This window comes from Paraburkholderia sp. PAMB 6770, from assembly GCF_057748135.1.
The window spans coordinates 1,375,458-1,603,129 of the sequence record NZ_CM173239.1 but is presented as its reverse complement, the minus strand read 5'-3'; the positions used below and the strand labels follow the sequence as shown (position 1 = coordinate 1,603,129).

The following is a 227,672-nucleotide window of genomic DNA, read 5'->3' as shown; positions in this document are numbered from 1 at the left end:
AAAATCACCGCGATGCCGTGCTCCGACAGGCGCTTGATCAGATCGAGCACCTCGGCCACCTGGCGCACGCTGATCGCGGCGGTGGGCTCGTCCATGATGACGAGCCGCGCCTCGGACAGGCGCGTGCGCGCGATCGCGACCGCCTGCCGTTGTCCGCCCGACATCTGCCGCACCAGATCGTGCGGGCGCGTTTCGGATTTGAGTTCCCGGAAGAGTTCGCCGGCGCGCCGGTACATGCTGGCGTGATCGAGCACGCGAAAGGGACCGAAGCCGACACGCGGCTCGCGGCCGAGGAAGACGTTGGCGGCGGCCGTCAGGTTGTCGCACAGCGCGAGGTCCTGGTAGACGACCTCGATGCCCTGTGCGCGCGCATCGACCGGCTTGCCGAAATGCACCGGCTTGCCGTCGATCAGCATCGCGCCGTGCGAAGGCGGGAAGTTGCCGGCAATCACCTTGACCAGGGTCGATTTTCCGGCTCCGTTGTCTCCCATGAGCCCGACCACCTGGCCGGGCTCCAGGCTGAATGTCACGTCGTTCAGCGCGTGAATGGCGCCGAAGTGCTTGGAAACGCCTCTGAGTTCCAACAGGCTCATGGACAGTCGCGCTCGCTCCGATGGGTGTCGTCCAATTAGTGGGTCGGGCGACAAGTAGACAGACTATTTACCCTGTTTGTAGAGCACGATAGCGCTTTTGGCAAGCCTCGTACAGTGCGACCGCAGGGTGTAAACCGTGGGTGTCGCACCGCACCATGACGTCATCCAATTGAAGTACTAAATAACTGCTTCACAGTACGTGGCGCGCGATCGTTTGGGGGGTTTTTTCTCCGGTAAACCCCGCATCGTGCAAACCCTGGTTCATGCGGCGCGGCTCCGCTTTCTGCGCAGCGCGCGCAATTCGGGCTCGTGCTTTTCGGCCCACAGCCACACGCCGCAGAAGGCGGCACACAGGCTCGAACCGAGTTCGGTCAGCGCATACTCGACACGCGGCGGCACTTCCGGGTATACCGTGCGCAGCACGAGTCCGTCGGCTTCCATTTGCCGTAATGTCTTCGTCAGCATGCGCTGGCTGATCGAGCCGACCCGTTCGCCGACGCGCGTAAAGCGCAGCGCGCCGTTCTGTTCGAGTACTTCGAGCACGCACATGGTCCATTTGTCGGCGACGCGGCCGAGCACGTCGAGGACGAGGGTATCGAGTTCCGCGCGCGAAGCGCGCCCCTCCTGCGACCTGAAAATCACCCGGCGGCTGTCGGGGCCGCCGGTTTTTGCCGATGTGCGCTTGACCATTGTCCTGCCTCAATAGTTACATCCGTGTGCGTACTGCACAAAAAAGTGCCTACTTCCCAAATGAGAGTATTGGGCCTACGCTAGCACAACCTTACTCAGGAGAACAGCCATGCAAACCAAGGGAAACACGATTCTGATCACCGGCGGCGGGTCGGGCATCGGGCGCGCGCTGGCGCAGGCCTTTTATCGCCGCGGCAACACCGTCATCATCGCGGGACGCCGCAAAGCCGTGCTCGACGAACTCGCGCAGGCGAATCCCGGCATGGCCACGGCCGTCGTCGATCTCACGGATGCGCGGGACATCGCCCGCTTGGCAGCGGACATCGCGCGCGACTACCCGTCGCTGAACGCGCTCGTCAACAATGCGGGGATCATGCAGCCGGAAGACTGGCGCGGCGCCGACGTGAACACGGACATCGCCGAGGCGATCATCGCGACGAACCTCGTCGCGCCGCTGCGCCTGACGGCCGCGCTGCTGCCGCTGCTGCGCAGGCAGCCGAAGGCGGCGCTGCTGAACGTTTCGTCGGGGCTGGCGTTCCTGCCGCTCGCGTTGACGCCGACGTACAGCGCGACGAAAGCCGCGCTGCACTCGATGACCGAATCGCTGCGCTACCAGCTCAAGGACACCGGCGTCGAGGTCATTGAAATCGCGCCGCCCTATGTGCAGACCGAACTGATGGGCGAGCAGCAGGCAAGTGATCCGAATGCGATGCCGCTCGCGGCGTTCGTCGACGAAGTGATGACGATTCTGGATACGCAGCCGGACGTGCGCGAAGTGCTGGTCGAACGGGTGCGGCCGCTGCGTTTCGCGGCCGAGCAGGGCTACGAGGGCTATGTGCGGCAGTTCAACGGGCTGAACGACCACTTCGCGGCGCATTAGCCGGGGCGGGGCACACGCTGCATGTATGCTTCGTTGTGCCAGGAAAGTGGCGAATCATCGACGCGTGTCGTCCGCGTGGTCCGCATCGCTTGCGCAGAGCGCCTTCAGCCGCCGGTAAAGCGTGCGCTCGCTGATCCCCAGATGCGCAGCCAGTTCGCTGCGCATGCCCTGAAACCGCGCGGCGATCGCCGCGAGTTCGGCATCCGGCAGCTTGCCGCGCGCACGCGGTCGGGCCGCCCATGCGGGCTGAGCGGGCTCAGCGGGCTGAGTGGGCTGAGCGGGCTGAGCGGGCTGAGCGGGCTGAGCGGGCTGAGCGGGCTGAGCGGGCTGAGCGGGCTGAGCGGGCAGTGCCGCCGCGGGCGCGGCGCGCAGTGTTTCGGGCAGGTGCGCGGGCCGGATGATGTCGTCGTCGGCAAGCAGGCTCGCGCGTTCGAGCACGTTGCGCAGCTCGCGGATGTTGCCGGGCCAGCGGTACGCGCGCAGCAGCGCGAGCGCGTCGGGGGCGATTGCGCGCTGGCGCAGCGTTTCGCCGCGCGCGGCCGCGATGCGTTGCAGGATCGAATCGGCCAGCAGCGCAATGTCGTCGGCGCGCTCGCGCACCGCGGGCAGGCGGATCGGAAATGCGCTGATGCGAAAGTACAGGTCCGCGCGGAATTGACCGCTGGCGAGCATGTCGTCGAGCGGCTTGTGCGTGGCGGCGACGAGCCGGAAGTCCGCGCGCAGCGTCTCGATGCCGCCGACGCGGCGAAACGTGCCCGTTTCGATCAGCCGCAGCAGCTTGACCTGCATCGACAGCGGCACGTCGCCGATCTCGTCGAGAAACAGCGTGCCGCCGCCGGCGGTTTCGACGAGTCCGGGCTTGCGCGTCGTCGCGCCGGTGAACGAACCTTTCTCGTAGCCGAACAATTCGCTTTCGAACAGCGTCTCCGTGATGCCGGAGCAGTCGACCACGACGAACGGACGGTGCGCGCGATCGCTCGCTTCGTGCAGCGCGTGGGCGAACAGCTCCTTGCCGGTGCCCGATTCGCCGAGCAGCAGCACCGGCAGCATCGACGGCGCGACCCGCTGCAGCGCCGAGATCGCGTCGTTGAAGGCCGGCGCGCGACCGACGAGGCCGGCCTCGCTCGGCCGCGCCGACGCACCGCGCACGGTCGAAAGACGCTCGACGTAGGCGACGATCTCGAAGCGCGCGTCGAAGATCGGCCGCAGCTCGACGTCGACGTGTTCCGGTCCGCGCGGCGTGTGATGGATATGCAGCACGCGGTCCGCGCCGCGGGTGTCGGTGGCCCGCTTCATCGGACAGTGCTCGCCGGCGAGGTCGCACGGCACCTCGTAGTGATGCGAGACCTGATAGCAATGACGGCCGAGCGGCGGCTGCCCGGCGACGCCGAAGTGGCGCTGATAAGCGGTGTTGGCGGCGAGAATCCGGTAGTGCGGATCGAGCACGATCGACGGCTGCGGATCGTATTCGAGGTAGGACACGAGCGTCGCGATGTCGGGCGTGGTGTCCGGCGCATCCGCGGCGGGAGCGGTGCGTGGCACGGGCGGGGGCGAAGTCATGGGGCGGGTCGATCGGCGTGATGAGCATCACTATACCCGCTGATTGCCGCGACGGTCCGGCGGCACGTCATGGCGCCCAACCGGATGCGCTCCCTGTCCTGCCGCCGGCGGCGACGCACGCGCGGCAACCGCGAGGCACGCGGGCGAGACGGACTGTCGAACCGGCCCAGCCGGCCACAAACGCGACGATAGACGCGACGACAGACGCGACGACAGACGCGACGACAGACGCGACGACAGACGCGATGACAGACGCGATGACAGACGCGGCAGACAGCCCCCGCGCACGGTCCCGGTCCCATGTGTCGTCGCGCAGCGCGTTTTGCCCCAGGCGGGCGGATTCGCTGGTATCGTAGGCGCGTTCGTCCGGTTGGCGCGCGCATCGGGCAGCAGCGCGGGCCATCGCGGTTTGTCATGCGGTTGTCGGGGCTGTTGTGCCGCGCGTATGCGGGGTGCCCGGTCGTGCAGGTGGTGTTTCCGGTCATGAGTATCGATCGTCTTGTTTCACTCGCGTCGTCGCATCTTCAGGAAGGGCGTCTCGATCTGGCGGAAAGCCACTATCGCGACGCGCTGCGCACCGATCCGGTACATCGGGATGCCTGCCTCGGGCTCGCGCAGGTGCTGGTGCGGCGCAACTGCTTCGACGAGGCCGTCGGCTGGCTGACGCGGCTGCTGCGCCAACCCGGCGACGCCGTCGCGGTGCATCGCCAGCTGGGTTTCGCGCTGGCCTGCGGCGGACATCACCGGCGCGCGCTCGATCATCTCGAACGCACGCTCGCCGCCGACCCCGACGATGCGGCCACGCTGCATCTCGTCGCCAACCTGCAGCAGGCGCTCGGCCTCGCGAGCGCGGCGGCGGCGACGTACCGGCGCGCGCTGTCGGTGCGGCCGCTGATCACGATTGCCGCAGTCGTCGCGCCGCCCGAGTTTCGCGTGCTGTTCATCTTCGGGCCGGGGGCGGGCAATACGCCGATCGAGTATCTGACCGCACAGGCGCGTTTCGAAAGCAACGTGATCACGCTGTTGCCGGATGCCGGCTATGACTTCGAGCGGCTGCGCGGCTATGCGGACGTGGTCGTCAATCTGATCTCGGACGTCGATCGCGGGCACGCGCTGCTCGCGCCCGCCCAGGCGTTCGCGGAGCGCATCGGCGCACCGCTCGTGAATTCGCCGCAGCGCATTGCGCGCACGCGCCGCGACGCGGTCGCGCAGCAACTCGCGCAAACGCCCGGCTGCCGCGTGCCGTCCACGCGGCTGTGGCCGGCCGCCGAGCTTGCCGCCGCATGCGCGCACGCGTCCGGCGCGGGGCTCGCGTTCGCGCTGCTGGTGCGGCCTGCGGGCACGCACGGGGGCGAGGCCTTCGAGAAGATGGAGGACGCGCGGCAACTGCTCGCCTTCGTCGAGCGGCACGCGGCGAACCATTACTACGTGACGCCGTTCGTCGATTACCGGTCCGCGGATGGCTATTTCCGCAAGTACCGCTTCGTCTACGTCGACGGCGAGATCCTGCCGTATCACCTCGCGATCGACGACCAGTGGAAGGTGCACCACGTCACCACGCGCATGGCGGAGCTGCGCTGGATGCAGGACGAGGAACGCGCATTCCTCGACGACCCGTGGCGCGTGTTCGGCGCCGCGCAGCGCGCGAGTCTGCACGCGGTGCGCGAGACCATCGGCCTCGATTACTTCGGCATCGACTGCGCGCTCGATCCGGCGGGCGCACTCGTCGTGTTCGAAGTCAACGCGAGCATGCTTGTGCACGGCAACAACGAGCGGTTTCCGTACAAGCGCGTGGCGGTCGAGCGGATCCGGCAAGCGTTCTACGCGATGCTCGCGCGGCGCGCGCGGGCGGGGGATGCCGGGCTGGCGTAGTCGTGCCGGTCGATGCGCGCCGACGCGTGCCGGCGACCCGCGCTACTGCCCGCCGCCTGCACGACCTGCACGACCTGCACGACCTGCACGACCTGCACGACCTGCACGACCTGCACGAACGGCACGAACGGCACGAACGGCACGAACGGCACGAACGGCACGAACGGCACGAACGGCACGACCCGCACGACCCGCACGACCCGCACGACCCGTACGAACCGCACGACCCGCACGACCCGTACGAACCGCACGAACCGCACGAACCGCATGAACCGCACGAACCTCGCCGCGCGCTGGAGAAAGGGGCGCGCCACGTTCTGCGACCGGCCCGCCGACCAGGGCGCTTGTGCGGCGCGAGCGCTCCGCCCCCGCGCTTGCCCGCGTGGCCCACGCATTGCGCACACCCGCTCAACGGTGTCCGGACGCGACGCCCGCGCGAGGATTGCGCCGACCCTCGGCAGCCTGACGTTTCGTCATAAAAATGTCACAATCTCGCTTTGCCCGGCCGCCGGCCGCCGGCCGCGCAACCGCTGCCGCGCCGCCCGTGATCGTCCCGTGACCGACCGCGCAATCGCCGCGATTCTGTGCGCCAACAGGGATCCATGACCGTGATCAGCAACTTCGAAATTCTCTCCCGCCTCGCGATGGCGGCCCTGCTCGGCAGCGTGATCGGCTACGAGCGCGAGCGGCTCAGCTGGGCCGCAGGATTGCGCACGCACATGCTGGTCGCCGTCGGGGCCGCGCTGATGATGCTGGTGTCCGCGTTCGGATTCGCGGATGCGCTGACACAGAAGAACGTCGTGCTCGATCCGTCGCGCGTCGCGGCGCAGGTGGTGTCCGGGATCGGCTTTCTCGGCGCGGGCTCGATCCTGCTGCGCGGCGAGGTCGTGCGCGGTCTGACGACGGCCGCGAGCCTGTGGTCGGTGGCCGGCATCGGCCTTGCGGTCGGCGGCGGCATGTACACCGCGGCGATCGGCGCGACGCTGATTATTCTGATCATTCTCGCCGGCATCAAGCCGCTCGAACGGCGTTTCATTGCCGTTCGGCAGCCGCGCAGTATACAGTTGGTGGTAGAGCGCGGCAGCGTTTCGCTGGACAGCCTGCACCGCGCGCTGGGCACCGGCAGCGTCCGGGTCAAGCAGTTCGTCGTGCAGCAGGCCGAGGACGATCCCGAACTCGACGACGTGCAGATAGCGCTGTCGCGCGCGTCGGCCGACGAGTTCGCCGCGATCTGCGCGCGTCTTGCCGCAATGCAGGGCGTGCGCGTGTGCCGCCAGGACGACGATCCGCGAGGTGGATGGCGATGACGACGTACGACTATCACGGCTTCAGGCTCGAAATCTCCGTCGAGGATGCGCGCGCGCTGCGCAGCGGCTACGTCGCGGTTGTGCGGGTATTCCGCCGCGACGATCCGGTCGCGGCGTTCTCGCCGCTGCGCTTCGGCGAGACCGGCGGCCACCCGTTCGCGTCGGCGCACGATGCGCTCGCCGGCGGCTATGGCGCGGCGCGCAGGATCGTCGACGACCTGTTCGGCGAGGACGCCCGTTAAGCCGCGTGGCGCCCGCCACGCGGATTCGCCCCGCACGCCCCCCGGGTATGCGCGCGCGTCGCGATCGTGAGCGCGATCGCGATGCCCGCGCGGGCGAGGCATCGCATCGCGCGATGCCGCCGCCGCAGCCAGCGGATGCGCACGCGTCCACGCGCGAGGCCATCGACTTTCCCGTATCGGCGGGTTATAAGCCCAGAGGGCCGGGCGCCCGCGCCGGTCGCGTCCCCCTGCGGCATCCCCTGCGCATGCGCACGCGCACCCGCCGCCCCTGACACTGAACGCGCACGACACGGGAGATTCACGATGTTCGGTCCGCTGGCCCAGGTCTTCAACGACTCGGATGCGCGGCTTCGCCGCAAGCTCGGCTTCGTCTACGGCATGCTGATCGCGTTCAACGTGGCGGCCTGGGCGTGGGCGCTCGTCGCGTTCCGCACGCATCCGGTGTTGCTCGGCTCGGCCATGCTCGCGTACGGCTTCGGCTTGCGTCACGCGGTCGACGCCGATCACATCGCCGCGATCGATACGGTCACGCGCAAGCTGATGCAGGAGAAAAAGCGCCCGGTCGCCGTGGGCCTGTGCTTTTCGCTGGGACATTCGACGGTGGTCGTGCTCGCGTCGGTCGCGGTGGCGCTCGCCACGGCCGCGATCCAGAGCCGCTTCGACAGCCTGAAGGCGCTCGGCAACGTGATCGGCACGGCGGTGTCGGCCGGGTTCCTGTTCGCGCTCGCCTGGATGAACCTGCTGATCCTGCGCGGCATTTACCGCGCGTGGCGGCGGGTGCGCAGCGGCGGCGCGTACGAGGACGACGACTTCGACCTGCTGCTCGCGAACCGCGGCGTGCTTGCGCGGCTGTTCCGGCCGCTGTTTCGCGTCGTCACGCGCAGTGGGCACATGTATCCGGTGGGCTTCCTGTTCGGCCTCGGCTTCGATACCGCCACGGAGATCGGGCTGCTCGGCCTGGCCGCGAGCCAGGCGGCGAAGGGGCTGTCGCCGTGGGCGATCATGGTGTTTCCGGCGCTCTTCAGCGCGGGCATGTCGCTCGTCGACACGCTGGACGGCCACCTGATGCTCGGCGCCTACGGCTGGGCCTACCAGAAGCCGCTGCGCAAGATCTACTACAACATGACGATCACGCTGGTGTCGATTCTGGTGGCCGTCGTGATCGGCGGGATCGAGGCGCTCGGGCTGCTGGCCGACCGGTTGAGCCTGAAGGGCCCGCTGTGGGCGGCCATCGGCGCGCTCAACGACCACTTTGGCCTGCTCGGCTATCTGATCGTCGCGCTCTTCGTGTTCTGCTGGATTGCGTCGGTGGCGATCTACCGGGCGAAGCGGCTGGACGACGCCGGGCCGGGTGCGCGAGCCTAGATGCGCGCGGTGCGCCGCTGGGACAAGGAGGAAAGCAAGGAGGAAAGACAGGATGGACGAACGGATTCAGGCGGTACTCGACGCATATCACGCCCGCATCGACGAGGAAAAGATCCAGCGCGCGCAGCATCCGGCGCTGCGCGACAGTCGCAGCCGGGACCAGCTGATGCGCGCGGTCGGGCCGCAGACCGGGCAGTTGCTGAACGTGCTGGCAAGGAGCCTCGACGCGCCGACGATCCTCGAACTCGGCACCTCGTTCGGCTACTCGGGCATCTGGCTCGCGGAGGCCGCGCGGCACACCGGCGGCCGGGTGATCACGATGGAGATGTACGACTACAAATCCGCCTACGCACGGGACATGGCCACGAAGGCGGGCCTCGACGCGTACATCGAGTTCCGCGTCGGCGATGCGCTGGCGCTGCTCGACGCGCTGCCCGCCGGCATCGACTTCGTGCTGGTGGACCTGTGGAAGGACCTGTACGAACCCTGTCTCGACGCGTTCTATCCGAAGCTGAACCCGGGCGCGATCATCGTCGCGGACAACATGATCCGGCCCGTGCACGACGAGGTGAAGCGCTACGGCCGCGCGGTGCGCGCGAAGCCGGGGATCGCCAGCATCCAGCTGCCGGTCGGCTCCGGGCTGGAAATCAGCCGCTATCAGCCGCAGCCGCCATACGGCTGAGCGCGGCCGCTGGCTGCATCGGCGGCAATCGGCGGGCGTCGGCGGGCAATCGGCGGGCATCGGCGGGCGTCGGCGGGCAATCGGCGCGCACCGGCGGGCGTCGGCGGGCAATCGGCGCGCACCGGCGGGCATCGGCGGGCGTCGGTGCGCACCGGAGGGCACCGGTGCGCATCGGCGGATGGCCCGTCGACGCCTGCGTCCCGGCCCGTCAGCGCGGTATGCGCACCGTCACGACCGTGCGGCCCGGCCGGGATTCGAGCGTCAATGTGCCGTGCAGGCGCAGCGCGCGCGAGCGCATGCTGCGCAGCCCGGCGCCGTCATAGGGCGCGGCCGGTTCCGCTGCGAATCCGCAGCCGTTGTCAGCCACCACGAGGTCGAGCTGCGTGTCGCTGCCGCACAGCGCGACCTCGACGCGCGTCGCCTTGCTGTGCTTGAGCACGTTGGTGAGCGCCTCCTGCAGGATGCGCATCACGTGCAGTCCTTCCGGGGCCGGCAGCGGATGCGTCGGCGTGTCCACGATGCGCCACTGGCAGTCGACGCCCTGGATCTCGAAGAGCCGCGTGAGGCGGTAGCGCAGCGGCGCGACCAGGTCGGCGAGCGCGATTGCGCCGAACTGGTGATTCGACGCGGTGTCGATCACGATGCGCAGATCGTCGCGCAGCTCCTTCAGGATCGACAGGAAGCGCTCGGGCGCGATGCCCTGCGGCGTATGTTCGAGCGTCGTGATGCTGCTCACGAGCGTGCTGCCGAGGCCGTCGTGCAGGTCCTGGGCGAGCGCGAGCCGTTCGCCGAGGCGCGTGTTGACGAGTTCGAGCTCGTGCTGGTGCGTGAGCGTGCGGTTCAGTTCGTCGCGCGCCGCGGCGATCTTCCCGATCAGGTCGCGGTTGAAATGCTCGATGCGCCGCAGGCTCGCGGCAAAGCGCCACGCGAGCACCAGCGCCATGCAGATCATCAGGAACTGCGACGTGGCCGCGGTGTAGTAGATATTGGTGTCCAGCACGCCGAGAAATTCGAGCAGGTCGTGCAGACCGGCTGCGATGAACACGATCATGCAGACCGACAGGATCAGCTGTTCGGCGCGGCGATCCTTCAATGTGAAATAGAGAAACTGCAGGCAACTGAAGAAGAACAGCGTCGCGGCGCCGGTGATCGCGATCGCGCGCGCGTCGAGCAGGGACTGCCGCGGCATCAGCAGCAGCGCGACGGAGGTCGCCGCGACGACACCGCCGAGCGCCGCCTCGAGACGGCGCGGACGGCGCTCGCAAAAGCGCAGCACGAAGATCGTGAAGCACGCGCAGAACACGACGAACAGGATCGCCGATACGACTTCCCACCGGTCGTTGTTGTCGAACGGCCAGGGGCTGGTCGCGACCTGGTTGTACGCAAAGCACCACCATGCGAGCGACAGCAGGCTGAACCAGCCATACGTCGTCTCGCGCCGGCGCATCAGCCACAGCACGCCGAAGAAGCTGCCGAGCGTCGCCGTCACGGCAATGCTGATCAGCTGGATATCGTGCCGCTGCCAGCGCTCGCCGCGGTAGAGCGCGCGGATCGCAGCCGGCGCGCCGAGCACGACGGGCCCGAGTCCCGGCTGATAGGCAGCCAGCCCCGACACGCGGATCAGCAGCGTGTTGGCGCCCGGATGAACCAGCGGCGCGGGCAGCCGCCAGTAGCGCGGCGTATTCCACGCGCGCGTCAGCGGCTCGCGCAGATGCGGGTCGCGCCCGAGCAGCACGCCGTTCAGATACACGGCGCCCGCCATGTCGAGGTAGTCGAGGATCACGCTCGTCGGGCCGTCAGCCGGCTGCCATTGCCATGTGAGGCGGTACCAGACCACGCCGTCGAAGCCGGGCCAGCGGGTGCTCCAGATGTCGGGCAGGCTCACCGGGCGCCAGCCGCTCGCGGGCGGCGCGCTCGCCTGCCAGTCGGAGCGCACGGCCTCGACGGTGAACGGGATGCCCGCGGGCGGCGCGGCGCGCGCGGGTGCGGCGGGCAGCAACAGCAGCGCGACGAGCGCTACGGCAGCCAGCCCAGCGAGCGCCCTTCGAAGACCGCCTGGGTGCGCGAATTGACGGCCAGTTTCTTGTAGATGTTCTTGATGTGGCATTCGACCGTGAGCTTCGACAGGCACAACAGTCCGGAGATTTCCCGGTTACTCAGCCCTTTGGCGACCAGCGCGAGAATTTCGGCCTCGCGCGCGCTCAGCGCCGGGACGGCTTCCTTTGCTTCGTCCCCGTTCGGCTTGCTGCCTGCGCCTTCCGGCGTCCCCGGGCCGACGAGGTCGAGAATGCGGCGCGCGATGAACGGGTCGATCGGCGCGCCGCCGCGCAGCGCGCTGCGGATCGACAGCATGATCTCGACGTCCTCGCGTTCCTTGAGCAGGTAGCCGGTCGCGCCGGCTTGCAGCGCGCTGACGATGATCTGCTCGGTACTCCACGCGGAGATTACCACGATGGGCAGCGCCGGATCCGCGCGGTGCAGGCGGCGGATCAGGTCGATGCCGCTGCCGTCGGGCAGGCCGATGTCGACGAGCGCCATCGCGACCGGCTCCTCGACGAGCAGCGCGTCGGCCTGCGCAATGCTGCCGACGCACAGCAGCGCGTCGTCGCGGTAGCCGAGGTTCGTCAGGATCGCGCGCAGCCGCAACTGCGTGACCGGTTCGTCTTCGACGACGAGCAGCGGGCCGGGCAGAACGGACTCGTCGGGGGCAACGGGCAGGGACGGCATAGGCTGGATCACTCCGCGAAGGATGCGCCTATTGTGCCGCGCGAACGGCGCAGGCCGCCATACCGTGAATTGGGTAGCGGTGCGTCGCGCCCCCGGTGCGCCGTGCATACCTGGTTTCGGGGATATCGGCGCACGGGGGGCATTGATAAGCTGCGTGAGCAGTATGCGGACGAGGCGCGAGGAGAACCGCCGGGGCACACCGGACAATCACGCAAGACGGGGAATCGGTGCAGCCTGCCGTGCCGGACCGGAGAAGAAAAACGCATCGCACGGAGTGCTTGAAACACCCGTTCGAAAACCGGTCAGAACAACGAAGCATCGGGCATCGCGCGACCCTGCGCGGCCGCCCTGGGCGATGGCCAGCAGGATTGCGAGGCGAAGCGCATGCGGGACATGCCGTGCTGCTCCGACCGGGGGCGGTCGCCTGCATGAGGATCGAGGGGCAGTTTTATTCAGCGAGTGGGGGATCGGGAATGAACACGACGACGCGCGTGATGCGCTCACCTGCGACGGCTGCGGCCGCCGCGCTATGCGTTTTTCTGACGGCTTGCGGCGGGGGCGGTTCGTCGCCAGGCACTTCGTCGTCCGGCGGGTCGTCGGCGGCGAAGTTCACTGTCGGCGGTAGCGTCAGCGGACTGCCGTCCGGTGCGCAACTGGTGCTGGAGAACAACGGCGCCGATGCGCTGAGCGTCGCCGCAAGCGGCGCGTTTTCGTTCGCGGTGCCGGTGGCCGCGGGCGCGGCCTATGACGTCACCGTGCAGACGCAGCCCGCGTGGTGGAACTGCGCGGTCAGCCATGCGAGCGGCACGGCGAGCGCGGACGTGACGAGCGTCGCGGTGGCCTGCGCGGTCGACACCGCGACCTCCACCTCGCTCGCCGCGGCGGCCACGTTCAACGCGGTGCAGGCGGGCGACGGCGCGAAGCTGGTGGGCGTCGCCGTCGACGCGAGCGGCAACGTGTACGCGTCGGACAACAACGCAGGCGACATCTACAAGCTGGCCGGCGGCACGGGGACGCCCTCGATGATCTACACGTCGGCCGGCGGCGCGGGGCTGATGGCGTTCGGCGCGAAGAACGCGACGCTTTACGAGGCCGATGCGCTCGATCAGGCGATCGTCGCTTACAGCACGCAGACGGCCACCGGCAACTACGTGATCGACAATTCGACGAGCGGCCTCGTGAACCCGACCGGCGTCTCGGTCGACGCGAGCGGCACCCTCTACGTCGTCGATACCGGCACGAGCCCGGCCACGGTGACCGAGTATTCGTCGAGCGGCACGAAGCTCGCGACGCTCGCGAGCGGCAGCGCGACGTTCACGCCCTACGGCGTGACGGTGGATGCGAACGGCAACGTCTACGTGACCGACCAGACGCACAACGCGGTGTTCAAGCTCGTGTCCGGCTCGCCAGTGCTGCTCGCCGGCTCCGGCAGCGCGGCCGACACCGACGGCACCGGGTCGCAGGCGGCCTTCAATGCGCCGGGCGGGATCGTCGCGGACGCGGCGGGCAATCTGTACGTGGTCGATACCGGCAGCGGCGCGGTGCGCCAGATCACGCCGGCCGGCGTCGTCTCGACGCTCGATACGGTGACCGGGGCGACCTCGATCGCGGTGGATGCGAGCGACAACCTCTACCTGACCACGCAAGGCTCGAACGCAGGCGTCATCAAGCTCGCGCCGACCGTGCAGTAAGCGGTTGCGCCCGGCACACGGCGCGCGCGGCGCGCCGCGGCGGCTTCGGCCGCGGCCGGGCGCGCGCCGCCGCTTCATCTCCCTCTCTCAGCGCCGCCTCGTCACCACACGGCCTGGCTCGCAATCGCGTACTGCGTGCACGCCGGATCGGGCAGGCGCGGCGTGCCGTATTCCATCTGCTCGATGCTGTCGACGAGCGGCAGGCCGAGGCGTTCGAGCCAGCCGGACAGGCCGAGCGCGGCCGGCGTGTCGATCCGCACGAACATCCCCGCGTTCGACGCGAGCCAGTGGCTGATCAGCGCTTTCGCGCCGCTTGCGTCGGGGGCGCCGGATGCGTCCGGCGCGACGACCGGACCGATCACATGACCGTCGCCGAAGCGCCGGAACAGCGCGAAGCCCACAAGCTGCCCGTCGCGGTCGAGCGCGATGCCGCTCGACACGTCGAGCAGTTTCGGCAGCAGGTCGGTGCGATCGAGCGCGCTTGCGCGCGTGGCGAGTTCGACGAGGCGCGGCACGTCGTTCACGCCGAGCGGACGCAGCCGCTCGCCCGGCGGCAGCGACACGAGCGGCGGCTGGAACGCCGCGCCCTGATGCTGATGAATCCGTCCGATATGGCGAAAGCCGAGCGCCTCGACGAGCGGCCGGCCGGCTTCGCTCGCGTGCAGGCGCAGCGTGCGCGGCGCGAGCGCGCGCATCCAGTGCGAAATCATCGCGCGGCCGATCCCCTCGCGCTGGTGGTCCGGCGCGACGATCAGCATGCCGAGCGTCGCCGCGTCGCGGCCGAAACACCACGCGAACGCGCTGCCGACGATCGTGCCGCGCGCGTCCACCGCGACGATGCCCTCGCCGATGCGCGCCGCGAAGCGCCAGTCGTCGGGACGGTGGCGCCAGCGCACCGCCATCGACAGCGCATGGCATGCGGTGATGTCGTCGGCGTTGAACGCGCGATAGGCGATGGCGCTTTTCGTGCTGGGCTCGGACACGCCGGCCTCCTCGTTCGATGAATGCGTAGCGAGACTATCGCATCCGCGCCCGCGCGTGGCTAGGACGATCTTCCTGTTTTCGGCGCCGCTCGCCCTGTTCCGGCGGCGCGCGCCGCGATGCGCCCGCGCGGCGCCGTGATGCAACGCAAAACGGGGCGTCGGGGTGCGCATAACGCGTCATCTGTGCTGAAAGCGGGATTTTGTCGGCGCATTATGCGGCGCCCGCGGCCTTACGATGTTTCGCATCAGGAACCTTCGCAAGGGACAGTGATGGACCAGTTCGATCCCGCCTCGATTGCCGTGCGCAGCGGCCATTTCATCGGCGGCGCCTACGTCGCGCCGGGCGGCGCGTGCCTCGACGTCGCACGGCCCTCCGATGGCGCGCGCTACGCGTCGGTGCCGCTCGCCGACGCGGCGCTCGTCGGCCACGCGCTCGACAACGCGGCGCAGGCGGCGCGCAGCGCCGGCTGGGGGCGCATGGCGCCGCGCGAGCGGGCCCGCGTGCTGCGGCGCTTCGCCGATCTGATCGTCGCCGATGCGCGCACGCTCGCGCCGCTCGAAGCGCTCGGCTCGACCCGCCCGGTGCGCGACGCGTACCACTGGGACGTGCCGTTCGCCGCCGACAGCATCCGCTTTTACGCCGAATTCGCCGACAAGGTCGGCGGCGACGTGGTGGCGACCGACCACGATCACCTCGGCATGACGATTGCCGAGCCATACGGCGTGGTCGGCGCGATCGCGCCGTGGAATTTTCCGCTGGTGATGGCGGCGTGGAAGATCGCGCCCGCGCTCGCGGCGGGCAACGCCGTCGTGCTCAAGCCGTCGGAACTCACGCCGTTTTCGGCGCTGCGGCTGGCCGAGCTGGCCGTCGAGGCCGGCATTGCGCCGGGCGTCTTCAATGTCGTGCAGGGCGACGGCGCGACGACCGGCGACGCGCTGGTGCGCGCGCCGCAGACCGCCAAGGTGACGTTCACCGGCTCGACGCGCGCGGGCGCGCAGATCATGGCGGCCTGCGCGGAAAGCGGCACGAAGCCGGTCACGCTGGAGCTGGGCGGCAAGAGCCCCCAACTGGTGTTCGCCGATGCGCCGCGCCTCGACGAGGTCGCGCGTCGCATTGCCGGCGCGATCACCGGCAACGCCGGACAGGTCTGCGTCGCGGGTTCGCGGCTGCTGGTCGAGCGCAGCGTCGCCGCGGAGCTGATCGCGCGCATCGAACAGGCGTTCGCCGGATTGCGCGCGGGCGCGACGTGGGCCGCGGGCACGACGCTCTCGCCGATCATCTCGCCGGCGCAGGCCGGCCGCATCGACGCGATCGTCGCGCGCAGCGTCGCCGCCGGCGCCACGCTGCACTGCGGCGGGCAGCGCGTGGAAGCGCCGGTGCCCGGCGCCTTCTATGCGCCGACGATCCTGAGCGGCGTCACCGCGGCCTCGGAAGCGGTGCGCGCCGAAATCTTCGGGCCGGTGCTGACCGTGCAGACCTTCGAGTCCGAGGAGGAGGCGCTCGCGCTCGCCGCGCACCCGGACTACGGGCTTGCGGCCGGCGTGCATACCGCGGACCTCGGCCGCGCGCTGCGCATCGTGCGCGCGCTCGACGCGGGGACCGTGTGGGTGAACCGCTACGGCCGCTCGAACGACTTCATGCTCCCGACCGGCGGCTTCAGGCGCTCGGGCCTCGGCAAGGATCTCGGGCGCCAGGGCTACGAAGCGCATCTGCGCTTCAAGAGCGTGCTGATCGATACGCGCGGCTAGGCGGCGGCGTCGTGCGGCGCCGCAGAATCTGCTGCGGGCGACCCGTAAAACGACCGGTTTATACCGTCGCAGCCCCCCGAATCGGCGACCTTCGCGGATTTTGCGCTGCTTAAATTTTTCACAGGGACGCTTCTCCTGTTTTCGCCACTGAGCCCGGCACGGGTTCGCCACACGAAAGGATTGTCATCATGATCGATTTCGAGCCGAAGTACATCACGTTTGACTGCTACGGCACGTTGACGAAATTCCGCATGGCCGACATGGCGCGCGAAATGTACGGCAACCGCCTGCACGGCGCGGAGCTCGAGCAATTCGTCGCGTTCTTCGCGGCGTACCGCCGCGACGAGGTGCTCGGCGCGTGGAAGCCGTATCGCGACGTGGTCGTGAACGCGGTGCGCCGCGCGTGCAAGCGGATGAACGTCGAGTTCGTCGAGGCCGAAGCCGAAAAGTTCTACCTCGCGGTGCCCACCTGGGGGCCGCACCCGGACGTGCCGGAGGGCCTCGCGCGGCTCGCGAAGAAGTATCGCCTCGTGATCCTGTCGAACGCGTCGAACGACCAGATCCAGAGCAACGTCGACCAGCTCGGCGCGCCGTTCCACCGCGTGTTCACCGCGCAGCAGGCGCAGTCGTACAAGCCGCGCATGCAGGGCTTCGAGTACATGTTCGACCAGCTCGACTGCAATCCGGGCGACGTGCTGCACGTGTCGTCGAGCCTGCGCTACGACCTGATGACCGCGCACGACATGGGGGTGCGGCACAAGGCGTTCGTCAAGCGCGGCCACGAGCCGGGCACGCCGTACTACGAATACTACGAGGTCGACACGATCGGCGACCTCGCAACGCAACTCGGCCTGTGAGCGCACGCCCGCGCGCCGCCCCGCACCGCACCGGAACCCTTCGATGAAGCTCGATTCCTACTGGCTCGACACCGGCCTCGACACCGCCCAGCCCGGCTCGCTCGCGAGCGAGGGGCCGGTCGCCGGGCGCTTCGATGTCGCGATCGTCGGCGGCGGCTTCACCGGGCTGTCGGCGGCGCTGGCGTTCGGGCGGCGCGGCGCGAGCGTGGCGGTGCTCGACGCGGGGCGTCTCGGCGGCGGCGCGTCGGGGCGCAACGGCGGGCAGTGCAACACGGGCGTCGCGCAGGACTATGCGGCGCTGCGCGCGCAGCTCGGCGTCGAGCGCGCGCAGGGCTGCTATCGCGCGTATGCGGCCGCGGTCGACACGGTCGAGCGCCTGATCCGCGAGGAGCAGATCGAATGCGATTACGTGGCGTCGGGCAAGCTGAAGCTTGCGGCGAGGCCGCATCATCTCGCGCATCTCGAACGCACCGCCGAGCTGATCAGCCGCGAGGTCGACCCGGACGTCGAAGTGATCGGCCGCGACCGGATCCGCAGCGAGGTCGCCTCGGACAGCTTCCACGGCGGCCTGCTGCAAAAGCATGGCGGCCAGATGCACATGGGACGCTTCGCGCACGGGCTCGCCCGCGCGGCCGCGCGGCGCGGCGCGCAGCTCTACGAGCAGGCGGCGGTCACGGCGATCGCGAAGGAGGGCGGCGGCTATCGCGTGGACTGCGCGCGCGGCGCCGTGCACGCGCAGCAGGTGCTGATCGCGACGGGACCGTCGCGGCACGGTCCGTTCGGCTGGTACCGGCGCCGGCTCGCGCCGGTCGGCTCGTTCATCATCGTCACCGAGCCGTTGCCGGCCGGGCTGCTCGCGCAACTGCTGCCGATGCGCCGCTCGTACACGACGAGCCGGCTGATGCACAACTATTTCCGCGTGACGCCCGACGCGCGTCTGCTGTTCGGCGGCCGCGCGCGCTTTACCGCATCGGAGCAGCCGTCCGATGCGCGCAGCGGACGCATCCTGCAGCGCAACCTCGTGCAGACGTTTCCGGCGCTCGCGCAGGCGCGCATCGATTACTGCTGGGGCGGGCTCGTCGACATCACCGCCGACCGGCTGCCGCGCGCCGGCCAGCACGACGGCGTGTGGTACTCGATGGGCTACAGCGGCCACGGCACGCAGATGTCGACGCACATGGGCCAGGTGATGGCCGACGTGATGAGCGGCAACGCCGCGGCCAACCCGTGGCGCGATTTCGCATGGCCGGCGATACCGGGGCATACCGGCAAGCCGTGGTTTTTGCCGCTCGTCGGCGCGTATTACCAGATCAAAGACGTTTTTTATTAAGCACACAACAGACGGCTTCGACACGTGCGGGCCGCCACCCCTTTCCCCACATCAGACGCGGAGAAGTTCATGAACAACGATCACACGCCCGTAGACCTGGTTCATGCCGGCACAAGGCCCGACGAGTTGACCCGATCCGGCGCCTCGCGACGCGATCTGCTGCGCGCGATGGTCGCGGGCGGGCTGATGTCGGTGACCGGCGCGGGACTGCTCGCGGCAAGCGGCAGCGCGTTCGCGCAGGCGCAGCCGAAGCAGGGCGGCAAGATCCGCGTGGCCACGCAGTCCGCGTCGGCGGCCGATACGCTCGATCCGGCGAAGGCGTCGGTGTCGACCGACTACGTGCGCATGAACATGCTCTACAACGCGCTGACCGAATACGATTCGCACCTCGGCGCGAAGATGGCGCTCGCGCAGTCGCTCGACACGAGCGATGCGACCGTGTGGGTCGCGAAGCTGCGCAGCGGCGTGCAGTTCCATGACGGCAAGGCGCTCACGCCCGCGGACGTGGTCTATTCGCTGATGCGCCACAAGGATCCGGCGGTGGCCTCGAAGGTGAAGACGCTCGCCGACCAGTTCAAGGACGTGAAGGCGACCGGGCCGAACGAGGTGACGATCACGCTGCAGGGCGCGAACGCGGACCTGCCGGTGATCCTCGCCGATGCGCACTTCATGATCATCAAGGACGGCACCACCAGCTTCGCGACGGCGGTCGGCACCGGCCCCTTCACGCTGAAGAGCTTCTCGCCCGGCGTGAACACGGTCGGCGCGCGCAACGCGCATTACTGGAAGCCGGGCCTGCCGCATCTCGACGAGATCGAGCTGGTCGGCATCGGCGACGAGTCCGCACGCGTGAACGCGCTGCTCTCCGGCGACGTGCAGCTGATCAACGCGATCAGCCCGCGCTCGACCGCGCGCATCAAGGGCACGCCCGGCTACACGGTGCTCGAGACGAAAACCGGTCAGTACACCGATCTGATCATGCGCGACGAAGGCGGCATCACCGGCAACACCAACTTCCGTCTCGGCCTGAAGCACCTGCTCGATCGCGAGCAGATGCGCAGCGCGGTGTTCCTCGGTTATGGCGAGATCGGCAACGACCAGCCGATCGATCCGACCAACAAGTATTTCTTCGCCGGGCTGCCGCAACGCAAGTTCGATCCGGACAAGGCGAAGTTCTACTTCAGGAAAGCCGGCCTCGGCAGCACGCCGCTGCAGGTGTTCGCATCGCCGACCGCGGACGGCTCGGTCGAGATGGCGATGCTGCTGCAGCAGCTCGCGCCGCAAGCCGGCCTGAACCTGCAGGTGACGCGCGAGCCGTCGGACGGCTACTGGTCGAACTACTGGATGAAGAAACCGCTCACGTTCGGCAACATCAATGCGCGCCCGAGCGCGGACGTGATCTTCACGCAGTTCTTCAAGTCCGACGCGCCGTGGAACGAGGCGAACTGGAAGAGTCCGCAGTTCGACCAGATGCTGCTCGCGGCGCGCGGCGAACCCGACGAAGCGAAGCGCAAGAAGATCTACGGCGACATGCAGGTGCTCGTGAACGAGCAGGGCGGCATCGGCATTCCGATGTTCCTCAGCTCGCTCGATGCGCACACCACGAAGCTGCAGGGGCTCGGCTCGATCCCGATCGCCGGCCTGATGGGCTTCGCGTTCGCCGAGCACGTCTGGCTCGCCTGATGCATGCGCGGCCCGGGCCGCGCGCCCGGCTGCGCGCGCGAGCGCGCCGTCATCACAGGATCACAGGAGGCGACAACCGATGAAAGCCCATGTGCCACGACTCATTGCCACGCGGCTCGGTCTCGCGCTGCTCACGCTGCTGATCGTCTCGGCTATCGTGTTCGCCATGACCGGCCTGCTGCCCGGCGACGCCGCGCAGCAGGCGCTCGGCCAGGCGGCCACGCCCGCGCAGGTGGCGGCGCTGCGCCACCAGTTCGGCCTCGACCAGCCCGCGCTCACGCGCTATTTCGAGTGGCTCGGCCACGCGCTGACCGGCAGCTTCGGCACGTCGCTGTCGAACAACCTGCCGGTGAGCCAGCTGATCGCGACGCGCCTGCCGAACTCGCTGGTGCTCGCCGCCCTCACGACGCTGGTGTCGGTGCCGCTCGCGCTCGCCATCGGGATCTTCTCGGCGGTGTTTCGCGGCTCGCTGCTCGATCGCGTGCTGAACGTGCTGACGCTGTCGGCCGTGGCGGTGCCCGAGTTTCTCGTTGCCACCATCGCGGTGCTGATCTTCGCGGTGAAGCTGCGCTGGCTGCCCGCACTGTCGTATCTGTCCGACGTCGATTCGTTCGGCACGCTGCTGCGCATCTACGCCATGCCGGTGATGACGCTGTGCTGCGTGATCGTCGCGCAGATGGCGCGCATGACGCGCGCGGCGGTGCTCGACCAGCTGAATGCGCCTTATGTCGAGATGGCGCGGCTGAAGGGCGCGTCGCCCGCGCGCGTCGTGCTGCGTCACGTGCTGCCGAACGCGATCGGCCCGATCGCCAACGCGGTCGCGCTCAGTCTGTCCTATCTGTTCGGCGGCGTCGTGATCGTCGAGTCGATCTTCAACTATCCGGGTCTCGCGAGCCTGATGGTCGACGCCGTGACGAACCGCGACATGCCCCTCGTGCAGGGCTGCGTGATGGTGTTCTGCGCCGCATATCTGGTGCTGGTGCTGATCGCGGACCTGTGTCAGATCGTTTCCAACCCGAGGCTGCGTCAACGATGATCCGCTCCGCTCCTTCCCATGCGACGACCGTGCTCTACGACGCCGGCGACGGCGACGCGCGGCCCGCCGTGCCCGCCGACGCGGCCGGCGAGGCGGGCGAGGCCGCCCGGCCGGCCGCGCCCGCGCGGCGTCGTCCGCTGCGCCGCTTCGTCAGCCGCCTGTCCGTGCTCGGCCTGATCGGTCTCGCGATCGTCGTGTTCTGGCTCGGCGTCGCGTTCATCGGCCCGCTCGTGGCGCCGTACAAGGGCGGCGCGCTGACCTCGGGCGACATCTACGGCACGTACAGCGCCGCACACCTGCTCGGCACCGACTTTCTCGGCCGCGACATGCTGAGCCGCGTGCTGTTCGGCACGCAGTACACGGTCGGCCTCGCGCTCGCCGCGACCGTGCTCGCGAGCGGCATCGGCACCGCGTTCGGGCTCGTCGCGGCGGTCTCCGGCCGCTGGGTCGACGAGATCCTGTGCCGGCTGTTCGATGCGCTGATCTCGATTCCGAGCAAGGTGCTCGCGCTCGTCGCGATCGCGGCGTTCGGCTCGTCGGTGCCGATGCTGATCGCGGTGGCCGCGCTCGCGTACATCCCCGGCGCGTTCCGCATCTCGCGCTCGCTCGCGATCAACCTGATGACGCTCGAATACGTCCAGGTTGCGCGGGCGCGCGGCGAGCGGCTGTTCTACATCGCGCGCGTCGAGGTGCTGCCGAACATGATCCATCCGATGCTCGCGGATTTCGGGCTGCGCTTCGTGTTCATCGTGCTGCTGCTGAGCGGGCTGAGCTTTCTCGGCCTCGGCGTGCAGCCGCCGAACGCGGACTGGGGCTCGCTCGTGCGCGAGAACATCGGCGGCCTCGCGCAAGGCGCGCCTGCGGTGCTGGTGCCCGCGGTGGCGATCGCCACGCTCACGGTCGGCGTGAACCTGCTGATCGACAGCCTGCGCCGCCATAGCGGACGCGCTCACGGAGACGGAAAATGAACATGATCGAGGTGTCCGGCCTGCGCGTCGTCGCGGGCAGCGCGCCCGAGCCGGTCGTCGAGATCGTCCGGGGCGTCGATTTCACCGTGAAAAAGGGCGAGGTGCTCGCGCTGATCGGCGAATCCGGTTCGGGCAAGACGACGATTGCGCTCGCGCTGCTCGGCCATGCGCGCAGCGGCTGTGCGATCGCGGGCGGCGCGGTGCGGATCGGCGGCACCGACGTGCTGTCGCTCGACGAAGCGGGTCGCCGCGCGCTGCGCGCGCGCACCGTGGCTTACGTTGCACAGAGCGCGTCGGCCGGCTTCAATCCCGCGCGCACGATCATGGACCAGGTGACGGAGCCCGCGCTGCTGCACCGGCTGATGACGCCGGCGGCCGCGCGCGAGAAGGCGATCGGCCTGTTCCGCGCGCTCGCGCTGCCGGCGCCGGAGACGATCGGCGCGCGCTATCCGCACCAGGTGTCGGGCGGCCAGTTGCAGCGGCTGATGGCCGCGATGGCGCTGATCACCGATCCCGCCGTCGTCGTGTTCGACGAGCCGACCACCGCGCTCGACGTGACCACGCAGATCGAAGTGCTCGCGGCGTTTCGCAAGGTCGTGCGCGAACTCGGCACCACGGCGGTCTATGTGTCGCACGATCTGGCCGTGGTCGCACAGATGGCCGATCGTATCGTTGTCCTGAACAATGGAGCGGTGCGCGAGAACGGCGCCACGCTGCAGGTGCTCGATGCGCCCGTCGACGACTATACGCGCGCGCTGCTGGCCGCGCGCCGGCGTCCCGAGGCCGGGCCGCCGCTCGCGCCCGTGCCGGCCGAGGTGCCGCTGCTCGAAGTACGGCATCTGAGCGCGGGCTACGGACGCATCGATGCGCACGGCGTGCCTGCGGTGCGCGTGCTGAGCGACGTGAGCCTGAAGATCGGCCGCGGCAGCGCGGTCGGCGTGATCGGCGAATCCGGTTCGGGCAAGACGACGCTCGCGCGCGTCGTCGCGGGGCTGGTCGAGCGCGCGCGCGGCGACGTGCTGCTCGACGGCAAGCCGCTGCCCGCGTCGCTGTCCGCGCGCACGCCGGACCAGTACCGGCGCATCCAGATCGTGTTCCAGAACGCCGACACCGCGCTCAATCCGAGCCATACGATTGCGGACATTCTGGCGCGGCCGATGCGCTTCTATCACGGCCTGCGCGGCGCGGCCGCGCGCCGGCGCATGCTCGAACTGCTGGACCTCGTGAAGCTGCCCGCCGCGCTCGCGCAGCGCCAGCCCGGCGGCCTGTCGGGCGGGCAGAAGCAGCGCGTGAATCTCGCGCGTGCGCTGGCCGCCGAGCCGGCGCTGATCCTGTGCGACGAGGTGACGTCCGCGCTCGACACCGTGGTGGGCGCCGCGATTCTCGACCTGCTGGCCGAGCTGCGGCGCGAACTCGGCGTGTCGTATCTGTTCATCAGCCACGACATCTCGACGGTGCGCACGATCTGCGACGACGTCGTCGTGCTGTATGCGGGGCAGTGCGTCGAGGCGGGGCAGCGCGACGTGCTCGCCGCGCCGCCGTATCACCCGTACACGGGGCTGCTGGTCGATTCGGTGCCGGCGCTGCAGCCGGGCTGGCTCGATTCGCGGCGCGCGATGACGGGCGCCGCGTTGCCGGCGCTCGGGCCGTCGAGCGATGCGCGCGAACTGTGTCCGTTTCGCGCGCGCTGCACGGTGCGCATCGACGGCACCTGCAACGTCACGCCGCCGGCGATGAAGACGCTGCCGTCCGGCGCGCAGATCCTGTGTCACCACCCGGCTGCCGAACTGGAGAGGCTGCAGATGCTGCAATCCACCGCGAGGGCGGCCGCATGAATGCACGTTTCGTGAGGGTCGCCGAAACCGGACGCCCCACCTTCGAGATCCTGATCGACGGCCGCGTCGAGCGCGCGGCCGAAGGCGACACGCTGATGGTCGCGCTGCTCGCCGCGCAGGACGCGCTGCGCGACTCGGAGTTCGATGCCGGACGGCGCGCGGGATTTTGCCTGATGGGCGCATGTCAGGACTGCTGGGTATGGACCGCGCAGGGCGAGCGGGTGCGCGCGTGCACGACGCCGGCCGCGCCCGGCATGTCGATCGTCACGCGGCTGGCGCAAGCCGGGGAGGGGCTATGGCCGCGCGCGAGCCGCTGAAGGTGGTGGTGGCCGGGGCCGGGCCGGCGGGCGTGCGCGCCGCGCAGGCGCTCGTCGAGGCGGGGCTGCGGCCGGTGGTCGTCGACGAAGGCCGGCGTGACGGCGGGCAGATCTATCGTCGCCAGCCGGACGGCTTCCGGCGCTCGTACGACACGCTGTACGGCACCGAGGCCGCGCGCGCCGCCGCGCTGCATCGGGACTTCGATGCGTTGCGCGAGCGGATCGACTATCTGCCCGAGACGCTCGCCTGGAACGTCGGGCCGAACACGCTGCATCTCGCGACCGGCACGCAGTACCGGACGCTTGCGTTCGATGCGCTCGTCGTCTGCAGCGGCGCGACGGACCGGCTGATGCCGGTGCCGGGCTGGCATCTGGCCGGCGCGTACAGCCTGGGCGGCGCGCAGGTCGCGCTGAAATCGCAGGGCTGCGCGATCGGTGCGCGCACCGTGATGATGGGCACCGGCGCGCTGCTGTATCTGGTGGCCGCGCAGTACGTGAAGGCGGGCGCGACCGTGAGCGCGGTGCTCGATACGTCGACGTTCGGGCAGCGCGTGCGCGCGCTGCCCGATCTGCTGCAGGTGCCGGCGACGCTGCGCAAGGGCATCGCGCTCGCGCGCGTGCTGCGGCGCGCGCGCGTGCCGGTGTATCGCGGCGTGACGCCGCTCGCGATCGACGGCACGCCGGAGCACGGCGTCACCGGCGTGCGCGTCGCGCTCGCGGACGGCCGCGAGCAGCATATCGCGTGCGATGCGGTGGCGCTCGGCTATCACCTGCGCGCGGAGACGCAGCTCGCCGATCTCGCCGGCTGTGCGTTCACGTTCGACGCCGCCGCGCGGCAATGGCTGCCGCAGATCGACCAGGACGGCCGCTCGTCGGTGCCGGGCGTCTATCTCGCGGGCGATGGCGCGCGCGTGCGCGGCGCCGACGCGGCCGAGCGCGCCGGGCGTCTCGCGGCGCTCGCGGTGCTGCAGGACGCAGGGCTCGCGGGTGCCGGCGCAGGCGAGCAGTGCGCGCGGCTGCGTGGCGAGCTGGCGCGCTACACGCGTTTCGCGCAGGGCTTGCGCACGGCGTTTCCGTGGCCTGCGCACTTCGCCGGCGGGTTGCCGGACGACACGATCGTGTGCCGCTGCGAAATGATCACCGCGGGCGAATTGCGGCATGTCGCGCGCGACATGGGCGCGACCGAAGCGAATCGCGCGAAGGCGTTCTCGCGCGTCGGAATGGGCCGCTGCCAGGGACGCTTCTGCGCGCATGCGGGCGCCGAAGTGATCGCGGCGGCGACGGGCGTGCCGCTCGAACAGGTGGGGCGCCTGCGTGGACAGGCGCCGGTGAAGCCGTTGCCGATGGCGTTGATGCCCGCGCCCGGCTCGGCCGGATGCGCGCCGCCGGACGAGGCAGAGGGCGGCGCATGGTGTGCACAGGAGTGCAGCGAATGAGTGATCGCGCGGATGTCATCGTGGTCGGCGGCGGGATTGTCGGGACGTCGGCCGCATTTTTTCTGCGCCGCAGGGGCCGCTCGGTGATCCTGCTCGAACGCGGATTGACGGGACAGCAGGCAAGCGGCGTAAACTTCGGCGGGGTGCGGCGCCAGGGGCGCGCGCTCTCGCAACTCGCGATGTCCAATCGCGCGCTCGACATCTGGTATCGCGCGCAGTCGCTGCTCGGCGAAGACGTCGAGTTCCTGCCGTCGGGGCATACGCGAGTCTGCTATCACGCGCACGACGCCGAGTATTTTCATCGCTATGCCGCGCAAGCGCGCGCGTGCGGGCTCGATCTCGACGTGCTCGAAGGCGCGGCGCTGTTCCGGCGTTTTCCGTTTCTCGGCCGCGACGTGCTGGCCGCTTCGATCTCGCCGCGCGACGGCCACGCGAATCCGCGTCTCGCCGCGCCTGCGTTCGGCCGCGCGGCGGCGCGGCTCGGTGCGCAGATCGTCGAGCAGACCGAGATCGTGCGCGTCGAGAAAGAGGGCGCGGACTTTCGGGTCGAGAGCGCGGCGGGGCGCGTGTGGCGTGCCGGGCAGCTGCTCGTGTGCGCGGGGGCGTGGGCGGGGACGCTGTCCGCGCAGTTCGGCGAGCCGGTGCCGCTCGCGGTGCGCGGTCCGCAGATGGCGGTGACCGAGCCGGTGCCATACCGCTTCATCGAATCGATGGGCGTGTACACGTCGCACAAGGAGGAAAGCGTGTACTTCAGGCAGATCCCGCGCGGCAACATCGTGCTGGGGGGCGGCCTGCCGGGGCCTGCTGACGCAACGACGCGCCGCGCCGGCGTGCTGCCGGACAACACGGTGCAGCAGTGCGCGCAGTTTCGCCGGCTCGTGCCGGCGCTCGCGCCGCTGCACGTGATTCGCGTGTGGAGCGGCGTCGAGGGCTATCTGCCCGATGCCGAGCCGGTGATCGGCGCCAGCGCGACGACCGCCGGGCTCTTCTACGCATTCGGCTTTAGCGGGCAGGGCTTTCAGATCGGGCCGGGCGTCGGCGAGACGCTGGCGGAACTGCTCGATACCGGCCACAGCGATATTCCGCTCGCGCCGTTTTCGATCGCGCGATTCCAGCACGCGGCGCAGGCGGCCGCTGCACCGTCGACGCTGCACGAGGCGTCGTCATGAGTACCGTGAACGTGCAGACGCGTCCGCTCGACGATGCGCTGGCCTATATCGAAGCGAATTTCGACAGGACCGTCAGTCTCGCCGAACTGGCCGACCTGTCGGCGCTCAGCGTGTCGCGCTTCGCGACACTGTTTCGCGAGCAGGTCGGCCTGTCGCCTTACCGCTATCTGTGCCGCGTGCGCGTGCGTCGCGCACAGACGCTGCTGCTCGCAGGCGTGCCCGGCGCGGTGGTGGCGGCCGAGGTCGGCTTCTTCGACCAGAGTCATCTCGCACGGCATTTCAAGCGCTTTTGCGGCCTCACGCCGAGCGCATTCCTGCGCAAGGCGCGCACGCTGAAAGTGGCGTGAGCGAGGCGGCGCGCGATGCGCCGCCCGCGCACGCGATGCACGCATGGCATCGCGTGCGATATCGCGCGAACGCCTAACCACTATTTGGAGAAAGACGCAATATCGTGTCTCATTCATGCAAAAAGCGGACGCATTTTTGATGACCTTTCATTAATTTGTTGAGGTAGAGTCTCGCCGACGAGGTAGAACGCAGTACCGGGCTGGCCCGCACACACGTCGTATTCGCAGGCCTCGGCACGGGACTCGAGGGATTCGGAAAAATAAATTCAAAGCAGGAAATGCGTGATGCAGCAAGTGCAAGAATGTATTTCAACAAGCTGAATAATTCGGTGTGCTGAATGGAATACTGAAATGGCAGGCCGCATCCAGACGGGGTAACAATGCGCCGCGATCAAGACGGTCATGTCCCGGTTTTCGAACCCTTGAACTGAACCATGTGGAAGACTTATGAAAAACTTGTTTCGTATGCTGACGATTCCGGCCCTGCTGCTATGTGGCGGCAGCGTGTACGCGCAGAGCAGCGTGACGCTGTACGGCCTGGTGGACGAGGGGCTGAACTTCACGAACAACGCGGGCTCGGGGTCGGTGCTGAAGGTGCAGAGCGGCGACGTGGTGGGCAGCCGCTTCGGGGTGAAGGGCACGGAGGACCTGGGCGGCGGCACCTCGGCGATCTTCCTGCTGGAAAACGGTTTTAACGCGAGCAACGGGGCGCTGGGTCAGGACGGCCGGATGTTCGGTCGCCAGGCGTACGTGGGGCTGGCGTCGAAGGAGTACGGCACGGTGACGTTCGGTCGCCAGTACGATCCGACCATCGACATGTTCAGCGCGGTGAGTGCGGCGGGCAACTGGGCGGGCGACGTGGGCGCGACGCCGTTCGACAACGACAACACGGACTGGGATTTCCGGGTGAACAACTCGATCAAGTACGTGTCGCCGACGCTGTCGGGCTTCACCGGCGAGGCGATGTACGGCTTCAGCAATGCGACGGGCTTCGCGGACAACCGGCTGGTCAGTGCGGCGGGGCAGTACCAGTACGGCGGTCTGACGGCGGTGCTGGCGTACATGAACATCGACAATCCGGGCGACGGCAGCGCGGGGGCGGTGGCGGGCGACCAGGTGTTCACGGGGGCGTCGCAGGAGAACCTGGATGCGGCGCTGGCGTACAAGTGGAGCAAGCTGTTCCTGGCGGTGGACTACTCGCACACGAAGATCGACTCGCCGACGGGCAACGGGTATCTGAGCGGCTCGATCGATCCGGCCAACGGGGGCAGCTGGACGGGGTGGCAGTTCGACAACTTCGAGATCAACGGGCAGTACTACTTCCGCCCGAACTTCTGGCTGGGGGCGTCGTACACGTACACGCTGGGCAAGCTGGACACGACGGCGGGCAACTACAGCCCGAAGTGGCAGCAGGTGGCGCTGATGCTGGACTATGACGTGAGCCCGCGCACGTCGCTGTACATGCAGGCGGCGTACCAGCACGTGGACAGCGCGAACACGGGCACGCAGTTCGACGACGCGCAGCTGCTCGCGGCGGCGGGTCCGTCGTCGACGACCAACCAGGTGGTGTACCGCGTCGCGATGATTCACCATTTCTAAAGCGCTACGGCGCTACGGCGCTACGGCGCTACGGCGCTACGGCGCTACGGCGTCACGGCGTCACGGCGTCACGGCGCTACGGCGTCAAGGCGCTACGCGCCGTGCGGCGGCCATGCGGCCGTCGCGCGGGCCGGGGTAACCCGGCCCGTTCCACCCAGCCGAAAACGCCGCGCCGCTCAGTCGAACGGAACGCCGGCCTGCGCGAAGATGTCGTGCAGGCCGAGTTTCGGATACTTGCGTGCGACCACGCGCAGATCCTGCTGCATTTCCTCGATCAGCCACGCGCGCACTTCCGCGACGATCGGCCTCAGCGGCCGGTTCGCCGGCGTGACGAGACAGCAGCGGCGATTCGTCACGACCACCTCTTCCTCCGCTGCGCGCAGCGCATCGTGCGCGAGCCAGTACGACACGACGCTCAGCCAGCCGAGCGCGACGCCCTGGCCGAGCAGCGCGGCCTGCACGACGATCGCATAGTCGTTGAAGCCGAGCATCCCGGCGACGTGCCGCCCATGCTGCGCGAACGACGTGAAGCGCTGGTGCCAGCCGATTTCCTCGTCGTCCATCACGATCACCGTGTCGCCGTGCTCGCGGCCCGCGTCGTCGCGCATGCGCTCGTCGTAACGGTCGTTGCAGACCGGCAGCAGCGTTTCGGGCATCAGCAGTGCCGCGTTCTCGTCGATTTCTCCGTCGTGCAAAAAGCGCATGCCGAGGTCCACGTCGTGCAGCGGACCGCCCAGGCGCCCGGAGATCAGCTGAAAACGCAGGTCCACTTTCGGAAACAGCTGGTGCAGCCGGCTCATGCGCGGCATCAGCCAGTGTGTCGTGAACGCGGTGGACACCGACAGCGTGACCGACTCGACGCCGGTCGCGCGCGCCTCGATTTCGCGGATTGCGTTTTCGATTCCCTGAAAGCCGTCGGAGATCGCGCGATACAGGATCCGGCCGTTTTCGGTGAGTTCGATGCCGCCATGCACGCGCTCGAACAGACGCACGCCGATGTGGTCTTCCATGCGCGCGAGCATGCGGCTCACGGCGGGCTGGCTCACGTAGAGCTGCTGCGCGGCGCGCGTAAAGTTGCCGCAGCGCGCGGCTGCTTCGAACACGAACAGCGCGTTGGCGCTCGGCAGTTTTCGGCGAAGGTTCGTCATGACCTGATGTTATGCCCGATCCAACAATTTGGGAATTGCCGTCAATATTGGAGCGCCGTATATTTTTTCCCAACGCAGCCTTTTCAAGCGAGACAGACGCAATGGATGCACGTGCGAAAAAGGGAGTGTCGATCCGCTCCGCAACCAAGCACTACGGCCCGGTGGTCGCACTGGACGATGTCTCGCTCGAGATCGCGCCGGGCGAGTTCGTGTCGCTGCTGGGGCCGTCCGGGTCCGGCAAGACGACGCTGCTCGGCATTCTCGGCGGCTTCGTGCAGCCGAGTGCGGGCAGCGTGTGGGTCGGCGAGCGGGACATTACATTCGTGCCGCCGCACAAGCGCGAGATCGGCATCGTGTTCCAGAACTACGCGCTCTTTCCTCACATGAATGTCGGCGAGAACGTCGCGTTCGCGCTGCGCGCGCGGCGCGAGCCGAAGGCCGGCTGGGCGCGCAAGGTGGCGGATGCGCTCGCGATGGTCGAACTCGCGGGCTACGAGCAGCGCCGCATCAGCGAGCTCTCGGGCGGTCAGCGGCAGCGCGTCGCGCTCGCGCGGGCCATCGTCTTCGAGCCGCAACTGATCCTGATGGACGAGCCGCTGTCCGCTCTCGACAAGCAGCTGCGCGAAACGATGCAGATCGAGCTGCGCCGGCTGCACCGGCAACTGGGCGCGACGATCATCAACGTCACGCACGACCAGCGCGAGGCGCTGACGATGAGCGACCGCGTCGCGGTGCTGAAGGACGGCCGCCTCGTGCAGATCGATACGCCCGAGCGGCTCTACGACCGGCCGTGCGACGCGTTCGTCGCGAGCTTCATCGGCGAGGCGACGCTGCTCGACGTGCGCCGCGCGGGCGACGACGCGGTGCGCCTCGGCGAGACGGTGCTGCGCACCGCACATCCGCTGCCGCGCGGCGAGCGTCTGCTGCTCGCGGTGCAGACCGAGAAGCTCGTGATCGACGCGGGCGATCCGTGCGCCGGCGCAAACCGTCTGACCTGCCGCGTCACCGACGTGCTGTACCAGGGCGAGAGCCTGCGCGTGTTCGCCGCGCTCGCCGACGGCACGCCGATCAGCCTGCGCCAGCCGGGCGGCCATGACGCGCGCCGGCGCATCCCCGCGCCGGGCGCGCAGATGACCGTGGCGCTCGCGCCCGAGGACACGATCGTGGTACCCGCCTGACTCCGCTTGTCCGCCTGTGCACGGGCGTTCCCGCCGTGCGGCCCATTCACGCAAACTGCAAAGGGATGATGTAATGAAGCTCACCGATTTCAAGGTATTGACGTTCGACGTCGTCGGCACGCTGATCGATTTCGAAACGGGCGTGCTCGCGTCCGTGCGGCGGCTCGGCGGCGCCAGGGCGCAAGACCTGAGCGACGACCAGATCTTCGTGCCGTACATGCGCGGCCGCGCGACCTATCCGGGCCGTTCGAGCCACATGATGGCGCACGTGTACCTGTCGCTCGCGAAGGAGCTCGGGCTGCCCGACGACGCGCAGTCGGCCGCCGCGTTCCAGCGCGACGTGCTCGACTGGCCCGCGTTCGCCGATTCGGTGGCCGCGCTCAAGCGGCTGCGCCGGCACTACCGCCTCGTCGCGATGACGAACGCCGACCGCGTCGCGCTGTCCGCCTACGCGCATACGCTCGGCGATCCGTTCGACGACACCGTGTGCTGCGACGAGACCGGTGTCGCGAAGCCCGACCCGCAGTTCTTCGCGTATAACCGCGGCCGTCAGGCGGCGTTCGGCTACAAGTTCGGCGAGATCCTGCATACCGCGCAAAGCCAGTATCACGACATCGGCATCGCGACGAAACTCGGCTACGCGACCTGCTGGATCGAGCGCCGCCAGGGCCTGCGGGGCTTCGGCGCGACGCCCGAGCCGCAGGCCGTGACGACGCCGACGTACCGCTTCGCGACGCTCGCGGCGCTCGCGGATGCGGTCGAAGCCGAAGCGCGCGCGGCCTGACGATGCTCGCGCCGACCGTTGCGCACCGGCCCCCGCCCGAGTCGCTGTGGCGCGCGATGGCGGCGCGCGCGCCGCTGCCGCACGCGCGGGCGTGCGAAGCCGGACCGCTCGAACGCGATCTCGCCGTGGAGGTCGCGATCGTCGGCGCCGGCTACTCGGGACTCGCGGCCGCGCATGCGCTCGCGCAGCGCGGCGTGAGCTGCGCGGTGCTCGACGCGAATCCGGTCGGCTGGGGCGCGAGCGGGCGCAACGGCGGGGTCGTGTCGTCGAAGTTCCGGCTGTCGTTTCCGGCGATCGCCCGGATGCACGATCTCGATACCGCGAGACGCATGCATCGGCTCGCGCATGACGGCGTGCACACGGTGGAGTCGCTCATCGATACCTATGACCTTGCGCGCGCGGGCTTCGAGAAGACCGGGAGCCTGCGCTGCGCGCATACCGAGCGGGCGTTCGCGGCGATCCGCGCGGAAGCGGAGTGGGTGCGCAGCGCGCTCGGCGATGCGTCGATGAGCGTGCAGTCGCGCGCACAGGTTGCGCACGAAACCGGTTCGGACGGTTTTGTCGGCGGCGTGCTGAGCGCCGATGCCGGCACCATCCTGCCGCTCGAATACGTGCTGGGCCTCGCGCGCGGGCTCACCGCGCGCGGCGTGCCGATCTACGCGTCGACGCCGGTCGTCACGATCGGGCGTGGGGCGGGGGGCGTCACGCTGCAAGCGCCGGGCGGCACCGTGCGCGCGCGTCAGGTGATCGTCGCGACCAATGCGTACTCGGGGCTCACGCGCGCGACCGCGCCATACGAGCGCGAGCTCGTGCCGTTTCGCAGCGCGATCATCGCGACCGCGCGCTTGCCGGCCGAACTCGACGCGCAGTTGATGGTGGCGCGGCGCAGCTACACGGAAACGCGCCGCATGATGAAGTGGTTTCGCAAGGCCGATGGCCGCGTGCTGTTCGGCGGGCGCGACGCGTTCGGCAAGGAAGGCGAAACCGGCGGCTTCGACGCGCTGCGCCGGGCGATGGTCGCGCTCTTTCCGGTGCTCGCGGACGTGCTCGTCGAGTATCAGTGGTCGGGTTATGTCGGCATGACGTTCAACGCGCTGCCGCACGTCGGCCGCAGCGACGACGCGACCACCTTCTGCGTCGGCTACAACGGCGCGGGCGTGGCGATGGCGAGCCTCGTCGGTCAGCATGCGGCGGCGCTTGCGCTCGGCGAGCGGCCCGAACTCGCGCTGCTCGCGCAGGACGGCCTGAAGCCGGTGCCGTGGCGCGCGCTGCGTGCACCGGGCGTGCGGCTCGTGGCCGGCTGGTATCAGTTTCTCGATGCGGTGGGAGCATGATGACGACAGCAAAGCGTACCTTCGACGATCACGCGGCGCTTCACGCGGCCGCGGCCGACCCGTCGGTGCAGTACCGGCGCCGCGAGGACCGGGCGATGTTGCTGCTCCTCGCGCCGGCGCTCGCCGTCGTCGTGGTGCTGCTCGTCGCGCCGCTCGCGTGGCTGGCGTGGCAGTCGATCTGGCAGGGCGGCGCGTTCACGCTCGTGAACTACCAGCGGATTTTTTCGCCGGCCTATCTCGACACCTTCACCGAGACCTTCAAGCTGAGCTTCATCGTCACCGCGGTGACGCTGCTGCTCGGCTATCCGGTCGCGTACTTCGCGGCCTCGTTGCCGCCGCGGCGCGCGACGCTGATTCTGGGGCTCGTGATCCTGCCGTTCTGGACCAGCGTGCTCGTGCGCACCTACGCGTGGCTCGTGCTGCTGCAGCGCACCGGTATCGTCAACAAGACGCTGCTCTCGCTCGGGCTGATCGACCATCCGCTGCAGCTTTCGTATAACGCGCTCGGCACCGTGATCGCGATGGTGCACATCCTGTTGCCGTTCATGGTGCTGCCGCTTTACTCGGCCATGCAGAAGATTCCGCAGAATCTCACGCAGGCGGGCGCGAGCCTCGGCGGCTCGCCGCTGCACGTGTTCTGGCGCGTGTTCCTGCCGTTGTCGCTGAGCGGCGTCGTCGCGGGCGTCACGCTCGTGTTCGTGCTGTGTCTCGGCTTCTACATCACGCCGGAACTGATGGGCGGCGGGCGTTCGATCATGGTGTCGATGGTCGTGAGCAGCGACGTCGACATCTACAACAGCTGGGGTGCGGCGAGCGCGGTCAGCGTCGCGCTGCTGCTGTGCGTGTTCGCGATCTTCTGGATCGCCAGCCGCTTCATTCCGCTCGAAAAGACCCTGGGGACGAAATGACGCCACTTGCCCAACGCCTGCCGCTGCCCGGCGCGCATCGTCCGCGGCTCGCGCCGGCGCGCCTCGCGCTCGGCGTGCTCGTCGCGCTGATTCTCGTGTTCCTGATGCTGCCGATCGTGATCGTCGTGCCGCTGTCGTTCTCCGATACGCGCTTCATGACGTTTCCGCCGCCGGGCTACTCGCTGCGCTGGTATGACGCGTTCTTCGGCGACAGCGGCTGGATCGAGGCCGCGAAAACCACGCTCACCGTGTCGCTGAGCGCCGCGCTGCTCGCCACGCCGCTCGGCGTCGCGGCCGCGTATGCGCTGCAGCACGGCGCGCACCGGTCGATGCGCTATCTGCGCACATTGCTGATGCTGCCGCTGATGGTGCCGATCATCATCGTCGCGGTCGGCGTGTTTTTCGTGTTCACGCGGCTCGGCTACGTGAACACGCTGACCGGGCTGATCGTCGCCGATACGATGCTCGGCCTGCCCTACGTGCTGATCACCGTGGGTGCGGACCTGCGCACCTTCGACGCGACCCAGGAGATGGTGGCGCGCAGCCTCGGCATGAACCGGCTGCGCGCGTTCCTCGCGGTGACGCTGCCGCAGATTCGCGCGAGCGTCGTGTCGGGCGCGGTGTTCGTGTTCATCCAGGCGCTCGACGAGACCGTCGTGGCGCTGTTCATTTCCGGCGGCGCGAACCAGACGCTCACGCGCCGCATGTTCGTCACGCTGCGCGACGAGATCGATCCGACCATTGCCGCGATCAGCACGATGCTGACCGCGCTGACGCTGTGCCTCGTGCTGATCGTCACGCTGAGCCGCCGCCGCGCGGCGGCGCGATCCTGAGCGGCGCGCCGCGCGCGACCGGGCCACACCAACGGAGACTGCATGCGCAGTGCACTGCAACACTACATCGACGGCGCGTGGGTGGCGCCGTCCGGCAGCGGCCGGCTGCCGGTGATCGACCCCTGTACCGCGACGCCGTTCGCCGAAGTGGCGCTAGGCACGGCCGACGACGTCGCGCGCGCGGTCGGTGCCGCGCAGCGCGCGTTCGCGTCGTTTTCGCGCACGTCGCTTGCCGAACGCCTCGCGCTGATCCGCCGCGTGCTCGAGCGCTATCTCGCGCATTACGACGAGATGGCGCAGGTGATTTCGCGCGAAATCGGCGCGCCGCTGCCGCTCGCGCAGACGTGGCAGGCGGGGCTCGGCCGGCGTCATCTGGAGCAGGTGCTGCGGGCGAGCGAAACGTTCGCGTGGCAGCGCAGTAACGGCACGACGCTCGTCACGCACGAGCCGGTCGGCGTCGTCGCGCTGATCACGCCGTGGAACTGGCCGATCAACCAGATCGTCTGCAAGGTCGCGCCGGCGCTCGCGGCCGGCTGCACGATGGTGCTCAAGCCGAGCGAGGTGTCGCCGCTGAATGCCGCGCTATTCGCGCAGATCGTCGACGAGGCGGGCGTGCCGCCTGGCGTGTTCAACCTCGTGCACGGCGACGGTCCGACCGTCGGCGCCGCGCTGTGCGCGCACCCGGACGTCGCGATGGTGTCGTTCACCGGTTCGACGCGCGCGGGCATCGAGATCGCGCGCCTCGCGGCGCCGAGCGTCAAGCGCGTGCATCAGGAGCTCGGCGGCAAGTCGGCGAACCTGCTGCTCGACGACGCCGACTTCCGTGCGGCGGTGAAGGCGGGCGTGAACGCGTGCTTCAGCAACAGCGGCCAGTCGTGCAATGCGCCGACGCGCATGCTGGTGCCGGCGGCGCGGCACGACGAGGTCGCGGCGCTCGCGCGCGACGCGGCGCACGCGCACCGGGTCGGCCCGGCGGATGCCGAAGGCACGACGATGGGTCCGGTCGTGAACGCGAAGCAGTTCGCGCACGTGCAGCGGCTGATCGGCATCGGCCTCGAAGAGGGCGCGCGCTGCGTGGCCGGCGGCCTGGGCCGGCCCGACGGGCTCGCGCGCGGCTACTACGTGAAGCCGACCGTGTTCGCGAACGTCAGCCCGTCGATGACGATCGCGCGCGAGGAAATCTTCGGCCCGGTGCTGTCGATCATCCCGTACGACGACGAGGAACAGGCCATCGCGATCGCCAACGGCACGCCGTTCGGTCTCGCCGCCTGCGTGCAGTCGCGCGAGCGCGAGCGCGCGCGGCGGGTCGCGGCTCGCCTGCGCGCGGGCAGCGTGTACCTGAACTATCCGGCGTGGGATCCGGCCGCGCCGTTCGGCGGCTACGGTCAGTCCGGCAATGGCCGCGAATACGGCGAGTGGGGACTGGAAGCGTTTCTCGAAGTCAAGGCGATCGTCGGATACGGTTCGTAAATACGGTTCGTAAGGACGACGAATCAGAATGATCACGGCGCGTGCCGCAGCAGATCGGCGATGCGCTCGGCGATCATGATGGTCGGCACGTTCGTGTTGGCGCACGGAATCGACGGCATCAGCGACGCATCGCACACCGACAGGCGCTCGACGCCGTAGACCGCGCCGCGCGCGTCGGTCACCGCGAGCGGATCGTCGGGGGCGCCCATCCGGCAGGTGCCGCCCGGATGCCACGTGCCGCCCACCGCGCGCGTGACGAAGCCGGTCAGCGCGCGCTCGTCGGCGACGAGCGCCTCGATCGATACGCCCTGCGTGACGACGCGCCGGATCAGCGCGCCGCGCAGCGGGCCGGCGCTGTCGAGCAGCGCGCTCAACGCGCCGCGGCGCAGCGCATTCCACGCGCCGGGCACGGCCACTGCGGCGACGCGCGGCGAGTAGCTCGACGGGAACACGGTATCGCAGAGCGCGGCCATCGCCGGCGACGCGAGCGTTTGCGCGCCGAAGCGCAGCGCCTGCTTGAGCCGTTCGAGATCGCGCGGATCGGACAGCATGTCGAAATCGACCTGGGGCTCGTCGGCGGCGTGCGGCGTGGCGAGCGTCACGCGGCCGCGCGAATACGACTTGTTGACCCAGAAAAACAGCGTGCCGATGCGGTAGCCGAGCGCGTGCCAGCCGGAGCGCGACAGGATCGCGCCATGCATGTCGCCGGCCGCCGTGCCGGGCAGGCCCGACGAGAAGCGCACGACCGCCTGTTCGTGATGCTCGTGCGGAAACGGGGTGCGCGCGCGGCGCGGCAGGAACGCGGAGACCGCAATCGACGGATGCTCCATCAGGTTGCGTCCGACGCCCGGCCGGTCCGCCACCGGCGCGATGCCGAGTTCGGCCAGCGCGCGCGCGGGCCCGATGCCGCTGCGCAGCAGCAGTGCGGCGCTGTGAATCGCGCCCGACGACACGATCACGCGGGCCGCGTGGACGTCCTCCTGCGTGCCGTCGTCGCGCAGGAGGCGCGCGCCGGTGGTGCGCCGGCCGTCGAACAGCAGCGTGGTCACGGTGCAGCCGGTGCGGATGCGCAGGTTCGGCCGTGCGCGCACCGTGTCGTCGAGATAGCAGACCGAGGTCGGGATGCGCTCGCCCTCGTCGCTGACCGCAATCGCGCCGACGAACGTGCCGTCCTGCCACGGCCCGTTCTGGTCGTCGCGCAGCGGGTGGCCCTCGCGCTGCAAGGTTGCGAGCACGCCGCGCACGAACGGCGAGAGCCGCGCCCATGACGCGCGCTGGATCCGCAGCGGTCCGCTCGCGCCGTGCAGCGGACCGCTGAAATCGCAGTCGGTTTCGAGCTTGATGAAATAGGGCAAACAGCTTTGCCAGTTCCAGCCGCGCGCGCCGAGCGCTTCCCACTCGTCGTAATCGGCGGGCGCGCCGCGATTGGCCATCAGCGCGTTGATCGCGGAGCCGCCGCCGAGCAGCTTTGCCTGCTCGTAGCGGCGCGGCGTCGCGGGGCGGCTCATGCGCGCGCTCAGGTGCTGCCAGAGATTGCGGGCGTCGAGGTACGCGCGTCCCGGATAGCGGCTGCGGATTTCCGCGGGCATCGTCGCGTGCGACAGGTCGCGTCCGGCTTCGATCAGGCAGACGCGGGCGCGCGGATCTTCGGACAGCCGCGCGGCAAGCACGCAGCCCGCCGAGCCGCCGCCGAGAATCAGATAGTCGGTCACGTCGCTCACGTTGGGCAGGCGAGGGTTGGTTCGCAAAGGAAGGCAAGCAGGACAGCACGCGCGAGCGGCTCGCGGGCGAGGGTGTGCGATACCGCTATGCAGCGATACCGCTATGCAGCGATGCAGCGATGCAGCGATGCAGCAAAGCAGCAAAGCAGCAAAGCAGCAAAGCAGCAAAGCGGCGCCGGCGGGAGGGCCGGCGCTGCGTGCGTCATTGCTGCATGAACTTCAGCCAGCGGGCCCGCGCCTGGATGCCGGCGGGCGACGCCCACCACTCCTCGGACAGCAGTGCCTGCTGCGCGGCGTTCTGCGGCGAGCTGGGCAGTTCGGCCGCGCGCTGCGCGCTGATCTTGCCGGTCTTGAACGCGGCAGGATTGCCCGGACCGTAGTCGATGTAAAGCGGCAGGTTGGCTTGCAGGTCGGGCGACTCGGCCGCGTTGATGAAGCGAACCGCGTTGGCGAGATTCGGCGCGTTCTTCAGGATGCACAGCTGCGTGTTCTGCAGGATGCCGTCGTTGAACGTGAAGTCGATGTCCGGGTTGTCCTTGCGCACGGCGCTCGCGCGCCCGTTCCAGATCATCTCCATGTCGACCTCGCCGTCGTGCAGCAACTGCGCGGACTGTCCGCCCGAGGTCCACCAGACGGTGATGTACGGCTTGATCTGCTGCAGCTTCTTGTATGCGCGGTCGACGTCGAGCGGATAGAGCTTGTCGCGCGGCACGCCGTCGGCCATCAGCGCCGCTTCGAGCACCGTCTGCGGGTCGTTGCGCAGCGCGCGCGTGCCGGGGAAGTCCTTCACGTCCCAGAAGTCTTTCCAGCTGTGCGGCACTTTCTTCAGCGTCTTCTTGTTATACGCGATCACCGTCGAGTAGAACTCGTACGCGACCGACCACGGGGTGCGGTACTTCTCCGGCATGGCTGCCGCGTTCGGAATCTTCGAGAAGTCGAGCTTCTCGATCATTCCCTCGCGGCCGCCGCGCAGGCAGTTCGAGGTCGGCGTGTCGACGACGTCCCAGATCGGCTTGCCGGTGGCGAACTGCGCCTTGATCTGCGGCCACGCATCCGGGATGCTGTCCTGGTTGATCGTGATCCCGAGCATCTTCGCGGCGGGATCCAGGATCGCCTTGGTCTGCGCTTCCTGGTAGACGCCGCCTTGCGAGACGAACGTGATTTGCCCTGCGGCAAGAGCGGATGAACTGGCGGCGCCGAATGCAAGCATCAGGGCGACCGGGTATAACCTCGATAGGGTAATCACGGCTTTTCCTCGACACGGTTGAAGTGCTGAACGTCTTCGTGGTGATGCGTGGTGCTACCGCCGAGCGTGCCGCCCGAAGCCGGAAGCCAGAGGCCGCAAGCCGGATAGCGCGGGGGTTGACTGGCAATATAGTGAGTCAATATGGGCCCAGCAACACCGCAATTGTTGGAGCAGCCATGACAGCAGGTTATGGCGCACGCGCATCGCGCGCGCGACGATGCGCGCGGCGTGCGGCGACGCGCAGCGTTCGGGCGAACCCTGAGGTGAAACGGAGCGCACGCGGGAAGGCGGAGTGCGCGCGGACAGGAAGCGGCGCGCCGCGTGTGCGCACGCGGCGCGCGCATCCGGCTCAGCCCGCGCGGGAAATGCGCTGCTCGATGCGGCCGAGCCGCACCACGGTCACGCCGGGCCGCAACTGGCGCAGCGACGGCATCACGAGCATGCAGTCGTCGTAGGGGGTGCGCACCGGTTCGCCGTCGGACCAGCCGATCACGGTGCCGGCCGTGGGCATGACTTCGAGCCCCGTATAGGCGCTGGCGAAGCGAAAGTCCATGCTCTTCGCGACGACCGGCTCGGTGACGCGCACGATGCGCATCTCGGCGGGCAGCGGCTGAACCCAGCCGTCCGGCAGGTCGCCGGCCTCGACGATGCCCGACAGCAGCAGGAAACGCGCGGCGGTGTCGCGCGCGACGCGTACCGCGCCGGCTTCCCAGTGCTGTCCGCATTCGATCAGCAGCGCGTTCTTCGGGCTCGCGGGGTCGCCGAAGCCTTCGTAGTCGCGCATGCGGCGGCCTTCGGGATGGCCTTCGTCGCAGATCACCGTCGGCGGCGTGCCGAGTTGCGCGGCGAGGCCTGCGCCCTTCGCGAGCGGTCCGGCGACGATCAGCGGCGCGCTTTTCTCGTGCATCGAATGCAGGTCGAGCAGCAGGTCGACGGTGTCGATCACCGGGCGCATCGCGCGCGCGCGGCGCAGCTCGCTCGAATCGCGCGACAGGTCGTCCAGCGTCTGCGCGGTCCACACGCGGTTGAAGTCCTGATCGACGAAGCGCGCCGCATCGGGGCGCGCCGGGTCGAAGCGGCCATACGCGTCGACGTTCGCGAACGCGAGCGTGAGCCGGCCGCGCCGCGGGCGCAGCCCCGCGCGCAGCAGCGCGTCGACGACGATCGCGCCGCATACCTCGTTGCCGTGCGTGAGCGCATTGATCATCACGTGCGGGCCGGCGACGCCCGAGTCGAACGTGTGCACGTACGGGATGCCGGTATTGCCGGCCGCGTGCGGCGCGATGTCCGGAAACGCGACTTCGATCGGATAGGCCGGCGCGCTCATGCGAGGCCTCCCTGGCACAGGTATTTGATCGACAGATAGTCGTCGAGCCCGTACTTCGAGCCCTCGCGGCCGTAGCCGGATTCCTTCACGCCGCCGAACGGCGCGGCCTCGCTCGCGAGCGCGCCTTCGTTGATGCCGACGATGCCGGCCTCCAGCGCGCGCGCGACGCGCTCGATGCGGCGCAGGTCCTGGCTGTAGAAATACGACGCGAGACCGAACGGCGTGTCGTTCGCCGCGCGGATCGCGTCGGCTTCCTCGTCGAAGCGGAACAGCGGCGCGATCGGGCCGAAGGTTTCCTCGCAGCTCAGCTGCATGTCGGCGCTCGCGTCGGCGAGCACCGTGGGCGCGTAGAAGTGCGGGCCGAGCTCCGGCAGGCGCCGGCCGCCGGTGAGCACGCGCGCGCCGCGGCTCACGGCGTCGTCGACGTGCCGCGCGATCTTGTCGACAGCGCGCGCGTTGATCATCGGACCGATCTGCGCGGCCGGATCGGTTGCGGGCGCAACCTTCAGCGCGGCGACGCGCGCGGCGAGCCGCTCCGCGAAACGCTCGTAGACGCCCGACTGCACGTAGACGCGGTTCGGGCACACGCAGGTCTGGCCGCCGTTGCGGAACTTCGAGGCGAGCAGGCCGGTGACCGCGGCGTCGAGGTCCGCATCGTCGAACACGATGAACGGCGCGTTGCCGCCAAGTTCCAGCGACAGCTTCTTCAGCGTGTCCGCCGACGCGCGCGCCAGATACTTGCCGACCGGCGTCGAGCCGGTGAACGTGATCTTGCGCACGCGGCTGTCGGCGAGCCAGTCGGCCACGGCCGGCACCGCGTGCTCGCGCGACGCGCTGATCAGGTTCAGCACGCCGGGCGGCACGCCCGCTTCATGCGCGAGCGCGACGAGCGCGAGCGCGGTGAGCGGGGTGTCCTCGGCCGGCTTGCCGACCACGGTGCAGCCGGCGGCCAGCGCCGGCGCGATCTTGCGTGCGATCATCGCCAGCGGAAAATTCCACGGCGTGATCGCCGCGACGATGCCGACCGGCTCCTTCACCGCGCTCATCCGCTTGCCGCGCTGCTGCTGCGGAATCAGGTCGCCGTAGATGCGGGTCGCCTCGTCGGCGAACCAGCCGACGTACGACGCGCCGTACATCACTTCGCCGCGACCCTCGGCGAACGGCTTGCCCTGTTCGAGCGAGATCAGGCGGCCGAGCGCGTCCGCGTTCTCGACCATCAGCGCGTGCCAGCGGCGCAGCACCGCGGCGCGCTCGGCGGGCAGCGCGTCGCGCCAGGCGGGGAACGCGCGCGCCGCGGCGTCGGTGGCGGCGCGCGCATCGGCGGCGTCGCTGTCGGGGACCTCGGCGATCGTCTCGCCGGTGGCCGGATCGGTGACCGCGAAGCGGCGCCCGCTGGCGGCGGGCACCCATTGCCCGTCGATGAAGTTGGCCGGGTGAATCAGGTCACTGAGCGTATAGGGCTGGCTCATCGAAAGTCTCCTGGTTGATGGGGCGAGCGCGAGGCGCTCACGCGGCCGCGATGCGCTGCGCGATCGCCGCGCCGACCGCTTCCGTGCCGGCCTTGCCGCCGAGGTCGCCGGTGCGCGGGCCATCCTTGAGCACCGACTCGATCGCGGCGACGATCGCGTCGTGTGCCGCGTGTCCGGCGCCGGTGCCGTTGCCGAGAAAGTCGAGCATCATCGCCGCCGACCAGATCATCGCGATCGGGTTCGCGATGCCCTTGCCCGCGATGTCCGGCGCCGAGCCGTGCACCGGTTCGAACAGCGACGGGAAGGTGCGCTCCGGGTTCAGGTTGCCCGACGGCGCGATACCGATCGTGCCGGTGCACGCGGGCCCGAGGTCGGACAGGATGTCGCCGAACAGGTTGGTCGCGACGACCACGTCGAAGCGGTCCGGGTTCAGCACGAAGCGCGCGCACAGGATGTCGATGTGCTGGCGGTCCCATGCGATCTCCGGATAGTGCGCGGCCATCTCGGCCGCGCGCGCGTCCCACCAGGGCATGCTGATCGCGATGCCGTTGCTCTTGGTCGCGACGGTGAGCTTCTTCGCGCGGCGCTGCGCGAGCTCGAACGCGAACTTCAGCACGCGCTCGCTGCCCTTGCGCGTGAAGATCGCCTGCTGCACGACGAATTCGCGCTCGGTGCCGTCGAACATCGTGCCGCCCACCGACGAATACTCGCCCTCGGTGTTCTCGCGCACGATCATGAAATCGATGTCGCCGGCCTTGCGGCCCGCGAGCGGCGACGGCACGCCGTCGAACAGGCGCGCGGGGCGCAGGTTGATGTACTGGTCGAACTCGCGGCGGAACTTCAGCAGCGACCCCCACAGGGAAATGTGGTCGGGCACCGTGGCGGGCCAGCCGACCGCGCCGAACAGGATCGCATCGCAGTCCTGGAGCTGCTCCTTCCAGTCGTCGGGCATCATCTGGCCGTGCTGCGCGTAGTAGTCGCACGAGGCCCATGCGATGTGGCGGTAGTCGAGGGCGATGCCGAAGCGGCGGCTTGCGGCGTCGAGCGCGCGCAGCGCCTCGGGCATCACTTCCTTGCCGATGCCGTCGCCGGGTATTACGGCAATGCGGTAGGTGCGGGTCATGGTCGGTCTCCTGGTCGGGACGATATCAACGGAATCAACGGAATGGGGGCGAAGCGGCCCGCGGCGGCCGGCGCGCGCACTGCGCGCGCACGGCCGGCGTTCACGGGTGATGCGGAGAAAACAGCGTTTCGAGCGGGTAGTGCGTCTTGATGAAAGACGTCTTGATGATCACGTAGCTGAAGTACTTCTCGATGCCGATGTTGCGTTCGAGCAGCCCCTCGATGATGCTCTGGTAGTGGCCCACGCTGCGCGCGACGAACTTCAGCAGATAGTCGTAGCCGCCGCTCGCGAGATGGCACTCGACCACTTCGTCGACCTCGCGGATCGCCTTCTCGAACTTGATGAAGTCCTCGCGCCGATGGTCCGCGAGCGTGACCTCGGTGAACACCACCTGCACGTCGCCGAGCTTTTCGAGCTGGATCTGCGCACCGTAGCCGACGATGTAGCCGGCTTTCTCCAGACGCTTCACGCGGATCAGGCACGGGCTCGGCGACAGCCCGACTGCGTCGGCCAGTTCGACATTCGTGATGCGCCCGCGCTTCTGCAGTTGCGACAGGATGCGCAGATCGATTCGGTCCAGCTTGCAGTCGGTGCTCATCGTGATGGGGGCGGCCCCGCATGTCGAAGGATCGAGCGATGGTATCACGCCGCGACACGGCCGCTCACCCCCCCGGAGGCCTGCGACGCGGCCTTCAGCGCGGCGTGCACGTCGGGTTGCGCGAGCACGTCGTCGAGGGTCTTTTCGAGGCGCTCGAACAGCAGGTCGAACTCGGCTTCGGTGAACGACAGCGCGGGCGCGAAGCCGAGCACGCCGTCGCCGAACGCGCGAAACACGATGCCGTTGCGCCAGGCCGCCGCGGCAATCCGCTCGGGCAGCTTCAGCGCCGGGTCGAAGCGCTGCCGGCTCGTCTTGTCGGCAACGAGTTCGAGCGCGCCGAGCAGGCCGCGCTGGCGCGCGTCGCCGACGAGCGGATGCGCGCGCAGCGCGTCGAGCCCGCGGGCGAAGCGCGGCGCGCGCGCGAGGCCGTTCGCGAGCAGTCCGCCTTCGTGATAGAGGCGCATCACTTCGAGGCCGATCGCCGCGCTTACCGGGTGCGCGGAATACGTGTGGCCGTGGCCGATCACCGCGTCGGGCGCCGCGTCGGCGATGCCGCGGTACAGCCCGTCCGACATCAGCACCGCGCCCATCGGCGCATAGCCGGCGGTGAGGCCCTTGGCGACCGTCATCAGGTCCGGCTCGACCTGCTCGGCCTCGCACGCGAACAGCGGGCCGGTGCGGCCGAAGCCCGTGATCACCTCGTCGGCGACGAACAGGATGTCGAGGCGCCGGCACGCTTCGCGCATCGCTTTCAGCCAGCCGGCGGGCGGCACGATCACGCCGCCCGAGCCCTGCACCGGCTCGCAGAAGAACGCGGCGACGTGCTGCGCGCCGAGCGCGGCCACCTTTGCTTCGAGCGCGGCGACCGACGCGGCGATCAGCGCGGCGTCGTCGGCGTGCCCGCTGCGGTACGGATACGGCGACGCGATGTGATGCTGGGTTGCGAGCGGCACGTCGAAGTGCTGGTGAAACACCGGCAGCGCGGTGAGCCCCGCGCCGAGCGACGACGAGCCGTGATAGCCGCGTTCGAGCGCGATGATGTGCTTCTTCGCCGGCCGCCCGGTCGCGTTGTAGTAGTACGTGATGAAGCGCAGCGCCGCGTCGACCGCATCGGAGCCGCCGAGCGTGAAGTAGACATGCTGCAGCGACGCGGGCGAGCGCTCGACGAGCTGCGCGGCGAGTTCGATCGCGGGCTCCGAGCCGAAGTGGAAGTAGCTGGTCGCGTACGGCAGGCGGCTCATCTGGCGCGTGGCGGCGTCGACGATGCTCGCGTGGCCGTAGCCGGTGTTCACGCACCAGAGGCCGGAGAACGCGTCGAGCAGTTCGTGGCCGTCGGCGTCGCGCAGGAACACGCCGTGCGCGGATTCGAGGATCGTCACGCCGCGCGCCTCGTGCGCGCGATAGCTGACGACGGGGTGGATCAGGTGCTGGCGGTCTGCTTCGATCAGCGATGCTTGGTTCATGGTACGGCTCCCGGTCTCGGAATGGGCTGCGAACCGTTTCATGCTACCGGCGCGGCGGGGGCGGGCGTTTCGCCAAATAAACCGGCAAAAAGCGCAATCGACGCGTTTTGACCGGGGTGTGCAGCATTTTCTGCTGCGCGCCGGGCGGGGCCGGCCCGCGCCGGTTCGATGCGGGATGCGGGCTGCGGCTGCGCGGGGCCGGTTCTGTCCGGCGCGGGATGCGGCCTCGGGCGCGCGGGTTCGGCCGCCGGTGCCGCGCGACGCCTCAGTAGCCGCGCGCGCGGTCGATCTCGCCGAGCATCGGCAGGCCGTCGCGATGCCGCGCGATGTTCGCGAGCACGACGTCGACGGCGGTGTCCGGCCGCGTCGCGCTCGCGATGTGCGGCGTCACGCGCACGCGCGGATGCGTCCAGAACGGATGCGGCGCGGGCAGCGGCTCGGGGTCCGTGACGTCGAGAATCGCGCTGTGCAGATGCCCGCGTTCGAGCGCGTCGAGCAGATCGTCCTGGTTCAGTTGCGGCCCGCGTCCGACGTGCACGAGCGACGCGCCGGCAGGCAGCTTCGCGAACAGGCGGCGCTCGAGCAGGCCGCGCGTCGCGTCGGTGAGCGGCAGCAGGCAGATCAGGATGTCGGTGCGCGCGAGAAACGCGTCGAGCGCGGCCGCGCCCGCATGACATTCGATGCCGGGCAGCGTGTGTGCGGAGCGGCTCCAGCCGGCGCACGGAAAGCCGAACAGCCGCAGCCGGTCGAGCACCGCGGCGCCGAGCATGCCGAGCCCCAGCACGCCGATGCGCCGCGACGCGGCCGCGCGCACCGGCAGCGCGTGCCAGACGCGCTCGCGCTGCTGCTGCGCGTAGTCGAACAGATCGCGGTGAATCGTCAGCACCGACTGCGTGACGTACTCGACCATGCCTTCGACGATGCCGGGCTCGATCATCCGCACGACCGCGATGTGCCCGGGCACGCCGGCGAGGTCGAACTGGTCGATGCCCGCGCCGACCGAGAAGATCACCTCCAGGTTCGGCAGCGTGCGCGCCGGATCGTCGGGCGGCTGCCACGCGGCCAGATAGCGCACGTCCGCCGGGTCGCCGACGTCGGGCCACAGCCGGAACGGGATATGCGGCGCCTTCTGCGCGAACAGCTGCGCCCACTGTCTGCCGCGTTCGGGATCGGCCTTGTAGAGGAGCGTCATGGCGGTCACCCGAGCGCCTGCGTGACGATGCCCGCCTGCTGCACGGCGGGATCGCGGACCGGCGCACCGTTGCGCGCCATCTTGACGACCGTGTCGACGCGCGCGAGACCGAGCGCGTCGAGCCAGTGGCCGAGACCGGCTTCGTCGGGCGTGTCGACGCGCGTGAACGCGCCCGCGTTCGCGGCGAGCCGGTCGGCGAGCAGCGCCTGGGCGCGCTGCGCGAAGCGGCCGTCGTCGGCGAGCGCGGCGACCGGACCGATCGCGTGGCCGCGGCCGAACGGGCGCAGCAGCGCGAAACCCGTCAGCGTGTCGCCGCGCACGAGCGCGACGCCTTGCGAGAGCGCGGCGAGCGGCGGCAGCAGCGCGGCGCGATCGAGGCCGCTCGCGCGCGAGGCGAGTTCGATCATGCGCGGCATGTCGGCGGGCGCGAGCGGCCGCACCCGTTCGCCGGCGGGCAGATCGACGTGCGGCACACGGAAGTCGGCGCCCTGATGCTGATGCAGCGTGCCGATTGCCGCGAAGCCGAGTTTCTCGTAGAGCGGCTGGCCGGCCGGCGTCGCGTGCAGCACGGTCATGCGGGGGCCGAGCGCCGCGAGCAGGCGCTCCATCAGCGCGCGGCCGATGCCCTTGCCCTGCTGGTCGGGCGCGACGATCACGAGGCCGAGCGTCGCGCCGTGCTCGCCGTACGGCCACGCGAGCGCGGTGCCGACGACGCGCTCGCCGTCCTGCGCGACCACGCCGAAGCCGGCGGCCGCCGCGAAGCGCCAGTCGTCGGCGCGATGCGGCCAGCGCAACTGTTGCGACAGCGCATGGGCGGCCGCGATGTCGGCCTCGCTGAAGGACCGGTAGACGAGTGGTGTCGAAGACGCGGGCAGGGCGGACACGGGAAGCTCCTCGGGCGACGGATGATGCACGAGTGTGACAGTGTGCGCGCGGGCGGGATAGGACGATTCTGCTGGGGGGGAAGGGCGCACCGGGGCCGCGCTGCGGCCGCGCCGGGCGCGGCCACAGCGCGCGCTGCAAGCCCGCGGGGACGGCACCCGGCCCGTTCGCGGCGGCGCGTTGGTAGCCGGCCCGTTCGCTGCGGCGCTTGGGCAGTCACGGGGGCCCGCGGAGCGCCCCGTGCTTCCGTCACGTTGCGCGCCCGTCTCGCCCCGCAACAAAATCCTCGATATTCGCGATCAGCTGATCCGCCAGCGCCTGCTGCGCCTCGTCGGACGCCCACGCGACATGCGGCGTGACGATCACGTTCGGGCGGTGCGCGGCGCGCATCAGCGGGCTGTCCGCGGCCGGGGGTTCCTGCGCGCAGACGTCGAAGCCCGCGCCGCTCACGAGTCCTTCGTCGAGCGCGCGCACGAGATCCGCCTCGTCCACGAGCCCGCCGCGCGCCGTGTTGACGATCAGCGGCCGGCGCGCCATCGCGCGGAACTCCGGCATCGCGAGCAGGCCGCGCGTCGCGGGCGTGAGCGGGCAGTGCAGCGTGATGACATCGCTCGTCGCGAGCATGTCGTCCCACGGCGTATAGAGCCGTCCGCGCGGCGGCTCGCCCTTGCGCGCGGCGAACAGCGGCACCATCCCGAACGCCTTCGCGAGTTCGGCGACGCGCTGGCCGAGCGCACCCTCGCCGACGATGCCCAGACGCGCGCCCGCAAGGTCGCGCAACGGATGATCGAAGAAGCAGAATTGCGCCGCCTGCTGCCAGCGCCCGGCGAGCACGTCCGCGCGGTACGCGGCGAGGTTGCGCCGCAGCGCGAGCATCAGTGCGAACGTGTGTTCGGGCACCGTGTTCACCGCGTAGCCGCGCACGTTGGAGACGGCAATGCCGAGGCGCCGGCAGGCGTCGCGGTCGACGCAGTCGGTGCCGGTCGCGGCGACCGCGACGAGCCGCAGCGCGGGCAGCGCGGCGAGCACGTCGGCCGTGAGCGGCACCTTGTTCGTGATTGCGATCGTCGCGTCCGCGAGCCGCGCCGCGACGTCATCGGCGGCGGTGCGCGCGTATTCGGCGTACGAATGCTCGAACGCGGGACGGCGCAGCGTGATCTGCGGCGCGATCGTCGCGCGGTCCAGAAAGACGACTTTGTGCATGAGGGAGCGAGGAAAAAGGGCAATGAGGGGATTCAGAGCAGCCGGCGTGCTTCGTCGGCGACGTGCGCGGCGGTGATGCCGAAGTGCGCGTACAGCGCCGGCGCGGGGCCCGACGCGCCGAAGCCGGTCATCCCGACAAACGCGCCGCGCTCGCCGAGGTAGCGGTCCCAGCCGAAGCGCGTCGCCGCCTCGATCGCGACGCGCGCCGTGTCCGGCCCGAGCACCGCGCGGCGGTACGCGTCGTCCTGGGCCTCGAACAGCTCCCAGCACGGCATCGAGACCACCGCGGCCGGAATGCCGCCGGCCTGCAGTTGCGCGCGCGCATCGAGGGCAATCGCGACTTCCGAGCCGGTGGCGAGCAGCGTCACGCGTCGCGTGCCGCCCTCGGCCTCGGCGAGCACATACGCGCCGCGGCTCGCGAGGTGCTCGGCCGTGTGCGCGCCGCGCACGCGCGGCAGCGCCTGGCGTGCGAACACGAGCGTGCACGGGCCGCTGCGATGGGCGAGCGCGAGCGCCCAGCATTCGGCGGCTTCGACCGCGTCCGCCGGGCGCATCACGAGCATGTTCGGCATCGCGCGCAGCGACGCGAGAATCTCGACGGGTTGATGCGTCGGCCCGTTCGTGCCGACGCCGATGGAGTCGTGGCTGAACACGAACTTCACCGGCAGCCCCATCAGCGCGGCCATGCGCATCGCCGGGCGTTCGTAGTCGGAAAACGCGAGGTAGGTCACCGCGAGCGGCAGCACGCCGCCATGCGCGGCTGCGCCGTTCGCGAGCGCGCCCATCACGTGTTCGCGGATGCCGCAGTGCACGTAGGCGCCGCTGCGGTCGTCGGCGGTGAACGCATGCAGGCTGCGCTTGTGGCCGGTCGGGGCTTCCAGGTCCGCGCAGCCGACGAGCCGCTCGGGCAGCAGCGGCGCCAGCCGTTCGCCGATCGCGCCGGAGATCGCGATGCCCGCCTGCGGCTCGTCGTGCTGCGCGGCGCTGCGGCGGTAGTCGTCGAGCACGTCGCGCCAGCCGTGCGGCAGCGCGCCGGCCTGCACGCGCTCGAACTCCGCGCGCTGCGCGGCCGGCAGCGCGGCGAGGCGCGCCTGCCACGCATCGTACGCGGCGCGGTTGCGCGCGCCGGCGGCGCGCCATCCGCCCAGCACGTCGCCGGGCACGTCGAACGGCGGGTACGGCCAGCCGAGTGCGTCGCGCGCGGCATCGGCGTCGGCCGCGTACAGCTTGCCGCTGTGACCGCCGCGCTGGCCCTGCAGGCGCGCGATCCCGCGCCCGATCACGGTGCGGCACGCGAGCAGCGACGGCCGCGGATCCTTGCGCGCGAGCGCGAGCGCGGCCGACACGGCTTCGAGGTCGTGTCCGTCGATCTCCTGCACGTGCCAGCCGGCGACGCGAAAGCGCGCGGCGACGTCCTCGCTGATCGACAGCGCGGTGCTGCCGTCGTCGGTGATGCGGTTGTCGTCCCAGCACAGGATCAGCTTGCCGAGACGCAGATGGCCCGCGAGCGAGATCATTTCCTGGCCGATGCCTTCCTGCAGGCAGCCGTCGCCGACGAACGCGTAGGTGTGGTGATCGACGAGTTCGCGGCCGAAGCGCGCGGCGAGATACGCCTCCGCGATCGCCATGCCGAGCGCGTTGCCGATCCCCTGGCCGAGCGGGCCGGTCGTCACTTCGATGCCGGCCGCCGGGTCGTACTCGGGATGCCCCGCGCAATGCGAGCCGAGCGTGCGGAACGAGCGGATCGCATCGAGCCCGATGCGCGCGTAGCCGCTCAGGTAGAGCACCGCGTACAGCAGCATCGAACCGTGTCCGTTCGACAGCACGAAGCGGTCGCGGTCGGGCCAGAGCGGATCGTCCGGATTGAACTTCAGATGGCGCGTGAAGAGCGCGGTGGCGATTTCCGCCATGCCGAGCGGAACGCCCTGGTGGCCCTCGCCGGCGCGCAGGATCGCATCGATGGACAGGAAGCGGATCGCATTCGCAAGCCGACCGGGATCGACCGCGCCGGCAAGGTCGTGAGAGCCGTGAAAATCGTGAGAGACGGTGGACGTCATGGCGAAACAGTCCTCCTGCACGGTCCGCGCGCGGACCGGGGCAGTCGCTGGAGAGGGTGGATGAAGCGCCCGCGCGCGCCGCGCGCGGGCGGACCTGGAGTCAGAGCGCCGGCAGGAAGCCGGTCGAGATCCACGGCACCGCAACGACGATCGCGAGCCCGGCCGCGAGCGCGCCGAGATACGGCCAGATGCAGCGCAGCCCCGCGTTCGGATCGACCCGCCCGATCGTGCAGGCCGCGTAGTAGCCGAGCCCGAACGGCGGCGTGAACAGACCGATGCCCATCGCGAGGATCACCGTGATCGCATAGTGCACCTCGTGGATGCCGGCATGGCGCGCCATCGGAAACAGCAGCGAGCCGAACAGCACCATCGCCGGAATCCCTTCGAGCACGCTGCCGAGCACGATGAACGCGATGACCGAGATGAACAGGAACCCGTATGCGCCGCCCGGCATGTGGCCCATGGCGTCGGCGAGCGCCTGCGAGAAGCTCGCCTGGGTGAGCGCCCAGGCCATCGCGGTCGCCGCGCCGATGATCAGCAGGATCGCGCCGGACAGCGATGCGGTTTCGACGAGCATCGGGTACAGGCGCTTCCAGTCGAAGCGCCGGTAGACGAACAGGCCCACCAGCACCGTGTACGCAATGCCGATCGTCGAGACCTCGGTGGCGGTCGCGACGCCGTCCGCGACCGCGAAGCGGATCAGCACCGGCAGCACCAGCGCCGGCAGCGCGACGAAGCCGGTCTTCGCGATGGTCTTCGCGCTCGCGCGCGGCGCGCGGCCCGCGAGCGCGCCGGTGCGCCGGCGCGCGATCACGCCGAGCGCGACCGCGAGCACGAGACCCGGCAGCAGGCCGCCCGTGAACAGCGCGGCGATCGACACGCCGGTCACCGAGCCGATGATGATCAGCACGAGCGACGGCGGAATCGTCTCGGCCATCGCGCCGCACGCGGCGAGCAGCGACACGAGTTCGCCCTCGGGGACGCCGCGCCGCTTCATCTCCGGGAACAGCACCGGCGCGACCGCCGCCATGTCCGCGGTTTTCGCGCCGGAGATGCCGGAGACGAGCACCATCGCGCCGATCAGCACATACGACAGGCCGCCTTTCACGTGGCCGAGCAGCGCGGCGAGAAACCCGACCATCGCCTCGGCCATCCGCGTCATCTCGATCAGTTGCCCGAGCAGGATGAACAGCGGCACGGCGAGCAGCACGAGCGAGCTCATCCCCTCGTTCATCTGCCCGGTGATCACCGCGAGCGGCGTCGTGGTGGTCGTGAGCAGGCAGGCAACCGTCGACAGTCCGAAGCAGAACGCGATCGGCAGGCCGGCGAGCACGCCGCCCGCCAGCAGGACGCCGAAGAAGATCACGAGGTTCCAGTTGCCCATGTTCCACAGCGCGTCGCGTGCGACGTACAGCGCGAGCGCGAGCGCGGCGAGCACGCCGAGCGCGGGCAGCAGGTCGCGCAGCCGGTGACGCGCGAGACGCACCACGCAGATCGCCAGCATCAGCACGCAGCCGGCCGGCACCGCGGCGGCGCGCACCGTGTCGGGCATGCCGAGCACCGGCGTCTGCACGATCCACTGGTTCTGCGCGTAATCGATCGACGGCCCGAGCATGATCGCGAGAAACAGGCACGGCGCGCCGACCGCGAGCACGTCCGCGAACGAGCGCCAGGCGCCGGACAGGCGCGTGGCGATCACCGTCATGCGCATGTGATGGCCGCGCCGCAGCGCGACCGCCGAGCCGAACATCGCGAGCCACAGGAACAGGATCGACGCGAGCTCGTCGCTCCACACGAGCGGGTGCGAGAACACGAAGCGCGCGATCACGCCGACCAGCAGGATCGCCACTTCCGCGAGCACCGCGAGCGCGGCCGGCAGCTCGATCGCCCAGCCGAGCGCGGTGTCGCAGCGCACCTGCCACAGCGGCGGCGGCGGCCGGTGCGGCTCGGCCGACAGCACGCCGTTCATGCCAGTGCCCCGGTGGTCTGCTGCAGCAGCGCCCAGCCTTCGTTGCCGAAGCTCGTGCGCCAGTGACGATAGAAGTCGGTCTTGCGCAGCGCGTCGCGGAACGCGCCCTTGTCGACTTCCAGCACCTGCAGCCCCTTGCCGGCGAGGGTCTGGCGCAGCGACGCGTTGAGCGCCGCGATGTCGGCGCGCTCCTCGAGCGCGGCGCGGTCGAACTCGCGCGTGACGATCGCCTGCACGTCGCCCGGCAGGCGCTGGAACGCGGCCGGATTGCCGAGAATCCAGTAGGTGTCCCAGACGTGGCTCGTGAGGCTCACGTATTTCTGCACCTCATAGAGCTTCGCGGTTGCGATGATCGGCAGCGGATTTTCCTCGCCGTCGACGAGGTGCGTCTGCAGCGCCGAGTACAGCTCGTTGAAGTTGATCGGCGTCGGGCCCGCCTGCAGCGACTGGAACAGCGAGATCATCATTGGCGCGACCGGCACGCGGATCTTGAAGCCGTGCAGGTCGTCGGGCGTGCGGATCGGCTTCGTCGACGACGTGATCTGCCGGAAGCCGTTGTCCCACGGCTTCGAGACCGCGAGCATGCCGGCGTGCCCGATCTGCGTGCGGATGTACTGGCCGAGTTCGCCGTCCATGGCCTTCCAGACGTGATCGTAGTCGGGAAACGCGAAGCCGGTGTTCGGAATGCCCGCTGCCGGCACGAGCGTGGACATCACCGACGCGGCCATGTTGATGAACTCGACGCCGCCATTGCGGATCTGCGACAGCAGGTCGGTGTCGGAGCCGAGCTGGTTGCTCGGAAACACGCGGATTTCGAGCCGTCCGCTGGTCGCTTCGAGGATCCGCTGGGCCGCCTGCTTCGCGCGCACGTTCACCGGATGGGTCGGGTCCTGGCCGGTCGCGAGCTTGTACGAGAACTGCGGCGCGGCGAGCGCGCGGCGCGACACGCCCCACAACGGCGCGGCCGCGGCGAGCGTCGCGCCCGTTTTCAGGAACGTGCGGCGATCGATGCCGTGCTTCGGTTTCGAATCCGTGCTCATGATGTGCTCCTCCAATATGGAATGGGTCTTTTTCGTCGTTATAGGGTCGCTTTTTCGGGGTCGCTTTTTTCGTCGCGACGGGACGGGCCGCGCGCGCTCAGCCGTGGATCAGCATGCCGCCGTTCACGTCGATGACCGTGCCCGTCAGATACGACGACAGGTCCGAAGCAAGATACAGGAACGCACCCGCGACGTCGTCGACCACCCCGAGGCGGTTCAGCGGAATGCCGGCGAGAATCTCCGCGCGTTTTTCGTCGCTGATCTTGCCCGCGTTGATGTCGGTCTGGATCAGGCCCGGCGTCACGCAGTTCACGCGGATGCCGTCATGGCCGAGCTCGCGCGCCATCGCTTTCGCGAGGCCCAGCACGCCGGCCTTGGCGGCCGAGTAGTGCGGGCCGCCGAGAATGCCGCCGCCGCGCTGCGCGGACACCGACGACATGCACGCGATCGAGCCCGCCTGCTGTTTCTGCATCTGCGGCACGACGGCCTGCGACAGGTACAGCACGCCGCGCAGGTTCACGTCGAGAATCCGGTCCCAGCTGGCCGCATCGATGTCGAGCAGCTTCACCGGCTGCGTGATGCCGGCGTTGTTCACGAGCACGTCGATGCGCCCGAACGCGGCGACGACCTCGCCGATCGCCGCGCGGCACGCGTCGCGATCGGTCACGTCGCACGCGTAGCCGCGATGCTGCGGGCCGAGCCCGGCGGCCGCGGCTTCGGCGGCGTCGCGATCGAGGTCGAGGATCGCGACGCGCGCGCCGTGGCGCGCGAACATCCGCGCGGTCGCCATGCCGATGCCGCGCGGCGACGCGGCCCCGGAAATGACGGCTACCTTGCCGTCGAGAAGACGGGTTTCACTCATGAAGTTCTCCTTGGTCAATCTGTTCGAAGGGCGGCGGGGTGCGCCTGCCGCGGACCGGGCGCGCTCAGCGCAGCCAGGTCTTCAGCGTGCGCGCCATCGCGTCGGCGGAGATGCCGTAACGCTCGTGCAGCGTCGGCAGCGCGCCCGCGTCGAGGAACGCGTCGGGCAGGCCGATCTGGCGGAACGGCGGCGTCACGCCGTGGCTGAGCAGCACGGCTGCGACAGCTTCGCCGAGGCCGCCGGTCACCGAGTGATTCTCCGCGACGACGACGAGCCGGCCGCTCTTGCCCGCCTCGCGCAGGATCGTCGCGGTATCGAGCGGCTTGATCGTCGGCACGTGCAGCACGCCGACGTCGATCCGGTCGCGCGCGACGAGCTTCGCGACTTCGAGCGCGCGCATCGTCATGATGCCGGACGAGATCACGAGCACGTCGGCGCCGTCGCGCAGCAGCTTCGCGCGGCCGAGCTCGAAGCGATAGCCGTACTCGTCGAGCACCACCGGCACGTTGCCGCGCAGCAGCCGCGCGTAGACCGGGCCGCGGTGCGCGGCGATCGCGGGCACCATCTGCTCGATCTCGATCGCGTCGCACGGATCGATCACGGTCAGGTTCGGCATCGCGCGCATCAGCGCGAGGTCTTCGGCGGCCTGGTGGCTCGGTCCGTAGCCGGTCGTGAGGCCGGGCAGCGCGCAGGCGATCTTCACGTCGAGGTTGTCCTCGGCGATCGCCTGGTGAATGAAGTCGTACGCGCGGCGCGTCGCGAACACCGCATAGGTGGTCACGAACGGCAGGGCGCCTTCGTGCGCGAGGCCGGCTGCCGCGCCCATCAGCAACTGCTCGGCCATCCCCATCTGGTAGTAGCGCTCGGGGAACGCCTGGGCGAACACGTGCAGGTCGGTGTACTTGCCGAGGTCGGCGGTCATGCCGATCACGTCGCCGCGCGTGCGCGCGAGTTCGACGAGCGCATGGCCGAACGGCGCGGCGCGCGTCGCCTGGCCTTCGCCGGCGATCGACGCGATCATCGCCGAGGTCTTCAGGCGGGCTTTCGGCGCGACGGTATTCATGCGTGACTCCCTGCGTCCAGTGCGGCGAGCGCGAGCCGCCACTCGTGCGGCTCGACGCGGATGAAATGGTTTTTCTCGCGGGCTTCGAGGAACGGCACGCCGCAGCCCATCTTCGTGTCGCAGACGATGATCCGCGGGCGTGCCGCCGTGTGCGCGCGGGCCGCGTCGAACGCGCCGATCACCGCATCGAGGTCGTTGCCGTCGATGCGCTGGACGAACCAGCCGAACGCGTCGAGCTTGTCGGCGAGCGGCTCGAACGCCATCACCTGGCTGGACGGGCCGTCGGCCTGCTGGTTGTTGACGTCGACGATCGCGATCAGGTTGTCGAGCTTCCAGTGGCTCGCGGAGAGCATCGCCTCCCATACCGCACCTTCGTCGAGTTCGCCGTCCGAGAACAGCGTGTAGACGCACGCGTCCGAGCCGCTGCGCTTCAGGCCGAGCGCGCGGCCGACCGCGATCGCGAGCCCCTGGCCGAGCGAGCCGCCGGACATCTCCATGCCGGGCGTGTAGCTCGCCATGCCGGACATCGGCAGGCGGCTGTCGTCGCTGCCGTAGGTTTCGAGTTCCGCCTCGGGCAGGATGCCGGCCTCGATCAGCGCCGCGTACAGCGCGATCGCGTAGTGGCCGTTCGACAGCAGAAAGCGGTCGCGGCCGAGCCAGTCCGGGTCGTCGGCGCGGTAGCGCAGCGCGTGGCCGTAGGCGACGGCCAGCACGTCGGCGATGTCGAGCGCCTGGGCGATGTAGCCCTGGCCCTGCACCTCGCCCATCAGCAAGGCGTTGCGCCGGATGCGCCGGGCGCAGTCCGCAAGGCGGGCGCGCAACGCGGGGTCGCTGTTCTTCACGCGTGTCTCCTGTGTATGGCCGGGCTCGTGCGGCCGGTTTGTTCTGCGAAGGCGTGCGCCGCGCGCCGCCGGTTGCCGGCGGGCGGGGCGCTGCTGCGCGTCGCCTTTGCCGATGAAAGAAGCGTAATCGCTTGAGTTCGCGCGCTCAAACGAATTAATATGGGCCGATCGGTGAATTCAATGCAACTGTGCGCTGCCATGCAACATCGCGTCACGCTGAAGTCGATCCAGGCGTTCGAGGCTGCCGCGAGGCTGTCGTCGTTCGCGCTTGCGGCAGACGAACTGTTCGTCACGCCGTCGGCGGTGAGTCATCAGATCCGGCTGCTCGAAGAGCAGCTGAACGTGCGGCTGTTTCACCGGGTGCACCGCGCGGCGATCCTGACGGACTCGGGGCGCCAGTACGCGGAGGAGATTTCCGCGGCGTTCGCGCGCATCGAGAGCGCGACGCGCGAGATCGGCCGCGTCGCGAAGAGCGACATCCTGACGATCCACAGTACGCCGAGCTTCGCGACGCAATGGCTGATGCCGCGGCTCGCGCGCTTCAGCGCCGCGTACCCGGACATCGACGTGCGTCTGAACGCGTCGTCGGGCGCGGTCGACCTGGTCGGCGAGGCGGTGGACATCGACATCCGCTACGGCGCGCGCAAGCTGCAGCCGCCCGGCACGCTGGTGCTCGAACTGCCGCCGGAGACGGTCGTGCCGCTGTGCGCGCCGGCGCTCGCGCACGGCGAGCACCCGATCGCGAAGGTCGCGGACCTGCAGCACCATACGCTGATCCACAGCGAAGGCTGCCTTGTCGGCTGGCGCGACTGGATGCGCCTGCATCGCAAGGCGCCGCTCGACACGACGCGCGGGCCGCGCTTCGACCGCTCGTTCATGTCGATCAGCGCGGCCGTCGACGGGCTCGGCGTGTGCCTGGAGAGCCTGCTGCTCGCGCAACGCGAACTCGACGCGGGCCGGCTCGTCGCGCCGTTCGGGCTGCAGGGGTTGACGGTGAGCGGCTACACGCTGAACCTGCTGAAGTCGCGCGCGGAGTTGCCGAAGCTGCGCAGCTTCCACGACTGGCTGGTCGACGCGCTGGACAAGGGTTGAGAGGCTGAGGGGTTGAGGGGCTGAGGGTGGGGCGCGGCCACCGGCGCAGGAGGCGAGGCTGGGCCTGGCGCAGGGCGCGTGCCGCAGGGTTGCCGGTTTTAGCCGGGCGGTGTTGGGCGTTGGGCGCTTGCCTGATGCCTGATGCCTGACGCCGGATGCCTGATGCCGGATGCCTGATGCCCGATGCCCGATGCCCGATGCCCGACGCCCGGCGCGCAAGCCCGGCTCGGCGGCGGACCCGGCTGCCCGTGGGAGTCCGGTTAAAATAGCGCGCATCATCGTGCATCCCATTTCAGGCCACGCCCCTCCATGACTGCTGCGGACACCCCCACGCTGCGCGCCTTCGCGCTGATCGAGCACCTCGTGAACGCCGGCGAGGCGGTGTCGCTCGCGAAGCTCGCGCGCGACGTCGATCTGCCCAAGGCGTCGCTGCACCGGATGCTGGCGTCGCTCGAAGCCGGCGGGCTCGTCGTGCGCGAGCCGGGACAGCGCAACGCGTACGCGGTCGGGCCGCGGCTCGCGCGGCTCGGACTCGGCATCGTGCTGCAGTCCGGCACGCGGGCGCTGCGCCACGCGGTGCTCGCACGCCTCGTCGCCGATCTCGGTGAGACCTGCAACCTGACGATGCTGCACGAGGCCGAAGTCGTCTATCTCGACCGCGTCGAGTCCGCGTGGCCGCTGCGGCTCGAACTGAAGCCGGGCTCGCGCGTGCCCGCGCACTGCAGCGCAAGCGGCAAGATGCTGCTCGCGCTGCAGCCGCATGACGTGCGCCGCTCGCTCGTGCGCGCGATGCACCTCGAACGCTTCACGCCGAACACGATCACCGACCCGGAACTGCTCGAATCCGAGCTCGACCGCATCGCGCACAAGGGGCTCGCGATCGACAACGAGGAGTTCGTTGCCGGCATCGTCTGTATCGCCGCGCCGATCGTCGATGCCGACGGCGTCTGCATCGCGGCGGTCGCCGTGCATGCGCCGGTATCGCGCTCGCCGTTGTCGCGCACGCTCGGGTTCGCGCCGCGCCTGCAGCAGGCCGCGCTCGACCTCGCCGCGACGTTCCAGCGCGACGCGGCGCAACCGTCCGAGGCGGCTGCGGTCGCGTAGCGCGCGGTCGCGCGGCGGCCGCCCTCGCTACCCGTCGCGCTGCGTCGGCACGCGCACCCGCACCCGCACCTGCACCTGCGCGCGCATCCGCATCCGCATCCACATCCACATCCGCGCCGGCATCCGCATCCGCACCGGCGGCGCCCTCGTGCCGCCCCCCACCCCTGCGATTCCGGCACAATTCGTTTCAAAATCACGCGACCGGGACCGCGTACCGGCCCCGGGTAAAACCCTGAGCCCGCTGCGCGCGGCGGTACTCCGCCGCGGCTCGCCCGGTGCACTTTTCCGGGGTGTGCCGTGCCCCGCTTGCGTGCCGTTCCGGCACGGGCGTGCTACGCGCGCAAAGCCCGTGCGGACGTGCCGTCAGCCGCGCCGACGGCCGCCGCACGGCCGCCGCGCCGCCCCCCGCAGGACCCGCTGGAAGCGCCGCTTTCCCCGGCGCCACGGCGCTTTGGCGGCGCTGCGGCTGGATCCATCGGATCCCTGTGCCTGGCACTACCCGCCTGTTTATTGATTGCCGATGCTTGATTCAACGGTCCAGCAGGCCTATGCGATGCATCACGCAGACCGCCGTTGCCGCGACTGCTGACTATAGTTGAAGTGAGAGGCTGAGGCCGGCGGCGGCGCGGATGGCACGGATGGCACGACCCGCCCGTGCGGTGTCGGCCACGGCCTCGACGATCACAGGTCTGCGTCATTCACGCGCCGCGCGGGCAGACTGCGCGAGCGGTCGCCCCGGGCGGCGCGTCCACGGTATCTGGCACATGAGGAGAGGGCGGTGAGAGCGATATCCCAGCATGGCAAGGCTGTCAAGCAACCCGTCGCGCCGTCCGGCGCACCGGACACCCGGCGCCGCCGCGCGCCCCCCCCACTGGGCTCGTACGGGGTGACCGTCGTGGTTCTGGTGGTGGCGGTGGCGCTCTGGCAGGCGGTGTCGATGGCGGGTGTATTTCCGTCGTTCGCGCTGCCTTCGCCGGTCGCGGTCTGGCAGTCGTTCGTCGCGGTCCTGCGTCACGGCTACGGCGGGCAATCGCTCGCGAGCGACATCCTGATCAGCAGCTTCCGGATCGTGATCGGCTTCGTCGGCGCGATCGCGATCGGCGTGCCGGTCGGGCTGCTGATGTCGCGCAACAAGGTCGTGTTCGACATCATCGATCCGCTGCTGCAGTTCGTGCGGCCGGTGCCGCCGCTCGCGTACATCCCGCTGCTGGTCGTGTGGTTCGGGATCGGCGAGCTGCCCAAGGCGATCCTGATCCTCGTCGGCACGATCCCGGTGATCATCATCGGCACGATGTCCGGGGTCAAGAGCACGCCGCCGCTGCGCATCTCGGTGGCGCGCACGCTCGGCGCGACCAACGCGCAGATCTTCCGCAAGGTGGTGCTGCCGTCGGCGCTGCCGGAGATCTTCACGGCAATGCGGGTCGGCATCGGCGTCGCGTGGACCTGTCTGGTGGCCGCCGAGCTGATCGCCGCGAGCAGCGGGCTCGGGTGGCTCGTCCAGTTCGCCGGGCAGGCGCTGCAGGTCAGCATCGTGATCGTCGGGATCGTGATCATCGGGCTGATCGGCTACGCGATGGAGCTGGTGATTCGCAAGATCGAAGACGTGGTCGTGCCGTGGCGCGGCAACAGCTAACCGGATAACGAAGCAGACAGGCAGGCGAATCAGTACGCAAACAGGCAGGCAATTACCCGGCGAACCAGCCCAGCGCATCACCCCAGGAGACCTTAAATGAAAAAGACCCGTTGGACCCACGCTGCCGCAGCGCTCGTCATGGCCGCCGGCTCGCTGCTCCCGGCCGCGACCCACGCGGCCGACAAGATGCAGGTCATTGTCGGCTACGAAGACAACGGCGCCGATCCGTACATGGTGTCGATGGCGGAGCACCTGTTCGAGCATCACATGAATGCCGACGTGCAGTACAAGATGTTCAGCTCGGGCCCGGCCGCGATGAGCGCGCTCGCCTCGAACAGCCTCACGTTCATGTGCGGGCTCGGCGTGCCGCCGCTCGTCACGGCGATCGCCCAGGGCCTGCCGATGACGATCGTCTACAACCAGGAGCGCTATACGAACGCGGCGGGCATCGTCGTGAAGCCCGACAGCGGCATCCATGACGTGGCCGGCCTGCAGGGCAAGAAGATCGCGATCGTGGCCGGCTCCCAGGCGTCGTTCGAACTCGCGACCTTCCTCGACGAAGCGCACGTGCCGTATGACTCGGTCACGCAGATCAACATGGCGCCGCCGCAGATGCGCACCTCGTGGGTGACCGGCGCGATCGACGCGGCGATCGTCTGGGATCCGGTGTTCACCGCGCTGCGCACGGCCGGCGGCAAGGTAATCAAGACCGACGGCGATCTGCCGCGCACTGCGTCGAGCTACAACGTCTGCATTGCCAACGCCGACTGGGCGAAAGCGCACCCGGAGGTCGTGCAGGGCTTCGTCGCCGCGCTCGACGAGGGCTATCAGATGACGCAGAAGCAGCACGACAAGGCGCTTGCCGACATGGCCCGCGAAACCGGCGTGAGCGTGCCCGTGGCGACCAGCGAACTGGCCGGCTACGAGCTCTTCTCCGGCGCCGACCAGACCACGCCGAAGGTGATGGGCAGCGGCGCGGGCGTGACGCATTCGGCGACCTATCAGACGCTCGTGAACACGGCCAGGGTGCTCAACAAGATCGGACGCATCGAGACGGTGCCGGCGAGCTTCGAGAACAACGTTGCGCCGCAGTATTCCGAGCACCTCGCCCACTAAGTACCCCGTAGCCCGCCGCCCGGCAGGAGAAGCCTGTGAATATCGTCATCGATTCCCTGTACAAGACCTTCGGCGCGACCACCGCGCTCGAGAACATCAACCTGCAGTTCCAGGGCGGCGAGTTCGTCACGGTGCTCGGCTCCTCCGGGTGCGGCAAGACGACCCTGCTGCACCTGCTGGCGGGGCTCACCGTGCCGTCGCGCGGCAACATCTACATCGACGGCGAAGTGAAGAACCAGCCGGGCGCCGACCGGGTCGTCGTGTTCCAGCAGGCGGGGCTGTTCCCGTGGCTGTCCGTCGAGGACAACATCGAGTTCGGGCTGTCGCTGCACGACGTGCCGAAGGCGCAGCGCCGCGCGGCGTCCGCCGACATCCTGCGCGTGATCGGGCTGGAAGCGTTTGCGAAGCACAGGACCTACGAGCTCTCGGGCGGGATGCAGCAGCGCGTGGCGATCGCCCGGGCGCTCGTGATGAAGCCGAAGGTGCTGCTGATGGACGAGCCGTTCGGCGCACTCGACGCACAGACCCGCAGCTCGATGCAGACGTTCCTCACCGAGCTATGGGACCAGTTGCAGTGCACGATCGTGTTCATCACGCACGACATCGACGAGGCGATCCTGCTCGGCACACGACTGGTCGTGCTGTCGGCGCGGCCGGGCCGGGTCGCGCTCGACGTGCCGATCGAACTGACGCGGCCGCGCACGCCGGAGGTCGCGTTCGAGCCGCACTTCCTCGATCTGAAGAAGCAGGCGATGAGCATTCTCGCGCACTGAGCGCGCCGGTGAAAATGCCCCCCTCGCGGGGGCGGTCGCATGACGGCTGCGTCCGGGCCCGCGAGGAATGCGGTTCGTCCGGGGGAGGGCAGCCGTATCCCCTCGCCGCTGCCTTGGACTGGATGCGTCGCGCGCCGCCGCTGGCCGCCGTGCGCCGCGGCGCAACCCAAACCCGATAAGAATGCCGGCGACGACTCCGGCGACGCTCTATCGCTCATCGACGCTGCTGGCCAGCGGCCGTGGTCGAGGCCATAGCGACGGGTCAACTCATTTTCGTTCCGGTGCATGATGATTTGCGCGCGTGCGTGCAAGCCATCCGGGAAAACCGGGCCAGGCAGTCTCCAGCGGGAGCCGTACCCTCGCGCCCTGATGGGTTGCCGCCGCAACAACCTGAACAGGGGAAAATGCCCCGGGTGCCACGGGAGACCGGCCGTCCTCCATTAGGCGACGCCCAGCCGTTCGCCTATCCGGGTGCCACGTCCGATGGCGGTGCGATCGGGCTGGCAGGTAGCGAGGGGACGCCAGGCAATAACCCGGCGCAGAACAGGCCGTTCAGGTCAGGGGTGAAAGCGTGGGGTCTGAGCAAAGACGACGCGCAGGAATGACATCAGGACATCAGCAAGCAAGGACTGGGATTTCACGAGATCATGCAGCGAGCGATAGACATGTTTGGAGCCGGCGATGACCCATGAACGGGCCGCCATTGCGCAGCGTCTTTCCGTCCTTTGCGGCCTTGAGGTGAGCGGTATTGGTCATGCGATGGATATGCTGACCCTGCATTTCGGCCCGTTGAAGCGCTACCGGACGCGCAGAGGCACGCTTCTCGAAGGCGGAACGTGGGCGCTGCACGTTCAGTGCGACTGGTCGGTCGAGCAGGCCGGCCGCATCGTCGCAAGCCGGGCCGATCTCCGCGGGACCGACGAGGACGCCGAGCGCACCACGGAAAGCTAGCGCCGGCTGCTGGTCAGCCCCGTTCCGGCGGTCGTCGAAAAGGTATCGCCGGGCGATGCGGGCGGCGTGAGCCTCGATCTGTCCGATGGCGTGAGGATCGTCGTCGAACCGGAGGGCGTCGAAGGCGACGAGGACTGGCGGTTCTTTGCGCCCGGCAGCGAAGAAAGACATTTCGTGATCGAGGCAGGCCGGATCGATCCGGACTCGCTCGTCTGAACCGCTGCGCGGCCGGCCCGACCGTGCTCGTGCGGCGCCCCGCGTGCGGCGCCGCAGCAACCGCATGCGCTTCATGAAAATGAAACAAGTATCCGGCTTTCGTCTCAGTTTGGCCGACATCCGGCGAATTCGCTTGAACTACGGACTCCGCATCAATAAACCAGAACGAAACGTGCCGTTTTCCAGGTTTTGACGGAGCGGCAAGCGCCCCCCGGAGGAGACCAGCCAGGGGCTTCGGGGCCGGCCGCGCGGCGACGCGGGACGGCCCGCCAACTGGAGGAGCCTGTACATCATGACGTCCGAAGTGCGTATCGAGCCCCGCATGATCCGCCGTGTCGCGTTGGCCAGTGTGATCGGCGCGACCGTCGAATGGTATGACTTCTTTCTGTACGGCGTGGTCGCCGGCATCGTGTTCAACCGGCTGTACTTCCCGGGCAGCGATCCGCTCGTCTCGACGCTGCTCGCCTATACGACCTTCGCGGTCGGCTTCGTCACGCGGCCGGTGGGCGGCGTGCTGTTCGGCCATTTCGGCGACCGCATCGGCCGCAAGTCGGCGCTGATCCTCACGCTCGTCATCATGGGCATCTCGACCGCGGGCGTCGCGTTCGTGCCCACCTACGCGCAGATCGGCGTGTGGGCGCCGATCCTGCTGCTGTCGCTGCGCGTGCTGCAAGGTATCGGGCTCGGCGGCGAGTGGGGCGGCGCGGTGCTGATGGCCTACGAGTTCGCCCCGCCGCGCCGCCGCGGTCTGTACGCGAGCCTGCCGCAGATCGGCCTGTCGATCGGCCTGTGCCTCGCGTCCGGGATGGTGGCGGCGCTCTCGCACCTGCTGTCCGAGCAGGCGTTTTTCGCGTGGGGATGGCGCATCGCGTTCGGCGCATCGCTCGGCCTCGTGCTGATCGGCCTCTACATCCGCCTGAAGGTGATGGAGACGCCCGAATTCCTCGCGCTCAAGCGCACGCGCCGCGAAGCGCGGCTGCCGTTCGTCGACATGATGACCCACTGCCGGCGCGAGCTGCTGCTCGGCATGGGCGCGCGCTACATCGACGGCGTGTTCTTCAACGTCTTCGCGGTGTTCTCGATCGGCTACCTGACGCAGCACATCCACATGGGCCGCACCGATGCGCTGCTCGGCGTGATGTTCGCCGCGCTCGTGATGTGCTTCTTCATCCCGCTGTTCGGCAGCCTGTCGGACCGGATCGGCCGGGCCCGCGTGTACATGCTGGGCTCGCTGGTGTGCGGCGCGTCCGTGTACCCGGCGTTCTGGCTGATCGAGAGCCAGCCGGGCAACACGCTGCTGATCTGGCTCGCGATCGTGATTCCGTTCGGCATCTTCTACGCGATGGTGTACGGGCCCGAAGCCGCGCTGTTCGCCGACCTGTTCGATGCGAACGTGCGCTATACGGGGATCTCGTTCGTCTACCAGTTCTCCGGCATCTTCGCGAGCGGGCTCACGCCGATCATCGCGACCGCGCTGTGGAAGCTGAGCGGCGGCAAATGGTGGACCGTGTGCGCGTATGTGCTGTTCTCCGCGCTGGTGTCCGCGTGGTCCGCGTGGGCCATCGAGCGGCGGCGCGGCCACGCGTACGAGGCGGCGGTCAGCGCACCCTGAGGCGGGACGGGCGGGGCCGGGGGCGTGGCGGGCCGGCGGGCCGGGTGACGCGGCGCGCCCGGGCGGCCAGGCGGTCCAGGCGGCCAAGGCGGTCCAGGCGGTCCAGGCGGTCCAGGCGGTCCAGGCGGTCCAGGCGGTCCAAGGGGCCCAGGAGGTCCAGGAGGTCCAGGAGGTCCAGGCGCGGCCAGGCGGTCCAAGGGGCCCAAGCGGTCCAAGTGCGGCCCACGCGGCCCAACCGCGCACCTACTCGCGAAACGTCCTCGCGGTTTCCGCCGCCGCCTGCCGCAGGTGCGGCACGAACGCGAGCAGATCGTCGAGCGCGACGCGCCCGACCGGCGCCTGCACCGCAATGGCCGCGCATGCGCGGTTGCGGTCGAGCATCACCGGCACGGCGATCGCGATCAGGCCGCGCAGATGCTCCTCGTTGTTGATCGCGAGCTGGCGCCGGCGGGTCGTGGCGAGTTCGCGGCGCAGCGCGTCGCGATCCGTGATCGTGCGCTCCGAATAGGCGCGCAGCGGCAGCGTGTCGATCACGCGCTCGCGCCGCTCCTTCGGCAGGAAGCTGAGCAGCAGCTTGCCGCTCGCCGAGCAATGCAGCGGCACGTGCGAGCCGGGTTGCAGATGCACGCGCAACGGCCATTCGGTCTCGACGCGGTCCACGTAGATGACGTCGTTGCCGGACAGCATCGTCAGGTTGCAGGTCTCGCCGATCCTGCCGACCAGCTGTTCGAGCAGCACGTGGCGCGCGGCCGCGGGTCCGGCGTGCATCAGCACGTTGAGCGCGAGCATGCGCACGCGTGGCGAGCATTCGTAGCGTTTGCTCGCGGCGTTGCGGGTCACGAGCCACGCGTCGATCAGTTGCACGAGGATCCGGTGCACGGTCTGCTTCGGCAGCCCGAGCGCGTTCACGAGATCGGTCATCGTCAGCGGACGGCCCGCTTCCGCCAGCGTTTCGAGCACCCGAAACGCGCGCACTGCTGCCGCATTCGCCTGATTCGACGTCGCCACGCTGTGTCCCCCAGTCCGTTCCGTGCACTTCCACACTGCTGGCGTCATTGTGCATCGGTTCGCGCGCTTTTCGGGACTCAGGCAAGTCCCGAATTCCGCACTTTTCGCCGCACGCGGCGCGGCTGTCTGCGAATGTTCGGGAAACGGGACTCGGCACCGTACACGGACGAATAGATTGGCTGTACCGACCATCTTCTTCACCGTGGAGCACAGGGATGAACGTCAGGGCTACAGCAGCCGAAACCGCAGGAACCGGCGCAGACGACGTGGGGCCGCGCGTGGCCGCGCTCGTCGCCCGCGCGCGCGCCGCGCAGCAGGCCTTCGCGGACGCCGGGCAGGCGCGGCTCGATACGGCCGCCGCCGCGGCCGCGTGGGCGATCATGGAGCCGGCGCGCAACCGGCAACTGGCCGAGCTGTCGGTACGCGATACCGGTCTGGGCAACGTCGACGACAAGTTCCGCAAGAACTACCGCAAGACGCTCGGGCTGCTGCGCGACCTGCACGGGCAGAAGACCTGCGGCGTGATCGCGCGCGACGAGCGCACCGGCATCGTCGAAATCGCGCGCGCGGTCGGCGTGGTCGCGGCGATCACGCCGTCGACGAATCCGGCGGCCACGCCGGCGAACAAGATCGTCAATGCGCTCAAATGCGGCAATGCGGTGATCGTCGCCCCGTCTCCGAAGGGCTATTCGTCGTGCGCGCTGCTGATCGGATTCATCCACGCGCAGTTCGCGAAGGCCGGGCTCGACCCCGCCCTCGTGCAGATGCTGCCCGCGCCGATCAGCAAGGCCGCCACCGCGGCGCTCATGCGCGAGGCGGATCTGGTCGTCGCGACCGGCTCGCAGGCGAACGTGCGGATGGCCTACACGAGCGGGACGCCGGCGTTCGGCGTCGGCGCGGGCAACGTCGCGTCGATCGTCACGGCGTCGGCGACGCTGCGCGATGCGGCGCAGAAGATCGCGCGCTCGAAGACCTTCGACAATGCGACCAGCTGCTCGTCGGAGAACAGCGTCGTGATCGAGGACGCCGTCTACGACGCGATGCTCGCCGAGCTTGCCGCGTGCGGCGGGGTGCTGCTCGATGCGGCGCAAAAAGCGCAACTGCAGGCGGCGATGTGGCACGACGGCAAGCTGTCGGAGCGCTGCACGGCCAAAGCGGCGACGCAGATCGCCCGCACCGCCGGCCTCGACGACGTCGCCGCGCGCGAGCCCGCGTTCCTGATGGTCGAGGAAGACGGCTTCGGCGCCGCGCATCCGTTCTCCGGCGAAAAGCTCTCGCCGGTGCTCGCGGTCTATCGTGCGCGCGATTTCGCCGCGGCGGCCGATACGGTGCGGCACATCTACGCGTACATGGGCGCGGGGCATTCGGTCGGCCTGCACTCGGCCGATCCCGCGCAGGCGGTCGCACTCGGCGAGCACCTGCCGGTTGCACGCGTGATCGTGAATCAGGCGCACTGCCTCGCGACCGGCGGCAACTTCGACAACGGTCTGCCGTTCTCGCTGTCGATGGGCTGCGGCACCTGGGGGCGCAACAACTTTTCCGGCAATCTGGGCTTCCGGCACTACCTGAACACGACGCGCGTCGCGTATCCGGTCGCGGAACAGGTGCCCGAGCTCGACGACCTGCTCGGCGATTACTTCGAGAGGGTCGGACGATGAGCGCGCCCACCACCCTGCGCGCGCTGATCGACGCGCGCGCCGCGCAGTTCCCGGAGCGGCCGTTCCTGCTCGCGGCGCCCGAGCGCGAGGCCCGCCCCGCCGACTCCTCTGACTCCTCTGACTCCGCCGCGCTCACGTTCGGCGCGTTGCGCACCCAGTGCCTCGCGCTCGAAGCGCGCTTTCGCGAAGCCGGCCTGCAGCCCGGCGACGTGGTGTCGGTGTTCATGGGCAACGGGCTGCAGACCGCGACGCTGCTGCTCGGCGCGATGTACAGCGGGCTCGTCGCGCATCCGCTGAACCTGCTGTGCCAGCCGTCGCAGCTGCGCTACATCATCGGGCACTCGGATACGCGGATGATCTTCGCGTGCGGCGAAACCGCCAGCGGGCTCGCCGACGCGCTCGCGCAACTGCGCGAGGAGGGGATGACGCGCGAGATCGGGCTCGTGCTGAGCGAGCCGGACGCGACCGCGCTGCCGGTGCTGCCCGCGCTGTCGCCGGCGCGCGCGGGCTGTGGCGGCGCGCGTGTGAACGGCGCGGACGAGGTCAACGGCTTCAACGGCCCCAACGGCCTCAACGGCCCCAACGGCGCGCATCGCGCCGCCTGCGACGCGGACGACATCGCGCTGCTGATGTACACGTCGGGCACCACCGGCGCGCCGAAGGGCGTGCTGCTCGCGCACCGCGGCCTCGTCGCGAACGCGCGCAACATCAGCGCCGAGCATCGGCTCGGTCCCGACGACCGCGTGCTCGCGTCGCTGCCGCTCTATCACATCAACGGGCTCGTCGTGACGCTGCTCGCGCCGCTTTATCACGCGGGCTCGGTGGTGATGGCGCCGCGCTTTTCCGCGCGCACGTTCTGGCGCGACGTCGTGCATTACCGCTGCACGTGGATCAACGTGGTGCCGACGATCGTCGCGTATCTGCTGAACGGCGACGAGCCGGGCGGGCTCGACCTGTCCGCGCTGAAGTTTTGCCGCAGCGCGTCGGCGGCGCTGCCGGCCGACCATCATCGCGCGTTCGAGGCGCGCTTCGGCATCGGCGTGATCGAGACGATGGGCATGACCGAGACCGCGGCGCCCGTGTTCAGCAACCCGTATGAGCCGGCGCGGCGGCGCGTCGGCAGCATCGGGCTGCCGTCGGGCGGCGAGGCGAAGGTGATCGATCGCGACGGTCGCGAGTGCGCGCCGCACCAGTGCGGCGAAATCGTGCTGCGCGGCGAACAGCTGATGCGCGGCTACTACAAGCGCGACGACGAAACCGCCGGTGCGTTCACCGCCGACGGCTGGCTGCGCACCGGCGACCTCGGCTATCGCGACGACGACGGCTACTTCTACATCAACGGCCGCTCGAAGGAACTGATCATCAAGGGCGGCGAGAACATCGCGCCGCGCGAGATCGACGAGGCGCTGCTGCGCCATCCGGGCGTGCTCGACGCGGCCGCGGTGGGCGTGCCCGACGCGGCCTACGGGCAGGAGATCGTCGCGTTCGTCGTGCCGCGCGCCGCCCACTGGCCCGGCGCGCCCGATCCGGGCGAGCTGCGCGCGCATTGCCTGCGCGAGCTTGGCCGCTACAAGACGCCGAAGGAGATCCGCTTCGTCACCGAACTGCCGCGCGGACCGTCGGGCAAGGTGCAGCGGCTCAAGCTGCTCGCCCCGGCGCACGGTTGATCCACACGGCGCGCGGGACGCTTGCGCCGCGCGCGCCGCCATAACGAGAGAGGCAGGAGACAACAGCATGAAACAGCACGCACAGCGCGTGAAAACGCGCCATATCATCCTGGCGGTCATGTGTCTGATGTATTTCATCTCGTACATCGACCGCGTGAACATCGCCGTGGCCGGACCGCTGATCCGGCATGAAATGGGCCTGTCGACGGTGCAGCTCGGGCTCGTGTTCTCCGCGTTCGCGTATCCGTATGCGGTGATGCAGATCGTCGGCGGGTGGCTCTCCGACAAGTTCGGGCCGAAGCTCGTGCTGACCGTGCTGTCGCTGATCTGGGGCGCGGCCACGCTCGCGACCGGCTTCGCCGGCAGCGTGATGATGCTCGTGATGCTGCGCTTCGCGCTCGGCATCGGCGAGGGCGGCGCGTTCCCGACCGCGACGCGCGCCTTCACGTACTGGATGCCGGTCAAGGAGCGCGGTTTCGCGCAGGGCATCACGCACAGCTTCGCGCGTCTGGGCGGTGCCATTACGCCGCCGGTCGTGCTCGCGGTGGTCGCCGCGGGCAGCTGGCGCGACGCGTTCATCCTGCTCGGCATCGTGAGCCTGCTGTGGACGATGCTGTATCTGCGCGTGTTCACGAACTCGCCGGAGCAGAACCGCCGCATCACGCCCGAGGAAACCGCGGAAATCGGCTACCGCATGGGTGACTGCGCGCGCGCAAAAAACACGAAGACGCCGTGGCGCAAGCTGATCCACCGGATGTGGCTCGTCACCTTCGTCGACTTCTGCTATGGCTGGCTGCTGTGGGTGTATCTGACCTGGCTGCCGTCGTACCTGAAGGAGTCGCGCGGCTTCGACCTGAAGCATCTCGCGCTGTTCACCGCGCTGCCGCTGCTGGCCGGCGTGGTCGGCGACACGCTCGGCGGCGTCGTGTCGGACCGGTTGTTCCGGCTCACCGGACGGCTGCGCTTTGCGCGCTGCGCGGTGCTCGTGACGGGCCTCGGCGGCTCGCTCGCGTTCCTGCTGCCGATGGTGTCGGTCGCCAATCCGGTGACCGCGGTGCTGTTCCTGACCGGGTCGTTCTTCTTCCTCGAAATCACCAACCCGGTGCTGTGGACGCTGCCGCTCGACATCGCCGGCAAGTACGCGGGCACCGCGGGCGGGATGATGAACACGGGCTTCGGCATTGCCGGCATGGTGTCGCCGGTCGTGTTCGGCTATCTGATCGAGCGCACCGGCAGCTATAGCGTGCCGTTCACGATCTCGGCCGTGCTGCTCGGGTGCGGGATCGTCGCGGCGCTGTTCATCAACACCGACCGCACGGTGGAAGCCGACGAGGAGCGCGAGCGCCGCGCCGGCAGCGAAGAGGGGGGCGCGTTCGCCTTCGTCGACGCGCTGCCGGACGTGCGGATCGAGCGCCCGGCGATGCGCCGTCCGCTGCGCTGGTGGCGCTAGCGGCGGCCGCGTCGCGGACGGCGTCTGCAAGGACGCTTCGAAAGGGGGCGATCCGCTGGCGCCCTGTCATGCGCACCGCGCCGGCGCGCCGCGAATGCATCGCGGCGCGCCGGCGCGATGCGCATTCTGTTTTCATGTCCGGCTCGCGCCGCCGCCCACGGCGGCCCATCGAAAGTGGACTCAACAAATGCGCGCGTCTGGCACTATCGGCGCGCTTTTTGATCTCCAATACTCGAAGCAGCCGTCCGCACACGTGCGGCCCATTCGTTGAAAACACAACCATAGGAGACAACGATGCTCAGGTTTCTGATCGGAGTGGGGCTGCCCTATCTGGGGGTGATCGGCATGTTGCCCTGGGTGGCCGCCGACCCGCGCTCCGTGTTCGGCATCCCGTTCCTGTACATGTGGATTTTCATGTGGTTCCTGCTGACGTCGGGCTGCCTGTTCGTCTGCTGGCAGGTGTTCGACCGCCACCGTCCCGCGGACGACGCCTGAGCGCCCGCGCATTTCCCCGCCCTTTTTCCCGGAGTTGCGCATGTCCACGGTGGTCTTTTTCGCGCTGCTGGCGTTCTCGCTCTATCTCGCGATCCGTTCGCGGCGCGGGCACGGCTCGCAGAGCGTGCATGACTTCTTCGTCGCGTCGCGCCAGTTCGGCGCCGCGCTCGTATTCTTCCTGACGGCCGGCGAGATCTACAGCATCGGCACGATGGTCGGCTTTCCCGGCGGCATCTACGCGAAGGGGCCGACCTACGGGGTCTGGTTCCTCGGCTACATCCTGCTCGCCTATCCGATCGGGTACTTCATCGGTCCGCGCATCTGGACCTGCGGCAAGCAGTTCAATGCGATCACCCAGGCCGACCTGTTCAAGGGCCACTACCGCAGCCGCGTGCTCGAACTGGTCGTCGCGATATCGTCGATCGTGTTTCTCGTGCCGTGGGGCGAGCTGCAGTTCACGGGCCTCGCGGCCGCGCTCAAGGGGCTCGGCTGGCATGTCGATCCGCTCTGGCTGATCGTCGTCTGCGCGGCGCTCGCGTTCACCTACATCGCGATCTCCGGGGTGCGCGCGTCCGCGTGGATCTCGGTGCTCAAGGACATCCTGATGCTGCTCGCGATCGTGGTGACCGGGGTCGCGGCCGCGCTGAAGGCGGGCGGCGTGCACGACGTGTTCGCGGTCGCGAGCCGCCACGTGGACGGCACGATGAGCGCGCCGCAACTGCGCTTCTCGATGAGCACGATGCTGTTCCAGTCGCTCGGCTTCTACATGATGCCGTTCGCGGCGCAGGGCTTCTTCACCGCGCGCGGCCCGAACACGATCCGCCGCACGCAGATCGCGATGCCGCTCTACATGCTGATGTATCCGTTTCTCGTGGTCGCGTCGTACTATGCGCTCAGCGCGAACCTGAAGCTCGCGTCGCCGAACGACGCGTTTTTCGCGGCGGCCGTGCATCTGCTGCCCGACTGGCTGCTCGGCCTCGTCGCGGCGGGCGCCGCGCTCTCGGGGCTCCTCGTGCTCGCCGGGATCTGCCTCGCGATCGGGCCGATCGTCACGCGCAACCTGATTCCGGACCTGCCGGAAGCGCGCCAGAAGCGCACCGCGAAGTTCGTCATCGTCGGCTATCTGATCGTGTCGATCACGACGACGCTGCTCACGCCGAACCTGATGCTCTCGCTGATCAACACGACCTACTACGGCATCACGCAGTTCCTGCCCGGCATGCTGATCCTGCTCGCGCGGCGCCGCGTGCGGCCGGCCGCGGTCGCCGCCGGCATCGTGTGCGGGCAGGGGCTCGCGATCGTCTGCTACGCGCTGCACGTCGATTTCGGCGGCATCAATCTTGGACTCGTGTGTCTTGCGATCAACGTGCTCGTCGTGTGCGTGGTGCACGTCGTGCTGCGGCCGTTCCAGCGCTATGCCGTATCCTGAACCCGACCTGTCGTCCAGTTTTCCCGGGAGTCTTGCCAGTCCATGAATTCACCTGCTGCATCGCCATCTTCGTCGTCGTCCCCGGGCACGCAGGCGCCCGGCCCCGTCACCGTGTTCGTCGCGCGGCACATCCTGACGATGAACCCGGGCCAGCCGCACGCGACGCACGTCGCGGTGCGCGACGGCCGCATTCTCGCGGTCGGCTCGCACGACGACGCGGCGCACTGGGGCGCGCGTTTCGGTGCGCATGCGCTCGACGACACGCTGCGCGACAAGGTGCTGATGCCGGGCCTCGTCGAAGCGCATTGTCACCTGATGGAAGGCGCGGTGTGGGATGCCGCGTATGTCGGCTATTACGACCGGCGCGGCCCGGACGGCACGCTGTGGCCGGGGCTGCGCACGCTCGACGCGGTGCTCGCGCGGCTGGCCGACGCCGAACGCGCGCTCGACGGCGACGCCGCGCTGCTCGCGTGGGGCTTCGATCCGATCCATTTCGGCGCGGCGCGGCTGACGACGCGCGAACTCGACCGCGTGTCGGCCACGCGGCCGATCGCGATCCTGCATGCGAGCGTCCATCTGATGAACGTGAACAGCGCAATGCTCGCGCTCGCCGGCATCGATGCCGATACCGACATCGATGGCATCGCGCGCGATGCCGGCGGCGAGCCGACCGGCGAACTGCAGGAGTTCGCCGCGATGTTCCCGGTCTATCAGGTGATCGGCGGCAAGCTCGCGATCGCCGCGAGCGAAAAGCCGCAGGCGGTGTGGAATTTCGGCCGCGTCGCGCAACTGGCCGGCGTGACGACCGCGACCGATCTCGTCAACGACCTGTCGCCGCTCGGCAACGAGACGCTGCACGCGGTGACCGCCGACCCCGACTATCCGGTGCGGATCGTGCCCGCGTACGCGCCGCAGCGCAATCCGGCGCAGCGCGCCCAGGGCGTGCTCGCGGCGATGGCGGGCAACACCGGCAAGCTGCGCTTCGGGCCGGTCAAGTTCATCGTCGACGGCTCGATCCAGGGGTTCACCGCGCGGCTGCGCTGGCCGGGCTACGCGGGCGGCCAGCCGAACGGGCTGTGGCTGATTCCGCCCGCGCAACTGGTCGACGTGTTCGCGCCGTTCCACTGCGCGGGGCTGCAACTGCACATTCATACGAACGGCGACGAGGCGACCGAGGTCGTGCTCGACGCGCTGACGACGCTGCTCGCGCAGCATCCGCGCCCCGATCACCGCCATACGCTGCAGCACTGCCAGCTGGCCGACGCCGCACAACTGCGGCGCATCCGCGCGCTCGGGCTGTGCGTGAACTTCTTCGCGAATCACCTGTATTACTGGGGCGATGCCCATTACCGGCAAACCGTGGGGCCCGACCGCGCGAACCGGATGAATCCGGCGGGCTCCGCGCAGCGCCTCGGCATCGCGCTCGCGCTGCATTCGGATGCGCCGATCACGCAGCTCAGCCCGCTGTTCACCGCATGGTGCGCGGTGCGGCGCGAGAGCGCGTCCGGGCGCGTGCTCGGCGAGGCGGAGCGGCTCGGCGTCGACGACGCGCTGTACGCGATCACGCTCGGCGCGGCCTACACGCTGCACATGGATCATCTGATCGGCAGCATCGAGGTGGGCAAGTACGCGGACTTCGCGGTGCTCGACGAGGACCCCTCGCGCTGCGCGCCCGAGCGCCTGAAAGACGTGCCGGTGTGGGGCACGGTGCTGGGCGGACGCGTGTTCCGCGCACCGCGATGAAACCGGCCGAAGCGGTTGCGCGCGCACCGATCGAGCTCGTCGTGATCGGCGGCTACCTGGGCGCCGGCAAGACGACGGTGCTCAACCGCATCCTCGAAGCGCCGCACGGGCGGCGCATTGCGGTGCTCGTCAACGATTTCGGCACGGTCAATATCGACGCGCGTCTCGTGCGCGCGCGCAGCGAGGACGTGATCGAACTCGACAACGGCTGTATCTGCTGCACGATCGGCGGCGCGCTCGTCGATGCGCTCAGCCGCATGGCCGCGCGCGACACGCGTCCCGAGTTGCTGCTGATCGAGGCGAGCGGCGTATCGGATCCGGCGAAGATTGCGCAGATCGGCTTGCTGAACGGCGCGTTCCGGCTGTCGGCGGTGCTCGTCGTCGCCGACGCGCTTGCGCTCGTCGATACGCTCGCCGATCCGCTGGTCGGCGCAATGGCGCAGCAGCAGATCGACAGCGCGAGCGCGGTGGTCGTCACGAAGCTCGATCTCGTCGCCCCGGACGCGCGCGAGCGCGCGCTGGCCGACGTGCGCGCGCTCGCGCCGACCGATATCGTCGTGCCGGCCGATCACGGACGCATTCCGTTTGCGTTGCTGGTCGACGCGCCCGCGCCGGACCCGCACGCGCTCGCCGAGGCGGAGCGCTGGCAGCGCCGGCTCGGCGCGCCGCCGATGCCGGCGTTTTCGAGCGTCGCGATCGCGCTGCCCGACGTGCTGGACAAGGCGCGCCTGCGTGCGTGGCTGAAGGCGCTGCCGCGCACGGTCCTGCGCGCGAAGGGGATCGTGCGCGTGGCGGATGCCGCGGGCGCGGTCGCTACCCGCGTGTGCCAGGTCGCGGCACGCCGGCTGCGTTTCGCGGAGGCGGACGCGGGTGGGAATCCGGTGAATCCGGCGAACCCGGCGAACGACACGGATGCCGCGGTGATGGTGTTCATCGGTTTCATCGATCAGGATACCGAAGTGATGTTGCGCGACGGCCTTGCCGGTTGCCGGCTGCATGCTGCGCACGGCTGAGACGGGCGTGTGACGGCGTGAGTCGTTGCTTCGCAACGGGCGCAGGCGGGGCCGGCAGGCCGTTTCCCTCCGGAGCGGCCGTGTCGTCGGGTTTCCGAAAGATTGGGGCGCGGTTTGTGCGCCGTGTTTTATTGCCGGATATTTCCGGCCTTTACGAACGATGACAGTCCGCCCGGCGTAGCACGGCCAGTCGGGCATGCCTGTTTACGCCGAAATATCTGCTCATCAGCGCGCGTTGCCGCGCGCCGCGTCTGCCTGCTTTAATCCCGCCGCACAGTAGGTCGCGGGAGACACGATGGGCGGGCAGGGTGGCGGCGACGCGACGGTCGCGCAGTGCGTGACGGACATGCTCGGCGAGCGTCCGCTTCAACTCGAACGCCAGACGTTCTCGCACAGCGGCAACGCGGTCTATCGCGCACGGATGCGCGACGGCCGCTCGCTCGCGGTGCGCGCGAGCGCCGAAGCGGACGCCTTCGCGCACACGCGGGCCAATCTCGTCGCGCTGCGCGGCCTCGGCCTGCCGGTGCAAACCGTGCTCGCGCAATGTCCGATGCCGGCGGGCGGCGACGTCATCGTGCTCGACTGGTTGCCCGGACGCGATCTGTTCTATGCGCTCGGCACACTCGACGCGCGGCAAACCGCACGGATAGCCGACACCGTGATCGCGTATCAGTGCCGCGTCGCGCGGCGGCTGCCGGCCGCGCCGCACGGCGGCTTCGGCTGGGCGGGGATCGGTGCGCCCGCGCCGCACGCGCGCTGGACCGATCTCTTCGGCGAAGCGGCGCTGCCCGCCTTCCATGCCGCAACGCTTGCACGCATGGACGCGACGCCGCTCGAACGCTTTCGCGCGCGCCTCGGTCTCGTGCGCGCGTCGCTCGAAGGCTATTTCGTCACGCTGCGCCCGATCTGTTTTCTCGACGATCTGACGTTCAAGAACGTGCTGGTGGACGACGGTGCGGTGAGCGGTCTGATCGATTTCGATTCGGTCTGCTATGGAGATCCGCTGCTCATGCTGGGTTCGGCGCTCGCGCAGATCGACACCGAAGTCGGCGAGCGAGGGCGCCTCTATCGCGACGCGTTGCTGCGCGACTGGGATCCGCGCGACGAGCGGCTGCGGGCAACAGCGTTTTACGCGAGCCTGTGGGTGACCGGGTACCTGTCGCTCGCGCTCGCCCAGCGCGATGCCGCGCGAGCGAGCCGGCTCGCGGCGATCCTCGACGGCTGGCTGATGCTCGCGGAGCGCGCATGAGCCGGGCGGCCGGTGCACGAGCCGCGCGCCGGCGCACGGCCCGATGCACCCGGCAATGCGCCGCCCGATGCACCGCCCGATGCGCCGCTCACCGCGCCCCTTCCAGCGCCACCCCCTGGGCACGCTGCCGGCGGCCGATCCACGCGGCCGACAACGCGCTCACGAACGCCGAGAACACGATGTACGCGCAGATGAGCCACGGTTCGCCGCCGTCGCGGTGCAGCAGCCAGGTCGCGACGATCGGGCTGATGCCGCTCGCGAAGATGCCGGAGAACTGGTAGACGAACGAAATCCCGGAGTAGCGCACGTTGGCGTCGAACAGCTCGGCGAACAGCGCCGCCTCGGGGCCGTAGATGGCCGCGTACAGCACGCCGAGCGGCACGATCACCGCGAGCCAGACGAGCGGCACGCTGCCGCCGCTGTGATCGAGCAGCCAGAAGCCCGCGAACGACGACAGCCCGGTCACGAGCGAGCCCCAGAAGTAGATCCGCGCGCGGCCGACGCGGTCCGACAGGCGGCCGAAGAACGGAATCGTGAAGATCATCACGAACGCGGCGGCCATCACCGCGAGCAGCGCATCGGTGCGCGTGATGCGCACCGTCTGCGTCATGTAGCCGATCACGAATACGCCGAACACGTTGAAGAACACGCCGTCGATGAAGCGCGCGCCCATGCCCGCCAGCACGTTGCCGGGATAGCGCGTGAGCACGTCGGCGATCGGCATGCGCACCGCCTGGCCGGATTTCCGGATGCGCGCGAACTCGGGCGTCTCCATCACGTTCAGGCGGATGTAGAGGCCGATGGCGACCAGCGCGAACGACAGGAAGAACGCGACGCGCCAGCCCCATGCGAGAAACTGCGCGTTGCTCAGCAGCCACGACAGCGCCGCGACCACCCCCGACGCGAGGCACAGGCCGAGCGCGAGGCCGATCTGCGGGATGCTCGCGTAGTAGCCGCGGCGGTTTGCCGGCGCGTACTCGAACGACATCAGCACCGCGCCGCCCCATTCGCCGCCGAGGCCGATGCCCTGCAGCACGCGCAGCGCGAGCAGCAGCGCGGGCGCCCACAGGCCGATGCGCGCATAGGTGGGCACGAGGCCGATCGCCATCGTCGCCACGCCCATGATCGTGAGCGTCAGGATCAGCATGCTCTTGCGGCCGAGCCGGTCGCCGAAGTGGCCGAAGATCACGCCGCCGAGCGGGCGGCTCAGGAAGCCGACCGCGAACGTGCCGTAGGCGAGCATCGTCGAGATCAGCGGGTCGTTGCCGGGAAAGTAGAGCTTGCTGAAGACGATGCCGGCGACTACGCCGTACAGGAAGAAGTCATACCACTCGATCGTGGCGCCGATCAGGCTCGCGACGACGACACGCCTCATCTGCCGGACGTCGGCCCGGGGCATGGTGTTCATGGGTTGTCTCCAGTCTATGGTTATGAATGTGGCTTGATGCGGGGGGCTGCGATGCTGCGGGGGGCGAAGCGCGCGGCGCGCGCTTCAGATGCCGGCTTCGGCGTGCTCGTCGAGCACGTGCAGCGCGCCGAGCCGATGCCGGTCCTCGAGGATCATGTCGGCGGCTTTCTCCGCGATCATGATGACGGGCGCATTGGTGTTGCCCGACACGAGTTCGGGCATGATCGACGCATCGACGACGCGCAGCCGTCCGAGGCCGTGCACGCGCAGCCGCGCGTCGACGACCGCGAGCGCGTCGCGGCCCATCTTGCAGGTGCCGGCCGGGTGATAGATCGACTGGCTGAAGCGGCGCGCCGCGTCGAGCAGTTCGGCGTCGGTGCCGAACTGCGCGCCGGGGATGAACTCGGACACGATGTGCGGCGCGAGCGACGGCGCGGCCGCGATGCGGCGCGCGACCTTGATGCCGCCGATCACGACCGGATGATCGCGCTCGTCGGACAGGTAGTTCGCATGGATCGCCGGATACTGCAGCGGATCGGCCGAGCGGATCTCGACCTGCCCGCGGCTGAACGGACGCAGCTGGCACACCGACGACGTGAACGCCGAGAACGGATGCGCGCCCTTGCCGGGCTTGTCGGCGCTGAGCGGCTGCATGTGGAACTGGATGTCGGGCCGCTCGACGCCGGGGCCCGAGCGCGTGAAGATCGCCACCTGGCTCGCTGCGAGCGTCAGCGGTCCGGTGCGCCACAGTGCGTATTGCAGCCCGATCCACGCCTTGCGCAACGGATGGTTGACCTCGTCGTTGAGCGTGCGCTCGCGGGTGCGGAACACGAGCCGCACCTGCAGATGGTCCTGCAGGTTCTGGCCGACGCCGGGCAGCGCGTGCAGCACCGGCACGCCGACGCGGCGCAGCAGGTCGGCCGGGCCCACGCCCGAGTGCTGCAGGATCTGCGGCGAGCCGATCGCGCCGGCCGCGAGGATCACCTCGACGCGGGCGCGCACCTGCTTGCGCACGCCGCGCTGCAGGTATTCGACGCCGACCGCCTCGCCCCCTTCGAGCAGCACGCGGCAGGTCTGCGCATGGGTCTCGACGCGCAGATTGGCGCGTGTGCGCGCAGGCTTCAGGAACCCTTTCGCGGTGCTCCAGCGAAAGCCTTTGTAGGCCGTCTGCTGGAAGTAGCCGACCCCTTCCTGGGTCGCGCCGTTGTAGTCGGGATTCAGCGGAATGCCGATGTCCTGCGCGGCGGCGATGAAGTGATCGGCGATCGGCCGGCGCAGCCGCAGATCCGACACTTTCAGCGGACCGCCGACGCCGTGATAGGCGTTCGCGCCGCGCTCCTGGTCCTCGGACTTGCGGAAGTACGGCAGCACCTCCTCGTAGCGCCAGCCGGGATTGCCGAGCGCGGCCCAGCGGTCGTAATCCTCGCGCTGGCCGCGCACGTAGAGCAGGCCGTTCAGCGAACTGGAGCCGCCGAGCACCTTGCCGCGCGGCCAGTCGATCTGGCGCCCCGCGACCGCCGGGTCGGGCTCGGTGCGATAGCACCAGTCGAGCTCGGGGTCGTGCATCGTCTTGAAGTACCCGACCGGCACGTGAATCCACGGATTGCTGTCTTCGCCGCCCGCTTCGAGCAGCAGCACCGCGTTGCCGGGATCGGCGCTCAGACGGTTCGCCAGCACGCATCCCGCCGATCCTGCGCCGACGATCACATAGTCGACTTCGTGTTCCATCAAACCTGTCTCCTGGAATTGCTCGCGGAACTTCGGGTTCCGTATCGGTTTGATTCAATGTCGTGGATGGCGGGCCCGCGCGCAAGGCAAAAGGGCGTGTGCGGCGCAAAACTGGAACGGAAAGTGACGAATCGGCGTCAGAAACAGCCGGTGTGCGGCAGGCGGGCGGGGCGTGCCGCCGGCACGCCGCCGGGCGGGTCATTACAGCAGCGGCACGAGGCGGCTGGCGGTCTCTTTCATGCGGCCCACGCATTCGAGCAGCTCGTTGAGCGTCTTGCGCGCGGTCGGCGCGTGCACCGCGAGCGACGCGAGCACGCGCCCGGTCGCCGGGTCGCGCACCGGCACCGCGACGGCGACCATCCCGCGCACGAACTCCTCGTTGTCGATGCCGATGCCGCGCACCGCGAGCCGGTCGAGTTCGGCCGCGAGCAGGTGCGGGTCGGTCAGCGTGCGGTAGGTCATTTTCTTCAGCACGATGCGCCCGAGCAGCGCATTGCGTTCGAGCGCCGACATCTGCGACAGGAACAGCTTGCCGCTCGCGGTGCAGTGCAGCGGCACGTGGTTGCCCGGGTGCATCTCCATGCGCAGCGGCTCGCTGGTCTCGACGCGCTCGATGTAGAGGATCTGGTCACCGTCGAGCGCGGTCAGGTTGCAGGTCTCGCCGAGCACCTCGACGAGGCCGCGCAGCAGCGTGCGGCACGCGCGCGTGAACGTGTTGTTCGCGAGCGTCGACAGCGCGAGCTGCGACGCGCGCGGACCGAGCGCGATGCTGCGCGCGTGGCCGCGCGAATCGGGCATGTGAACGACGTAGCCGCGCGCCTCCAGCGATTCGATCAGCCGCAGCAGCGTGGCCTTCGGAATGTGCAGGCGCGCGGACATCTGCGACAGCGTGTACGGCTGGCCGGCCGCCGCAAGCTGTTCGAGCACGATGAGCGCGCGCAGCGCGCGGGTGTCGTCGGTGGCCGGTTCGTCGCGCGCGGCCGGCTCGGCGGTCTGTTGCATCGATCTCCTCCGCGGGGCCTTCGCGGCGCCCGGATTGTTCTGGTCCAGCGTTTGATTTGAAACAAACGGTTCTATTTTTCTACCATACTTCCCGCCCGCGACCCAGACCGGCTTGTCCGTACGGATTTATACCAACAAAACGGTACAAAACATACCAGATTCGTGGGGCTTGTCGAGACCCGGGCCGCCCGTGCTGTACCAGGCGAAAGCGGGCGACTGGCCCTACCTGCGCGTGGGGTCCCTGCCTAGAATTTCCGCAACAGGTCGCCTCAGCGAGGCGAACACGTAGCCACGAAGCGAAACGCACAAGGCAGGAGACAGGCATGACGAACAAGCAGTCGGCACAGGCCGCCGTCGGGGCGACGGCGAGCGGCGCGCGATCCGGCGCCGCCGGCATCGGGCAGCGCGCGCGCGGCCGGCGGGGCGCGCGCGCCGCGCAACGCGTGACGCGGGGGGCGTAGCGATCATGGGATACAGCTCGCTCGAACGGAGCACCGGCGATTTCGGCGCCGACGCTTCCCGCGCCACCCGGTACGACCCGACCTACGACCCGCTCGTGTCGCCCGGACCCGGACACGGCAAGGACTACGCACCGACCTACTGGGTCGCGACCGCGGGCGCGCCGCCGCCCGACGACGGGCCCGTCACGAAGGACATGGACGTGGACGTCGCGATCATCGGCGGCGGCTACACGGGGCTCGCCACCGCACTGTGTCTCGCGCGCGAGCACGGCATCAAGGCGGTCGTGCTCGAAGCGAACCACACGAGCTGGGGCTGCAGCAGCCGCAACGGCGGGCAGGGGCAGAACGCGTCCGGGCGGCTGTCGCGCTCGCAGTGGATCCAGCGCTGGGGCAAGGACGTCGCGCTGCGCATGCATGACGAAATTCTCGAAGGCTTCGAGCACTTCAAGTCGCTGGTTGCCGAGATCGATTGCGAGCCGCAGCCCGGCGGCCACTTCCTGATCGCCCACCGGCCGCGCATCATGGCGCAGCTCGCCGCCGAGGCGAAGGTATGGAAAGAGGTGTTCGGCTATCCGTCCGAGCTTTATAGCGCCGAGACGTTCCGCCGCGAATTCCTCAACGATCACGAAGCGGCCGGCGCGCTGCACGAGCCCGAGGGCATCGGCGTGCATGCGCTGAAGCTCGCGTTCGGCTACCTGCGCCTCGCGCGCGCGGCCGGTGCGCGCGTGCACACGAGCAGCCCGGTGACCGGCTGGGAGACGATCAACGGCGTGCATCATCTGCGCACGCCGGGCGGCATCGTGCGCGCCCGCGCGGTCGGCATCGCGACCGGCGCGTATACCGCTCAGACGCTGCATCCGTCGCTGCGCAGCAAGGTGATGCCGATCCTGTCGAACTCGATGGTCACGCGTCCGCTCACCGACGCCGAGATCGCCGCGTGCAACTTCCGCACGACCCAGGTGCTGACCGACACGCGCACGCTGCGCTTCTACTACCGGTTCCTGCCGGATCGCCGTCTGCAGATCGGCAGCCGCAGCGCGATCACCGGGGCCGATGCGCCGAACCCGCGCCATCTCGACCTGCTGAAGGAAGGCATGGGGCGCAAGTTTCCGGCGCTGCGCGGCGTGCAGATCGACTACTCGTGGTGGGGCTGGGTCGACGTGAGCCACGACATGATGCCGCGCGTGTGCCAGCCGGATCCGCAGCAGACGGTCTTCTACGCGCTCGGCTACGGCGGCAACGGCGTGTCGTACTCGCAGCAGGCGGGCCGCCGGCTCGCGGAGCGCATCGCGGGCAAGGGGGCGCACCAGACGCTGCCGATCTTCACGAGCCCGCTGCCGGGCCATCTGTTCGCGCCGTTCCGGCGCCTCGGCCAGCGCATGCTGTATCTGCAATACTTCCGGCGCGACGAGAAGCCCTGAGCGCGCCGCTCGCCGGCCGGCCACCGCGCGCCGCGGAAGCGCGCGCGGCCGCGCCGTGACCTGACCGCCGTTCCCGAGGCGGTTTTCAGCGCCGCTTTTTCGACGCTGTTTTTGGACGCCGTTTATCGACGCCGTTTTTCGACGCCGTTTATCGACGCAATTTTCAGCGCAGTTCCCAATAACGACCGGAACCCCCGCCCGGGCGCAACGCTCCGGTGCGCGCAGGTCGCGCGTGCCGGCGTGCGCGCGTCGTCCGCGGACGGCAGGGTCCGGAGCAAGGAGGTGACATGCAGTCGCAGTTGAATCGCAATGAACTGAAGTGCGGCCTGAAGCAGCGCCACATGACGATGATCGCGCTCGGCGGCGTGATCGGCGCCGGCCTGTTCGTCGGCAGTGGCGTCGTGATCCAGCAGACCGGCCCCGCCGCGGTGCTGTCGTTTCTGCTGACCGGCGGGCTGGTCGTGCTCGTGATGCGCATGCTCGGCGAAATGGCCTGCGCGATGCCGGCCGTCGGCTCGTTCTACGAATACGCGCGCCTCGCGTTCTCGGACCGGCGCGGACCGGGCCGGCTGGCGGGCTTTCTGACCGGCTGGATGTACTGGTATTTCTGGGTGATCGTGGTGGCCGTCGAAGCGGTGGCCGGCGCGAAGCTCGTGCAGTTCTGGCTGCCCGATGCCCCCGCATGGGCGATCAGTCTCGTGCTGCTGGTGCTGCTCACCGCGACCAACCTGATTTCGGTCGGCAGTTACGGCGAGTTCGAATTCTGGTTCTCGTCGATCAAGGTGGCGGCGATCGTCGTGTTCCTGTTTCTCGGCGGCCTGTACGTGCTCGGGCTGTGGCCCGCGTCGCTGCACACGGTCGCGGTGCTGCCGACGCTCACCGGTCACGGCGGTCTGATGCCGAAGGGGATCGGACCGGTGCTGAGCGGCGCGGTCGCGGCGACCGGCTTCTATTTCGGCGCGGAGATCGTGACGATCGCGGCGGCCGAGGCGAAGGAGCCGGCGAAGGCCGTCGCGAAGGCGACGAACTCGGTGATCACGCGCGTGCTGGTGTTCTACGTCGGCTCGGTGCTGCTCGTCGTCGCACTGGTGCCGTGGAATTCGCCGGCCATGTCGACACCGTACGTGAGCGCGCTCGAAGCGATGGGCCTGCCCGCCGCCGCGCACGTGATGAATGCGATCGTGCTGACCGCGGTGCTCTCGGCGCTGAACTCGGGCCTCTATGCGGCCTCGCGGATGCTGTTCGCGCTGACCCGCCACGGCGACGCGCCGGCCGCGCTCGCGAAGGTCAGCCGGCGCGGCGTGCCGGTGCGCGCGATCCTGCTCGGCACCGTGTTCGGCTATGTGTCGGTCGTGATGTCGTATGTGTCGCCCGATACGGTGTTTGCGTTCCTCGTCAATTCGTACGGCACGGTGGCGATCTTCGTGTACCTGCTGATCGCGCTGTCGCAACTGCGCCTGCGCAGGCGCCTCGATGCGCAGGCTGCCGCTCAGCTGCGCGTGCGGATGTGGGGCTTTCCGTACCTGACGTGGCTTGCGATCGCCGGCATGGCGGGGATTCTCGTCGCGATGGCGTTCATCCCGGAGCAGCGCAAGCCGTTGTGGCTCGGGGTCGTGAGTCTCGCGGTGCTGCTCGTCGTGTACGCGGTGTGCGTGCGCGGCAAGACGCGCGCGGCGGCCGGCAACGACGGCTATCCGGGCAGCGCGTTCGAATCCTGCGCGAACGACCCGCTGCCGGCGACGGTGCGCGGCGGCGCCGACCGGTGAGGCCGGACCGGTGAAGCCTGGCTAGAAGGTCTGCGCGAGTTCGCGGGCAGCCTGTTCGAGCCGCGCCACGTGGCCGAGCGCGCGCGCAAGCGGCGTGCGCGCGAGCGGCGCCTCGCTCGCGAGCGCGGCCACGCAGGCACCGTGCGCGTCGCGCACCGGGGCGGCCACGCAGACGACGCCGGCGACGAACTCTTCGTTGTCGACCGCGATGCCCTTGTGCGCGATGCGATCGAGCTCGGCTTCGAGCAGTTCGGGATCGGTGAAGGTGGCCGGCGTATGGCGTTCGAGCGGCAGCGCGTGAACCAGCGCGCTGCGCTGCGCGGGCGGCAGCAGCGCGAGCAGCAGCTTGCCGCTCGCGCTGCAATGGGCGGGCACGCGCGAACCCGCCTGCAGTTCGAGCCGCAGCGGCCAGTCCGCGCCGACGCGCTCGATGTAGAGCACTTCGTGCTCGTGCAGCATCGCGAGATTGCAGGTCTCGCCGATCTGCGCGACGAGCCGCGCGAGGATCGCCCGACGCGCGTGCCGGGCGTCCGCGTGCAGCACGACGCCGATGCCGAGCGCGGCAAGCCGCGGGCCGACCCGGTACGCGCGCTCGCGGCCCGGTTCGCGCGACACGAGACCGCCCGCTTCGAGCGACGCGAGCATCCGGTGCAGCGAGCCCTTCGGCATGTCGGCGGCGCGCGCGAGTTCGGCGAGCGACACCGGTGCGCCGCATTCGACGAGCTGTTCGAGCAGCGCGAACGCGCGCAGGGTAGGGGTCTCGTTGGGCGTCATCAGTCGTTCCGGAAAACAGCGACACTTCATTTTAGCCAATGCATGTGCCCTGTAAATCCACTATAGAATAAAATAAAACGGTACAATTTGTACCGAAATTCGGAATACTATACGGCATAGCCGTCCGCAACGAAGCGCCGCGCGCGCCGTCGGGAGAATGCAGTGACAACGGAATTCATGACGCACAAGCCGGACCGCATGGTGTCGGTGCGCGAATGCTTCGGCATCGACTCGGGCCTGATGGTGCCGGCCTTCGCCGAGCGCGGCGACCACGTGCCGGATATCGATCGCGCGTATCGCTTCAACGCGGAGGTCACGCTCGCGATCCTCTCCGGCTTCATGCGCAACCGGCGCGTGATGGTGCAGGGGCTGCACGGCACCGGCAAATCCACCCATATCGAGCAGGTCGCCGCGCGCCTGAACTGGCCGTGCGTGCGCGTGAATCTCGACGGGCACATCAGCCGGCTCGATCTCGTCGGCAAGGATGCGATCGTCGTGCGCGACGCGCGCCAGGTCACCGAGTTCCAGGAGGGCATCGTGCCGTGGGCGCTGCAGCGCCCGGTTGCGCTGATCTTCGACGAGTACGACGCGGGCCGCCCGGACGTGATGTTCGTGATCCAGCGCATTCTCGAACGCGACGGCAGCTTCACGCTGCTCGACCAGAACCGCGTGATTCGTCCGCACCCGTTCTTCCGGCTGTTCGCGACCACCAACACGATCGGTCTCGGCAACCTGAACGGCCTCTATCACGGCACGCAGATGCTGAATCACGCGCAGATGGACCGCTGGAACGTGGTGGCGACGCTGAACTATCTGCCGCCGGAAGAGGAAGCCGGCATCGTGCTCGCGCGCGTGCCGGAGATGGCCGACGACAGCGGGCGCGCGCTCGTCGACGCGATGGTCGCGATGGCCGCGCTCACGCGCAAGGGCTTCGCGGCCGGCGACCTCGCGACGCTGATGTCGCCGCGCACGGTGATCGACTGGGCCGAGAACTGTCAGATCTTCCGCGATCCGGCGCTCGCATTTCGCCTGACGTTCCTGAACAAGTGCGATGAGGCCGAGCGGCCGGTCGTCGCCGAGTACTACCAGCGCTGCCTCGGCACCGAGCTCGACGGCTTCGCCGGCGGCGGCGCGGCCGCGGAGCCGCGCACGTGAGCCCGTCGCGCGAGGCCGTGCTCGCCGCGCTGCGCCGCGAGGCGCTGTGCGCGGCGGCGGTGCGCGCGCTGACGGGCGACGCGGCGCTGCACTATCGCGGCGGCCGGCTCTGCCGGCAATGGCGGCCGCTGCCGCTGCACGCGCCGCATCTGCGCAGCAATGCGCTCGAGGACGACTTCGCGTCGCTGCGCGGCGCCGCCGACGGCGCCGCGCAACGGCTGCTGTATTCGGACGCGGCGCTGCACCGGCGGCTCGCGCCCGACGCGCCGCTCGAACGGCTGCTGTTCGAACTGTGCGAGCAGGTGCGCTGCGAGGCGCAGGTGCCGGCGGGGCTGCGCGGCGTCGCGCACAACCTGCGTCACCGCTTCGAGTCGTGGTCGCGCGCCTATTGCCGCGCCGGGTTGATCGACACACATTCAGGCATCCTGATCTATACGGTGGCGCAGATCGTCTGGTCGCGGGTGACGGGCTGGCCCGTGCTCGACGAAACCGAGGATCTGATGGAGGCGACCCGGGCCGGCATCGCGCCGCTGCTCGGCGTGCCGCTGGCGGGGCTGCGCCGGCACCGGCTGGACCAGCGCGCGTATGCGCGCGACGCGCGCGAGCTTGCGCGGCGCGTGGCCGCGCTGCTCGACGACGCGCGCGCCGCGTTCGGCGCCGACAAGGACGCCGCCGCGCGCAAGCCCGACGACGCGCTGACGTCGTTTTCGCTGTGGGTCGATTTCGACGAAGCCGACGCGGACCTGCCGGCCCGCGTGCAGACCGGCGCGCGCAGCGGGCCCGGCGACGCGGACAGCGCGTATCGCGCCTACACGACGCAGTACGACTGCGAAATCCGGCCGGCGAAGCGGGTGCGCGCCGCGCTGCTGCGCGAATATCGGGAGCGGCTCGACGAGCGGATCGCCGCGCGCGGCATTCATGTCGCGCGGCTCGCGCGCGTGCTGCAGATCGCGCTTGCGGTGCCGCAGCGCGACGGCTGGTCGTTCGGCGAGGAGGACGGCCGTATCGACGGACGGCGGCTCGCGCAGGTGGTCAGCTCGCCGGCCGAGCGGCGCGTGTTCACGCGCGAGCGGCTGCGACCGCGCGCCGATTGCGTGATCGGCTTTCTGATCGACTGCTCGGGTTCGATGAAGGCGCACATCGAGCCGGTCGCGATGATGGTCGACATCCTCGCGCGCGCGAGCGAGCAGGCCGGCCTCGCCACCGAGGTGCTCGGCTTCACGACCGGCGCATGGAACGGCGGCCGCGCGCGGCGCGACTGGCTCGCGCGCGGCCGGCCGGCGCATCCGGGACGGCTCAACGAGCTGTGCCACATGGTGTTCAAGGGCGCGGACGACAGCTGGCGGCGCGCGCGGACCGACATTGCCGCGCTGCTGAAAGCGGACCTGTTTCGCGAGGGCGTCGACGGCGAAGCGCTCGAGTGGGCCTGCGCGCGTCTCGCCGCGCGGCCCGAGGCGCGGCGCATCCTCGTCGTGATCTCGGACGGCAGCCCGATGGATGCCTCCACCGCGCAGGCAAACGATCCGTTCTACCTCGACGCGCACCTGAAGGAGGGGCTGGCGCGCCACGAGGCACGCCGCGACGTCGACGTGATCGGCGTGGGCGTCGGGCTCGACCTGAGCCCGTTCTACCGGCATTGCGTCGCGCTCGATCTCACCGAGCCGCTCGACATGACGCGTCTGGCGACGCTCGCGCGCTGGATCGGGGCGCGGCGCTAGCCGCGGTGCCCGGCACCGCCGACGACCGATCGCAGATTGTCTAGTCATATTGGCTCCCCGCGCGGATTTCCCGCGCGGGGAGCCGCACGACACCTGCCGGCTCCACTTCGCGCAAGTGCGTCGATCGATCCATCGTGCATCGGCTTCGGCGGCCAGCGCATGCCGGCCTGACACGCAGCCCGTCTGCGAACCGCGCTTCGCGTGACGACGGGCGGGGTAATTACCGATTTGTTCGTACTTGTCTATACAACAAAATGGCACCCGCTGCGCACCGGCGTTGCATCGTTCATGCGCCCGCTCCGGTGTCGAGCAGCGGACATCCCGGACCTTCTGGAGAGCCATCCGTGGCAAGCCCCACCGACATCCCCGCGCGCGGAACCCTGGTCGAATCCCGCACGATCGACTACATCCCCGACGCGGAAAGACACGGCAGCCTGTTCAGCCAGTTCACGCTCTGGCTATCGGCCAACCTGCAGATCACGGCCATCGTGACAGGCGCGCTCGCTGTCGTGCTCGGCGGGGACGTGTTCTGGTCGCTCGTCGCGTTGCTGCTCGGGCAACTCGCCGGCGGCGCAGTCATGGCGCTGCATGGCGCACAGGGGCCCCAGCTCGGCCTGCCGCAAATGATCTCGAGCCGCGTGCAGTTCGGCGTGTACGGCGCGATGATTCCCATCGTCCTCGTGTGCGTGATGTATGTCGGCTTTTCGGCGAGCGGTTCGGTGCTGGCTGGCCAGGCGCTCGCCCGGCTGTTCGACGTCGACGATGCGCTGGGGATCGTGCTGTTCTCGATCACGATCGTGCTCCTCGCGATCTTCGGCTACCGCCTGATTCACGCTGTCGGGCGCATCGCGAGCGTGGTGGGGGTGGCGGCGTTTGTCTTCATGTTTGCGCAGCTCTTCGCGCATCACGACATCGGGGCGCTGCTCGCGAACCGGCACTTTACCGTCGCGCGCTTCCTGCTCGCGATGTCGCTGTCGGCGTCGTGGCAGATCGCGTTCGGACCGTACGTCGCGGATTATTCGCGCTATCTGCCGCGCTCGACGTCGTCGGTGCGGACGTTTTTCGCGGTGGGGCTCGGCTCGGTCATCGGCGCCCAGGCGGCCATGACCTTCGGCGTGTTCGCCGCTGCGCTGGCCGGACCCGCGTTCCCGCATCACGAGGTGTCGTATATCGTCGGGCTCGGCGCGAGCGGCGCGGTGGCCGCGCTGCTTTACTTCAGTATCGCGTTCGGCAAGATCACGGTCACGACGCTCAACGCGTACGGCAGCTTCATGTCGATGGCGACGATCGTGAGCGGCTTTCGCGCTCAGCGCACGCTGTCGACCCGTCACCGCCTGCTTTACATCCTCGGCATGGTGGGCTTGTCGACGCTGGTGGCACTTGCCGGCCGCCACGCGTTCCTGAAGGAATTCTCCGCGTTCATCCTGTTCCTGCTCGCATGCTTCACGCCGTGGAGCGCGATCAATCTGGTGGACTATTACTGCTTCACACGCTCGCGCTACGACGTCCCCGCGCTGTCGGATCCGGACGGGCGGTACGGCCGCTGGAATGGCATGGCCATCGCGATCTATGCGGCCGGGGTGCTGGTGCAGATACCCTTCATCTCGACGAGCTTCTATACGGGGCCGCTCGTCGACGCACTCGGCGGAACGGACATCTCGTGGATGCTCGGTCTTGTTGTCCCCGCGACGCTCTATTACATCTGCGCGCGTAACGCTTCGCGCACGCTCCCCGAGCGCCTGATTCTGCCGGCCGAGCAAGGTAAAGCGCGGAGTTGAAGTATGCGCAGGCGCTTTCCCGGGCGGCGTTCCCGGTCGATGGCGCGCACACGCCGTCTCAGGCGCCTCGCGCGCGGGTTCAGCGCCCCCAGCCGCGCAGCGCGCAAACCATCAGCGCGGCGCCGATGGCCATCAGCACGCCGAACGCGACGCGCCGCATCGTGGTGGCCGACAGCGGCGGCGGGAAGTGGCGCGCGGCCACCGTCATCAGCATCACCACCGGCACGGCGAAGGCTGCCTGCAGCCAGAGCGCCGCGTCGAGCTGGCCCTGGTACGCGCTGAACAGCACGCGCGTGAACGACGTGATCGAAAACAGCATGATCAGCGCGCAGCGGATCTGCACGAGCTGCAGCGGCTGGCGATAGAACTGGAAAATGAGCGGCGGCCCGGAGACGCCGAACATGCCGCTCAGCAGGCCGCCGAACACCCCGCTCACGAAGAAGCTGCGGTCGTCCGAGCGCCGCGGCAGCGGCGTCGGGCGCAGCGCGGCGCTCAGGCCGCCGTACAGCACGACCGCGCCGAGCAGCAGTTGCAGCAGCCCGGCGGCCGAGGTGCTCAGATAGCTGAGCAGCAGCACGCCCGCGACGACCGCCGGCAACGCGCCGAGCGCCGCCGCGCCGACCGCGCGCCAGTCGATATGGTGAAGCCTGCCGTGCAGCGCGGTGGCGCTGTTGGCGAGAGTGAGCAGGCTCAGCAGCGTCGCGATGCGGGCGACGGGCGCGAGTCCGAGCCCGCTCGTCGCGCCCATCACGATCATGCCGAGGCCGAAGCCGGTGACCGTCTGGAAATAGCTCGCTGCGCCGATCAGCGCGATCAGCAGCAGTACCTTCTCGTGCATCATGCAGCGTGGGGTGTCTCGGGGTGATGAGCGGCGCGCTGGCGGGCCGTCTGCGCCTGGACCGCCGTCGCGGCGATCACGTAAAAGATGTCCTCCGCGCTGCAGCCGCGCGACAGGTCGTTGGCCGGCTTGTCGAGCCCTTGCAGCAGCGGTCCGATGGCCTTCGCGCCGCCGATGCGCTCGGCGAGCTTGTAGCCGATGTTGCCGGCGTCCAGGTTCGGAAACACGAGTGTATTCGCATGGCCGCCGACTTGCGAGTGCTCGATCTTGCGCTCGGCAATCTCCGCGACGATCGCCGCGTCGAGCTGCACGTCGCCGTCGATCGCGAGGCCGGGGCGCGCGGCCTTCACGCGCCGCGTCGCCTCGATCACCTTGTCGACCGCCGCATGGTGCGCGCTGCCGCTCGTCGAGAACGACAGCATCGCGACGCGCGGCTCCTCCATCAGCAGGCTGCGCGCGCTGTCGGCGGCGGCCATCGCGATGTCGGCGAGCTGCGCCGGGTCGGGGTCGACCACCAGCGCGCAGTCGGAGAAGATCAGGCCGCCCTTGTAGCGGTGAAACGGCTCGCACAGCATCATCAGGAAGAAGCTCGACACCAGCCGGAACGACGGCTCGACGCCGATCAGCTGGATCGCCGCGCGCACGACGTCGGCGGTCGTGTGCACGGCGCCGGCGACCGAGCCGTCCGCGTAGTCGAGCCGTACCATCAGGTTCGCGAACGTGAGCGGATCGAGAACCGCATCGCGCGCGGCTTCGGCCGTCATCCCCTTGTTGCGGCGCAGCGCGAAGAGCGCGTCGGCGAACGGCGCGCGCCACGGGCTGTCGGCCGGATCGATCAGCGCGAGGCCGTCGAGCGCGAGCCCCTCGCGCGCGGCGCTCGCGCGGATCGCGGCCGGATCGCCGACCAGCAGCGGCCGCGCGATGCCTTCGCGATGCGCGCGCACCGCGGCGGCAAGTACGCGCGGGTCTGCGGCTTCGCACAGGACGATGCGCATCGGCGACAGGCGCGCGGTCTCGACGATGCGGTTCAGGGCTTTCATGGCGTGACGGCTCGCTGGCGGAAAGTGGGAGGGCGCCTGCGCGCCCCCGAAAGGACAGGGCCGCAGACGGGAACGCTGCCTGCGGCCAGCCGGTGCCGGATCGACGCCGCGCCGGGGCGGCGTCGGCGCGCGGGCGGCCGGGCCGCTGCCGCGCGCGGCGCCGCATGCGCGGCGCCCGGTCGGACCGTCAGACGTAGTCCTTGTACTTGTCGAGCAGGCGCACCGGCTTCGCCAGCGCGTCGCGGCGGAACGGATCGCCGAGTTCGCGGGTGCACATGATCTCGATGACGGTCGTCTTGCCCTGGTTCATCTGCGCATCGATCGCGCGCTTGAGCGCCGGGCCGACGTCCTCCAGCCGGTCGACCACGATGCCTTCGGCGCCCATCGCCTTCGCGATGCCCGCGAAGCTCGGCGTGTCGAGCTCGCCGGCCACGAAGCGGCGGTTGTAGAAATCCACCTGGTTCTTTTTCTCCGCGCCCCACTGGCGGTTATGGAACACCACCGCCGTGACCGGGATGTTGTGGCGCACGCAGGTGAGCGTTTCCATCATGCTCATGCCCCACGCGCCGTCGCCCGCATACGAGACGGCCGGGCGGTGCGGCGCGGCGACCTTCGCGCCGATGATCGTCGGGAACGCGTAGCCGCAGTTGCCCCAGCTCATCGCCGCGAAGAAGCTGCGCGGCTTGTTGAAGCGCAGATAGCTGTTGGCGACCGAGTTGATGTTGCCGATGTCGGTCGACACCATCACGTCCTCGGGCATCGCCTTTTCGAGCTCGCGCAGCACCTGGCGCGGATGCAGATACTGACCGCCGTTGAACGTGCGCTCGTGCTTCTGCTCCTCGATCATGTCGAGGCTGTACGGGTCGCGCTCGTGGGTCCACTCGTCGAGCTCCTTCTCCCATGCGGCCTTCTCGGTGGCGATCTGGTCCGCGCGTTCGGCGCGCGTCGCGTCGCACGCGAGCGTGCGGTTCGCGAGACGCTGCGTGAGCGCGACGGCGGTGGCCTTCGCGTCGCCGCAGATGCCCACCGAAATCTTCTTCACGAGGCCGAGCATCTTGTGGTCCGCGTCGATCTGGATGATCTTCGCGTCCTTCGGCCAGTAGTCCATGCCGTGCTGCGGCAGCGTGCCGAACGGCCCGAGGCGCGAGCCGAGCGCGATCACGACGTCGGCGCGCGAAATCAGCTTCATCGCCGCCTTCGAGCCCTGATAGCCGAGCGGGCCGCACCACAGCGGATGGTTCGCCGGGAACGAGTCGTTGTGCAGGTAGCTGTTGACGACCGGCGCGCCGAGCCGCTCGGCGAGCGCCTTGCATTCCTCGATCGCATCGGCCATCACGACGCCGCCGCCCGACAGCAGCACCGGGAATTTCGCGTTCGCGATCAGCTCGGCCGCCTCGTTCAGGCTCTCCTCGCCGCCGGGGCCGCGGTCGAGGCGGCGCGGCTGCGGAATCTCGACCTTGATCTTGCCGTAGAAGTAGTCGCGCGGAATGTTCAGCTGCGTCGGGCCCATTTCGGCCATCGCGCGGTCGAAGCAGCGCGCGGTGTACTCGGCCATCCGCGCGGGATTCGTCACGTGGCCCTGGTACTTCGTGAATTCCTGGAACATCGGCAACTGGTTCGCTTCCTGGAAGCCGCCGTGGCCGATCCCCATCGTGCCGGCTTCCGGCGTCACGATCACGACCGGGCTGTGCGCCCAGTAGGCGGCCGCGATCGACGTCACGCAGTTGCTGATGCCGGGGCCGTTCTGGCCGATCACGACGCCGTGACGGCCCGATACGCGCGCATAGCCGTCGGCCATGTGGCCCGCGCCCTGCTCGTGCACGACGGGGATCAGGCGGATGCCGGCCGGCGCGAAGATGTCCATGGCGTCCATGAACGCGGAGCCCATGATGCCGAACATCTCGGTCACGCCATTGGCCGCGAGGGTTTCGACAAAGGCTTCGGACGGCGTCATGTCCTGCGGACCGCGTGCCGTGGCGGTCGGGGTGGGGGTACGTTCACTCATCGGGTGTCTCCGGTTTTCATTTAACGGAATGCGACGTTCCAGATACTATGCCGTTGAACGGCCTGGTCAAGCGATTCCGCAATTCGAGGTAAAAAGTGGAATTAAATGGAACGATTCGTTTCAAATTCGACTGTGCTGGGGGCGAGGTCCGCGCGCCGGCGCGCTCAGCCCTGCGCGGGCAGCTTCGGGCGCTCCTTGCGGAAGGCGCGCTTGACGGCGATCAGGCCGTCGCGGAACTCGAACAGGTCGCAGCCTTCGGCCTCGATGCGCCAGCCGTCCGCGTGCGTGCCGGTAAACACCCATTCGGATACGCCGCGCTCGCCGGCGACCAGGTGGCGGCCCTGGCCCCAGTGGGCGTCCGGGAAGGTCCTGAAGACGGCCTCGAAGGCCGCGCGTACCGCGTCGCGTCCGGCAAAGCGGGTGCCGTGGACGTCGGGGCCGCCGGCCGCGTCGAAGATGCAGTCTGCGGTCATGAAGCCCATCAGCGCGTCGGCGTCATGCCGGTTGAACGCATCGGAAAAAGCGGCCAGCGTGTCGGCCGTGACGGGGGCGAGGGTGTGCGGGTCTGCCATACGTGTCTCCTGAGGATGGGGGCCGCCGCTCGCGCGATCGTGAGAGCGCGCGAGCGGCATCCAGTATTGACACGTTAGTGAGCGGCGCGCCGTGGCGGTAGCGCCAGTCCGCAGGTTTCGCCTGGGCCAGCCCGCAGCCGGCGGGCGCGCGGGGGGGGAAGGCGGGTGTCGGGAGGGCGCTGGGGCGGGGTCTGGCGGGCGCAGGGAGGGCGCAGGGAGGGCGCGGGGAGGGCGCCGGGCCGCCCGTTCAGCCGGGCTGCTGCGCGCGCACGACCTGCGCGAGCGCGCGCACGCCGGGCTCGATCCGTTCGAGCTTGATTGCCGAGAAGCCCATCCGGAAGTAGCGGCTCGGCCCGCTCTGGTCCATGAAGAAGACGCCGCCGGGTTCGATCAGGATGCCGGCGGCGCGCGCGTCGTCGGCAAGCCGGGCGGCGTCGAGCCACGCGGGGCCTTCGACCCAGCACGACGCGCCGCCCGAAACCGGCATGTAGCGCGCTTCGGGCAGGTGGACGTCGAGCGCGGCCGTCAGCGCCTGCGCGCGCTCCTTGTGCGCGGTCGCGAGGCGGCGCAGCAGCGCGTCCTGGTGGCCGAGCGCGAGGAAGGTCGCGAACGCGCGCTGGATGTAGGCGACCGGGTGACGCACCATTAGCCGGCGCAGCGCGCGCAGTTCGCGCACGAGCTCGCGCGGCCCGACCACGTAGCCGAGCCGCAGCCCCGGCGCGAAGCTCTTCGAGAGGCTGCCGACGTAGATCACGCGGTCGGCCGTGTCGAGGCTCTTCAGCGCCGGGTGCGGGGTGCCCGAGAACGTGTTTTCGCTCTCGTAGTCGTCCTCGATGATCACGAAGTCGTGCTGCTGCGCGAGGTCGAGCAGCGCGCGGCGGCGCTCGATCGGCATCGTCGTCGTGGTCGGGCACTGGTGGCTCGGCGTCACGTACACGTAGTCGCAGCGCGAGAGCCGCTCGGCCGCGCGGTCGGGCGCGATGCCGTCGCCGTCGACCGGCAGCTCGACGAACACCGCGTCGCGGTTCTCGAAGATGTTGCGCGCATCCGGGTAGCCGGGATTCTCGAAGCCGATCCGCGTGCGCTTGCCGCACAGCAGGTCGGCGACCAGATACAGCGCCTGCTGGCAGCCGTTCGTGATGACGATCTCGTCGGTCGCCGCGAACACGCCGCGCCGCGGCAGCACGCGGGTGCGGATCTGCTGGATCAGCGATTCGTCGTCGCGCTCGATCAGGTCGGGCGCCCAGTTGCGGATCTCCATGACCGACAGCGCCTTGATGCAGCACTCGCGCCAGTCGTTGGTCGGAAACAGCGACTGGTCGAACTGCCCGTAGACGAACGGGTAGTCGTAGATCTGCCAGTTGGCCGGCTTGACGATGTTGCGCTGCGCCGAAGGCGGGCGGGCGATGCGCTTCTGCCACATCGGCCGCGCGGACGGCGCCGCGCCGGCGGGCGCCTGGGGCGCGGGCGGCGGCGCGGTGAGGCCGCGCAGGCCGCGCAGCATCTCCGGGTTGACGAAGTGGCCGCTGCGCTCGCGCGAGATCAGATAGCCTTCCTCGACGAGAATCTGATAGGCGAACACGACGGTGTTGCGTGCGACGCCGAGCTGGTCGGCAAGCTCCCGGCTCGACGGCAGCGCCGCGTCGGGAGGCAGTTGCCCGTCGAGGATCATCGACACGAGCATCTGGCGAATCTGGTCCTGCAGGCTCGTCTTCGCGTCCGTGGACCGGCGGAACTGCTGGGTCCACAGCGCGGACGGGGTACGGCTCGGCATGCTCTCTCCTGGGGTCGATCCTGGGCCCGCGGGGCGCGGTATCGCGAGAATACGCGCGTCGCGGCGAGGATGTGGACTCAACGATCGCGCCCGTCTGGTACTGGTGCGGCGGCGCAACCGGCGTCCCATGACGATACCGCGAACCGGGGCGCGGCGGCGAATACCGGCTGTTGCTGCTGTTGCTGCGTTCGCGGCGCGCCGCTTCGGTGTTGCGGCACGATTCGTGCGGGCCGTGTTGATCCAGATCAGGGTTGCCGAAATATCATTCGTTAGAATTTGTTACGTTATACGAATGATTGCTGCTCGCTCGCTGCGGCGGGTGGCCCGGCCGTTCGCGAGGGTTGACGGCGCGGTCAGCGCGGCGTCAGTTTCCTGCCATCGGCAGCGGGCACAATCACGCACAAGCGGGACAAGTGGGCACAAGCGGGCACAAGCGGACATATCGGCGTGCAAGAGCGCTCCGGCATCGCTCGCAAGCCGATCGAGGACCGCGTCCGACCGCTCCACAACCGACCTTTAACCGGCTCGGCAGCCGATCTGCCGTCGCGCACCCCCAGGAGGCCGTATGGAGTCCTTTCCGCTTTTCATCGTGGGTTCACCGAGGTCGGGAACGACGTTTCTCTGTTCCGTCCTCAATGCGCATCCGCTGATTCATCTGACCAACGAGTGCCGGGTGTTCGCGCTGCTCAAGGACACGCTGGAGCTCGGCAGCCGGCGGCCCGACCTGCTCGACGCCGCGTGCCGCGACCGCTTCGTCGCGTACAGCCAGCGCACGCTGGGCGCGTGGGTCGAGCGCTTCTACCGGGAAGAACTGGCGATGACGGCGCCGATCTGGGGCGACAAGCATCCGCCGTATGCAGATCCGACGATCCTCTCCGGCCGTGCCGGCTCGGTCGAGCGGCTGCCGCGCTCGGGCTCCTGCCTGCGGCTGATCCGCGCGATGCTGCCGCACGCGCGCTTCCTGCACATCCATCGCGATCCGGGGCGGGTCGCGCATTCGCTGGTGCGCAAGCACTGGATCGGCTCGATCGACGACGGCGTGCGGGTGTGGGGGCAATATGCGACCGAGATCCTCGATTTCTTCGAGGAACTGCCGGCTCACCAGCACCTGACGGTCGCGTACCGGCATCTGGTCGAGGACGGCCCGACGACGGCCGCGCGGATCGGGCGTTTTCTCGGGCTCGCGGATGCCGCGCCGATCAGCGACTTCCTGAGCGCCCAGCGCCGCAAGCCGACGCCGTTCAGCGAGCCGGTCACCGATATCGCGGACCTCTACCTCGTGCCGAGCACGCCGATGACCGACGAAAAACTGCTGCGGCTGGCCGGCGGCGCGGCGACGCGCCTGGGGTACGTGGCGGCCTAGGGGGGCGGCGGGAGGCGTGGGGTTCGCCCGGGCTTCGCCTGGCGTCAGCCTGCTGCGGTCCGGCGCGGACCTGCTGTGCGCCGCAGGCGAGGGCTTGCTGCGCACGGGCATGGCCCCGCTGCGCACCCGGCATGGCCCCGTCATGCGCCCAGCATGGCCCGGCCATGCCCCCGGTCTGGCCCCGGCACGCGGCCGCGCGGCTCAGAAGTCGGTCGTCACCGAGAACCACGCGGTGCGCGGCTCGGCCTGGGTCAGATAGCCGCCCAGCGCGGACGACCAGTATGAGCGGTTCGCGAGGTTCGTCACCATCAGCCGGAAGCGGGTCGCGTGGCCGAACGCGCGGGTGGCGTAACGGGCGCCGACGTCGAAGCGCGTCCATGACGGCACCTGCTGCGTGTTCGCCTGATCCAGATACTGCGTGCCGGTCCACAGCGCGCGCGCCATCAGCGTGAGCCCGCTCACGCGCGGGACGTCGTATTCAAGGTTCGCGTTGAAGGTCCACGCGGGCACGCCGATCGGGCGGTTGCCGTTGTCCGCGCCGCCGTCGGTGTCATCGAGCCGCGCGTCGATGTACGACACGCCGCCGATCACCCGCACGCCGCGCACCGGCTCGCCGTACACCGAGAACTCGACGCCGCGGTGGCGCTGCACGCCGTCGGCCGCGTAGACGTGGGTCACGCTGTCGGTGTACGCGACCTGCTGGCGGATCTGGTAGATCGCCAGCGCGGTGCCGTAGCGATTCGCGTCGTACTTGATGCCGGCCTCGTACTGGCGCGCGCGAAACGGCGCGACCACGGCGCCGGCATTGGCGGCGGTGCCCGGCGCCGTGCCGCCCGCGACGAGGCTTTCGCTGCGATTCGCATAGACGGCCAGATTGGGCTGCAGCTTGTAGACGATGCCGACGAGCGGCGTCGTCACGGATTCGTTGTACGCGGAGCTTTGCACTTCGGTGCCGTAGTCGTAGCCGTTCGCGACGATGTTCTGCCGCCGCGCGCCGAGCGTTACCCGCGCGCGGTCGCCGAACAGGCCGAGCGTGTCGGACACGACGAAGCTGCGCATCAGCTCGATGCTCGTGAGACCGGGGTCCGCGAAGTCGCCGCCGCTGAAGTCGCCCGCGGGCCGCGCGACGGACGGGGTGTCGTACAGGCTCGTCGCAAACGACGGGCTGAAGTCGTACGCGTTGTATCCCGCCACGCGGTTGATCTGCCAGCCCGCGTTCAGCGTGTGGCTCACCGGGCCGGTGTCGAACTGGCCGCGCACGCCGGCTTGCGCCGAGATCGCGTATTCCTTGTGCATCGTGCCCATCCGGTACGCGCTGACGGCGCCGTCGGCGTCGGTGAGCGTCGAGTAGTCGCCGTGTTCGGTCGTGTGGCGCGTGCCGATGCCGGCATACGCGGTCCAGTTGCGCGACAGGTCGTACTCGCCGCGCAGCATCCCGACCGTGTCTTCCATCGACGACGAGGTCCACGGCTGCGCATAGTTGTACGTCGCGGACGGCGTGGCCGGCACGTCGCCGCCGATCACGAACACGCCGGGGCGGCCTTGTGCGATGTGCTCCTTCTGGTACAGCAGATCGGCATACAGACGCAGCCGCTCGCCGCGGTAGTCGAGCGACACGGCCGTCTGCTGGTCGTGGCGCGTCTCGTTGTCGACGCTCGTGTCGCCGCCCTCGACGGTCTGGTTCACGCGGATGCCGAACTGGTCGTTTGCGCCGAAGCGGCGGCCGACGTCCACGTGCGTGCCGAGTTCGCCCGACGCGCTGCCTTCGAGCGTGACCTCGGCGAGCGGCGCGTCGCCGGCGACCTTGGTCTGCACGCTGATGCCGCCGCCCACGCCGGAGCCGCCGGGCGCCGCGCCGTTCACGAACGCATTGGCGCCCTTGAAGACATCGACGCGCTCGATCGCGCCGGTGCCGATCATCTGGCGCGGCGTGAGGCCGTACAGGCCGTCGAGCGCGACGTCGTCCGAGTAGATCTCGAAGCCGCGGATCAGGTAGGTCTCGGCGAAGTTGCCGTAGCCGAGCGCGGTGCGCACCGCGGGGTCGTTGGCGACCACGTCCGCGAGCGTGTGCGCCTGCTGGTCGGCGATCAGCCCGGACGTATAGCTCGTCACCGAAAAAGGCACGTCGATCAGCTTCTGCTCGCCGAGCACGCCGACCGGCGCGCCGCTCGCAACCTGTCCGCCCGGATAGGCGGGCGCGAGATCGCCGGGGAGCGGCGCGTCCTTGCCCTGCACGCTGACGGTCGGCAGGACCGCCGGCGCGGCGGCGTCGCCCGCCGCACCGGCGGCGTGAGCGGCGACGGAAATACCCGCGGAACCGGCGGCGAGGATCGGCAGGAGGCACTGCGCAGCAGCGGCGAGCGGCGCGACGCGAAGCGCGCGCGCGGTCGAGCGGAGGGTTCGTGTCATGTTCGGAGTGCGTCGCGTGTGTCTGTGCTGTTCGTCTTGTTGGTCGTTCGGCGTGTGCCGGGCTGATCCGTATGGCATCGGCGGGCTCCATCATACACAAACAATAAGACAAATGATAATCATTCGTATTTGATGTTTGCGGTGTGGGACGTGGGGTATGGGACGTGGGGTGTGGAACGTTTCGGTGCCGGACGGTCAGACGCTGCGCCCGCGCCGCGTGGGACACGGCGCGGGCCGGGGCGTCGCGCGGGCCGGTTCCGGCTGCCCGCGCGGCATGCGGCTCATTCGGTCGCGACCGGCGTCGCCCGGGTCGTGGAGAGTGCGCCCGACGCCGCATCCGCAGGGCGGTCGGCGCGCGCAGCGCGTGCCCAGCCGCCGCCGAGCGAACGGTACAGCGCAACCGCGGCGAGCGCATGCGCGCGTTGCGCGTCGTTCAGCGATTCGGCGTCGCGCAGATAGGCCTGCTGCGCGTCGAGCACGTCGAGGAAGCTCGACGCGCCGCCCTTGTACAGCTCGGTCGACAGCGTCAGCGCGTGTGCCGACGCGTCGAGCGCGCCGTGCAGCCGCTCGACCTGCTGCGCGCGGCTCACGAGATCGCTGCGGCTGTCCTCGATCTGCTTTAGCGCCTGCAGCATCGTCTGCTGCAGATCGAGTTGCGATTCCCGCATCCGGCTCTCGTTGCGGCCGATGTTCGCGGTGATGCGCCCCGCGTCGAAAATCGGACTGCTTGCGCTGAGCGCCGCGCTGAACAGGTTGTCGGTGAGCGTCGGCAAGCCGAGATAGGACGACGCGAGCACGCCGTCCGTGAGATTCAGCCGGAACTGCGGATAGCGCTGGGCGCGCGCCGCCCCGACCTCGGCCGCGCGCTGTTCGAGCGTCGCATAGGCGGCCTCGACGTCGGGCCGCCGCAGCAGCGCGGTGGACGGCAACACGGCCGGCACGCCTTGCGCGGGAACCGGAATCGCCTGCGCGCCGATCAGCGCGGCGGCAGTGACGCGCTCGGGCGGACGCCCCGCATACACGGCGATCAGGCTCAACTGATGCTGGATCTGCGCCTGCACGCGCGGCAACTGCGCTTGCAGTTCCTGCACCTGGTTCTGCGCGCGCGCCACGTCGAGTTGCGTCGCGAGGCCGTAGTGCAGCCGTTGCTGCGTGAGCGTCAGCGCGCTCGCGCGGATCCGCGCGTTGTCGTCGAGAATCCGCTGTTGCTGCTGGGCCCAGCGCAGGTCGATGTATGCGCTGGCCGTATTCGCGGCCAGCGCGAGACGCAGCGCGTCGAGCGCGTCGCGGCGGTGCGTTTCCTGCGCCCGGGCGGCGAGCACCGCGAGGCGTTCGCCGCCGAACACATCCGGCGTCCAGCTTCCGGTGACGCCGACGCCGGCCTCGCGCACGTAGCCAAGCGGCGGCGGCGCGTTGATGCGCGTATCGGATGCGGTTGCGCTCGCATCCAGTTCGGGCAGCAGCGCGGCGTCGCGCCCGGCAACCGCGAACTGCGCCTGCTTCACGCGCTCGACGGCGGCCTGCACGTCGAGGTTATCGTCGAGTACCGAAGCGATCAGCGCGTGCATTACCGGATCGCCGAACTGCGACCACCACGCGTTGGTGTCGGCGGCGTCCTGTGGCGCGGGCACGCTGAACGTCGCCGGTGCGGCACGCTGGACCGCGGCCGACAACGTGGCGTGCGACGCGGGCGCGACCGCACACCCGGCGAGGGCGAATGCGGCGGAGCCGGCGAGCAGAATGGCAAGAGTCGATTTCATAGAAAAAATAGATTCGGAGTGCGATGGAATCAGGAGGATTTACGCATGGCTAATGTGCATCCGGGGGCGGCGCGGCATTTCCGAAAGGACGTGAAAAGAGCGCACTCGCGAGTCCGACGACGAAGCACAGCGCGACCGCGTAGAACGCGTCCGAAAACGTCAGCGTGAGCGCTTCGCGCATCAGCAGCGCATGCAGCAGGCCGAGGCCGGCATGGGCGGCGTCGAGCGCATTGCCGGCGACCGCCGCGAGATGGGCGCCCTGTTGCTGCAGCAGCGCATCGACGACCGGACGCCCGACGCTCAGGTGCTCGTCGAGCCTTTCGTAGTGCAGGTTCAGGCGGTCGTTGAGCATCGTGCTCGCGACCGCGATGCCGATCGCGCCGCCGAGGTTACGCATCAGGTTGAACAGGCCGCTGGCGGAGCGCAGCCGCGACGGCGGCAGCGCGCCGAGCGCCATCGTGACGATCGGCGGTATCGCGAACTGCTGGCCGAAACCGCGCAGCGCCTGCGGCAGCAGCAGCTGCTGCCAGCCCCATTGGCTCGTCAATGGAACGTACAGATAGCAGCCGAGGCCGAACATCGCGAGGCCGAGCACGAGCAGCGAGCGCATGCCGATAAAGCGCGTGAGGGTCGAGTAGACCGCGAGACCCAGCAGCTGGAAGCAGCCCACGGACAGCAGCGCCAAGCCGGTTTGCAGCGAGTCGAAGCCGCGCACCCGTGCGAGAAACACGGGCGTGAGGAACACGGTGCAGAAGATGCCGATGCCGGTAATGAACGACAGCAGGCTGCCGATGCCGAAATTGCGCACGGCGAGCGCACGCAGATCCACGACCGGGTCGCTCGCGGTGAACGCATGCACCAGAAAGAGAAAGCCGCAGATCGCGCAGATGCCCGTGCAGACGACGATCACGTCGTCGCCGAGCCAGTTTTTGCGCGGGCCTTCTTCCAGCACGTATTCGAGGCAGCCCAGAAAGCCGGACATCAGCAGGATGCCGACGTAATCGCCCTTTTTCAGCAGCGACAGATCCGCGCGATCGAAGTTGACGACACGCGGCACGAACAGCGTGACCGCGATGCCGGGCGCGAGATTCAGATAGAACAGCCAGTGCCACGACCATTGCGACGTGATCCAGCCGCCGATGACCGGACCGATCGTCGGCGCGAGCGTCGCGAGCGCGCCGATCGTGGTCGACGCGATCAGCCGCTGCCGCGGCGGGAAGATCACAAACGCGGTCGTGAATACCGTCGGGATCATCGCGGCGCCGAGCGCGCCCTGCAGGCCGCGAAACAGGATCATCGAATCGATATCCCAGGCCATGCCGCACAGCATGCTCGTGATCGTGAAGCCGAGCGCGGAAAACGCGAATACCCAGCGCGTCGAAAACACGCGCGTGAGCCAGCCGGACATCGGGATCACGATGATCTCGGCAATCAGGTAAGACGTCTGCACCCAGGACAGCTCATCCTGGCTCGCGGACAGCCCGCCGCCGATGTCGCGCAGCGACGACGCGACGATCTGGATGTCGAGCGTTGCCATGAAAAAGCCCAGGCACATGGCCGCAAACGCGACGACCTTGGTCCGTGTGGGCAGGTCCATCGGATTCGGCAGCGGGGTGAGGGAAGCGGTCATGACGGCGCCTCGCTTCGCTCACGACCGGCCGTGCGGCGCGTGCGCGCGCACGTTCACCGTCACGGTGGCCGACAGACCCGCGCGCAACACGTGCTCGCGGTCTTTCGGCACGTCGAGGCGGATGCGTACCGGCACGCGCTGCACGATCTTCGTGAAGTTTCCGGTGGCGTTTTCCGCCGGCAACACGCTGAAAATCGCGCCGGTCGCGGGTGCGAGGCTTGCCACGACGCCATGCAGGGTGCCGTTCGCCGCGTCCAGCGTCACGTCGGCCGGATCGCCCACGTGCATCTCTTTCAGCTGGTCCTCCTTGAAATTCGCATCGACCCACAGCCCGCTCGCCGGCACGACGCTCAGCAACGAGACGCCCGGGCTGGCGAGCATGCCGACGCGCGCGCTGCGATTGCCGACATAGCCGTCGACCGGCGAGCGGATCGTCGTGTAGGCGACGTTCAGCGCGGCCACGCGCTCGGCGGCTTCGGCGGTTGCGACGCGCGCGTTCGCGTCGGCGATCTGCGCATCGAGTACGGCGATCGCACGCTGTGCGGCGCTCAGCGACGCGCCGCTGCGATCCACGGCCGCGCGCGCTTCGAGCAGATCGGCATCCGCTTTCTCGACGATCTGGTCGGACACCGCCGCGTCCTTGACGAGCGCGCGATAGCGGGCCTGGTCCTCGGCACGCCGCGTGAGTTCGGCATGCGAGGCGCGCAACTGGGCCGCCTGCTCGCCGATCACGGCCTGCTGCAGCGCCTTTTTGGCCTGCAGTTCCTGCACCGCGGCCCGGGCGCTGTCGACTTCGGCCCGCGTTTGGGCGAGGCGCGCGTCGTAGTCGCGCGAATCCAGCTGGATCAGCACCTGGTTCGCGTGGACGAACTGGTTGTCCTGGACCAAGACCCGCGTGACGAATCCGCCGACCTGCGGCTCCATCACGGTCACGTCGCCGCCGACATACGCGTCATCGGTTGTTTCATGGAAGCGCCCGACGAAAAACCAGTAGGACAGCAGCGCCGCAAGCACGACGAGAACCGCGAGGATCGCGAGCCGCATCCACGGCAGGCGGTTCGTCGCGAAGGCAGCGGTATCGGCCGCGCCGGGCGGCGCAACGACGGAAGAGGTAGAGGACATGGCGTTATGTGCATATGCACTGAAAAGAGGAAAAAAACGGAAAACCGTGCGGTGTTACGCGATACGAGCGGAGTCATCCGGTGTCCCGCCGCGGTCGGGATGGCTCAGATCGAGCAGTTCGCGCCTGAGCGTGTGCGCGCGCGCCATGCCGAACTGCTGCTCGAAAGCGCGTTGCGCGGCAGCCCAGTGCGCATACGCGACGTCGAGCCGTGCGTTGCCCGCCGCCGTGATGCCGATCGTCCGCGCGCGGTGGCTGCCGCTGCGGCGTTCGATCAGACCGTCGCGCTGCAACGGTTGCACGGCCCGCACGACGCTCGTGCGGTCCATCACCATCCCGGCCGCGATCTGCTGGATCCTCAGCCGGCCGTGACGGCGCAGCCGCACGAGGATCGAATACTGCGTGATCGTCAGGCCCACCCCGGCGAGATGATGATCGTAGATCTGCGACACGAAGCGCGAGGCCTGGCGAATCGCGAAGCAGTCGTCTTCAGGGGGGGCCGACATCGTGGCTCGCTTTATGTGCATATGCACTCTATGGGGAACGGATAAGCTGACAATCGCATTGTCAGGGGAAAAAACCACAAAAAAGGCAGAGGATTACTCGGATTCCGTCAGTTCGAACAGTTCCTGGCGAAGCAGCTTCGCGCGGGACTTGCCGAACTTCGTTTCGAACTCGTCCTGCGCGGCCCGCCATGCGGCGACGGCCTGCTCGAACACGCGCTTGCCGGTATGCGTGAGGCTGAATACATGTGTGCGGGCGTCGTAATGCGCCGCTTCCGACACCAGATAACCTTCGCGCTGCAGCGGCTTGAGCGCCCGGACCAGCGTTGTGCGCTCCATCACCATGGCGTCCGCGAGTTCGGCCATCGACAGGTGCGGGCGACGCGAAATCTTTGCCAGAATCGTGAACTGCGCCGCCGTGAGACCGACCTGCCCGAGATGGCGCTCGTACAGTTGCGTCACATACCGCGCTGCCTGGCGCAGCGCGAAGCAATGACATTCTTCATAGGAGACGGAGCGGTTCATGCAGCACAGTGTATGCGTGCATATGCACAATTGCAAGTGCGGCCGCGAATTTTTCTGGCCGGGCGCGTTTGCGCACGTCCCGCTCAGCCACGGGAACCCTCGCGCGACGCGGCTTGCCCGGCCGCGCGCGGCCCGACCTGCACGAGCACGGACCCGCAGGCGAGCACGAGGCCGACCGTGCCGACGCCGGGCCATTGCCAGATGCTCCACGCCCAGATGCCGAGCGACGAGCCGAGCGCACCGCCCGCGAAGCGCAGCGTCATGTAGAGCGTATTGATCCGGTTCATCGCATGGCTCGTGCTCTTCATGTTGCGGGCCATGTTCGCGACGTGGGCGCTTTGCAGGCCCAGGTCGAGCAGGATCACGCCGGCGACGAGACCTGCCATCGTGTTCCCGAGGAACGCGAGCACCGCGAACGCGGCGACGAAGATCGCGCCGCTTGCGAGGACGACGTGACGCGGATTGCGCGTATCGATCAGCCGGCCGGCGCCGGTGGACGCGAGCGCGCCGACCACGCCGACCAGGCCGAAAAGCCCGGCGACTTCGCTGCCATAGTGCGGATTCATGCTGCGCAGGTGAAAGGAGAGCGTCGCCCAGAACGCACTGAACGCGGCGAACTGAAGCGCGGCGATCGTGGACGTGTGCCGCACGAGCGGTTCGTCGCGCAGCAGCGTCCACAACGAACGCATCAGGTCGCGGTAGCTGCCCTGATACGTCGACGGCGCGCGGGGCAGCACGCACGACAGCACGAGCGCCGTGATCAGCATCGCGACCGCCGCGACCCGATAGACCGCGCGCCAGCCGAAGTATTGCGCAATCGAGCCCGAAATCGAGCGCGAGACGAGGATGCCGCACAGCAGTCCGAACATCACGATGCCGACCGCCTCGCCGCGCCGGTGCGGCTGCGCGAGTTGTGCCGCGAACGGCGTGAGCAGTTGCGGCGCGACGCTGACGAGACTCGTCAGAAAGCTGGCCGCGACGAGCCAGTCGAGCGTCGGCGCCTGCGCGAGCGCGGCGAGCGTCGCGCTCGCGATGCACAGCAGGATGCGCAGCATCGCGCGGCGCTCGACCTTGTCGCCGAGCGGCACGAGCAGCAGAAGCCCGAGCGCGTAGCCGGTCTGCGCAGCCACGGACACCATGCCGGCTTCGCGTTCGCTTGTGTGAAACGACGACGCGAACTCGGCCAGCAACGGCTGGTTGTAGTAATTGTTCGCGACCACGATGCCGGCCGCGCCGGCCATCACCCAGAAGATTGAACGCCTGATCATGGCGTGCTCCGTCATTGCGCGAGGCCCTTTGCCGCGCCATTGGCAACGAATGTAGACTATTCCGTGATTCGCCGGTATCCCATGAAAACGGCGAATACCCTTGCGTAATCCGGAAGAGTCAAACCGTGGATCTTTTCGAAGCCATCACCGTCTTTGTGCGGGTCGTCGACGCGGGAAGCCTGTCGGCCGCCGCGCGCGCGATCCCGATGTCGCTGACCTCGGTAAGCCGGCACGTGAGCGCGCTCGAAGCGCGCTTCGGCACGCAGCTGCTGCGGCGCACGACGCGCACGCTCGCGATGACGGACGAAGGACGTCTGCTCTACGACCGCGCGAAGGCGCTGGTCGGCGAGGTCGACGAGCTCGGCAGCGCGCTGTCGGCGGGGCGCGGCCGCCTGTCCGGCCGGCTTCGGATCGCGGCGCCGAACCTGCTGGGCCGCCTCATGATCGCGCCGTTGCTGCCGCGCTTTTTGCGGCTGCATCCCGGTGTCGCCGTCGATCTCGTGCTCGTCGATCGCAACGTGAATCTTCTGGAGGAGGGACTGCATCTGGCGGTACGCGTCGGCCGCCTGCCGGATTCGAGCCTCGTTGCGCGCAAGCTCGACGACATCCAGATGGTGCTGTGCGCGGCGCCCGCCTATCTGGCGCAGCACGGCACGCCGGCGACCCCGGAGGACCTGCACCGGCACGACTGCCTGGTGTTCTCGGACGCGCCGGGGCCGGTCGACTGGCGCTTTCAGTCGGGCGCGGCGCGCCTGCGTGTCAGCGTGACCGGCCGTTTGTGGACCAACAGTCTGGATGCGCTGGTGTCGGCGTCGATCGAGGGCGCCGGCATCGTGCGCGCGCCTGCGTGGCAGGTGGCGGCGCATCTCGGCGCGGGACGCCTGCGGCCGGTGCTCGAATCGTACGCGCCGGCCGCGACGCCGGTGCACGTGCTGTTCGAACGCGCAAAACTGTCGTCGCCGAAGATCCGGACGTTCGTCGATTATCTGCTCGGGCACTGGCCGCGAAGCTGAGCGCGCGCGGACGCGATTCTGCGGGCGGCATTCGTGGGCACGTTCGCGCGGATCGTCGGCGTCGTGCGCGTGCCGCGGCGTCCTGCAGCGGGACGCCGCGCCGAATCGACCTGGGCGGCGCGGGTCGGGCGCGCGAACGTGCCCACGAATGCCGCCCGCAACCGCGCGCGCGAACGCCGCAGGCCGATGTCGGCGTGCCGCGTCAATGAGACATCAGCACGGGCACCGTCAGCGTGTCGAGCAGCGTGCGCGTGACGCCGCCCAGCACCCACTCGCGGGCGCGCGTGTGGGCGTAGGCGCCCATCACGAGCAGGTCGGCGTGCGTGTCGCTCAACTGGTTCAGCAGCGTCACGCCGGTGCTCAGTCCGGCGATGCGCGGCAGCGACACGAACCCCGCGCGCACGCGGTGCCGCTCCAGATAGCCCGATACGTCGAAGCCGGCGGGCTTGTCGCGGTCCGCGTGGCGCTCGACGGTCGCGACCGTCACGAAGCGCGCGCGCTTCAGGATCGGCAGCGCGTCGGCCGTCGCGCGCGCCGCTTCGCGGCTGCCGTCCCACGCGAGGACGACGTTTTCGCCGAACACCTTGAGCGGCCCCGCGTGCGGCAGCACGATCACCGGGCGCCCGCCGGTCATCACCAGATCCTCGACGAAGTGGGGCGCGACGGACGCCGCCGGATTGTCGCGATCCACCTCGCCGACGATCGCGAGGTCCGCGTGGCGCGTGTACAGCGTGGCCGCGCCGGACGCGAAGCCCTCGGGCGCCTGCCACTCGAACGGCCGTCCGGCGCGGTGCGCGGCCGCTTCGAAGTACGCCTGCGCGCGGCTTCTGCATTCGGCGCGCCGGGCCTCGAGCGCGCCCGGATTCGTGCCGCCCTGGCGCACGCCCGGCGCGCCGGGCACGCCGTCGCGCACGAGGTAAAGCCCGATCAGATGCGCGTTGTGGCGCAGCGCGAAATCAAGCGCGAAGTCTGCGCGCGCATCGCTGTGAGGGCTGTCGTCGAGATGGACGAGCACGGTCGCGTAGTTCATGAGGATTCCCTGGCAGTTTCGTCGGCGGTCGCGCCGGCCGGCGCCGGCTGGGCGGCGCTGCCGGGAATCAGCAGAACCGGGCAGCAGGACACGCGCACATACCGTTCCGCGACGCTGCCGAGCATGAGCCGGCGCACGCCGCGTCGTCCGTGCGTGCCCATCACGACGAGGTCGGCATGGGTTGCGCGCACTTCGTCGAGGATGCGTTGCGCGATATCGCCGCCGGGCAGGTCGGTTTCGACGATCCGTGGCGTCCCCCTGATGTGCTCGCGCTGCATGACGGCGAGCGCGTCGGCCTTCAGCCGCCCGCCTTCCTGCATCAGCGCGTCGCGCACCACCGACGGGTCGTAGCCGGGCGCCTCGTAGCCGATCATCGGGACGTCGACGACGTAGAGCGGAATCAGCTCCGCGCCGTTTTCGCGGGCGGTTTCAAGTGCGAACGCGAAGGCTCGCTGGGCGGTTTCGCTGCCGTCGATCGGCGCGACGATACGCTGGTACATGATCAGACTCCCTGTTATGGCCGCCTTCGGCCGGCGGCGGCCTGCTGCGCCGGGCGCGTCAGTGCGACATCAGGACCGGCACCGTCATCGAGCGGAGCATCGCGCGCGTGACGCCGCCGAGCGCGAGTTCGCGCCAGCGCGAGTGGCCGTAGCAGCCCATCACGATCAGGTCCGCACCGAGCTCGGCCGCGCGCGACAGCAGCCGGTCCGCGACGGGCACGCCATGCTTGCCTTCGAGCGCTTCGGCGACCACGTTCACGCCGTGGCGCGCGATGACCGTCGCGATGTCCGCGCCGGGCAGGCGGCTCGCGGGCGGCTCGCCGGCCAGCGCGTCGATGGTGAGGACGGTGACCTGCTTCGCGCGAGTCATCAGCGGCAGCGCATCGTGCAGCGCGCGCACGGCCTCGCGGCCGCCGTCCCACGCGAACAGCACGTGACGGCCGGCATGCGGAAATTCCCCGGCGCGCGGCACGATCAGCACCGGGCGGCCGGCCGACAGCACGAGGTTCTCGACGAACTGGTCGGCGACGAACGCGCCGGGGTCGTCCGGGTTGTCCTGTCCGATCACGGTCAGGTCCGCGAGCCGCGCTGCCCGCGGGACCGCGGTGTTCGCGTATTCGTCGATGGCGCGCCATTCGCCGGGCACCCTGGCGCGACGCGTTTCCGCATGGAACAGGTGTTCAAGCGCGGCTTGCTGTCTCGTGGGCTCGTCCGGCTGGTCCGCGCCGTAGCCGGCCACGCCGGCCAGCATGTCGAACGCGGCGGGCACGGGCCGCAAGCGCGTGAAGAGGCCGCTCAGATGGGCGCCGAATTGCGTGGCGAGGCGCAGCGCGAGTGCGAACCGCGCATACGCGGCCTCGCTCGCGTCGAGCTGAACGAGGATGCTGGGGTAGGTCATGGCGACGGCTCCGCGGAGAAGGCATCAGGCGCCTCAGTGTGATTCGCAGTCTAGAAGGCGCGCTGCGCGGCGCTCTGATGCAGATCAAGCGAACGTCGGCGCGGTACGGCGGCGGGCGACGTATCGCACGCGCGGCGCGGCCCGGCGGGCTTCGGGCGGCATCACGCGGGCTCGCGGGGCGCGGTCTGCGCGGCGCGCTCCGCCAGCCATCCGGGCGCGGGCAGGCGTTCGAGCAGCGCTTGCCAGTAGGGGGGCGTGTCGAAGGCCGCGAGCGCGACGTCGGTGTCCAGTGCCACGGTCAGCGCCGATTCCCCGGACGTCAGCGGCTGTGCGTCGGCGAACTGCTGGCGCAGCACGGCCACATCGGCATCGGACGGATCGCGCCCGAGCGCCGAGCGGCGGACGACGCGCTGTTCGAGCCGTTCGCGCGGCGCGTGAAAATCGACGATGACGACGGGCGCCGCCTGCCTGCGCGCTGCCTCGATGAAGCGCGCGCGATGGGCCTGCCGCAGAAAACCGGCATCGACGATGACCGGGTAGCCGCTGCGCAGCAACGCATCGGCGATCGACAGCAGCCGGTCGTACTGGGCGTCGAGCGCCGCTCGCGCGTAGGCCGCGGCGGGCAGCGGCGCGCGATCGGCGGCCGCGAGCGGCGTGCGGCGCTTGCGCTCGACGTCGCTGCTGACGCGCAGCGCGCCGATCATCGGCGCAAGCGCGGCGCTGGCCGCCGACTTGCCGGACCCCGGGAACCCGTGGCACAGAATCAGGCTTGCGGTCTGCGGCGCCATCACGTGGGTCGCGACCTGCAGATAGCGCGCGGCGTCCGGCACGTGGCCGCGCGTGCCGGATTCGCGCGCTTTCAGCCGTGCGACGAGCGCGCGCACCAGCGCGCGATAGGCCGCGAACACGCGCAACGCCGCGAGACCCGCGAAGTCGCCGGTCGCGCAGACCCACTCGTTCACGAGCCGTGACGCGAGATCGGGCCGGCCGTACGCAAGCAGATCCATCACCGGAAAGGCCAGATCGCTGACGATGTCGATCCAGCGCAAGGCATCGCTGAATTCGATGCAATCGAACATCAGCACGTCGCGCCCGTGCCGCACGATGTTCGCGAGATGCAGATCCCCATGACAGCCGCGCACGAAGCCCGCCGCGCGGCGCGCATCCAGATGCTGCGCGACACGCGCGAGTTCCGTCGCGCAGCCCTCACGCAACGCGGACGGCACGCAGCCGGGCGCCTCGTGTTCGAGCGACGCGAGCACGCCCTCGATCTGGGTGCGCACGCCGCGCGCCGTGCCGAAGCGGCGCATCGGCGGATCGCGCGGCGCATGGCGGTGAAAGGCCGCGAGGCGCTGCGCGAGCCGGTCCACGTCGCCGCGCGTGAGCGCGTGGCGGGCGGCGAGCGAAGCGTACACGTCGTCCTCGCTGAAACGCCGCATCCGGACCGCGTAGCCGGCGGCCTCGCCGCGGGCGGCGATCGCATACGACCCGGCGCGCCGGACGACCGGCACGACGCCGAGATAAAGCGGCTTCGCAAGCGGCCGGTTCAGCCGCACTTCGTCGCAACACGCACGTCGCCGCGCGGCCGCGCTCGCGTAATCGACGAAGCCGAAGTCGACCGGCTTCTTGAGCTTGTACGCGTAGCGTCCTGCCAGATAGACGACGGACAGGTGCGTCTCGATGCAGGCGATCCGGCCGGCCGGATGCGGATACGCAGCGGCACGCCGCAGCGCGCGGATCATTGCGCGAAAGCCGCGCTTCATCGCACGCGCGCGAAATGACCTGAAAAGCGGGGTGAAGCGCGAAGCCGGGCGAGCGGGGGCGGACGGCATGGCGGGCGGCGCGCGTGGCGAGATCACTGCGCGCGCCGCGCCTGCCGCGACCACACGAGCAGGCATCCGATCGCACCAAGCATCCCGCCGAGATGCGCGAAGTGCGCCACGCCGCTTTGCGTGCCGCTCACGCCCAGCGCGAGTTCGATTACCGCGTAGCCGGTGGCGAAGAGCCACGCGGGCATCGGGATCGGCGGAAACAGCAGCATCAGGCGCCGCTGCGGAAACAGTACCGCATAGCTGACGAGCAGGCCGAATACGCCGGCCGACGCGCCGATCGTCGGCGCGCCGGCCGGCGGCGACACGAGTTGCAGGGCGATCTGCGCGATGCCGCCCGCGACGACGCTCGCGCCGTACAGCAGCGCAAGCCGCGCGCGGCCGAGCACGCCTTCGACGTCGCGGCCGAACACGTACAGGCCGAACAGGTTGAACGCGATGTGGGTGACGTTCGCGTGCAGCACGCTGTAGGTGACCAACTGATAGACATGAAATGGCGGGGCCCCCGGCACGCTCGCCGGTGCCGGGGGCCATAGCGCAAACCACGCGATCATCGGCTGCGGCGCCGCCATCTCAAGGAAAAACGCCGCGACGTTCAGCAGCACCAGTGCAATCGTCATCGCCACTCCGCAACGCGTCCCATGACCTCCGGGGGCGCATGTCCGCCCGCGGAGCCTCGTTCGTTACGCTAGGCCCGTTGCGTTCCGGACGTTTGACCCACGTCAGAAAGACCGCTGTGGCGGGGTCCATTATTTCGCTATCGGCGCTGCGCGCAATGTTCGATCGGTCAGGAGGAAGCCATGAAGACGGACCCGCAACTGAAGGACGAAGTCGAAGAGGAACTGGAGTTCGATCCGGCCGTCAACCCGGCACTGATCGGTGTCGAGGTGACGGAGCGGATCGTCACGTTGTCCGGACATCCGGCGAGCTACGCCGAGAAGGTCGCGGCCGAAAAGGCGGCGCAACGCGTGGCCGGCGTGAAGGCGGTTGTCGTGGACATGCAGGTGCGTTTGCCGGGCGACGATCCGCATAGCGACGAGGACACCGCGAGCGCGGTGCGCTCGACGCTGCGCTGGACCGTCGGGTTGCCGGAGGACGCCGTCCACGTGCAGGTCGAGAAGGGCTGGGTGACGCTGAGCGGCGAACTCGTCAACGCGCAGCAGAGCCAGCTTGCGGCCCGCATGATCGGTCATCTGCGCGGCGTGACGGGCGTGACGAACCTCATCGACGTAGCCGGGCCGAAAGCGGCTGCGGATGTCGCGGAGAAAATTGCGCGCGCGATGCAGCGTCACGCCGAACGCGAGGCAAGGCACATCCAGATCAAGGTGCGCGACGGCACGGTGACGCTGACGGGCAAGGTCGGCTCGTATGCGGAGCGCTCGCTTGCGCGCGGCGCCGCGTGGTCGGCGCCGGGGGTGCATGCGGTCATCGACGATCTGGATATCGAATAACGCGTGTGCGGCGCCGGAGCGCGCCGTCCCGGTGCGCCCGCCGGTTTCTGTCCGGGCAGCCGCGTATTTTTCAGGAGAATTCTTCATCATGACGGTGTCAGGCCAGGTTAGCGAGCACGACTGGACGGTCTCGGCCGAGGTCAAGCCGGTGGAGGGCGGCTTCGGCTGCACGATCCACGTCGACCATCGCGATCCGCAGGGGACCTTTTCCCATCAGTTCAGACATCACAAGGTCTTTGCCAGCGAACACGAAGCCGTGCTCGAAGGCTTGCGCGAAGGCATGATCTGGATCGAAGGGAAGATGGCGCATTCGATCCATCTCTGAAGCAGGGCGTCTCCTCGAAGCAGGGGTCGTGCCGGACGCGCCCGCCCGTGTCCCTATGCGCCGTCCGCCGGCGCGTCGCTTTCGCTCGCGGATTCCGGCAAGCCGTACCAGCGCGCGATGGCCTGCCAGATCGCCTCGGCGCTTTCGGCGAACGAAAACAGCGCGGCGTCCCCGGCGGCGATCATTCCCTCGTCGATCAGGAAATCGAAATCGACCGCGCGCCGCCAGTACGGCGCATCGACGAGCACGACCGGCAGCGGCGCGATTTTTTTCGTCTGCAGCAGCGTCAGCACTTCGAACAGCTCGTCGCACGTGCCGTAGCCGCCGGGAAAAAACACGGCTGCTTTCGCGCGTTCGAGCAGATGCAGCTTGCGGATCGCGAAGTAGTGCAGCTTGAAGCAGAGCCCCGGGCTGATGTACGGATTGGGAAACTGCTCGTGCGGCAACGAGATGTTCAGGCCGATACTCGGCGAGCCGGATTCGAACGCGCCGCGGTTGGCCGCCTCCATGATGCCCGGGCCGCCGCCGGTGACGACGGCGAGCCGCGGCAGCGCGCCCGAGGCGCGCGAGCGTCCGACGAGCCGGCCGAATTCGCGGGCGACCGGGTAATAGCGGCTCTTCGCGAGAAGCCGCGCGGCGATCGCGGCTTCTCGCCGGCAGGTCGGATCCGACGGCGCGGCGGCGAGCGCCGCGCGCGCCGCGTCGAGGCGCCGGTGCGCTTCGGCGGGCTCGACGAGCCGCGTGCTGCCGTAGACGACGATCGTATGATCGATCCGCTGATGCTGCAGGATCTCCTCGGTCTTCCAGAAATCGAGTTGCAGGCGCACGCCGCACATCTCGCGGCGTTGCAGGAACGCGCGGTCCTCGTCGGCCTGCCGGTAGCTCGGGCTCGCGACAAGCTGCCGCACGCGCTCGGCGGCTTCGCGTTGCGCATCGTCGTCCGCGGGCCCGACGCTCAGCGTGTCGCCCGCCGGCAGCGGCTGCGCTTCGGCGGGGGCGGCGGCCGTCGCGGGGGCGGGCGCCGGGGCGGCCGTATCGGAGTGTTCCGTCATGGTGCGAGAAAGGGTGGCTGCACGATTGCCGCAGGAACATTGCTGCAAGGTTGCCGCGCACGCGCGAACCGGCGCTGAGGCCGGAAGCACGATGGCGTCGCGCACGCATCCGTGCGCGCCCCTTGCGGGGCCCAATGAGCGTCCCGTTCCAGTGTGGCGAATCGCGGCGCGGTTCCGTTGACGCAGGTCAAGGCGGCGGAGGCGGGACGTGCCGCGCCGCGCTGCGCGCGCGTGCGCGCATGGGCGCGCGCCCGGGCCGCTCAGGCAACGCGCGCCAGAACTGCACGAGCGCCGGATAGATCGCGCGGCGCCACGGTTCGCCGCTGAAAAGTCCGTAGTGATCGCAGGCGGGAATCGTGAGGGTCAGACGCGGCGGCTTCGCGCGCATGCCGCACAGCGCATGCGCGACATGCGTCTGCCCCGCGCCGGTGATGCTGTCGCGCTCGCCCTCGACCGTGCACAGCGGCATCGACGCAAGCGCGCGCAGGCGCACCGCACGCTCGCCGATTCGCCACGTGCCGCGCGCGAGCCGCTGTTCCTGAAAGACGATGCGGATCGTGTCGAGGAAATAGCGCTCGTCCATGTCGAGCACGGCCGCGTATTCTCCGAGTCCGCGCAGGCTGCGCGCGATCGCGTCGCGGTCTCCGGCAAGACGGCTCGACCAGTAGCCCGCTTCGAGCGCCAGGCGGTGCTGCGCAAACGCGCCGAGCATCGCGGCCTGCTGATAGAAGCCCGGGTACACGCGCCGGCCCGCGCCCGGATAGGGCGGCGGCACGACGTCGATGAACGCGCTGCGCAATGATGCGATGCCGGTTGACTGCGCGAAGCGCGCGAGCGCGCCCGGGTGAATCCGTGCGTCGATCGGGCCGCCCATCAGCGTGATGGATGCGGCGGACTGCGCGGCGGACTGCGCGCCGGCATCGGCAGCCAGCGCGAGCGCGGCGAGCGCCGGCACGGCGCCCTGGCACACGCCGACCACATGGGTCCGCGCGTCGCCGATCGCATGCAGGAAGCGCCCGACGGTCAGCACGCAATCGTCGAGGCCGAACAGGCCGTCGGCGAGCGGCACATCGCGCGCGTCGGTCCAGTCGGTCAGATAAACGTCGCCCGACGCGAGCAGTGTTTCGACCGTCTCGCGCAGCATCACCGCATGATGGCCGGCGAGCGGCGCGCACAGCAGGATGCTGGCGGCGGCGCGGCGGGCGGGCGTGCACGCGTGCGGATCGCAGGCGAAGTGACGCAGCGTGCAGAACGGCGTGCGGTCGGCGATGCGCTCGATCACCGGCACCGCATGGCCGTCGCAGAGGACCGCGCGGATGTCGAAGCCGGGAACCGGCCGCGGCACCGGCAGCGGCGGTATGGGGGGCAGCGGCTGCGCAAGGCTGTCGTGCCCGCCGGCCAGCGGCCAACCCAGAGCGCCTGCGACGCGCAGCAGGTTGCGCTGCGCTTCGAACCACGCATACCACATGATGTGTCCTCGCGGATAGGCCGGATGCGGTGCATCGGACCGGCATCGCGTGCGCGGCGCGGGCCGCGCACGCGTGATCGTTCGACGATAACGCGCGGCGCGCGGCAGCGCTTGATTCCGATCAAGGCCGCGCGGGCACGGGCTTTTGTTGATCGACATCAAGCACCGCGCGATGCCCGCTCGTACGCTGCAAGCATCGGCAGTGGAGCTCGCCGTGGCGCCGAGAACTGCCTGATACAAGGAGCCATGATGTCGCACGTATCGTTGACGAGGGCACGGCACATCGCCGCGCTTGCGGGCCTGGTGGCCGCATGCGCGCTGGGCGGCGTGCCGGCGCACGCCCAGGATGCCCAGGATGGCGGTGCGCCGGCTGTCGTGACGGCCGGCGGCGTCAGCTACGTGACGGGCGGCGTGGGCGAGGACGAGTCGTCCGCGATCCGCGCGATGGCGTCGCGCTTTAACCTGCGTCTGCTGTTTGCGACGAAGGACGGCACCTACCTGTCCGACGTCGAGGTGCTCATCACGACCGAGCCGAGCGCGAAAATCCTCCAGATCCGCTCGGACGGTCCGATGGTGGACGTGCGTCTCGCGCCGGGACGCTACCGGATCGACGCCACCGCGGACGGCAACCTGCAGGAGCGCCATGTGAGCGTGCCCGCGCACGGCGGCGTCGACGTCAATTTCTACTGGGGATGACGAGCATGAACTGGCTATCGGAATATTTTGCACAACGAACAAGTCCGCTTTCCGTCGCGCTGTGGGCGCATCCGCCGCTGCTGCTCGGCCCGGACGGACCGGTTGCGCAAGCGGCCCACTACCTGCCGTATCCGGGCGTCAAACTCGTCCATGCGGCGGCTGAAACGATCGCGCACGGCGGGTGCACCTACACGCTGCCCGCGCGCTACGACACGGTAGGTCCGCTCACCACGTACACGGAAGGCGAAGGGCCGGTGCGCGACATCCCTGGGTTTTTCCGCAAGATTTCGATCTTTGCGCCCTCGCAGTTCAATCCGGACTTCGTCATCGCGATCAACGACACGTTCATGTTCGTGCCGGTGTTCGCCGCGGACGGCGCGCCCGGTTTCGCGGGGCTGTGTGCCGCGCCCGCGGCGCCGGCCGAGCCGTCGTGCATGGCGCTGCCGTGGACTTTCGAGGGCTACGTCAGCATCTGACGGCACGCGGCGCCGTGCCGCACTTTCCCCGAAGGAGCACGAGATGACCGAAACGCGCGCGCCTATCGTCTGGTTCGAACAGCTGCGCCGCAGCGACGTCCCCCGCGTGGGCGGCAAGAATGCGTCGCTCGGCGAGATGGTCGCCCATCTGTCGGCGCAAGGGGTGAAGGTGCCGCCTGGTTTTGCGACGACCGCGGAGACCTATTGGCGCTTCATCGACGCAAACGGCCTGCGCGAGCCGATCGCCGCCGCGCTCGGCGAACTGGCGGCGCGCAAGGCAACGCTCGCCGAGACGGGGGCCGCGATTCGCCGCGCGATGCTGCGCGGCGAGTGGCCCGCCGACATCGCGGCGGCCTTGCGCGACGCATACCGGACGCTGTGCCGCCGCGCGGAGCAGGACGACGTGGATGTAGCGGTGCGTTCGAGCGCGACGGCCGAGGATCTGCCGGATGCGAGCTTCGCGGGACAGCAGGAGACGTATCTGAACGTGCGCGGCGAGCGCGCACTGCTCGATGCGTGCCGGCGCTGCTACGCGTCGCTATTCACCGACCGCGCGATCGCGTACCGGCGGGACAAGGGCTTCGACCATCTGCAGGTCGCGCTGTCGATCGGCGTGCAGCGCATGGTGCGCTCGGATCTCGGTGGCGCGGGCGTGATGTTCTCGCTCGACACGGAAACGGGCTTCGACAGGATCGTGCTGATCAATGCCGCCTGGGGGCTCGGCGAAAACGTCGTGCAGGGCGCGGTCGATCCGGACGAGTACGAAGTATTCAAGCCGCTGCTGGACGATTCCGCACGCAGCCCGATCGTCGGCAAGACCTGCGGCGAAAAGGCTCACAAGATGATCTATGCGGGCGACGGCGACCGTCCGACCCGCAATGTGCCGACCTCGAAGGCCGAGCGCGCCGCGTTCGTGCTGCCCGACGCCGACATCCTGATGCTCGCGCGCTGGGCCTGTCTGATCGAGGCGCACTACGGCTGCCCGATGGATATCGAATGGGCGAAGGACGGCGCGAGCGGCGAGATATACGTCGTCCAGGCGCGCCCCGAAACAGTCCAGTCGCGCCGCGAGGCCGGGGCCGTGAAGACCTGGCGGATCGGCGCCCGGGGCCGCACGCTGCTCACCGGCGTGAGCGTCGGCGAAGCAGTCGCGACCGGTCCCGTGTGCGTGATCGACAGCGCACGCGATATCGCGCGCTTCGTGGACGGGGCGATTCTCGTCACGCAGACGACCGATCCCGACTGGGTGCCGGTCATGCGCCGCGCCGCCGCGATCATCACGGACCACGGCGGACGCACGTCGCACGCGGCGATCGTGAGCCGCGAGCTGGGGTTGCCGGCCATCGTCGGCACCGGCGACGCGACGCTGCGGCTGCATGACCAGCAGACCGTGACCGTATCGTGCGCGGAAGGCGAACAGGGCTTCGTGTACGAAGGGGCGGCGCAGTATGACGTCGAGGAGATCGACTTCAGCCAGATTCCCGCCACGCGTACCCAGGTGATGCTGAATCTCGCGAATCCGGCGGCGGCGTTTCGCTGGTGGCGGATCCCGGCGGACGGCATCGGGCTCGCGCGGATGGAGTTCGTCGTGAGCAACCATATCAAGGTGCACCCGATGGCGCTGGCGCGCTACGACACGCTGCAGGACGAGAACGCGCGGCGCGCGATCGCCGCGCTGAGCGCGGGCTATGACGACCGGACCGAGTACTTCGTCGACCGGCTGGCGCGCGGCCTCGCGCGCATCGCGGCGGTGTGCTACCCGCATCCGGCCATCGTGCGGATGAGCGACTTCAAGACGAACGAGTACGCGCATCTGATCGGCGGCGCGCAGTTCGAGCCGCGGGAAGAGAACCCGATGCTCGGCTTTCGCGGCGCATCGCGCTATTACTCGCCGCGCTATCGCGACGGCTTCGCGCTCGAATGCCGCGCGATCGCGCGGCTGCGCGGCGCGATGGGCTTCACGAACGTGATCGTGATGATTCCGTTTTGCCGCTCGACAAAAGAGGCCGACCGCGTGCTCGCGGTGATGGCGGAAAACGGACTCGTGCGCGGCGACGCGGGCTTGCAGGTGTACGTGATGTGCGAGATCCCGTCCAACGTGATTCTGGCAAAGGCGTTCGCCGAGCGCTTCGACGGCTTTTCGATCGGCAGCAACGACCTGACGCAACTCACGCTCGGCGTCGATCGCGATTCCGCCGAACTGGCCGAGCTGTTCGACGAGCAGGACGAAGCGGTGAAATGGATGATCGGCAACGTGATCGAGCAGGCGCATCGCGCGGGCGCCAAGGTCGGCCTGTGCGGCCAGGCGCCGAGCGACCATCCGGAGTTTGCGGAATTCCTCGTTGCGTGCGGGATCGATTCGATGTCGGTGAGCCCGGACAGCTTCGTCGCGGTCAAGCGCCGCGTCGCCGCGGCGGAGGCGGCCGCCGCCGGTCGCCCGCCTGCCGGCGGGTAGCGGGACAGGCCGCGCGGCGAGGCGCGCAATGTCGAAAGGACGGGCCAGGGAGACGGCCATGCGGGTGAAGGACGTGATGAAGCGGGCAGTGTGCATCTGCCCGGACGAACCGGTCTCGGCCGCGGCGCGCGTGCTGAAGGCGCATAACGTCGGCTGCCTGCCGGTGTGCGACGACGGCCGCGTGATCGGGATAGTGACCGACCGCGACATCGTGATGCGCGGCGTGGTCGATGCACGTCGCGCGGAGCAGACGACGGTGCGCGAGGTGATGTCGATCGATGCGCTCGTATGCTCGCCGGACGACCCCGCCGGGCGCGTGGTCGAGCGGTTGCGGGGCGCACGGGTGCGGCGCGCGGCAGTGGTCGATCGTGCCGGGCGCGTGGTCGGCGTGGTTTCGCTCACCGACTTCGGCGAGAGCGGCTCCGCGCGCCGCCCGTTCGAAATCGTTTTCTACAAGGAAATCCTCGACCATGGGGGCTTCGCGCATCGTAGCGAGCTGATGCGCGTTGCGGTGGGGCAAGGTCCGCGCGACGCCGCGATCCGGCATGCCGTGCGGGCGTTTCAGGCCTACGCGCACGTGTCCAACTGGCGCACCGCAGCCGACGGCTACGAGGTGATCGAAACACATGCCGGACCATGACGCGGACCCATCCCGGCAGTCGGACGGACAGCGACCGCACGCACGTGCGCGCAGCGGCGAGTCCGCTCCCCTGTCACGCGTCGCGCCGTACCGGCCGCCCGGCGACGCGGACCTCGCCGGGGCGAGGTCCGCGCCTCGCGTCGCACCGGGGCGGCCGGTGCCGCTCGGCGTCGAGGAAGGGCCCGGCGGGTTCAACTTCGCGGTGTTCAGCCGGCACACGGAGCGGATCGAACTGCTGATCTTCGCCGACGCGGCGAGCGCGTCGCCGCTCGCGACGGTCGATCTGCAAGGCCCCGCGCATCGCACGGGGGATGTCTGGCATGCATTCGTCGCCGGCCTGCGGTATGGCGACGCGTATGGGTACCGCGTATGGGGACCGTGGGCGCCGGAGCGCGGACACCGCTTCGACAGCCGCGCCGTGCTGATCGATCCGCACGCGCTGGCGGTCGTGCTGCCCTGGCGGCCGGCCCCGGCCCAGCCGCCCGCGGAGGACGACCGGCGCGCTCCGGCCGAGGGCGGCCGGGCCGTGCTCGTCGATCGGCGCTTCGACTGGCAAGGCACGGCGCCGCCGCGTACGCCATGGTCCGATACCGTGATCTACGAGACCCACGTGCGCGGCCTGACGATGCATCCGTCCTCGGGGGTCGTGCATCGCGGCACGTTTCTTGGGGTCGTGGAGAAAATTCCGTACTTTCGCGAACTCGGCGTGACGGCGCTCGAACTGATGCCGGTGCAGGCGTTCGACGGCGCGCGAACGCTTCGCCCGGATCCGTCCGGCGGTGCGCCGCTGCGCAATTACTGGGGCTACGACACGATCGCATTCTTCGCGCCGCACGCGGCGTATTCGACATGCAGTGCGCCGGGCATCGAAGTCGCGGAGTTCAAGACGATGGTGCGCGAGCTGCACAGAAACCACATCGAGGTGATTCTCGACGTCGTCTTCAGCCACACCGGCGAGGGCGACGGGGACGGCCCGCTGCTGAGCTTTCGCGGCCTCGACAACGCCGTGTATTACATGCTCGAAGGGAGCAGGGCCGCCTACCGGAACTACTCCGGCTGCGGCAACACGTTGAACTGCAACCACCCGGCGGTGCGCGAGTTCATCGTCGACTGCCTGCGCTACTGGGTCGCGGAGATGCACGTCGACGGCTTTCGCTTCGATCTCGCGTCGATCCTCGGACGCGACGAACGCGGCCGGCTCGTATCGAATCCGCCGGTGCTCGAACGCATCGCCGAGGACCCGATCCTGCGGCACGTGAAGCTCATCGCCGAAGCGTGGGACATGGGCGGCGCGTATCAGGTCGGACGTTTCCCCGGGCAGCGCTGGGTCGAATGGAACGCCCGTTTTCGCGAGGACGTGCGGCGCTTCTGGCGCGGCGATGCCGGCACGACCGGCGCGCTCGCGACACGCCTGTGCGGCAGCGCCGACCTCTATCAGCGCGGCGGCAAGGAGCCCGTGAACAGCGTGAATTTCGTCGCGTGTCACGACGGCTTCACGCTCCATGACGTGGTCAGCTACGCGCGCAGGCATAACGGCGCCAACGGCGAGGACAACCGCGACGGCGCCGCCGACGAATACAGCGCGAACCACGGTGCCGAAGGCGTCACGGACGATGGGCGGATTCGCCGGATCCGGCTGCGGCAATGCCGGAACATGCTCGCAGTGCTGCTGTTTTCGCGCGGGGTGCCGATGCTGCTCGGCGGCGACGAATTCTGTCGCACCCAACAGGGCAACAACAATCCGTATTGCCAGGACAACGCGCTGTCGTGGTACGACTGGCGGTGCGTCGCGCGCTACCGCGAGATGCACCGCTTCGTGCGTGAACTGATCGCATTGCGGGTGCGCCATCCGGTGCTGAGCCGCGATGCCTTCTACACGGACGAGGACATCGCCTGGTTCGGTGTCGATGGCGGGCCGCCGGACTGGGACGGCGCAGCCCGCGCATTCGGCTGCACGATCCGCCCGGCGTGCGTCGCGGGCGTGCGCGAGCCGGGTGCGGCGCTGTGCCTGCTCGTCAACGGCGGGAGCGCGCCGCTCGGGTTCGCGCTGCCGGCGGCGCGCTGGCGCGTGGCGGTCGATACGGGCCGCGCCGCACCCTGCGACGTGTGGCCCGCGGAGCACGGACCCCGCGCGGCGGCGGACGGGCGCTTCGTTGTCGCGGCGGGTTCGCTCGTGCTGCTGGTGGCCGGGTGAAGAATGCGAAGCGGCAGGCGTGGCCGACCGACGCGCGGGTTGACGTACCTCAAGTCCCCGGTCGGCGCGGACTCTATGCTGGGATGACGGTTGCGCTCGCCGCGCAACAGCGTCGCAACGAGGAGAGCGCCATGAAGGTCAATGAAATCTGCAGTCAGGGTACGGTTCATATTCCGATGTCGTGCAACCTGCAGACGGCGTCGGTGCAGATGCGCGACCAGCATGTCGGCGCGCTGATCGCCACGAGCGACGGAGCGATCCCGCGCGTCGCGGGTGTCGTGACCGATCGCGACATCGTGCTGAAGGCGGTGACGCTCGGCGCATCGCCGGGCGACATGCTCGTGGCCGACGTGATGACGCCGCAGGTCGTGACCGTCGGCTTCGATGCGGATCTGCCCGACGCGATGCAGATGATGGCGAGCCACGGCGTGCGCCGGCTCGCCGTCACCGACGACGACGGACAGATCGTCGGCGTGCTGTCGCTCGATGACGTGATCGAGGCGCTCGGCCGCGATCTCGCGCTGCTCGCGAGCATCGTCCGCTACGGGCAGAACCGCGAGAGCCTCGGCTCCGTGCAGGCGCCGCTGCACGGCTGAGGCGCGACAGCGGGCGACGGACGGGCGCAGGAGCGACGCAATGAGTATCGACAGCCTGGAACAGGCAATGGACGCGGGCTCGATAGCCGTCAGGCAGCAACGGTTGATCGCGCTCGGCGTGGCGCTCGCGCTGCGCGGCGACGAGTGTGTCGCGCTGCATCTGCGCGACGCGCTGGAGGCAGGCGTCGCGCGCGACGAACTGGACGATGCCGTGGCGGTGGCCGCGGCGATCGCAGGCGCGCCGCAGGCATCCGGTGCGTGCGGTGCATCGTGCCGCGCGCGCCTGTGCGCGGCGCTCGAACGGCTCGATGCGAGCAGGCACGCGCAGCCGGCGGGGACGTCCCCGCACACGCTGGCAGGACGACCATGGCGCAGATCGTAACGGTCACGTTGAACCCGGCGGTCGACGTGTCGACTGCCGTCGAGCGCGTGCTCGATACGCGCAAGCTGCGCTGCGACGCGGCGCTCAGGCATCCCGGCGGCGGCGGCATCAACGTCGCGCGGGTCGTGCAGCGGCTGGGCGGCGACGGGCTGGCCGTCTATCTGGCGGGCGGTCCCACCGGCGACGTGCTGCGCACGCTCGTCGCGGAAGAAGACGTGCGCGGGCTCGCCATCGGCATTGCCGGCGAAACGCGCGAGAGCTTCTCGGTCTACGAGAAGTCGAGCGGCCGTCAGTATCGCTTCGTGCTGCCGGGGCCGAGCGTGGCCGAAGCCGAGTGGCGGCGCTGCATCGCACAGCTCGATGCGCTCGATCCCCCGCCGCATTACCTCGTGCTGAGCGGCAGCCTGCCGCCGGGCGCGCCCGACGACCTCTACGCGACGCTCGCGCGCGCCGCGCGCGCGAAGGGCGCTCGCGTCGTGCTCGATACGTCGGGCCCCGCGCTGCGCGCGGCGCTCGATGCGGGCGTGTTTCTCGTGAAGCCGAGTCTCGGCGAACTGCGCGAACTCTGCGGCCGGCCGCTCGCGAGCGAAGCCGAATGGCGCGAGGCTGCGCTCGACATCGTGCATGCGGGCGGCGCGCAGATCGTCGTCCTGACGCTCGGCGAATCCGGCGCGCTGCTCGCCAGCGCGCGGACGGTGCTGCGCGCGCCGGCGTTGTCCGTCCCGGTGTTCAGCGCGATCGGCGCGGGCGACAGTTTTGTCGGCGCGCTCGTCTGGGCGCTCGCGCGCGACGCGCCGCTCGATCACGCGTTTCGTTATGGGCTGGCGGCGGCATCCGCTTCGCTGGTGTACGCGGGCACCGGCTTGTGCAAGAAAGAAGACATCGAGCGGCTCTATCATGACATCGTCATGGGATGAATACACACACGCAGCGCCTGAACGCGGTGCGCTGCAGGGCGCACCGGAGCCGCCGCACGAGGCGCACGCGCCGCGCGCGCCAGCGTTGCCTGTGCCGCCCGAAACCGCGCCGGCTGCCGGCGGCGTGCCTCTCGGGCTGACGGGCGCCGAAGCCGCGCGTCGCTTGCAGGATCTGGGGCCGAACGCGATGCCCGACGTCGCGCCCGGCACGCTGCGCCGCGTGGCAGGCCGGTTCTGGGCACCGGTGCCCTGCATGCTCGAAGCGGCCGTCGTGCTTCAGCTGGTGCTCGGGGAATACGTGCAGGCCGTGGTGCTCGCGGGGCTGGTGCTGTTCAATGCGCTGCTCGGCCTCTTTCAGGAAGGACGCGCCCAGGCCACGCTCGATGCGCTGAAGGCGCGGCTCGCGCTCGTGGCCGCCGTGCGCCGCGACGGCGTCTGGACCACGGTGCCCGCGGCGCAACTCGTGCCGGGCGACATCGTGAAGCTGTCGCTGGGCGGAATTGTCGGCGCGGACGTGCGGGTGCTCGACGGCCAGGTGGAACTGGACCAGTCGATGCTCACCGGCGAATCGCTGCCGGTCGAGGCCGGCCCGGGGACCGATACCTACGCGGGCGCGCTCGTGCGGCGCGGCGAAGCGCTCGCGCAGGTCAGCGCGACCGGCGCGCGCACGCGGTTCGGCAAGACCGCCGAGCTCGTGCGGCTCGCGCACGTGACGAGTTCGCAGCAGGCGGCCGTGCTGCGCGTCGTGCGCAACCTCGCGGTTTTCAACGGCGGCATCGTGCTCGCACAGGTGGGCTACGCGGTATGGCTCGGCATGCGCTTCACCGATATCGTGCCGCTGGCCCTCACGGCGGTGCTGGCGGCGATCCCGGTCGCGTTGCCCGCGACCTTCACGCTTGCGACCGCGCTCGGCGCGCGCCGGCTCGCGTCGCACGGCGTGCTGCCGACGCGGCTGTCCGCCATCGACGAAGCCGCGACGATGGACGTGCTCTGCGCCGACAAGACCGGCACGCTGACGCGCAACACGCTGGCCGTCACCGAGGTTCGCGCGCTGCCGGGCTACGACGCGGCGCATCTGCTCGGGCTCGCCGCGCTGGCAAGTTCGGACGGGGGAGCGGACCTTGTGGACGCCGCCGTCCGGGCAGCGGCGCGCGCGGCGTGTCCGCCGGATCTGCCGGATCTGCCGGCGCTCGTGCGCTTCGTGCCGTTCGATCCTGCGCACAAGATGGCCGAGGCATTCGCGACCGGCGCGGATGGTGCGCCGCTTCATATCGTCAAAGGCGCGTTCGCGACCGTGTACGAACGCGCGGGACCGTGTCCCGCGGCGCTGGCCGACGCACGCGCGCTGCAAGCCGGGGGATTCCGGGTGCTCGCGGTCGCGGCGGGGCCGCCGGGCGCGCTGCGCGTGGCAGGACTGCTGGCGCTCAGCGACCCGCCGCGCAGCGACTCCGCGCCGCTGATTCGCGAGCTGGAAACAATGGGCGTGCGCACCGTGATGCTGACCGGCGACGCCCCCGCAACGGCGAGCGTGGTTGCGCGCGCGATCGGCCTGCGCGGTGCCGCGTGTCCGCCGGGCGCGTTGCCAGCCGAGCTGACGCCGGACCGGTTCGCCGTGTTTGCGGGCATCTTTCCGGAAGACAAATACCGCATCGTCAAGGCGTTCCAGCGCGGCGGGCATACGGTCGGCATGTGCGGAGACGGCGCGAACGACGCGCCGGCGCTGCGCCAGGCGCAGATGGGCATCGCGGTCGCAAGCGCGACCGACGTCGCGAAGTCCGCGGCCGGCATCGTACTCACGCAGGCAGGGCTCGGCGGGATCGTCAACGCGGTGCGCGAAGGACGCATCACGTTCCAGCGCATCCTCACGTACATGCTGCGCTCCGTCACGCGCAAGATCGACCAGATGCTGTTTCTGACAGCCGGGCTCGTGATGACAGGGCACGCGGTGCTGACGCCCACGCTGATGGTCCTGCTGATGGTCACCGGCGACTTCCTCGCGATGTCCTCGACGACCGACAACGTGCGGCCGTCGGCGAAGCCCAACGCATGGCGGATCGATGCGCTCACGCTGGCCGCGATCGTGCTGGGCTTCGGCAATCTGTGCTTTTGCACGGCGGTGCTCGCGGTGGGGAAGTTCGCGCTGCATCTCGGCAGTGCGCAGTTGCAGACGCTCGCGGCCGTCACGCTGGTGTTCAGCGGCGAGGCGATTCTCTATGTCGTGCGCGAACGGCGGCGCGTGTGGAGCTCTCGGCCGAGCCTGTGGATGATGGCGGCGTCGGCCACGGACGCGCTGATGTTCGTGACCCTCGCGACGCGCGGCATTCTCATGGCCGCGCTGCCCGCTGTCGAGGTTGTGGCGGTGCTGGGCGCGGCCGTCGCGTTGACGTTCCTGCTCGACGCGGTAAAAGCCGTGCTGTTTGCACGGCTCGCAATGACCTGATGCACCCGTGGCGCGCGATTCCGGTGCTGCGCGCCTCGCTGTCATCGAACGACTACAGCGATGCTGCAACGACGATGGCAATCTCGGCAGGTGCTGATGTCGCCGGCGTCATGCGTCGACCATACTGGTTTTAACGACCCGAAACACGATGTTCCGTCGTGATGCGGGCGCACACCAGGAGCGGGCGATGAACGGCAACGACATGTCTTTGCGGTCCCTCGTCGACAAGTGGCTGGCGCCGTCGCGCGCGATGCCGGCACACGTCACGCAGATCGGGTGGCTGCTCGCCACGCATAGCCGCTACGTACGGATCGAGGGCCGGACATCGCACGGCCCGCTCACGATCGTCTTCTTCCGGCACGGCGACGGTTCGTGGTGTGTGTTTCCGCCGCTGCGCAGCGCGCCCGCGATGTGCGCGCATCGCCTCGCGCACTGAGCGTCGATCGCCGCTGGCCGTGCGCGCACAACATCGCGGCGCGCACGGACTCCGGCGCGCGACGCATCGCGGTTCACCTCGTTCAATATCAATAGAGCAGATAGCGCGCGCGCAGCGGCGCAAAGCCCGCGACCTCGCGCGTCACTTCGCGCTCGGCCCGCTGCGCGGCCTGTGCGGCATCCGCGCCGTCGGCGAGTGCGGCAAGCACGTCGGCGGCGCCGAGTGCGGCCCCGGTTGCCGCCAGATCGAAGGTCTGCGGGTACAGCGCATGCAGCGTGGCGAGCATCGCCACGCCGAGCCGACCCGGCTCGCGCATCGGGTTCGTCGCGACGATGCGTACGCCGTGGCATACGACACCCCGCCACGCGGATTCGGTCGGCACGAAATCGACCGGCTCGAAGCGCGCGCCCGCATCCGCCGCGTTAAGCGCCGCGGCGAGCGCGGGCCCGTCGATCCACGGCGCGCCGATCTCGCCGAACGGCTCCGGCGTGCCGCGTCCGACGCTGAGGTTCGCGCCTTCGAGCAGCACGACGTCGGTGTAGCGGTCGAGCTGTGCGACGGTGCGCAGATACGGCGAGAGCGGAACCCAGCCGAGGCCGGTGTCGGCGAAACGCATCGTGCGTGCGTAACCGGTCATGCGGATCACGCGCAGGTCGGCGCCGAGATGCCGCTCGCCGTTGAACAGGCCCGCGAGTTCGCCGACCGTCATGCCGGGGACGAGCGGCAACGGAAAATACGTCGTGAACGACGGGTGTCCGGCGTCGGGCACCGGGCCGCCGAAGCGATCCGCACCGGGCGGCGCGGGGCGATCGAGGACGAACAGCGGAATGTGCCGGGCCGCGGCGGCCTCGAGCGCATAGCCGAGTGTCGTCTCGTAGGTGAAGAGCCGCACGCCCGCATCCTGGATGTCGAACACGAGGGCGTCCAGTCCGTCGAGCGACCCCGGGGGAAAGCGCTGCGAGCGGCCGTACAGGCTGTGGACGATCAGGCCGGTGGCCGTGTCGCGCGTATCGGCGAGCGGGGCGTCGACGTCGGCATTCAGCCCGTGCTCGGGCGCGAACAGCGCGGCCAGCCGGACTCCGGGCGCGTGCGCGAGCACGTCGGCGGTGCGCCGGCCGCGCGCATCGAATCCGCTGCGGTTCGTCACGAGCCCGATCCTCAGTCCCGCGAGCGGGCGGAACTGCCCGGCTTCGAGCACGTCGATGCCGACGCGCACCGGTCCGCGCGCGGGCCGAGGCCGCGCGGCCTGCGCGATTACGGCCGCGGCGGACGGCACGCGGCGTACGATATCCGCGAGCGTGACGGCCGGCGTACGGCTCGCGAGCACCGAGCGTAGTTGCGCGCGCAACGGTCGCGCGTCTCCCCGATCGTCGGGATAGACGCGATTGGTCAGGATGACGATGAACTGGCCGGTCACGAAATCGATCCACACACCGGTGCCGGTGTAGCCGGTATGGCCGATCGTGCCCACGGGCGGCAAGCGGTCGCGGTTCGCGCTCATCGGCGCGGAGAGCGACCAGCCGATCCCGCGCCACGGCAAGCGGTCGGGCGGGGACGCGGGCGTGGCGAGCGCCGCGACGCTCGCGCGGCTCAGGATGCGCGCATGCGTCGCGCGGCCGCCGTCGAGCAGCATCTGGGCGAATCGCGCGAGATCGCCGGCGGTCGAAAACAGTCCGGCGTTGCCGGCTACCCCGTCCATGCGCGCCGCGACCGGATCGTGCACGCGGCCGCGACGCATCCCGGTGCGACCGGCGGTGGTCGGTGCGCTGCGGGCCGCGCGGGCGGCGTCGGGCACGAACAGGGTGTCGTGCATCCCGAGCGGCGCGAAGATATGCGCGCGGCAGTATGCGTCGAGGCGCTGATGCGTGACGCGCTCGACGATCTCGCCCAGCGCGACGAAGTTGACGTCGCTGTAGATGACGCGCTCGCCTGGCGCCGCGACCAGCGAGGCGGCGGCGACCTCGCGCAGGGTGCGCGCGCGGCCGAAGCCCGCGGGCGGCAGCGGCAGATCGGGCGGCAGCCCGGACGTGTGGACGAGCAGTTCGCGCACGGTCACCGCCGCCTTGCCGTGGGCCGCGAACGCGGGCCAGTAGCGCGCGGCGGGCGCGTCGAGACGCACCCGTCCCTGCTCGACGAGTTGCATGATCGCCGTCGTCGTCGCGACGACTTTCGTCAGCGACGCGAGGTCGAACACGGTATCGGGCGTCATCGGCTCGTCGTGCGGTGCGCGGGCGCGCAGCCCGAACGCCGCGCGGTAGCGCACGTGCTGCGCGTCGCCCGCGACGATCACCGCGCCGGGTAGCCGTCGCGCCTCGATCTGGGCGGCGACGATCTGCGCCGTCGGTGTGTCGATCGATGCGTCGGCGGGGGCGCCGGCGGGTGTGTCGATCAGCGGCTCGGACTGGGCCCAGCCTGCGCGTGGCGCCATGCAGACAAGCGCACAGGCAAGCGCATAGGCAAGCGCATAGGCAAGCGCATAGACGAGCGTATAGACGAGCGTATAGACGAGCGTATAGACGAGCGTATAGACGAGCACCCGGGCCCGCGCGCCGCTTTGCGCAGCGACCATGCGCATCGGCATCGGCATCGGCATCAGCGTTAGCGTTAGCGTTAGCGTTAGCGCGGCAGTTGCGCGGGATCGTAGTGGTTGCGCGGATTCCATAGCATCCAGCCGTCGGTGCCGGCGGCGTCGGCGGCGTCGACCTGGGCGCGGATCTTCACCGCGTCGAATGCGCTGCGATCGAATGCATAGTCGCGAAACGCCTGCAGCCAGGGCCTGAAACGCACACTGGGCAGGCCGGTGCGCTGATGCGCTTCGGCCAGCGATCGCCGCACGATCTGCGCGGGGTCGGCCACCGGATTGCTGCAGCCCGGCAGTCCCCACGTGAAGCCGGACGGATAGAGCATCGGCGAGATGTAGTCGAGCGGCGCGCCGAGCGTCTCGATCTGCTGTCCGATCGCGGTGTCGTCGAGATTCCAGCAGACGTAGCCGAAGATATCCGCTGCGACGAAAACGTTATACGGGACGAGCCGGTCGCGCGCCGCCCGCAGGAAGCCGACGATCGCCGCCGTGCGGTTCGCGCGCGTATTGGGCTGTGCGAAACGCAAACCGGCCGCATCGGGAAAACGCACGTAGTCGAACTGGATCTCGTCGAAGCCGAGGCGCGCGGCTTCCTCCGCGACGTCGAGGTTGTGCGCCCAGACCGCATGCGAAAACGGATCGACCCACTGGAGATGTTCGCGATCGCGCCACGGCTTGCCCTGCGCGTCGTGCACGGCCCACTCGGGATGGGCGCTGGCGAGCGGGTCATCCTTGAACACGACGATGCGTGCGATCAGATAGAAGCCCGCCTGATGCAGTTGCGCGAGCAGGCCGGCAAACGCGTGAAGCTGCGGCCCGGCGGGCGCGTAACGGGCGGCGCCGCCCGATTCGCGCGCAGCGCTCGGATAAGGCGTCTGGCCGCGATCGCCTTTCACGTCGATCACGAGCGCGTTGATCCGGTTGCTGTCCTTCAGGCGCACCGCCGCGCCGCGCAGCACGGTGCTGGCGATCCCGTACACCGACAGGTAGACGGCGCGCGGGCGAAACGGTGTCAGGGCGAGCGTGACGGGCCCGTTCGCATCGGCGCGCGCCTGCGTGCGCAGATAGCCGGGCGCCCGCGCGGCGACCGACGACGCCGCGTGAGCGAGCGCGAATGCGCCTCGCGGGTCGGTCTGCTGGGCGAGCTCGCCGGTGGTGACGGTCGCGCCCGCGATCGGCTGCCGCGTCTGCGCGTCGATTACCGTGCCCGTCACGTCGGCGGCATGGCAGGGGATCAGCGCGAGCATGGCGAGCAGCCACGCGGCGCACGCGACAAACGCAGCGCATGAAGCGCCCGCGCGGCGGTGTCTGTCAGCGCGCGGCATCGCGGGCCCTGGGCGGCGGACAGCGGGACGTTTTGTCGTTATCGAACAGGCGTGCGAGCGTGGCGGGGCCGTCACCGTCCACCATCAGAAAGCGCGGCAGCGCCAGCGGCCGCGCCGCGCGGCTCACAAAGCGCGCATCGAGCGTGAAGCCCGCGACATAGCCGCTTTGTGAGGCGAGCGCGATCAGGCTGTCGTCGTAAATGCCGAATGGCCACGCCAGCAGATCCACCGGCGCGCCCAGTTCCGCTTCGAGCCGCGCTCTCGCGCGCACGAACTGGGTCTGCGCGAACTGGCGGAAATCGTCCGCCGTGCGCCGTCGGCGTTCCGTGTTGAAATTCGGATGCCAGTACGTATGCGACTGCACGTCGAACCATCCGCTGCGATGCAGCGCGCGCAACTGGTCCCACGTGAGCGCATAGCTCGCGTTCGAGATCGCCGACGGATAGATGAACAGCGTGACCGGCAGCCGCTCACGCTCGACGATCGGCCGCAGCACGTCGTAGACGGAGCGGTGTCCGTCGTCGACGGTCAGCGCGACGCTTCTGTCCGGCAGCGTGGCGGAGGGATCTTCGCGCCACTTCACGACATCGCGCAGCGGCACGAAGCGGTAGCCGTGCGCGCGAAAAAAAGCCAGTTGCGCTTCGAACGTCGTCACGCGCACGGTCATCGAATCGTTCGCCGTCGCGGCGAAGCGATGATAGACGAGCACCGCGACGCGCGGCGCGCAGCCGTTGTCCTGCGCGGCGCGGCAAACGGACGCCGCGGCAGCGAACGCAACCAGTGCAATCCGCGCCACCAGTGCAATCCGCGCGGAGAGCGAAGCAAGCATATTCGCGAGACTCCTCGGCCAGCGGGTCGGGGCACGCATGGCCGGTCAGGCCCGGCGGCCTGCATTGCTGACGAACCCGACGGCGCTTGCCGGCGCGTCGATGCGGGTCGACGGAACATGACGCGCGTGCGGGCCGGACACGCAGAACAGGGCGGACACGATGACTCCCCGGAGTGAGGTGCAACGTTCATTGAACAGGCGAGCGCGCCCGGCCGGATTGACGTGGGTCAACCGCGCCGCGGCAGGGGCTTCGGCGGCGTGGATCGATGAGCGGCCCAGGCCCGCAGCCGCGGCAACGGAAGTGGCGCGGCCACGTCGCGTTTTCGCGTCCGGCCGGCGCGTCCCATGCGAGCGTCCCATGCGCGCGATCGAGGCGCGATCGCGGCGCGGGTTGACGAACGTCAAGGCGAACCCGCACGGCTCCCCTAGCCTGAACAGAGGGCGGTGGGGCGCGCATGCGGCGGGCTGCGGACCTGCTTCCGCCCGAACACGGAAACCTGCCTATGTACCGCAAGATTCTGGTGGCGCTGGATGGCAGCGGGTCGTCGCAGCGCGCGCTCGCGGAAGCGATCCGCATGGCGGCGCTGATGCGTGCGCAGGTGTGCGCCGTCTATGTGCTCGATCACGCCCCCGCGTATCCGTACACCTGCCATTACGACCTCGCAACGATGACGCAGAACCTGCGTCTCGAAGGGCGCGCCGCGCTCGATGACGCGAAGCGGGCGTTCGCGGCGGCCGGCATTGCAGCGCAGACCGAGCTGATCGAGACGCTGCGCATGACCGAGGACGTGCCCGCTTGCCTGTTGCGACGCGCGCAGCTTTACGGTGCGGACCTGGTCGTGATGGGCACGCACGGACGGCGCGGCGTGCACCGTGCGATGCTGGGCAGCGTGGCCGAGCATTTTCTGCGAGTGGCCGCGTGCCCGGTGCTGCTCGTGCGCGGCGACGACGAGGTCCGATGACGGCGGTGCACGCCGCGCCGCAGTGTGCGGGCGACGGGCGGACCGGTCGTGGTGTCGCGTCGGTATCGGTATCGGTATGGGTATGGGTATGGGTATGGGTATGGGTATGGGTATGGGTATCGGTATGGGTATCGGTATCGGTATCGGTATCGGTATCGGCGCCGCGCAGAAGCGCAAAAGCGCGCCGCGGCAGGCGGAATTTGACGTGCGTCAAGAGGCGGTTTGCATTCGCGTTCATCATGAAAGCTCCGCTGACGCAAAGGAGGACTGATGATGAGCGAGCCTGCTACCAGACTGCCAGTCAAGAAAGCGCAAGAAAGGGCTGGGCGCACCGGGACGTTGCAGACGTGGGATCCAGTGGAGAGCTTGCGGCGCGAAATCGACCGCGTGTTCGACGATTTCGACGGCGGTTTCAGAATGCTGCCGTGGCGCCGGTCGTTTTTCGAACTCGATCCGTTCGGGCGCCGTGAGCGGATGACGGTGTCCGAGCCGGCCGTGGACGTTGCCGAAACGGATCAGGCCTACGAAATCACCGCGGAATTGCCGGGCCTCGAAGAAAAGGATATCGAGGTGACGCTGGCCAACGGGGGCCTGACGATCAAAGGTGCAAAGAACGAAGAAAAAGAGGAAAAGAAGAAAGACTACTACTTGCACGAACGGCGCTATGGCGCGTTCGAGCGCTACTTCCAGATGCCCGAGGGCATCGATCGGGACAAGATCGAAGCCACGTTCAACAAGGGCGTATTGACGGTCACGCTGCCGAAAACGCCCGAGGCCCGGAAGGCGGAAAAGAAGATTCCGGTCAAGGCGGCCTGAGCGCCGCTGCCAGGAACCGGGAACCAGAAACCGGCGCCCTGGGCCCTGCAAGCGTGCCCAGGGCGCGGCCGGATCGATCGCGCAGTCGGGCCGGTCCGGCCCGCTCATTATCCGTGCGCGGCACGACAGGTATCAGCAAAGGAGTCGCCATGAACGATCGCACGAGGCCCTTCAAGCCCGGTGATCACCGCGATGTGTATCCCGGGCTCGAACACGACCCGTACGCGCTGGCCGGAAAGCTGCCGGAGCCGGCGGTTTGCCGCGATTGCGGCGCGGTGCATGAGGACGGGCGCTGGCAATGGCGCGCAGCGCCGCCGGCGGCGCAAACGGTGCGCTGCACGGCTTGCCGCCGCATCGCGGATGGGCTGCCGGCCGGCTATGTACATATCGACGGAGCGTTTGCTGCCGCACATCATGACGAACTGCTGCAGCTAGTGCGTGGCCACGAAGCGAGCGCGAAAGCGGCGCATCCGATGCAGCGCATCATGTCGGTGGGCGAGGAGGGCGATGGCACGGTTGTCACCACAACCGACATGCACATGGCGCGCGATATCGGCACGATGCTGAAAGCGGCGTACCACGGCACGCTCGACCTCAAATACAGCCACGACGAATCCCTCGTGCGCGTCTACTGGCGACGTTGACATGAGCCCACGCACGTCCTCGCCGCTGGATCGGGCACAACTGCGCGCGCTGCGTACATGGCTGCGCGAACGCGAGATGTTGCTGCGGGAGGCGATCCGCACGGAAGCCGAACGGCGTGCCGACCAGCCCTATGCGGAGCTGTCCGGGATTGCGCCCGACGAGGCCGATGCGGCGAGCGCGGATCTGCTCGTCGATATCGACCATGCGTTGATCAGCCGGCAACTCCAGGAACTCGACGATATTCGCGCCGCGACCGCACGCATGCGCCAGCATCGCTACGGCATCTGTCTCGCATGCGGGCAGGACATTGGCTTCGGCCGCTTGTGCGCCTGTCCGACCGCGACGCGCTGTGCGCGCTGCCAGACCGTACACGAGCATACGCATGCGACGCCGCCGCGTACGTCGCTTTGATTGCACCCCGTGGTGAGACGCTGGCGGGCGTGGTCGGCGCGATTCATGGCAGACGCCGGCGCGACGGCATCGCAAGGGTCGGTCTATTGCCCGGCTGCGTCGGCGGCCGCCGCAATGGGCGGCTGTTTGCCCGCTATCGCGCGCAGCACCGAGTCGCCGCGATCCGTCACGCGTGCGTCGATGTCCGTGCTTTCACGGTATTCGAGCGTAATCAGACGATACCTGCGTAATGCGTCCAGCTCGGCGTAATCGAGCTGTTTCAGTGCGTGGCCGTCCTTGACCACCAGAAGTGCGGCAACTTCGTGAAGACTCAGCATGATGCGTATCCTTCCGGCTCGCGAAGAGCGGGCGATGTCGGGGTATGTCGATAGCAACAGGCTTCCAGCCTACGCGCGTGCCATACCGGCGGTTTGACGCGCGTCAAGCGCGCCCTGTGACCGCTCGCGTGACGCGTTGCCTCAAACAAGCCCGTTCGTCGGCGTAGCGCCTGTGTCCCGCCCGTTGATATCCGTCAATCCGGTCCGCACGCAACGGGTGAGAATGCGTCATCCGTTGCCGGAAAAATGGGAGGCAGCATGCGTGAGCGCGTGACGACGGGGTCAGCGAGCGGGGTGGGGCACGTGCCGTCGGCTCGCGTGACTGCTGTGTTCCGGCAGACGATCGCGTCCGTCTGGCCCCCGCTACATCGGTGCGTCGAACCTTTGTGCGACAGGCTGTTTCCGGCGCGCCGCCGCGGCGTCGCTGTCGTGCGCCGTCCGAGCGTCTCCGCGGCCGCCTGCACGGAGCCGCGCGCGTCGGCCGGCGGGCGGGCCGCCGGCTATCTTCACATCGGCGGCCAATGCGGCGTGGTCGACCGCGGCGAACTGATCCGGATGATGTTGCGCTACGAGGCTCAGGTTCGCGCGCGCCGCCCCGAACGTCAGGTGCTGTCGATTGAGCGGTGCTTCGGCAAAACCGTTGTGTCGACAACCGTCGCGAGCTTCGCCGGCGAACTGGGAACGGCGTTGCAGCTCGCGTATTGCGGCTCGCTCGACGTGTGCTTCAGCGCGGACGGCTCGGTCGTCCACGTGTACTGGCAACGCTGAAAACCCGAGAACGGTCCAGCGTCCGTCAGCGGGTTAGCGGGTTTGCGGGTTAGCGGGGGCGGCGGCGCAACCCGGGCGGGCGGGGCAGACCCGGGGATTTGATCTGCGGCGGCCGGGCCGACCGGTTGCGGCACGCACCTCATCGCCATCACGCGGGCGGCCAGCGCCGCAGACGTGCCATATCGGCTCAGCATCGTCCCTTTGTCAGTGCGTTGTCAGCGCGCATCCGGCGCCGGCGCGGCCGGCACCGTGCGCCACGGGCCGTTGCAGAAGGCGACATACGGGTAGTAGCCGCGCGGATTGTCGCAGTCGTACCCGTATTGCGCGGGCGGCAAGCCGGCCGGCGCGGGCGGCGCCTGCTGCACGACAATGGCGGGCGGAATGTAATCCGGGTACGGATCGATGGGAGCGGGATAGAAATACCAGAATCCGTCGACTGTCCACCATCACGCGTAGCGACCCTCATGCCAGCCGTGCGTCCAGTGTCCGCCGCTCCATCGCACCCGGTCGCCCGGTCCGAAGCGGTGAAAATCGCGGCCGTGGAAAGCCTGGCCGTGTCCATGCTGGGCCCATCCGGGTGGCGCGAACCACGCACCACCCAGCGCCGCGCAGATGACGAGCACGCGCTGCGCAAGACCGGTCGTGTTCACGGATCCCCCGTTGTGGGTGAAATGACTGAATCGATGGTAGCGGGCCGTGGACAGCGGCCCCCGACGCCGATCAACGCGCGGATCGCGTCGCGCGGATAACACGCACCGATAGCTGATACGGATACCTGATTATTTTTCAGATTCCGATCGTTGACGCAAGTCAACGACCACCACGCACAGCTTGCAAGAATGATTCGCACGTGCGGCGCTTTCAGGGATGAGCGTGCACGTCGCATACACGAACGAAGCCGGAGGAGCCAGACATGTCGACGATCCAGGACCAGGGCCGCCCGGTGCGGCAAGACGGCGCGCGTGCGCGGCGCGGCAGCGCGGCGCCGGCCGCGACGGGCAAAGCGGGCGGCCGGGCCGCGCGCGCGCATGCGCGCATCTGCATGGCGGCGGCGCTCGGCGCGGCGGCCGCCCAGCTGGCATTCGCACAAACGCCCGCCTTGTCGACCCGCGCATTCACGGCCGATTTCTCCGCGATGGCCTCGCTGAAGCCGCTCGTGGCACAAGGCAAAGGGAAGATCGGCGTGCTGTTGCCGGAGACCACCACGTCTGCGCGCTATACGTCGTTCGACGCGCCCGACCTCGAACAGGCGTTCGTTGCGGCGGGTCTGCCGCGCGACCAGTTCATCATCACGAATGCGCAGGGCAGCGAGTCCACCGAGCTGACCCAGGCGCAGTCGGCGATCGCGCAGGGCGCGACGGTGTTGCTGATGGACCCTATTTCATCCGGCGTCGGGGCATCGATCGAGTCGTATGCGAAATCGCATGGCGTACCGGTCATCGACTATGACCGTCTCACGCTCGGCGGCGATCGCAGCTATTACGTGAGCTTCGACAACGTCGCGGTCGGCAGGCTGATCGGCACGGGCATGGATGCCTGTATCGCCGCGTGGCACGTCGCAAAGCCGCGGATCCTCGTGATGCGCGGTGCGCCCACCGACAACAACGCAACCCTGTTCGCGCAAGGCTATCTCGGCGTATTGCAGCCGTCGTTCGATGCCGGCCGCTATGCGAAGGTGAGCGAACCGGCGGGAACGTGGGACCCGGCGGCCGCGCGCACGACATTCGAGCAGCAGTACACCGCGCATCCGGACATCAACGCGGTGGTCACGCCGAACGACGACAACGCGAACGCGGTCATCGCGTACCTGAAAACCCTGCACGTGCCGCCGTCGACGTTCCCGACCACTGGCCAGGATGCGACGTTGACGGGCCTGCAGAACGTGCTGGCCGGCTATCAGTGCGGTACCGTGTACAAGCCGATCTATCTGGAAGCGCAGGCTGCGGCGGCGCTCGCGCTCTATCTGCGCGCCGGCGTCGCGCCGCCGGCCGGGCTCGTGAACGGCGCGACCGACGACACGTCGCAACACACCCGCGTGCCGTCGGTGCTGCTGACGCCGATCTGGGTCACGCCGTCGAATCTCGCGCAAACGGTCGTCAAGGACCGGTTCGTCGATGCGGACAAGCTGTGCGCCGGCAACCTGGCCGCCTCGTGCCGCGCGGCCGGCGTGTCCCGCTAGCACGGCCATGCTGCGCGTGGCCGGCGCGGGTACCGCCGCGCAGGCGCCGCTGCTCGAACTGCGCGGCATCGGCAAGCGTTTCGGCGCCGTCGAGGCAATCGCGGGCATCGATCTCGACATTCCGTCCGGGCAGGTGACGGCGCTGGTCGGCGATAACGGGGCGGGCAAGTCGGTGCTGATCAAGTGCATCGCGGGCATTCACGTGCCGGATGCCGGCGAGATTCGCTGGCAGGGGCGCACCGTTCATATCCGCAATCCGCGCGATGCGGCGGCGCTGGGCGTGGAGGTCGTCTATCAGGATCTCGCGCTGTGCGACAACCTCGACGTGGTCGAGAACATGTTCCTCGGACGCGAGCGGATGAAGCATGGGCTGCTTGACGAGGATGCGATGGAGCTGGCCGCCGTCGCGACACTGTCGGATCTGCGGGTGACGACGCTGCGCTCGGTGCGTCAGGCGGTCGGCTCGCTGTCGGGCGGACAGCGCCAGTCGATCGCGGTCGCGAAGGCCGTCATGTGGAACTCGAAGCTCGTGATCCTCGACGAGCCCACCGCCGCGCTCGGCGTCGCACAGACGCAGCAGGTGCTCCAGCTGGTGCGGCGGCTCGCGGATCAGGGGCTCGCGGTCATCATGATTTCGCACAACCTCGGCAACGTGTTCGAAGTGGCCGATCGTCTCGCGATCCTGCGCCTTGGCCGGCTTGTGCGCGTGGATAACGCGTCGGCGTTCGAGCCGCAGACGGTGATCGAACTGATGACGCTCGGTCGCGCGACGGCGCACGCGCGTGCGCAGCCGGTCACGCAGTCCGTCACGCAGCAAGCCGGCCCGCGGGCGCTGCCCGAACCGGCTGCGCGGCCGCCCGCGCAGGCGCAGGTGCAAGCGCTCCCCGAACCGCCCGCGACCGACGACGACGCGCGCGCCGCGGCCGGGCGCGAACACCATGCGCTGCGCGAGTACGGCCGCACGCTGCGCGCGCGCGTGCTCGCCGGGGAAAGCGGCGTGCTGCCGGTCGTGCTTGGCGTCGTGCTGATCGCCGCGATTTTCCAGCTGGAAAACACGCGCTTCCTGTCGGCCGGCAATCTCGTGAACCTGCTCGTGCAGGGGTCGGTGTTCATGCTGATCGGCATGGGCGCAGTGTTCGTGCTGCTGCTCGGCGAAATGGACCTGTCGCTCGGGTACGTCGCGGGGATCGGCGCGACGGTGGTCACGCAACTGGTGCAGCCGGACGTCGGATGGCCGTGGTGGGCTGCGATCGCCGCGGCGCTGGCGGTCGCGGCGGCGCTCGGCCTGTTCGAGGGCACGCTCGTGACGCGGCTGCGGCTGCCGTCGTTCGTCGTGACGCTCGCGGGGCTGCTCGGCCTGCAGGGTGTGATGATCCAGCTGCTCGGTACCGGCGGCACGATTCCGATTCTCGACGAGACGATCAACAACCTCGCCAACGGCACGCTCAGTCCTGCGGGCGGCTGGGCGCTGATCGCGGCGGCCGTCGCGGTCTACGCGGTGCTCGCCGTGCTGCGCGAGCGGCGCTGCCGGCGGCACGGTCTCGTCGTCGCGCCGCGCATCGTGATGGTGCTGAAGATCGCAGCGGCGGCGCTGGCGGGCGGTGTCGTCGGGGCCGTCACGAACGTCGACCGTGGCGTGCCGGCGTTTCCGCTGCGCGGCATGCCCTGGGTCATTCCGATTGTGTTCATGGTGCTCGTCGCGTGGTCGCTATTGCTCGCGCGCACCCGCTTCGGCCGCTATGTCTATGCGATCGGCGGCAACGCGGAAGCGGCGCGGCGCGCCGGTATCGATCTCGCGCGCATCCGCACGGTGGCGTTCGCGCTCGGTGCGCTGACGGCCGGCATCGGCGGCATTGTCTATGGATCGCGGCTGCGTTCGATTTCGACCAGCTTCGACGGCGGCACGATCGTGCTCTACGTGGTCGCGACCGCGGTGATCGGCGGCACGAGCCTGTTCGGCGGGCGCGGCCGGCCGCTGCACGCCGTGCTCGGCGGCGTCGTGATCGCGGCGATCGTCAACGGCATGGCGCTGCTCGGCCTGCCGGCCGCAATCCAGCTGATGGCGACCGCGGTCGTGCTGCTCGCGTCGATCTTCGTCGACGTGGTCGTGCGCCGCCGCGGGCAGACCGCGCGCTGACACGACGTTCACCGGTCGTGCACCTGTTGATGCGCGTCAAAGGCGAACGGATCATGCCACGTAGAGTGAGTGCATCGTCCCGTCGCTCCCGCACCGTCGACATGGCTATCCCGCACTGGCGGATCAGACTCGCACTCGCGCTCGCGCTGACGGCCGTCGCGGCCGGCGGCTATGCGGCGCTGCGCTGGCAGGCGCTCTTCGGTCATCCGCACGCGGCGCCGCGCATTGTCGTGTCGGGCAATATCGAAGCACATCAGAGCGTGCTGAGCGTTACCCAGGTGCAGGCGCCGATCGTTTTCCTGCCGTATGACGAGGGCGCGCGCGTCGTGCGCGGCACCGTGCTGGCCCGCGTGGACGACCGTCTGTACCGGCGCCAGACCGACATCGACCAGGCGAGCCTCGACGTGCAGCGCGCCCAGGTGGACGCGAACCGCAGCACGCTGGCCGCGGCGCAGCACAGCGTGGCGAGCGACCGCTTCGACCTCGCGGAAAAGAACCGGGATGACGCGCGCGCCGAAGAACTGGCGCGGCACGATGCGGTGTCGCAGCAGGTGCGCGATCTCGCGCGCACGGCGGCGCGCCAGTCCGCCGCGGCGCTCGCGCACGACGAGGCGCTCGTCGCGGTGGCCCGCAACGACGTGACGCTCGCCGCCGCGAACGTCGAGGCGGCGCAGGCGAAGCTGCGCCTCGACCAGACGATGCTCTCCTATACGACGCTGCGCGCGCCGTTCGACGGCGTGATCGCCGTGCGCGAAGCGGAGCTGGGACAACTCGCGGGACCGGGCGTCGCGATCTTCACCCTCGACGAACTCGATCACGTGTGGCTGCGCGCGTACGTCAACGAGCCCGACATCGGCCGCTTGCGCCTCGGCGAAGCCGTCGACGTGAGCACCGACGCGTATCCGGGCAAGGCCTACCGTGGGCGGATCAGCTTCGTGTCGCCGCAGGCCGAGTTCACGCCGAAGACGGTGGAGACGCACGCCGAGCGCGTGACGCTCGTCTACCGGATCCGCATCGACATCGACAATCCGACGCACGAGTTGCTGCCGGGCATGCCCGCGGACGCGTCGATCGCCGTGCTCGGGAGCGGTCAATGAACATGACCCCGGAGCCTGCCGCCGCCATCGTCGTCGATCATGTGACGCGGCGCTTCGGCGCCGTCGCGGTGGTGTGCGACGTGAGTCTCGCGGTGACGCGCGGCGAGATTTTCGGGCTCGTCGGTCCCGACGGCGCGGGCAAGACGACGCTGATGCGCATGCTGGCCGGCGTGCTGCGCCCGGACACGGGGCACGTGCTGCTCGAAGGCATCGATGTCGCCGCGGAGCCGGAGCGTGCGCGCACGACGCTCAGCTACATGCCGCAGCGCTTCGGCCTCTATGAAGACCTGACGGTCGACGAAAACATCTTCTTCTATGGCGAACTGTTCGAAGTGCGGCGCGCCCAGTACCGCGAGCGCGTCGCCGAACTGCTCGCCGCCGCCGGTCTCGCGCCGTTCCGCCGACGGCTCGCGGGCCAGCTGTCGGGCGGCATGAAGCAGAAGCTCGGCCTCGTGTGCGCGCTGATTCACACGCCGAAAGTGCTGCTGCTCGACGAGCCGACGACCGGCGTCGACCCGGTGTCGCGGCGCGATTTCTGGGCGATTCTCTACCGGCTGCGCGAGCAGGGCGTCACGATCGTGATGTCGACCGCGTACATGGACGAAGCGGAGCGCTGCTCGCGGCTCGCGCTGCTGTATGCGGGCGAGATGCGCCGCTGCGACACCCCGCAGCGGCTGAAGGACGCGGTGCGCGGCTCGCTGCTGGCGGTCGGCGGCGGCGACACGCGCGCGCTGCAGGCGGCGCTGGCCGATGCGCCGGGCGTGCTCGGCGTGCTGATGATGGGCGACCGCGTGCACGTGCGCGTCGACGACGCCGCGCGGCGCAGCGGCGAACTCGACGGACGGCTCGCCGCGCGGGGCGTGGCGCATGCACCGCTCGCACCGGTCGAGCCCGGCATCGAAGATGTCTTCGTGGCGCTCGCCGGAGCGCAGGGATGAGCGCTCCCGCCGCCCCGCCGCAGCCGTCCGGCGCGCCCGCACCGGACGGGCAGACGGGCGCGGACGCCGGGCCGGTGGTCGAAGCCGTGGGGCTCACCCGGCGCTTCGGCAAGTTCACCGCGGTCGACCGGCTCGATCTGTCGATTGCGCGCGGCGAGGTGGTCGGCTTCATCGGACCCAACGGCGCAGGCAAATCCACCACGATCCGGCTGCTCTGCGGGCTGCTTGCGCCGAGCGCGGGCCGCGCGCACGTCGCCGGTTTCGACGTCGCTACGCAGTCCGAAGCAGTGCGTGCCCATATCGGCTACATGTCGCAGAAGTTCTCGCTGTACGGCGACCTGACGTGCCGCGAGAACCTGCGCTTTTTCGGCGGCATCTATCGCGTGCCGCACACGGTGCTCGACGAGCGCGTGCGTCTCGCGATCGCGATGGCGGGCATCGAAGGGCACGAGGATGCGCTCGTGCGCACGCTCGCGGGCGGCTGGCGCCAGCGCCTCGCGCTCGGCTGCGCGATCCTGCACCGCCCGCCCGTGCTGTTTCTCGACGAGCCGACCTCCGGCGTCGAGCCGCAGGCGCGCCGCCGCTTCTGGGAGCTGATCCATCGCCTCGCGGCCAGCGGCGTGACGGTGCTCGTCTCGACGCACTACATGGACGAAGCCGAGTATTGCAACCGCATCGCGCTGATCGACGCGGGCCGGCTCGTGGCGATCGGAAGCCCCGGCGAGCTGCGCCGCAAGCAACTGGGCGGCGTGCTGTTCGAGCTTGCGTGCACGCCGCTCGGCGAGGCGGTCGCGCTGCTGCGCGCACAGCCGGGCGTGCTCGATGCGGCGATCTTCGGCGACCGCGTGCACGTGCTGCTGGCCGGGTCCGCGCTTGCGCAGACGTTGCCGCAGACGCTCGCGCAGGCGCACGTGCAGGCATCGACGCCGGTCGAAATCCCGCCGACGCTCGAAGACGTGTTCGTGCGGCTCGTCACCCGCACCGCGCAGGAACGGAGCGCCGCATGAGCATTCGCCGCATGCTTGCAATGGCGTTCAAGGAGTCGTTGCAGATCTGGCGCGATCCGCGCAGTCTTGCGATCGCGCTGCTGATGCCGCTCATGCAGATGGCGCTGCTCGGCTACGGCGTGAGCCTCGACATCCGGCGCGTGCCGCTGTGCGTGCACGACGAGGAGCACAGCCAGACGAGCCGCGACCTCGTGCAGCGTTTCGTCGTATCGGGATGGTTTTCCGAGGTGCACGCGCCCGCCAGCGAACGCGACGTGCGCGCGGCGATGAATCGCGGCACCTGTGCGGGCGTGGTGACGATTCCGGCCGATTTTTCCCGCACGTTCGCGGCCACCGGTACGGCGGACCTGCAGACGGTGTTCGACGCGAGCGATACGAATACGACGAACATTGCGATCGGCTACGCGCAAGGCGTGATCGCCGAAGCCGCGAGCGACGCTGGCGCGCGCTGGGCGGCCGCGCACGGCGTGCAACCCCGCGCGGCCGGCGTCGTCGATCTGGAGCCGCGGGTCTGGTACAACGAGGGTCTCGACAGCCGCAATTTCGTGATTCCGGGCGTGGTCGCGGTGATCCTCGCGCTGGTCGGCGCGCAGCTCACGTCGCTGACGATCGCACGCGAGTGGGAGCGCGGCACGATGGAGCAACTGATCTCGACGCCGGTCAGGCCGATCGAGGTGATGATCGGCAAGCTCGTCCCTTACTTCGTGATCGGTTCGGTGGATGCCGCGCTCTGTCTGGCCGGCACCGTGTACTGGTTCGGCGTGCCGTTTCGCGGCAGCATCCTCGCGCTGGTCGTGACGACCGCGCTCTTTACGCTCGTCGTGCTGGGGATCGGCTACCTGATGTCGGTGCGCATTCGCAGCCAGCTGGGTGCAAGCCAGGTCGCGCTGCTGCTGACGTTGCTGCCGACCACGATGCTCTCGGGCTACACGTTTGTGATCGACCAGATGCCCGCGCCGATCCAGGCCGTGTCGCTGCTCGTCTATGCGCGCTACTACGTGACGATCCTGCGCGCGGTGTTTCTGAAGGGCAGCCCGCTTGCGGATATCGCGGTGCCGTTCGGCGCGCTGGCGCTGTACGCGTTCGCGATCGTCTGGCTGAGCGTGCGCGCGTTTCGCAAGCGGCTCGACTGAGGCGCCCGCATGACCTTTCCCGTAAATCCTGACGGCACCCGCCGGAGCCCGCGATGTTCGAGCGCGTGAATGCCATGCTGATCAAGGAGTTCCTCGAACTCCGGCGCGACCCGTGGGCGCTGTTCCGGCTCGTGGTGCCGCTGGTGATGCAGGTGATCGTCTACGGCTACGCGGCCACGTTCACCGTGAGCCACGTGTCGACGGCCGTCCTCGATCTCGATCGCAGCCAGGCGAGCCGCGAACTCGTCTCGCACTTCGTGTCGACAGGACGCTTCGACATCGTCGATGCGCCCGCGACGCAGCGCGCGGTCGAACACGATATCGACACCGGCCGCGCGACGCTGGCGCTCGTCATCCACGCGGGCTTCGCGCACTATCTCGACAACGGACAACGTGCGCCGCTGCAGGTGATCGTCGACGGCACGAACTCGAACACGGCGCTGATCGCGCTCGGCTACGTCAACCAGGTCGTCGCGCAGTGCGAGGCCGGGTGGTCCGCGCGCGCATGGCCGCGCGAGGCGGGCGGCGCGCCGCCCGCCATCACCGTCGCGCTGGCCGAGCGGCCGTGGTTCAACCCCGGTATCGACGACCGCTGGTTCTTCATTCCCGGCGTGATCGGCACGCTCACGCTGATGCAGGTCGTGAGCCTGACCGCGTTCGCCGTGGTGCGCGAGCGCGAAGTCGGCACGCTGGAGCAGATCATGGTGAGCCCGATCCGGCCGGTGGAATTCATCCTCGGCAAGACCGTGCCGTTCTTCCTGATCGGCCTTGGCGACGTCGCACTGGTGGCGGCGCTCGGGATCGGCTGGTTCGACGTGCCGTTCGTCGGCAACTGGCTCGTGATGCTGCTCGCGGTCACGCTGTTTCTCCTTGCGACGCTCGGCATCGGGCTGCTGCTGTCGACGTTCTCGCGCACGCAGCAGCAGGCGTTCGCGCTGAATTTCTTTCTCGTCAATCCGATTTTCATCCTGTCCGGCTTTGCGTTTCCGATCGCCGCGATGCCGCGCGTCCTGCAGTGGCTCACGTTTCTCAATCCGCTGCGCTATTTTCTCGTCGTGCTGCGCTCGGTGTTTCTGAAGGGCGGCGACCTCGCGACGCTCTGGCCGCAACTGGCGGCCATGGCCGCGCTCGGCGCTGCAATGCTGAGCGCGAGCGTGCTGCGTTTTCGCAAGTCGCTCGACTAGCGGGTGCGCCTGCAACCGGATGCGTGCCGCGCAAACGGCCGTTGACGGACGTCAACGAGCGCGGCCGTCGCGGCCTTACGCTGAGCGCAGGTCAGGTCGGCCGCGCGCATCGGGCCGGCTGCTTTTCGTGGGGCGCGACGCGCATCGAGCCGCGCGCCGACGGGTCACGCTGAGTGAGGGAGGAGCGCTGACGCTGCGTCGCAAGACGCCGGCGGCGCCGAACGCATGACGATTCCGCGCAGTACCGCAGGCAGCACTCGACGCCACACTTCAGGTCGCACCTCGGGCAGCACCCCAGCAGACGCAACGGGCCGGCGGTACGGCGGCGCGCTGCTGATGATCGCCGTATTGGGCGGCTTGGGGGGCTGCGCGGTCGGCCCGGACTACACGACGCCCCCGACCCCGGCGACGGCGGGCTATCTGCCGGCGTCGAGCGTGCTGCCTTCGGCTGGCGACGCGGAGGTCCAGCAGCGGCTCGTCATCGGCGAGACGGTGATCGATCAATGGTGGACGCTGTTCCAGTCACCGCAGCTCGACGACACGCTCGCGCACGCGCTCGCGAACAGCCCGACGCTCGATACGGCCCGCGCGACGCTCAGGCAGGCGCAGCAGGCGATCCGCGTCGCGCGCGCGGCGCTGTATCCGCAGTTCGACGTCGGCGCGGACGCGCAACGCGAGCGGGCGAGCGAAGCGCCGTTCGGCAGGGCGATCGTCGATGCGAACGTGCTGACGATCGGGCCGGCCGTCAGCTACAGCCTCGACGCGTTTGGCGGCACGCGGCGGCGCATCGAAGCGCAGACCGCGCTCGCGCAGTACGCGCGCGATCAGCTTGCCGCAGCCTACCTGAGCCTGACCGGCAACGTCGTCGCGCAGGCGATCGCCGGCGCGAGCGCGCGCGAGCAGATACAGGCCGTCGACGACATCCTCGCGGCCGACCGGCGCAATGTGGAACTGGTGCAGGTGGAGCGCCACGCGGGCACGGCCGCGCGCGCGGACATGCTCGCCGCGCAAGGGCAGCTTGCGGCCGACGTCGCGCTGCTGCCACCGCTGCGGCAGCAGCGCGCGACGTCGGCCGACGCTCTGGCAGTGCTGGTCGGCAAGACGTCTGCCGAATGGCATGCGCCGCCGTTCGACTTCGCGATGCTGACGCTGCCGGCGAACGTGCCGGTCGCGCTGCCGTCGACGCTGCTCGTGCAGCGTCCCGACATCCTAGCCGCGCAGGCGCAACTGCATGCGGCAAGCGCGACGATCGGCGTGGCGCAAGCGCAGCGTTTTCCGTCGATCACGCTGGGCGCGTCGTGGACGCAGGCTTCGAACACGATGGGCACGCTGTTCGATTCGCCGAACGGGCTGTGGAGCGTTGCGGCCAGTCTGACCGCGCCGCTCTTTCATGGCGGCGCGCTGAAGGCGCAACAGCAGGAAGCGGTCGACGCGTTCGACGCGCAACTCGGCATTTACCGGCAAACGGTTCTGAGCGCGTTCGCCCAGGTCGCGGACATTCTGCATGCGCTGAAACACGATGCCGAGGAACTCGACGCGCAGCATCATGCGCTCGATGTCGCGCAGGCCTCGCTCGAACTGTCGCAGGAGCGCTACCGGGCCGGCTGGGCGAGCCTGCTCGACGTGCTGCAGGCTCAGCGTCTTTACGCGCAGGCGCGCCTCGGCTACGCGAAAGCGAAAGGGCAGCGGTATCTGGACACCGCGCAACTGTTCGAGGCGATGGGCGGCGCGTGGCCGCACGGAACGGCGCAGGCCGCACAGGCGGCCCCGTAAGCGCAGCAGGCGCGACAGCGCGAGGGGGACACGCAATGCCGTGGACAAGCGGGCGTTATCCGGCGTCGATGCGCAACATGGAGCCGTGGGTACGCGAGAAAGCCATCGACATGGCCAATGCGCTGCTGGAACAGGGCATGCCGGAGGGCCGCGCGATTCGCATTGCGATCGCGCAGGCACGACGCTGGGCCGACCGGCGGCGCGACGGGCGCGACGGGTGGCCGGCCTGAGCGGTGGCGGGCGCTCGGGTATCGCTTATGCGCTGCTGTCGAGCAGTTCTCGCGCGCGGCACACCGCTTCGCTTTCGCGCAAGGCCGCGATCGCGGCGCGTTCGATGTGGCGGACCTTTTCGCGGGACACGCCGAGTTGCGCGGCGATGCGCTCGTACGTCTGCGGTTCGTCGGAGCCGAACCCGAAGCGCAGCCGCAAGACGCTCGCTTCGATGCCCGGCATCCGCGTGAGCGCGCCTTCGACGAGGGTGCGCATGCGCGCGTTCGCAAGGTTGACGAACGGCGTGCGTGCCGACGTATCCTCGATCAGGTCGCGCCGCGCGGTCTCGTCGTCGCCGAGCGGCGTGTCGAGCGATTCGACGTCGCCGGGCAGTTCGAGCAGCGCGCGCAGGCGCGCCCGCGGTAGACCCAGTTCGCTTTCTATCTGCGCGATCGTCGGCCGATGCGCCGTGCAGCGCCGGATCCGTTCGATGGAGCGGCCGACGCGGGCGCGCTCGTCGGCGACGTGCACGGGCAGCCGGATCATCCGCGCCCGGTCGATGATCGCGCGGCGGATCGCCTGACGAATCCACCAGGTCGCATACGTCGAAAACCGGAAGCCCCGGTGGTAATCGAATTTTTCGGTCGCGCGCATGAGCCCGATGCAGCCTTCCTGCAGGAGATCGGGCAACTCCATGCCGCGGTTCAGGTAGCGTGTCGCATTCGACATCACGAGGCGCAGATTGGCTTCGACCATCCGCGTCGTCGCGTGCGCAATGCGTGTCTCGCCGTCGGCGAATGCGCGCAAGGACGCGTCGGACCCGCGCGCGCGTTCGTTTTGTGCGGCGCGCTCGCGCATCAATGTGCGTGCGCGCACAACCAGCGGCGATTCCCAGCCGGCGTCCGCCAGTCCGGCGACGATGGCCGCGCGGGTGTCGCGGCCACCGCGGTCACCGCGGTCACCGCGACTCGCGCGTGCGGGCGCGGCCGGCCGCGCGGCGGCGAGACGCTGCAGGCGAGCGCGGGCGGCCGCCGTCAGTGTGGCGGCCGTATCGGCGAGCGCCAGCGCGACGATCTCCGGGCAGGCGGCGATGGCATCGATCACGTCGCCGCGCCCCGCCTCGATCGCCTGGGCGATCGAGCGCTCCTCGTCGGGTGTCAGCAGCGCCACCGCATGCATGCGGCGCGTGAACAGCGCAAGCGGATCGATCGATGCCGGCGCATGCCCGGCGGGAAGATCGGCTCCGGGTTCGTCTTCGTCTTCGTCGACGGCGTCCGCGGCTTCGGCGGCCGCGGCGGCTTCGGTATCGGCGAGCGCCGCCAGCGCGCCGGTATCGCGCGAAGCGTCCGGTTCGTCGAAACCGTGTTCCGCGAGCGGCGCGCACGCCGTTTCGAGGTCGAGCGTGTCGGCGAGTGCCGCTTCCTCCGGCGTCACGGCGTCCCTGTCGGGCGCCTGCACGTCGCGTGGTTCCGCGAACGGTTCGAGCGGCGCGTGGCGATTGCGCCCAGGCCTCGCGAGGCCCCGGGCACGGTTCTTTGTGATCATGGTGAGCGCGGCTATCCCGCAGGTCCAATGGGTGGCGCAAACCACCCGGTTTCCGGCAGGTGTCACTCAGGCGAGCCGGCACCGGACACGCGGTTCTCGCCCTACCCATATGCGCGCCGCACGTGAAATTTCAACACCGCCGATTCCCGCACCATTGCGAGGTGCACGCGGTAACAGCGTGCTAAATATCAGGGGTCCGAAGCGGATTCGTCTGATGTGAAATGTCGTTCACACGCCGTGACGTGGGGGCTCAGGCGCCGTCTTCCGACACGAGCTTGTGATCGATCGCGTAACGCATCAACTCGGCATCGCTCGAAAGATCCATTTTCTGCAGGATGTGCGTGCGATGCGTGCCGACCGTCCGGCGGTCGATCCCCAATGTGGTCGCGATTTCGGTGGTCGACTGACCGCCTGCGATTCTCACCGGCACGTGAAATTCCGCGTTCGTGAGGCGCTGGTGCGGCAGACGCGCCACGTCTGCGTCGATGCATCGGGCCGGATCGTCCGCCATTGTCAGGTTCACGTAAACGCCGCCCGCGGCAACGCGACGGATCGCGACGAGCAACTCGCGGGCCGGACTGGACTTGATGACGAACCCGGACGCGCCGGCCCTGAAACAGCGCGTCGCGTCGCTCTCGTTCGACAGCCGCGTCACGACGACGATGCGAGGGGCGGGGCGCTGGCACCGGATCTGCGCGATCAGTTCGCTGCCGTGCAGGCCGCGCATGCCCAGGCCGAGCGTCAGCACGTCGGCCGGGACCGACTGCACGAGCGCAAGCGTGCCCGGACCGTCGGACGATTCGCCGGTGATCCTGATGTCGTGTTCGCCCTTGAGCAGGCTCCGGATACCCGCTCGGGTGACCTCGTGTGCTTCGGCAATGGCAACGTTGATCATGCTGACCTCCATCAGCATGGAGTTCAGGCGCAGAGGGCAACCCGTTTCTCCCTGATTCGCCTGACGAATGACGCCCCCTCGGGACTCGATTCTCCGTATTGTCTGGATCCGGCTCAGCGCGTCGTCTGCGCGTTGCCTGCTACCGTGTGTGACTGTGTATCTTACAGAAAGAATGCAATGCGATCAAAATGGCACAAGCCGGGCATTCAATTGCGGATACCCGCGGCGATCGCTTTTATTAGTCGTCGTTCAACATAGTGCAGGACGTTTATCTCTTCAAGCGTGGTTAACGCGCTAAAACGCATTCCGGCCGATGTCCGCGATTCCATCAGGCCGGATCGGTGGACGCGTTTTGTTGAACACGCGTCCATTTTAAAATTCGCCCGGAAATGAAGAGAAAATAATCCATTCCGCGACATATGGACTTCGTAAAAAGCTGGTATTGCGCAATGCCTCGCATGCCGCCGCTCCCGCAACGCACATCACGCAAGCGCGCGTGCGCGGCGTGCGTTCGACCTCGCGGCCGAGCCGCTTGCAGCGCTGACGGAATAAATCCTCCCCCTCGTGCGTCTTTCCCGCAGAGATTGCCGGTCACTGCAGGGACGCCCCGGCCGTCCCGCCACCACCCGATCGGGAGGTTTTCATGTCGTCACGCTCACCGCATCTGCCCAGCCGTTCCCGCCGCGACGCCCTGAAGTGCATGGCCTTCGGCGGGCTCGGCACCGTCTTCACGCTGTCCGGCGGGGTCTTGACCCCTGTCAGCCTCGCGCTTGCCCAGGCGGGCGGACAGGCGGCCGTGCCGGGCGGCAAGCCGCTGTTCGTGCAGATCAGCGATACCCACATCGGTTTCGACAAGGACGCCAATCCGGACGTGACGGCGACGCTAAAAGAGGCCATTGGCCTTGTGAACGGCATGGCGGCTCAACCCGCGCTCGCCATTCATACGGGCGATATCACGCACCTGTCGAAACCGCAGCAGTTCGATCTCGCGGCTCAATTGCTGGCGGGGCTGCGCGTGACGGAACTGCATACGGTGCCCGGCGAGCACGACGTGACGGACGGCTCCGGTGCCGAGTACTTCAGCCGGTTCGGCAAGGCCTCGCAGAACAGGGGTTATTACAGCTTCGATCATGAAGGCGTGCATTTTGTCGCCCTCGTCAACGTGATGCATTTCAAGCCGAACGGTCTCGGCAGTTTCGGCGACGAGCAACTGGCGTGGCTGCGGAGCGACTTGAACGCGCGATCCTCCAGCACCCCGGTGGTGGTCTTTTCGCACATGCCGATGTGGACGATCTACGCGCCGTGGGGCTGGGGAACCGGCGACGCCCCGCAGGCCATGCAGTATCTGCGGCGCTTCGGCTCGGTCACCGTGCTGAACGGGCACATTCACCAGATCGTCACGAAGGTGGAAGGCAATATGACCTTCCATACCGCGCGTTCGACCGCGTTTCCGCAGCCCACTGCGGGCAACGGTCCGGGGCCGGTGCCGCTCACGGTCGCACGCGACCGGTTGCCGGCCATGCTCGGCGTCACGACGGTCGCCTTCGCGGATCATCCCGCCAAAGCGGCGCTGACCGATTCGACCATCGCATAGGCGCGCGGGGAGATCATCGTGAAGCGATTCCCGTTCTCTCGCCTCATCGCCGCCTCGACGCTGTGTCTGCTATGCGCGGCGGCTTCCACGCCCGCCTCGGCCGGGACGCCGCAAGGGCCTGTCGTCGCGATCCGGAATTTCATGTTTTCGCCGATGTCCACGACCATCCGCGCCGGGACCACCGTCACGTGGAAGAACCTCGACGCGGAGCCGCACAGCGTCGTGAACGACGCCGGCCTGTTCCATTCGCCGGCGCTCGATCAGAACGACACGTACCGGTACACGTTCGACAAACCCGGCGTTTACCGGATCTTTTGCGGCATTCATCCGTTCATGAAGGCCACGATCACCGTGCGATGAGGCGATGAGGCGATGAGGCGGCGGGCAGGGCGGCGCGGTACGGCGCCTGCTCGCCGCGTGCAAACGTGCCGGCTAGCAACGCGGGCGAGAGCGGCTGCGTCGCCGGTGCAAGAGGCCGCTTACCCCTTACCCGTTTGCGTGTGCCTGCCAGCTTTTGATGAATCCGGTGAGCTCGCTTTCCCCCGCGTCGGTGACGGCCCAGTAGTCCATGTGTCCGTCCGTCCAATGCGCGAGGTGGTATCCCTGGCGCACCAGGAGGCGCGGATGGGTGCCCGCGTCGTGGCCGGGCCAGACGTACAGATTGATCAGATGAAGCTTGTAGTGATAAACCAGCACGGCAACCGCGCGACCGTTCACATAATCGAGACGTCCGCCGGCGAGCGGGTAGCCGTCCCGCGCGAGATCCAGCACGGGGGGCGCGAAATCGAGCTTGCCGTCGAACCACGGTTTGACGGTGTGGCGATCCGTCGAGACGACGTCGATGAGGTGATTCAGCTGCAGCGAGCGGACATGGTTGTCGACGAGTTCCTCGCTCAGGCGCGTCTGCGCGGACGGCGCGGCGACATAGAGGCCCGCGCTCAATGCGAGCGCGGCCACGCTGACGGCCAGCGCGCCGGCCGGAGCCCAGGCCGCGGCGCGTCCGCCGGCCGTCCGCCCGGACAGCCAGTCCGCGACACGCCGGACGGCGCTCTTGCGCGGGCGGCAGGCCGCGTCGATCCGCTCGCGCAGGGACGCAGGCGCGTCGAACCGCAGATCGGCGCCGCGCAACCGCGTGCTGACGCCTTGCTGGGCGCGCAGCGCCTGCTGGCACCGCTCGCATCCGGACAGATGACGCTCGAACGCGAGGGTCTCGCTCAACGTCAGTTCGTTATCGATGTACCCCGGCAGAATCCCGCATGCTTGTTCGTGGTCCATCACTCCTCCTGACCTGTCTTCGCGAGAATGCAGGCAAGCTGCTGACGGCCGCGTCCTAGCCGGGACATCACGGTTCCGATGGGAACGCCGACAATGCCGGCGATTTCCCGGTATGACAGTTCCTCGATCTCCCGCAACACGATGACTTCGCGATGCTCGATGCTGAGGCGCCCCAGCGCATGGATAAGCCGCTGGCGCTCCTGATCGCGCATCAATAACGTCTCCGGACTGCTTGTTCCTTCATCGCTCAATTCCGGCGCATGATCGTCCTCGTCGAACGCGCGCGTCTCGACCGGATGATCTTTCCTCTGGCGATACCACGTGTAAAACGAGTTGCGCACGATGCTGAGCAGCCACGCGCGCGCGTCGTCGCCGCGGAACCGGTCGATGAAGCGGAATGCCTTCAGACACGCGTCCTGCACGATGTCCTGCGCATCCTGATCATTGCGTGTCAGCCATCGGGCGACGTTGTACGCCGAATGCATATGCGGCATCACCAGCGTCTCGAACCGCCTGGCAGGAGTAGGGTCGGCCATCGTCAGTCTGGTTTTCAGGGTTCGCGAACAGCCTGCATTCATCGGATAACTGCCGGCGCGCGGCTTTTATTCCCGTGACACGTTTTCTTTGTGCATGTGAGAGGGGGTTTTTTCACGCGTGCCGCTGCGGTGCATGCGTGAACGGTCATTCTGTCACAGGCCGGGGCGATCGCGGCGCTTCATCCGGTGCGTCGATACGCGGCGGCCCGACGGCATGCGATGTTGCCGTGCACAAGCAACGCAATGCGCATTGATTCAATCTCGCCGGAAAGCCGGCATGCATGCGTCTCATTCGGAATGGTCCGATTGCCGTTGTCTGCGAGACCGCGTAAAAACGACGCGCCAATCATTCAAAGACACCGATAAAAACCATGTCCAACGAACAGGAACCACGTCGCCGCTTCTTGCGGCAGATGCTGGTGGTTGTGCCCGCAACGACCGTTACAGCGGGCGTCGCGCTCTCCCAGTCGGGATGCAGCCGCACATCCTCCCCCTCGGCTTCAGACGATCCGCGTGCGGCAACGGCCTACCGGCCCGCGTATTTCACCGACGGCGAATGGCGCTTCCTGCAAGCCGCGGTCGACCGCCTGATCCCCGAAGACGATACCGGCCCGGGCGCGCTGCAGGCCGGCGTGCCCGAATACATCGATCGCCAGATGGACACGCCCTATGGGCACGGCAAGCTCTGGTACATGCAGGGTCCCTTTCATCCGGACCAGCCGCCCGAACTCGGCTTCCAGATGAATCTGGCGCCGCGCGACATCTATCGCCACGGTATTGGCGCATGCGACGCGTATTGCGCGAAGCAATACGGCGGCAAGGGGTTCGCGGCGCTTGCCGTCACCGATCAGGAGCGCGTGCTGACGCAGATGGAGCACGGCAAGCTCGCATTCGACACCGTTCCCGCGCAGACCTTTTTCGCCTTCCTGTTGAAGAACACCCGGGAAGGCTTTTTCGCGGATCCCGTTTACGGCGGCAACAAGGGCATGGCGGGCTGGAAGATGGTGGGTTTTCCGGGCGCACGCGCGGATTTTGCCGACTGGATCGATCGACCTGGCGTGAAGTATCCGTATGGTCCGGTATCGATTGACGGAAAACGGGGGTAGGGCATGACGATCCGTAAGAAAAGGGTTGACTGCGTCATTGTGGGTTTTGGCTGGACGGGTGCGATTCTCGGCCAGGAACTGACCGACGCGGGCCTCGACGTGGTCGCGCTCGAACGCGGCGCGATGCGCGATACGCCGACCGATGCCGCCTATCCCAAGGTCATCGACGAACTGAAATATGCCGTGCGCGGCACGCTCTTTCAGGATCTGTCCGCGGAAACCGTGACGGTCCGCCATGGGCCGGACGACCTCGCGGTACCGTACCGCCAGAACGGTTCGTTCCTGCTCGGCAACGGCGTCGGCGGGGCGGGGTTTCACTGGAACGGCATGCACTACCGCATCCTGCCGGAAGAATTGCAACTGCGCACACGCTACGAAGAACGCTACGGCAAGCACTTCTTTCCGGAAGGCATGCAGGTGCAGGACTTTGGCGTCACCTATGACGAACTCGAACCGCACTTCGATTTTGCCGAGAAAGTGTTCGGCACCTCGGGCACCGCAGGCAATCTGAACGGCGTGATTCAGGCCGGCGGCAACCCGCTCGAAGGGCGGCGCACGAGCGGCTATCCGACGCCGGCGCTGAAAAATTCGCTCGGTGCCCAGCTCTTCGAAAAGGCCGCACGCGAGGCCGGCTTCCATCCGTACCCGGCCCCTGCGGCCAACTGTTCGCAGCCCTACACGAATCCTTATGGCGTCCGTCTCGGGCCCTGCAATTTTTGCGGCTTCTGCGAGGACTTCGGATGCTACATGTATTCGAAGGCCTCGCCGCAAACGACGATCTTGCCGGTGCTGCTGAAGAAGCCGAATTTCGAACTGCGCACGCATGCCTACGTGACAAAAGTGCTGCTCGATGCGGACCGCAAGCGGGCGACTGGGGTCACCTATATCGACGCCCAGGGCCGCGAAGTCGAGCAGCCTGCCGACCTCGTGATCGTCGCTGCGTTCCAGATGCACAACGTGCGGTTGCTGCTGCTCTCGGGCATCGGCACGCCCTACGACCCGAAAACAGGCAAGGGGGTGGTCGGCCGCAACTACGCCTATCAGATGAACGGTGCGGTCAACGTGCTGCTGCCCAAGGGTACGCTGCTCAATCCGTTTATCGGCACGGGCGCGGGCGGGGTGGGGCTCGACGATCTGAACGGCGACCAGTTCGATCATGGCCCGCTCGGCTTCGTCGGCGGCGCGAGCATCCGGCATATCCGGCTTGGCGGCCGCCCGATCAACCAGACGCCGACCGTGCCGGGCACGCCCGCCTGGGGTAGCCAATGGAAGGCGGGCGTGGTCGATGCATACCAGCGCTACATGACGATCGGCATTGCCGGCTCGGTGATGCCTTATCGCGACGCTTGCCTCGACCTTGATCCGACCTACCGCGACGCTCACGGTGTGCCGCTGCTGCGCATGACCTTCGACTGGCACGACAACGAATATTCGATGCTCGACTACATGGGCAACCGCATGGAAGAGGTGGCACGAGCAATGAAACCCGATGCCTATTTCAAGGCTATCCGCAAGAAAGGCCAGCGTTACGACACGCGCATCTACCAGTCGACGCACACGACGGGCGGCGCGGTGATGGGGGCGTCCCCCGAGACGAGCGTGGTCAACAAGTATCTGCAAAGCTGGGACGTGCCCAACGTGTTCGTGATGGGGGCATCGGCGTTTCCGCAGAACATGGGCTACAACCCGACCGGCGTCGTGGCGGCGCTCGCGTATCACTCGGCGCGCGCTATTCGCGAGCAGTACCTGAAGCAGCCGGCGCCGCTGGTGCAGGCTTGAGGAGATCGCGATGAAAACGGGCAAGATGGCGAGGGCTGCCGCGTGTGTGACGATGTTCGCGGCGTGTGCATATGCATTCGCGGACGACCTGCGTGGCGGTGCGCCACCGGTTGCGCACGCAACGAGTCCGGAGGGTGCGGATGCGCAGCTGGTCGAGAAAGGGCGTTACCTCGCGGCGGCCGGCGACTGCATTGCGTGCCACACGGCGAAGGGCGGCCGGCCGTTCGCCGGCGGCCTGGGGATTGAATCGCCTGTCGGCACGATTTATTCGACGAACATCACGCCGGACAAGAAGACAGGGATCGGTCACTACAGCTACGAGGATTTCGACCGTGCGGTGCGTCACGGCATCGCGAAGGACGGCGCGACGCTGTACCCTGCGATGCCGTATCCGTCGTACGCGAAGGTTCGGCCTGCGGATATGAAGGCGTTGTACGCTTATTTCATGCAGGACGTGCAGCCCGTCACGCAGGCGAACAAGCCGGCCGACATTCCGTGGCCGCTCTCGATGCGCTGGCCGCTGCGGTTCTGGCGCATGGCGTTCGCGCCCGACGCTGTCGCCGACGATGTTCCGGCCTCTGGCGATCCGGTGGCGCGCGGACGTTATCTGGTGGAGGGGCTGGGGCACTGCGGCGCGTGCCATACGCCGCGCGGCCTCGGCTTGCAGGAAAAGTCGCTTGCTGACGACGGCCGCGTCTTCCTCTCGGGTGGAGCGATTGACGGCTATCTTGCGAAAAATTTGCGCGGCGACCCGAAGGACGGTCTCGGTACATGGACCGGGGACGAGATCGTCGCATTCCTGAAAAGCGGACGCACCACGCACTCCGCCGCTTTCGGGACCATGGCAGAGGTGGTCGAAAATAGCACGCAGCATATGAGCGACGCGGACCTTGGCGCGATTGCCGCGTATCTGAAGACACTTTCACCGGTGGATCCGCACGGCCCGGCATTGAGCGCGGATAGCCGCGCGACAGGGAAGCTGCGCGAGGGGACCGACCGCAGCAACGGCGCGCTGACGTTCGTCGATAACTGCGCGGCGTGCCACCGTACGAGCGGCAGCGGATACGAGAGCACGTTTCCAAGGCTCGCGCTCAGTTCGGCCGTGAATAGCGACGACCCGACTTCGCTGATCCACATCGTGCTGACGGGCGGTGAAATGCCCTGGACCAAGGCCGGCCCGACGCACTACGGCATGCCCGGTTTCGCAGACCGTCTGACGGACCGCGATATCGCCGACGTACTGACGTTCGTGCGCGCCAGCTGGGGCAACCGGGCGTCCGCGGTCAGCGCCGAACATGTCGCGAGGGTTCGCAAAAGCGTGGGAGCGGACGCGCCGCCGGTGAGAACAGCGCTTTATTTGAGGGAGCGCGTGGAGGACTGAGGCAACGCAGGCGGCTCGGCACGGGGGTGCCGCTTGCCCATGTGCAGATCTTTCATAGAAATTACAGCGGCTCAATTGTCTAGGCCATTCTGAAATGTCCGCTTTCCAGCCAAGTTCAAATGTCCGCTTTTGCAAGGGTTAAAACTCTGTTTCCTGACGCTTCAACTCACGCAGTGTCGAAGGATTGCGCCTGAACGGGCAGGGTGCTTACGTCAGGTCCACGGCTCCTCGCAGCCCGCCGGCCAGGTTTGGAAGAACGTGCTGTTCTGCTTTGCGCGAGTGCCGTGACGACCTGTTCGACATCGGCCTGCGTGAACTCGCGCTGCTTCTTTGTCCCCGGCGGCCGTCCCGGTTTGCGCACCTCAAGGCCCTGATTCGTGCGTGACGGAGCGTCCGATGCCCGCCGGTTGTCGCGCTGCGCCTGTACCGCCTGCGCGACCTGCAGCACATGCGCCAGCCGCTTGTGCTCGATCACGGCGCCCTGATCGATTTCCGCCAGCCGGTCATATTGCCGGCACACCAGCACGCAGCCATCTGCGCGAATCTCGATACGTCCGTCCGGATACTCCCACACGTCGATATACCGATGGATCAACCGGCGATTGGCGACCGTGTCATCCAGCAGGTACAGCACGCGGTCGTACTGCACCGTCAATGACTTCGTCACACGGCGTGTCTCGCGCCACGTCATCAGCAGATCGAGATCCTCATCCTCACGCAGCGGACGGTGTGCATCGAAGGTGCTCCGCGGTGGCTTTGCAAAGCGCGCGTTGTACGCGGCCATGAAGGAGGGCGCAAAGGCATTGGCGTCGCTCAACGTGCTGATGCCGCGCAGCCTTAACTCCTTCACCAGACGGTCCTGCAGCGTCAGATGCGCGCGCTCCACGCGCCCCTTGGCCGAACTCGAGTTCGCGCAGAACGTGTCGATGTTCAGCTCGTACATCGCCCGGCCGAAGTGCGTCACGCTGCGCCCCGTACTGGCCGCGGACGCGCTGCGAAACACACTGGCCTTGTCGCTGTAGAACGCCCCCGGCTTGCCGTAACGTTCGATGTACGCACGCGTCGCCTCGAAATAGCTGAACGTCGACTCGCTCGCCGTGAAGTGCAGATGCATCAGCCGGCTCGTGGCGTCATCCACGTACACCAGCAACGTGCATTGTGGTGCGCGCTGCTCGAACCACGCGTGCTCACTGCCATCGATCTGGATCAGCTCGCCCAGACACGCCCGGCGTGCCCGCGGCTGGTACACCTTCGGTGGACGCTGTCGCCGCGGCACCCACAGACCGGCATCCGTCATCAGCCTCCGCACCGTTTCCTTCGCGAGCCGGATGCCATGGCACTCGACCAGCTTCTCGCAAGCCAGCGTTGGCCCGAAATCCGCATAGCGCTCACGGATGATCGCCAGTGCCCGGTCAGCCGTCGCCGCATCCAGCCGGTTATTGCTCGGCTTCGAGCACTTGCCAGAGATCAGGCCGCGTGGCCCGTCCTCGCGCCACCGGCCAACCAGTCGCCGGATCTGCCGCGTCGTCAGCCCAAGCCGCTCAGCCGCACGCCACGGCTTCAGCATCCCGTCGGCCACGCCCTGAATCACCTTGACCCGGTCCAGTTCGCGCATCGTCATCGTTATCCGCTCTGTTGCAGCCATCGAAGCCTCCAGCGCCGGAAACGGCAGCCGGACAGCTTACGCGTCGAAAAAGCGGACATCTGAACTTAGCCAGAAGCGGACATTACAACTTAGCCGCTACAAATTTTCGGTTGATAATTTATCTTATGTCAAATATTGCAAAAGCATCAAGGAATGGCACTCCGAGCCAATGTTCCCTGACCCGCCAGATGATTTTCCGCCACCGGCACCCGGGGCCCTGAAACGCCAATGCCTTCTCGCAATAATTATCGGCAAATTGCTTACCATGCCTTCTCCTTTCATGGCGAGTGGTTTAACGAATTGGGGATCAAGCCATGACCAACGCCATGACCTATAAGGGATATTTCGCCCGTATCGAATTCGATGGGCGCGACAGCATCTTCGTCGGCCACGTGCTCGGCGTCGACGACAAGATCAGCTTCCACGGCGAGACCGTGGGCGAACTCACGCGCGATTTTCATGCGGCAGTCGATCACTATCTGGAGGATTGCAAGCGTGAGAACCGCAAGCCGCAAAAGCCTGCGTCGGGGAAGCTGATGCTGCGCATCGCACCGGACATTCACGCGCAGATCGGCATAGCGGCGGCCGCTTCCGGCGAGAGCGTGAATCAGTGGTCGGAGGAAGTATTGGGACGTGCCGCGCGCGAAGTGCTTGAGCGCGCAGCGCATGCGTGACGCTGCCATTCAGGCCCGATGAGCGATTGCTTCGCGTAGCGGCTGGCGGCGAATATCCGACCACGACGTCGGCCGACGACGTATATCTGAAAGGCTTGCAGTACAGCGCCTCCACGCCCATGCGCTTCATGAGCGTGCGCACGCGGCGGCGGCCGACCTCGCCGACCCATGTCTCTTTCCAACCTGGCCACTCGGACAGGACCATTTGAATACTGATATTCTAAATTTCACCAATCATCGAAAAAGACGGAACACGGCGATGGCATTCGATCGCCGAATTTGTCAAATCACAAAACATCGGTCTTCACGCTGAGACTTTGTCCGGGAAATTTCGGCGATACAGAATCCTGATATCAATTCTGGTGTCGCCGACTTCCAGCAACGCGCACCGCATTGCACCGCCCCCGCCCGCCCGAGGCAAACAGCAGGCGTTCCCCCTCGCACGCGAGAGCGGGAACGCCATCACGCCCCGGGGCCGGACGCGTCCGAACCCGATGACGGAACTCAGAACGTATGCCGGATACCCACATCCACACCGGTCGTCGTTCCCTCGACGCCGGTCAGTCCGCCGTCCACCGACAGGCCCGTGTTCATCGAACCGTGGTTATTCACCATGCCGAATTGCGCGTACAGCGTGGTCTCCCGTGAAACCAGGTAGTTCGCGCCCACGGCTCCCATTACCGAGTGGTTGGTCGAGTTGTCCCGGTCGCTCGTCACCCAGACCCCTCCGTTGATGTCCAGATCCGGCAGCGCCAGATAGTCGAGTCCGCCGCCATAGACGTTGGCGTTGAATGCGCCCGCAACCTTATAGTTCACGAAAGACGCCTTGGCCGTCAGCGCACCGAACTTGTATGCCGCGCCGAGCGTTCGTCCTTCGAATGCCACCGTTGTCGGAACCGGCGTGTCCGCGGTACCGCCGGCATTGCCGTCGTAGATCGAGGCGTTCACCATCAGGCCGGCGTGCTCGTACTTCAGGCTGCCCGAATATTGCCGCCCTGCCTGGAAATCACCCGCCTCGCCGCCCAGCGCAACCATCATGCTGCCCTGGAATCCGGCGATCTTCGGGCTCGTATACGACACGGCATTCGCGTTGAAGATACCGGTCAGGATCACGTTGTCGGCGTAAGTGATCAGGCCGCTGCCGAACTGTGACAGGTCGCGCGGATCGGAATCGTAAATCGCCAGAAAGAACGGCGAATACTGCAAGCCGACCTTGACTTCCCCAAACCGCTCGTCGCTCAGCGCAACCCAAGCCTGGCGGCCGAACAGATTGCCGTTCGAATCGTTATAGCCGCCGTTCGCGATACTGATGCCGCTTTCGAGTTCGAAGCTCGCCTTCAGTCCCCCGCCGAGATCTTCGTTGCCCTTCAATCCGAATTGCGATGCCGACAATCCGCTGTCGATCATCGAAAACTGGCTGCCGGCGTTTTGCCCGGTCACCGCATTCGGCGTTTTGCTCGTATAGAGCAACCCGCCGTCGACGGTCCCGTAAAGGGTGACGCTGCTTTGTGCGAAGCTACTCGTGCTCGCCGCGAAGCCCAGTGCGATAACGAGTAAATTCAACTTCCGCATGATGTGTACTCCTCTCTATTGTATAAGCGCATGATCCGCAAAAGATCTCGCGATCCCGAAGTCGAGTGGTCTCATCGCATCCTTCGGCCCGCTACGATCCCGGCACCCGGACGATGTGATGTCACGCCGATTCACTCCGGACAGCTGGCGAGCCGCCGTCATCGACAAACAGCGGCCCCTGTCCGGCGCCAGGGCGCGTGCCTGATAGTGCAACGATGCCCCGAGCAGGGAAAATTGTTGCTGGTTTGATATTTCAAGTCGAACCAGAAAATTAAATCATCGTCACAACAAAATCACATGCGCATCTTTATATTAAATATGATTTCATGAAATCATGCCGAAGCCGCGTGCCGGCTGGGTATGGCAATATCCGGTAAAGGATATTTCGCCTTTTTATTTTAAACAAGACATGTAATTCGCCGGAGAAAAAGCGTTGCTTTTCCGCGAGGAAAAGCGCGAAGGATATCGAAACGTGAGGCGGCATCGGGCGCACATGGCGCGCGCGTCGGTGCTCGTAACAGGACGGCGATCAGCCGTGCGACCGATCGCGTGCGAAGAAGAGGAAACGGCTTATGCGCGGACGGCGCGCTTACGCGTCCAGCAACAGTTGCGGCTCGAACGCGACCCGCGCGCAGCCCCAGTGACGTCCGTTGATTTCAATCGGCATCGAAAACACGCAAGCCACCTCGCCGGTATCGCGCAGATAGGTCTGCAACAGGTAGTGCCCACGAAATGTCGCCGACCGTTTGCCGGTATCGTCCGCGAAGATGCGCTTATGCCGGCTCGTGCGCAGATCGATATCCGGATCGCCGGTCAGCGGCGCGGAGAAGCGTCGATGGTGGGCAGGCATATAGCAGTTCGAGTCGTACGCCACCGCGAAAATCAGCTCGGGTCGCGCGTCGAGCATCGCGTCGAACAGACGCTGCAACTCGTCCTCGACCGCTTCGTCGTAGGCGGTCGTGTATTTTTGCGGCGACGTGCCGGGTACTTCCCGATAATGCTGGTCGAACACGTCGGTGCCGCGCTGCACCTCGCTTGTCAGATACCGTTGAACGCGGTCGCGAAACGCGCTGACGTCGCCCAGCAGCACGTCGTATACGCTGCCCGGCACCGAAAACGCCGCGCCGATCTCGTGGAGGTTCTCGGTCCTGTCACGCAGAATCATGCCGCTCTCCCGCGCGCTCGTCATCGCGTGCGCGACCGCGTCGGAACGCTCGCGAATCTCGTGGACCTGCGTCGAGAGCGTCAGGTTCGCGCGCTGTATTTCATCGAACGCGTGGCGCACCCGCGCCATATCCCGGTCGGTCGCCTCCAGCGCGGCGGCCACCTCCGCGAAGCGGGTCACGCTGCGGTCGATCACCTCGGTGCAATGGCTGCTCGTGTGATGCACCTCTTCGACCTGCTCCTGCAACGCGGTGACGCCCGTCATCGTTTCACCGGCGATGTTCGCAATCAGGCGGTTCGCGTCCTGCACCTTCCTGGCAAGCAGTTTGACCTCGGCGGCTACCACGGAAAATCCGCGGCCCGCCTCCCCTGCCCGCGCTGCTTCGATCGAAGCGTTGATTGCGAGCAGTTGCGTCTGCGCCGAAATGCCGTCGATCAGCTGGACGACGTCGCGAATCCGCGCGGTGCGCTCGCGCAGCGCACCGATACCTTGCGCGGCCACGCCGAGCTCGGCGTGCGCGCTGCGATTGCGCGCGGACACGTCCGCGAGGTCGCGGTGGGCCTCGGAAATCGCATTCCGGTTGTCGGCGGTCGATGCGAGGACCGTATCGACATGCCCGCTCACCGACGACACCGCGCGCGCCACGGCCACGCTCTGGGCGTCCGCGTCGGCAGCGAGCGTGCGCTGCTGCAGCGTCAGCTCGCCGGTAGTCTGGATATGCCGGCTGAGCCGCGCGGCTTCGATGCCGATGCGCGTACCGGTGGTGCGCAACGCGCCGATCAGCGCCTTCACCCGCTGGCGAGGCGAGCGGAGCGCGCCGCGCGTCATCGCGCGAACCAGTGCGCGCGGCCAGAAGCTGCGCGGTGGACGGCGGGTCGTCGCGTCGACCGCCCGTTCCCCGCCGGCCACCTCCGTACGCATCGCATTGCCTGAATCCTGTGCGTTCATCCGATTTCCCCGGTCGTTCCATTCGCACCGTCGAACGTACTACACTAAGCAGTCCGACATAAAAAAGTGGCGCGGATCGTGACGATCGGCGCCAGTAAAATGTCCCCGTGGAAAAAGCGGGACATGCGTGAAGCTCGATGCGCCGCGCGCGTCGCGTTCCGGCGCGCGCGGATACGACGTCCGCCCGGGTCGCGGCGCGGCTTCAGACCACGCTATAGCTCGCGCCGTTGCCGAGTTTCAGTGCATAGTTGCGGGCCGCTTCCATCGCGACCTCGACCAGCCGCTCGGTCCATTCGGAACCGGAGCGCCAGGCGACGACAAAGGGCATCGGCGACGGCGTGGTCAACCCTTCCAGCACGCACAGCAGGCCTTTCTTCAGCAGATCCGGTGCGAGCGCGGGCGGCATGGCGGCCACGCCGAATCCGGCCTGCGTGAGCATGATCATTGCCGCGACGGAATTCACGCAACTGACCTTCGCGTCGCTGATGCCGCTCGACTGCATCAGCCGCAGCAGGTCCTGATGCGGGCGCGAATGGCGCGAGTACGTGATCAGCCGCTCGCGGCCCAGCCGGCGCAACGCTTCGGCCGGCGACATGCCGTCGAAGCCGCGCGCCACTTCCGCGTGCGACGCCGCGATCCAGCTGACCGGCAACTGCAGCAGTTCGATGCTGCGGATCGTTTCGTCGCGCAGCATGTCGGTCTGCAGCACGAGGTCGAGCATTCCGCGCCGCAACTGCTCGTTCAGGTTCAACGCGGTATCGGCGGTGACCTCCATATCGAGGTTCGGATACTGCCGCATCGCGTCGGCGATGAAATCGGTAAACCACGAGTGGATCGCACTGTCCATCGCACCGATGCGGATCGTGCCGAACGCGAGCTTCTCGTCCTGCAGCGACTCGCGCAGCCGCGACATCGATTCGCTCACGTGCTCCGCGTGCAGCAGCACACGTTCGCCCGCGCGCGTGAGCATCACGCCCTTCGGTTCGCGAATGAACAGCTTGGTCCCGAGATCCTGTTCGAGTACCGAGATCCGGCTCGAGACGGCCGCCTGCGTCGAATGCAGTTTGTCCGCGGCCAGGCTGAAGCTGCGCAGCTTGGCCACCCAGATGAACGTCTCGAGAAACTTCAGATTCACTTCCGGTCTCCGCGCCGCCGGCTTCGCCCGCACCCCCTGGCCGATTCCGGCAGACCTCGTGCAGGAGCCTGCAAGCCGCGGCGATGGTGGGCTTTACAGGTTCATAAAAGTATTCATCAGAAAAATGTTGATGACAAGCAAGACGATCGCCGTCGGCACCTGAACCTTGATCACCGCATTCTTGTCCGGCAGTTCGAGCAGCGCGGCGGGCACCATGTTGAAGTTCGCGGCCATCGGCGTCATCAGCGTGCCGCAGTAGCCCGAGAACATCCCGATGGCCGCCATCACCGCCGGGTTTGCGTGGAATATGCCGACGAGGATCGGCACGCCGACCCCGCCCGTCATCACCGGAAACGCGGCGAAGCCGTTGCCCATCACCATCGTGAAGACCGCCATGCCGATGCAGTAGACGGCGACCGCGACGAAGCGGTAGTCGAGGTCGATGTACGTGGTCGTCACGTGCGCCACCGCCTTGCCGACGCCCGCATCGGAGAACACGAGGCCGAGCATGCCGAGCATCTGCGGCAGCACCGCGGCCCAGGAGAGCGCGTCGACGAGGCGGCGCGTTTCCTTCATCGACTGGCCGACCGAGTCGCGCGTCATCCAGCAGGCAAATGCAAGTGCGATCACGCAGCCGATGCCGAAGCCGATCAGCGTGACGTTCGCCAGCTCGAACAGCGGCACGCCGCCGAATACCAGATGGCTCGCCGCCAGCGAGATCACCACGGTGACGACCGGAATGGTCAGCGCAGGCATGAACAGCTTGTTGCCGAGCCGCTGCGCGCTCGCCTGACGGGCTTCGAGCGACAGCGTTTTCTCCTTGCCGGCCGTCACGCCGCCGAACCCGGCGATCAGCGCCATCACGATCACCAGCGCGCCGACGAGCGGCGGCGGCAGCAGTTCGCCGACGAGAAAGATCACCGCATAGATGATCCAGAAGCCGCCGGCCGCAAAGCGGCGCGGATGCTCCCTGTCGGCGAGGATCATGCCGCCGACGATCAGCAGCACGATGCCGAGCAGCCAGAACAGATATTGAATGGTGAGCGTCATGCTTCGTCTCCGGTAGCAAACTGGGTATGCGGTGTCGCGCTCTCCACGCCCTTCGCGCCCTTGCCGAGCAGTTCGCGGTCGAGCTTGCGGTCGAGCAGATACAGCCGGACGCCATGCACGACGAACGCGCTGATCGCAGTCGGAATGCCCCACACGGCGACGTGCATCGGCTGCACGTTGATACCGGCTTCGCGCAGGAAGGTGGTCATCAGTACGATCGCGCCGAATGCGACGAAAACATCTTCCGCAAAGAACAAGCCGACGTTGTCGGTGGCGGCCGCGAGTGCGCGCAGGCGCAGCCGGACGGCCTCTGGAAGCTTGCCGTAGCGGCTTTCGGCGGCGCCTTCGGCCATCGGCGCGATCAGCGGACGCACCATCTGCGGATGACCGCCGAGACCGGTCAGGCCCACCGCCGCGGTCAGCTCGCGCACCAGCAGATAGACGATCAGCAGACGCCCGGCCGTCGCCGCGCGGATCCCCGCAATCCAGGTCTGCGCGCGCTCGCGCAGGCCGTGCCGTTCGAGCAGCCCGATCACCGCGAGCGGCAACAGGATGATCAGCGGAATGTTGCGGGTCTTGATGAAGCCGGTGCCGATCGCCGCAAGGATCTTTTCGACCGGAAAATGCGCGGCCAGCCCGGTGATGATCGCGGCAGCCGTCACGATCAGCATCGGATTGAAGCGCAGCAGAAAGCCCGCGATGATCACGGCGATGCCGATCAGCGGGTAGAGGTTGACTGCATGTTGCATGAACGATTCCCCCTGAAAATGGGTTGAAATGTGCTCGCCGGCGAGGCGAGACGGCGGGCGCCGGTGCGCGGTCCGCCCGCGCACCGCGCGCGGTTAGCCGGCGCGCCCGTAGCCGCCGCCTCCCGGCGTCTCGATGACGAACACATCGCCCGGGAAGACATGGGCCGTATGTGTCGCATCGAAGCGCTCGATTGCGCCATCGGCGCGCTCGATCCAGTTGCGTCCGGCGCGACCGCTCTCGCCGCCCGCGAGTCCGAACGGCGGCACGCGCCGACGATTGGCGAGGATGTTCGCCGTCATCGCGCGCGTGAAGCGGATGCGCCGCACCGCGCCGTCGCCGCCCGTCTGCGACCCGGCGCCGCCGCTGCCCGTGCGGATCGCATGCTGCTCGACGACCACCGGGAAGCGCCATTCGATCACTTCCGGATCGGTCATCCGCGAGTTGGTCATGTGCGTCTGCACCGCCGATGTGCCCGGATGATGCGCGCCGGCGCCGGATCCGCCGGCAATCGTTTCGTAGTACTGATGTGTGTCGTCACCGAAGGTGAAGTTGTTCATCGTGCCCTGCGATGCGGCCATGATGTCCAGCGCGCCGTACAGCGCGTCGGTGATCGACTGCGAGACTTCGACGTTGCCGGCTACCACCGCGGCGGGATAGGCGGGATTGAGCATCGAGCCGTGCGGAATCACGATGTCGATCGGCCGCAGCACGCCTTCGTTCATCGGAATGCCGTCGTCGAGCAGCGTGCGGAACACGTACAGCACCGCTGCCTTGCACACCGAGCGCGGCGCATTGAAATTGCTCGGGCGCTGCTCGCTCGTGCCGGTGAAATCGACCCGCGCCTGGCGCTTGTCGTGGTCGATCGAGACCTTCACCCGCACGGCGGCGCCGTCGTCCATCTCGTACGCGAACTCGCCGCCGCGCAGCGCGCTGATCGCGTTGCGCACCGCTTCTTCCGCGTTGTCCTGCACGTGGCCCATGTAAGCGAGGACGACCGGCGCGCCGTAGCGCGCCACGACGCGCAGCAGCTCCGCCGCGCCGCATTCGCACGCAGCGATCTGCGCGATCAGGTCGGCGACGTTCTGGTCGACGTTGCGGCTCGGATAGGGCCCCGCGAGGAACAGCGCACGCACGTCCGCTTCGAGGAACTGCCCGGCATCGACGATCTTCACGTTGTCGAGCAGCACGCCCTCTTCTTCGATCGTCGTGCTGTTGGGCGGCATCGAGCCCGGCGTGATGCCGCCGACGTCGCCGTGGTGGCCGCGCGCGGCGACGTAGAAGAGCAGTTCGTCGCGCTCGTCCGCATACACCGGCATCACGACCGTGATGTCCGGCAGATGCGTGCCGCCGTTGTACGGCACGTTCAGCATGTAGACGTCGCCGCGCCGCATCGTCGCGCCGTGCTGCTGGATCACGCTCAGCACGCTGTCGCTCATCGAGCCCAGATGCACGGGGATGTGCGGCGCGTTCGCGATCAGGCCGCCGGCGCGGTCGAAGATCGCGCACGAGAAGTCGAGACGCTCTTTCATGTTGACCGAATACGAGGTCTTTTCGAGCGTGACGCCCATTTGCTGGGCGATCGACATGAAGATGTTGTTGAAGATCTCCAGATGCACCGGATGCCGCTCGGTGGTGATCACGCCGGTTGCGAGAGGCGCGTTGTCAGCAGAATGAGTGTCTTGTTCGAGTAGTAGCGTGCCGTCTTCGAGCACGCGTGCACACCAGCCGCGTTGCAGCACGATCGTGGAGATATCCTCCGCGATCAGCGCGGGGCCGTCCAGCACGGCGCCCGGCGCAAGGGTATGGCGCAGATGCAGCGGCACTGGCTGCGTCTGTCCGTCGATGAACATCGGGATCCGCGCGTCGTTGCGCGCGACGCCGCCCTGCGTGAGCAGGCCGCCGGCCACCGATGCCGCCCGCTCGGTCAGGCCGACTGCTTCGACCATCACCGATTCGAGAATCAGCGCCTTGCCCTGCATTACGAAGCCGAAACGCTTCTTGTGCAGCAGCGCGAACGCCTGGGCCATCGTCGACGCATCCGTGAACGGCACTTCCAGCGTCGAATCCGTGTTCTGGTATTTCAGGCGCGCGGCACGCACGACGCGCACCTGCTCGCGCGGAATGCGCTGCGCGAGAATGTCGTTCACCGCGTCGGTTTCGAGCGTGCGGTACGTATCGCGCAGCGCGTCGACCGCGCGCTCGTCGAGCGCGGCCTCGACCGCGCGCTCGCGCAGCACGCGCAGATCCGCGAGTCCCATGCCGAACGCGGACAGCACGCCGGCGAGCGGATGCAGCACGATGCGCCGCATGCCGAGCGCCTCGGCCACCGCGCAGGCCGCCTGCCCGCCCGCGCCGCCGAATGCGCACAGCGCATAGTCGGCCACGTCGTGGCCGCGTTCGACTGAAATCTTCTTGATCGCCTGTGCCATGTTGTCGACGGCGATCGTCAGGAACCCCTCGGCGATCGCCTCGGCGCTCATCGCGCGGCCGGTTTCATGGAATACGCGCTCGGTCAGCGCATTGAATTTCTCGCGCACGATGTCCGCATCCAGCGGCAGATCGCCTTGCGGCCCGAACACCGGCGGAAAATGCGCGGCCTGCACGCGGCCGAGCATCAGGTTGCAGTCCGTGACGGTCAGCGGGCCGCCGTTGCGGTAGCACGCCGGGCCAGGGTAGGCGCCGGCCGACTCCGGCCCTACCTTGAAGCGCCCGTTCTCGAAGCTGCAGATCGAGCCGCCGCCCGCGGCCACCGTATGGATGTCCATCATCGGCGCGCGGACCCGCACCCCGGCCACCTGGGTTTCGAACACGCGCTCATAGGCGCCGTCGTAATGCGCGACATCGGTGGACGTGCCGCCCATGTCGAAGCTGATCACACGGTGCTCGCCCACGGCCTCGCACGTTTTCACCGCACCGACGATGCCGCCCGCCGGCCCGGACAGGATCGCGTCCTTGCCCTGGAAACGCGCGGCCTCGACGAGACCACCGCTCGACTGCATGAACATCAGCGGCACGGAGCCGGTATGACGCGTCACGCGGCCGACATAATCGCGCAGCACCGGCGACAGATATGCATCCACCACGGTGGTGTCGCCGCGTCCCACCAGTTTCATCAGCGGACTCACCTTGTGGCTGACCGAAATCTGCGTGAAGCCGCATTCGCGCGCGAGCGCCTCGACGCGCAGTTCGTGCGCCGGAAAGCGGTAGCCGTGCATCAGCACGATCGCAATCGACGTGGTGCCCGCCGCGCGCGCCGCTTTCAGCGCCTGACGGGTACGCTCTTCGTCGAGCGGGACCAGCAGGTTGCCGTGCGCGTCGATCCGCTCCTCGACCTCGATCACCTGCTCGTGCATCAGTTCGGGCAGCTGGATATGGCGCGCAAAAATATCCGGGCGCTCCTGATAGCCGATGCGCAACTGGTCCGCGAACCCGCGCGTGATCGCGAGCAGCGTGCGCGCACCCTTGCGTTCGAGCAGCGCGTTGGTCGCGACCGTGGTGCCCATCTTGACGACCTCGATCCGCGCGTGCGGCAGCGCGTCGTGTGCGCCGAGGCCGAGCAGTTCGCGTATACCCTGAACCACCGCGTCCTGATAGCGCGCCGGATTCTCCGACAGCAGCTTGTGCGTCACCAGCCGGCCGTCCGGGCGGCGCGCGACGATGTCGGTAAATGTTCCTCCCCGGTCCACCCAGAATTGCCAGCGTGCGGCATCCGCGCTGCCGGCGGATGCGTCGCCCGTCTCAGGGGTCGGTTGCATTGCGTTCATTGCATGAATCTCCGGTCTCCTCGAACTAGAGGGAATGGGCGGGCAACGCATGCGTGGCGCTGCCGCCTCTGTTTGATGGCGGCCATTGTCGAAGCGCGCGGCACGCGAAGTCGAGCCAGAAAAATAAATTCCGCGCATAAAAAAACCGTATACCGGTGCGCAAACGTCTGCCGCGGCGCTTCCGCGAAACGACCTGCCGCGCCGCGCACGGCGCTTACACGGCGCGCGCCTTCCGTGTCGCGGTGAACGTGACGCCGCCCGCGGCCGGATCCGACATCGGCGGATAAAACGGAGTCTCCATCCGGTACGTCGCCAACGCGGCGACCTTGCGGAAACCGCACGCTTTCAGCGCGTCGATGACGAGCGCGCGCGGCACATGCGGCTTGCGGCCTGTCGAGATGACGAGGCGGCCGTCCGGCCCCAGCAGGCGCGCTGCTTCGCGGCCGACGCGTATCCACCCTGCGTGCGTCCAGTCGGCCTCGCCGAGGTCGTCGAGATGCACGCGCACGGTGCGCAGCGCACCGTCCGGTATCGCATGCGTGCTGTCGAAGTCGATTGCGTGCAGCGCGCCGTTCATGCGGGCCTGCCCCGCCGGCGTCACCGCGAACCGTGCGCCGCCGACCACCAGCGAGGTCGGCTCGCGCGCGTTGTCGTCCGGAGCGGCCCGCATCAGCGGCACGCGCTCGCCGGATCGCGCCGCCGGAGCGCCCAGGGTGCTCAGGGTGCTCAGGGTATTCACGGTATCCGGAGCGCCCAGGGCCTTTGGGACCGCAACGTTCGCAGCGGATGCGGCGGATGCGCCGGCTACATGGACCGCGATCCGCTCGTCGGCGTCCTCGATCTTCGTGACCTGCAGGCCGAGTTCGGCGCATGCGTCCGTCACCGCTTTCGCGGGATGCTCGACGTCCACGCTCTTCAGGATCTCGATGCGCCCGCTCGGCGTCACACCGAACGCGGACAACACGCGCGCGAGCAGCGCGCCGGCAGCCGAGCGCACCAGCTCGCCCTCGCTTAGCTGCGTCACGGTCACGACATCGCGCAACGCCGGCGGGTCGCCCCATTCGGGCGGCGCGTGCATGTCGACCCGCACCGTCGCCTCCGGATCGCCCAGCAGCCGGTCGCCGATGCCCTGCGCGTCCCGGTAGAACGCCGGCTGGGCGCGATTCGCGACGAGCTCGCATGCCCGCAGCGCATCGAGGTACACGGCGATGCGCTCCGTGCTGCCGGCCGCGCCCGGCAATACCCTGCCGCCTGCGATGACGGGTTTCAGCGTCATCGGCAGCCCGCTGCGCAGCAGCGCAATGCGGAAGATCGCGCTCGCGCGTCGCATGTGATAGTCGGACGTCACGAAGCGCACCGCGTTCACGTCCGTGCGCGTGCGCAACATTGCGATCGTGCGCAGCACATTCGCCGTCGTGACCGTGGCTTCGCGGTCGAGCAGCATGCGCTCGCGCGGGATGCCGGCCTGTTCGAGCCAGTCCGCCATCACGTCGCATTCCGCCTTGTCCGTGACGGTTGCCGCGCCGCTCAGCACGACCGGCGCGGCGGGGCACGCCCGTGCGATCTGCAGCGCCGTGGTCAGACGCTCGCGCAGGTCGTCGTCGATCTCGCCGTCGTCGGTCAGCTGCTTGCCGGGCACGACGATCGCGGGATGCTCGCCGTTACCCGGCGTCGCGGGCTCGAATGCGCATTCGGCGAGCGTCTGTTCGATCAGCGCGTGAACCTTGCGCAACTGGGCTGCCTTTGCCGGCGCGATGCGCTCCATCATCGCGAGCGAGCGGGCATCGACACCGCGCTCGCTCCACGCGATGAACGCGAGGCATGCGCGAGCATTCCAGTCGTCCGGGACGTCGCGCACGATACGCTGCAGCAGCTTGCGCGCCTGTGCGAAGTTGCCAGCCGTCTTGCCGTCGATCAGCGCGCACGCGGCCGCCGCATGAAGCCGTTCGCGATGCTCCGAACGATGCAGTCGATGGGTCGCGGGTGCCACCAGCGGCGCGAATGCGGCCCGGGATGCCCCGTCCGCGGAGGGCGGCGATGGGGGCAGCGAGGGCGGCGCACCGGCCGGCAGCGAGGCGTCGGGCCAGGACGGGACGAGCGAGTGTTCGACGCGCGAAACCATGATGACGACGCGCAGCTGCGCAAGTGAAAGTGATCTTATGCTGAGGCTTTTCCGCTGGTATTTTGATTCGTAGTGCGAATAAATATCATAAATAGCGAAGCGATGCAGCGCACCGTTCAGCGGTCATGCTCGTCGGCCTTGCCGAGCAGCCGCTTCATCATGCGGCGCACGTGCAGGTCGGGACTGTCCTCGTGTGCGACCGCGTAACCTTGCCAGGCCGGGTCGTTGAGGATCTTCAGACACAGCGCCTTCAGCTCCGGGCACTGTTCGTCGGGCAGTCCGTTGACGACCTGCCAGGCATCGAGCGGCTGCCGGCGCCTCAGCGCCAGCAGTACCTGGACCGCCGGCATGTCGCGCGTGGCGGGATGGGCCGCGTGCAGATGGTCCAGCATCATCTGCGCTTCGTGTAAATGACCCGCCCGCGCGTACGCGAAAATCAGCTTCGTGATCGACAGTGCGTCGCTGTCCGGTTCGGATGGGAGCGGATTCATCGTGCGTGGTGTGGTGATCGATCATGCGAGCCGGCGGCGGCGCGCGCGTCAGTAGCCCGCCGCCTGTTGTGCCTGCGCATACTGCTCGCGATTGCCCATCTGCATGCTGGTGGCCTTCTCGTATTGCTGCGCGAAGATCTGCGTCAGGTCATCCAGCGATGCGCCGCCCTGCTCGGCCGACTTGACCGCCTGGATCGCGTTGGTGAATTGCGGATCCTGCATCAGATACTGCATCTGCGTGTTGGCGTCTTCCGGATTCAGATTGTGTGCGTTCGCGTAGTTGAGAAACGCCTGTTTCTGCGCACCGCTCATCTGGAACACGCCATAGCCGTCGCTGTTGTCCTCGGCGACGTCGCTGTTGGGCATGCCGCGCGCGCCGCCTTCGTTGACGTCGGATTCGAAACCGGACTCCTGCTGCGCGTTGCCGAGCACCGCCGCGATCCCCGCCTTGCCGAGACCGGCTTGCGAAAGATAGCTCGCGACCACGTTCTTCGTGTTGTCCGTATTGTCCGGGTCGTCGGTGGCACCGCTCGTCTTGCTGCCGGAAGAACTGCCGCTCGCCGATTCGGGCGGCGTCGCATCGTAGACCGGCGGCTGTCCGCTATCCGATCCCGGCGGCGTGCTGTCCGAACCGCTGAGGCCGTTGCTGCCGTTGCCGGATGGCGGGAAGTCGTTGGACGTGCCGTCGCCGCTGCCCGACCCGTCGCCGCTCGCGCCCTGCCCTTCGATGGTGGACAGCAGCATTTGCAGCAACTGCTCGATGGCCTGCAACGTGCCGGACGACGCGCCCGACTGACCGTCGGAGGACGACGGGCTTGCATCGTTGTCGCCCGTTTGCAGGCTTTGCAGTAGCTCCTGCAGGATTAGCGCGAGCAGTTGCGCGTCGCGTGAAGACGGATCGAGCGATCCGTCACCGTCCGTCTGCGTGCCACCGGAGGACCCCGATCCCGGCGGCGTGTCCTGCCCGTTCGGGCTGCTTTGCGCGTTCTGCATCGACGACTGCATCCATTCGAGGATGTCCTGCTCCAGCGCGGCAAGCAGACCCTGCACCTCGGCGGACAGACCCTGCGCACCGCCGTTTGCACCGAAGCCCGAAACACCGTCGTTTCCGCCGAAGCCGTACGCGCTTGACGGGTCGAACGCCTGATCGACGAGCATGGACATGAGTCGCTTCCCGTAGGACGGCCGCGCGATGACGCGCGGCCGCGCATGAATGAAGGATCAGGGCTGAAGCGCGCGGCCCGACGACGACGCGCGAAAAAAAAGCGCGAGATTCAGCCCGGCAAAGCAGCCCGACAGAGCTTTCGGGCAGTCTAGTCCGGTTGCGCGGGCGTACCGCTGCCGATCCGAACTTTCCGGTGCGCATGCGAAGACGGTGCAACCGGTTCGCGGCACCTCGCCGCGCGTCGTGCTGCGCGCTTCGCCGCACGCTTCGCCGTTTCGCGTTGCCCGTGCGGTGTGCCGCGCCGCGCATTACGCTGCGTTCACGTGGCCCTGCTCCGGCGGCGCCGCAGGAATGCATAAACGACGTGTGTGATCTGCGAAAAGGAGGGCCCCGTGTCCGTTGATCTGATGATGCCGCTCTCTCCGTATCCGTTCGGTACGCAGAATCTGGACGGCGGCACGACCGGCGGGATGAACGCGAACGCGGGCAGCGCCGGTTCGTGGGGTCTCTCCGAGGAAATCCTGATGTGCATGGCGATGCTCGAACGCGACATCCTCGCGCAGATGCAATCGTCCACGCAGAATGTGCCGCCCTCACAGGATGCGCCGGCCGGATCGGAGACGCCGGGGGGATCGCAGGCGGGCGGCAACGGGTCGCTGGATGCGTCGACGCGCGATGCGCAGAGGGTCGCGATGATCCTGCAGGATCTGCTGCAGAGCCTGCAGATGGGGAACGACGACTCGGGGGCCGCGTCGTCCGGCGCGCAGCCGGGTTCGTCGCAGGGGATGTCGCAGGCGCTCGAACAACTGCTCCAGACGCTGCTGGCCGACCTCGACGGGCAGGACAGCAGCGGCGACGGCACGTCGAACGATCCCCCCGTCTCCGGCAACGGCGGGGACGGCTACGGCACATCCGGTCGTTCCAGCGGTTCGGGGAGTTCCGGCAGCCCGCCGGCCGGCGTCGACGCCGAGCAGAAGTCCACCGATACGTCGGCGCCGCCGGCCGGCTCGTCGAGTTCCTCGGGCTCTTCGGGTACGTCGGGTACGTCTGGTACGTCGGGCACCGGAACGACGTCATCGTCATCGTCGACGTCGGGCGCGACGCCCGGCGGCGTCCAGTTCTCCGGGCAATGGAACACGATCCCGTTCCAGAACAAGACGGACCAGCCGCTCACCGTGCAACTGACGATGGGTGCGGGGCAATCGCTGCCGGCGGGTGTTGGCAGCAACGGACAGTTCACGATTCCCCCGGGCGGCACGGTGAATCTGACCTTCGCCGAAAACGGCCCCGGGTTCAACTTCAAGACCACCACCGGCAACGGCTCCGCCTGGAACCAGGGCGAGGTGACGTTCTCGTCGAACGGCTCGGGTCATTCGACCGCGTTCGACATGAGCTACATCTACGGGGCCAACTCGAACATGAACATCTATTCGAGCGACGGCCAGTCGAGCGGCTATCAGGGCAACCTGTTCGCCAACGTTCCGGCCGACGCAAAGGCCGGCAACTGGGGCATCGCCCCTCCGCTGAGCGCGACGAGCCCCGACGCGAGCGGACCCGATGCGCCCACCGACGCGGCCGCGGCCTACCTGTACAGCAAGATTCCCGAAGGCAAGGGCTACGTCGGCGTCGGCAAGCCGGCCGAAGACAGCACGTACGACGATGCAAGCAGCCTGATGACCAACGGCAACCTCGCCGTAGTGTTCTCGTGATGGGGCGCACCGCCCGGCGCTGACGGGATCGGCAACGGCACCCGTGTGAAGACGGACGCCGCGCGTGCCGCGACGCGCACGCGTGCAACGGGCTAGACTGGCGCGCATCGGCGCATCGGCGCATCGGCGCATCGGCGCATCGGCGCATCGGCGCATCGGCGCATCGGCGCATCGATGCTGCATCTGCGCGGCCGCGGGCTGGTGCCGCCGGTTGGCACCTGCCGCCGTTGGCCGCAGCGCAGCGTGGCGTGGCGGCCCACGGTGTCCCCATTCCGCACCCTCGCCTCGCGTTTGCGCCGTTCGCTTCAGCTTCATTCGCTTCATTCGCGACACCCGCCGCGTTTGGACATGATGATCGCGTCCGCACCTCAGCACCTCAGCACGTTTCGCTTCCGCGCCGGCCTGAAGCGGCATGGTCCGCCGGCACTTCGCTTTTCCGCGGATCGCTGCGCAATGTGACAAGGGTTGTCACATGCGGACGACAGCATGGACAGACCTCAAACGGATCGCCCCTTGCCGCGATCGCCCAGCAGGGCGTCGATCGCATCGAGACCATCCCATGCCTCTCTTTCATCGCAGCCACGCGCACCCGCCTGTCGTATCGTCCACGGTCGACGCCGATCCGGGCACCGCCGCGCACGCCGATTCGCGCGCGGCGGTGCCCGCTCCCAACCGGTCGCGGCTGCGCAAGCTGACGGGCTACTTCGCGGAGCTGGCGACGATGCGCCGCGCGCGGCATGCGCCGGCGGCTCCGGTCGCGCCGGCAGAACCGGACGACACATCGTCGACGTTGCCGGCAGGAACGCGCGCCCGCGCACGGAGGGAACCGAGGTCGGCAGGAATGGCGCCGCCGCGCCGCGCAGCGACGCCGCGCGAACCAGCGACCGTTGCGTCCGTTGCGTCCGACCCGGCCGCGCGTATGCCCGCTTCGACACTCGCGACGACGGCGTCGGCGCGACCAGCGGCAAACCGCGAGCAAACCGGGCAAGGCGCACCGCCGCGCTTGCCACCCTTGCCACCCTTGCCGGCGGCACCGCTTGCACCGCTTGCAACGAGCGCACCGGGCGCAACACCCGCAACACCCACCACAACCGCCGTTGCCCCGCCGATGGCCCCCGCAGATCGCGCTCTCGCGGCGCCCCCGGTTGCGCCGGCCCGCGCGTCAACCGGACGCCCGGCCCGCGCGCTCGCCGATCCGCCGATGCAGCACGCGCGGCCCACGCACACCCGCGCGACGCGCGAAATCACCGCAGCACCCGTGGACGTCGCCGCATCGTCCGGTGCCAGCGACGCGCCGCTGCCGCCCGGCGGCACTGTGAAAAGCCGGCTGCGCCAGCTGATCCACATTCACGACGTACCGTACCGCCCCGCGATCCAGTTCGACGGCTGGAACGAGACGGCCGTCGCGCAGATCTGCGACGGCTGGCGCAACGAGCAGGTCGCCGCCGCGTCGATCCCGGCCTTCTCGCGACTGTGCGCGCTGAATTTCGAGCGGGCTCACGCGGACGAGATTCCCGCGCACCTGAACGCGCTGCGTCTGCTGCCCGACGGTTCGAGCGAACGGGCCTACTACGACGAAATGGTCAAGGCTTCGCTCGCGATCGTCGGCATCGACGACGCACGCAAGGTCGACCGGATCCTCGCCAGCTTTCAGAACACCGGCACGGGCGGCCTGCATCGCCAGCGGGTCATGGGGGCGTCGCTGCTGAACGGCGGATTGAGCGTCGCGCAGTACGCCGCGTCGGCCAGTCCGCCGGTGGGGCTCGCGCTGTCCATCGTGCAGGGGCTGGTCACGCTGCTGTCGTCGGTATTTTCGTTTCAGTCGCTCAAGCTGCGTTTTCTGAATGCGGGCACCGAGGACGTGATGCCGCTCGCCCGCTCCGATGCGACACCGGGTGCGAAGGTGGGTCACAGCCTCGCGTACACGTCGGCGACCTCGGTCCTGCATCTGCACAAGCTGATCGGCGACGTGCGGCGGATCGACAAGGCGATGGCCGCGCACGCGCAGGCGCGCACCCCCGAGGAACAGGCCCACGCCGAAGAAGACCTGGCGATCGCATTCGCGCGGTTCTGCGCGCACAGCGAAAAGCGCCTGACGCAAAAGGAAAAGAACGAAAGCGGTGCGATCGAATTCCGCGGCAACGAAAAGACCCTGCTGACGAGCTATGTGGCCGGCCTCGCGGCGCTGTCGACCACGGTGATGGGTATCATCACGCCCGCGGTGCTGTCCGCGAAAGCGACGATGGGCGCGAGCGCGGCGCTGCTCTTCGTGCGTCTGCTGCTGTACGTCGGGCCGCAGCTGAGCCCCTGGCCGGGCCGCGAAGGCGCGAGGAAGCTGCGCCGCGGCTTCGTCGCGGTCGGCAAGCTGCCGGACCTGCTGAGCCCGCGCGCGCGCGACCAGCAACGCGCGCGTGCGCAGATCTGGCGGGAGTACATCGCGGCGCGACGCGCGGCGAAGGGCGAGGACGCGCGCGCCGGCGCACGCACGGCGATGCTCGCTGCGCTGCGCCGCGTCGCGCAGGAAGACAACGCGCGCGACGACGTCACGCCGCTGCAGAACTGGACGGACTATGCGCACTTCAACGAACGCGCGCACGCGATCCAGCGCGTGCTCGACGACGCGCCCAACGCAGAAAGCGCGCACAACACACACAATGCGGATGCCCGCGCCGCCCCCGGCAGTGATCTGGAGGCGCTGAAGGCGACCGTCGAGCAGGCGTTGCACGAACTCGACGTCGAGTTCAGCGAGGCGCATCGCGATCACTTCCAGACCGACATCGTCCTCAGTGCGAGAAAGCCGCCGTACCGCATGCGTTTCGAGAACATGGACCGCCTGCTGGGCGGCACGGTGTCGGTTGCCGCGCGCAAGCTTGCCGATGCGGCACACCGCTCCCGGCACAAGCGCCATGGCGCGCCCGACGCACTCGATACGCCCGATACGCGACACCCCGCGCGCGATGCGCGCGATGCGCGACGCGACGCGATGCGCGCCGGTTTCAGGCGCGCTCACGTGGACTGGATCAACCTTGCATGGGCACACAAGCATCTGAAGGACGCCGGGCCGACGCCGGATCCCGCGCACGCCGCGGTGTCCGGGCCGCTGCCCGCCCTCCTCGCGGATGCCGTACCGGGCGGCGAAGCAGCACGGCCGCGCGCGCTGCGGTCGGCGGCCGTCGCGCTCCTCGCGGTACGCAACGGGGACGCACAGGCGCTCTTCACCGGCGACGGCCGCCGCCAGGTCGAGGCCACACGGCTCGCCAAGACGCTCGCGGCCGGCGAGGCGGAGCGCTACACGGTGACAGGCAGCGCGTCTGCGACGATCGCCGCGACGGCGGACATCGCGGGCGGCGCGTACAGCATCGGCCTGCACGCAATCGAGCATGTGGACGCCACGCATGGCGTCGAGCTGCATCCGCGCTATGGCGACCAGCGCGACGGGCAACTGCTGCCTCAGGGGACGGCGCCGTTTACGGCGCACTATACGTCGGCCGAGCGCGCGCGCGTGAAAGAGACCTTGCTGGACCGCCTGTGGCGCGCATTGCTCGTCGACCACACGCCGCTCAGGCTGACGCTCGCACTCCCGACGTCCGCTGCCGGCGCGTTCTCGTCGGACGATCCCGCGGCGTCCGCCGCGCTGGACGAACTGGCCGACACGATCGAAACGCACGGGGCGATGCCCGACGAGATCGCGCTCTCGGTGGATGGCGAGACGGTCGCGACGCTGAAGCTGAACCGCACATCGGACTTCTACAAGGGGCTCTACGATCGCGCGCCGTTGCGCGTGAAGGCGCGCTTCCATTTCGAACTGGCGCGCGCGATGGCAACCGGCAGCATGGTGTCGATCGTCTCTCCGCTCGTGCAGGGGGCGGCGACGGGCGCGCTGCGGCTGTCGCGGCCGGCCTACTACGACGGCCTGAAAAAGAGCCCCGACGTGCGCACGGCGCTGACCGAATCCGCGCGGCGCCGTCCCGCTCCGGCCGACGATCCGGCGCGTTCGGGCGCGGCGGCGCCGTCATGGGAATCATCGGAGCCCGGCCGGCAAGCGAAAGATAGCGCAGAGCAGTGACTTGCCGCGCTCGACGAGTGCCCCGAGCGGAAAGCGCCCCGCTTCCCTGCGATACGCGTTAAGCTTCAGCGGCTTCATGCAGGGCAAACCAGGCACTGATCGCCGCGTAATTGTTGGCCCGGTGCGCTCCGCTTATGCCCGGCTCGCGGTGTTCTCGAACACACGTCCGCAGCCCGCCTTCACAAGCGCATCGCGTTGCAGGTCGGGATACCGGCCGTCGGTTGAAACTCGCGCGTAGCCAATCAACATATCAGCATACAAATTATAAGTTATCCGATGTATACGTAGTATAGTTTGCCTTTGATGTATGAATACCAATTCCGGCCGCCGCTTGTGCGGCCCTGTGCAATATTTGGTTCATGCTCCGCAGTCGTCCATCAAACCCTCGTTTGTTGGAGTAAAGAATCATCGAAAGGCTTTCAAGATATGCTAAGCATTGCATAAGAAAAATATGATCATACCGATTCCTCGACCTGGTCGAAGCATCTGTTTTTGAGCATCGGGGCGCTGACGGCATGTGGCGGCCGCATCACGAAAGCGTCAAGTGGTTTGACGATTGCAGGCCTCACCGTTGCGCGCATTGGCGACGCGGTGACCTATGAAGATGGCAGCAAATCCACCATTACCGACGGGGCGGCCGAATACGCTGTCGTGAAGCGTTCGACCGTGAACGGCTGATGCGGAGGGGGCATGATTCGCTATTTCCTCGCGCGGGGAGACCGCGCCGGGAGCGCCGTGATTACCGAAGGTCTTGACAGAGTGACCTGTTCGAACCCGCCTCCGCGGGTGCATATCGCCACGCTTTACATGAAAACGTACTGCACGGCCTGCAAGCGGGAAGGGTTTATCGCGCCGAAAGGGCCGCGCTGGCCCGGCACCGGACCAAACGGCAAGCAATGGGCACTGAGCGGCGATATCAACGTCTGCGGTTGCAATCCGCCGCCGGTCTTCTACGCTGAGCGCGGCATGTCGATGACTTTCACTGCGAATGAGGCGGCTACGCTGGCCGCTCCTTACGCCAGTTCACGCGGGCTGTCGATAGTGGACGCCGACGAGGATCTCGAACATTATTTCGAAATTGTTGACGCGAAAACCGAAGCGCCTATCGAAGGGATGACCTATAAGCTATCGAGTGGTGAGCAATCTCTCGTCTACGACGCGACGCTAGCCTGCGGGAGAACACGCGCGTTCTCGAAGAAGGCGTTTCCAGATCTGGTCTTCGTGGCTTGGCGTGAAGGGGATGTGCGATGAGCGGCGCAATCAGCCAGAACGTGCGATTGCTTGCCGCGATTGCTTATGGGGAAGCATCCCCGGCGAACGACTCGGAGGAAATCGGGGGCATTGCGTTTGCCGTGGCAAACCGGTGTCGAGCATGGGGTGGAAAGACCGTGTCGGAGTTGCGTGCCGCGGATCCGAACTATTCATATGCATGGGATGGCTCCAACGCGAGATTCAACAAATTGATGCGCACGCCTGACAGCGAAATTGAACTGAATCCAGGGATGAAGCTGGCTATCGACTGGGCTGAAAAGGCATTGAACAACGATGGGACCGACCCGTCAAACGGCGCATTCTGGTGGGACGGGCTCGACTTCAAGACCAATTATGCGAACCATCCCAAGGTGCGTGATGGCTTCAAATGGGGTTCCGCGTCTGACAACATTTTCGGCGTTCAGGAGAAACGGCGCGAGGTCATCGTGCGCTGGAAAGTCCGTAGCAAGAAGACCGGAAAAGTCGTCGATGGCGGCGAACGCGGCCGTTACGATTCGGTATGGATCTCGACGGCGGCACACGGCGGCACGGTATTTTGGATGCACAACCCCGATTACCTGAAAGCCAGCCGCGGGAAGGCATACCGATGAAATCCATAGCGATGCTGATGGCAGCTTTGGCCGCCCTGTCGAGCAATGCACATGGTGCCCGATTTTACGGCAGTTATGATGCGTTCTATGCTGCCCAGCTGGGTGCAGTGTTCCATGACCCGATCAGGCAAGACGCCGGGAGGATGTATTCATATCCCGACGAACGGGGTATTCACGCAAGTCTGCGATCCAGCATAGGCGGCAAGGCTGTGCAAATCGAGGTTGCGGAGGATCGCATGGCGGTCAACGCCAAAACCTACCGCTTTGCGCGGGCAACGGCGTTTCCGGATGAGCATGCCATAGACATTTATCCGGGCAGCGCGAAGGTGTTTCTCGCGGCGGGGGCGCGCAATCGTCCTCCCCTTCTGTGCGTGGAAGGAAGCGGAAGTGGTTCCGGCGAAGCTGACCGACACCAGCAGATATTCCTTTTGGTGGACCCTCTGGCACGCAAGCCGACGTTTCTGCATCTGCCAGGCTTACTTTCGTCATGTCGAGCGGTAGTGGCAACGAAGGACGGCAAGATAGCCTTTCCGAAGAACAATTACCTGTTCGATGGTGCACAAGAGTCCCGCGTTGGCTTGTTAGTGTCGTACTACTCGTTTGAGAATCAGCGCTTCGTCTCGATCCCGTTTCCAGGCCCACTGCGGCTTAGATTTGCGCATCCAGAGATACCGTTTCAGTTTTCAGTTGAAGGCGGTAATTAGTCGCCCCTGCGGCATCCCGTAGAGGCCCGTCGACAGGTGTTCCCCAGTGTTGGGCGATACCCGATTCCCCGAGAATAGATACATGAGAGGTGGATTTCTGCGAATTTTTCGATGTTGGAGTGAGCGAAAACGGTGATTTTTCCGTCAACCGCTGGTGCAGATGATCGATCTCCAGCATCCGTTGGCGGTGCTGGCGAGCCGGCTGCCGTGGGCTCTGTTATCCCCGGTTGTGCAGGTCCGGCCAGCGCCCTCCGTTCTTGCATCCGTGGCACGGGGCCCATCACCAGCGCGATGCGCGAACGCGAAGCCCCGAACCCGCCACAGGCGGCGCGCCGGCCGCCGCCCGTTACCCTCTCATCGCGCCAGCGTTTCCGACGGCGCTTCGTGAAAGAACTGGCGATAGTTGTTGATCAGCGTCGAGCGGTGCTGCACGCCCCACTTCTTCGCGACGTCGAGCACACTCGTGACGGAGTCGCCGTCGTCGCTCAGGCTGCGGTGGATGCGCTCCATTCGCTGGCGGCGGATCAGCTGGCTCGGCGAGAGTCCGAGCGTGCTCTTGAAGACGGCCTGGATCGCCCGCTCGGTCACGCCGATGTGCGTCGCGATCTCGCGCACCGACAGGTCGCGCTGGTCGAGGTTGTCCATCATGTAGCGATACGCGCGGCGGTACTTGCCCGGCAGCCGCGCGCTGATATCGTCCGCGTTGCCCGGCCGGCCCTGCGAGGTCAGCGAGTGGATCAGCGAGACGAGCGTGGCGTCGGCGCGCACGTGCCGCATCGACGCGAACGCATAGCGCCCGTAGAGCTGCGAAAACTCCTGGATGCGGCCCTGTTGCTGGCGCACCTTCGCGAGGCAGTACTGATAGTCGAGATACCAGCGCGCATGCTGGCTGTGCTGCAGGCCCGCGCCTTCGCATTGCGTGAGCATCGTCTCGGCGACGTTCGGCGAGCACGCGGCCACCGCGGCGAGCGCGATCTCCAGATTCAGGCGGCGGCGATACTCGGGCACGCCGAGCTGCCGGATCCATTGCAGGTGCGGCTCCGTCGTGTCGATCGCGAGCGCCTTGCCCGCGGCTAGCGCGCGCAGACGCTCCAGATAGCGCAGGCGGTCCGCGAGCAGCGTCACGGCCGCGCAGCGCGCATGCGGCGCGGGCGTCTCGACGTCGCCCGCGCCGAGCGGCAGGAAGTCGACCGCCTCCGAGCGCCAGTAGACGTGATCCGCCAGCGCGTCGGCGCGGTGCAGATCGTACTGGGTCAGGAAATCCCAGCGCAGCGCCTGTTCGAGCGCGCTCCAGCGCGGATCGGCGTGGCGCGCGGCGAGCGCCGCGAGTTCGTCGAGCTGGGCGCACACCGCTTGCGTGTTGCCGAGCTGGTGCAGCACGAGCGTCATGCCGACGAGACTGTCGAGCCGCCGCTCGGCGCTCGCTTCGGCCTCGTCCATCACGCGTTTGAAGCAGTTCAGCGCCACGCTGAACTGCTCGCGAAACAGCGCCTGCCAGCCGGTGTTGCGGCACGACAGGATGCGCAGTTCGTCACGCGCGCCCTGCAGCAGCTTCTGCGCGCGGCGATACGAGGCCTCGGCGTCTTCGAGGCGGCCGGTCATCAGCTGGAGGTCGCCGAGCAACTGCACGTCGGCCGCGCCGGCCTTCACCCCGACGTCGGCATCGGCGCGGCGGCCGAGCGCGTTCGCCGCTTCGAGCCAGCGGCCGCCCAGGATCTGGGATGCGGTGATCTCCGGCGCCTGGAGGGACGACAGCGTCGATGCGGCCGCGAAGTAGATTGCCGAGAACATGAGGTGCTCCTCTGTGAGAGAGACAGCGTTGCAAGATCGGTCGGCCCGGATTGGCCTGAACCATGGCCTCGATCTTTCCACCTCGGTTTTCGACTTTCATGTGTTTGTGATGCTTTGTTACCTTCCGCGATCGCCCGGCAGCGGGGGGCGCGAAGCGGCAACGCGCGAGCGCGGCCGGCGCACGGGATGGGGTGCGCGGGTTCTCGCGGTTTCTCGCGGTTTCTCGCGGGTCGGCCGCACACCGCGGCGATCCGGCTAGGCGTGGCCGGCGATGTCGTCCGGCTTGCCGAGCAGCGCGCGCATGACCGCGCGCACGTAGAGGTCGTCGCTGTTCTCGTGGGTCTCCGCATAGCCGCGCCACGTCGGATCGCCGAGCAGTTGCAGACAGAGCGCCTTCAGTTCCGGATGGCGTTCTTCCGGCAAGCCGTTGACGAGCTGCCACGCGTCGTGCAGCCGGCCGCCCTTCAGCGCGATCATCACCGGCAACGCGAGGCTGTCGCGCGTCGACGGATGCGCGTCGTGCATCTGCGCGACGAGATGGCTTGCTTCATCGAGCCGGTCGCGGCTGATGCATTCGATCACGGACTGCGTGACGTGCGCGGCGGCGCCGAGCGTTTCCGCAAAGCTGTTGTTCATGGACTCCCCCTGTCGGTTGGATCGGTTCCGGCGCCGCGCGCGACGCGCGCGGCAACCGCTGGAAAAACGACGCGATGTGAGCGCACTGTACCCAACGCGTGGCGGCCTCATCCGGACGCCGCGAAGGCGCGCCGCGAAATCCGAACCGCGTCGCCGGCACGGGCGCTGCGGCGGCGATCGGGCAACGCGGAGAAGCGGCAACGCGCATAAGCACATAAGCACATAAGCACATAAGCGCACAAACGCACAAATGCACAAACGCAGAAACGCAGAAACGCCAGCGCAAAAAATGCGGTGAAAGCCGGCGCGCATTCATCACGCCTGCTTTCACCGCCCAATAGCCGGACGGCGACCCCCTCCGTCCGGCGACACACCCGTCTCGCGCCCGCTGAGGGCGTGCCGCACCGCGCGGCCTGCGTTCAAAGCACGAGGTTGCCCGGCAGCACGTTGACGCCGCCCAGCGCATTCGCGAGATTGCTCGCGATGCCCTCGTTGCTGACGTTGCCGAAGCCGTTCGCCTTCGCCATCGGGTCGATCATCGCGCCCACGTCGGTGGCGGTGTTCTTGTCGACCGATCCCGAATTCACCGCGTTGGTCAGCAGTTTCGCCGCGGCATCGCCGCCGCCGCCGCCCGGCGCGAAGCATTGCATGAACGCCTGCGCGCCGCTCGGGTCTTCCTGGAAGAATTTTTGCAGCGGACCGTTGCTCTGCAGACTGCTGCCGTCGGGCATCGAAACCCCCATCGGCAGCGAGAGGCCCTGCGAGCCGCCCTGGCCGCCGCCGGAGTCGCCGCCGGTCAGGCCGTTGGCCATCGTCTGCATGATATTGAGAATCTGGCTGAGCGGATTGCTCGAACTGCTTCCCATGCCGGTCAGATCGGAAATCATGCTGACCGGGTTGAGCGCATCACCGACAAGCGAAAGCAGAGACATGTTCGACACCTCCTGAAAAGATGGGAAAAACGCCGAGTGAGAAAACGCCGTATGCGGAAGGGAGTGCGACATCGTGCGCGCCGGATCCTTCTGCCAGCCCTGCCAGTGTAGTGAGCGCGGGTCGCGCCGCGCCGCGCCGATGCGAAGCGGTGTGGAGCTTCCCGAACCCATGCGGTGCCGCTGCCGCGCGAGGCGTGGTGCGGCTCAATGAAGGCGCCGCAGTTCGTCGCGCACCGACTCGACGAGCGCGACCATCCACTGGACGTGCGCGGCGAGCGCCATGCCGTCGAGCTGGTTCGAGCGCATCGCCTTGAGCAGCAGCAGGTTGCCCTCCCTGTCGCGGCCGAACGCGCCGGCGCCGGCCAGCGTATTCGCGAGATTGATTTCGAACAGGAATTCGAGCGCGTGCGGCGAACGCGCATCGACGCCGTTCAGCGGCGCGGCGAGCACCAGATCGTGATCGGTCATCTCGTCGGCCGCGCCGAGCGCGATCATCGAGACGGGCACACCGCGCAGATCGATCGTGCGCCGCGCCACCGAGTGTTCGATCGCGGCCTGCGGCAGCCCCAGATACGCGACGCCGTCGCGCAGCAGGCGCTCGAATGCGGCATGCCGGTCAAGTGGAACGGTATCGCCGGACCCGTCGTTCAACATAAGCCCCCTCCCCGTGATTGTCTGAGTTCAACGATCTGTGCTGGATGCCGCGCGGCGATCGTGCCACCGTTTGCGCGCGGCATCGCTTCGCGATGCGATGCGCAGTCGATGCATGCGCACACATGCATGCGCAAACGCAAGCCCGTGCGCACGCGCGGGCACGAGCGCCAGCCCATGCGAAACCGCTGCGCGCCGAAGCGGCCGCGCCTCCGCCGGCACGTCCGTTAGGGCGTGCCTGTCCCGAGCGCCTTCACCTGCGCGGCAAAGTCCGTCAACGACAGTTGCCCGCGCACCTGGTCGACGAACACGCCGGCAAACAGCGCGAGCATCAGCAGCGTCACCAGCGCCTTGACCGGACGGCCGAGCGTCGTCACGTCGAGCTTCTGCGAGACTTTTGCGGCGAGGCCGAAGCCGACGTCGATCAGCAGCAGCGCGAGCATTACCGGCGCGGCGAGCTTCGCGATCATCTGCATCAGCGTATCCGTGCGGCTCACGACAAACGATTCGAGGATCGCGGACGGCACCGGCATCACGTTCGCGAGCGGCCACCACCGATACGATTCGTAGACCGCGCCGAGCAGCACGCCCATGCCGCCGAGCACCCAGAACGCCGCGATCGCGAACTGCGACAGCAGCGTCGACGTGATGCTGGTCTGCTGCCCGCTGCTCGGGTTCGTCATCTGCACGTTGTTGTAGCCGGTCAGGTCGTCGATGTAGGTGCCCGCGCCCTCGGCGGCCCAGAACACGAGCGAGGCGCCATAGCCGAGCACGAGGCCGATCAGTGCTTCCTTGCCGAGCACCGCCACCAGAAAGGCGCCATGCAGTTGCGGCAGCTCCGCCTGCTGACCGTATGCGACGAACGCGCCCCAGATCAGCGTGGCCGCGGTGCGCACGCTGCCCTGCAGCACCTGGTCCGAGGTGGGCGGAAACACGATCAGCAGCACGCCGAGCCGCAGGCTGCAGAGCGCGATGAGCGCAAGGTACTGCGTGACCACGTCGCCCCATTGCGCGATGCCGAAATCGAGCGGACTCATCGCGCGGCCCGTCCCGCGCCCGGACGGCGGCGCTCCTGCGTCTCCTCGTCCTGCTGTTCTTCGGCGCGCTGCTCCGCGGCGCGCCGCAACGCGTCGATGCGCGCCTCGTATTGCCCGATGCGCGTCTGGTTCACGCGGATCTCGCGCGCGGTGCGGGCCATCTCGCCCGCCTTCGTGTCGAGCGCGGCGCGCGCGCGGCGCCAGTCGCCGTCGAGCGAACGGCTGCGCTGTTCGAGTTCGTCGCGCCAGCGCACGTTCGCGTCGTAGGCGCGCGGCGCGAACGGCGCACCGCCGGCGCGCATGTCGCCAAGGCGCGCCTGCTGCACGTCGAGGCGCGCGCGGCCGGCTTCGAGCAACGCAAGCTGCTGCTGCTCGGCGCGCTGCAGCGCGGCCTGTTCGTCTCGCTGCAGCGCGAGCGTCGCGTTCAGCCGCGTATCGAGCCGGCGACGCCTGCCGAGCACGACTTCGAGGGTGCCGATATGACGATCTTTCATGAGGTTCGCGGTCGTATATCAGCCGTTGACGAGATGCGCGAGCATCGCCTGCGTGTGCTCGCCGTCGACCAGTTCGTCGACCGGTTGCCCGAGGAACGCGCGGATCTCGTCGATCTTGCGGATCGCTTCGTCAGCGAGCGGATTGCTGCCGGCCTGGTATTCGCCGATCTGCAGCAGCATCTCGACGTCCTTGTATTGCGCGAGCAGCCGGCGCAGATGCCCGGCGGCCGCCCGATGCCCGGGCGAGGTGACCTGCGGCATCACGCGCGACAGGCTGCCGAGCACGTCGATTGCCGGATAGCGGTTTTGCGCGGCGATTTCGCGCGACAGGATCATGTGGCCGTCGAGGATGCCGCGCACTTCCTCGGCGATCGGGTCGCCGCCGCTCTCGTCTTCGGCGAGCACCGTGTACAGCGCGGTGATCGAACCGTGTTCCGAGAGACCCGCGCGTTCGAGCAGCCGCGGCAGCTCCGCGAAGATCGACGGCGGGAAGCCGCGCCGCGTCGGCGGCTCGCCCATTGCCAGGCCGATCTCGCGTTGCGCGCGCGCAAAGCGGGTCAGCGAATCCATCATCAGCAGCACGCGCATGCCGCGGTCGCGGAACGATTCGGCAATCGCGGTCGCTGCGTAGGCGGCCTTCGCGCGCTCGATCGACGAGCGGTCCGACGTCGCGCAGACCACCACCGAGCGCGCCATCCCGTCGGGCCCGAGAATCTGCTCGACGAACTCGCGTACTTCGCGCCCGCGCTCGCCGATCAGCGCGATCACGTTCACGTCGCACTGCGCGCCGCGCGCGAACATTCCCATCAACGTGCTCTTGCCGACGCCGGCCGGTGCGAAGATGCCCATCCGCTGCCCTTCGCCCAGCGTCATCATCGCGTCGACCACGCGCACGCCGGTCAGCATCGGCTCGCTCAGCAGCGGCCGGCTCATCGGATTGGGCGGATCGGCGAAGATCGGCCGGTACGTATCGCAGCCGGTCGGGCCGCGCCCGTCGAGCGGCGCGCCGAGGCTGTCGATCACGCGGCCGAGCAGCGCGTCGCCGACGCCGATCGACATGGGCCGGCGCAGCCCGATCACCGCGGTGTTGCGCGACAGGTCGGCGAGCCGCCCGAACGGCGACAGCAGCGCGTAATGGCGGGCAAAACCGACGACTTCCGCGTACTGCAGCAGCGCGCCCTCGGGCGAGCGCAGCTCGCATAGCTCGCCCAGCCGCACGTCGAGTCCGACCACGCGCACCAGCGTGCCGATCACCTCCTCGACCTTGCCGCGCGCGGCGACGCGCGGCGTCTGCTGCCAGTGAGCCTCGACCGCCGCGACAAAGCGGGTCAGGTCGTCATGCGCGCGCGCCGCCAGCGCGCCCGGAAAGCCGGCGTGGCCGGACGGATCGATCGTGTTCATGCGGGCAGGTCTGCGAGTGAGTGGGCGTGGGCGGGTGCATGTGCATGTGCATGTGCATGTGCATGTGCATGTGCATGTGCGTCTGCGTCCGGCAGCGGCGCGCCGTCGGCGAACTGCTGCGTATCGTCGGGCGAGGCGTCCCGATGCCAGGCCGCGTCGGCCGCGTCGGCCTCGTCTCCACCTCGGCCTCCGCCATATGCGGGGTACGCGCCGTCGTCCGCGTTCTCCACCTCGTCTGCGGTTTCTTCGTATCCGCCGGCGGACCGATCGTCGTCGGCCATGTCCGCATCGAGCGGCAGCGCGTGCAGGGTGCGCTCCAGCGCGCCGCGCAACGCGGCAAGCTGCGTATCGAGACTCGCGTCGAGCGTGCCGAGATCCGACTCGCACACGCATGCGCCCGGCGCGAGCGACGCATCCGCGAGCGTCGAAACGCTCACCGGCCGCCCGCGCGCGAGCCAGCGCTGCGCGCACGCGTCGAACGCGTCGCGCGCGAACGCAAGGTCGTGCGGATGCACCCGCACGGAGAGCGCGCTGCCCGCATCGACCAGCCGGTCCATCTGGCGCGCCGCCTGCTCGAAGAGCGCGGTGCGGTCGAGCGTCGGCACCAGTTGTTCGAGCGCCGCGACGACCATCGCGGCGAAACGCTCGCGCACCTTCATGAAGAGCGTGCGCTCCTCGACGAACAATGCCGCGCTGCGCGCATGCCAGTCCTCCATCGCATGCTGCAGGCCGGCCGCCTCGCCCTGCGCATAGCCAAGTTCGAAGCGCTGCTGCGCGTCGTCGATCAGTTCGGCAGCCGCTGCCTGCGCCGCGTCGATCAGTTCGTCCGCCTCGTGCCGCGCCTGCGCGAGCAGCGCGTCGCGCTGCCGGCCGGCTTCGGCGCAGGCCGCGTCGGCATCGAGCAGCGTCGCGAGCGTCGCAGCGCGAATGATGTCGGTGTCGATGCCGACGCCGGTGTCGGCATCGACTGTCCCCGCTTCGATCCTTGCATTGCGCAACCACAGCATCATGCGTCTCCTTCGGCGATCAGCGGCAAATAAGCGAGCACGGCGGCGCTGTCGTCGCCGTGCCCGCCCGGACGATAACCGGCGAGCCACGCGGGCGCGGCGGCGTCGCGCGGCAACGCGAGACGCGCGAGCGGCAGCGCGCCGGTCTCGGGCCATGCGAGGTCCTGTGCGCACAGGCAGTAGCCGTCCCACGCGAGCGCATCGTCCGACATCGCGTCGAGCGCCGGGGCCTGCGCGAGCCACGCGGGACAGCCGGGCGCACCCGCGCTGTCGCGGCGCAACGCGTCGGCGGCCGGCGCACCGATCCACCCGCTCAAGCGCACGCGGCGCGCGCGGTCGATCCAGTGACGCAGTTCGGCACGCCGCGGCCATAACGCGCGCAGCCTCAGCGCGCGCAGCGCGCGGCCGATCGGCAAGCCGACCAGCGCGACAGCGCGGCCGTCGAGCCGCGCGAGCGGCACGGGGCCGGCGCCGAGCCGCTCCAGCCAGCGCGGCGCCCACGCCGCGAGCGCGCCCGCCGGCGGCGCGGCGCCCGGCGGCAGCGCGCCGGCCAGCCAGCTCGGATGCCCCCAGTCGAACACCGTGCGCCGGTTCGCGTCGTCCTGCGCGAGCGCGTCGGCGAGCGTGCGGGCGTGCGGCTGCACGTCGGCCTCGTCATCGTGCGCGTGAGGAGTCTGCGTCATCGTCGTTCCCCGGCGGCCCGCTTAAGGCGTGCGCCGTGCGCGGCGCGTCAGTTGCGCGGTCCACGCGTTCCAGCCGCCTGCGGCATTGTCGGCGTCCGCGTCGACGGGGATGCCGATCTTGCGCGCGGCGACGCTGCGCCGCAGATGCGCGAACAGTCCGAGCCCCGCCACGCAGAACACCGCCATCGCGGCCCACAGCCCCACGCTCCACCACGCGGACGGCGAGGCTGGCGGCGGCGGTGCAATCTCGCCCGGGTCGGCCGGCACCGACGTGACGCTCACCTGGTCGTAGGTCAGCCCCTGCACGCTGTGCACGACGAGATTCTTCACCGCGGGCGTGAGCGCCGCGAGATCGGCGTTCGGCCGGTACTTGATGAACACCGACGCCGACGACGGCGCCGTCTTCTCGGCGAGCGGATCGTTGTTCGGCAACACGATGTGCACGCGCGCGACCACCACGCCGTCGATCTTCGACAGCGTGTCCGACAGTTCCTGCTCGATCCCGAACACGAAACGCACGCGCTCCTCGGTCGGCGTCGACACCAGCCCATCCTTTCTGAACAGCTCGCCGAGGTTTTCGAACTTGTGATGCGGCAGGCCGCGCGCGGACAGCACCTGCATCGCGCGCACCATCTGGTTGTCGGCCACCATGACGGACCACGTCTTGCCGTCGTCGGGCGTGGTCTTCTGCGCGTCGACGCCGCCTTCGAGCAGCGCGGCGACCATCTCGTTGCAGTCCTGCTCGCTCAGCTGGCCATAGAGTTCCTGGTGGCAGGCGGCCAGCAGCAGCGTGAGCGCGACGAGCGCGAGGCGCAGCCAGCGGCCGCTGCGCAGTGTGCGGAGCAAGGGCGTGTTCATGTCACTGGTTCTTCAGGAGCGACTTGATGCCGTCCTTCGACGCATTGACGACCGACATCTTCATCGTCAGATCCGTGGACAGACGGGTCATTTCGAGCGACATGTACATGCTTTCCTGCGCGAGCCGGTCGGTTGCCTGCATCACCGATTCGCCGGGCGTCGGCTGCATCGTCTGCATCATGTACAGCGTGTCGTTCGGAATCTGCTGCAACGCGGCGTCTTCGGACGCGATCATCCTGTTGGCAAGCGTGCCGACATCCGGCGTCTGTCCCTGCGCGTGCGGCGTGCCGTGCGCCATCAGTTCCTGGAAGCGTGCCTGCAGCTGCTGCATCGCGTCGTTGCCGAACTGGTGCTGGAATACGGCGGCGGCCTGGGTGCCATCGACTGCGGTGATCATGGCCGGTCCTCCTTCAGGCGCGCAGCGCGTGACCGGCCCACAGCGGCATCGCCGGCGCGGACTTCGGCGGCGTGTCCGCGCGCGCCGGTGCGGCGCCGGCGCGCTGCCCGGCGAGGCGCTCGCGCGCCTCCTCCATCGCGAGCACGGAGTCCGGCTTGTCGAAGCGGCCCGTGCGCCGTGCGGCCGCGACCGCGCGGCGCATGTCCTCGCCCGCGATCAACGTCTGCGCGAGCAGCGACACGTCCGCGTGATCCCCTTCGCACAGCGTCTGCGCCTCGAAGCGCCACTGCGGATCGCCGCATTTCTGCAGCGCGTACATCAGCATGCCGCGACTGAACGGCAGGCTCGTCGACGTATCGACGAGATCGCGGAAGGTCTGCGCCGCGCCCTGCCAGTCGCTCCGCGCGACCTGCAGCAGGCCGTCGAGAAACCATAGCTCGCTGGATTCGGGGCCGAGCGCGTGCAACGCGTCGATGACCTGTTCGACCTCGTTCAGGTCGACCCGCACGCGGGGGAACTGCTCGGTCAGTGCGAAATTGACGAGCTCCATGAGGCCGCCAATGATCTTCTCGCCCTCGGTCTGATGATGCGCATACGACTGGTTCATGTTGAATCCTCGCTTGGCCGGGCCATGCCCCTTGACGACGACGGTATCAAACGCCGCGCGCGCGCCTCGCACCGGATACGAACTTGCACGCGGATTTGCGAAGTTCCGCCGCGCCGGCCGCCGGCCGCCGGTCGGCACGGCGCTTCGCTTTTGCCCGCGGCGCTTCGCATCGGCCGCGACGGCGCGGCACGCGGGCCGCTATCGTCGGGCTCAGGCTGTTTGCGGCGGCGCGCACGGTTGCACGCCGCGGCGCGCCGTTCGTTCCGTACTCTTCACATACTCTTCACAATCCGCCTGGACCGTCGAGATGGCCGAGGAAAAAACCGAAAAGCCCACTCCCAAGAAGCTCGAAAAGGCGCGCGAGGAAGGTCAGGTCGCGAAAAGCCCCGATCTGGTCGAGCTTGCGTGCCTGGGGCTGATCGTCGTCGCGCTGCAGGCGGGCGCCGGCTACTTCAGCGCGGCGCTGCGCGGCGTGCTGCAGACGGCGCTCGACTTCGCCGGCGGCGCGCACTCGGGCGAGAGCCTGCAGGCGGGGATCGTCAAGCTCGAACACGCGGCGCTTGCGCTGATGCTGCCCGTCGCGCTCGGCAGCGTGGCGGCGGCGGTGTTCGCGTTCGCTCCGCAGACCGGGTTTCAGATCGCCACCAGGCCGATCACGCCGAAGTTCGACGCGGTCAATCCCGGCAACGGCTTCAAGCGGATCTTCTCGCTGAAGTCGGTGCTCGACCTCGTGAAGATGATCGTCAAGGCGCTGCTGATCTTCGCGGTGGTCTGGGCCACCATCGACATGCTGCTGCCGCTGATCGCGAGTTCGCTGTACCTGCCGGTGCAGGCGCTCGCGAAGGTGCTGTGGAATGCGCTGATGCGGCTGCTCGACGTCGCGATCGGCCTGTTTCTCGTGATCGGCGTAGCCGACTACCAGTTGCAGCGCTGGATGTTCATGCGCCAGAACAAGATGTCGAAGGACGACGTGAAGCGCGAGCACAAGGACTCGGAGGGCGACCCGAAGATCAAGAGCCAGCGCCGCAAGCTGGCGCGCGAATTCGCGAGCACGCCGCCCGAAAAATCGATCTCGCGCGCCAACATGCTGCTCGTCAACCCGACCCACTATGCGGTGGCGGTGCGCTACGAGCCGGGCGAAACGCCGCTGCCCGTGATCCTCGCGCGCGGCGTCGACGAGCAGGCGGCGGTGCTGCGCCGGCTCGCGATGCAGCATGGCGTGCCGATCGTCTCGAATCCGCCGGTCGCCCGCGCGCTGTACCGGGTGCCCGAGGACCAGCCGGTTCCGGAGGAACTGCTGGACGTCGTCGCCGCGATCCTGCGCTGGGTCGACAGCGTAGGCGCACACCCCCTGCGCAAGGACACCCTGTCATGATCAAGTCCATGAAACTGCCTGCCGGCGGCGAAATCGGCATCCTGCTGCTGATCATCGCGATCGTCTCGCTGATGATCCTGCCGCTGCCGCCCTCGGTGATCGACGTGCTGCTGTCGATCAACATCTGCATCAGCGTCACGCTGCTGATGGTCACGCTCTACGTGTCCGACCTGACCGCGCTGTCGGCGTTTCCGTCGCTGTTGCTGTTCACGACGCTGTACCGGCTGTCGCTGAACATCGCGTCGACCAAATCGATCCTGCTGCACGCCGACGCGGGGCGCATCATCGAAAGCTTCGGCGAACTGGTGGTCGGCGGCAACCTGGTGGTCGGCCTCGTGGTGTTCGTGATCATCGCGACCGTGCAGTTCATCGTCATCGCGAAAGGCTCCGAGCGCGTCGCGGAGGTGGGTGCGCGCTTCACGCTCGACGCGCTGCCCGGCAAGCAGATGAGCATCGACGCGGACCTGCGCGCGAACATCCTGAAGCCCGAGGAAGCGCGCCGCAAGCGCGCGAAGCTCGCGCTCGAAAGCCAGCTGCACGGCGGCATGGATGGCGCGATGAAGTTCGTCAAGGGCGATGCGATCGCCGGGCTGATCATCACGCTCGTGAACATCGTCGCGGGCATCGCGGTCGGCGTCGCCTACCACGGCATGAGCGCGGGCGAAGCCGCGAACCGCTTCTCGATCCTGTCGGTCGGCGACGCCATGGTCTCGCAGATTCCGTCGCTGCTGATCTCGGTGGCGGCCGGCATCATGATCACGCGGGTTGCCGACGAAAACGAAGCGAGCGCCCGTTCGCTCGGCGACGAAATCTCGCGCCAGCTCGGCAACAACTCGCGCGCGCTGTACCTCGCGAGCCTGCTGCTCGCGGGCTTCGCGTTCGTCCCCGGCTTTCCGGCAGTGCTGTTCCTGCTGCTCGCGGCGACGCTCGCGTTCACCGGATACCGGCTCGGCCGCCGCCCGCACGCCGGACACGGCGAAGGGGCGAAGCCGAGCGCGCTGCAGCGCGCCGGCGGCAAGGGCGACGCGCCCGCGATCCTGCCGCGCGCGCCGCTCTTCACGTGCCCGCTCGGGCTGCGCCTCGCGCCCGATCTCGCCGCGCGCCTCGACACGCGGCGCCTCGATACATCGTTCGACGACGAACGCGCGCAGTTACAGGAAGAAATCGGCCTGCCGTTTCCCGGCATCACGATGTGGACCACCCCGCAGCTCGCCGACGGCACCTACGAAGTGCTGCTGTTCGACGTGCCGCATACGCTCGCGCCCGGCGAACCCGGTGCGCTCGCGCCGCAGGGAGAGGTACCCGAGCAGGACATCGCACGCCGCACGGTGGCGCTGCTGCGCCGGCACGCGCACCTGTTCCTCGGCATCCAGGAGACGCAATGGATGCTCGATCAGCTTGGCGCCGAGTATCCGGGTGTCGTGGCCGAGGTGCAGAAGGCGCTGCAGCTGCAGCGGATCGCCGACGTGCTGCGGCGCCTGCTCGAAGAGCAGGTGTCGATCCGCAACACGCGCAGCATCATGGAGAGCCTGATTGCCTGGGGGCCGAAAGAGAAGGACATGCTGATGCTGACCGAGTACGTGCGCTGCGATCTGTCGCGGCTCATCGCGCACCGCGCGACCGGCGGCACCGCGCGGCTCGCGGCGATCCTGCCGGATCAGGAGGTCGAGCAGCTGATCCGGCAGTCGATCAAGCAGACACCGACCGGCAACTTCCTCGCGCTGCCGCCGGACGACATCAGCATGCTGGTCGAGCAGGTGCGCGGGCTCGCGGGCGAGACCGCGCGCGAAGGCGTGGCGGTCGTCACGTCGATGGATATCCGCCGCTACGTGCGCCGGATGCTCGAACCGGCGATCGGCTGGCTGCCCGTCTATTCGTACCAGGAACTGACCGATCGCGTCGATCTTGAACCGATCGGACAACTGACGATCTGAGCGCGCCCATGAGTTCGTCGACACCGCTCACCATCCGCGTGATTCCGGGCGCCGCGCCGGAGCACGCCGGCCCCTCGGCGCCCTCGCAGGCGCAGTCCGGCGCACAATCCGGCGCGAGGCAGGGCGCGGCAACCCGCAGTTACGCATCGCTGCTGCGCCGCCGGCGCAGCGAACTCGATGCGTTGCGTGCGGCGATGCTCAACGCGCTGGCCGACCCCGAAGCGGACCCCGGCGACCCCGGCAATCTGGGCGCATGGGACGACGGCGCGGACGCGCAAGCCGATGCACAAACCGACACGCCCGCCGACGCGCAGGTTGCCCCCCAGGCGCAGGACGACCCGCGGGCAGACGTCGTCGCGGCCGCCGCGCCGCCGGACGATCGCGCCGCCGCACAGGCGCCGGTGCAGCAAGCGGTGGCGCGCAGCGCGCACACCGCCGGCAGCGGCTTGACGAACGAGGACGTGCGCTTCGCGCATGTCGCCGAGTATCTGCTGAACCGCGCCGCCGATTTCTGCGGCGACCGGGCCGTGCAGACGCGCGGCAACTGGCAGATGCAGATCCAGATCGATCCGGCCATCCTGCCGGGCTGCGCGCTGCAGCTGTCGCTTTCGCCTTTTGAGCTGATGCTTCGCTTCGACGCGACCGACGTCACATCGAAGACGCTAATCTCCCGCCATACGCCGATTCTGAAGCAACGCCTTGCGGCATTGCTGAAGGAGCGCGGCACGCCACGGGAAGTCGAGATCGTCGGCGCGTAGCGTCCACGCCGCGCACGGCATTGAACCATCACACGGCCAATATGGATACCAGCAGCTATTCCGCGGGCGACGCTCACCACCGCCCCCCCGATATCGCACCGGCCGCGCTGCCGCTGATGCTGCAGGCACGCGCCGCGGACGCGCTGACGCCGCGCGAGGCGCGCGTGGCGCGCCTGCTTGCCGACGAGCGGCTGAACGCGCTGCTCGTACTCGGCCTCGGCATCCACGGATGGACCGTGTCCGCGCCCTGCGCATTCGACGCCGCCACGCCTGGCTATGTCGTGCTGCAGCGCGCGGAGCAGCGCGCGTGCGTGGCGCTCGATCTGTCCGACTGGCCCGCGCTCGCGAGCGCCGCGCTGCCGCCCGATGCCAGTGCCGATGCCGGCGCGCAGGAGCGACAGGCCGGGCTGAGCCTGGCGGTCGCGTCGATCCTGCTGCAGCCGGTCTGCACCGCGCTCGCGACGCTCGGCGTCGACGGCGTGCGGGTCGCATCGCTGCATGCGGGCCGGCCGGCGCGCGCGCATGCGTGTCATACCGCGTCGATGCGGCTGTCGCCACGCGGCGGCGCACACACGCTGCGCCTTGGCCTCGTCGACGCGGACGACGGCTGGCTCGACGCGTTCGAGCAGCTGCTCGGCACGCAATGCGTGCCGTACACGCCGCGCGTGAGCCAGCTTGCGGTACCGGGCCGCGTCGAGATCGGCGCGCGCACGCTGACCGTTGCCGCGCTCGAATCGCTGCGCCCCGGCGACATCGTGATGCGCGCGCTGGCATATCCCGGTACCGCCCTCTTCGGCGATGCGCCGCCCCCGCTGCGGCTGTCGCTCGTCTGGGGCCACCCGGGCATGCGGCAGCTGCGCTGCACCGCGCTCGCCGATGCGACGACGCTTACCCTGACAGGAGCCCCTTATATGAGCCAGGATTCCCACGACGATACGCTTTCGCCGGCCGAGCCGAGCGACCCGCCGCTGCCGATCGGCGAACTGGACCTGCCCGTGAAGATCGAGATCGATACGGTGTCGCTGCCCGTTGCGCAGCTCTCCGCGCTGCGCGCGGGCTACGTGCTGGAGTTGCCCGTGCCGGTGCGCGACGCACAGGTCAAGCTGGTCTCCTACGGCCAGGTGGTCGCCTACGGCGAACTGGTCGCGGTCGGCGAGCACATCGGCGTTCGAATCATCCGGATTGCGAATCAAAGTGTTTCAGTTTAACGACTTCACCGGCCTGCTGATCCTGACGCTTGCGATCAGCATCATTCCGTTCCTCGCGATGATCGTGTCGTCCTACGCGAAGATCGTCGTCGTGCTCGGCCTGCTGCGCAATGCGCTCGGTGTGCAGCAAGTGCCGCCGAACACGGTGCTCAACGGTATCGCGATCCTCGTGACGGTGTACGTGATGGCGCCGATCGGGATGCAGGCGTATCAGGGCTCGCAGCAGGCGGCGACGCGCGGCGAATCCTCGTCGCAGGTGCTGATGAGCGCGATGAGCGCCGCGCGCGAGCCGTTCCGCCATTTTCTGGAGCAACACGCGGGCGAACGGGAGCGGCGCTTTTTCCTGCGCTCGGCGTCGGTGATCTGGCCCAGGCCGATGGCCGCGCAACTGCACGACGACGATCTGATCGTCCTCGCGCCCGCCTTTACGCTAAGCGAGCTGACCGACGCCTTCAAGATCGGCTTCATGCTGTATCTCGCGTTCATCGTGGTGGACATCGTGATTGCCAACACGCTGATGGCGATGGGCCTGAACCAGGTGCAGCCGACCAACGTCGCGATTCCGTTCAAGCTGTTGCTGTTCGTCGCGATGGACGGCTGGTCGGCGCTGATCCACGGCCTCGTGCTGACTTACCGGTAAAACATCATGAATACCGACACGCTGATCCAGTTGACCATTCACGGGTTGATGATCTGCCTGTACATTTCGCTGCCGGTGGTCGTCGCATCGGCCGCGGCGGGGCTGCTCATTTCGTTTCTGCAGGCGATCACGTCGATGCAGGACCAGAGCATCTCGTTCGGCGTGAAGCTCGCGGTCGTCACGGTCGTGATCCTGATCACCGCGCCGTGGGCGGCCTCCGAGTTGCTGCGCTTCGGCAACGACATCATCGCAATCGGCGTGCCGTCATGAGCCGGCCCGCGTCGATCCAGCAGTCGGGCGCAACGGCCGCTGCGGCCTTCGACGCGCCACCGGCGCGCGCGGATACCCAGGCCGCGCATGCTCACGCGACGGTGTTCTACAAGGGCAAGCGGATTCGCCAGCGGCCCAAAACCCAGCAGGCCAAACGCGCGCGGCATCCGCTCAGCAAGCATCTGAAGCAAAAGGCCGCTGCCCAGCACGGGCATCGCGCGGGCGGCGCGCATCTGCCGCGACACGGGTCGCCGCGCCACGGCGCAGCCGCGCCGCGCGCACCCCATCTGGTGAGTGCACGCCACGGCGGACGTGGGGGCCAGGAGCACGACGACACGCCGGAGCAGGACACGGAGCAGCCGGCCGCGTATGCGCTGAAGATCCGCGCGAAGCCGCCGTCGCATGCCTTCACGCCATTGCCCGGACAGTTGCAGGCCGCCGCGGCCGCTTACGCGAACACGCCGCATCTCGCGCGCCGGCTGCTGGCGCTCTACGACGACCACCTGCGCGCGTTCGCACCCACCGCGTTCGCAAACGGCTCGACCTCTGCCGCTGCCTCGACGTCGGCCTCGACGTCGGCCTCGTTAATGCTGGCCGTCTTCGGCAACGGGCACGATATGCTTGCGGCGCGCATCCTGGGCCACCTGACCGACGAACTCGAAGGCAATGCGCTGCCGGTGGCGCGCATGCCGCCGGCCGCCGCGCCGTTGATGCCTCGTGCCCATCCCGCGGCCAGCGTGCGCGCACCCGGCGCCCAGCCGGCGCGGGTTCCCGCGCCGGCGCGTCCACAGGCGCCGCTCGCGGACACCTGGACCACGCAGCGCAGCTTCAACATGTTGCGGGAACTCGTGCGTTTCAGTCTGGCGGGGCCGCGCACGCTGTCGCAACTGCGCCGCGCCGCGCAGCATCTGCGCATGCAGCACGCGCTGGCGGCGGCGCTGCCTCGCACGCGCGCTTCGGATACGACGTAGCAGGTTCGCGTTTTGACAGTGTGTGACAGACGTCCGGACTAAAGTGAAGCCATCTCCTCACCGCTAACGCATGCCAGGGTGACCAACGTGAAACGAATCCGTATTTTGACCGGCGCTCACGCAGGCGCGCAGATTCCGCTTCATGCCGGGACATACCGGATCGGCGCGGATGAGGACTGCGACATCTGCGTGAGCGACTGGGGCGATGCGCGCCTCACGCTCGAGATTGCCGAGTCCGGCGAGACGCACACGCGCGACGCGGCGCAGGAATCGGCCGCCGCCGCCGCGCTGCGCGATTTCATGCCGCTGTCGAGGGGCGCCGCGGCGGTCTGCGTGGGCCCGGACGACGCGGACTGGCCGAGCGATCTCGACCTGCTCTCCGGCATGCTCGCCCGCGATGCGGCCGGCGCGGGACGCGAACGTGCGCGCCTGCCGCTGAAGTCGGTCGGCATCGTGCTGGCGAGCATGATGGTCGCATCGGCGCTCGTCGCCGGCGCGATCATGTTCGGCACGCAGAACAGCGAGGCGATCAGCCCGCTGCCGAATACCGATGCGCTCGCCGCACGCCTCGCCGGCTCGCTCGACGAAGCCGGGCTGCGCGAGCTGAGCGTGGCGCCGGCCGGCAACACGGTGGTGGTGCGCGGCATGGTGCCCACGGCCGGCGACGACATCACCGCGCGCAGGATCATCGACCGCGTCGGCGGCGAGCCGGTGCGGCGCAACTACGACGTCGCTGCCGACGACGCGCGCAACATCGAGGAATCGCTCGGCATGCAGGGCACGCACGTCGCGTACCTCGGCGGCGGCGTGTTCCGCATCACCGGCACGGTCGATTCGCTAGCGCGCTTTCATCAGGCGCTCGCGGACGTTCAGCGCGATTTCGACGCGAACGTCAAGCGCATCGAGCCGGACGTGCACGAAAACCCGGTGCCGTCCGCGTCGACCGATTACACGGAAATGGTCGCGATCGGCGACGTGCGCTACATCGAGACGCCCGACGGGGTCAAGCACGTCTATCCGGTCGCTCACCTGCTGCCCAACTGACACGGAGCACTTCATCATGTACGACAAGCTGATCGCGGCCGAACCGCTGCTCAACGATCTCCGCGCGACGCTGCGCGCGCCCGGCGCCGCCCGGCACGTCGCGCAGATCACCGAGGCGCTCGACGACGCCGCGCGCGCAGTCGGCGAGGTCTCGCGCACGCCGCTGCCCGAGGCGCATCGCGCAGCGCTGCAGAAGGCGTATCGCGGCATGATCGCGGCGAGGCGCCTTGTCGTGCATCTGCACGAGCTTCAGCAGGACTGAACCGTTCACGCAGCACCGCTTCCCCGGACCGGCCGACCGGTCCTGTACGACCGGGCCTGTCATACCGACAGTCACCCCTGTGTTTGTCTCACCCTGCAGTCACTTTCAAAGGAGAATCATCATGGGTTTTTTCAGCACTATGGCTTCCGGCATGGGTTCGATGTACGCGTCGTCGGCCGCCTCGCAGGCCGCCCAGGACTCGGCCACCAATATCGAGGGCCAGGATTCGATGGACTCGACCGAGGACAACCTGAAGCTGACCGAGCTCGAATCGCTCGAAAACATCATGAAAGCCGGTGCGAGCGCCGAGAAGAACGCATCCACCGCGATCAGCTGATGTCGTACGCCGTCTCGCCCGGCGAGACGCGGCGGCGCATGCCTTCGCCGCGCGCACGGCGCGCCGGTGCAAAGGCCGCGCCGCCGCGCGTGTTCAGACGGCGCGAAACCGGAGCCCGACGATGAGCTGGGAGCGTTATACCGACCTGGTGAAAGACCTGTGCGCGGTGATCGGCCTGCCCGACGCGGAACGCGTGCTGGAGACGCGCACCATCGAAGTGGAAGGTTTCGACGTGCGCTTCGACCATCTGGAAGACGATCCGCACGCGGTCTACGCGAATTTTCATTACGGCACCGTCACCGCGGGACGCACGCTGGTGATCTTTCGCCTGCTGCTCGAAGCGAACCTGCTGATCTATGCACAGGATCAGGCGCAGGTCGGACTCGACGCGGACACGGGCGGCATCGTGCTGATCGTGCGCGTGCCGTTTACCGACGACCTCGACGGCCAGGCGATCGCCGATCTGATGCTGCACTACGCGGAACACGGCCGCTACTGGCGCTCGAACATCATCGAATCGAGCGACGAAATGTTCGACGGCATCGCGAGCGGCACATGCAACTGGGTACGCGCATAGCGCGTCAGGAGGACTGAATCGATGAGTACGCAACGAATTGGGGGCGCCCCGGACGGGGCGCCGCAGCACGTCGCGCCGGACATCCATGAAAATGCCGGCGACAGCGGCGCGGCGTCCGCGTCTTGCGCATCGCAAACGCGCTCGACGTCCGCGTCGGGTGCGAAACGCCAGTTGCTGGAGAACATGGTGGTCACCACGCGCCGGCCGCCGATCGACCAGGCCCCCCCACCCGGCTTCGCGGGTCCGCGCGAGCGCAGCTGGGGCGCCGAACCGTCTGCGACGCGTGCCTTCCCCAATGCCTGGTCGGGTCAGCCCGCAGGCATCCCGCCGACGGCGCGCGCGATGCGCCCCCGGTGGTCCGGCCGCCCGACGCTGCTGGATCGCCTGATGGATGGGCTGCAACGCAGGAACAGCATGCGCGATACGCTGCGCCAGTTCAGGCTCACGTTGCTGCAGTCGCTGATCGAGACCATCAAGCACGGGATGGAGGTCATGAAAAAGGCCTCGGAACCGCCCCGCTAACCTGTGTGCCGCGCCGCGCGGGATCGCGTTACGCTCGTTCAACCGGGCGCTAACCGTCGATCACATGCGGCACCAGGATCACGAGCCGTCTGGCGCCGCGATGCGGCGCGCTCCCCTGCTGCGGATGGCCGATCAGCACCAGCGCGTCGCCGGGCACCATGTCCGTGTGCGTCGCGCGTGCCGCGTTGCGATGCGCGTTCGGCGCGGCGGTGCCGAACGCCTGCGTGTCGTCGAGCGTCGTCGCAAGCTGGAACAGCGACGCGCTGCCTTTCCCGTCCAGATCCGGTTCGATGACGACCGACGTCTCATCGTCGCGCTCAGCCGCGGCGCGGGTCGGCGTCGTACTGCCGCGCGGCGCGTGCGCGGGATGCGCGTTGCCATCGCGTGCCGCCGGCAGCGCCGCGAGCGTCGCCTCCGCGCAGCTCAGCGTCACCGGCGCGTGATCGATCGTCACCAGATTGCGCTGCACGCATGCGCGCGCCTCGCCGGTGCGGGTGAATGCGTCGACCTGCGCGAGCAGCGGCGCGGCGCCGTCCTGCACGACGAATGCGCCGCTCTGCCGCTGGGCGCGTTCGAGCGGCAGTGCGTCGAACGCCGGCTCGGCGAGATCGAAGATATACGCTTGCAGCGCGATCGCTTTCGGCTTCGTGTCGAAGCGCTCGACCAGCGCCTCGTCGTCGTCGAGGCGGTTCGTGCGATCGCGGATCAGTATGGAATTGGTGGCCGCGTCAGCGGTGAAGATCGGCAGCGGCGCGTCGAATGCGATCGGCGCATTCGCGCCGCCCGGCCCGCCGTGCACGCGCCATGTGAGCCGCGTCGCGAGTCCGGGCGCCACGCCGGCCGAGCCGCCCAGCGTGCGGTCCGCCGCGTTTTCGCGAACCAGCGGCACCAGCCGTACGGTTGTCGGCACCCGTGCGCGCGCCGCGTCCTCGATATGCCGCACTGCACTGACGATCCGCGCAGTGTAGTCCGGCGGTCCCGACACGCTCAGCGTGTTGTGCGCGTCGTCGGCGGCAAGCGGCATGCGCGCGTCCGCGAGCCCTTCCTGCGCGAGCGAAGCCGCGACCCCGCGCGCCGATGCGTAGTTGAGCCGCATCGCGATCGTGTTGCGCGCGCCGGCCGCGCTCACGTGAATCACCGCGCCGTCGTAATACCATAGTAGTCCGAACGATTCGGACAGCACGTCGAGAAACTGCGCGGGCCGCAGATCGTAGCGGCCGATCACCAGGCCGCGCAGCGTGCCGTCGATGCGCACCGGCACCTGGGTCGCGCGGCCCAGCGCGTCCAGCACGTCGCTCAGGCTGCTGCCGGCCGTCGAATAGACGAAAGGCCGCGCGGGCAACGCCGGCGAGCCGAGCGCGAGCGGCGCGCAGCAGGCAAGCCATGCGCCGGCGCACCAGTTACGCAGCATCGTCGTCCGCTCCGCGCGTGCCATCCGCGTCCTGCGGGTGCGCCCGGCGCGCAGCCGGCCCGGCGGGGGCCGCGGCGCTCGCGGGTTCCAGATTGAGCCGGTAGCCGGTCGCATAGACGGACTGGACCGTCCATTCGACGCCCGCGCTTTTCAGGTTCGCGCGCAGCCGGCTCACGTACATGTCGACCGAGCGGCTTTGCACGCCCGCGTCCCAGCCCCAGACCACGCTCATCAGGTCCTGACGCTGCACGACGGTGCCGACGTGCAGCGACAGGTGCCAGAGAATGTCGAACTCCTTCGTGCCGAGCCGGTGCGGTTCGCCGTCGACGATCAGCGACTGGCTGGACCGGTCGAGCGTGCACCGGCCGACCAGCATCTGCCGGCTCGCGCCGTTCGCCGCGGTCGAGCGGCGCAGCAGCACGCGGATCCGCGCGAGCAGCACTTCGCGATCGAGCGGCTTGACGAGGTAGTCGTCGGCGCCGGCATCGAGAATCTCGACGATCTCGCTCTCGCCCGCGTGCACGGTCTGGAACAGCACCGGCACGTTCGACTGCGAGCGTCCGCGCACCCATGACAGCAGCTTCGCACCGGAAATGCCGGGCACGTCCCAGTCGAAAATCAGCAGGTTCGCCCAGTGATCGGCGAGGTAATGGCGGGCGTCGAGGCCGTTCGAGAACGCATCGACCTGATAGCCGGCCGCCTTGAGCCACGATACGAGCAACGCCTGCTGCGCGGGGTCGTCCTCGACGAGCAGAATGCGCACCGGCTGGCGTACGAGTGAATGCATGGGGTCAACGTCCTCTCTGGTCCTGCTGCCGCGCCTGCTCGGCCTGCGCGAACGAGCGCGGCGCGCCGCCGGCCGGCGGCGCGCTGCCCAGCAGCGGCATGCTCAGCACGAACGAGGTGCCTTCGCCGGGGGTCGATTCGGCATGAAGCGTGCCGCCATGCAGCGCCACGATCTGCCGCGCGAGCTTCAATCCCATGCCGAAGCCGCTTGCCCCGGCCTTGCCGAGCGCGTCGAAATCGGTGACGGTCTGGGCCTGCGCGAGACCCGGCAGGCCGCCCGCGCGATCGCTGACGACAATATCGGCAAAACCCGCGCGCGTCTTGAGCGATACCGCCACGGGCGCGCCCTCGGGCGACGCGTGGATCGCATTGTCGACGAGGTTCTGCAGCGCGCGCGCGACGAAATTGCGCACGCCGCTCACCCAGACCGCGGCGCCGTCGGGCAGCCACAGTTGCAGCGGCACCGCGCAGTAGACGGCGGTCACTTCGAGCTGCGGAATCATCTGCCGCACCATTGCGCGCAGATCGAAGCGGCGGAAATCGCGGTTGGCCAGATGCGTGGCGATCGACGAGACGATGAACTGCTCGCCGAGCGAGAGCACGTAGCGCGCAAGCTGGCCGATCTGCTGCATTCCGCCGCAGCGCTCGAATGCGTCGCGGTCGCCGGTTTCGAGCTGGGTCAGCGCGACGATCGAATTCAGCGGCGAGCGCAGGTCGTGCAGCAGAAAGCGCAGCGACGTCGTGCGCTCGTCGAGCGAGCGGCGCAGCGGCGTGATGTCGGCCACCGACACCACGGTGTCCACGCCCGCGATCCCCTCGGCCGGCTCGGCCTTCAGCCACAGCGCGCCGTTCTCCAGTTCGAGTTCGACGCCGCGCGCGAGCGCCTCGCTGTCGGCCGCCCCGGTGGTCGCCGCGATCATGTCGGCGAGCGCCTCGGCGAGCCGCTGGCCGCGCGGCAACGGTTGCTGAAGCAACGTTCTGGCCCGCTCGCTCGCCTCGAAGATCGTGCCGCCCGGCTCCAGCAGCACCGTGCCCCACGGCTGCGCGCGCAGCAGCGCCGCGCGGCGCGCGTCGTCGGCACCGGACGACGGGGCGTGGCCGCCGCTCATAGCGCGATCACCCGCGGCAGCAGCAGGAAGAGCCGCTGCATGTGGCTGTGCTGATCGGTGTTGGTGCGAAACAGCGCGCCGATCAGCGGGATTTTCGACAGCACCGGAATGCCGGTCACGCCGGTCGAATCGTTTTTCGTGCGGTAGCCGGCGATCAGCAGCGCCTGGCCCTGCTTGATGAACGCTTCGGTGTTGATGTCGCTGCTCGTGATGACCGGCAGGTTGCTGACGGTCTGACTGGTCGAGAGTTCGCCGTCCTGGATCGCGACGTCGAGCTTGATCAGCGTCTGGCCGTGCTCGTCGACGACCATCGGCAGCACGCGCAGCGAGACGCCGGTCGACACGCTGTACAGATCGGCCGACGTGTAGCCCGAGACCGGCACGAAGAACTGCGTCTTGTTGTCCATCACCGCTTCGATGTTGTCGAGCGTGACGATCTTCGGATTCGCCTCGATGCGCGCCTGGCTGTCCTGCTGCAACGCCGAGATGCGCGCCATCAGATAGCGTCCCGCGTCGCCGAGCACGGCGCTCATCGACACGCCGAGCGGCGTTGCGGCCACCGTCGAGCCGTCGTTCAGCGTGGTCGTGTTGAAGGTCGGGCTGAGCGCGCCGGTATAGGTGTTCTGCGGCAGCGTGCCGGTGCCGGACTCCACGTCGACGTGGCTGTTGTGCGCGGTCCAGTCGATGCCGAGCTGCTGCAGCGCGCCGTCGTCGATCTCGATGATGTGCGCCTCGATCTCGATCAGCTGCGGCTTGACGTCGAGCCGCGAAATCAGCGTCTGGTACTGGCCCATGCGCTCGGGCAGATCGCGGATCAGCACCGAATTCGTGCGCTGGTCCGCTTCGATCACCGGCAGGTCGTTGTCCTCGCCGCCGGTTGCCGAGGTGCCCGCTGCGCCGCCCGTGCCGTTCGCGCCGTGGGTGCGGTTCGCGAGCGCGGCAAGCTGCGGCGACGGCGTGCCGCTCATCCCCGCGAATAGCCCGCCGGGCGGCAGCGGCGGCAACGACGACGAAGACGAGGACGTCTCGCCGGCGCCCGGCATCATGCCGGTGAGCCCGTTGCCGCCGGTGTTGCCGCCGACGTCCTGCAGCGGCGTGTTGCGCGTGATGTTGCCGCGCGCGCCGCCCGCCGCACCGGCTGCGCCGGCTCCCTGCGCGCCCGGATGATAGAGCGCGTTCAGCACGCTCGCGACGCCGCGCACCGTGATCGTGTTGCCGTCCACATCGACCGAGCGGTCCTCGGCCCACGCGTGATAGAGCGGGAACACGCGCACCTCGGAGCCGCCGCGGCGCGCTGCGTTCGCATCGAGATGATCGGCGACCTGCTGGACCATCTGCACGTAGCGCGGCGGCCCGTTGACCATCGCGGTGCCTTCGGCGTCGTCGTAGGCGATGGGAAAGCGCGGATCGGCGATGCCGAGCCGCGCGAGCGTGTCGCGCAGCGTCTGCACGCTCGCGGTGTCGAGCTGCAGCAGCGCGCTCTTCATGTCGGACGCGGCGGTGATCTCCAGCACCTCGCCGTCGTAGTACCAGACGAAGCCGAACGACGACGCGAGCGTATCGAGAAAGCGTTGCGGCGACAGCGTGAACTTGCCGGTGAACGTGCCGGTCACGTCGCTGTTGATGTCGGCCGGGATGCCCTGGCTCGCGGCGAAATCGCGCAGCACGTCCTTGATGTCCTTGCCGTCGGCCGAATAATTGACCACCGCGGTACGCCAGTGGACGGCCGCGGCGTCGGCGGGCGCCGCGCTCCATAGTGATGCGAGCGCACACAGTACGACGAGCGCTTTACCGATCCGGATCATGAATGACAGCCTCGCTTTGGCATTGATCGAATAGTCGAAGTTTTCCGCGCATCGCGTCAAGGCGTAACGCAGCGCCGGCGCGCATTGCTTCCGGTGGTCGAACGAAACTTCGCGTGGCGGCGCGCCGCGGCCCGCCGACGCGGCATCCTGTACAGGCCGCTGCGGGTACTGGACACCACGCGTGACGGCTGCGATCATGCAAGCCGCCTGCTGCGTTTTCCCTCTGCCCCACTCACTGCTACGCATCCGTCATGAGCACGCCATCTCATTCCTTTCGTGACATCACCCGCGAAATTCTCGACCTGATCGATCTGAGGCGGACCTTCACCGATATCCATATCGAGCAGGACCGTCCGATCATGATCAAGACGCCGCGCGGCTGGGCCCCGGTGAACGACGAGCCGGTCATGCTCGAAGAAATGGTGCCGACCCTCGCGTCGATCGACGAGGACTGGCAGGCCCGTCTCGAGCGCGGCGCGATCGATCGCCCGTTCGTGCTCACGCGCTGCCGGCTGCGCTGCAACGTGTATCGCAGCGGCGGCGGCGCGCGCGTCGCGATCTCGATCCGGCGCCTGCCGCTCGAACCGCTCACGCTCGACAAGCTCGGCCTGCCCGCCTACGTGCGCAGCCTCACCGACAGCACGCGCGGCCTCGTGCTCGTCACCGGGCCGACCGGCTCGGGCAAGACCACGACGATCGCGTCGCTGCTCGATCACATCAATCGCACCCGCAACAGCCACCTGATCACGATCGAGGAGCCGATCGAATACGTGATCGAGAGCCGCCAGTCGATCGTCTCGCAGCGGGAAGTGCCGACCGACACGCCGAGCTTTTCGACCGGCCTGCGCGAGGCGCTGCGCCAGAAGCCCGACGTCATCATGGTCGGCGAGGTGCGCGACACCGAAACCGCCGAAACCGTACTGCAGGCGGGCGAATCGGGCCACCTCGTGCTCGCGACGATGCACACGAGCAGCGCGCTCAGCACGCTCACGCGGCTGCTGTCGTTCTTCCCGCCGGAGCAGCGCGAGCGCTACGCGGCCTCGCTCGCGGATTCGCTGATCGGCGTCGTCTGCCAGAGCCTCGTGCCGACCGAGGACGGCGACAACCTGGTGCTCGCGAGCGAGCTGCTCTTCAACAACCAGCAGCAGATCAGCAAGCTGCTGCTCGATGCGGGACGGCTGCACTTCGTGTCGGACTTCCTGCGCCGCAAGGAGGACAACATGTCCCGCTCGCTGAACGACCATCTGGCCACCCTCGTCGCGCGGCACGTGATTTCGGCGCGCGATGCGCTGCGCGTCACGTACAACCGGATGGAGCTGCACGAGATCCTGCGTTCGAGCGCGCCGCACTGACCCTCATGCAACCGCGCCTCTACGTATATCGGCGCCTTGCGCGCATTTCTGAAGGGCGTGCGCGCACGAGGCGCGGGCGGACGCGTTTTGCGACCCGCGTCGCTTTCCGTCTTGCGCTCCTGCTTGCGGCCCTGCTGGCGCTCGCGGGCAATGCGCAGGCGGACTGCTTCATGGATGCGGCCCGCTATCACCACGTGAACCCGCTGGTGCTGCGCGCGATCGCGCGGGTGGAAAGCGGCGGCAATCCGAAGGCGATCAACCACAATCGCAACGGCAGCGTCGATCTCGGCGAACTGCAGATCAACTCGATCCACCAGAGCGAGCTCGCGCGCTACGGCATCGCGCCGCCGGACCTGCTCGACGCGTGCAAGAACATCTACATCGGCGCGTGGATCCTGCGCGGGCAGATGGACAAATACGGCAATACGTGGGAGGCGATCGGCGCGTATCACTCGGCGACGCCCGCGTATCGCGACCGCTACGTGCAGCGCGTGCAGCAGGCGATCCGCGCGCTGCTCGATGCCGGCTACGGCGCCCCGTAGCCGCGCCGGCGCCTTATTCCCGCGTTCGCCGGCGCGCTCATGCCTTCTCCGATCATGCGTATAACCGGGCCCCAATGACAGGCGATCTCCTTCGATGCATCGCGCTTCCCGCAGGCCTGCATGCCGGCGCCTGCGTCCCGTTCGGCCGCTTGCCGGCCGTGTTGCGCGATACCAGCGCGGCGGCTGTCGGACTGATTGCCGGCAGCTTCCTGACAGTGGTCGTGCACCGGCTGCCGATCATGCTCGCGCGGCGATGGCAGCGCGAATTGCGCGCGCTCGGCTCGCCGCTGTCGGGGGCGCCGGCACACGCGGGCCTGCCGCCGGAGCCGTATAACCTGAACGTGCCGCGCTCGCGCTGTCCGTGCTGCGCGCGGCCGCTTAAATTGTGGGAAATCGCACCGGTCGTGGGTTTTCTGCTGGTGCGCGCGCGCTGCCGCACATGCCGCGCGCCGATCGATCCTGCGTATCCGCTGCTCGAACTCGTCACCGCCGTGCTCGCAGTGGGACTCGCGCACCGGTATGGCATCGGCGCGCAAGGCGCGGGCGCGTTCCTGCTGGCCGCGATGCTGCTCGCGCTCGGACTGATCGATGCGACCGCCGGCCTGCTGCCCGATATGCTCACCGCGCCGCTGATGTGGAGCGGGCTGCTCGTCAACGCGGGCCAGGTATTCGTCACGCCCGGCGACGCGCTGCTCGGCGCCGCCGGCGGCTATCTCGCGCTGCGCGCGGTCGCGTACGCATTCAGACGGCTCACCGGCAAGCCGGGCTTCGCCGCGGGCGACTTCAAGCTGATGGGGGGCCTCGGCGCATGGCTCGGCTGGCGCATGCTGCCGCATATCGTGCTGCTGGCGAGCGCTTCGGGTCTCGTGGTCGGGCTGCTGTGCGGGCGCGGCGATCCGGCGCGCCGTCCGCGCGCCTTCGCGTTCGGACCGTTCCTCGCGCTAGCCGCGCTGGGCTGTCTGCTGCTGCCGACACCGCTGTTCGCGTAAGCGGCGCAGCCTGCCGCGCGGCGAAGGGTCGAAGGGTCGAAGGGGCGTTGTATTCGCGCGGCGTGTCGTGGCGCGATGCCGTGCGGCCTTGTTCCTCTAGCTTGTTCCTCTAGCTTGTTTCTCTGGCCTGTTTCTCTGGCCTGTTCTGCCGCGCTGTTCCGTAGCGCGCCCCGGTCACCCGATGCGCGGCCGCTGAAAAAAGCGATGCCGTCGATGTGATCCACATCGACGGCATGGTTGCGCGGGGGAGCGTCGGCCGGACCGGTCGCCCCAGACGGAATGCCTAGAATTCGCCGCCGAGGTTCAGGCCCGACTGCGCCAGATTGCCTTGCGCGGCCCACTGCATGTCGCCGAGCCCGGCAATGCCGTCGGCGCCGGGGACGTCGTGCGTCTCGATGGCCTCGTACACGCGCGGGTGCTTCATCATGAACTGTGCGTCCTGCTGGTCGGCCTGCGAAGGCGTCGACCCGCCGGGCTCGGCCGGCATGCCGTTGGCAATGTTGTAGAGCTTGCCCGGGTCCATTTCGCTCAGGCCGTTCTGCTCCATGTAGCTCGCAAGACCGCCCGCGGCGGACTGCGTCTTCAGCGCGAGCAGCGAGCCGCCACCCATGCCGTCCATGCCACCCATACCGCCCATGCCACCCATGCCACCCATGCCACCCATGCCACCCATGCCATCGCCGTCGAGCATGCTCTCCATCTCTTCGAGGAAGTTTTCGAGCGATTTCAGCTCGCCCATGATGCCGTCGCCTCCGCCGCCCTCGCTGCCGTAGCCGGAGTCCGCATCCGAGCCGTCATCCGTTTCGCCGGACGAGCCTGCGCCGCCGTTCGCATACCACAGCATGTCGTTGATGCCGGCAAGGCCGTCCGCGCCCGGTACGTCGTGCGTTTCGATCTGCTTGTAGACGCCCGGGTTCGCGTACATCAGCTTCGCGTCCTGCTGGATCATCGGCGACGGCGCCGCCATCCCCGACTGCGCGGGCTGGCCGATCGAGAGCTGGTACAGCGCATTCGGGTTCATTGCATTGAGCCCGTTCTGCTGCATGTAGCTCGCAAGACCGGACGCAGCCGACTGCAGATCCTGTCCGCCTTGCTCACCGCCGAACTCGCCGGCGCCGCAACCGTCCATGGCGGGCAGGTCCATGCTGTACGCGCCCGAGTCAAACATGCCAATCTGGCTCATCACATTCCTCCCAAGAAAGATTTACCTGCCGATAAGCAACATCGCCGAACCCCTGCCGGACACGTCGGCGCGAGCTCACTATGTCATGTGCGTGGTGCGCACGCCGTGCAACGAGCGAAGCCGTGTCGAACGGCGCGAAACGCATCGAGGCGTGCGCACGCATGAGGCTCGCGCTACCGGGATTGCTTCAGCAACGCGCGGCCATCGTTGAGCAGCGCCTGCAGCGTCTTGTATTCGTGCGCCGAGTTGTTCTGGACCGAATTCGCGAGCAGCCGGTACTTCTTCAGCCATTGCGACGTCACCGCCTTGTCGTCGGCCCCCTTGTCGACGCCGAAATAGTTTCTGTACAACGTCTCGATCTCGTCCTGATGGCCCAGGATCGCGCTCTCGATAGGCCCCACCTGCGCGCGGTACTCGGGCGTGGGGGGCGCGTGACGCAGCCCGACCGCGTATTTCGCCTGGTTGAGCGCGTCGATTTTTGCCTTCACCTGATCGATATCCGCGGCGAGCTTCTGGGTGACGGTAGCGATCTCGGTCTTCGCGAGTTCGTTCTTGCCGGCGGTCCTCGCCTGGGCCAGCCGCTTCAGCGCAGAGCGATGCCCGGCGTCCAGAACCGGATGCTTCGTACTTCTTACGATGCGTTCCAGGGCATCATGCGCCGCCGCGATCGCCTCCTCGGACGCGCCCGCGTCCAGGCCGAGAACGGCGTGCCAGGGGGTATCTTCCGGCAGTCCGTTCAGGCGGCTTACCAGCGCGAGATTTTCCGCCTCGCTGACGGGCCTCGGCGGGCTGGCCTGCGCGTTTGCGGGCCTGGCCGTGGCTGCCGTCGAGGCAGGCTTCGCGCTGTGCGGGCCCGCTGTCGCCGACGCCGGGTGTTCCGTCGAAGCCGCTGCACCGGACGCGCGCGCATCCGGCTGCGCGCGGCCCGGCTTCGCTTCGCTGCCGGAGGCAGGCTTGGCATCGCTGTCCGCCGTGCGGCCCGGGCCGCCGTCGGCATCGCCGTCTGCTGTGCGGCCCTGGCTGCCGTCGGCCTGGGGCCGCGGCGGGAGATCGGGTTTCTGCTTGGGCGGCGACGCCGATGGCCGAGCCTGTGCCTGCGCCTGTGCCTGCGGCCTGGCCTCTGCCTGCGCTTGCGACTGTGCCTGCGACTGTGCCTGCGACGGCGCTTGCGACTGCGACTGCGACTGCGTCTGTGGCCGAGCCTCTGCCTGCGTCTGTGACCCAGCCTCGGCCTGCGGCGGCAATTCCGGCTCCGTCTCGACGGTCTCGGTCTGGACCGGCGGGATGTCCGGCTTGTACGCGAACTGCTTGAGCGGCGGCTTCCACGCGGGCATCTTGCCGTAAGCGCTCGACGCCTGCGGGCACCAGTTCACCGGCGACGGTATCGACGGCCGCGCGCCGAATATCCGCGGCAGCAGCGAAGCGGCCAGTTGATCCAGCCCGTGGCTGGCGACGCCGAACAGCATGTTGCGCACGAAGTACGGGCCGATGACCGCGGCGCCGAGCAGCGCCATTGGATTCAGGAGCACCGGCAGCGCCATCACCGCCAGGCCGAGCGCCGCGCGCGGCAACCCGCTGCGGCCGCCCAGGTGCGCGGCGGCCGGCAGCGCGTCGGCCCATGCCGATGAGGCCTGCGACGTCGAGCTGCCCTGCACCGGCACCGCGGACTGGCCGGGCCGGGAAGGCAGCATGGCATTCAGCCGGAACGGCGCGGACTCCTTCGCGGCCGCGAGCGCGCCGTTTGCCGTGTGACCGAAGGCCGACAGCTTGTCGCGCCCCTCTTCCACGAGCCGTCCCAGTTGACCGAGCCGCGTTCCCCCGAGCGCGCGCAGCGCCGACGCGGTCGACCGGTATTCCCTGGTGGCCGGGGACGGCGGGCCGTCGTGGGGTGTGGCGGACTCGCGGCCCCGGATGCCGGGATCGAAGTCGGGACGCAGGGCGTTCGAAACAGTCATCGCGCACTCGCCGCAAGGGGCGCCGTAGTCAATGTCGATGAGCGCAGTGTCGCGCGTTCGATCCCTGCCGGAAGCGCCGATGCGCACGCGCGCAGCGGAATGCGAAGCGCGCCCGCGTCGCGCGGTCGGGCGTCAGTAATAGGTGTTGATCGACCACCCGGTGACGAGCGGCGTGTTGAAGATCGTATTGCCGCTCGGGCCGCAGTAGCTGCTCGTCCACGGCGTCGTGTTTCCCGCGTAGGTCGCCCAGTTCGTGACGACCTGGATCCGGTACGTGCCGGGCTGGGCCACCGCCTGCGACAGCGTGTTGTTCAGCCCGGCCATGTCGTTCGTCAGCCGCGGGGTCGCCGCCTCCGAGTGCGCGAGATCGTCGTTGGACGCATCGTAGATGTCGAGGTCCTGGCTCATCTGCGCCTCGTTCGACGCCGTCGTGCCGCACCAGTCGTCGTTGATGTGGCTCCACGACGTCGCGGAGATCATGCCCGGCTCGCTCAGCGTCACATAAAGGTTCTGCGTGTACGAGTAGGTGCCCGTCTGGCCGCTGTACGCACTCCATCCGGTCGGACCGCTGCATTCGCTGTAGTCGGTCGCGCCCGCGGTCGCCATCTGGATCGTGCAGCCGCTGTTGGTCGACACGAGCTGCAGGTTTTCCTGCGGCTCCCACGTGCCGTTCTGGCAGGACAGCACGCGGCCTTGCGCGTCGGTGGCGACCTGGGCCTCGCTCGCGGGGTTGCTGCACGACGCGCCCACTGTCTGATGCCCGAGGCTGAGCAGCCCGGGCACGCTCAGGTTGCCGTTCTGGTCGATGCCGAGCGGCTCCCACGCAGCGCCGTTATAGACGAACGCGCGGCCTTCGCCGCTGCCTTGCGGCTGATCCTGCGCCGCGCCGTCCGCCTGCACCAGCGCGACATCGCCGGCCTGCGGCACGTAGCCGGGACTCGACAGATCCGCGTACTGGCTCACCGGCGCGCGCCAGTGCATCGAGCCTTCCACGCTCCATTCGGTGCCGTCGCAATAGAGCAGGTTGCCGGTGGCGTCCGACGTCACCCGGCCCTGGCCGTCGTTCGGGCTCGCGCCGCTGCCGCAGTCGGCGTCCGCCGTGCGGTCCACGTGATTGTCGTCGGCCAGCACGATCGGCGCGTGCATCGTATTGCCGTCGGCCACGCCCGTGACCGATTCCGGCTGCCGGTACAGGAAGTCGCCCGCCGCCCCGGCGTCGCCGCTGTAGTACACCTCGCTCGCCAGATGGCCGCTCGCGGTCGGCGTGCCGCTGCAACTCGCGTTCGTGGGATTGAGCGCCGCGAGCTTCACCGACCAGCTGCCGAACGCGCCCTGCACCATCCCGTTGCCCATCGCCTGGATCGCGCCGGCGCCCGCGCCGCCGTTCGCCTCGATATTGCCGAGCGTGCGATCGTCGATGGTCTGTCCGCCCTCGGTCACGAGGTACGCCTGGATATCCTGCAACCCGCCGGTGGCGCCGCTCCATCCGGTGCCGCTGCCGCGAAAGATCAGCAGACACGGGGTCTGCTGGTACGCATTGACCGCCTGCAGCGCGCTCGGCATGTACGTGCTCAGCTTGTTGCCGGTCACGTTCGCGCCGCCGAGCGAGACGACGAGCGGCTGCGCCGCGCTCAGCGCGGGCACCAGCGTCGCATAGTTCGCCTTGACGAACTGCATCGCGCCGCTCGCGAGCTGTGCCTGATACAGCGCGGTCTGCTGCGCGCGCGCATTGCCGTACGACGTGCTCATCAGCGAAGCGAGGCCCGCCAGCAGCACCGCCGCGATCGCGAGCACGGCCAGCGTTTCGAGCAGCGTGAAGCCGCGGCTGCGGGCCGTGCGCGATCGCGCTTGCCGCCGCGCCGGCAAGCGCATGCGCGCGAGAGCGGTCATGCACGGCCGCTCAGAACACATCGCGCGCCTCCCACACCGGCACGCCGTTCGGCACGTTCGCGGCGGCCGGCAGCAGCACGCCCGACGGCGTCGTCGCATTCGTGCTGGAGACCACCGTGTTGTCGTAGGCGGTGCCCGCGAACACCGAACCCAGCGCGATCTGTTGGAGCGCGCCGACGAAGTTCACGCCCGGCATGCTGGCCGCGTAGACCACCACGAAGTTGCCCTGCACGTAATTGCGCCACAGCGGATTCGGCGCGTACTGGCCCGGTGCGTAGACGCCGACAGCCGCGAGGCTCGCATCCGGCACGCTGCCGCTGAAGCCCGCATCGGCCGCGGTCTGCACGTAACGGATCACCGCGGTGCGATACGTCGAGAAATCCTGCGCGAGCGCGGAGGCGCTCGGCCCGAGCGCTTGCGTGCGCTGCGTGCCGACGAACGACATCATCGCGGCGACGAGTCCGCCGAGTAGCGCGAGGACGCAGATCAGATACACGGCAAACCGGCTCCGCGTGTCTCGTTGCGCGGATCGCGCGGCCTCACTCCGAGACCCATTCGAGCGTTTGCGGGCCGCCCGCGCAGGCCTCGCCGGCGAGCCGCGCGTTCATGTCCGCAGGGGCGACGAGCCCCGCATCGCTGCCGGCCACGCCAATCGCGACCCAGTTGTCGCCCGTCGACGCCAGCGTGTTCACGCACACCGGACCCGGCACGTTCGGGTAGGCCAGCATGAAGAGTCCCGGATTGCCCGGCACCGGCCCGAGCGCGACCTCGCCGCCCCAGCGGTCGAGCACGGTTCCGTCCGGTTCGACCTGCAGCGACGCCGGCAGCCGCCGGGCGGCCGCGAGCGCCGACAGATCGAGGTTCGCGCCGCCGCCGCGCATCATGCCGAGCGCGCGCACGCCGGCCTGGATCACGACCGCGTCCTGCGCGACGCTGAGCGCGTTCGCATCGGTGGTCGCATTGCCGAGCATCGACGCCGCATTCATCGCGACGATCGTCGCGGTGCCGAGAAAAGCGACCGCCTCGACCAGCGACGCCCCGCGCTGCTCGCGCCGCTCGGTGAACGGATCGTCCCAGGCCTGCTCGGACCCGTCGGCGGCCAGCGCCCAGTCCGGGTATTCCAGATCCATGTGATGCCCTCCTGAATGACGGGCGCCGGCCCGGTCGCGCGTCATGGAACCGTGCGCGGCCCGCCGCGGCGCGCCATCGTGCGCCGCCCGCCGTTGTTGCCGTCAGTTGTTGAATTCCCAGTTCACCGTGACGCTGCTGCCGGTGCAGGCGGTCGTGGCGTTGGCCGCGGTGAGCGGCACCGTCTGCAGGGTCGCGGCGACCGACGTGCTGACGCCGCTCCAGTCGCCGCCCGCGGTCAGCGCGGCGATGCACACCGGCTGCGGCACCTTCGTGAACGAGATCTCGGCGGCGTTGCTGGTAGCGTCCATCGCGAGCGACACCGTGCCGCCCCACTCGTCTTCCACCGTGTTGTCGACGGTGTCGACCGTCAGCGAGGTCGGGATCACGCCGGCCTGCACGAGGCCGCCGATCCCGCCGGCCGTGACGTTCGCCGGCAGGCCCGCGCCGGTCGCATAGATCTTGCGCGCGCCGTTTTCGATCGCGGTCACCTCCTCGGTCAACTGGTTGCTGCGCGCGCCCTCGAACGCATTCGTGAACAGCGCGATCGCGCCGATCAGGATGATCGCCGCGATCCCGAGAAAAGCCACCGCCTCGAGCAACGTCGCGCCGCGCTGCCGGCCCATCCGGCGCCCGCGCGCGCGGGGAAGCGGCGTCCGGCGCCCTTCGCATGCATGTTTCATGATCCACTCCTCACTGGAAAACCCACTCGATCGTATTGCCCGTTGCGTTGTCGCAAGCGGTATTGGCATCGGACAGATCCGGTGCGCCGGTATTCAGGCTCGTACCGTTGACCACGATGTCCAGCCAGTTGCCGCCCGCCACCAGCACGCGCCGGCAGATGTCCTGAGGCACCCCCGCGTACTGCACTTCGGCCTGCGACGCGGTGGTGTAGGGCCCCACCGTCACCGCGCCGCCCCAGATGTCGCTCAGCGTCGCCGAGGCGCCGCTGCCGTTCACCGCGAGCGCCGACGGCACCGCATTCGCCTGCACGAGCCCTGCCACCGACACGCTTGCATACGTGTTCTGCGACGCATACAGGTCGCGCACGTCGTTCGCGAGCGCCGTCACTTCGACGGCGAGCCGCGTCGTCCCGGACGAACCGAACCCCGAGCCGAACAGCGACAGCACGCCCGCGGTGATCGTCGCCACCACGGTCAGATAGGCGAGCGCCTCGATCAGCGTGGCGCCGCGCTGCGCGCGCGCGCTCACGCGAACCCCCATGCAATCGTGTTCGCCGCGCTGGTGCAGGCCGCGGTGGCCTGCGCCGCGCTCGGCGAGGTGCTGGCCTGCGCGGTGCCATTGACCGTCACGCTCGTCCAGTCGTTCGACGACAGCAGCGCCGCGATGCACACGCCCTTCGGCACGTTGCGATAGGTCAGCACCGGCAGGCTGTCGCCGTCGAGCGTCACGGTCACCGCCCCGCCCCAGGCGTCGGTCAAGGTCACGCTGGTCCCGCTGACACTCGCTTGCAGCGTGGCCGGAAACGCCTTTGCGTCATACAGGTCCGTCATCGACAGCTTCGCGTAGCCGCCTGTCCCCGCCGACAGATACGCGGCGCGGACGTTCGCCGCGACCGCGTTGCTTTCCTGCACGAGCCGCTCGGAGGCCGCGCTCTGGAACGAGCTGCCGAACAGCGCGAGCGCGCCGAGAATCACGATCGAGGCGACCGACAGGAACGCGATCGCCTCCAGCAGCGTCGCGCCCCGCGACGCGCGGCGCGCACCGGTTCGCGGCGCGGCGGCGCGCCGCGGCGCAGGGCGACGCTTCAGGGTGCGTTTCGGGCGGTGTTTCATCGCGATCTCCGGTCCGCGTGCTCGGTGAACTCAGTGAATCGCCGAGGTCATCGTCGCAATCGATTGCTGGATGCCGAAAAAGCCGGTCACCAGCCAACCGATCACGAGCGACAGCAACGCGATCGCGACGCCATTGAGCCGGCGCATCTGCGCGGACACGATGGTCACCCCCTCCTTCATCCACTCGTCCGCGAGCGTGCGCAGCGCCTCGTCGAAACCGTTGTACTCGGCATAGATGCACAGGTCCTCGACGATCTCCTTCGACGGAAACCGGTAGCCGGCGCTCTTCAGCGCCTCGCCCGCGTTCAGGCCGGAGCGCACCCCGAAAATCGTGTCCTCGATGCGCACGCGCAGCCACGGCGACGCATGCTGCGCGAGCCGGCTCAGCGCTTTTTCGACGGTATAGCCCGAGGCCTGCAGCGACGCGAACGCGACGAGAAAGCCGCTGCCGGCGATCAGCCGGTAGATCGAATACGGCGGAAAACGGTCGAGCACGGTGCGCGGCCCGTACTTCCAGCGCGACAGCGACAGCCAGAACGCGATCACGAGCGCGGCGAGCAGCAGGAGGCCGGGCAGCATCCAGTGCTGCACGAAGATCGACATCACGTAGAGCGAATGCGCGGCGCCGTTCCAGCGCGACGGATCGAGAATGTGCGCGAACTGCGGGATCACGCGCTCGCCGAACAGGTACACGTAGGCGACCACCATCGCGAGCACCGCGCACGGATACGCGAGCCCGCCCACGACGGCCGCGCGGATGCTGCGGCCCGCGCTCACCACGTCGATCACCGCATCGAGCGCGCGCTCGATGCGGCCCGACTGCTCGCCGGCCATCATGATCATCTGCTCGGTGTAAGGCACCCACCATTGCATGCCTTCGGACAGCATCCCGCCGTTCTGCACGACGAGGCGCCATTCGGCGAGCACGATCGCCTCGGCTTCATGCGGCTTGCGGCCGTCGTTCGACGCGCGCATTTCGAGTTCGTCGAGCACGCGCAGCAGCGGCAGGCCGTTCGCCAGCATCTTGCCGATCTTCCTGTACAGGCGCAGCCGCATGGTGCTCGTAAGCATCAGGCGCGCCCAGTAGCGATTTACATCAAGTGCCATAGCTCGTGCTCGCCATCACCGGGCGCGTGCGGCCCGTATCCGAAGTCAGCGTCAGCCGGCCGACGACCCGCTCCGCCATGCGCGGGTCCACGTCGCCCCGGGCGACCTTGTCGATCGCGTGGTCCATCACGGTCTGGCCGTCGAGGGACCTTCGCCAGTATTCTGCGGCGGCCGCCTTGCCATGCGCGCGCAGCAACGCGAAGAACTGTGCATCGGTGCGAATCACTTCGGCGACCACCGTGCGGCCGATCGTCGCGCGGCCGGCGCACGCGTCGCAGCCGTCGCCGGCAATGCACACGTCCTGCACCTGGCCGCCCACCACGCGCCGCACCCGCTCGACGAGCGCCTTGTCGAGGCGCGCGACGTGTTCTGTCAGCCGCTGCTTGCAGTGCGGACACAGCACCTTGACGAGCCGCTGGCTGATCAGCCCGGAGACGATCGTCTCGTCGGCCACCATGTTCAGCGGCAGGCCGAGATCGACGAGGCGGTCGACGATCGCGATCGCGCCGTTCGCATGCACCGTGGTCCACACCTGGTGCCCGGTCATCGCCGCGCGCAGCGCGATCTGCGCGGACGCGCGGTCGCGGATCTCGCCGATCATGATCGTGTCCGGGTCGAGCCGCATCGCATTGGCGATGGCCGCCGAAAACGCGGCGGACCGCGCGTCCTCGGTGGTCGCGTTGATCACCGGCGTCTGCACCGCGCCGGCGATCGGATACTCGATCGGGTCCTCGACGGTGATCACGTGCGTGCCGCCGCCGGTCTCGCGGATCAGCTCGGTCAAGACCCGCTGCAGCGTCGTCGACTTGCCGGAGCCGGTCGGCCCGCTGATGATGCTCATCCCCTCCGGGTGCTCGCGCAGCACCGCGATCTCGGCCGCCTGCGCGGCGGTGAAGCCGAGCTGGGTCAGCTCGGTGGTCTCGCCGGCATCGTTGTAGAGCAGCCGCAGCACCATCAGGTTGCCGTCGCTGGTCGGCGCGGTCGCGATGCGCACGCCGAACAGTTGCTCGGGCAACTTGTCGCGCTCGACGATGCTCGCGTCCTGGCGCTCGGTCGGCTTGTACGTGTTGTCCGAGACGCTCGCCATCGCCGAGTAGAGCGTCGCCAGCATCCGCTCGCCGAACTCGCGCGGCTGCTCGCCGACGCGGATCAGCTCGTTGTGAATGCGGAAGTACGTGACCGAGTTGAACTTCTGCACGCGAATGTGGATGTCGGAGGCCCGCTCGCGGCACGCGCGCGCGATCATTTCCTTCGCGGCGACCTGCATCTCGGTGTGTTCGAGCAGCTCGCTCATGCCGCCCTGGCCGCGCGCGTTGCGATACGCGGCGCGCACCGCTTCGAGGCTCACGAGCCGCTGCGTGTATTCGTGATTGATCCGGTTCAGCCGCGCGCAGTACGACAGCACGAACGGATTCATCTCGTGCCCCTCGGCGACCAGCAGACGGCCGTCGTCGAGCAGGCACAGGAAATTGCGCTCGTGCTCGCTCGCCGCGAGCGGACCGAAGCTGCTCAGCGCGGTCGTGTTCGCGACATCGGCCCGCGCGGCCGGCGCCGCCGCGCCGTCGCGCGGCGCGAGCGGCTGGCCGGCGCCGCGTTTGTCCCTGCCGGAGAGAATGCCCATTGCGTTACTCCCTTGCGCCGAACACCGGCGCGCCGCCGCCCGGCAGCGCGCTCATGCCGCCCGCCATGGCGCCGGGCGCGGCCTGCCCCGCGCCCACGCGCAGCCGGACGAGCCGGCCGCCGCGCTCGCGCACGGCGACCGTGTCGCTGCCGATCGAGACCACCTTTGCGCCGTCGGAGAGCGCATCGCCCGGCGCGATGTCGAACTCGCCGCCGCCGTCCACCTGAACCGTCGCGAAGCGCCGGCCGCCGAAACCCTCGATGCCGGTCACGCGCACGTTGGTCAGCGTCGGCGGCGGGCTGTCGTCCGGCTTGCGCTGCTGCGCGTCGACCGCCTGCTGAGCCTGCAGCTCCTTCAATTGCGCCTGCAGCACCAGCGTGCGGTCCTGTAGCTGCGTGAGTTCGTCCGCCGTGCTCGCGACCCACGCGGGGGGCGCCGGCGGCATCGCGGAGGCAGGCTGTGCCGCGGCCGTCGCCGGCGCGGGAGCCGGCGCAGGGGTGACGCCGCGCGCCGCCGGCGCGGGAGCGGACGGCGCCGGATGCGGCACGGGCTGCGCGTTCGCGCGCCCGGCCAGCGCGCCGGACAGACAGAGTGCAACGAAGAGACGCCGGTCAGCGCACATAGAAATCCCCTTGAATCGACCACACGCCGCCGCGCCACGCGAGCCGTTCGACGCGCACGCCGGGCTGCTCGAGCAGGGCCGCGACGCGCCGCGGCGAGACGCCGCCCAGGTTGACGTCGAGCGTCCACGTCTGCCAGTCGGGCCGCGGCGGCGCGCTCGCCATCCCGAGATGCGCCATCGGCGCGAACGACGACGGCGCGACCGCGCGCACGGGTTCGATCCGCGCGTCGCGCCCGAGCATCTGGAACAGGTTCAGCAGACGGGTGCGCACCGCATCCGTGCCGAGCGGCTCGTCGCCGCCTGCGGGCATGTTCAGCGGCACGCCGAGCGTCGCGTGCTCGCCCGCGGCATCGATCTGCGCGTGCGGCTGCTGCGCGAGCAGGAACGCGATCATCGAGCCGTTGCGGCTCCACGTGTAGGTCGCGGCGTGCGGCGTGCACACGTACTGGTCGAGCGCCCAGCCGCCCGCCGACACGCTCGTGAACGCGGCGAGACACGCGCGCACGAACTCGACCGGGCGCGGCTGCGCGGCCCACGGATGCGCGAGCGGACGCGGCGCGTTCGCCTGCCACAGGTTCAGCCGCACGCGCTGCGCCGCCTCGCGCTCGCGCTCGAGTTCGCGCTGATGTCCGATGTACACCCAGACCGCGGCGATCACCACCGCGAGGCCCGCGAGCGCGGCCCCCGCGAGCAGCGGCTGCGGCAGCGTCGAGCGGGTCGGCCCGAGCCGCCACCAGCGCGCGATGCGCGGCTTGCCGTTGCGATGCGGGAAAAGCTGGTCGATGCTGCGCGGATAGAAGTTGTGATAGCCGTCAGCTTCGAGTTCGGGCTCGCCGATCACCGCATTCCATCCGCCGAGCGAGTAGTCGGCCGCGAGGCGATCGAGCACGTCCTCGCGCGTGCCGGCCACGTCGCCGTTCGGCAGGAACAGTCCGTCGCGCACCGCGAAATACGCCCACAGGCCGTCCGGCAGCCTGAACGCGCCAAGCCAGTTCGGCGCGGGCTGCTGGCGGCCGTCGTAGTACGCGCCCTCGACCGCGATCGTCTTCGACACCATTGCGCCGAGCGACGACAGGCCGGCGCGCGCGCCGTCGGCGCGGTTCGCGAAGCCGGCCATCGCGGCGCCGCGATCGATGCGCAGCACCATCAGGTCGAACTTCAGTTGCCGGCCGAGCGCGAGCGCCTCCTTGCGCAACTCGCGCCGGCGCGACAGCGACTGCCAGAACAGGCCGCAGACGAAGCGATGGCGGTTGATTTCGGTGATGTGGAGCGGCATGGCGAGAGTTCGTCGTCAGACGCCGGACGTGAGCACCGGCGTCACGAGGATCACGATCACCTCGCGCGAGCGCGACGCGTTCACGCCGCCGCCGAACAGCGGATTGGCGGGCGAGCCGACGCCCTGCTGGTCGCCGTCGTCGTACAGTCCCTCGTAGCCGCTCAGCACGAGCGTCTGGCCGGACTTGATCGCGACGCGCTGCAGGAAGTTGCGCGTCTCGACGTCCGGCACCTGGATCTGCTCGCCGCCGCTGCTGACCGTCTGCAGTTGCAGCAGCTCGGACAGGTTCGTGTAGAACTGCAGCATCACGGTGCCGTCGTCGAGCACGTGCGGCAGCAGCGTCAGGTTGAAGCCGGTCGTGACGGTGCCCGGGGTCAGCGCGGTCTGCGAGCCGACGTTGGCCGTCGACGTGGTGGATATCTCGGCGAGGTAGCCCTGCTGCGTCGCGACCTGCACCGGCACCGGCTGGTCGTTGAGCGTCGTGACCGATGCCGAGGTCGTGCGCCGCACCGTGCCCTGGTCGGACAGCGCGCTGATCATCGCGGTGGTGCCCGACGCGCGGCTCGACGGCGTGATCACCGACGCGGAGAACTGCACCGGATTGGTCGCGAGCGTCGGGAACGTGTTGGTGATGCCGAAGCGCGAGCCGAGCGCCTGATACACCGCGCCCCAGTTGATCCCGTAGTTGTCGCTCTTGCTGAGCGTCACGGTCAGCACGGTGACGTTGACCAGCACCTGGCGCGACAGCACGCGGTTCTCCTCGCTCATGAACGACGACACGCGTTCGAGCACGTCGGGCGTGTCGGTCACCGCGATCGAGCCGGTCGCCGGCGACGGCACGACGCTGCCGTAGGGCGACAGCATCGATTTGATCGACAGTTCGAGGCTCTTGAACACCGACAGCTGCGTGCTGATGTTCGTGTCGGCCGTGTTGTTCGACGACACCGAGGCGGTCCCGCCGCTCGTCGCGCCGCCGGCCGTGCCCTGGCCGCCGCCCGCCATGCCGCCGCCCTGCCCCTGGCTGTTGGTGGCCGCGCTGACGACGTCGGCGTTCAGCTTCGTATCGCCCGGCACCGACGTCACCTGAAACACCTTCGTGTCCGTGAAGTAGAAGACGATCCGTCCGTCGGCGAACTTCCACGACACGCCGAGGCGCGCGCACACGGTATCGAGCAGGCCCTTCAGGTCGCCGTCGCGATAGTCGATCTGCACCTGCGGCGCCGCTTCGCCGATGCGCTGCGACGCGCCGCCCGGCAGCGTGCGTCCGCCCGCGAGCATGCCCGGCGGCAACGGCGGCACGCCGCGGCCCATCGCCGTATGCGCCGCCGGCCCGCTGCCCGCCGCGTCGCCGCCGAGCGCGCGCTGCGCCGCGCTTTGCGCACCGGCAGCCACTTCGGTCGGCACGCCGGTCAGCCGTGTGATGCGCGCGGCAAACGCCTGCAGCGAGCCGATCGAGCGCTCGAAGCTCGCCGGCTGGCCGAACAGCGCCGGCAAATGCGCGACCGGCCCGAGGCTCACTTCGCTGCCCGACAGCCACAGGCCGTTGTTCATCACGACCGCGTCGTCGTCGTGCGCCGTGTTCGAGCCGGCACGTACCCGGGCGAGCGCATCGTTCGCGCGCGCGGTATCGGTCGCGGCGTCATGCCTGATCCCGCCGAGCAGGCCCGTGCAGCCCGACAGCAGGCACGCCGCGCAGAGCGCCGCCAGCAGCATTCCGGTCGCCCGCTTCATGCGGCCCCCTCGCCTACTACGCGAATCACCTTGTTGCCTCCATAGAGGATCACCTGAATCGGCACCTGCGAGCGCTTCAACGCATGCACGACCTCGCTGAGCGCCTGTTCGAGCGTTCCGTGGATGGTTGCGGACGCATCGACCGAGAAGTCCGTCGGCACGTCCCATACGAACTGCCAGCCGGCCTCCGCCGCCCAGCGCGCGAGCGCGCCCCGAACGGTCTTGTCCGCCGGCGTGATCTGCCACGTGCGCGTGAGCGGCGCGGCCGCGTTATCCGCATTGCCCGCGTTATCCGCGTTACCCGCGCCGGCCACGTCGACGGTGGCCACGGCGAGCGACGGCGCCGCCGGCGCCGATGCGAGCGGCAGCCCGGCCTCATGCGATGCGCCGCCGTCCGGGCCGGACGACGACCACGCAAGCACGTGCGGACGCTCGACCATCAGTCCGCTCGCCGAGGCATTCGCCGCGGCCGGCGCTGCTGCGGGCACGAGCGGCGGCGCCGTCGGCACGGCTGCTGCCGCGATCGCACCGGCGTTGCTGCCGGGCGGCGCGGCGTCGGCTGAAGCGGGCGGCAGCGAGGGCCGCAGTGAGGACGGCACGGGGAGCGAAGCGAAGCTCGCCGGGCGCCGCGTCACGGTGACGAGTTGAAGGTCGGTGTCGACATGGGCGACCAGGTCCGGATACGGCGCCAGCATTTCGCGGATCACCGCGACGAACGTGCCGCGGCCGCGCCAGTTCACCGGCGCGTCGGCCCATGCGCCGGCGTTCGGCAGATTGATGCTGTACGCGCGCGGCACGATGTCGGCGAGCGCGATGCGCAGCGGCACCCGGCGCCCGCCGCGCCGGACCATCGCGCGCACCGGCGCATGGCCCTGGACCTGGACCTGCGCACGCGCGTCCTGCATGCCGCGCGCGTCGCGCAGACCTTGCGCGTCGGCAGGCGCCGGCAAGAGCGCGGACGACAGCGCGAGCGTGCCGCTCAGGATTGAAATAAAGAGGCTGTATCGCATTTCCGACCGTGTCCGACTTCGAACCTTGTCCTGCCAGACCGTCGCATCGGAAATCCGCCGCGCGCTGGAGCCGACAACCCTCGGAACAGGGCAACGCACCCTGTCCCGCGCATTTTGAAATTGAGGCGCTCGCAACGCAGCCTGTGTTGATCATCTGTTACGTTGATGCCGGCCGCCTGCCGCATGCGTACCGTTGCGCGTAACCGATGCGCGTAACCGATGCGCGTAACCGATGCGCGTAACCGATGCGCGTAACCGATGCGCGTAACCGATGCGCGTAACCGATGCGCGTAACCGATGCGCGTAACCGATGCGCGTAACCGATGCGTGCCGGCAGGCACGCACGCCGGAGTCCTGTCATACGTACTATCGGCAGTTGCATCGCCGACTTTAGCGTTGCGCGCGAATGTCTTCGCGGTAGAGGCAGCCCTCGCCATGCGTACCGATGCGCAGGGTGCGGCCGTCAGCATAGGCGCTGCCACGCGCAACAGCAACCGCGATGCGCGCGCGATGCCGCGTGCTGACCCGCGCGAACCGTCACGACGTGATGAAACGTCTTGCAAGTTTCGGGCATCGTCGAAGTGCGACGCACTAATTCGCGCGATCCGGCTCGCTGCACGAATGCAGCGGCGCGCGTGCGGCCGCGCATCGTCGATGCGCATTTCATGACACGGCTTCGGACGATTTTTTTTGTCCATCACATTCGATCCAGTTACTGGGACAGGTTCAGGATGCGATCGACGCGAGCGCGCGTTTTTTCGGCCGAACCGCGGGTTCGGCGGCGGCGCTCGCGTGCGCCGCGAAGGCCGGAATCGCGCGAATGGCGTCGATCACCTGCTTCGACTGGATCAGCCGGGTGCATTCGAATTGCCTGGGCGTGCCCTTGTGGCGCGGACACCACAGAAAATCCTGGTGGTCGAAGCGCACCTGCGGGTCGTTCCAGCAACTGTTACAGGTGTGGTAGTTGATAACACGGTAAGGTGTCCGAAATTCATTGACAGGATGCGTAAAGCCGCTGACCATCACGACCGGCGTGCCGACCGCCCACGCCAGCCACGACAGCCCGC

At 68.7% G+C, this 227,672-nt stretch carries 204 protein-coding genes and 2 pseudogenes (2 of these 206 cut by a window edge); 103 read left to right on the top strand and 103 right to left on the bottom strand.

Annotated features, from left to right (window positions below; translation table 11 throughout):
* Together AC3AP7_RS24510 and AC3AP7_RS24505 are read right to left on the bottom strand one after the other, a co-directional pair.
* Positions 1-593, bottom strand: partial view of an ATP-binding cassette domain-containing protein gene (locus tag AC3AP7_RS24510; RefSeq protein ID WP_487362897.1) — the 5' portion only. It extends 148 nt beyond the left edge of the window; 593 of the gene's 741 nt are visible here — the first part of the coding sequence; the start codon lies at positions 591-593; its stop codon lies off the left edge, out of view.
* Positions 594-854: 261 nt separating this feature from the next.
* The gene (locus AC3AP7_RS24505) at positions 855-1,283 is read right to left on the bottom strand and encodes a winged helix-turn-helix transcriptional regulator (protein ID WP_487362896.1); all 429 of its coding nucleotides are present in this window, start codon (positions 1,281-1,283) and stop codon (positions 855-857) included.
* A gap of 109 nt (positions 1,284-1,392) precedes the next feature.
* Here AC3AP7_RS24505 and AC3AP7_RS24500 point away from each other — a divergent pair, with 109 nt between their 5' ends.
* A complete protein-coding gene (locus tag AC3AP7_RS24500; protein WP_487362895.1) occupies positions 1,393-2,163 on the top strand; it encodes an SDR family oxidoreductase in 771 nt (256 codons plus the stop codon).
* Positions 2,164-2,217: 54 nt separating this feature from the next.
* Here the strand turns inward: AC3AP7_RS24500 and AC3AP7_RS24495 are convergent, their stop codons facing one another.
* Complete coding sequence (locus AC3AP7_RS24495; RefSeq protein WP_488324874.1) at positions 2,218-2,328, bottom strand: helix-turn-helix domain-containing protein; 111 nt, start codon at positions 2,326-2,328, stop codon at positions 2,218-2,220.
* A gap of 204 nt (positions 2,329-2,532) precedes the next feature.
* A pseudogene (locus AC3AP7_RS24490) lies at positions 2,533-3,723 on the bottom strand (sigma-54 interaction domain-containing protein); the annotation flags it as partial.
* A gap of 483 nt (positions 3,724-4,206) precedes the next feature.
* On the opposite strand from AC3AP7_RS24490, the gene AC3AP7_RS24485 reads away from it, so the two are divergent.
* A complete protein-coding gene (locus tag AC3AP7_RS24485; protein ID WP_487362894.1) occupies positions 4,207-5,595 on the top strand; it encodes a tetratricopeptide repeat protein in 1,389 nt (462 codons plus the stop codon).
* Here the strand turns inward: AC3AP7_RS24485 and AC3AP7_RS24480 are convergent.
* Entirely contained in the window at positions 5,544-5,873 is a 330-nt protein-coding gene (locus AC3AP7_RS24480; RefSeq protein ID WP_488324825.1) for a hypothetical protein, read from the bottom strand. The genes AC3AP7_RS24485 and AC3AP7_RS24480 overlap by 52 nt on opposite strands.
* A gap of 324 nt (positions 5,874-6,197) precedes the next feature.
* Between AC3AP7_RS24480 and AC3AP7_RS24475 the strand changes: the two genes are divergently transcribed.
* The 4 genes from AC3AP7_RS24475 to AC3AP7_RS24460 all read left to right on the top strand — a co-directional run bounded on the left by AC3AP7_RS24475 (position 6,198) and on the right by AC3AP7_RS24460 (position 9,191).
* Positions 6,198-6,902, top strand: coding sequence for an MgtC/SapB family protein (locus AC3AP7_RS24475; RefSeq protein ID WP_487362892.1), 705 nt, complete (start codon positions 6,198-6,200; stop codon positions 6,900-6,902).
* Entirely contained in the window at positions 6,899-7,144 is a 246-nt protein-coding gene (locus AC3AP7_RS24470) for a hypothetical protein (protein WP_487362891.1), read from the top strand. The genes AC3AP7_RS24475 and AC3AP7_RS24470 overlap by 4 nt, the downstream gene beginning before the upstream one ends.
* A 303-nt stretch (positions 7,145-7,447) precedes the next feature.
* Entirely contained in the window at positions 7,448-8,509 is a 1,062-nt protein-coding gene (locus tag AC3AP7_RS24465; RefSeq protein ID WP_487362890.1) for a HoxN/HupN/NixA family nickel/cobalt transporter, read from the top strand.
* Between the two features lie 52 nt (positions 8,510-8,561).
* Positions 8,562-9,191, top strand: coding sequence for an O-methyltransferase (locus tag AC3AP7_RS24460; protein WP_487362889.1), 630 nt, complete (start codon positions 8,562-8,564; stop codon positions 9,189-9,191).
* 208 nt (positions 9,192-9,399) lie between these two features.
* Here AC3AP7_RS24460 and AC3AP7_RS24455 read toward each other — a convergent pair whose 3' ends face one another.
* Positions 9,400-11,190, bottom strand: a complete 1,791-nt coding sequence (locus AC3AP7_RS24455; protein WP_487362888.1) for a sensor histidine kinase — start codon at positions 11,188-11,190, stop codon at positions 9,400-9,402.
* A gap of 17 nt (positions 11,191-11,207) precedes the next feature.
* Positions 11,208-11,918: a response regulator gene (locus AC3AP7_RS24450; RefSeq protein ID WP_487362887.1), complete on the bottom strand. Its 711-nt coding sequence runs from the start codon at positions 11,916-11,918 to the stop codon at positions 11,208-11,210.
* 473 nt (positions 11,919-12,391) lie between these two features.
* Between AC3AP7_RS24450 and AC3AP7_RS24445 the strand changes: the two genes are divergently transcribed.
* The gene (locus tag AC3AP7_RS24445; protein WP_487362886.1) at positions 12,392-13,609 is read left to right on the top strand and encodes an NHL repeat-containing protein; all 1,218 of its coding nucleotides are present in this window, start codon (positions 12,392-12,394) and stop codon (positions 13,607-13,609) included.
* 101 nt (positions 13,610-13,710) lie between these two features.
* Here the strand turns inward: AC3AP7_RS24445 and AC3AP7_RS24440 are convergent, their stop codons facing one another.
* On the bottom strand, positions 13,711-14,592 hold the full coding sequence (locus AC3AP7_RS24440) for a GNAT family N-acetyltransferase (RefSeq protein ID WP_487362885.1): 882 nt from the start codon (positions 14,590-14,592) through the stop codon (positions 13,711-13,713).
* Between the two features lie 270 nt (positions 14,593-14,862).
* On the opposite strand from AC3AP7_RS24440, the gene AC3AP7_RS24435 reads away from it, so the two are divergent.
* The 12 genes from AC3AP7_RS24435 (at position 14,863) to AC3AP7_RS24380 (ending at position 28,918) form a co-directional block, all read left to right on the top strand.
* Positions 14,863-16,341 carry an aldehyde dehydrogenase family protein gene (locus AC3AP7_RS24435; protein WP_487362884.1) on the top strand — a complete coding sequence of 493 codons (1,479 nt, stop codon included), beginning with the start codon at positions 14,863-14,865 and terminating at the stop codon, positions 16,339-16,341.
* Positions 16,342-16,529: 188 nt separating this feature from the next.
* On the top strand, positions 16,530-17,198 hold the full coding sequence (locus AC3AP7_RS24430) for a haloacid dehalogenase type II (protein WP_487362883.1): 669 nt from the start codon (positions 16,530-16,532) through the stop codon (positions 17,196-17,198).
* A gap of 43 nt (positions 17,199-17,241) precedes the next feature.
* Positions 17,242-18,528, top strand: a complete 1,287-nt coding sequence (locus tag AC3AP7_RS24425; RefSeq protein ID WP_487362882.1) for an NAD(P)/FAD-dependent oxidoreductase — start codon at positions 17,242-17,244, stop codon at positions 18,526-18,528.
* Between the two features lie 69 nt (positions 18,529-18,597).
* Positions 18,598-20,211, top strand: a complete 1,614-nt coding sequence (locus AC3AP7_RS24420) for an ABC transporter substrate-binding protein (protein WP_487362881.1) — start codon at positions 18,598-18,600, stop codon at positions 20,209-20,211.
* Positions 20,212-20,290: 79 nt separating this feature from the next.
* Positions 20,291-21,247 carry an ABC transporter permease gene (locus AC3AP7_RS24415; RefSeq protein ID WP_487362880.1) on the top strand — a complete coding sequence of 319 codons (957 nt, stop codon included), beginning with the start codon at positions 20,291-20,293 and terminating at the stop codon, positions 21,245-21,247.
* On the top strand, positions 21,244-22,215 hold the full coding sequence (locus AC3AP7_RS24410; protein WP_487362879.1) for an ABC transporter permease: 972 nt from the start codon (positions 21,244-21,246) through the stop codon (positions 22,213-22,215). The genes AC3AP7_RS24415 and AC3AP7_RS24410 overlap by 4 nt, the downstream gene beginning before the upstream one ends.
* Positions 22,212-24,050: an ABC transporter ATP-binding protein gene (locus AC3AP7_RS24405; protein WP_487362878.1), complete on the top strand. Its 1,839-nt coding sequence runs from the start codon at positions 22,212-22,214 to the stop codon at positions 24,048-24,050. Before AC3AP7_RS24410 ends, AC3AP7_RS24405 begins: the two co-directional genes overlap by 4 nt.
* Positions 24,047-24,367 (top strand): (2Fe-2S)-binding protein, encoded by a 321-nt coding sequence (locus AC3AP7_RS24400; protein WP_487362877.1) that lies wholly within the window; start codon positions 24,047-24,049, stop codon positions 24,365-24,367. Before AC3AP7_RS24405 ends, AC3AP7_RS24400 begins: the two co-directional genes overlap by 4 nt.
* On the top strand, positions 24,346-25,803 hold the full coding sequence (locus tag AC3AP7_RS24395; RefSeq protein ID WP_487362876.1) for an FAD/NAD(P)-dependent oxidoreductase: 1,458 nt from the start codon (positions 24,346-24,348) through the stop codon (positions 25,801-25,803). Before AC3AP7_RS24400 ends, AC3AP7_RS24395 begins: the two co-directional genes overlap by 22 nt.
* The gene (locus tag AC3AP7_RS24390) at positions 25,800-26,972 is read left to right on the top strand and encodes an NAD(P)/FAD-dependent oxidoreductase (RefSeq protein ID WP_487362875.1); all 1,173 of its coding nucleotides are present in this window, start codon (positions 25,800-25,802) and stop codon (positions 26,970-26,972) included. Before AC3AP7_RS24395 ends, AC3AP7_RS24390 begins: the two co-directional genes overlap by 4 nt.
* On the top strand, positions 26,969-27,319 hold the full coding sequence (locus tag AC3AP7_RS24385; RefSeq protein ID WP_487362874.1) for a helix-turn-helix domain-containing protein: 351 nt from the start codon (positions 26,969-26,971) through the stop codon (positions 27,317-27,319). Before AC3AP7_RS24390 ends, AC3AP7_RS24385 begins: the two co-directional genes overlap by 4 nt.
* A 447-nt stretch (positions 27,320-27,766) precedes the next feature.
* Positions 27,767-28,918, top strand: a complete 1,152-nt coding sequence (locus AC3AP7_RS24380) for a porin (protein WP_487362873.1) — start codon at positions 27,767-27,769, stop codon at positions 28,916-28,918.
* Between the two features lie 176 nt (positions 28,919-29,094).
* On the opposite strand, the gene AC3AP7_RS24375 is transcribed toward AC3AP7_RS24380, so the two are convergent.
* On the bottom strand, positions 29,095-30,066 hold the full coding sequence (locus AC3AP7_RS24375) for a LysR family transcriptional regulator (protein WP_487362872.1): 972 nt from the start codon (positions 30,064-30,066) through the stop codon (positions 29,095-29,097).
* Positions 30,067-30,167: 101 nt separating this feature from the next.
* Here AC3AP7_RS24375 and AC3AP7_RS24370 point away from each other — a divergent pair, with 101 nt between their 5' ends.
* The 6 genes from AC3AP7_RS24370 (at position 30,168) to AC3AP7_RS24345 (ending at position 36,573) form a co-directional block, all read left to right on the top strand.
* Positions 30,168-31,244 carry an ABC transporter ATP-binding protein gene (locus AC3AP7_RS24370; RefSeq protein WP_487362871.1) on the top strand — a complete coding sequence of 359 codons (1,077 nt, stop codon included), beginning with the start codon at positions 30,168-30,170 and terminating at the stop codon, positions 31,242-31,244.
* Between the two features lie 73 nt (positions 31,245-31,317).
* Positions 31,318-32,028: an HAD-IA family hydrolase gene (locus AC3AP7_RS24365; protein WP_487362870.1), complete on the top strand. Its 711-nt coding sequence runs from the start codon at positions 31,318-31,320 to the stop codon at positions 32,026-32,028.
* A 2-nt stretch (positions 32,029-32,030) separates the two neighbouring features.
* Positions 32,031-33,362 carry an NAD(P)/FAD-dependent oxidoreductase gene (locus AC3AP7_RS24360; RefSeq protein WP_487362869.1) on the top strand — a complete coding sequence of 444 codons (1,332 nt, stop codon included), beginning with the start codon at positions 32,031-32,033 and terminating at the stop codon, positions 33,360-33,362.
* Positions 33,359-34,270, top strand: a complete 912-nt coding sequence (locus tag AC3AP7_RS24355) for an ABC transporter permease (RefSeq protein WP_487362868.1) — start codon at positions 33,359-33,361, stop codon at positions 34,268-34,270. Before AC3AP7_RS24360 ends, AC3AP7_RS24355 begins: the two co-directional genes overlap by 4 nt.
* Positions 34,271-34,374: 104 nt before the next feature.
* Positions 34,375-35,103, top strand: a complete 729-nt coding sequence (locus AC3AP7_RS24350) for an ABC transporter permease (protein ID WP_487365003.1) — start codon at positions 34,375-34,377, stop codon at positions 35,101-35,103.
* A 42-nt stretch (positions 35,104-35,145) separates the two neighbouring features.
* A complete protein-coding gene (locus tag AC3AP7_RS24345) occupies positions 35,146-36,573 on the top strand; it encodes an aldehyde dehydrogenase family protein (RefSeq protein WP_487362867.1) in 1,428 nt (475 codons plus the stop codon).
* 32 nt (positions 36,574-36,605) lie between these two features.
* Here AC3AP7_RS24345 and AC3AP7_RS24340 read toward each other — a convergent pair whose 3' ends face one another.
* From AC3AP7_RS24340 to AC3AP7_RS24265, 16 genes are all read right to left on the bottom strand, one after another.
* Positions 36,606-38,285 carry a GMC family oxidoreductase gene (locus tag AC3AP7_RS24340; protein WP_487362866.1) on the bottom strand — a complete coding sequence of 560 codons (1,680 nt, stop codon included), beginning with the start codon at positions 38,283-38,285 and terminating at the stop codon, positions 36,606-36,608.
* Positions 38,286-38,496: 211 nt separating this feature from the next.
* Positions 38,497-39,504: an ABC transporter substrate-binding protein gene (locus tag AC3AP7_RS24335; protein WP_487365002.1), complete on the bottom strand. Its 1,008-nt coding sequence runs from the start codon at positions 39,502-39,504 to the stop codon at positions 38,497-38,499.
* A gap of 385 nt (positions 39,505-39,889) precedes the next feature.
* Positions 39,890-40,867, bottom strand: coding sequence for a M14 family metallopeptidase (locus AC3AP7_RS24330; protein ID WP_487362865.1), 978 nt, complete (start codon positions 40,865-40,867; stop codon positions 39,890-39,892).
* Positions 40,864-42,336: an NAD-dependent succinate-semialdehyde dehydrogenase gene (locus AC3AP7_RS24325; protein ID WP_487362864.1), complete on the bottom strand. Its 1,473-nt coding sequence runs from the start codon at positions 42,334-42,336 to the stop codon at positions 40,864-40,866. The genes AC3AP7_RS24330 and AC3AP7_RS24325 overlap by 4 nt, the downstream gene beginning before the upstream one ends.
* A gap of 37 nt (positions 42,337-42,373) precedes the next feature.
* Positions 42,374-43,459 (bottom strand): tartrate dehydrogenase, encoded by a 1,086-nt coding sequence (locus AC3AP7_RS24320; RefSeq protein WP_487362863.1) that lies wholly within the window; start codon positions 43,457-43,459, stop codon positions 42,374-42,376.
* Between the two features lie 100 nt (positions 43,460-43,559).
* Positions 43,560-44,057, bottom strand: coding sequence for an Lrp/AsnC family transcriptional regulator (locus tag AC3AP7_RS24315; RefSeq protein WP_487362862.1), 498 nt, complete (start codon positions 44,055-44,057; stop codon positions 43,560-43,562).
* A gap of 44 nt (positions 44,058-44,101) precedes the next feature.
* Entirely contained in the window at positions 44,102-45,520 is a 1,419-nt protein-coding gene (locus AC3AP7_RS24310; protein WP_487362861.1) for an aminotransferase class III-fold pyridoxal phosphate-dependent enzyme, read from the bottom strand.
* Positions 45,521-45,785: 265 nt separating this feature from the next.
* Positions 45,786-46,712, bottom strand: a complete 927-nt coding sequence (locus tag AC3AP7_RS24305) for a 2-hydroxyacid dehydrogenase (protein ID WP_487362860.1) — start codon at positions 46,710-46,712, stop codon at positions 45,786-45,788.
* A 5-nt stretch (positions 46,713-46,717) separates the two neighbouring features.
* Positions 46,718-47,587: a GNAT family N-acetyltransferase gene (locus AC3AP7_RS24300; RefSeq protein ID WP_487365001.1), complete on the bottom strand. Its 870-nt coding sequence runs from the start codon at positions 47,585-47,587 to the stop codon at positions 46,718-46,720.
* A gap of 256 nt (positions 47,588-47,843) precedes the next feature.
* Positions 47,844-48,797 (bottom strand): D-2-hydroxyacid dehydrogenase, encoded by a 954-nt coding sequence (locus AC3AP7_RS24295; protein WP_487362859.1) that lies wholly within the window; start codon positions 48,795-48,797, stop codon positions 47,844-47,846.
* Positions 48,798-48,829: 32 nt separating this feature from the next.
* Positions 48,830-50,854, bottom strand: a complete 2,025-nt coding sequence (gene tkt, locus AC3AP7_RS24290) for a transketolase (protein ID WP_487362858.1) — start codon at positions 50,852-50,854, stop codon at positions 48,830-48,832.
* 100 nt (positions 50,855-50,954) lie between these two features.
* Positions 50,955-52,823: a TRAP transporter large permease gene (locus tag AC3AP7_RS24285; RefSeq protein ID WP_487362857.1), complete on the bottom strand. Its 1,869-nt coding sequence runs from the start codon at positions 52,821-52,823 to the stop codon at positions 50,955-50,957.
* Positions 52,820-53,863, bottom strand: coding sequence for a TRAP transporter substrate-binding protein (locus AC3AP7_RS24280; RefSeq protein ID WP_487362856.1), 1,044 nt, complete (start codon positions 53,861-53,863; stop codon positions 52,820-52,822). Before AC3AP7_RS24280 ends, AC3AP7_RS24285 begins: the two co-directional genes overlap by 4 nt.
* A 97-nt stretch (positions 53,864-53,960) precedes the next feature.
* Positions 53,961-54,725: an SDR family NAD(P)-dependent oxidoreductase gene (locus AC3AP7_RS24275; protein ID WP_487362855.1), complete on the bottom strand. Its 765-nt coding sequence runs from the start codon at positions 54,723-54,725 to the stop codon at positions 53,961-53,963.
* Positions 54,726-54,789: 64 nt separating this feature from the next.
* Positions 54,790-55,788 carry a transketolase family protein gene (locus tag AC3AP7_RS24270; protein ID WP_487362854.1) on the bottom strand — a complete coding sequence of 333 codons (999 nt, stop codon included), beginning with the start codon at positions 55,786-55,788 and terminating at the stop codon, positions 54,790-54,792.
* Positions 55,785-56,555: a transketolase gene (locus AC3AP7_RS24265; RefSeq protein WP_487365000.1), complete on the bottom strand. Its 771-nt coding sequence runs from the start codon at positions 56,553-56,555 to the stop codon at positions 55,785-55,787. Before AC3AP7_RS24265 ends, AC3AP7_RS24270 begins: the two co-directional genes overlap by 4 nt.
* Positions 56,556-56,828: 273 nt before the next feature.
* Between AC3AP7_RS24265 and gcvA the strand changes: the two genes are divergently transcribed.
* The 8 genes from gcvA (at position 56,829) to AC3AP7_RS24225 (ending at position 65,127) form a co-directional block, all read left to right on the top strand.
* Positions 56,829-57,722, top strand: a complete 894-nt coding sequence (gcvA, locus tag AC3AP7_RS24260; protein ID WP_487362853.1) for a transcriptional regulator GcvA — start codon at positions 56,829-56,831, stop codon at positions 57,720-57,722.
* A 309-nt stretch (positions 57,723-58,031) separates the two neighbouring features.
* Positions 58,032-58,826, top strand: coding sequence for an IclR family transcriptional regulator (locus tag AC3AP7_RS24255; protein WP_487362852.1), 795 nt, complete (start codon positions 58,032-58,034; stop codon positions 58,824-58,826).
* 778 nt (positions 58,827-59,604) lie between these two features.
* Entirely contained in the window at positions 59,605-60,459 is an 855-nt protein-coding gene (locus AC3AP7_RS24250) for an ABC transporter permease (protein ID WP_487362851.1), read from the top strand.
* A 96-nt stretch (positions 60,460-60,555) separates the two neighbouring features.
* Positions 60,556-61,575 carry a taurine ABC transporter substrate-binding protein gene (locus tag AC3AP7_RS24245; protein ID WP_487362850.1) on the top strand — a complete coding sequence of 340 codons (1,020 nt, stop codon included), beginning with the start codon at positions 60,556-60,558 and terminating at the stop codon, positions 61,573-61,575.
* 35 nt (positions 61,576-61,610) lie between these two features.
* Entirely contained in the window at positions 61,611-62,348 is a 738-nt protein-coding gene (locus AC3AP7_RS24240; protein WP_487362849.1) for an ABC transporter ATP-binding protein, read from the top strand.
* 681 nt (positions 62,349-63,029) lie between these two features.
* Positions 63,030-63,299, top strand: coding sequence for a hypothetical protein (locus AC3AP7_RS24235; RefSeq protein ID WP_487362848.1), 270 nt, complete (start codon positions 63,030-63,032; stop codon positions 63,297-63,299).
* A 66-nt stretch (positions 63,300-63,365) separates the two neighbouring features.
* Positions 63,366-63,515 (top strand): hypothetical protein, encoded by a 150-nt coding sequence (locus AC3AP7_RS24230; protein ID WP_487362847.1) that lies wholly within the window; start codon positions 63,366-63,368, stop codon positions 63,513-63,515.
* A 292-nt stretch (positions 63,516-63,807) separates the two neighbouring features.
* Complete coding sequence (locus AC3AP7_RS24225) at positions 63,808-65,127, top strand: MFS transporter (RefSeq protein ID WP_487362846.1); 1,320 nt, start codon at positions 63,808-63,810, stop codon at positions 65,125-65,127.
* A gap of 243 nt (positions 65,128-65,370) precedes the next feature.
* Here the strand turns inward: AC3AP7_RS24225 and AC3AP7_RS24220 are convergent, their stop codons facing one another.
* Entirely contained in the window at positions 65,371-66,135 is a 765-nt protein-coding gene (locus tag AC3AP7_RS24220; protein WP_487362845.1) for an IclR family transcriptional regulator, read from the bottom strand.
* Positions 66,136-66,350: 215 nt separating this feature from the next.
* Here AC3AP7_RS24220 and sauS point away from each other — a divergent pair, with 215 nt between their 5' ends.
* From sauS to AC3AP7_RS24180, 8 genes are all read left to right on the top strand, one after another.
* Positions 66,351-67,793 (top strand): acylating sulfoacetaldehyde dehydrogenase, encoded by a 1,443-nt coding sequence (gene sauS / locus AC3AP7_RS24215; RefSeq protein ID WP_487362844.1) that lies wholly within the window; start codon positions 66,351-66,353, stop codon positions 67,791-67,793.
* Positions 67,790-69,460: an AMP-binding protein gene (locus AC3AP7_RS24210; RefSeq protein ID WP_487362843.1), complete on the top strand. Its 1,671-nt coding sequence runs from the start codon at positions 67,790-67,792 to the stop codon at positions 69,458-69,460. The genes sauS and AC3AP7_RS24210 overlap by 4 nt, the downstream gene beginning before the upstream one ends.
* A gap of 67 nt (positions 69,461-69,527) precedes the next feature.
* Positions 69,528-70,910: an MFS transporter gene (locus AC3AP7_RS24205; RefSeq protein ID WP_487362842.1), complete on the top strand. Its 1,383-nt coding sequence runs from the start codon at positions 69,528-69,530 to the stop codon at positions 70,908-70,910.
* Between the two features lie 294 nt (positions 70,911-71,204).
* A complete protein-coding gene (locus tag AC3AP7_RS24200; RefSeq protein ID WP_487362841.1) occupies positions 71,205-71,405 on the top strand; it encodes a DUF3311 domain-containing protein in 201 nt (66 codons plus the stop codon).
* Positions 71,406-71,445: 40 nt separating this feature from the next.
* On the top strand, positions 71,446-72,834 hold the full coding sequence (locus tag AC3AP7_RS24195) for a sodium:solute symporter family protein (RefSeq protein ID WP_487362840.1): 1,389 nt from the start codon (positions 71,446-71,448) through the stop codon (positions 72,832-72,834).
* A gap of 138 nt (positions 72,835-72,972) precedes the next feature.
* Positions 72,973-74,577, top strand: coding sequence for an amidohydrolase (locus AC3AP7_RS24190; RefSeq protein ID WP_487364999.1), 1,605 nt, complete (start codon positions 72,973-72,975; stop codon positions 74,575-74,577).
* Positions 74,574-75,590, top strand: coding sequence for a CobW family GTP-binding protein (locus AC3AP7_RS24185; RefSeq protein WP_487362839.1), 1,017 nt, complete (start codon positions 74,574-74,576; stop codon positions 75,588-75,590). Before AC3AP7_RS24190 ends, AC3AP7_RS24185 begins: the two co-directional genes overlap by 4 nt.
* Before the next feature lie 295 nt (positions 75,591-75,885).
* Entirely contained in the window at positions 75,886-76,839 is a 954-nt protein-coding gene (locus AC3AP7_RS24180) for a phosphotransferase family protein (RefSeq protein ID WP_487362838.1), read from the top strand.
* A gap of 88 nt (positions 76,840-76,927) precedes the next feature.
* Here the strand turns inward: AC3AP7_RS24180 and AC3AP7_RS24175 are convergent, their stop codons facing one another.
* The 3 genes from AC3AP7_RS24175 to AC3AP7_RS24165 all read right to left on the bottom strand — a co-directional run bounded on the left by AC3AP7_RS24175 (position 76,928) and on the right by AC3AP7_RS24165 (position 80,977).
* A complete protein-coding gene (locus AC3AP7_RS24175) occupies positions 76,928-78,238 on the bottom strand; it encodes an MFS transporter (RefSeq protein WP_487364998.1) in 1,311 nt (436 codons plus the stop codon).
* Positions 78,239-78,331: 93 nt separating this feature from the next.
* Positions 78,332-79,975 carry a GMC family oxidoreductase gene (locus tag AC3AP7_RS24170; RefSeq protein WP_487362837.1) on the bottom strand — a complete coding sequence of 548 codons (1,644 nt, stop codon included), beginning with the start codon at positions 79,973-79,975 and terminating at the stop codon, positions 78,332-78,334.
* Positions 79,976-80,176: 201 nt separating this feature from the next.
* The gene (locus AC3AP7_RS24165) at positions 80,177-80,977 is read right to left on the bottom strand and encodes an IclR family transcriptional regulator (RefSeq protein WP_487362836.1); all 801 of its coding nucleotides are present in this window, start codon (positions 80,975-80,977) and stop codon (positions 80,177-80,179) included.
* A gap of 323 nt (positions 80,978-81,300) precedes the next feature.
* On the opposite strand from AC3AP7_RS24165, the gene AC3AP7_RS24160 reads away from it, so the two are divergent.
* The 3 genes from AC3AP7_RS24160 to AC3AP7_RS24150 all read left to right on the top strand — a co-directional run bounded on the left by AC3AP7_RS24160 (position 81,301) and on the right by AC3AP7_RS24150 (position 84,625).
* Positions 81,301-81,438 carry a hypothetical protein gene (locus AC3AP7_RS24160; protein WP_487362835.1) on the top strand — a complete coding sequence of 46 codons (138 nt, stop codon included), beginning with the start codon at positions 81,301-81,303 and terminating at the stop codon, positions 81,436-81,438.
* Positions 81,439-81,443: 5 nt separating this feature from the next.
* Positions 81,444-82,859 (top strand): NAD(P)/FAD-dependent oxidoreductase, encoded by a 1,416-nt coding sequence (locus AC3AP7_RS24155; protein WP_487362834.1) that lies wholly within the window; start codon positions 81,444-81,446, stop codon positions 82,857-82,859.
* 287 nt (positions 82,860-83,146) lie between these two features.
* Entirely contained in the window at positions 83,147-84,625 is a 1,479-nt protein-coding gene (locus AC3AP7_RS24150) for an amino acid permease (RefSeq protein ID WP_487362833.1), read from the top strand.
* Between the two features lie 21 nt (positions 84,626-84,646).
* Here AC3AP7_RS24150 and AC3AP7_RS24145 read toward each other — a convergent pair whose 3' ends face one another.
* Complete coding sequence (locus AC3AP7_RS24145; RefSeq protein ID WP_487362832.1) at positions 84,647-85,399, bottom strand: IclR family transcriptional regulator; 753 nt, start codon at positions 85,397-85,399, stop codon at positions 84,647-84,649.
* Between the two features lie 177 nt (positions 85,400-85,576).
* Between AC3AP7_RS24145 and AC3AP7_RS24140 the strand changes: the two genes are divergently transcribed.
* From AC3AP7_RS24140 to AC3AP7_RS24130, 3 genes are all read left to right on the top strand, one after another.
* On the top strand, positions 85,577-86,554 hold the full coding sequence (locus AC3AP7_RS24140; RefSeq protein ID WP_487364997.1) for an AAA family ATPase: 978 nt from the start codon (positions 85,577-85,579) through the stop codon (positions 86,552-86,554).
* On the top strand, positions 86,551-88,272 hold the full coding sequence (locus AC3AP7_RS24135) for a cobaltochelatase CobT-related protein (RefSeq protein WP_487362831.1): 1,722 nt from the start codon (positions 86,551-86,553) through the stop codon (positions 88,270-88,272). The genes AC3AP7_RS24140 and AC3AP7_RS24135 overlap by 4 nt, the downstream gene beginning before the upstream one ends.
* A 380-nt stretch (positions 88,273-88,652) precedes the next feature.
* Positions 88,653-90,050, top strand: a complete 1,398-nt coding sequence (locus tag AC3AP7_RS24130) for a purine-cytosine permease family protein (RefSeq protein WP_487364996.1) — start codon at positions 88,653-88,655, stop codon at positions 90,048-90,050.
* Positions 90,051-90,129: 79 nt separating this feature from the next.
* Here the strand turns inward: AC3AP7_RS24130 and AC3AP7_RS24125 are convergent, their stop codons facing one another.
* The 5 genes from AC3AP7_RS24125 to pdxR all read right to left on the bottom strand — a co-directional run bounded on the left by AC3AP7_RS24125 (position 90,130) and on the right by pdxR (position 96,279).
* Positions 90,130-90,891 (bottom strand): TSUP family transporter, encoded by a 762-nt coding sequence (locus tag AC3AP7_RS24125; RefSeq protein WP_487362830.1) that lies wholly within the window; start codon positions 90,889-90,891, stop codon positions 90,130-90,132.
* The gene (gene pta, locus AC3AP7_RS24120) at positions 90,888-91,928 is read right to left on the bottom strand and encodes a phosphate acetyltransferase (protein WP_487362829.1); all 1,041 of its coding nucleotides are present in this window, start codon (positions 91,926-91,928) and stop codon (positions 90,888-90,890) included. The genes AC3AP7_RS24125 and pta overlap by 4 nt, the downstream gene beginning before the upstream one ends.
* A gap of 187 nt (positions 91,929-92,115) precedes the next feature.
* Entirely contained in the window at positions 92,116-93,933 is a 1,818-nt protein-coding gene (xsc, locus tag AC3AP7_RS24115; protein WP_487362828.1) for a sulfoacetaldehyde acetyltransferase, read from the bottom strand.
* 164 nt (positions 93,934-94,097) lie between these two features.
* Positions 94,098-94,505, bottom strand: a complete 408-nt coding sequence (locus AC3AP7_RS24110; protein WP_487362827.1) for a nuclear transport factor 2 family protein — start codon at positions 94,503-94,505, stop codon at positions 94,098-94,100.
* 247 nt (positions 94,506-94,752) lie between these two features.
* The gene (pdxR, locus tag AC3AP7_RS24105; protein WP_487362826.1) at positions 94,753-96,279 is read right to left on the bottom strand and encodes a MocR-like pyridoxine biosynthesis transcription factor PdxR; all 1,527 of its coding nucleotides are present in this window, start codon (positions 96,277-96,279) and stop codon (positions 94,753-94,755) included.
* A gap of 565 nt (positions 96,280-96,844) precedes the next feature.
* Between pdxR and AC3AP7_RS24100 the strand changes: the two genes are divergently transcribed.
* Positions 96,845-97,642, top strand: a complete 798-nt coding sequence (locus AC3AP7_RS24100) for a sulfotransferase family protein (RefSeq protein ID WP_487362825.1) — start codon at positions 96,845-96,847, stop codon at positions 97,640-97,642.
* A 201-nt stretch (positions 97,643-97,843) separates the two neighbouring features.
* On the opposite strand, the gene AC3AP7_RS24095 is transcribed toward AC3AP7_RS24100, so the two are convergent.
* From AC3AP7_RS24095 to AC3AP7_RS24065, 7 genes are all read right to left on the bottom strand, one after another.
* Positions 97,844-100,051 (bottom strand): TonB-dependent receptor, encoded by a 2,208-nt coding sequence (locus AC3AP7_RS24095; RefSeq protein WP_487362824.1) that lies wholly within the window; start codon positions 100,049-100,051, stop codon positions 97,844-97,846.
* 281 nt (positions 100,052-100,332) lie between these two features.
* A complete protein-coding gene (locus AC3AP7_RS24090; RefSeq protein WP_487362823.1) occupies positions 100,333-101,811 on the bottom strand; it encodes an efflux transporter outer membrane subunit in 1,479 nt (492 codons plus the stop codon).
* A gap of 49 nt (positions 101,812-101,860) precedes the next feature.
* Positions 101,861-103,441, bottom strand: a complete 1,581-nt coding sequence (locus AC3AP7_RS24085) for a DHA2 family efflux MFS transporter permease subunit (protein ID WP_487362822.1) — start codon at positions 103,439-103,441, stop codon at positions 101,861-101,863.
* 18 nt (positions 103,442-103,459) lie between these two features.
* Complete coding sequence (locus tag AC3AP7_RS24080; RefSeq protein WP_487362821.1) at positions 103,460-104,563, bottom strand: HlyD family secretion protein; 1,104 nt, start codon at positions 104,561-104,563, stop codon at positions 103,460-103,462.
* Between the two features lie 54 nt (positions 104,564-104,617).
* Positions 104,618-105,067, bottom strand: coding sequence for a MarR family winged helix-turn-helix transcriptional regulator (locus AC3AP7_RS24075; RefSeq protein WP_487362820.1), 450 nt, complete (start codon positions 105,065-105,067; stop codon positions 104,618-104,620).
* A 93-nt stretch (positions 105,068-105,160) separates the two neighbouring features.
* Complete coding sequence (locus tag AC3AP7_RS24070; protein WP_487362819.1) at positions 105,161-105,589, bottom strand: MarR family winged helix-turn-helix transcriptional regulator; 429 nt, start codon at positions 105,587-105,589, stop codon at positions 105,161-105,163.
* Positions 105,590-105,672: 83 nt separating this feature from the next.
* Positions 105,673-106,857, bottom strand: a complete 1,185-nt coding sequence (locus AC3AP7_RS24065; protein WP_487362818.1) for an MFS transporter — start codon at positions 106,855-106,857, stop codon at positions 105,673-105,675.
* 125 nt (positions 106,858-106,982) lie between these two features.
* Between AC3AP7_RS24065 and AC3AP7_RS24060 the strand changes: the two genes are divergently transcribed.
* The gene (locus AC3AP7_RS24060) at positions 106,983-107,870 is read left to right on the top strand and encodes a LysR family transcriptional regulator (protein ID WP_487362817.1); all 888 of its coding nucleotides are present in this window, start codon (positions 106,983-106,985) and stop codon (positions 107,868-107,870) included.
* A gap of 202 nt (positions 107,871-108,072) precedes the next feature.
* On the opposite strand, the gene AC3AP7_RS24055 is transcribed toward AC3AP7_RS24060, so the two are convergent.
* The 5 genes from AC3AP7_RS24055 to AC3AP7_RS24035 all read right to left on the bottom strand — a co-directional run bounded on the left by AC3AP7_RS24055 (position 108,073) and on the right by AC3AP7_RS24035 (position 112,747).
* A complete protein-coding gene (locus tag AC3AP7_RS24055) occupies positions 108,073-108,900 on the bottom strand; it encodes a universal stress protein (RefSeq protein WP_487362816.1) in 828 nt (275 codons plus the stop codon).
* Positions 108,897-109,400, bottom strand: a complete 504-nt coding sequence (locus tag AC3AP7_RS24050) for a universal stress protein (protein WP_487362815.1) — start codon at positions 109,398-109,400, stop codon at positions 108,897-108,899. Before AC3AP7_RS24050 ends, AC3AP7_RS24055 begins: the two co-directional genes overlap by 4 nt.
* 58 nt (positions 109,401-109,458) lie before the next feature.
* Entirely contained in the window at positions 109,459-110,298 is an 840-nt protein-coding gene (locus tag AC3AP7_RS24045) for a universal stress protein (RefSeq protein ID WP_487362814.1), read from the bottom strand.
* Positions 110,299-110,459: 161 nt separating this feature from the next.
* Positions 110,460-112,061 (bottom strand): bifunctional aminoglycoside phosphotransferase/ATP-binding protein, encoded by a 1,602-nt coding sequence (locus AC3AP7_RS24040; protein WP_487362813.1) that lies wholly within the window; start codon positions 112,059-112,061, stop codon positions 110,460-110,462.
* A gap of 92 nt (positions 112,062-112,153) precedes the next feature.
* Entirely contained in the window at positions 112,154-112,747 is a 594-nt protein-coding gene (locus AC3AP7_RS24035; RefSeq protein WP_487362812.1) for a rhomboid family intramembrane serine protease, read from the bottom strand.
* A gap of 180 nt (positions 112,748-112,927) precedes the next feature.
* Between AC3AP7_RS24035 and AC3AP7_RS24030 the strand changes: the two genes are divergently transcribed.
* Entirely contained in the window at positions 112,928-113,578 is a 651-nt protein-coding gene (locus AC3AP7_RS24030; protein WP_487362811.1) for a BON domain-containing protein, read from the top strand.
* 88 nt (positions 113,579-113,666) lie between these two features.
* Complete coding sequence (locus AC3AP7_RS24025; RefSeq protein ID WP_487362810.1) at positions 113,667-113,903, top strand: UDP-glucose 4-epimerase; 237 nt, start codon at positions 113,667-113,669, stop codon at positions 113,901-113,903.
* Positions 113,904-113,956: 53 nt separating this feature from the next.
* Here AC3AP7_RS24025 and AC3AP7_RS24020 read toward each other — a convergent pair whose 3' ends face one another.
* Both AC3AP7_RS24020 and phaZ read right to left on the bottom strand, forming a co-directional pair.
* A complete protein-coding gene (locus AC3AP7_RS24020) occupies positions 113,957-114,955 on the bottom strand; it encodes an LOG family protein (protein ID WP_487362809.1) in 999 nt (332 codons plus the stop codon).
* Positions 114,956-115,142: 187 nt separating this feature from the next.
* The gene (gene phaZ / locus AC3AP7_RS24015; protein ID WP_487362808.1) at positions 115,143-116,423 is read right to left on the bottom strand and encodes a polyhydroxyalkanoate depolymerase; all 1,281 of its coding nucleotides are present in this window, start codon (positions 116,421-116,423) and stop codon (positions 115,143-115,145) included.
* Between the two features lie 246 nt (positions 116,424-116,669).
* Here phaZ and AC3AP7_RS24010 point away from each other — a divergent pair, with 246 nt between their 5' ends.
* The 10 genes from AC3AP7_RS24010 (at position 116,670) to AC3AP7_RS23965 (ending at position 127,655) form a co-directional block, all read left to right on the top strand.
* Positions 116,670-117,119 (top strand): carboxypeptidase regulatory-like domain-containing protein, encoded by a 450-nt coding sequence (locus AC3AP7_RS24010; protein WP_487362807.1) that lies wholly within the window; start codon positions 116,670-116,672, stop codon positions 117,117-117,119.
* A 5-nt stretch (positions 117,120-117,124) separates the two neighbouring features.
* The gene (locus AC3AP7_RS24005; protein ID WP_487362806.1) at positions 117,125-117,595 is read left to right on the top strand and encodes a hypothetical protein; all 471 of its coding nucleotides are present in this window, start codon (positions 117,125-117,127) and stop codon (positions 117,593-117,595) included.
* A 43-nt stretch (positions 117,596-117,638) separates the two neighbouring features.
* Positions 117,639-120,050, top strand: coding sequence for a phosphoenolpyruvate synthase (gene ppsA / locus AC3AP7_RS24000; protein WP_487362805.1), 2,412 nt, complete (start codon positions 117,639-117,641; stop codon positions 120,048-120,050).
* Positions 120,051-120,108: 58 nt separating this feature from the next.
* A complete protein-coding gene (locus AC3AP7_RS23995; RefSeq protein ID WP_487362804.1) occupies positions 120,109-120,690 on the top strand; it encodes a CBS domain-containing protein in 582 nt (193 codons plus the stop codon).
* Positions 120,677-122,884, top strand: a complete 2,208-nt coding sequence (gene glgX, locus AC3AP7_RS23990) for a glycogen debranching protein GlgX (RefSeq protein WP_487362803.1) — start codon at positions 120,677-120,679, stop codon at positions 122,882-122,884. The genes AC3AP7_RS23995 and glgX overlap by 14 nt, the downstream gene beginning before the upstream one ends.
* Before the next feature lie 131 nt (positions 122,885-123,015).
* Positions 123,016-123,480 (top strand): CBS domain-containing protein, encoded by a 465-nt coding sequence (locus AC3AP7_RS23985; RefSeq protein ID WP_487362802.1) that lies wholly within the window; start codon positions 123,016-123,018, stop codon positions 123,478-123,480.
* A gap of 40 nt (positions 123,481-123,520) precedes the next feature.
* Positions 123,521-123,862 (top strand): carboxymuconolactone decarboxylase family protein, encoded by a 342-nt coding sequence (locus AC3AP7_RS23980; protein WP_487362801.1) that lies wholly within the window; start codon positions 123,521-123,523, stop codon positions 123,860-123,862.
* Complete coding sequence (locus tag AC3AP7_RS23975) at positions 123,847-124,779, top strand: 1-phosphofructokinase family hexose kinase (protein ID WP_487362800.1); 933 nt, start codon at positions 123,847-123,849, stop codon at positions 124,777-124,779. The genes AC3AP7_RS23980 and AC3AP7_RS23975 overlap by 16 nt, the downstream gene beginning before the upstream one ends.
* Positions 124,760-127,219 carry an HAD-IC family P-type ATPase gene (locus tag AC3AP7_RS23970; protein WP_487362799.1) on the top strand — a complete coding sequence of 820 codons (2,460 nt, stop codon included), beginning with the start codon at positions 124,760-124,762 and terminating at the stop codon, positions 127,217-127,219. The genes AC3AP7_RS23975 and AC3AP7_RS23970 overlap by 20 nt, the downstream gene beginning before the upstream one ends.
* Before the next feature lie 202 nt (positions 127,220-127,421).
* A complete protein-coding gene (locus AC3AP7_RS23965) occupies positions 127,422-127,655 on the top strand; it encodes a hypothetical protein (RefSeq protein WP_487362798.1) in 234 nt (77 codons plus the stop codon).
* A gap of 88 nt (positions 127,656-127,743) precedes the next feature.
* Here the strand turns inward: AC3AP7_RS23965 and AC3AP7_RS23960 are convergent, their stop codons facing one another.
* The 4 genes from AC3AP7_RS23960 to AC3AP7_RS23945 form a co-directional block, all read right to left on the bottom strand.
* Positions 127,744-130,083, bottom strand: coding sequence for a serine hydrolase (locus AC3AP7_RS23960; protein WP_487364995.1), 2,340 nt, complete (start codon positions 130,081-130,083; stop codon positions 127,744-127,746).
* A 188-nt stretch (positions 130,084-130,271) separates the two neighbouring features.
* Positions 130,272-131,483, bottom strand: coding sequence for a putative glycoside hydrolase (locus tag AC3AP7_RS23955; protein WP_487362797.1), 1,212 nt, complete (start codon positions 131,481-131,483; stop codon positions 130,272-130,274).
* A gap of 64 nt (positions 131,484-131,547) precedes the next feature.
* Positions 131,548-132,390: a polysaccharide deacetylase family protein gene (locus AC3AP7_RS23950; RefSeq protein ID WP_487362796.1), complete on the bottom strand. Its 843-nt coding sequence runs from the start codon at positions 132,388-132,390 to the stop codon at positions 131,548-131,550.
* Between the two features lie 45 nt (positions 132,391-132,435).
* Entirely contained in the window at positions 132,436-132,795 is a 360-nt protein-coding gene (locus AC3AP7_RS23945) for a hypothetical protein (RefSeq protein WP_487362795.1), read from the bottom strand.
* Between the two features lie 98 nt (positions 132,796-132,893).
* Between AC3AP7_RS23945 and AC3AP7_RS23940 the strand changes: the two genes are divergently transcribed.
* The 5 genes from AC3AP7_RS23940 (at position 132,894) to AC3AP7_RS23920 (ending at position 135,224) form a co-directional block, all read left to right on the top strand.
* Entirely contained in the window at positions 132,894-133,352 is a 459-nt protein-coding gene (locus AC3AP7_RS23940) for a universal stress protein (protein WP_487362794.1), read from the top strand.
* 76 nt (positions 133,353-133,428) lie between these two features.
* On the top strand, positions 133,429-133,623 hold the full coding sequence (locus AC3AP7_RS23935) for a hypothetical protein (protein WP_487362793.1): 195 nt from the start codon (positions 133,429-133,431) through the stop codon (positions 133,621-133,623).
* Positions 133,623-134,168 (top strand): Hsp20/alpha crystallin family protein, encoded by a 546-nt coding sequence (locus tag AC3AP7_RS23930; RefSeq protein ID WP_487362792.1) that lies wholly within the window; start codon positions 133,623-133,625, stop codon positions 134,166-134,168. The genes AC3AP7_RS23935 and AC3AP7_RS23930 overlap by 1 nt, the downstream gene beginning before the upstream one ends.
* A 149-nt stretch (positions 134,169-134,317) precedes the next feature.
* Positions 134,318-134,812 (top strand): BCAM0308 family protein, encoded by a 495-nt coding sequence (locus AC3AP7_RS23925; RefSeq protein ID WP_487362791.1) that lies wholly within the window; start codon positions 134,318-134,320, stop codon positions 134,810-134,812.
* 1 nt (position 134,813) lies between these two features.
* Positions 134,814-135,224, top strand: a complete 411-nt coding sequence (locus tag AC3AP7_RS23920; RefSeq protein WP_487362790.1) for a TraR/DksA family transcriptional regulator — start codon at positions 134,814-134,816, stop codon at positions 135,222-135,224.
* An 83-nt stretch (positions 135,225-135,307) separates the two neighbouring features.
* Here AC3AP7_RS23920 and AC3AP7_RS23915 read toward each other — a convergent pair whose 3' ends face one another.
* Positions 135,308-135,541 (bottom strand): hypothetical protein, encoded by a 234-nt coding sequence (locus AC3AP7_RS23915; RefSeq protein WP_487362789.1) that lies wholly within the window; start codon positions 135,539-135,541, stop codon positions 135,308-135,310.
* Between the two features lie 429 nt (positions 135,542-135,970).
* On the opposite strand from AC3AP7_RS23915, the gene AC3AP7_RS23910 reads away from it, so the two are divergent.
* The gene (locus tag AC3AP7_RS23910; protein WP_487362788.1) at positions 135,971-136,309 is read left to right on the top strand and encodes a hypothetical protein; all 339 of its coding nucleotides are present in this window, start codon (positions 135,971-135,973) and stop codon (positions 136,307-136,309) included.
* Between the two features lie 215 nt (positions 136,310-136,524).
* On the opposite strand, the gene AC3AP7_RS23905 is transcribed toward AC3AP7_RS23910, so the two are convergent.
* Positions 136,525-136,674 (bottom strand): hypothetical protein, encoded by a 150-nt coding sequence (locus AC3AP7_RS23905; protein ID WP_487362787.1) that lies wholly within the window; start codon positions 136,672-136,674, stop codon positions 136,525-136,527.
* Between the two features lie 81 nt (positions 136,675-136,755).
* Entirely contained in the window at positions 136,756-136,959 is a 204-nt protein-coding gene (locus AC3AP7_RS23900) for a hypothetical protein (protein ID WP_487362786.1), read from the bottom strand.
* A gap of 263 nt (positions 136,960-137,222) precedes the next feature.
* On the opposite strand from AC3AP7_RS23900, the gene AC3AP7_RS23895 reads away from it, so the two are divergent.
* From AC3AP7_RS23895 to AC3AP7_RS23855, 9 genes are all read left to right on the top strand, one after another.
* A complete protein-coding gene (locus AC3AP7_RS23895) occupies positions 137,223-138,488 on the top strand; it encodes a sugar ABC transporter substrate-binding protein (protein WP_487362785.1) in 1,266 nt (421 codons plus the stop codon).
* 7 nt (positions 138,489-138,495) lie between these two features.
* A complete protein-coding gene (locus AC3AP7_RS23890; RefSeq protein ID WP_487362784.1) occupies positions 138,496-140,625 on the top strand; it encodes an ATP-binding cassette domain-containing protein in 2,130 nt (709 codons plus the stop codon).
* 101 nt (positions 140,626-140,726) lie between these two features.
* On the top strand, positions 140,727-141,722 hold the full coding sequence (locus AC3AP7_RS23885) for an HlyD family secretion protein (protein ID WP_487362783.1): 996 nt from the start codon (positions 140,727-140,729) through the stop codon (positions 141,720-141,722).
* Positions 141,723-141,724: 2 nt separating this feature from the next.
* Positions 141,725-142,660 carry an ABC transporter ATP-binding protein gene (locus AC3AP7_RS23880; RefSeq protein ID WP_487364994.1) on the top strand — a complete coding sequence of 312 codons (936 nt, stop codon included), beginning with the start codon at positions 141,725-141,727 and terminating at the stop codon, positions 142,658-142,660.
* Entirely contained in the window at positions 142,657-143,667 is a 1,011-nt protein-coding gene (locus AC3AP7_RS23875) for an ABC transporter ATP-binding protein (protein ID WP_487362782.1), read from the top strand. Before AC3AP7_RS23880 ends, AC3AP7_RS23875 begins: the two co-directional genes overlap by 4 nt.
* Entirely contained in the window at positions 143,664-144,800 is a 1,137-nt protein-coding gene (locus tag AC3AP7_RS23870) for an ABC transporter permease (protein WP_487362781.1), read from the top strand. The genes AC3AP7_RS23875 and AC3AP7_RS23870 overlap by 4 nt, the downstream gene beginning before the upstream one ends.
* 53 nt (positions 144,801-144,853) lie before the next feature.
* A complete protein-coding gene (locus AC3AP7_RS23865; RefSeq protein WP_487362780.1) occupies positions 144,854-145,984 on the top strand; it encodes an ABC transporter permease in 1,131 nt (376 codons plus the stop codon).
* A 336-nt stretch (positions 145,985-146,320) separates the two neighbouring features.
* The gene (locus AC3AP7_RS23860; protein WP_487362779.1) at positions 146,321-147,757 is read left to right on the top strand and encodes an efflux transporter outer membrane subunit; all 1,437 of its coding nucleotides are present in this window, start codon (positions 146,321-146,323) and stop codon (positions 147,755-147,757) included.
* Between the two features lie 35 nt (positions 147,758-147,792).
* On the top strand, positions 147,793-147,987 hold the full coding sequence (locus AC3AP7_RS23855) for a DUF2188 domain-containing protein (protein ID WP_487362778.1): 195 nt from the start codon (positions 147,793-147,795) through the stop codon (positions 147,985-147,987).
* A 25-nt stretch (positions 147,988-148,012) separates the two neighbouring features.
* Here AC3AP7_RS23855 and AC3AP7_RS23850 read toward each other — a convergent pair whose 3' ends face one another.
* A complete protein-coding gene (locus AC3AP7_RS23850; RefSeq protein WP_487362777.1) occupies positions 148,013-149,512 on the bottom strand; it encodes a sigma-70 family RNA polymerase sigma factor in 1,500 nt (499 codons plus the stop codon).
* 250 nt (positions 149,513-149,762) lie between these two features.
* Positions 149,763-150,407 (bottom strand): response regulator, encoded by a 645-nt coding sequence (locus tag AC3AP7_RS23845; protein WP_487362776.1) that lies wholly within the window; start codon positions 150,405-150,407, stop codon positions 149,763-149,765.
* Between the two features lie 643 nt (positions 150,408-151,050).
* Between AC3AP7_RS23845 and AC3AP7_RS23840 the strand changes: the two genes are divergently transcribed.
* Complete coding sequence (locus AC3AP7_RS23840) at positions 151,051-152,001, top strand: metallophosphoesterase family protein (RefSeq protein ID WP_487362775.1); 951 nt, start codon at positions 151,051-151,053, stop codon at positions 151,999-152,001.
* On the opposite strand, the gene AC3AP7_RS23835 is transcribed toward AC3AP7_RS23840, so the two are convergent.
* A complete protein-coding gene (locus tag AC3AP7_RS23835; protein ID WP_487365061.1) occupies positions 151,959-152,162 on the bottom strand; it encodes a hypothetical protein in 204 nt (67 codons plus the stop codon). The genes AC3AP7_RS23840 and AC3AP7_RS23835 overlap by 43 nt on opposite strands.
* Here AC3AP7_RS23835 and AC3AP7_RS23830 point away from each other — a divergent pair.
* Positions 152,068-152,361: a cupredoxin domain-containing protein gene (locus AC3AP7_RS23830; protein WP_487364993.1), complete on the top strand. Its 294-nt coding sequence runs from the start codon at positions 152,068-152,070 to the stop codon at positions 152,359-152,361. The genes AC3AP7_RS23835 and AC3AP7_RS23830 overlap by 95 nt on opposite strands.
* A 126-nt stretch (positions 152,362-152,487) precedes the next feature.
* Here AC3AP7_RS23830 and AC3AP7_RS23825 read toward each other — a convergent pair whose 3' ends face one another.
* Together AC3AP7_RS23825 and AC3AP7_RS23820 are read right to left on the bottom strand one after the other, a co-directional pair.
* Entirely contained in the window at positions 152,488-153,276 is a 789-nt protein-coding gene (locus AC3AP7_RS23825; RefSeq protein WP_487362774.1) for an anti-sigma factor family protein, read from the bottom strand.
* Positions 153,276-153,812 (bottom strand): sigma-70 family RNA polymerase sigma factor, encoded by a 537-nt coding sequence (locus tag AC3AP7_RS23820; RefSeq protein ID WP_487362773.1) that lies wholly within the window; start codon positions 153,810-153,812, stop codon positions 153,276-153,278. Before AC3AP7_RS23820 ends, AC3AP7_RS23825 begins: the two co-directional genes overlap by 1 nt.
* A gap of 371 nt (positions 153,813-154,183) precedes the next feature.
* Here AC3AP7_RS23820 and AC3AP7_RS23815 point away from each other — a divergent pair, with 371 nt between their 5' ends.
* From AC3AP7_RS23815 to AC3AP7_RS23805, 3 genes are read left to right on the top strand one after another with little or no spacing between them, the layout of a single operon-like run.
* The gene (locus AC3AP7_RS23815) at positions 154,184-154,918 is read left to right on the top strand and encodes a gluconate 2-dehydrogenase subunit 3 family protein (protein WP_487362772.1); all 735 of its coding nucleotides are present in this window, start codon (positions 154,184-154,186) and stop codon (positions 154,916-154,918) included.
* A gap of 3 nt (positions 154,919-154,921) precedes the next feature.
* On the top strand, positions 154,922-156,697 hold the full coding sequence (locus AC3AP7_RS23810) for a GMC family oxidoreductase (RefSeq protein ID WP_487362771.1): 1,776 nt from the start codon (positions 154,922-154,924) through the stop codon (positions 156,695-156,697).
* Positions 156,698-156,707: 10 nt separating this feature from the next.
* The gene (locus AC3AP7_RS23805; protein ID WP_487362770.1) at positions 156,708-158,078 is read left to right on the top strand and encodes a c-type cytochrome; all 1,371 of its coding nucleotides are present in this window, start codon (positions 156,708-156,710) and stop codon (positions 158,076-158,078) included.
* Positions 158,079-158,244: 166 nt separating this feature from the next.
* On the opposite strand, the gene AC3AP7_RS23800 is transcribed toward AC3AP7_RS23805, so the two are convergent.
* Entirely contained in the window at positions 158,245-159,723 is a 1,479-nt protein-coding gene (locus AC3AP7_RS23800) for an ISNCY family transposase (RefSeq protein WP_475764163.1), read from the bottom strand.
* 314 nt (positions 159,724-160,037) lie between these two features.
* Between AC3AP7_RS23800 and AC3AP7_RS23795 the strand changes: the two genes are divergently transcribed.
* Positions 160,038-160,397: a type II toxin-antitoxin system HicB family antitoxin gene (locus AC3AP7_RS23795; RefSeq protein WP_487362769.1), complete on the top strand. Its 360-nt coding sequence runs from the start codon at positions 160,038-160,040 to the stop codon at positions 160,395-160,397.
* A 504-nt stretch (positions 160,398-160,901) separates the two neighbouring features.
* Here the strand turns inward: AC3AP7_RS23795 and AC3AP7_RS23790 are convergent.
* The 9 genes from AC3AP7_RS23790 to AC3AP7_RS23750 all read right to left on the bottom strand — a co-directional run bounded on the left by AC3AP7_RS23790 (position 160,902) and on the right by AC3AP7_RS23750 (position 174,558).
* Positions 160,902-161,969 carry a porin gene (locus AC3AP7_RS23790; RefSeq protein ID WP_487362768.1) on the bottom strand — a complete coding sequence of 356 codons (1,068 nt, stop codon included), beginning with the start codon at positions 161,967-161,969 and terminating at the stop codon, positions 160,902-160,904.
* A gap of 589 nt (positions 161,970-162,558) precedes the next feature.
* Positions 162,559-164,082 (bottom strand): methyl-accepting chemotaxis protein, encoded by a 1,524-nt coding sequence (locus AC3AP7_RS23785; RefSeq protein WP_487362767.1) that lies wholly within the window; start codon positions 164,080-164,082, stop codon positions 162,559-162,561.
* Between the two features lie 202 nt (positions 164,083-164,284).
* Positions 164,285-165,217 (bottom strand): LysR family transcriptional regulator, encoded by a 933-nt coding sequence (locus AC3AP7_RS23780; RefSeq protein ID WP_487362766.1) that lies wholly within the window; start codon positions 165,215-165,217, stop codon positions 164,285-164,287.
* A gap of 93 nt (positions 165,218-165,310) precedes the next feature.
* Positions 165,311-166,267 (bottom strand): DUF979 domain-containing protein, encoded by a 957-nt coding sequence (locus AC3AP7_RS23775; protein WP_487362765.1) that lies wholly within the window; start codon positions 166,265-166,267, stop codon positions 165,311-165,313.
* Positions 166,264-167,016 (bottom strand): DUF969 domain-containing protein, encoded by a 753-nt coding sequence (locus tag AC3AP7_RS23770; RefSeq protein WP_487362764.1) that lies wholly within the window; start codon positions 167,014-167,016, stop codon positions 166,264-166,266. The genes AC3AP7_RS23775 and AC3AP7_RS23770 overlap by 4 nt, the downstream gene beginning before the upstream one ends.
* Before the next feature lie 93 nt (positions 167,017-167,109).
* A complete protein-coding gene (locus AC3AP7_RS23765) occupies positions 167,110-170,772 on the bottom strand; it encodes a hydantoinase B/oxoprolinase family protein (protein ID WP_487362763.1) in 3,663 nt (1,220 codons plus the stop codon).
* A gap of 223 nt (positions 170,773-170,995) precedes the next feature.
* Positions 170,996-172,903 carry a YdcF family protein gene (locus AC3AP7_RS23760; protein WP_487362762.1) on the bottom strand — a complete coding sequence of 636 codons (1,908 nt, stop codon included), beginning with the start codon at positions 172,901-172,903 and terminating at the stop codon, positions 170,996-170,998.
* 116 nt (positions 172,904-173,019) lie between these two features.
* Complete coding sequence (locus AC3AP7_RS23755) at positions 173,020-173,394, bottom strand: HrpB1 family type III secretion system apparatus protein (protein ID WP_487362761.1); 375 nt, start codon at positions 173,392-173,394, stop codon at positions 173,020-173,022.
* Positions 173,395-173,442: 48 nt separating this feature from the next.
* Positions 173,443-174,558 (bottom strand): phage tail tip lysozyme, encoded by a 1,116-nt coding sequence (locus AC3AP7_RS23750; RefSeq protein WP_487362760.1) that lies wholly within the window; start codon positions 174,556-174,558, stop codon positions 173,443-173,445.
* Between the two features lie 393 nt (positions 174,559-174,951).
* Here AC3AP7_RS23750 and AC3AP7_RS23745 point away from each other — a divergent pair, with 393 nt between their 5' ends.
* Both AC3AP7_RS23745 and AC3AP7_RS23740 read left to right on the top strand, forming a co-directional pair.
* A complete protein-coding gene (locus AC3AP7_RS23745) occupies positions 174,952-176,268 on the top strand; it encodes a hypothetical protein (protein WP_487362759.1) in 1,317 nt (438 codons plus the stop codon).
* Between the two features lie 1,258 nt (positions 176,269-177,526).
* Entirely contained in the window at positions 177,527-180,334 is a 2,808-nt protein-coding gene (locus AC3AP7_RS23740) for a hypothetical protein (protein ID WP_488324824.1), read from the top strand.
* Positions 180,335-180,475: 141 nt separating this feature from the next.
* On the opposite strand, the pseudogene AC3AP7_RS23735 reads toward AC3AP7_RS23740, so the two are convergent.
* A pseudogene (locus tag AC3AP7_RS23735) lies at positions 180,476-180,583 on the bottom strand (recombinase family protein); the annotation flags it as partial.
* 243 nt (positions 180,584-180,826) lie between these two features.
* Between AC3AP7_RS23735 and AC3AP7_RS23730 the strand changes: the two are divergent.
* Genes AC3AP7_RS23730 through AC3AP7_RS23715 form a run of 4 tightly spaced genes read left to right on the top strand, consistent with a single transcriptional unit; the run spans position 180,827 to position 182,900 of the window.
* Positions 180,827-181,012: a PAAR domain-containing protein gene (locus AC3AP7_RS23730; RefSeq protein ID WP_487362756.1), complete on the top strand. Its 186-nt coding sequence runs from the start codon at positions 180,827-180,829 to the stop codon at positions 181,010-181,012.
* A 12-nt stretch (positions 181,013-181,024) separates the two neighbouring features.
* Entirely contained in the window at positions 181,025-181,585 is a 561-nt protein-coding gene (locus AC3AP7_RS23725; protein WP_487362755.1) for a PAAR domain-containing protein, read from the top strand.
* Positions 181,582-182,196, top strand: a complete 615-nt coding sequence (locus tag AC3AP7_RS23720; RefSeq protein WP_487362754.1) for a hypothetical protein — start codon at positions 181,582-181,584, stop codon at positions 182,194-182,196. Before AC3AP7_RS23725 ends, AC3AP7_RS23720 begins: the two co-directional genes overlap by 4 nt.
* Complete coding sequence (locus AC3AP7_RS23715; RefSeq protein ID WP_487362753.1) at positions 182,106-182,900, top strand: hypothetical protein; 795 nt, start codon at positions 182,106-182,108, stop codon at positions 182,898-182,900. Before AC3AP7_RS23720 ends, AC3AP7_RS23715 begins: the two co-directional genes overlap by 91 nt.
* A gap of 354 nt (positions 182,901-183,254) precedes the next feature.
* Here AC3AP7_RS23715 and AC3AP7_RS23710 read toward each other — a convergent pair whose 3' ends face one another.
* From AC3AP7_RS23710 to AC3AP7_RS23655, 12 genes are all read right to left on the bottom strand, one after another.
* Complete coding sequence (locus AC3AP7_RS23710; protein WP_487362752.1) at positions 183,255-184,691, bottom strand: helix-turn-helix transcriptional regulator; 1,437 nt, start codon at positions 184,689-184,691, stop codon at positions 183,255-183,257.
* A gap of 255 nt (positions 184,692-184,946) precedes the next feature.
* On the bottom strand, positions 184,947-185,327 hold the full coding sequence (locus AC3AP7_RS23705) for an HrpB1 family type III secretion system apparatus protein (protein ID WP_487362751.1): 381 nt from the start codon (positions 185,325-185,327) through the stop codon (positions 184,947-184,949).
* Between the two features lie 419 nt (positions 185,328-185,746).
* Positions 185,747-186,259, bottom strand: coding sequence for a hypothetical protein (locus tag AC3AP7_RS23700; RefSeq protein WP_487362750.1), 513 nt, complete (start codon positions 186,257-186,259; stop codon positions 185,747-185,749).
* Positions 186,260-186,463: 204 nt separating this feature from the next.
* Positions 186,464-186,913 (bottom strand): CesT family type III secretion system chaperone, encoded by a 450-nt coding sequence (locus AC3AP7_RS23695; protein WP_487362749.1) that lies wholly within the window; start codon positions 186,911-186,913, stop codon positions 186,464-186,466.
* 224 nt (positions 186,914-187,137) lie between these two features.
* A complete protein-coding gene (gene sctT / locus AC3AP7_RS23690) occupies positions 187,138-187,947 on the bottom strand; it encodes a type III secretion system export apparatus subunit SctT (protein WP_487362748.1) in 810 nt (269 codons plus the stop codon).
* The gene (locus AC3AP7_RS23685) at positions 187,944-188,441 is read right to left on the bottom strand and encodes a hypothetical protein (protein WP_487362747.1); all 498 of its coding nucleotides are present in this window, start codon (positions 188,439-188,441) and stop codon (positions 187,944-187,946) included. Before AC3AP7_RS23685 ends, sctT begins: the two co-directional genes overlap by 4 nt.
* 18 nt (positions 188,442-188,459) lie before the next feature.
* Entirely contained in the window at positions 188,460-189,842 is a 1,383-nt protein-coding gene (sctN, locus tag AC3AP7_RS23680; RefSeq protein ID WP_487362746.1) for a type III secretion system ATPase SctN, read from the bottom strand.
* A complete protein-coding gene (gene sctL / locus AC3AP7_RS23675; protein WP_487362745.1) occupies positions 189,839-190,852 on the bottom strand; it encodes a type III secretion system stator protein SctL in 1,014 nt (337 codons plus the stop codon). The genes sctN and sctL overlap by 4 nt, the downstream gene beginning before the upstream one ends.
* On the bottom strand, positions 190,849-191,532 hold the full coding sequence (locus AC3AP7_RS23670; RefSeq protein WP_487362744.1) for a type III secretion protein HrpB4: 684 nt from the start codon (positions 191,530-191,532) through the stop codon (positions 190,849-190,851). Before AC3AP7_RS23670 ends, sctL begins: the two co-directional genes overlap by 4 nt.
* A gap of 21 nt (positions 191,533-191,553) precedes the next feature.
* Positions 191,554-192,390: a type III secretion system inner membrane ring lipoprotein SctJ gene (gene sctJ / locus AC3AP7_RS23665; protein WP_487362743.1), complete on the bottom strand. Its 837-nt coding sequence runs from the start codon at positions 192,388-192,390 to the stop codon at positions 191,554-191,556.
* A 1-nt stretch (position 192,391) separates the two neighbouring features.
* Positions 192,392-192,787, bottom strand: a complete 396-nt coding sequence (locus tag AC3AP7_RS23660) for a hypothetical protein (protein ID WP_487362742.1) — start codon at positions 192,785-192,787, stop codon at positions 192,392-192,394.
* 13 nt (positions 192,788-192,800) lie between these two features.
* Positions 192,801-193,394: an HrpB1 family type III secretion system apparatus protein gene (locus AC3AP7_RS23655; protein ID WP_487362741.1), complete on the bottom strand. Its 594-nt coding sequence runs from the start codon at positions 193,392-193,394 to the stop codon at positions 192,801-192,803.
* Positions 193,395-193,701: 307 nt separating this feature from the next.
* Between AC3AP7_RS23655 and sctU the strand changes: the two genes are divergently transcribed.
* The 12 genes from sctU (at position 193,702) to AC3AP7_RS23595 (ending at position 203,292) form a co-directional block, all read left to right on the top strand.
* Positions 193,702-194,769 (top strand): type III secretion system export apparatus subunit SctU, encoded by a 1,068-nt coding sequence (gene sctU, locus AC3AP7_RS23650; protein WP_487362740.1) that lies wholly within the window; start codon positions 193,702-193,704, stop codon positions 194,767-194,769.
* On the top strand, positions 194,766-196,703 hold the full coding sequence (locus AC3AP7_RS23645; RefSeq protein ID WP_487362739.1) for an FHIPEP family type III secretion protein: 1,938 nt from the start codon (positions 194,766-194,768) through the stop codon (positions 196,701-196,703). The genes sctU and AC3AP7_RS23645 overlap by 4 nt, the downstream gene beginning before the upstream one ends.
* Before the next feature lie 8 nt (positions 196,704-196,711).
* Positions 196,712-197,461 carry a type III secretion system protein SctP gene (gene sctP / locus AC3AP7_RS23640; protein WP_487362738.1) on the top strand — a complete coding sequence of 250 codons (750 nt, stop codon included), beginning with the start codon at positions 196,712-196,714 and terminating at the stop codon, positions 197,459-197,461.
* A 41-nt stretch (positions 197,462-197,502) separates the two neighbouring features.
* Positions 197,503-198,669 carry a type III secretion system cytoplasmic ring protein SctQ gene (sctQ, locus tag AC3AP7_RS23635; protein ID WP_487362737.1) on the top strand — a complete coding sequence of 389 codons (1,167 nt, stop codon included), beginning with the start codon at positions 197,503-197,505 and terminating at the stop codon, positions 198,667-198,669.
* The gene (gene sctR / locus AC3AP7_RS23630) at positions 198,656-199,309 is read left to right on the top strand and encodes a type III secretion system export apparatus subunit SctR (protein WP_487362736.1); all 654 of its coding nucleotides are present in this window, start codon (positions 198,656-198,658) and stop codon (positions 199,307-199,309) included. Before sctQ ends, sctR begins: the two co-directional genes overlap by 14 nt.
* Before the next feature lie 6 nt (positions 199,310-199,315).
* The gene (gene sctS / locus AC3AP7_RS23625) at positions 199,316-199,579 is read left to right on the top strand and encodes a type III secretion system export apparatus subunit SctS (protein WP_487362735.1); all 264 of its coding nucleotides are present in this window, start codon (positions 199,316-199,318) and stop codon (positions 199,577-199,579) included.
* Complete coding sequence (locus AC3AP7_RS23620) at positions 199,576-200,550, top strand: hypothetical protein (protein ID WP_487362734.1); 975 nt, start codon at positions 199,576-199,578, stop codon at positions 200,548-200,550. The genes sctS and AC3AP7_RS23620 overlap by 4 nt, the downstream gene beginning before the upstream one ends.
* 87 nt (positions 200,551-200,637) lie before the next feature.
* Positions 200,638-201,594 carry an FHA domain-containing protein gene (locus tag AC3AP7_RS23615; RefSeq protein ID WP_487362733.1) on the top strand — a complete coding sequence of 319 codons (957 nt, stop codon included), beginning with the start codon at positions 200,638-200,640 and terminating at the stop codon, positions 201,592-201,594.
* A gap of 16 nt (positions 201,595-201,610) precedes the next feature.
* Entirely contained in the window at positions 201,611-201,856 is a 246-nt protein-coding gene (locus AC3AP7_RS23610; RefSeq protein ID WP_487362732.1) for a type III secretion system protein, read from the top strand.
* Positions 201,857-201,977: 121 nt separating this feature from the next.
* Complete coding sequence (locus tag AC3AP7_RS23605; RefSeq protein WP_487362731.1) at positions 201,978-202,193, top strand: hypothetical protein; 216 nt, start codon at positions 201,978-201,980, stop codon at positions 202,191-202,193.
* 121 nt (positions 202,194-202,314) lie between these two features.
* Entirely contained in the window at positions 202,315-202,770 is a 456-nt protein-coding gene (locus AC3AP7_RS23600; RefSeq protein ID WP_487362730.1) for a CesT family type III secretion system chaperone, read from the top strand.
* A 171-nt stretch (positions 202,771-202,941) separates the two neighbouring features.
* A complete protein-coding gene (locus AC3AP7_RS23595; RefSeq protein WP_488324823.1) occupies positions 202,942-203,292 on the top strand; it encodes a hypothetical protein in 351 nt (116 codons plus the stop codon).
* Between the two features lie 49 nt (positions 203,293-203,341).
* Here AC3AP7_RS23595 and AC3AP7_RS23590 read toward each other — a convergent pair whose 3' ends face one another.
* From AC3AP7_RS23590 to sctC, 4 genes are read right to left on the bottom strand one after another with little or no spacing between them, the layout of a single operon-like run.
* Positions 203,342-204,703: a secretin N-terminal domain-containing protein gene (locus tag AC3AP7_RS23590; RefSeq protein ID WP_487362728.1), complete on the bottom strand. Its 1,362-nt coding sequence runs from the start codon at positions 204,701-204,703 to the stop codon at positions 203,342-203,344.
* Positions 204,693-205,490, bottom strand: coding sequence for a response regulator transcription factor (locus tag AC3AP7_RS23585; RefSeq protein WP_487362727.1), 798 nt, complete (start codon positions 205,488-205,490; stop codon positions 204,693-204,695). Before AC3AP7_RS23585 ends, AC3AP7_RS23590 begins: the two co-directional genes overlap by 11 nt.
* Before the next feature lie 4 nt (positions 205,491-205,494).
* A complete protein-coding gene (locus AC3AP7_RS23580; protein ID WP_487362726.1) occupies positions 205,495-206,598 on the bottom strand; it encodes a sensor histidine kinase in 1,104 nt (367 codons plus the stop codon).
* Entirely contained in the window at positions 206,595-208,403 is a 1,809-nt protein-coding gene (gene sctC, locus AC3AP7_RS23575) for a type III secretion system outer membrane ring subunit SctC (protein ID WP_487362725.1), read from the bottom strand. The genes AC3AP7_RS23580 and sctC overlap by 4 nt, the downstream gene beginning before the upstream one ends.
* 251 nt (positions 208,404-208,654) lie before the next feature.
* Here sctC and AC3AP7_RS23570 point away from each other — a divergent pair, with 251 nt between their 5' ends.
* From AC3AP7_RS23570 to AC3AP7_RS23560, 3 genes are all read left to right on the top strand, one after another.
* Complete coding sequence (locus AC3AP7_RS23570; protein ID WP_487362724.1) at positions 208,655-209,755, top strand: type IV pilus twitching motility protein PilT; 1,101 nt, start codon at positions 208,655-208,657, stop codon at positions 209,753-209,755.
* A 44-nt stretch (positions 209,756-209,799) separates the two neighbouring features.
* Positions 209,800-210,297, top strand: a complete 498-nt coding sequence (locus AC3AP7_RS23565) for a lytic transglycosylase domain-containing protein (RefSeq protein ID WP_487364992.1) — start codon at positions 209,800-209,802, stop codon at positions 210,295-210,297.
* Positions 210,298-210,455: 158 nt separating this feature from the next.
* Positions 210,456-211,286, top strand: coding sequence for a prepilin peptidase (locus AC3AP7_RS23560; RefSeq protein WP_487362723.1), 831 nt, complete (start codon positions 210,456-210,458; stop codon positions 211,284-211,286).
* 283 nt (positions 211,287-211,569) lie between these two features.
* Here the strand turns inward: AC3AP7_RS23560 and AC3AP7_RS23555 are convergent, their stop codons facing one another.
* The 15 genes from AC3AP7_RS23555 to AC3AP7_RS23485 form a co-directional block, all read right to left on the bottom strand.
* Complete coding sequence (locus AC3AP7_RS23555) at positions 211,570-212,469, bottom strand: hypothetical protein (protein ID WP_487362722.1); 900 nt, start codon at positions 212,467-212,469, stop codon at positions 211,570-211,572.
* Positions 212,470-212,642: 173 nt separating this feature from the next.
* Positions 212,643-214,424, bottom strand: a complete 1,782-nt coding sequence (locus AC3AP7_RS23550; protein ID WP_487362721.1) for a hypothetical protein — start codon at positions 214,422-214,424, stop codon at positions 212,643-212,645.
* A 132-nt stretch (positions 214,425-214,556) separates the two neighbouring features.
* A complete protein-coding gene (locus AC3AP7_RS23545; protein ID WP_487362720.1) occupies positions 214,557-216,314 on the bottom strand; it encodes a type II secretion system protein in 1,758 nt (585 codons plus the stop codon).
* Positions 216,315-216,324: 10 nt separating this feature from the next.
* Entirely contained in the window at positions 216,325-216,810 is a 486-nt protein-coding gene (pilM, locus tag AC3AP7_RS23540; protein WP_487362719.1) for a type IV pilus biogenesis protein PilM, read from the bottom strand.
* A gap of 43 nt (positions 216,811-216,853) precedes the next feature.
* A complete protein-coding gene (locus tag AC3AP7_RS23535) occupies positions 216,854-217,444 on the bottom strand; it encodes a type 4 pilus major pilin (protein ID WP_487362718.1) in 591 nt (196 codons plus the stop codon).
* Between the two features lie 102 nt (positions 217,445-217,546).
* Positions 217,547-218,125 carry a type 4 pilus major pilin gene (locus tag AC3AP7_RS23530; RefSeq protein WP_487362717.1) on the bottom strand — a complete coding sequence of 193 codons (579 nt, stop codon included), beginning with the start codon at positions 218,123-218,125 and terminating at the stop codon, positions 217,547-217,549.
* Between the two features lie 10 nt (positions 218,126-218,135).
* Entirely contained in the window at positions 218,136-218,666 is a 531-nt protein-coding gene (locus tag AC3AP7_RS23525; protein WP_487362716.1) for a type 4 pilus major pilin, read from the bottom strand.
* The gene (locus AC3AP7_RS23520; protein WP_487362715.1) at positions 218,651-219,238 is read right to left on the bottom strand and encodes a type 4 pilus major pilin; all 588 of its coding nucleotides are present in this window, start codon (positions 219,236-219,238) and stop codon (positions 218,651-218,653) included. The genes AC3AP7_RS23525 and AC3AP7_RS23520 overlap by 16 nt, the downstream gene beginning before the upstream one ends.
* Positions 219,239-219,268: 30 nt before the next feature.
* Entirely contained in the window at positions 219,269-220,345 is a 1,077-nt protein-coding gene (locus AC3AP7_RS23515; RefSeq protein WP_487362714.1) for a type II secretion system F family protein, read from the bottom strand.
* Complete coding sequence (locus tag AC3AP7_RS23510; protein ID WP_487362713.1) at positions 220,335-221,966, bottom strand: GspE/PulE family protein; 1,632 nt, start codon at positions 221,964-221,966, stop codon at positions 220,335-220,337. The genes AC3AP7_RS23515 and AC3AP7_RS23510 overlap by 11 nt, the downstream gene beginning before the upstream one ends.
* Before the next feature lie 4 nt (positions 221,967-221,970).
* Positions 221,971-222,588, bottom strand: a complete 618-nt coding sequence (gene pilP, locus AC3AP7_RS23505; protein WP_487362712.1) for a type IV pilus biogenesis protein PilP — start codon at positions 222,586-222,588, stop codon at positions 221,971-221,973.
* Complete coding sequence (gene pilO2 / locus AC3AP7_RS23500; protein ID WP_487362711.1) at positions 222,578-223,864, bottom strand: type 4b pilus protein PilO2; 1,287 nt, start codon at positions 223,862-223,864, stop codon at positions 222,578-222,580. The genes pilP and pilO2 overlap by 11 nt, the downstream gene beginning before the upstream one ends.
* A gap of 15 nt (positions 223,865-223,879) precedes the next feature.
* A complete protein-coding gene (gene pilN, locus AC3AP7_RS23495) occupies positions 223,880-225,595 on the bottom strand; it encodes a PilN family type IVB pilus formation outer membrane protein (protein WP_487362710.1) in 1,716 nt (571 codons plus the stop codon).
* Positions 225,592-226,605: a toxin co-regulated pilus biosynthesis Q family protein gene (locus AC3AP7_RS23490; RefSeq protein ID WP_487362709.1), complete on the bottom strand. Its 1,014-nt coding sequence runs from the start codon at positions 226,603-226,605 to the stop codon at positions 225,592-225,594. Before AC3AP7_RS23490 ends, pilN begins: the two co-directional genes overlap by 4 nt.
* A gap of 726 nt (positions 226,606-227,331) precedes the next feature.
* Positions 227,332-227,672: the 3' portion of an autotransporter strand-loop-strand O-heptosyltransferase gene (locus AC3AP7_RS23485; protein WP_487362708.1), read on the bottom strand. The gene runs 1,003 nt beyond the window's last position; the window shows 341 of its 1,344 coding nt (coding positions 1,004-1,344); the start codon falls outside the window, past its right edge; its stop codon occupies positions 227,332-227,334.

Bases quoted from the DNA above. Each gene is read 5' to 3' on its own strand.
- AC3AP7_RS24505 (WP_487362896.1), bottom strand. From the start codon at position 1,283: ATGGTCAAGCGCACATCGGCAAAAACCGGCGGCCCCGACAGCCGCCGG.
- AC3AP7_RS24500 (WP_487362895.1), top strand. From the start codon at position 1,393: ATGCAAACCAAGGGAAACACGATTCTGATCACCGGCGGCGGGTCGGGC.
- AC3AP7_RS24495 (WP_488324874.1), bottom strand. From the start codon at position 2,328: ATGCGCAGCGAACTGGCTGCGCATCTGGGGATCAGCGAGCGCACGCTT.
- AC3AP7_RS24485 (WP_487362894.1), top strand. From the start codon at position 4,207: ATGAGTATCGATCGTCTTGTTTCACTCGCGTCGTCGCATCTTCAGGAA.
- AC3AP7_RS24475 (WP_487362892.1), top strand. From the start codon at position 6,198: ATGACCGTGATCAGCAACTTCGAAATTCTCTCCCGCCTCGCGATGGCG.
- AC3AP7_RS24470 (WP_487362891.1), top strand. From the start codon at position 6,899: ATGACGACGTACGACTATCACGGCTTCAGGCTCGAAATCTCCGTCGAG.
- AC3AP7_RS24465 (WP_487362890.1), top strand. From the start codon at position 7,448: ATGTTCGGTCCGCTGGCCCAGGTCTTCAACGACTCGGATGCGCGGCTT.
- AC3AP7_RS24460 (WP_487362889.1), top strand. From the start codon at position 8,562: ATGGACGAACGGATTCAGGCGGTACTCGACGCATATCACGCCCGCATC.
- AC3AP7_RS24450 (WP_487362887.1), bottom strand. From the start codon at position 11,918: ATGCCGTCCCTGCCCGTTGCCCCCGACGAGTCCGTTCTGCCCGGCCCG.
- AC3AP7_RS24445 (WP_487362886.1), top strand. From the start codon at position 12,392: ATGAACACGACGACGCGCGTGATGCGCTCACCTGCGACGGCTGCGGCC.
- AC3AP7_RS24435 (WP_487362884.1), top strand. From the start codon at position 14,863: ATGGACCAGTTCGATCCCGCCTCGATTGCCGTGCGCAGCGGCCATTTC.
- AC3AP7_RS24430 (WP_487362883.1), top strand. From the start codon at position 16,530: ATGATCGATTTCGAGCCGAAGTACATCACGTTTGACTGCTACGGCACG.
- AC3AP7_RS24425 (WP_487362882.1), top strand. From the start codon at position 17,242: ATGAAGCTCGATTCCTACTGGCTCGACACCGGCCTCGACACCGCCCAG.
- AC3AP7_RS24420 (WP_487362881.1), top strand. From the start codon at position 18,598: ATGAACAACGATCACACGCCCGTAGACCTGGTTCATGCCGGCACAAGG.
- AC3AP7_RS24415 (WP_487362880.1), top strand. From the start codon at position 20,291: ATGAAAGCCCATGTGCCACGACTCATTGCCACGCGGCTCGGTCTCGCG.
- AC3AP7_RS24410 (WP_487362879.1), top strand. From the start codon at position 21,244: ATGATCCGCTCCGCTCCTTCCCATGCGACGACCGTGCTCTACGACGCC.
- AC3AP7_RS24405 (WP_487362878.1), top strand. From the start codon at position 22,212: ATGAACATGATCGAGGTGTCCGGCCTGCGCGTCGTCGCGGGCAGCGCG.
- AC3AP7_RS24400 (WP_487362877.1), top strand. From the start codon at position 24,047: ATGAATGCACGTTTCGTGAGGGTCGCCGAAACCGGACGCCCCACCTTC.
- AC3AP7_RS24395 (WP_487362876.1), top strand. From the start codon at position 24,346: ATGGCCGCGCGCGAGCCGCTGAAGGTGGTGGTGGCCGGGGCCGGGCCG.
- AC3AP7_RS24390 (WP_487362875.1), top strand. From the start codon at position 25,800: ATGAGTGATCGCGCGGATGTCATCGTGGTCGGCGGCGGGATTGTCGGG.
- AC3AP7_RS24385 (WP_487362874.1), top strand. From the start codon at position 26,969: ATGAGTACCGTGAACGTGCAGACGCGTCCGCTCGACGATGCGCTGGCC.
- AC3AP7_RS24380 (WP_487362873.1), top strand. From the start codon at position 27,767: ATGAAAAACTTGTTTCGTATGCTGACGATTCCGGCCCTGCTGCTATGT.
- AC3AP7_RS24375 (WP_487362872.1), bottom strand. From the start codon at position 30,066: ATGACGAACCTTCGCCGAAAACTGCCGAGCGCCAACGCGCTGTTCGTG.
- AC3AP7_RS24370 (WP_487362871.1), top strand. From the start codon at position 30,168: ATGGATGCACGTGCGAAAAAGGGAGTGTCGATCCGCTCCGCAACCAAG.
- AC3AP7_RS24365 (WP_487362870.1), top strand. From the start codon at position 31,318: ATGAAGCTCACCGATTTCAAGGTATTGACGTTCGACGTCGTCGGCACG.
- AC3AP7_RS24360 (WP_487362869.1), top strand. From the start codon at position 32,031: ATGCTCGCGCCGACCGTTGCGCACCGGCCCCCGCCCGAGTCGCTGTGG.
- AC3AP7_RS24355 (WP_487362868.1), top strand. From the start codon at position 33,359: ATGATGACGACAGCAAAGCGTACCTTCGACGATCACGCGGCGCTTCAC.
- AC3AP7_RS24350 (WP_487365003.1), top strand. From the start codon at position 34,375: ATGCTGCCGATCGTGATCGTCGTGCCGCTGTCGTTCTCCGATACGCGC.
- AC3AP7_RS24345 (WP_487362867.1), top strand. From the start codon at position 35,146: ATGCGCAGTGCACTGCAACACTACATCGACGGCGCGTGGGTGGCGCCG.
- AC3AP7_RS24335 (WP_487365002.1), bottom strand. From the start codon at position 39,504: ATGCTTGCATTCGGCGCCGCCAGTTCATCCGCTCTTGCCGCAGGGCAA.
- AC3AP7_RS24330 (WP_487362865.1), bottom strand. From the start codon at position 40,867: ATGAGCGCGCCGGCCTATCCGATCGAAGTCGCGTTTCCGGACATCGCG.
- AC3AP7_RS24325 (WP_487362864.1), bottom strand. From the start codon at position 42,336: ATGAGCCAGCCCTATACGCTCAGTGACCTGATTCACCCGGCCAACTTC.
- AC3AP7_RS24320 (WP_487362863.1), bottom strand. From the start codon at position 43,459: ATGACCCGCACCTACCGCATTGCCGTAATACCCGGCGACGGCATCGGC.
- AC3AP7_RS24315 (WP_487362862.1), bottom strand. From the start codon at position 44,057: ATGAGCACCGACTGCAAGCTGGACCGAATCGATCTGCGCATCCTGTCG.
- AC3AP7_RS24310 (WP_487362861.1), bottom strand. From the start codon at position 45,520: ATGAACCAAGCATCGCTGATCGAAGCAGACCGCCAGCACCTGATCCAC.
- AC3AP7_RS24305 (WP_487362860.1), bottom strand. From the start codon at position 46,712: ATGACGCTCCTCTACAAGGCCGATCCCGAACGCGGCAGACAGTGGGCG.
- AC3AP7_RS24295 (WP_487362859.1), bottom strand. From the start codon at position 48,797: ATGCACAAAGTCGTCTTTCTGGACCGCGCGACGATCGCGCCGCAGATC.
- tkt (WP_487362858.1), bottom strand. From the start codon at position 50,854: ATGACGTCCACCGTCTCTCACGATTTTCACGGCTCTCACGACCTTGCC.
- AC3AP7_RS24285 (WP_487362857.1), bottom strand. From the start codon at position 52,823: ATGAACGGCGTGCTGTCGGCCGAGCCGCACCGGCCGCCGCCGCCGCTG.
- AC3AP7_RS24280 (WP_487362856.1), bottom strand. From the start codon at position 53,863: ATGAGCACGGATTCGAAACCGAAGCACGGCATCGATCGCCGCACGTTC.
- AC3AP7_RS24275 (WP_487362855.1), bottom strand. From the start codon at position 54,725: ATGAGTGAAACCCGTCTTCTCGACGGCAAGGTAGCCGTCATTTCCGGG.
- AC3AP7_RS24270 (WP_487362854.1), bottom strand. From the start codon at position 55,788: ATGAATACCGTCGCGCCGAAAGCCCGCCTGAAGACCTCGGCGATGATC.
- AC3AP7_RS24265 (WP_487365000.1), bottom strand. From the start codon at position 56,555: ATGGGCGAGGTGCAGGGCCAGGGCTACATCGCCCAGGCGCTCGACATC.
- gcvA (WP_487362853.1), top strand. From the start codon at position 56,829: ATGCAACATCGCGTCACGCTGAAGTCGATCCAGGCGTTCGAGGCTGCC.
- AC3AP7_RS24255 (WP_487362852.1), top strand. From the start codon at position 58,032: ATGACTGCTGCGGACACCCCCACGCTGCGCGCCTTCGCGCTGATCGAG.
- AC3AP7_RS24245 (WP_487362850.1), top strand. From the start codon at position 60,556: ATGAAAAAGACCCGTTGGACCCACGCTGCCGCAGCGCTCGTCATGGCC.
- AC3AP7_RS24235 (WP_487362848.1), top strand. From the start codon at position 63,030: ATGACCCATGAACGGGCCGCCATTGCGCAGCGTCTTTCCGTCCTTTGC.
- AC3AP7_RS24225 (WP_487362846.1), top strand. From the start codon at position 63,808: ATGACGTCCGAAGTGCGTATCGAGCCCCGCATGATCCGCCGTGTCGCG.
- sauS (WP_487362844.1), top strand. From the start codon at position 66,351: ATGAACGTCAGGGCTACAGCAGCCGAAACCGCAGGAACCGGCGCAGAC.
- AC3AP7_RS24210 (WP_487362843.1), top strand. From the start codon at position 67,790: ATGAGCGCGCCCACCACCCTGCGCGCGCTGATCGACGCGCGCGCCGCG.
- AC3AP7_RS24205 (WP_487362842.1), top strand. From the start codon at position 69,528: ATGAAACAGCACGCACAGCGCGTGAAAACGCGCCATATCATCCTGGCG.
- AC3AP7_RS24200 (WP_487362841.1), top strand. From the start codon at position 71,205: ATGCTCAGGTTTCTGATCGGAGTGGGGCTGCCCTATCTGGGGGTGATC.
- AC3AP7_RS24195 (WP_487362840.1), top strand. From the start codon at position 71,446: ATGTCCACGGTGGTCTTTTTCGCGCTGCTGGCGTTCTCGCTCTATCTC.
- AC3AP7_RS24190 (WP_487364999.1), top strand. From the start codon at position 72,973: ATGAACCCGGGCCAGCCGCACGCGACGCACGTCGCGGTGCGCGACGGC.
- AC3AP7_RS24185 (WP_487362839.1), top strand. From the start codon at position 74,574: ATGAAACCGGCCGAAGCGGTTGCGCGCGCACCGATCGAGCTCGTCGTG.
- AC3AP7_RS24180 (WP_487362838.1), top strand. From the start codon at position 75,886: ATGGGCGGGCAGGGTGGCGGCGACGCGACGGTCGCGCAGTGCGTGACG.
- AC3AP7_RS24175 (WP_487364998.1), bottom strand. From the start codon at position 78,238: ATGCCCCGGGCCGACGTCCGGCAGATGAGGCGTGTCGTCGTCGCGAGC.
- AC3AP7_RS24170 (WP_487362837.1), bottom strand. From the start codon at position 79,975: ATGGAACACGAAGTCGACTATGTGATCGTCGGCGCAGGATCGGCGGGA.
- AC3AP7_RS24165 (WP_487362836.1), bottom strand. From the start codon at position 80,977: ATGCAACAGACCGCCGAGCCGGCCGCGCGCGACGAACCGGCCACCGAC.
- AC3AP7_RS24160 (WP_487362835.1), top strand. From the start codon at position 81,301: ATGACGAACAAGCAGTCGGCACAGGCCGCCGTCGGGGCGACGGCGAGC.
- AC3AP7_RS24155 (WP_487362834.1), top strand. From the start codon at position 81,444: ATGGGATACAGCTCGCTCGAACGGAGCACCGGCGATTTCGGCGCCGAC.
- AC3AP7_RS24150 (WP_487362833.1), top strand. From the start codon at position 83,147: ATGCAGTCGCAGTTGAATCGCAATGAACTGAAGTGCGGCCTGAAGCAG.
- AC3AP7_RS24145 (WP_487362832.1), bottom strand. From the start codon at position 85,399: ATGACGCCCAACGAGACCCCTACCCTGCGCGCGTTCGCGCTGCTCGAA.
- AC3AP7_RS24140 (WP_487364997.1), top strand. From the start codon at position 85,577: ATGACGCACAAGCCGGACCGCATGGTGTCGGTGCGCGAATGCTTCGGC.
- AC3AP7_RS24125 (WP_487362830.1), bottom strand. From the start codon at position 90,891: ATGATGCACGAGAAGGTACTGCTGCTGATCGCGCTGATCGGCGCAGCG.
- pta (WP_487362829.1), bottom strand. From the start codon at position 91,928: ATGAAAGCCCTGAACCGCATCGTCGAGACCGCGCGCCTGTCGCCGATG.
- xsc (WP_487362828.1), bottom strand. From the start codon at position 93,933: ATGAGTGAACGTACCCCCACCCCGACCGCCACGGCACGCGGTCCGCAG.
- AC3AP7_RS24110 (WP_487362827.1), bottom strand. From the start codon at position 94,505: ATGGCAGACCCGCACACCCTCGCCCCCGTCACGGCCGACACGCTGGCC.
- pdxR (WP_487362826.1), bottom strand. From the start codon at position 96,279: ATGCCGAGCCGTACCCCGTCCGCGCTGTGGACCCAGCAGTTCCGCCGG.
- AC3AP7_RS24100 (WP_487362825.1), top strand. From the start codon at position 96,845: ATGGAGTCCTTTCCGCTTTTCATCGTGGGTTCACCGAGGTCGGGAACG.
- AC3AP7_RS24095 (WP_487362824.1), bottom strand. From the start codon at position 100,051: ATGACACGAACCCTCCGCTCGACCGCGCGCGCGCTTCGCGTCGCGCCG.
- AC3AP7_RS24090 (WP_487362823.1), bottom strand. From the start codon at position 101,811: ATGAAATCGACTCTTGCCATTCTGCTCGCCGGCTCCGCCGCATTCGCC.
- AC3AP7_RS24085 (WP_487362822.1), bottom strand. From the start codon at position 103,441: ATGACCGCTTCCCTCACCCCGCTGCCGAATCCGATGGACCTGCCCACA.
- AC3AP7_RS24080 (WP_487362821.1), bottom strand. From the start codon at position 104,563: ATGTCCTCTACCTCTTCCGTCGTTGCGCCGCCCGGCGCGGCCGATACC.
- AC3AP7_RS24075 (WP_487362820.1), bottom strand. From the start codon at position 105,067: ATGTCGGCCCCCCCTGAAGACGACTGCTTCGCGATTCGCCAGGCCTCG.
- AC3AP7_RS24070 (WP_487362819.1), bottom strand. From the start codon at position 105,589: ATGAACCGCTCCGTCTCCTATGAAGAATGTCATTGCTTCGCGCTGCGC.
- AC3AP7_RS24065 (WP_487362818.1), bottom strand. From the start codon at position 106,857: ATGATCAGGCGTTCAATCTTCTGGGTGATGGCCGGCGCGGCCGGCATC.
- AC3AP7_RS24055 (WP_487362816.1), bottom strand. From the start codon at position 108,900: ATGAACTACGCGACCGTGCTCGTCCATCTCGACGACAGCCCTCACAGC.
- AC3AP7_RS24050 (WP_487362815.1), bottom strand. From the start codon at position 109,400: ATGTACCAGCGTATCGTCGCGCCGATCGACGGCAGCGAAACCGCCCAG.
- AC3AP7_RS24045 (WP_487362814.1), bottom strand. From the start codon at position 110,298: ATGACCTACCCCAGCATCCTCGTTCAGCTCGACGCGAGCGAGGCCGCG.
- AC3AP7_RS24040 (WP_487362813.1), bottom strand. From the start codon at position 112,061: ATGAAGCGCGGCTTTCGCGCAATGATCCGCGCGCTGCGGCGTGCCGCT.
- AC3AP7_RS24035 (WP_487362812.1), bottom strand. From the start codon at position 112,747: ATGACGATTGCACTGGTGCTGCTGAACGTCGCGGCGTTTTTCCTTGAG.
- AC3AP7_RS24030 (WP_487362811.1), top strand. From the start codon at position 112,928: ATGAAGACGGACCCGCAACTGAAGGACGAAGTCGAAGAGGAACTGGAG.
- AC3AP7_RS24025 (WP_487362810.1), top strand. From the start codon at position 113,667: ATGACGGTGTCAGGCCAGGTTAGCGAGCACGACTGGACGGTCTCGGCC.
- AC3AP7_RS24020 (WP_487362809.1), bottom strand. From the start codon at position 114,955: ATGACGGAACACTCCGATACGGCCGCCCCGGCGCCCGCCCCCGCGACG.
- phaZ (WP_487362808.1), bottom strand. From the start codon at position 116,423: ATGTGGTATGCGTGGTTCGAAGCGCAGCGCAACCTGCTGCGCGTCGCA.
- AC3AP7_RS24010 (WP_487362807.1), top strand. From the start codon at position 116,670: ATGATGTCGCACGTATCGTTGACGAGGGCACGGCACATCGCCGCGCTT.
- AC3AP7_RS24005 (WP_487362806.1), top strand. From the start codon at position 117,125: ATGAACTGGCTATCGGAATATTTTGCACAACGAACAAGTCCGCTTTCC.
- ppsA (WP_487362805.1), top strand. From the start codon at position 117,639: ATGACCGAAACGCGCGCGCCTATCGTCTGGTTCGAACAGCTGCGCCGC.
- AC3AP7_RS23995 (WP_487362804.1), top strand. From the start codon at position 120,109: ATGCGGGTGAAGGACGTGATGAAGCGGGCAGTGTGCATCTGCCCGGAC.
- glgX (WP_487362803.1), top strand. From the start codon at position 120,677: ATGCCGGACCATGACGCGGACCCATCCCGGCAGTCGGACGGACAGCGA.
- AC3AP7_RS23985 (WP_487362802.1), top strand. From the start codon at position 123,016: ATGAAGGTCAATGAAATCTGCAGTCAGGGTACGGTTCATATTCCGATG.
- AC3AP7_RS23980 (WP_487362801.1), top strand. From the start codon at position 123,521: ATGAGTATCGACAGCCTGGAACAGGCAATGGACGCGGGCTCGATAGCC.
- AC3AP7_RS23975 (WP_487362800.1), top strand. From the start codon at position 123,847: ATGGCGCAGATCGTAACGGTCACGTTGAACCCGGCGGTCGACGTGTCG.
- AC3AP7_RS23970 (WP_487362799.1), top strand. From the start codon at position 124,760: ATGACATCGTCATGGGATGAATACACACACGCAGCGCCTGAACGCGGT.
- AC3AP7_RS23965 (WP_487362798.1), top strand. From the start codon at position 127,422: ATGTCTTTGCGGTCCCTCGTCGACAAGTGGCTGGCGCCGTCGCGCGCG.
- AC3AP7_RS23960 (WP_487364995.1), bottom strand. From the start codon at position 130,083: ATGGCGCCACGCGCAGGCTGGGCCCAGTCCGAGCCGCTGATCGACACA.
- AC3AP7_RS23955 (WP_487362797.1), bottom strand. From the start codon at position 131,483: ATGCTCGCGCTGATCCCCTGCCATGCCGCCGACGTGACGGGCACGGTA.
- AC3AP7_RS23950 (WP_487362796.1), bottom strand. From the start codon at position 132,390: ATGCTTGCTTCGCTCTCCGCGCGGATTGCACTGGTGGCGCGGATTGCA.
- AC3AP7_RS23940 (WP_487362794.1), top strand. From the start codon at position 132,894: ATGTACCGCAAGATTCTGGTGGCGCTGGATGGCAGCGGGTCGTCGCAG.
- AC3AP7_RS23935 (WP_487362793.1), top strand. From the start codon at position 133,429: ATGGGTATGGGTATGGGTATGGGTATGGGTATGGGTATGGGTATCGGT.
- AC3AP7_RS23930 (WP_487362792.1), top strand. From the start codon at position 133,623: ATGATGAGCGAGCCTGCTACCAGACTGCCAGTCAAGAAAGCGCAAGAA.
- AC3AP7_RS23925 (WP_487362791.1), top strand. From the start codon at position 134,318: ATGAACGATCGCACGAGGCCCTTCAAGCCCGGTGATCACCGCGATGTG.
- AC3AP7_RS23920 (WP_487362790.1), top strand. From the start codon at position 134,814: ATGAGCCCACGCACGTCCTCGCCGCTGGATCGGGCACAACTGCGCGCG.
- AC3AP7_RS23915 (WP_487362789.1), bottom strand. From the start codon at position 135,541: ATGCTGAGTCTTCACGAAGTTGCCGCACTTCTGGTGGTCAAGGACGGC.
- AC3AP7_RS23895 (WP_487362785.1), top strand. From the start codon at position 137,223: ATGTCGACGATCCAGGACCAGGGCCGCCCGGTGCGGCAAGACGGCGCG.
- AC3AP7_RS23890 (WP_487362784.1), top strand. From the start codon at position 138,496: ATGCTGCGCGTGGCCGGCGCGGGTACCGCCGCGCAGGCGCCGCTGCTC.
- AC3AP7_RS23885 (WP_487362783.1), top strand. From the start codon at position 140,727: ATGGCTATCCCGCACTGGCGGATCAGACTCGCACTCGCGCTCGCGCTG.
- AC3AP7_RS23880 (WP_487364994.1), top strand. From the start codon at position 141,725: ATGACCCCGGAGCCTGCCGCCGCCATCGTCGTCGATCATGTGACGCGG.
- AC3AP7_RS23875 (WP_487362782.1), top strand. From the start codon at position 142,657: ATGAGCGCTCCCGCCGCCCCGCCGCAGCCGTCCGGCGCGCCCGCACCG.
- AC3AP7_RS23870 (WP_487362781.1), top strand. From the start codon at position 143,664: ATGAGCATTCGCCGCATGCTTGCAATGGCGTTCAAGGAGTCGTTGCAG.
- AC3AP7_RS23865 (WP_487362780.1), top strand. From the start codon at position 144,854: ATGTTCGAGCGCGTGAATGCCATGCTGATCAAGGAGTTCCTCGAACTC.
- AC3AP7_RS23860 (WP_487362779.1), top strand. From the start codon at position 146,321: ATGATCGCCGTATTGGGCGGCTTGGGGGGCTGCGCGGTCGGCCCGGAC.
- AC3AP7_RS23855 (WP_487362778.1), top strand. From the start codon at position 147,793: ATGCCGTGGACAAGCGGGCGTTATCCGGCGTCGATGCGCAACATGGAG.
- AC3AP7_RS23850 (WP_487362777.1), bottom strand. From the start codon at position 149,512: ATGATCACAAAGAACCGTGCCCGGGGCCTCGCGAGGCCTGGGCGCAAT.
- AC3AP7_RS23845 (WP_487362776.1), bottom strand. From the start codon at position 150,407: ATGATCAACGTTGCCATTGCCGAAGCACACGAGGTCACCCGAGCGGGT.
- AC3AP7_RS23840 (WP_487362775.1), top strand. From the start codon at position 151,051: ATGTCGTCACGCTCACCGCATCTGCCCAGCCGTTCCCGCCGCGACGCC.
- AC3AP7_RS23825 (WP_487362774.1), bottom strand. From the start codon at position 153,276: ATGGACCACGAACAAGCATGCGGGATTCTGCCGGGGTACATCGATAAC.
- AC3AP7_RS23820 (WP_487362773.1), bottom strand. From the start codon at position 153,812: ATGGCCGACCCTACTCCTGCCAGGCGGTTCGAGACGCTGGTGATGCCG.
- AC3AP7_RS23815 (WP_487362772.1), top strand. From the start codon at position 154,184: ATGTCCAACGAACAGGAACCACGTCGCCGCTTCTTGCGGCAGATGCTG.
- AC3AP7_RS23810 (WP_487362771.1), top strand. From the start codon at position 154,922: ATGACGATCCGTAAGAAAAGGGTTGACTGCGTCATTGTGGGTTTTGGC.
- AC3AP7_RS23805 (WP_487362770.1), top strand. From the start codon at position 156,708: ATGAAAACGGGCAAGATGGCGAGGGCTGCCGCGTGTGTGACGATGTTC.
- AC3AP7_RS23800 (WP_475764163.1), bottom strand. From the start codon at position 159,723: ATGGCTGCAACAGAGCGGATAACGATGACGATGCGCGAACTGGACCGG.
- AC3AP7_RS23795 (WP_487362769.1), top strand. From the start codon at position 160,038: ATGACCAACGCCATGACCTATAAGGGATATTTCGCCCGTATCGAATTC.
- AC3AP7_RS23790 (WP_487362768.1), bottom strand. From the start codon at position 161,969: ATGCGGAAGTTGAATTTACTCGTTATCGCACTGGGCTTCGCGGCGAGC.
- AC3AP7_RS23785 (WP_487362767.1), bottom strand. From the start codon at position 164,082: ATGAACGCACAGGATTCAGGCAATGCGATGCGTACGGAGGTGGCCGGC.
- AC3AP7_RS23775 (WP_487362765.1), bottom strand. From the start codon at position 166,267: ATGACGCTCACCATTCAATATCTGTTCTGGCTGCTCGGCATCGTGCTG.
- AC3AP7_RS23770 (WP_487362764.1), bottom strand. From the start codon at position 167,016: ATGCAACATGCAGTCAACCTCTACCCGCTGATCGGCATCGCCGTGATC.
- AC3AP7_RS23765 (WP_487362763.1), bottom strand. From the start codon at position 170,772: ATGCAACCGACCCCTGAGACGGGCGACGCATCCGCCGGCAGCGCGGAT.
- AC3AP7_RS23760 (WP_487362762.1), bottom strand. From the start codon at position 172,903: ATGGTTTCGCGCGTCGAACACTCGCTCGTCCCGTCCTGGCCCGACGCC.
- AC3AP7_RS23755 (WP_487362761.1), bottom strand. From the start codon at position 173,394: ATGAATCCGCTCCCATCCGAACCGGACAGCGACGCACTGTCGATCACG.
- AC3AP7_RS23750 (WP_487362760.1), bottom strand. From the start codon at position 174,558: ATGTCCATGCTCGTCGATCAGGCGTTCGACCCGTCAAGCGCGTACGGC.
- AC3AP7_RS23725 (WP_487362755.1), top strand. From the start codon at position 181,025: ATGATTCGCTATTTCCTCGCGCGGGGAGACCGCGCCGGGAGCGCCGTG.
- AC3AP7_RS23720 (WP_487362754.1), top strand. From the start codon at position 181,582: ATGAGCGGCGCAATCAGCCAGAACGTGCGATTGCTTGCCGCGATTGCT.
- AC3AP7_RS23715 (WP_487362753.1), top strand. From the start codon at position 182,106: ATGGATCTCGACGGCGGCACACGGCGGCACGGTATTTTGGATGCACAA.
- AC3AP7_RS23710 (WP_487362752.1), bottom strand. From the start codon at position 184,691: ATGTTCTCGGCAATCTACTTCGCGGCCGCATCGACGCTGTCGTCCCTC.
- AC3AP7_RS23705 (WP_487362751.1), bottom strand. From the start codon at position 185,327: ATGAACAACAGCTTTGCGGAAACGCTCGGCGCCGCCGCGCACGTCACG.
- AC3AP7_RS23700 (WP_487362750.1), bottom strand. From the start codon at position 186,259: ATGTCTCTGCTTTCGCTTGTCGGTGATGCGCTCAACCCGGTCAGCATG.
- AC3AP7_RS23695 (WP_487362749.1), bottom strand. From the start codon at position 186,913: ATGTTGAACGACGGGTCCGGCGATACCGTTCCACTTGACCGGCATGCC.
- sctT (WP_487362748.1), bottom strand. From the start codon at position 187,947: ATGAGTCCGCTCGATTTCGGCATCGCGCAATGGGGCGACGTGGTCACG.
- AC3AP7_RS23685 (WP_487362747.1), bottom strand. From the start codon at position 188,441: ATGAAAGATCGTCATATCGGCACCCTCGAAGTCGTGCTCGGCAGGCGT.
- sctN (WP_487362746.1), bottom strand. From the start codon at position 189,842: ATGAACACGATCGATCCGTCCGGCCACGCCGGCTTTCCGGGCGCGCTG.
- sctL (WP_487362745.1), bottom strand. From the start codon at position 190,852: ATGATGCTGTGGTTGCGCAATGCAAGGATCGAAGCGGGGACAGTCGAT.
- AC3AP7_RS23670 (WP_487362744.1), bottom strand. From the start codon at position 191,532: ATGACGCAGACTCCTCACGCGCACGATGACGAGGCCGACGTGCAGCCG.
- sctJ (WP_487362743.1), bottom strand. From the start codon at position 192,390: ATGAACACGCCCTTGCTCCGCACACTGCGCAGCGGCCGCTGGCTGCGC.
- AC3AP7_RS23660 (WP_487362742.1), bottom strand. From the start codon at position 192,787: ATGATCACCGCAGTCGATGGCACCCAGGCCGCCGCCGTATTCCAGCAC.
- AC3AP7_RS23655 (WP_487362741.1), bottom strand. From the start codon at position 193,394: ATGAACCAGTCGTATGCGCATCATCAGACCGAGGGCGAGAAGATCATT.
- sctU (WP_487362740.1), top strand. From the start codon at position 193,702: ATGGCCGAGGAAAAAACCGAAAAGCCCACTCCCAAGAAGCTCGAAAAG.
- AC3AP7_RS23645 (WP_487362739.1), top strand. From the start codon at position 194,766: ATGATCAAGTCCATGAAACTGCCTGCCGGCGGCGAAATCGGCATCCTG.
- sctP (WP_487362738.1), top strand. From the start codon at position 196,712: ATGAGTTCGTCGACACCGCTCACCATCCGCGTGATTCCGGGCGCCGCG.
- sctQ (WP_487362737.1), top strand. From the start codon at position 197,503: ATGGATACCAGCAGCTATTCCGCGGGCGACGCTCACCACCGCCCCCCC.
- sctS (WP_487362735.1), top strand. From the start codon at position 199,316: ATGAATACCGACACGCTGATCCAGTTGACCATTCACGGGTTGATGATC.
- AC3AP7_RS23620 (WP_487362734.1), top strand. From the start codon at position 199,576: ATGAGCCGGCCCGCGTCGATCCAGCAGTCGGGCGCAACGGCCGCTGCG.
- AC3AP7_RS23610 (WP_487362732.1), top strand. From the start codon at position 201,611: ATGTACGACAAGCTGATCGCGGCCGAACCGCTGCTCAACGATCTCCGC.
- AC3AP7_RS23605 (WP_487362731.1), top strand. From the start codon at position 201,978: ATGGGTTTTTTCAGCACTATGGCTTCCGGCATGGGTTCGATGTACGCG.
- AC3AP7_RS23600 (WP_487362730.1), top strand. From the start codon at position 202,315: ATGAGCTGGGAGCGTTATACCGACCTGGTGAAAGACCTGTGCGCGGTG.
- AC3AP7_RS23590 (WP_487362728.1), bottom strand. From the start codon at position 204,703: ATGCTGCGTAACTGGTGCGCCGGCGCATGGCTTGCCTGCTGCGCGCCG.
- AC3AP7_RS23585 (WP_487362727.1), bottom strand. From the start codon at position 205,490: ATGCATTCACTCGTACGCCAGCCGGTGCGCATTCTGCTCGTCGAGGAC.
- AC3AP7_RS23580 (WP_487362726.1), bottom strand. From the start codon at position 206,598: ATGAGCGGCGGCCACGCCCCGTCGTCCGGTGCCGACGACGCGCGCCGC.
- sctC (WP_487362725.1), bottom strand. From the start codon at position 208,403: ATGATCCGGATCGGTAAAGCGCTCGTCGTACTGTGTGCGCTCGCATCA.
- AC3AP7_RS23570 (WP_487362724.1), top strand. From the start codon at position 208,655: ATGAGCACGCCATCTCATTCCTTTCGTGACATCACCCGCGAAATTCTC.
- AC3AP7_RS23555 (WP_487362722.1), bottom strand. From the start codon at position 212,469: ATGAGCCAGATTGGCATGTTTGACTCGGGCGCGTACAGCATGGACCTG.
- AC3AP7_RS23550 (WP_487362721.1), bottom strand. From the start codon at position 214,424: ATGACTGTTTCGAACGCCCTGCGTCCCGACTTCGATCCCGGCATCCGG.
- AC3AP7_RS23545 (WP_487362720.1), bottom strand. From the start codon at position 216,314: ATGACCGCTCTCGCGCGCATGCGCTTGCCGGCGCGGCGGCAAGCGCGA.
- AC3AP7_RS23535 (WP_487362718.1), bottom strand. From the start codon at position 217,444: ATGGATCTGGAATACCCGGACTGGGCGCTGGCCGCCGACGGGTCCGAG.
- AC3AP7_RS23530 (WP_487362717.1), bottom strand. From the start codon at position 218,125: ATGAAACATGCATGCGAAGGGCGCCGGACGCCGCTTCCCCGCGCGCGC.
- AC3AP7_RS23525 (WP_487362716.1), bottom strand. From the start codon at position 218,666: ATGGGGGTTCGCGTGAGCGCGCGCGCGCAGCGCGGCGCCACGCTGATC.
- AC3AP7_RS23520 (WP_487362715.1), bottom strand. From the start codon at position 219,238: ATGAAACACCGCCCGAAACGCACCCTGAAGCGTCGCCCTGCGCCGCGG.
- AC3AP7_RS23515 (WP_487362714.1), bottom strand. From the start codon at position 220,345: ATGGCACTTGATGTAAATCGCTACTGGGCGCGCCTGATGCTTACGAGC.
- AC3AP7_RS23510 (WP_487362713.1), bottom strand. From the start codon at position 221,966: ATGGGCATTCTCTCCGGCAGGGACAAACGCGGCGCCGGCCAGCCGCTC.
- pilP (WP_487362712.1), bottom strand. From the start codon at position 222,588: ATGTGCGCTGACCGGCGTCTCTTCGTTGCACTCTGTCTGTCCGGCGCG.
- pilO2 (WP_487362711.1), bottom strand. From the start codon at position 223,864: ATGCCGCTCCACATCACCGAAATCAACCGCCATCGCTTCGTCTGCGGC.
- pilN (WP_487362710.1), bottom strand. From the start codon at position 225,595: ATGAAGCGGGCGACCGGAATGCTGCTGGCGGCGCTCTGCGCGGCGTGC.
- AC3AP7_RS23490 (WP_487362709.1), bottom strand. From the start codon at position 226,605: ATGCGATACAGCCTCTTTATTTCAATCCTGAGCGGCACGCTCGCGCTG.